The organism is Pseudomonas sp. TMW22080, assembly GCF_022496745.1.
GTDB classification, from domain to species: Bacteria; Pseudomonadota; Gammaproteobacteria; order Pseudomonadales; family Pseudomonadaceae; genus Aquipseudomonas; species Aquipseudomonas bubulae.
This window is the reverse complement of sequence record NZ_SCFF01000003.1, coordinates 169,948-398,526: the sequence shown is the minus strand read 5'-3', so window position 1 is coordinate 398,526 and position 228,579 is coordinate 169,948. Positions and strand designations below refer to the sequence as shown.

209 protein-coding genes, 1 tRNA gene, 6 pseudogenes and 1 riboswitch (2 of these 217 cut by a window edge) are annotated in these 228,579 nt (G+C 56.5%); of the genes and pseudogenes, 117 read left to right on the top strand and 99 right to left on the bottom strand.

What is annotated here, in order from left to right; translation table 11 throughout:
• Positions 1–334: the start of an aminotransferase class III-fold pyridoxal phosphate-dependent enzyme gene (locus tag EQV96_RS12125; protein ID WP_240882071.1), read on the bottom strand. It extends 977 nt beyond the left edge of the window; only the first 334 of its 1,311 coding nucleotides appear in the window; it begins with the start codon at positions 332–334; the stop codon falls past the left edge of the window.
• A gap of 191 nt (positions 335–525) precedes the next feature.
• Between EQV96_RS12125 and EQV96_RS12120 the strand changes: the two genes are divergently transcribed.
• Both EQV96_RS12120 and EQV96_RS12115 read left to right on the top strand, forming a co-directional pair.
• Entirely contained in the window at positions 526–1,263 is a 738-nt protein-coding gene (locus EQV96_RS12120; protein ID WP_240882070.1) for a sulfite exporter TauE/SafE family protein, read from the top strand.
• A gap of 20 nt (positions 1,264–1,283) precedes the next feature.
• A complete protein-coding gene (locus EQV96_RS12115; protein WP_095020360.1) occupies positions 1,284–2,042 on the top strand; it encodes an SDR family oxidoreductase in 759 nt (252 codons plus the stop codon).
• Here EQV96_RS12115 and EQV96_RS12110 read toward each other — a convergent pair.
• Together EQV96_RS12110 and kdgR are read right to left on the bottom strand one after the other, a co-directional pair.
• Complete coding sequence (locus EQV96_RS12110; protein ID WP_095020361.1) at positions 1,978–2,820, bottom strand: hypothetical protein; 843 nt, start codon at positions 2,818–2,820, stop codon at positions 1,978–1,980. The genes EQV96_RS12115 and EQV96_RS12110 overlap by 65 nt on opposite strands.
• A 152-nt stretch (positions 2,821–2,972) precedes the next feature.
• Positions 2,973–3,758 (bottom strand): DNA-binding transcriptional regulator KdgR, encoded by a 786-nt coding sequence (kdgR, locus tag EQV96_RS12105; RefSeq protein WP_095018322.1) that lies wholly within the window; start codon positions 3,756–3,758, stop codon positions 2,973–2,975.
• A 211-nt stretch (positions 3,759–3,969) separates the two neighbouring features.
• Here kdgR and EQV96_RS12100 point away from each other — a divergent pair, with 211 nt between their 5' ends.
• The 6 genes from EQV96_RS12100 to uxuA all read left to right on the top strand — a co-directional run bounded on the left by EQV96_RS12100 (position 3,970) and on the right by uxuA (position 11,378).
• Entirely contained in the window at positions 3,970–4,971 is a 1,002-nt protein-coding gene (locus EQV96_RS12100; protein WP_095024023.1) for a sugar kinase, read from the top strand.
• A gap of 4 nt (positions 4,972–4,975) precedes the next feature.
• A complete protein-coding gene (manD, locus tag EQV96_RS12095) occupies positions 4,976–6,187 on the top strand; it encodes a D-mannonate dehydratase ManD (protein WP_240882069.1) in 1,212 nt (403 codons plus the stop codon).
• A gap of 76 nt (positions 6,188–6,263) precedes the next feature.
• Positions 6,264–7,292: a Zn-dependent oxidoreductase gene (locus EQV96_RS12090; RefSeq protein WP_240882068.1), complete on the top strand. Its 1,029-nt coding sequence runs from the start codon at positions 6,264–6,266 to the stop codon at positions 7,290–7,292.
• Between the two features lie 137 nt (positions 7,293–7,429).
• Positions 7,430–8,722 carry an MFS transporter gene (locus EQV96_RS12085; protein ID WP_095001485.1) on the top strand — a complete coding sequence of 431 codons (1,293 nt, stop codon included), beginning with the start codon at positions 7,430–7,432 and terminating at the stop codon, positions 8,720–8,722.
• Positions 8,723–8,733: 11 nt separating this feature from the next.
• Positions 8,734–10,185: a mannitol dehydrogenase family protein gene (locus EQV96_RS12080; RefSeq protein WP_095026413.1), complete on the top strand. Its 1,452-nt coding sequence runs from the start codon at positions 8,734–8,736 to the stop codon at positions 10,183–10,185.
• Between the two features lie 17 nt (positions 10,186–10,202).
• Positions 10,203–11,378, top strand: coding sequence for a mannonate dehydratase (uxuA, locus tag EQV96_RS12075; RefSeq protein ID WP_095018325.1), 1,176 nt, complete (start codon positions 10,203–10,205; stop codon positions 11,376–11,378).
• A gap of 87 nt (positions 11,379–11,465) precedes the next feature.
• On the opposite strand, the gene EQV96_RS12070 is transcribed toward uxuA, so the two are convergent.
• The gene (locus tag EQV96_RS12070; RefSeq protein ID WP_240882067.1) at positions 11,466–12,353 is read right to left on the bottom strand and encodes an SDR family oxidoreductase; all 888 of its coding nucleotides are present in this window, start codon (positions 12,351–12,353) and stop codon (positions 11,466–11,468) included.
• A 117-nt stretch (positions 12,354–12,470) separates the two neighbouring features.
• Here EQV96_RS12070 and EQV96_RS12065 point away from each other — a divergent pair, with 117 nt between their 5' ends.
• Positions 12,471–13,388, top strand: coding sequence for a LysR family transcriptional regulator (locus EQV96_RS12065; protein ID WP_240882066.1), 918 nt, complete (start codon positions 12,471–12,473; stop codon positions 13,386–13,388).
• Between the two features lie 122 nt (positions 13,389–13,510).
• On the opposite strand, the gene EQV96_RS12060 is transcribed toward EQV96_RS12065, so the two are convergent.
• Positions 13,511–13,963, bottom strand: coding sequence for an Lrp/AsnC family transcriptional regulator (locus EQV96_RS12060; protein WP_095018326.1), 453 nt, complete (start codon positions 13,961–13,963; stop codon positions 13,511–13,513).
• A 170-nt stretch (positions 13,964–14,133) separates the two neighbouring features.
• Here EQV96_RS12060 and EQV96_RS12055 point away from each other — a divergent pair, with 170 nt between their 5' ends.
• The 3 genes from EQV96_RS12055 (at position 14,134) to EQV96_RS12045 (ending at position 15,816) form a co-directional block, all read left to right on the top strand.
• On the top strand, positions 14,134–14,751 hold the full coding sequence (locus EQV96_RS12055; protein ID WP_016779589.1) for a LysE family translocator: 618 nt from the start codon (positions 14,134–14,136) through the stop codon (positions 14,749–14,751).
• A 29-nt stretch (positions 14,752–14,780) separates the two neighbouring features.
• Positions 14,781–15,341 (top strand): DUF924 family protein, encoded by a 561-nt coding sequence (locus EQV96_RS12050; protein ID WP_095026414.1) that lies wholly within the window; start codon positions 14,781–14,783, stop codon positions 15,339–15,341.
• 91 nt (positions 15,342–15,432) lie between these two features.
• Positions 15,433–15,816: a cytochrome c family protein gene (locus tag EQV96_RS12045; protein WP_240882065.1), complete on the top strand. Its 384-nt coding sequence runs from the start codon at positions 15,433–15,435 to the stop codon at positions 15,814–15,816.
• On the opposite strand, the gene EQV96_RS12040 is transcribed toward EQV96_RS12045, so the two are convergent.
• Positions 15,817–16,146: a hypothetical protein gene (locus EQV96_RS12040; protein WP_095024016.1), complete on the bottom strand. Its 330-nt coding sequence runs from the start codon at positions 16,144–16,146 to the stop codon at positions 15,817–15,819.
• A gap of 145 nt (positions 16,147–16,291) precedes the next feature.
• On the opposite strand from EQV96_RS12040, the gene EQV96_RS12035 reads away from it, so the two are divergent.
• The 3 genes from EQV96_RS12035 to EQV96_RS12025 all read left to right on the top strand — a co-directional run bounded on the left by EQV96_RS12035 (position 16,292) and on the right by EQV96_RS12025 (position 19,919).
• Positions 16,292–16,663 carry a hypothetical protein gene (locus tag EQV96_RS12035; protein WP_095001477.1) on the top strand — a complete coding sequence of 124 codons (372 nt, stop codon included), beginning with the start codon at positions 16,292–16,294 and terminating at the stop codon, positions 16,661–16,663.
• 843 nt (positions 16,664–17,506) lie between these two features.
• On the top strand, positions 17,507–18,460 hold the full coding sequence (locus EQV96_RS12030) for a reverse transcriptase domain-containing protein (protein ID WP_240882064.1): 954 nt from the start codon (positions 17,507–17,509) through the stop codon (positions 18,458–18,460).
• Between the two features lie 4 nt (positions 18,461–18,464).
• Positions 18,465–19,919: an AAA family ATPase gene (locus EQV96_RS12025; protein WP_240882063.1), complete on the top strand. Its 1,455-nt coding sequence runs from the start codon at positions 18,465–18,467 to the stop codon at positions 19,917–19,919.
• 455 nt (positions 19,920–20,374) lie between these two features.
• On the opposite strand, the gene EQV96_RS12020 is transcribed toward EQV96_RS12025, so the two are convergent.
• From EQV96_RS12020 to EQV96_RS12010, 3 genes are all read right to left on the bottom strand, one after another.
• Positions 20,375–20,659 carry a DUF3077 domain-containing protein gene (locus tag EQV96_RS12020; protein WP_095024164.1) on the bottom strand — a complete coding sequence of 95 codons (285 nt, stop codon included), beginning with the start codon at positions 20,657–20,659 and terminating at the stop codon, positions 20,375–20,377.
• The gene (locus tag EQV96_RS12015) at positions 20,656–20,814 is read right to left on the bottom strand and encodes a hypothetical protein (protein WP_176464997.1); all 159 of its coding nucleotides are present in this window, start codon (positions 20,812–20,814) and stop codon (positions 20,656–20,658) included. The genes EQV96_RS12020 and EQV96_RS12015 overlap by 4 nt, the downstream gene beginning before the upstream one ends.
• A 377-nt stretch (positions 20,815–21,191) precedes the next feature.
• Positions 21,192–21,276 (bottom strand) — tRNA-Leu (locus EQV96_RS12010).
• Between the two features lie 106 nt (positions 21,277–21,382).
• Here EQV96_RS12010 and queA point away from each other — a divergent pair.
• From queA to EQV96_RS11980, 6 genes are all read left to right on the top strand, one after another.
• Positions 21,383–22,444: a tRNA preQ1(34) S-adenosylmethionine ribosyltransferase-isomerase QueA gene (gene queA / locus EQV96_RS12005; protein ID WP_095001476.1), complete on the top strand. Its 1,062-nt coding sequence runs from the start codon at positions 21,383–21,385 to the stop codon at positions 22,442–22,444.
• 11 nt (positions 22,445–22,455) lie between these two features.
• Positions 22,456–23,571 (top strand): tRNA guanosine(34) transglycosylase Tgt, encoded by a 1,116-nt coding sequence (gene tgt / locus EQV96_RS12000; RefSeq protein WP_083369874.1) that lies wholly within the window; start codon positions 22,456–22,458, stop codon positions 23,569–23,571.
• Between the two features lie 42 nt (positions 23,572–23,613).
• Positions 23,614–23,949: a preprotein translocase subunit YajC gene (gene yajC / locus EQV96_RS11995; protein ID WP_095001475.1), complete on the top strand. Its 336-nt coding sequence runs from the start codon at positions 23,614–23,616 to the stop codon at positions 23,947–23,949.
• Between the two features lie 66 nt (positions 23,950–24,015).
• Positions 24,016–25,884 carry a protein translocase subunit SecD gene (gene secD, locus EQV96_RS11990; protein WP_095001474.1) on the top strand — a complete coding sequence of 623 codons (1,869 nt, stop codon included), beginning with the start codon at positions 24,016–24,018 and terminating at the stop codon, positions 25,882–25,884.
• A gap of 9 nt (positions 25,885–25,893) precedes the next feature.
• The gene (secF, locus tag EQV96_RS11985; RefSeq protein WP_095001473.1) at positions 25,894–26,808 is read left to right on the top strand and encodes a protein translocase subunit SecF; all 915 of its coding nucleotides are present in this window, start codon (positions 25,894–25,896) and stop codon (positions 26,806–26,808) included.
• A 121-nt stretch (positions 26,809–26,929) separates the two neighbouring features.
• The gene (locus tag EQV96_RS11980; RefSeq protein ID WP_095001472.1) at positions 26,930–27,457 is read left to right on the top strand and encodes a glycine zipper 2TM domain-containing protein; all 528 of its coding nucleotides are present in this window, start codon (positions 26,930–26,932) and stop codon (positions 27,455–27,457) included.
• A 159-nt stretch (positions 27,458–27,616) separates the two neighbouring features.
• Here EQV96_RS11980 and suhB read toward each other — a convergent pair whose 3' ends face one another.
• Positions 27,617–28,432: an inositol-phosphate phosphatase gene (gene suhB, locus EQV96_RS11975; protein ID WP_016779599.1), complete on the bottom strand. Its 816-nt coding sequence runs from the start codon at positions 28,430–28,432 to the stop codon at positions 27,617–27,619.
• A 144-nt stretch (positions 28,433–28,576) separates the two neighbouring features.
• Between suhB and trmJ the strand changes: the two genes are divergently transcribed.
• The 21 genes from trmJ to EQV96_RS11870 all read left to right on the top strand — a co-directional run bounded on the left by trmJ (position 28,577) and on the right by EQV96_RS11870 (position 47,349).
• Positions 28,577–29,347: a tRNA (cytosine(32)/uridine(32)-2'-O)-methyltransferase TrmJ gene (trmJ, locus tag EQV96_RS11970; protein ID WP_095018331.1), complete on the top strand. Its 771-nt coding sequence runs from the start codon at positions 28,577–28,579 to the stop codon at positions 29,345–29,347.
• Positions 29,348–29,349: 2 nt separating this feature from the next.
• Positions 29,350–30,126, top strand: a complete 777-nt coding sequence (cysE, locus tag EQV96_RS11965) for a serine O-acetyltransferase (protein ID WP_095001471.1) — start codon at positions 29,350–29,352, stop codon at positions 30,124–30,126.
• Positions 30,127–30,353: 227 nt separating this feature from the next.
• Positions 30,354–30,845: a Fe-S cluster assembly transcriptional regulator IscR gene (iscR, locus tag EQV96_RS11960; protein ID WP_003443378.1), complete on the top strand. Its 492-nt coding sequence runs from the start codon at positions 30,354–30,356 to the stop codon at positions 30,843–30,845.
• Positions 30,846–30,894: 49 nt separating this feature from the next.
• The gene (locus EQV96_RS11955; protein ID WP_019823684.1) at positions 30,895–32,109 is read left to right on the top strand and encodes an IscS subfamily cysteine desulfurase; all 1,215 of its coding nucleotides are present in this window, start codon (positions 30,895–30,897) and stop codon (positions 32,107–32,109) included.
• A gap of 96 nt (positions 32,110–32,205) precedes the next feature.
• Positions 32,206–32,592 (top strand): Fe-S cluster assembly scaffold IscU, encoded by a 387-nt coding sequence (iscU, locus tag EQV96_RS11950; RefSeq protein WP_007929523.1) that lies wholly within the window; start codon positions 32,206–32,208, stop codon positions 32,590–32,592.
• A gap of 68 nt (positions 32,593–32,660) precedes the next feature.
• Positions 32,661–32,984: an iron-sulfur cluster assembly protein IscA gene (gene iscA, locus EQV96_RS11945; protein WP_016779604.1), complete on the top strand. Its 324-nt coding sequence runs from the start codon at positions 32,661–32,663 to the stop codon at positions 32,982–32,984.
• Between the two features lie 8 nt (positions 32,985–32,992).
• Complete coding sequence (hscB, locus tag EQV96_RS11940) at positions 32,993–33,514, top strand: co-chaperone HscB (RefSeq protein WP_095038576.1); 522 nt, start codon at positions 32,993–32,995, stop codon at positions 33,512–33,514.
• Positions 33,515–33,564: 50 nt separating this feature from the next.
• The gene (gene hscA / locus EQV96_RS11935; protein ID WP_095018332.1) at positions 33,565–35,427 is read left to right on the top strand and encodes a Fe-S protein assembly chaperone HscA; all 1,863 of its coding nucleotides are present in this window, start codon (positions 33,565–33,567) and stop codon (positions 35,425–35,427) included.
• Positions 35,428–35,430: 3 nt separating this feature from the next.
• Complete coding sequence (fdx, locus tag EQV96_RS11930; protein ID WP_003443365.1) at positions 35,431–35,772, top strand: ISC system 2Fe-2S type ferredoxin; 342 nt, start codon at positions 35,431–35,433, stop codon at positions 35,770–35,772.
• Between the two features lie 12 nt (positions 35,773–35,784).
• Positions 35,785–35,985: a Fe-S cluster assembly protein IscX gene (gene iscX, locus EQV96_RS11925; protein ID WP_016779607.1), complete on the top strand. Its 201-nt coding sequence runs from the start codon at positions 35,785–35,787 to the stop codon at positions 35,983–35,985.
• Between the two features lie 94 nt (positions 35,986–36,079).
• Positions 36,080–36,505: a nucleoside-diphosphate kinase gene (gene ndk, locus EQV96_RS11920; protein WP_016779608.1), complete on the top strand. Its 426-nt coding sequence runs from the start codon at positions 36,080–36,082 to the stop codon at positions 36,503–36,505.
• Positions 36,506–36,533: 28 nt separating this feature from the next.
• Positions 36,534–37,682, top strand: coding sequence for a 23S rRNA (adenine(2503)-C(2))-methyltransferase RlmN (gene rlmN / locus EQV96_RS11915; RefSeq protein WP_095001468.1), 1,149 nt, complete (start codon positions 36,534–36,536; stop codon positions 37,680–37,682).
• 12 nt (positions 37,683–37,694) lie between these two features.
• On the top strand, positions 37,695–38,453 hold the full coding sequence (pilW, locus tag EQV96_RS11910; protein WP_095020373.1) for a type IV pilus biogenesis/stability protein PilW: 759 nt from the start codon (positions 37,695–37,697) through the stop codon (positions 38,451–38,453).
• A complete protein-coding gene (locus EQV96_RS11905; protein WP_095020374.1) occupies positions 38,453–39,439 on the top strand; it encodes a RodZ family helix-turn-helix domain-containing protein in 987 nt (328 codons plus the stop codon). Before pilW ends, EQV96_RS11905 begins: the two co-directional genes overlap by 1 nt.
• A 3-nt stretch (positions 39,440–39,442) precedes the next feature.
• On the top strand, positions 39,443–40,552 hold the full coding sequence (gene ispG / locus EQV96_RS11900; protein WP_086795918.1) for a flavodoxin-dependent (E)-4-hydroxy-3-methylbut-2-enyl-diphosphate synthase: 1,110 nt from the start codon (positions 39,443–39,445) through the stop codon (positions 40,550–40,552).
• Positions 40,553–40,574: 22 nt separating this feature from the next.
• Positions 40,575–41,864 carry a histidine--tRNA ligase gene (gene hisS, locus EQV96_RS11895; RefSeq protein ID WP_095001465.1) on the top strand — a complete coding sequence of 430 codons (1,290 nt, stop codon included), beginning with the start codon at positions 40,575–40,577 and terminating at the stop codon, positions 41,862–41,864.
• Positions 41,865–41,904: 40 nt separating this feature from the next.
• Positions 41,905–42,546, top strand: a complete 642-nt coding sequence (locus EQV96_RS11890; protein WP_095001464.1) for a tetratricopeptide repeat protein — start codon at positions 41,905–41,907, stop codon at positions 42,544–42,546.
• Complete coding sequence (gene bamB / locus EQV96_RS11885) at positions 42,539–43,690, top strand: outer membrane protein assembly factor BamB (protein ID WP_095018336.1); 1,152 nt, start codon at positions 42,539–42,541, stop codon at positions 43,688–43,690. Before EQV96_RS11890 ends, bamB begins: the two co-directional genes overlap by 8 nt.
• A gap of 138 nt (positions 43,691–43,828) precedes the next feature.
• The gene (gene der / locus EQV96_RS11880; protein WP_016779615.1) at positions 43,829–45,298 is read left to right on the top strand and encodes a ribosome biogenesis GTPase Der; all 1,470 of its coding nucleotides are present in this window, start codon (positions 43,829–43,831) and stop codon (positions 45,296–45,298) included.
• A 123-nt stretch (positions 45,299–45,421) separates the two neighbouring features.
• Positions 45,422–46,570, top strand: a complete 1,149-nt coding sequence (locus EQV96_RS11875) for a pyridoxal phosphate-dependent aminotransferase (RefSeq protein WP_240882062.1) — start codon at positions 45,422–45,424, stop codon at positions 46,568–46,570.
• Entirely contained in the window at positions 46,558–47,349 is a 792-nt protein-coding gene (locus EQV96_RS11870) for an amidohydrolase (RefSeq protein ID WP_095018338.1), read from the top strand. Before EQV96_RS11875 ends, EQV96_RS11870 begins: the two co-directional genes overlap by 13 nt.
• A gap of 211 nt (positions 47,350–47,560) precedes the next feature.
• Here EQV96_RS11870 and leuA read toward each other — a convergent pair whose 3' ends face one another.
• The 3 genes from leuA to xseA form a co-directional block, all read right to left on the bottom strand.
• Positions 47,561–49,240, bottom strand: a complete 1,680-nt coding sequence (leuA, locus tag EQV96_RS11865) for a 2-isopropylmalate synthase (RefSeq protein WP_095026022.1) — start codon at positions 49,238–49,240, stop codon at positions 47,561–47,563.
• Between the two features lie 346 nt (positions 49,241–49,586).
• Positions 49,587–50,411 carry a M23 family metallopeptidase gene (locus EQV96_RS11860; RefSeq protein WP_240882061.1) on the bottom strand — a complete coding sequence of 275 codons (825 nt, stop codon included), beginning with the start codon at positions 50,409–50,411 and terminating at the stop codon, positions 49,587–49,589.
• A gap of 3 nt (positions 50,412–50,414) precedes the next feature.
• Entirely contained in the window at positions 50,415–51,794 is a 1,380-nt protein-coding gene (gene xseA / locus EQV96_RS11855) for an exodeoxyribonuclease VII large subunit (protein ID WP_095001630.1), read from the bottom strand.
• 80 nt (positions 51,795–51,874) lie between these two features.
• Between xseA and EQV96_RS11850 the strand changes: the two genes are divergently transcribed.
• The 4 genes from EQV96_RS11850 (at position 51,875) to guaA (ending at position 56,651) form a co-directional block, all read left to right on the top strand.
• Positions 51,875–52,618 (top strand): sulfite exporter TauE/SafE family protein, encoded by a 744-nt coding sequence (locus EQV96_RS11850; RefSeq protein WP_095001457.1) that lies wholly within the window; start codon positions 51,875–51,877, stop codon positions 52,616–52,618.
• A gap of 50 nt (positions 52,619–52,668) precedes the next feature.
• Positions 52,669–53,217 carry a sugar ABC transporter ATPase gene (locus EQV96_RS11845; RefSeq protein ID WP_095001456.1) on the top strand — a complete coding sequence of 183 codons (549 nt, stop codon included), beginning with the start codon at positions 52,669–52,671 and terminating at the stop codon, positions 53,215–53,217.
• A 283-nt stretch (positions 53,218–53,500) separates the two neighbouring features.
• Entirely contained in the window at positions 53,501–54,970 is a 1,470-nt protein-coding gene (gene guaB / locus EQV96_RS11840) for an IMP dehydrogenase (RefSeq protein ID WP_016779630.1), read from the top strand.
• 103 nt (positions 54,971–55,073) lie between these two features.
• A complete protein-coding gene (guaA, locus tag EQV96_RS11835; RefSeq protein ID WP_016779631.1) occupies positions 55,074–56,651 on the top strand; it encodes a glutamine-hydrolyzing GMP synthase in 1,578 nt (525 codons plus the stop codon).
• A 159-nt stretch (positions 56,652–56,810) separates the two neighbouring features.
• On the opposite strand, the gene EQV96_RS11830 is transcribed toward guaA, so the two are convergent.
• Genes EQV96_RS11830 through EQV96_RS11820 form a run of 3 tightly spaced genes read right to left on the bottom strand, consistent with a single transcriptional unit; the run spans position 56,811 to position 58,042 of the window.
• Positions 56,811–57,353: a hypothetical protein gene (locus tag EQV96_RS11830; protein ID WP_240882060.1), complete on the bottom strand. Its 543-nt coding sequence runs from the start codon at positions 57,351–57,353 to the stop codon at positions 56,811–56,813.
• A 25-nt stretch (positions 57,354–57,378) separates the two neighbouring features.
• Positions 57,379–57,705 carry a hypothetical protein gene (locus EQV96_RS11825; protein ID WP_095026419.1) on the bottom strand — a complete coding sequence of 109 codons (327 nt, stop codon included), beginning with the start codon at positions 57,703–57,705 and terminating at the stop codon, positions 57,379–57,381.
• A gap of 25 nt (positions 57,706–57,730) precedes the next feature.
• Positions 57,731–58,042: a hypothetical protein gene (locus EQV96_RS11820; RefSeq protein WP_095018343.1), complete on the bottom strand. Its 312-nt coding sequence runs from the start codon at positions 58,040–58,042 to the stop codon at positions 57,731–57,733.
• A 116-nt stretch (positions 58,043–58,158) separates the two neighbouring features.
• Here EQV96_RS11820 and EQV96_RS11815 point away from each other — a divergent pair, with 116 nt between their 5' ends.
• Together EQV96_RS11815 and EQV96_RS11810 are read left to right on the top strand one after the other, a co-directional pair.
• Entirely contained in the window at positions 58,159–58,716 is a 558-nt protein-coding gene (locus EQV96_RS11815) for a hypothetical protein (RefSeq protein WP_095018344.1), read from the top strand.
• 301 nt (positions 58,717–59,017) lie between these two features.
• Positions 59,018–59,674, top strand: coding sequence for a trypsin-like peptidase domain-containing protein (locus tag EQV96_RS11810; protein WP_095001449.1), 657 nt, complete (start codon positions 59,018–59,020; stop codon positions 59,672–59,674).
• Between the two features lie 43 nt (positions 59,675–59,717).
• Here the strand turns inward: EQV96_RS11810 and treR are convergent, their stop codons facing one another.
• Positions 59,718–60,422, bottom strand: coding sequence for a trehalose operon repressor (gene treR, locus EQV96_RS11805; protein ID WP_095001448.1), 705 nt, complete (start codon positions 60,420–60,422; stop codon positions 59,718–59,720).
• A gap of 195 nt (positions 60,423–60,617) precedes the next feature.
• Here treR and treP point away from each other — a divergent pair, with 195 nt between their 5' ends.
• The 7 genes from treP to tadA all read left to right on the top strand — a co-directional run bounded on the left by treP (position 60,618) and on the right by tadA (position 70,057).
• Positions 60,618–62,060: a PTS system trehalose-specific EIIBC component gene (treP, locus tag EQV96_RS11800; RefSeq protein ID WP_095001447.1), complete on the top strand. Its 1,443-nt coding sequence runs from the start codon at positions 60,618–60,620 to the stop codon at positions 62,058–62,060.
• A gap of 130 nt (positions 62,061–62,190) precedes the next feature.
• Positions 62,191–63,834 (top strand): alpha,alpha-phosphotrehalase, encoded by a 1,644-nt coding sequence (gene treC / locus EQV96_RS11795; protein ID WP_169917158.1) that lies wholly within the window; start codon positions 62,191–62,193, stop codon positions 63,832–63,834.
• Between the two features lie 38 nt (positions 63,835–63,872).
• The gene (locus tag EQV96_RS11790; RefSeq protein WP_133144822.1) at positions 63,873–65,096 is read left to right on the top strand and encodes a carbohydrate porin; all 1,224 of its coding nucleotides are present in this window, start codon (positions 63,873–63,875) and stop codon (positions 65,094–65,096) included.
• 59 nt (positions 65,097–65,155) lie between these two features.
• The gene (ptsP, locus tag EQV96_RS11785) at positions 65,156–67,681 is read left to right on the top strand and encodes a phosphoenolpyruvate--protein phosphotransferase (RefSeq protein WP_240882059.1); all 2,526 of its coding nucleotides are present in this window, start codon (positions 65,156–65,158) and stop codon (positions 67,679–67,681) included.
• A 2-nt stretch (positions 67,682–67,683) separates the two neighbouring features.
• A complete protein-coding gene (locus EQV96_RS11780) occupies positions 67,684–67,959 on the top strand; it encodes a PTS transporter subunit EIIB (RefSeq protein ID WP_095026422.1) in 276 nt (91 codons plus the stop codon).
• A gap of 233 nt (positions 67,960–68,192) precedes the next feature.
• Positions 68,193–69,569 carry a multicopper oxidase family protein gene (locus EQV96_RS11775; protein ID WP_095018348.1) on the top strand — a complete coding sequence of 459 codons (1,377 nt, stop codon included), beginning with the start codon at positions 68,193–68,195 and terminating at the stop codon, positions 69,567–69,569.
• Positions 69,569–70,057: a tRNA adenosine(34) deaminase TadA gene (gene tadA, locus EQV96_RS11770; RefSeq protein WP_095001442.1), complete on the top strand. Its 489-nt coding sequence runs from the start codon at positions 69,569–69,571 to the stop codon at positions 70,055–70,057. Before EQV96_RS11775 ends, tadA begins: the two co-directional genes overlap by 1 nt.
• Before the next feature lie 107 nt (positions 70,058–70,164).
• Here the strand turns inward: tadA and cmoB are convergent, their stop codons facing one another.
• From cmoB to lon, 6 genes are all read right to left on the bottom strand, one after another.
• Entirely contained in the window at positions 70,165–71,121 is a 957-nt protein-coding gene (cmoB, locus tag EQV96_RS11765; protein ID WP_095018349.1) for a tRNA 5-methoxyuridine(34)/uridine 5-oxyacetic acid(34) synthase CmoB, read from the bottom strand.
• Positions 71,118–71,861 carry a carboxy-S-adenosyl-L-methionine synthase CmoA gene (gene cmoA / locus EQV96_RS11760; protein WP_095001440.1) on the bottom strand — a complete coding sequence of 248 codons (744 nt, stop codon included), beginning with the start codon at positions 71,859–71,861 and terminating at the stop codon, positions 71,118–71,120. Before cmoA ends, cmoB begins: the two co-directional genes overlap by 4 nt.
• Before the next feature lie 84 nt (positions 71,862–71,945).
• The gene (locus EQV96_RS11755) at positions 71,946–72,581 is read right to left on the bottom strand and encodes a lysoplasmalogenase (RefSeq protein ID WP_095025835.1); all 636 of its coding nucleotides are present in this window, start codon (positions 72,579–72,581) and stop codon (positions 71,946–71,948) included.
• Position 72,582: 1 nt separating this feature from the next.
• The gene (locus tag EQV96_RS11750) at positions 72,583–72,975 is read right to left on the bottom strand and encodes a protease inhibitor I42 family protein (protein ID WP_088379088.1); all 393 of its coding nucleotides are present in this window, start codon (positions 72,973–72,975) and stop codon (positions 72,583–72,585) included.
• A 75-nt stretch (positions 72,976–73,050) separates the two neighbouring features.
• A complete protein-coding gene (locus tag EQV96_RS11745; protein ID WP_095001438.1) occupies positions 73,051–73,545 on the bottom strand; it encodes a hypothetical protein in 495 nt (164 codons plus the stop codon).
• Between the two features lie 210 nt (positions 73,546–73,755).
• Positions 73,756–76,185 (bottom strand): endopeptidase La, encoded by a 2,430-nt coding sequence (gene lon, locus EQV96_RS11740; RefSeq protein WP_095018352.1) that lies wholly within the window; start codon positions 76,183–76,185, stop codon positions 73,756–73,758.
• Between the two features lie 460 nt (positions 76,186–76,645).
• On the opposite strand from lon, the gene EQV96_RS11735 reads away from it, so the two are divergent.
• Complete coding sequence (locus EQV96_RS11735) at positions 76,646–78,988, top strand: GGDEF domain-containing protein (RefSeq protein ID WP_095025833.1); 2,343 nt, start codon at positions 76,646–76,648, stop codon at positions 78,986–78,988.
• Between the two features lie 65 nt (positions 78,989–79,053).
• Here EQV96_RS11735 and EQV96_RS11730 read toward each other — a convergent pair whose 3' ends face one another.
• The 3 genes from EQV96_RS11730 to EQV96_RS11720 all read right to left on the bottom strand — a co-directional run bounded on the left by EQV96_RS11730 (position 79,054) and on the right by EQV96_RS11720 (position 85,289).
• On the bottom strand, positions 79,054–81,471 hold the full coding sequence (locus EQV96_RS11730) for a glucose/quinate/shikimate family membrane-bound PQQ-dependent dehydrogenase (protein ID WP_095018354.1): 2,418 nt from the start codon (positions 81,469–81,471) through the stop codon (positions 79,054–79,056).
• Positions 81,472–81,602: 131 nt separating this feature from the next.
• Positions 81,603–82,967: a carbohydrate porin gene (locus tag EQV96_RS11725; protein WP_095001628.1), complete on the bottom strand. Its 1,365-nt coding sequence runs from the start codon at positions 82,965–82,967 to the stop codon at positions 81,603–81,605.
• Between the two features lie 285 nt (positions 82,968–83,252).
• On the bottom strand, positions 83,253–85,289 hold the full coding sequence (locus EQV96_RS11720) for a TonB-dependent receptor (protein ID WP_240882058.1): 2,037 nt from the start codon (positions 85,287–85,289) through the stop codon (positions 83,253–83,255).
• 218 nt (positions 85,290–85,507) lie between these two features.
• On the opposite strand from EQV96_RS11720, the gene EQV96_RS11715 reads away from it, so the two are divergent.
• Positions 85,508–85,738, top strand: a complete 231-nt coding sequence (locus EQV96_RS11715; RefSeq protein ID WP_095001433.1) for a VF530 family protein — start codon at positions 85,508–85,510, stop codon at positions 85,736–85,738.
• A 7-nt stretch (positions 85,739–85,745) separates the two neighbouring features.
• On the top strand, positions 85,746–86,387 hold the full coding sequence (locus EQV96_RS11710; protein ID WP_095018356.1) for a Pr6Pr family membrane protein: 642 nt from the start codon (positions 85,746–85,748) through the stop codon (positions 86,385–86,387).
• 156 nt (positions 86,388–86,543) lie between these two features.
• Here the strand turns inward: EQV96_RS11710 and EQV96_RS11705 are convergent, their stop codons facing one another.
• From EQV96_RS11705 to EQV96_RS11695, 3 genes are all read right to left on the bottom strand, one after another.
• On the bottom strand, positions 86,544–87,326 hold the full coding sequence (locus tag EQV96_RS11705; RefSeq protein ID WP_150629131.1) for a siderophore-interacting protein: 783 nt from the start codon (positions 87,324–87,326) through the stop codon (positions 86,544–86,546).
• Complete coding sequence (locus EQV96_RS11700) at positions 87,323–87,901, bottom strand: PadR family transcriptional regulator (protein ID WP_240882057.1); 579 nt, start codon at positions 87,899–87,901, stop codon at positions 87,323–87,325. The genes EQV96_RS11705 and EQV96_RS11700 overlap by 4 nt, the downstream gene beginning before the upstream one ends.
• A 113-nt stretch (positions 87,902–88,014) precedes the next feature.
• On the bottom strand, positions 88,015–91,125 hold the full coding sequence (locus EQV96_RS11695; protein ID WP_095025831.1) for a transglycosylase domain-containing protein: 3,111 nt from the start codon (positions 91,123–91,125) through the stop codon (positions 88,015–88,017).
• Between the two features lie 395 nt (positions 91,126–91,520).
• On the opposite strand from EQV96_RS11695, the gene EQV96_RS11690 reads away from it, so the two are divergent.
• Positions 91,521–92,927 carry an amino acid permease gene (locus tag EQV96_RS11690; protein ID WP_095001428.1) on the top strand — a complete coding sequence of 469 codons (1,407 nt, stop codon included), beginning with the start codon at positions 91,521–91,523 and terminating at the stop codon, positions 92,925–92,927.
• Positions 92,928–93,027: 100 nt separating this feature from the next.
• Here EQV96_RS11690 and EQV96_RS11685 read toward each other — a convergent pair whose 3' ends face one another.
• Positions 93,028–94,131, bottom strand: a complete 1,104-nt coding sequence (locus tag EQV96_RS11685; RefSeq protein WP_095026425.1) for an OpgC domain-containing protein — start codon at positions 94,129–94,131, stop codon at positions 93,028–93,030.
• A gap of 190 nt (positions 94,132–94,321) precedes the next feature.
• Positions 94,322–95,728 (bottom strand): annotated as a pseudogene (locus EQV96_RS11680) (FMN-binding glutamate synthase family protein); the annotation flags it as partial.
• 118 nt (positions 95,729–95,846) lie between these two features.
• Here EQV96_RS11680 and gmtY point away from each other — a divergent pair.
• From gmtY to EQV96_RS11660, 4 genes are all read left to right on the top strand, one after another.
• Complete coding sequence (gene gmtY / locus EQV96_RS11675; RefSeq protein WP_203304643.1) at positions 95,847–97,310, top strand: gamma-mobile-trio recombinase GmtY; 1,464 nt, start codon at positions 95,847–95,849, stop codon at positions 97,308–97,310.
• Between the two features lie 4 nt (positions 97,311–97,314).
• Positions 97,315–99,942 (top strand): VPA1269 family protein, encoded by a 2,628-nt coding sequence (locus tag EQV96_RS11670; RefSeq protein ID WP_240882056.1) that lies wholly within the window; start codon positions 97,315–97,317, stop codon positions 99,940–99,942.
• 1 nt (position 99,943) lies between these two features.
• Positions 99,944–100,615: a gamma-mobile-trio protein GmtX gene (gene gmtX / locus EQV96_RS11665; protein WP_203304644.1), complete on the top strand. Its 672-nt coding sequence runs from the start codon at positions 99,944–99,946 to the stop codon at positions 100,613–100,615.
• A gap of 821 nt (positions 100,616–101,436) precedes the next feature.
• On the top strand, positions 101,437–101,673 hold the full coding sequence (locus tag EQV96_RS11660) for a DUF3732 domain-containing protein (protein ID WP_240882055.1): 237 nt from the start codon (positions 101,437–101,439) through the stop codon (positions 101,671–101,673).
• A gap of 145 nt (positions 101,674–101,818) precedes the next feature.
• On the opposite strand, the gene EQV96_RS11655 is transcribed toward EQV96_RS11660, so the two are convergent.
• Positions 101,819–102,298, bottom strand: a complete 480-nt coding sequence (locus EQV96_RS11655) for a helix-turn-helix domain-containing protein (RefSeq protein WP_203304646.1) — start codon at positions 102,296–102,298, stop codon at positions 101,819–101,821.
• 188 nt (positions 102,299–102,486) lie between these two features.
• On the opposite strand from EQV96_RS11655, the gene EQV96_RS11650 reads away from it, so the two are divergent.
• The 4 genes from EQV96_RS11650 (at position 102,487) to EQV96_RS11635 (ending at position 107,327) form a co-directional block, all read left to right on the top strand.
• Positions 102,487–102,894: a hypothetical protein gene (locus EQV96_RS11650; protein WP_240882054.1), complete on the top strand. Its 408-nt coding sequence runs from the start codon at positions 102,487–102,489 to the stop codon at positions 102,892–102,894.
• Positions 102,895–102,936: 42 nt separating this feature from the next.
• Positions 102,937–103,359, top strand: coding sequence for a hypothetical protein (locus EQV96_RS11645; RefSeq protein WP_133075668.1), 423 nt, complete (start codon positions 102,937–102,939; stop codon positions 103,357–103,359).
• A gap of 105 nt (positions 103,360–103,464) precedes the next feature.
• A complete protein-coding gene (locus tag EQV96_RS11640; protein ID WP_133075667.1) occupies positions 103,465–104,193 on the top strand; it encodes a metallophosphoesterase family protein in 729 nt (242 codons plus the stop codon).
• Positions 104,194–104,729: 536 nt separating this feature from the next.
• Positions 104,730–107,327, top strand: coding sequence for a hypothetical protein (locus EQV96_RS11635; protein ID WP_203304648.1), 2,598 nt, complete (start codon positions 104,730–104,732; stop codon positions 107,325–107,327).
• Between the two features lie 528 nt (positions 107,328–107,855).
• Here EQV96_RS11635 and EQV96_RS11630 read toward each other — a convergent pair.
• Positions 107,856–108,872 (bottom strand): hemolysin family protein, encoded by a 1,017-nt coding sequence (locus EQV96_RS11630; RefSeq protein WP_133075664.1) that lies wholly within the window; start codon positions 108,870–108,872, stop codon positions 107,856–107,858.
• Positions 108,869–110,245: a hemolysin family protein gene (locus EQV96_RS11625; protein ID WP_133075663.1), complete on the bottom strand. Its 1,377-nt coding sequence runs from the start codon at positions 110,243–110,245 to the stop codon at positions 108,869–108,871. Before EQV96_RS11625 ends, EQV96_RS11630 begins: the two co-directional genes overlap by 4 nt.
• Before the next feature lie 1,111 nt (positions 110,246–111,356).
• Here EQV96_RS11625 and EQV96_RS11620 point away from each other — a divergent pair.
• The 8 genes and pseudogenes from EQV96_RS11620 (at position 111,357) to crcB (EQV96_RS11585) (ending at position 117,099) form a co-directional block, all read left to right on the top strand.
• A pseudogene (locus EQV96_RS11620) lies at positions 111,357–111,779 on the top strand (arsenate reductase ArsC).
• Positions 111,776–112,132, top strand: coding sequence for a metalloregulator ArsR/SmtB family transcription factor (locus EQV96_RS11615; protein ID WP_240882053.1), 357 nt, complete (start codon positions 111,776–111,778; stop codon positions 112,130–112,132). The pseudogene EQV96_RS11620 and the gene EQV96_RS11615 overlap by 4 nt, the downstream one beginning before the upstream one ends.
• 25 nt (positions 112,133–112,157) lie before the next feature.
• A complete protein-coding gene (locus tag EQV96_RS11610) occupies positions 112,158–113,441 on the top strand; it encodes an arsenic transporter (RefSeq protein ID WP_240882052.1) in 1,284 nt (427 codons plus the stop codon).
• A gap of 16 nt (positions 113,442–113,457) precedes the next feature.
• On the top strand, positions 113,458–113,928 hold the full coding sequence (locus tag EQV96_RS11605; RefSeq protein WP_240882051.1) for an arsenate reductase ArsC: 471 nt from the start codon (positions 113,458–113,460) through the stop codon (positions 113,926–113,928).
• Between the two features lie 46 nt (positions 113,929–113,974).
• Positions 113,975–114,688 (top strand): arsenical resistance protein ArsH, encoded by a 714-nt coding sequence (arsH, locus tag EQV96_RS11600; RefSeq protein ID WP_240882050.1) that lies wholly within the window; start codon positions 113,975–113,977, stop codon positions 114,686–114,688.
• A 165-nt stretch (positions 114,689–114,853) separates the two neighbouring features.
• Complete coding sequence (locus EQV96_RS11595; RefSeq protein ID WP_240882138.1) at positions 114,854–115,909, top strand: ArsO family NAD(P)H-dependent flavin-containing monooxygenase; 1,056 nt, start codon at positions 114,854–114,856, stop codon at positions 115,907–115,909.
• A 388-nt stretch (positions 115,910–116,297) separates the two neighbouring features.
• On the top strand, positions 116,298–116,678 hold the full coding sequence (gene crcB / locus EQV96_RS11590) for a fluoride efflux transporter CrcB (RefSeq protein ID WP_240882049.1): 381 nt from the start codon (positions 116,298–116,300) through the stop codon (positions 116,676–116,678).
• A gap of 16 nt (positions 116,679–116,694) precedes the next feature.
• Positions 116,695–117,099: a fluoride efflux transporter CrcB gene (gene crcB / locus EQV96_RS11585; protein WP_095023947.1), complete on the top strand. Its 405-nt coding sequence runs from the start codon at positions 116,695–116,697 to the stop codon at positions 117,097–117,099.
• Between the two features lie 135 nt (positions 117,100–117,234).
• Here the strand turns inward: crcB (EQV96_RS11585) and EQV96_RS11580 are convergent, their stop codons facing one another.
• Positions 117,235–118,692: a TrkH family potassium uptake protein gene (locus tag EQV96_RS11580; RefSeq protein ID WP_240882047.1), complete on the bottom strand. Its 1,458-nt coding sequence runs from the start codon at positions 118,690–118,692 to the stop codon at positions 117,235–117,237.
• Between the two features lie 296 nt (positions 118,693–118,988).
• Between EQV96_RS11580 and EQV96_RS11575 the strand changes: the two genes are divergently transcribed.
• The 3 genes and pseudogenes from EQV96_RS11575 to EQV96_RS11565 all read left to right on the top strand — a co-directional run bounded on the left by EQV96_RS11575 (position 118,989) and on the right by EQV96_RS11565 (position 120,058).
• Positions 118,989–119,228 (top strand): hypothetical protein, encoded by a 240-nt coding sequence (locus EQV96_RS11575; protein ID WP_133075654.1) that lies wholly within the window; start codon positions 118,989–118,991, stop codon positions 119,226–119,228.
• 112 nt (positions 119,229–119,340) lie between these two features.
• A pseudogene (locus EQV96_RS11570) lies at positions 119,341–119,433 on the top strand (universal stress protein); the annotation flags it as partial.
• A 91-nt stretch (positions 119,434–119,524) separates the two neighbouring features.
• Positions 119,525–120,058, top strand: a complete 534-nt coding sequence (locus tag EQV96_RS11565) for an NUDIX domain-containing protein (protein ID WP_133075653.1) — start codon at positions 119,525–119,527, stop codon at positions 120,056–120,058.
• Positions 120,059–120,170: 112 nt separating this feature from the next.
• On the opposite strand, the gene nhaA (EQV96_RS11560) is transcribed toward EQV96_RS11565, so the two are convergent.
• On the bottom strand, positions 120,171–121,373 hold the full coding sequence (nhaA, locus tag EQV96_RS11560) for a Na+/H+ antiporter NhaA (protein ID WP_095019791.1): 1,203 nt from the start codon (positions 121,371–121,373) through the stop codon (positions 120,171–120,173).
• 271 nt (positions 121,374–121,644) lie between these two features.
• Between nhaA (EQV96_RS11560) and EQV96_RS11555 the strand changes: the two genes are divergently transcribed.
• The 3 genes from EQV96_RS11555 (at position 121,645) to EQV96_RS11545 (ending at position 127,515) form a co-directional block, all read left to right on the top strand.
• A complete protein-coding gene (locus EQV96_RS11555; protein WP_095019790.1) occupies positions 121,645–123,855 on the top strand; it encodes an LTA synthase family protein in 2,211 nt (736 codons plus the stop codon).
• A 425-nt stretch (positions 123,856–124,280) separates the two neighbouring features.
• Positions 124,281–127,013, top strand: coding sequence for a cation-transporting P-type ATPase (locus EQV96_RS11550; RefSeq protein WP_203304649.1), 2,733 nt, complete (start codon positions 124,281–124,283; stop codon positions 127,011–127,013).
• A 67-nt stretch (positions 127,014–127,080) separates the two neighbouring features.
• On the top strand, positions 127,081–127,515 hold the full coding sequence (locus tag EQV96_RS11545; protein WP_095019788.1) for a universal stress protein: 435 nt from the start codon (positions 127,081–127,083) through the stop codon (positions 127,513–127,515).
• 216 nt (positions 127,516–127,731) lie between these two features.
• Here the strand turns inward: EQV96_RS11545 and ppa are convergent, their stop codons facing one another.
• The 4 genes and pseudogenes from ppa to chrA form a co-directional block, all read right to left on the bottom strand.
• Positions 127,732–128,262, bottom strand: a complete 531-nt coding sequence (ppa, locus tag EQV96_RS11540; protein ID WP_203304650.1) for an inorganic diphosphatase — start codon at positions 128,260–128,262, stop codon at positions 127,732–127,734.
• A 59-nt stretch (positions 128,263–128,321) separates the two neighbouring features.
• Positions 128,322–128,417 (bottom strand): annotated as a pseudogene (locus EQV96_RS11535) (DUF190 domain-containing protein); the annotation flags it as partial.
• Between the two features lie 10 nt (positions 128,418–128,427).
• Positions 128,428–128,811: a fluoride efflux transporter CrcB gene (crcB, locus tag EQV96_RS11530; RefSeq protein ID WP_095019786.1), complete on the bottom strand. Its 384-nt coding sequence runs from the start codon at positions 128,809–128,811 to the stop codon at positions 128,428–128,430.
• Positions 128,812–128,948: 137 nt separating this feature from the next.
• A riboswitch (Fluoride riboswitch) is annotated at positions 128,949–129,009 on the bottom strand.
• Positions 129,010–129,081: 72 nt separating this feature from the next.
• On the bottom strand, positions 129,082–130,275 hold the full coding sequence (gene chrA / locus EQV96_RS11525; protein WP_095023405.1) for a chromate efflux transporter: 1,194 nt from the start codon (positions 130,273–130,275) through the stop codon (positions 129,082–129,084).
• Positions 130,276–130,963: 688 nt separating this feature from the next.
• Between chrA and EQV96_RS11520 the strand changes: the two genes are divergently transcribed.
• The 4 genes and pseudogenes from EQV96_RS11520 (at position 130,964) to EQV96_RS11505 (ending at position 134,174) form a co-directional block, all read left to right on the top strand.
• Positions 130,964–131,329 (top strand): histone-like nucleoid-structuring protein, MvaT/MvaU family, encoded by a 366-nt coding sequence (locus EQV96_RS11520; protein WP_095019784.1) that lies wholly within the window; start codon positions 130,964–130,966, stop codon positions 131,327–131,329.
• Between the two features lie 417 nt (positions 131,330–131,746).
• A pseudogene (locus tag EQV96_RS11515) lies at positions 131,747–131,863 on the top strand (glycoside hydrolase family 19 protein); the annotation flags it as partial.
• Positions 131,863–132,321, top strand: coding sequence for a hypothetical protein (locus tag EQV96_RS11510; protein ID WP_240882046.1), 459 nt, complete (start codon positions 131,863–131,865; stop codon positions 132,319–132,321). The pseudogene EQV96_RS11515 and the gene EQV96_RS11510, both read left to right, overlap by 1 nt.
• 188 nt (positions 132,322–132,509) lie before the next feature.
• On the top strand, positions 132,510–134,174 hold the full coding sequence (locus tag EQV96_RS11505) for a BCCT family transporter (RefSeq protein WP_095023404.1): 1,665 nt from the start codon (positions 132,510–132,512) through the stop codon (positions 134,172–134,174).
• A gap of 90 nt (positions 134,175–134,264) precedes the next feature.
• Here EQV96_RS11505 and EQV96_RS11500 read toward each other — a convergent pair whose 3' ends face one another.
• Positions 134,265–134,987, bottom strand: a complete 723-nt coding sequence (locus EQV96_RS11500; RefSeq protein WP_019822698.1) for a 3'-5' exonuclease — start codon at positions 134,985–134,987, stop codon at positions 134,265–134,267.
• A 2-nt stretch (positions 134,988–134,989) separates the two neighbouring features.
• Positions 134,990–136,864 (bottom strand): DUF294 nucleotidyltransferase-like domain-containing protein, encoded by a 1,875-nt coding sequence (locus tag EQV96_RS11495; RefSeq protein ID WP_240882045.1) that lies wholly within the window; start codon positions 136,862–136,864, stop codon positions 134,990–134,992.
• Between the two features lie 472 nt (positions 136,865–137,336).
• Between EQV96_RS11495 and EQV96_RS11490 the strand changes: the two genes are divergently transcribed.
• The 5 genes from EQV96_RS11490 to EQV96_RS11465 all read left to right on the top strand — a co-directional run bounded on the left by EQV96_RS11490 (position 137,337) and on the right by EQV96_RS11465 (position 142,964).
• Complete coding sequence (locus tag EQV96_RS11490) at positions 137,337–137,771, top strand: YeeE/YedE family protein (protein WP_019822702.1); 435 nt, start codon at positions 137,337–137,339, stop codon at positions 137,769–137,771.
• A gap of 2 nt (positions 137,772–137,773) precedes the next feature.
• The gene (locus tag EQV96_RS11485; protein ID WP_240882044.1) at positions 137,774–138,196 is read left to right on the top strand and encodes a DUF6691 family protein; all 423 of its coding nucleotides are present in this window, start codon (positions 137,774–137,776) and stop codon (positions 138,194–138,196) included.
• 802 nt (positions 138,197–138,998) lie between these two features.
• On the top strand, positions 138,999–140,531 hold the full coding sequence (locus EQV96_RS11475; RefSeq protein ID WP_240882043.1) for a diguanylate cyclase: 1,533 nt from the start codon (positions 138,999–139,001) through the stop codon (positions 140,529–140,531).
• Positions 140,532–140,819: 288 nt separating this feature from the next.
• Entirely contained in the window at positions 140,820–142,385 is a 1,566-nt protein-coding gene (locus EQV96_RS11470; RefSeq protein WP_133075647.1) for a PAS domain-containing methyl-accepting chemotaxis protein, read from the top strand.
• 369 nt (positions 142,386–142,754) lie between these two features.
• Positions 142,755–142,964, top strand: coding sequence for a hypothetical protein (locus EQV96_RS11465; protein WP_048350899.1), 210 nt, complete (start codon positions 142,755–142,757; stop codon positions 142,962–142,964).
• 494 nt (positions 142,965–143,458) lie between these two features.
• Here the strand turns inward: EQV96_RS11465 and EQV96_RS11460 are convergent, their stop codons facing one another.
• From EQV96_RS11460 to EQV96_RS11450, 3 genes are all read right to left on the bottom strand, one after another.
• Positions 143,459–144,076: a 3'-5' exonuclease gene (locus EQV96_RS11460; protein WP_203304655.1), complete on the bottom strand. Its 618-nt coding sequence runs from the start codon at positions 144,074–144,076 to the stop codon at positions 143,459–143,461.
• Positions 144,077–144,215: 139 nt separating this feature from the next.
• Positions 144,216–144,866 carry an SLATT domain-containing protein gene (locus EQV96_RS11455; protein ID WP_203304656.1) on the bottom strand — a complete coding sequence of 217 codons (651 nt, stop codon included), beginning with the start codon at positions 144,864–144,866 and terminating at the stop codon, positions 144,216–144,218.
• Entirely contained in the window at positions 144,863–146,176 is a 1,314-nt protein-coding gene (locus tag EQV96_RS11450; protein WP_203304657.1) for a nucleotidyltransferase, read from the bottom strand. Before EQV96_RS11450 ends, EQV96_RS11455 begins: the two co-directional genes overlap by 4 nt.
• 559 nt (positions 146,177–146,735) lie before the next feature.
• On the opposite strand from EQV96_RS11450, the gene EQV96_RS11445 reads away from it, so the two are divergent.
• Entirely contained in the window at positions 146,736–147,296 is a 561-nt protein-coding gene (locus tag EQV96_RS11445) for an SLATT domain-containing protein (protein WP_203304658.1), read from the top strand.
• A complete protein-coding gene (locus tag EQV96_RS11440) occupies positions 147,293–148,822 on the top strand; it encodes a nucleotidyltransferase (protein WP_203304659.1) in 1,530 nt (509 codons plus the stop codon). Before EQV96_RS11445 ends, EQV96_RS11440 begins: the two co-directional genes overlap by 4 nt.
• A gap of 655 nt (positions 148,823–149,477) precedes the next feature.
• Here the strand turns inward: EQV96_RS11440 and EQV96_RS11435 are convergent.
• Positions 149,478–149,708: pseudogene (locus tag EQV96_RS11435) on the bottom strand (FMN-binding glutamate synthase family protein); the annotation flags it as partial.
• 307 nt (positions 149,709–150,015) lie between these two features.
• On the opposite strand from EQV96_RS11435, the gene EQV96_RS11430 reads away from it, so the two are divergent.
• The 3 genes from EQV96_RS11430 to EQV96_RS11420 are packed head-to-tail and all read left to right on the top strand — an operon-like array spanning position 150,016 to position 151,616.
• Positions 150,016–150,453, top strand: coding sequence for an NUDIX domain-containing protein (locus tag EQV96_RS11430; protein WP_095001627.1), 438 nt, complete (start codon positions 150,016–150,018; stop codon positions 150,451–150,453).
• Entirely contained in the window at positions 150,453–151,091 is a 639-nt protein-coding gene (locus EQV96_RS11425) for a LysE family translocator (protein ID WP_095001425.1), read from the top strand. Before EQV96_RS11430 ends, EQV96_RS11425 begins: the two co-directional genes overlap by 1 nt.
• Positions 151,092–151,103: 12 nt before the next feature.
• The gene (locus EQV96_RS11420; protein ID WP_095019472.1) at positions 151,104–151,616 is read left to right on the top strand and encodes a GNAT family N-acetyltransferase; all 513 of its coding nucleotides are present in this window, start codon (positions 151,104–151,106) and stop codon (positions 151,614–151,616) included.
• Positions 151,617–151,668: 52 nt separating this feature from the next.
• Here EQV96_RS11420 and metR read toward each other — a convergent pair whose 3' ends face one another.
• A complete protein-coding gene (metR, locus tag EQV96_RS11415) occupies positions 151,669–152,586 on the bottom strand; it encodes a transcriptional regulator MetR (RefSeq protein WP_095001423.1) in 918 nt (305 codons plus the stop codon).
• A 107-nt stretch (positions 152,587–152,693) separates the two neighbouring features.
• Between metR and metE the strand changes: the two genes are divergently transcribed.
• On the top strand, positions 152,694–155,006 hold the full coding sequence (gene metE / locus EQV96_RS11410; RefSeq protein WP_095001422.1) for a 5-methyltetrahydropteroyltriglutamate--homocysteine S-methyltransferase: 2,313 nt from the start codon (positions 152,694–152,696) through the stop codon (positions 155,004–155,006).
• A gap of 42 nt (positions 155,007–155,048) precedes the next feature.
• Here the strand turns inward: metE and EQV96_RS11405 are convergent, their stop codons facing one another.
• From EQV96_RS11405 to EQV96_RS11380, 6 genes are read right to left on the bottom strand one after another with little or no spacing between them, the layout of a single operon-like run.
• The gene (locus tag EQV96_RS11405; RefSeq protein WP_095019471.1) at positions 155,049–156,440 is read right to left on the bottom strand and encodes a sigma-54 dependent transcriptional regulator; all 1,392 of its coding nucleotides are present in this window, start codon (positions 156,438–156,440) and stop codon (positions 155,049–155,051) included.
• Positions 156,437–158,197, bottom strand: a complete 1,761-nt coding sequence (locus EQV96_RS11400; protein ID WP_095001420.1) for an ATP-binding protein — start codon at positions 158,195–158,197, stop codon at positions 156,437–156,439. Before EQV96_RS11400 ends, EQV96_RS11405 begins: the two co-directional genes overlap by 4 nt.
• Complete coding sequence (locus tag EQV96_RS11395) at positions 158,197–159,321, bottom strand: GNAT family N-acetyltransferase (RefSeq protein WP_095019470.1); 1,125 nt, start codon at positions 159,319–159,321, stop codon at positions 158,197–158,199. Before EQV96_RS11395 ends, EQV96_RS11400 begins: the two co-directional genes overlap by 1 nt.
• A gap of 15 nt (positions 159,322–159,336) precedes the next feature.
• Positions 159,337–160,203, bottom strand: coding sequence for an alpha/beta fold hydrolase (locus tag EQV96_RS11390; RefSeq protein WP_240882037.1), 867 nt, complete (start codon positions 160,201–160,203; stop codon positions 159,337–159,339).
• A complete protein-coding gene (locus EQV96_RS11385) occupies positions 160,200–161,594 on the bottom strand; it encodes an aminotransferase class III-fold pyridoxal phosphate-dependent enzyme (RefSeq protein ID WP_095001417.1) in 1,395 nt (464 codons plus the stop codon). Before EQV96_RS11385 ends, EQV96_RS11390 begins: the two co-directional genes overlap by 4 nt.
• Positions 161,587–162,282 carry an MtnX-like HAD-IB family phosphatase gene (locus tag EQV96_RS11380; RefSeq protein ID WP_095031948.1) on the bottom strand — a complete coding sequence of 232 codons (696 nt, stop codon included), beginning with the start codon at positions 162,280–162,282 and terminating at the stop codon, positions 161,587–161,589. Before EQV96_RS11380 ends, EQV96_RS11385 begins: the two co-directional genes overlap by 8 nt.
• Before the next feature lie 228 nt (positions 162,283–162,510).
• On the opposite strand from EQV96_RS11380, the gene EQV96_RS11375 reads away from it, so the two are divergent.
• Positions 162,511–163,275, top strand: coding sequence for a MipA/OmpV family protein (locus EQV96_RS11375; protein ID WP_240882035.1), 765 nt, complete (start codon positions 162,511–162,513; stop codon positions 163,273–163,275).
• 62 nt (positions 163,276–163,337) lie between these two features.
• Here EQV96_RS11375 and EQV96_RS11370 read toward each other — a convergent pair whose 3' ends face one another.
• The 14 genes from EQV96_RS11370 to EQV96_RS11305 all read right to left on the bottom strand — a co-directional run bounded on the left by EQV96_RS11370 (position 163,338) and on the right by EQV96_RS11305 (position 177,734).
• Positions 163,338–163,757 carry a transporter gene (locus EQV96_RS11370; RefSeq protein WP_095001414.1) on the bottom strand — a complete coding sequence of 140 codons (420 nt, stop codon included), beginning with the start codon at positions 163,755–163,757 and terminating at the stop codon, positions 163,338–163,340.
• An 11-nt stretch (positions 163,758–163,768) separates the two neighbouring features.
• The gene (locus EQV96_RS11365) at positions 163,769–164,143 is read right to left on the bottom strand and encodes an EamA family transporter (protein ID WP_095001413.1); all 375 of its coding nucleotides are present in this window, start codon (positions 164,141–164,143) and stop codon (positions 163,769–163,771) included.
• Positions 164,134–165,060, bottom strand: a complete 927-nt coding sequence (locus tag EQV96_RS11360; protein WP_240882033.1) for an arginase — start codon at positions 165,058–165,060, stop codon at positions 164,134–164,136. Before EQV96_RS11360 ends, EQV96_RS11365 begins: the two co-directional genes overlap by 10 nt.
• Positions 165,061–165,239: 179 nt before the next feature.
• Positions 165,240–165,566 carry a GlpM family protein gene (locus EQV96_RS11355; protein ID WP_169844883.1) on the bottom strand — a complete coding sequence of 109 codons (327 nt, stop codon included), beginning with the start codon at positions 165,564–165,566 and terminating at the stop codon, positions 165,240–165,242.
• A gap of 8 nt (positions 165,567–165,574) precedes the next feature.
• Positions 165,575–166,900, bottom strand: coding sequence for a sigma-54 dependent transcriptional regulator (locus EQV96_RS11350; RefSeq protein WP_095001411.1), 1,326 nt, complete (start codon positions 166,898–166,900; stop codon positions 165,575–165,577).
• Positions 166,897–168,801 carry an ATP-binding protein gene (locus EQV96_RS11345; protein WP_095001410.1) on the bottom strand — a complete coding sequence of 635 codons (1,905 nt, stop codon included), beginning with the start codon at positions 168,799–168,801 and terminating at the stop codon, positions 166,897–166,899. Before EQV96_RS11345 ends, EQV96_RS11350 begins: the two co-directional genes overlap by 4 nt.
• 168 nt (positions 168,802–168,969) lie before the next feature.
• On the bottom strand, positions 168,970–169,704 hold the full coding sequence (locus tag EQV96_RS11340) for an amino acid ABC transporter ATP-binding protein (RefSeq protein WP_016779681.1): 735 nt from the start codon (positions 169,702–169,704) through the stop codon (positions 168,970–168,972).
• Positions 169,701–170,375, bottom strand: a complete 675-nt coding sequence (locus EQV96_RS11335; RefSeq protein WP_019823564.1) for an ABC transporter permease subunit — start codon at positions 170,373–170,375, stop codon at positions 169,701–169,703. Before EQV96_RS11335 ends, EQV96_RS11340 begins: the two co-directional genes overlap by 4 nt.
• Positions 170,375–171,121, bottom strand: coding sequence for an amino acid ABC transporter permease (locus tag EQV96_RS11330; protein ID WP_016779683.1), 747 nt, complete (start codon positions 171,119–171,121; stop codon positions 170,375–170,377). Before EQV96_RS11330 ends, EQV96_RS11335 begins: the two co-directional genes overlap by 1 nt.
• A 202-nt stretch (positions 171,122–171,323) precedes the next feature.
• Positions 171,324–172,253 carry a glutamate/aspartate ABC transporter substrate-binding protein gene (locus EQV96_RS11325; protein ID WP_095001409.1) on the bottom strand — a complete coding sequence of 310 codons (930 nt, stop codon included), beginning with the start codon at positions 172,251–172,253 and terminating at the stop codon, positions 171,324–171,326.
• Between the two features lie 329 nt (positions 172,254–172,582).
• Positions 172,583–174,121: a glycerol-3-phosphate dehydrogenase gene (gene glpD, locus EQV96_RS11320; protein WP_240882031.1), complete on the bottom strand. Its 1,539-nt coding sequence runs from the start codon at positions 174,119–174,121 to the stop codon at positions 172,583–172,585.
• Between the two features lie 286 nt (positions 174,122–174,407).
• Positions 174,408–175,163, bottom strand: coding sequence for a DeoR family transcriptional regulator (locus EQV96_RS11315; protein WP_019823558.1), 756 nt, complete (start codon positions 175,161–175,163; stop codon positions 174,408–174,410).
• A gap of 124 nt (positions 175,164–175,287) precedes the next feature.
• Positions 175,288–176,793 (bottom strand): glycerol kinase GlpK, encoded by a 1,506-nt coding sequence (gene glpK / locus EQV96_RS11310; RefSeq protein ID WP_095001407.1) that lies wholly within the window; start codon positions 176,791–176,793, stop codon positions 175,288–175,290.
• An 89-nt stretch (positions 176,794–176,882) separates the two neighbouring features.
• Positions 176,883–177,734, bottom strand: a complete 852-nt coding sequence (locus tag EQV96_RS11305) for an MIP/aquaporin family protein (RefSeq protein ID WP_095001406.1) — start codon at positions 177,732–177,734, stop codon at positions 176,883–176,885.
• A gap of 370 nt (positions 177,735–178,104) precedes the next feature.
• Here EQV96_RS11305 and ybaK point away from each other — a divergent pair, with 370 nt between their 5' ends.
• Complete coding sequence (gene ybaK / locus EQV96_RS11300) at positions 178,105–178,575, top strand: Cys-tRNA(Pro) deacylase (RefSeq protein ID WP_095001405.1); 471 nt, start codon at positions 178,105–178,107, stop codon at positions 178,573–178,575.
• Between the two features lie 16 nt (positions 178,576–178,591).
• Here ybaK and EQV96_RS11295 read toward each other — a convergent pair whose 3' ends face one another.
• Complete coding sequence (locus tag EQV96_RS11295; RefSeq protein WP_095001404.1) at positions 178,592–179,701, bottom strand: ABC transporter ATP-binding protein; 1,110 nt, start codon at positions 179,699–179,701, stop codon at positions 178,592–178,594.
• Positions 179,698–180,618 (bottom strand): ornithine carbamoyltransferase, encoded by a 921-nt coding sequence (gene argF / locus EQV96_RS11290; RefSeq protein ID WP_095019465.1) that lies wholly within the window; start codon positions 180,616–180,618, stop codon positions 179,698–179,700. The genes EQV96_RS11295 and argF overlap by 4 nt, the downstream gene beginning before the upstream one ends.
• Before the next feature lie 511 nt (positions 180,619–181,129).
• Between argF and grxD the strand changes: the two genes are divergently transcribed.
• Positions 181,130–181,471 carry a Grx4 family monothiol glutaredoxin gene (gene grxD / locus EQV96_RS11285; protein ID WP_016779691.1) on the top strand — a complete coding sequence of 114 codons (342 nt, stop codon included), beginning with the start codon at positions 181,130–181,132 and terminating at the stop codon, positions 181,469–181,471.
• Between the two features lie 91 nt (positions 181,472–181,562).
• On the opposite strand, the gene bfr is transcribed toward grxD, so the two are convergent.
• Both bfr and EQV96_RS11275 read right to left on the bottom strand, forming a co-directional pair.
• A complete protein-coding gene (gene bfr, locus EQV96_RS11280) occupies positions 181,563–182,033 on the bottom strand; it encodes a bacterioferritin (RefSeq protein WP_016779692.1) in 471 nt (156 codons plus the stop codon).
• A gap of 198 nt (positions 182,034–182,231) precedes the next feature.
• Entirely contained in the window at positions 182,232–182,450 is a 219-nt protein-coding gene (locus EQV96_RS11275; protein WP_016779693.1) for a bacterioferritin-associated ferredoxin, read from the bottom strand.
• A 278-nt stretch (positions 182,451–182,728) separates the two neighbouring features.
• Here EQV96_RS11275 and EQV96_RS11270 point away from each other — a divergent pair, with 278 nt between their 5' ends.
• Positions 182,729–183,331, top strand: a complete 603-nt coding sequence (locus tag EQV96_RS11270) for a peroxiredoxin (protein WP_095001402.1) — start codon at positions 182,729–182,731, stop codon at positions 183,329–183,331.
• A 77-nt stretch (positions 183,332–183,408) separates the two neighbouring features.
• Here the strand turns inward: EQV96_RS11270 and rnt are convergent, their stop codons facing one another.
• Positions 183,409–184,083, bottom strand: a complete 675-nt coding sequence (rnt, locus tag EQV96_RS11265) for a ribonuclease T (protein ID WP_016779695.1) — start codon at positions 184,081–184,083, stop codon at positions 183,409–183,411.
• Positions 184,080–185,126, bottom strand: a complete 1,047-nt coding sequence (gene pyrC / locus EQV96_RS11260) for a dihydroorotase (RefSeq protein ID WP_095001401.1) — start codon at positions 185,124–185,126, stop codon at positions 184,080–184,082. The genes rnt and pyrC overlap by 4 nt, the downstream gene beginning before the upstream one ends.
• 155 nt (positions 185,127–185,281) lie before the next feature.
• On the opposite strand from pyrC, the gene EQV96_RS11255 reads away from it, so the two are divergent.
• Positions 185,282–186,187, top strand: coding sequence for an OmpA family protein (locus EQV96_RS11255; protein ID WP_095024200.1), 906 nt, complete (start codon positions 185,282–185,284; stop codon positions 186,185–186,187).
• 127 nt (positions 186,188–186,314) lie between these two features.
• Positions 186,315–187,532 (top strand): argininosuccinate synthase, encoded by a 1,218-nt coding sequence (locus tag EQV96_RS11250; RefSeq protein ID WP_016779698.1) that lies wholly within the window; start codon positions 186,315–186,317, stop codon positions 187,530–187,532.
• A 57-nt stretch (positions 187,533–187,589) separates the two neighbouring features.
• On the opposite strand, the gene EQV96_RS11245 is transcribed toward EQV96_RS11250, so the two are convergent.
• Entirely contained in the window at positions 187,590–188,381 is a 792-nt protein-coding gene (locus EQV96_RS11245) for a hypothetical protein (protein ID WP_130871905.1), read from the bottom strand.
• 992 nt (positions 188,382–189,373) lie between these two features.
• Here EQV96_RS11245 and EQV96_RS11240 point away from each other — a divergent pair.
• A complete protein-coding gene (locus EQV96_RS11240) occupies positions 189,374–190,000 on the top strand; it encodes a response regulator transcription factor (protein WP_095002959.1) in 627 nt (208 codons plus the stop codon).
• Positions 190,001–190,085: 85 nt separating this feature from the next.
• Here EQV96_RS11240 and EQV96_RS11235 read toward each other — a convergent pair whose 3' ends face one another.
• The 4 genes from EQV96_RS11235 to metG form a co-directional block, all read right to left on the bottom strand.
• Positions 190,086–190,268, bottom strand: a complete 183-nt coding sequence (locus EQV96_RS11235) for a hypothetical protein (protein ID WP_016779702.1) — start codon at positions 190,266–190,268, stop codon at positions 190,086–190,088.
• 106 nt (positions 190,269–190,374) lie between these two features.
• A complete protein-coding gene (gene nth, locus EQV96_RS11230; RefSeq protein WP_095002960.1) occupies positions 190,375–191,013 on the bottom strand; it encodes an endonuclease III in 639 nt (212 codons plus the stop codon).
• 58 nt (positions 191,014–191,071) lie between these two features.
• The gene (gene rsxB / locus EQV96_RS11225) at positions 191,072–192,064 is read right to left on the bottom strand and encodes an electron transport complex subunit RsxB (protein ID WP_240882030.1); all 993 of its coding nucleotides are present in this window, start codon (positions 192,062–192,064) and stop codon (positions 191,072–191,074) included.
• A gap of 204 nt (positions 192,065–192,268) precedes the next feature.
• Positions 192,269–194,320 carry a methionine--tRNA ligase gene (metG, locus tag EQV96_RS11220; RefSeq protein WP_095019461.1) on the bottom strand — a complete coding sequence of 684 codons (2,052 nt, stop codon included), beginning with the start codon at positions 194,318–194,320 and terminating at the stop codon, positions 192,269–192,271.
• A 181-nt stretch (positions 194,321–194,501) separates the two neighbouring features.
• On the opposite strand from metG, the gene apbC reads away from it, so the two are divergent.
• Positions 194,502–195,596 (top strand): iron-sulfur cluster carrier protein ApbC, encoded by a 1,095-nt coding sequence (gene apbC / locus EQV96_RS11215; RefSeq protein ID WP_095002963.1) that lies wholly within the window; start codon positions 194,502–194,504, stop codon positions 195,594–195,596.
• Positions 195,597–195,794: 198 nt separating this feature from the next.
• Here the strand turns inward: apbC and EQV96_RS11210 are convergent, their stop codons facing one another.
• Entirely contained in the window at positions 195,795–196,004 is a 210-nt protein-coding gene (locus EQV96_RS11210) for a cold-shock protein (RefSeq protein ID WP_002554837.1), read from the bottom strand.
• A gap of 352 nt (positions 196,005–196,356) precedes the next feature.
• Between EQV96_RS11210 and dcd the strand changes: the two genes are divergently transcribed.
• Together dcd and EQV96_RS11200 are read left to right on the top strand one after the other, a co-directional pair.
• Positions 196,357–196,923: a dCTP deaminase gene (dcd, locus tag EQV96_RS11205; RefSeq protein WP_016779707.1), complete on the top strand. Its 567-nt coding sequence runs from the start codon at positions 196,357–196,359 to the stop codon at positions 196,921–196,923.
• Between the two features lie 93 nt (positions 196,924–197,016).
• Positions 197,017–197,223, top strand: coding sequence for a hypothetical protein (locus tag EQV96_RS11200; RefSeq protein ID WP_095002964.1), 207 nt, complete (start codon positions 197,017–197,019; stop codon positions 197,221–197,223).
• A gap of 12 nt (positions 197,224–197,235) precedes the next feature.
• On the opposite strand, the gene EQV96_RS11195 is transcribed toward EQV96_RS11200, so the two are convergent.
• From EQV96_RS11195 to EQV96_RS11165, 7 genes are all read right to left on the bottom strand, one after another.
• On the bottom strand, positions 197,236–198,357 hold the full coding sequence (locus EQV96_RS11195) for a succinylglutamate desuccinylase/aspartoacylase family protein (protein WP_095002965.1): 1,122 nt from the start codon (positions 198,355–198,357) through the stop codon (positions 197,236–197,238).
• A 165-nt stretch (positions 198,358–198,522) separates the two neighbouring features.
• Complete coding sequence (locus EQV96_RS11190; RefSeq protein WP_240882029.1) at positions 198,523–200,985, bottom strand: penicillin acylase family protein; 2,463 nt, start codon at positions 200,983–200,985, stop codon at positions 198,523–198,525.
• Positions 200,986–201,065: 80 nt separating this feature from the next.
• Complete coding sequence (locus tag EQV96_RS11185) at positions 201,066–201,707, bottom strand: glutathione binding-like protein (RefSeq protein ID WP_095002967.1); 642 nt, start codon at positions 201,705–201,707, stop codon at positions 201,066–201,068.
• A 202-nt stretch (positions 201,708–201,909) separates the two neighbouring features.
• The gene (locus EQV96_RS11180; RefSeq protein ID WP_086795965.1) at positions 201,910–202,119 is read right to left on the bottom strand and encodes an SEC-C metal-binding domain-containing protein; all 210 of its coding nucleotides are present in this window, start codon (positions 202,117–202,119) and stop codon (positions 201,910–201,912) included.
• 7 nt (positions 202,120–202,126) lie between these two features.
• The gene (locus EQV96_RS11175) at positions 202,127–202,612 is read right to left on the bottom strand and encodes an LEA type 2 family protein (RefSeq protein ID WP_095002968.1); all 486 of its coding nucleotides are present in this window, start codon (positions 202,610–202,612) and stop codon (positions 202,127–202,129) included.
• 22 nt (positions 202,613–202,634) lie between these two features.
• Positions 202,635–203,111 (bottom strand): YchJ family protein, encoded by a 477-nt coding sequence (locus tag EQV96_RS11170; RefSeq protein WP_095002969.1) that lies wholly within the window; start codon positions 203,109–203,111, stop codon positions 202,635–202,637.
• Positions 203,112–203,115: 4 nt separating this feature from the next.
• A complete protein-coding gene (locus EQV96_RS11165) occupies positions 203,116–203,613 on the bottom strand; it encodes a DUF6231 family protein (protein WP_095019457.1) in 498 nt (165 codons plus the stop codon).
• Between the two features lie 157 nt (positions 203,614–203,770).
• On the opposite strand from EQV96_RS11165, the gene EQV96_RS11160 reads away from it, so the two are divergent.
• The 3 genes from EQV96_RS11160 (at position 203,771) to EQV96_RS11150 (ending at position 205,619) form a co-directional block, all read left to right on the top strand.
• Positions 203,771–204,463, top strand: coding sequence for an OmpA family protein (locus EQV96_RS11160; RefSeq protein WP_095002971.1), 693 nt, complete (start codon positions 203,771–203,773; stop codon positions 204,461–204,463).
• 126 nt (positions 204,464–204,589) lie between these two features.
• Positions 204,590–204,868, top strand: a complete 279-nt coding sequence (locus EQV96_RS11155; protein WP_095002972.1) for a DUF1145 domain-containing protein — start codon at positions 204,590–204,592, stop codon at positions 204,866–204,868.
• The gene (locus tag EQV96_RS11150) at positions 204,861–205,619 is read left to right on the top strand and encodes a hypothetical protein (protein WP_095002973.1); all 759 of its coding nucleotides are present in this window, start codon (positions 204,861–204,863) and stop codon (positions 205,617–205,619) included. The genes EQV96_RS11155 and EQV96_RS11150 overlap by 8 nt, the downstream gene beginning before the upstream one ends.
• Positions 205,620–206,362: 743 nt before the next feature.
• Here the strand turns inward: EQV96_RS11150 and EQV96_RS11145 are convergent.
• Positions 206,363–206,827, bottom strand: a complete 465-nt coding sequence (locus tag EQV96_RS11145; protein ID WP_095019454.1) for a CopD family protein — start codon at positions 206,825–206,827, stop codon at positions 206,363–206,365.
• Between the two features lie 98 nt (positions 206,828–206,925).
• Between EQV96_RS11145 and dinG the strand changes: the two genes are divergently transcribed.
• From dinG to EQV96_RS11110, 7 genes are all read left to right on the top strand, one after another.
• Positions 206,926–209,070, top strand: a complete 2,145-nt coding sequence (gene dinG / locus EQV96_RS11140; RefSeq protein WP_095002975.1) for an ATP-dependent DNA helicase DinG — start codon at positions 206,926–206,928, stop codon at positions 209,068–209,070.
• Between the two features lie 95 nt (positions 209,071–209,165).
• Positions 209,166–211,517 (top strand): beta-galactosidase, encoded by a 2,352-nt coding sequence (locus EQV96_RS11135; protein WP_240882028.1) that lies wholly within the window; start codon positions 209,166–209,168, stop codon positions 211,515–211,517.
• A gap of 113 nt (positions 211,518–211,630) precedes the next feature.
• Positions 211,631–212,776 (top strand): serine hydrolase domain-containing protein, encoded by a 1,146-nt coding sequence (locus EQV96_RS11130; RefSeq protein ID WP_095027022.1) that lies wholly within the window; start codon positions 211,631–211,633, stop codon positions 212,774–212,776.
• A gap of 341 nt (positions 212,777–213,117) precedes the next feature.
• The gene (locus EQV96_RS11125) at positions 213,118–214,263 is read left to right on the top strand and encodes a serine hydrolase domain-containing protein (protein WP_095002978.1); all 1,146 of its coding nucleotides are present in this window, start codon (positions 213,118–213,120) and stop codon (positions 214,261–214,263) included.
• A gap of 110 nt (positions 214,264–214,373) precedes the next feature.
• Positions 214,374–215,492 (top strand): OmpA family protein, encoded by a 1,119-nt coding sequence (locus tag EQV96_RS11120; RefSeq protein ID WP_095032386.1) that lies wholly within the window; start codon positions 214,374–214,376, stop codon positions 215,490–215,492.
• Between the two features lie 23 nt (positions 215,493–215,515).
• A complete protein-coding gene (gene pdxH, locus EQV96_RS11115) occupies positions 215,516–216,163 on the top strand; it encodes a pyridoxamine 5'-phosphate oxidase (protein ID WP_095002980.1) in 648 nt (215 codons plus the stop codon).
• Positions 216,164–216,353: 190 nt separating this feature from the next.
• Positions 216,354–216,818, top strand: coding sequence for a glycine zipper 2TM domain-containing protein (locus EQV96_RS11110; protein WP_095002981.1), 465 nt, complete (start codon positions 216,354–216,356; stop codon positions 216,816–216,818).
• 73 nt (positions 216,819–216,891) lie between these two features.
• Here the strand turns inward: EQV96_RS11110 and EQV96_RS11105 are convergent, their stop codons facing one another.
• The 5 genes from EQV96_RS11105 to EQV96_RS11085 all read right to left on the bottom strand — a co-directional run bounded on the left by EQV96_RS11105 (position 216,892) and on the right by EQV96_RS11085 (position 222,135).
• Positions 216,892–217,491, bottom strand: a complete 600-nt coding sequence (locus tag EQV96_RS11105) for a hypothetical protein (RefSeq protein WP_095002982.1) — start codon at positions 217,489–217,491, stop codon at positions 216,892–216,894.
• Positions 217,492–217,565: 74 nt separating this feature from the next.
• Positions 217,566–218,744 (bottom strand): Na+/H+ antiporter NhaA, encoded by a 1,179-nt coding sequence (nhaA, locus tag EQV96_RS11100; protein ID WP_095002983.1) that lies wholly within the window; start codon positions 218,742–218,744, stop codon positions 217,566–217,568.
• Positions 218,745–219,102: 358 nt separating this feature from the next.
• Positions 219,103–220,713, bottom strand: coding sequence for an NAD(P)/FAD-dependent oxidoreductase (locus EQV96_RS11095; RefSeq protein WP_095002984.1), 1,611 nt, complete (start codon positions 220,711–220,713; stop codon positions 219,103–219,105).
• Between the two features lie 90 nt (positions 220,714–220,803).
• Positions 220,804–221,475: a hypothetical protein gene (locus EQV96_RS11090; protein WP_170943756.1), complete on the bottom strand. Its 672-nt coding sequence runs from the start codon at positions 221,473–221,475 to the stop codon at positions 220,804–220,806.
• 60 nt (positions 221,476–221,535) lie between these two features.
• The gene (locus EQV96_RS11085) at positions 221,536–222,135 is read right to left on the bottom strand and encodes a short chain dehydrogenase (RefSeq protein WP_095002986.1); all 600 of its coding nucleotides are present in this window, start codon (positions 222,133–222,135) and stop codon (positions 221,536–221,538) included.
• Between the two features lie 104 nt (positions 222,136–222,239).
• Here EQV96_RS11085 and EQV96_RS11080 point away from each other — a divergent pair, with 104 nt between their 5' ends.
• Positions 222,240–223,148 carry a LysR family transcriptional regulator gene (locus tag EQV96_RS11080; RefSeq protein ID WP_095002987.1) on the top strand — a complete coding sequence of 303 codons (909 nt, stop codon included), beginning with the start codon at positions 222,240–222,242 and terminating at the stop codon, positions 223,146–223,148.
• Here the strand turns inward: EQV96_RS11080 and EQV96_RS11075 are convergent.
• The 7 genes from EQV96_RS11075 to EQV96_RS11045 form a co-directional block, all read right to left on the bottom strand.
• Positions 223,145–223,648 (bottom strand): DoxX family protein, encoded by a 504-nt coding sequence (locus EQV96_RS11075; protein WP_095002988.1) that lies wholly within the window; start codon positions 223,646–223,648, stop codon positions 223,145–223,147. The two genes, EQV96_RS11080 and EQV96_RS11075, sit on opposite strands and share 4 nt — an antisense overlap.
• Positions 223,645–224,418, bottom strand: a complete 774-nt coding sequence (locus tag EQV96_RS11070) for a DNA-binding domain-containing protein (protein ID WP_095025905.1) — start codon at positions 224,416–224,418, stop codon at positions 223,645–223,647. Before EQV96_RS11070 ends, EQV96_RS11075 begins: the two co-directional genes overlap by 4 nt.
• Positions 224,415–225,293 carry a DUF692 domain-containing protein gene (locus tag EQV96_RS11065; RefSeq protein ID WP_095002990.1) on the bottom strand — a complete coding sequence of 293 codons (879 nt, stop codon included), beginning with the start codon at positions 225,291–225,293 and terminating at the stop codon, positions 224,415–224,417. Before EQV96_RS11065 ends, EQV96_RS11070 begins: the two co-directional genes overlap by 4 nt.
• A 22-nt stretch (positions 225,294–225,315) precedes the next feature.
• Positions 225,316–225,618: a DUF2282 domain-containing protein gene (locus EQV96_RS11060; protein ID WP_095002991.1), complete on the bottom strand. Its 303-nt coding sequence runs from the start codon at positions 225,616–225,618 to the stop codon at positions 225,316–225,318.
• A 294-nt stretch (positions 225,619–225,912) separates the two neighbouring features.
• Positions 225,913–226,614: an ABC transporter ATP-binding protein gene (locus tag EQV96_RS11055; protein ID WP_095002992.1), complete on the bottom strand. Its 702-nt coding sequence runs from the start codon at positions 226,612–226,614 to the stop codon at positions 225,913–225,915.
• 1 nt (position 226,615) lies between these two features.
• The gene (gene livG / locus EQV96_RS11050; protein WP_095002993.1) at positions 226,616–227,383 is read right to left on the bottom strand and encodes a high-affinity branched-chain amino acid ABC transporter ATP-binding protein LivG; all 768 of its coding nucleotides are present in this window, start codon (positions 227,381–227,383) and stop codon (positions 226,616–226,618) included.
• Positions 227,380–228,579: the 3' portion of a high-affinity branched-chain amino acid ABC transporter permease LivM gene (locus EQV96_RS11045; RefSeq protein ID WP_095002994.1), read on the bottom strand. 57 nt of this gene lie beyond the right edge of the window; 1,200 of the gene's 1,257 nt are visible here — the last part of the coding sequence; the start codon falls outside the window, past its right edge; the stop codon is at positions 227,380–227,382. Before EQV96_RS11045 ends, livG begins: the two co-directional genes overlap by 4 nt.

Genomic DNA, 228,579 nt, shown 5'->3' with positions numbered 1-228,579 from the left:
CCGACTCGGAGCCGGAGTTGGTGAAAAACAGTTTGTTCAGGCCAGCAGGCAACAAGTCGCTCAAGCGTTCCGCCAGCTCGAAAGACAACGGCGAAGCCCGTTGAAAGTGCGGGGTGAAATCCAGGGTCAGCAATTGCTTGCACACCGCCTCGGCGATCTCGGTACGGCCATGGCCGGCAGCGCTGCAAAACAACCCGGAGCTGCCATCGAGCAGTTCGCGGCCCTCGGCATTCCAGTAACGAACGCCCTCGGCGCGGACGAACAACTGCGGTGCGCGGTGAAACTCACGGTTGTCGGTAAAAGGCATCCATTGGTGGTTCAGATTCGTCGCCATGCATGTCACTCCTGAGGGTCGGTCCGGTGCGGCCAGTTGCTCGCAGACTAGTCACGGCCGGGGGCAATCCTTAGATCCAGATGGGGTTTTCGATAGGGCCAGTTCTGGCCCCATCGAAAGCCCCGACTGGATCTAAGCCCCGGGGCGCGCGGCTGACTACAGTGGCGCCATTGAGCACCCTGGAGCAGCGTATGAACCCTGAAGCAAGTTGGGCCCTGAGTGCGCTGTGCGTACTGGTGGCGGCTGTGGTGCGCGGGCTCACGGGGTTTGGTTTTGCGGCCATTGCCGTGGTCGGGCTGGCGATGCTCGGGTCGCTGCAACAGGCGGTGCCGCTGGTGCTGTTTCTGGAGGTGGGGTCCAGCGTGATGCTGTTGCGCAGTGCCTGGCACGAGGCGCATTACCCGCTGCTCAAACGCCTGCTGCTGGCGGCCGCGTGTGGAGTGCCGTGCGGTATCTGGTTGCTGACGGGTATCGACAGCGGTGGGCTGACAGTGGGGGTCTACCTGTTGGTGGGGCTACTGGCGATTCTGGGTCTGGCGCGTATTCGCCTGCCGATGGGCGAGGGTCGCGTCGGTGCCTGGCTGGTGGGGGGCAGCAGCGGGGCGTTGATCGCCGCATTCAGTATTGGCGGGCCGTTGGTGGTGGCGTGGCTCAGCCATTGCGGGCTGCGGGCCCGGGCGTTGCGAGCGACGCTGATCATGTTCTTTTTTGCCGTCGATCTTGCGGCGCTGGCCGGGCTGGCGGTGGCTTTGGCCATCCCCCCCGGCACAGGCCGGCAGGCATTGCTGATGCTGCCTGCGCTGCTGTTGGGGCTGTGGCTGGGGCAACAATTGTTCGCGCGTATCCAGGCCGAACAGGCCGCCCGTTTTACCCAATGGCTATTGCTGGTGCTGGCAGGCGTTGGTCTGCTGGGCCGGTCGTGGTCCTGATCGATCCCAAGGAGCTGTCTATGATGCCGACTGTTTTTATTACCGGTGCCACGTCCGGTTTTGGCGAAGCCTGTGCCCGTCGTTTTGCTGCCGCAGGCTGGTCGCTGGTGCTTACCGGTCGCCGGGCCGAGCGCCTGCATGCACTGGCTGACGAGCTGTGTGCGCAAGCCAGAATCTTGCCGCTGGTGGTGGACGTGCGTGACCGTGTCGCGATGGAGCAGGCCATTGAACATCTGCCTGCGGAATTCAGCAGGTTACGCGGGCTGATCAATAATGCCGGGCTGGCATTAGGCACCGCGCCAGCCCCCGAGTGCTCGCTGGATGACTGGGAGATCATGGTCGACACCAATATCAAGGGCCTGCTGTACAGCACGCGCTTGCTGCTGCCACGGTTGATCGCTCACGGTGCCGGGGCAGGCATCGTCAATCTGGGGTCTATTGCCGGTAACTGGCCGTACCCTGGCAGTCATGTGTATGGCGCGAGCAAAGCCTTTGTGCGGCAGTTCTCATTGAACCTGCGCTGTGACCTGCAGGGTACCGGCGTGCGCGTCACCAACCTTGAACCTGGCCTGTGCGAGAGCGAGTTTTCGCTGGTGCGCTTTGCCGGGGACAAGGCCAAATATGATTCGGTCTACGCCGGCGCCCAGGCGATTCAGCCAGCGGACATAGCCGAAACGATTTTCTGGATTCTCAACCAGCCGGCGCACATCAATATCAACAGCCTTGAGTTGATGCCTGTGAGCCAGTCGTGGAACAACTTTGCGATTGAGCGGGCTTGAGCCCGGCTTTCCAGGGCGTGTACTCGACGCGATAAAACGCGCTGCTCATGCCCTGGGTGTTGGGCACAAAGCCCGGCATGGCGCTCAAGTCCAGTTGCTTGCAGCGCTGAACCAGTCCTGCAAGCAACCCATCGTCATGCCTGAACTCAGAAGGGCGCATGGCGTGCGGATCAAGGCTGGCGGCACATTCGCGCACCTGGCCGGTGCTGTCAGTCATCATCATCAGCGTGGCGACACCAATGCTGTCGATGGGCATCGGCGCGAGCAGTTGCTTGAACAAAAAGTCGTTTTGCGCCTTGTCCTGCAAGGCCGCATCGCGCCGTGCCCGGGTCTCGGGGGAAAGCCCAACCAATGGATACACCAGAACTGGCGCCACGACACTTGCCGTCTTGCTCTTGGGGTCGATCAGTGACGAGGGCAGCTCGGGGAACACCGCTGTCCAGCAGATAGACCGCAGGTCCAGGGCCAGCTTGCGATTGTAGGGGTAAACCCTGGCATCCACTTTCTTGTTGGGTTGAGTGCCGCAGCCAATGATGCGGTTCTTGTCATCGAGGGTCAGCATCAGATTGAAACTGCCATCGCGCCCTTGGGCATTAGCCAGGTCGCCCTCACGGGCGAGCACACTGCTGATCAGTTTTTCATACACACCGCGTTGTACCGCCTGCTCCTTTTCCTGGGCTTGGGTGAGCTTGGGCGGGCTATCGGGGTCAATGGTCGCTGACTGGCAACCTGCAAGCAGCACCGCTGTCAGGGCGAGGGGGAAAGAGGGTTTGAACATGACGATCCTTGTGCGAGAGGCTAGCCGGTGAAGTCCTTGCCGTTTTTTAAACGGCGGGCAGTTTATCGCATTCAAGGTGTTTATTGCAGTTGGGTTGTATTCGCGTTAGCGCAGGGGCTGCGCTTTACCACACAGCGCAACAGCCCCCTACTTTAACCTTGCGGATGCCAGCCCAACTGACTTGAAACCTGCTGCGAGGCTTCCATCAGTTGTTTGACGTAGTCCTGTTTCAGTTCCTCACGAAAGCGAAAGCACGGGAAGGATACGCTCATGCCGCCAATCACATGGCCGAAACGGTCGCGGATGGGGGCTGATAAACAACGCATGTTGTCTTCAAATTCTTCATGGTCTTCGCCATAACCCTGCTGGCGTACCACAGCCAGTTCCTGCAGGTATTCGTCGATGCTGGTGAGGGTGTTGGCGGTACGCCGCTCGAAGCTCTCTTCGCGCAAATGTGCCAGCAACTCATCCTCTTTCAGCCAGGCCATCAGCACCTTTCCGATGCCGGTGCAGTACAGCGGCGCCCGACGGCCGATACGCGAATACATGCGCAGGTTGTATTTGGAGTCGATCTTGTGCACGTAGACGATGCTGCCTTCGTCGAGGATGCCCAGGTGCACGGTTTCCCCGGTCAGTTCGTTGATCCGGCGCATCCCCGGCTCGGCTTCGCGCACGATATCCAGATGGGGCAGGGCCTGGGCACCCAGTTCGAACAACCGCACGCTCAGGCGGTAGCGGTCTTCAGCATCCTGAACCACATAACCACGGGCCTTGAGCGACTGCAAAAAGCGATAGACCGTACTTTTTGACATATCCAGTTTTTGCGCGATTTCGGACACGCCACTCTCTTCCGGGTGCTCGGCCAGCGCTTCAAGCACGGCCATGGTGCGGCCGACTGCAGAGACCAGTTCATTGTTCTGGGTGGTGCTGTTGTCCATGAAGGCTCCAACGCAAATGAAAAAAACAAGGATATACCGTAGGGAAACGAAACGCTGTTTCATTTTTCTTGACGGTGCGGGGATTTTGATTAAACTCGCCCTCAAACAATGAAATGAAACGCCGTTCCGAAAATAATAATCAGCTCGATGCAAGGACACGATCCGTGCCTGTATCGACGCCAAGCGACCCATAAAAACAAGGCGCGAAGTGATGACGGTAACCCTCGGGCATTGCCCACAGGCCGATTTGCCCCACCCCCGACGAGTCGCTCTGGTGGGCGAGTGCATGATTGAGATGCGCGGTCTGCCAGGAGCGCTTTTCAGCCAGACCTTTGGCGGCGATACGCTCAATGCAGCGGTCTATCTGTCACGTCTGGGGGCTGGCAACGGTATTGTTGCCGACTATGTAACCGCCATCGGCGCAGACGCTTTCAGCGTTGCCATGCGCCAGCTCTGGCGTGATGAGGGTGTCGGCGATCAGCATGTGCGAGTGATCAAGGACGCGCTGCCCGGTTTGTATTTCATCCAGACCGATGACCAGGGTGAGCGCCGCTTTGCCTACTGGCGCGGAGAAGCCGCCGCCCGACGGGTTTTCGACGGACCAGAAGCCGACGACGTACTGCGCGCCCTGGCCGACTACGACTATGTGTACCTGAGCGGCATCAGCCTGGCGATCCTCACCGCCGGCGGCCGCGAGCGCCTGATGCTGGCCCTGGGCCAAGCGCGCCAGAGCGGCACGCGCATTGTCTTTGACAACAACTACCGCCCACACCTGTGGCCAGATGCGTCTTCTGCACGCAAGGCGTACAGCGACATGCTGCGCCTGACCGATCTGGCGCTGATCACCTGGGAAGACGATGCTGCGTTGTTCGGCTATGCCGATCCCGAAGCCCTGTTTGGCGCCTATGCCCGGTTTGGTGTGGGCGAAGTGGCTCTCAAGCGTGGTCCGGCTTCGTGCCTTATCCAGTGCCCGACCGGGCGTTTCGAGGTGCCCGCCGAACAGGTGCGGCAGATCGTCGATACCACGGCGGCAGGTGACTCTTTCAGTGCTGCGTACCTTGCCTGCCGCTTGCAAGGCGGTGAGCCGCAACAGGCTGCGCGCTGGGGGCACACGCTGGCCGCAGAAGTGGTGCAGCATCCCGGCGCGCTGATTCCCGCAGCGGCCATGCCAAGCCTGAACATGCCTGTATTTTCTTCTGTCGCCGAGGCCTGAACCGATGAAAATTGTTGAAGCACGCGTGATTGTCACCTGTCCGGGTCGCAACCTGATCACCCTCAAAATCGTCACTGACGAGGGGGTCTACGGCATTGGCGATGCGACTTTGAACGGCCGCGAAATGGCGGTTGTCGCCTACCTCGAAGAACACGTGCTGCCCGCGTTGATCGGGCGTGATGCGCGACGTATCGAAGACATCTGGCAGTACCTTTACCGCGGTGCCTACTGGCGTCGCGGCCCTGTGACCATGACCGCCATTGCCGCCGTAGACGTGGCACTGTGGGACATCAAGGCCAAGGCAGCCAACATGCCCCTGTACCAGCTGCTCGGCGGCAAAAGCCGCGAGCGGGTAATGGTGTACGGGCATGCCACGGGCAAGGACATCGAAGGCTGCCTGGCCGAAGTGGCCCGTCATGTGGAACTGGGCTACAAGGCGGTGCGTGTGCAATGCGGCATTCCGGGCATTGCCACCACCTATGGCGTGGCCAAGCGCAGTGGCGAACGCTATGAACCGGCCGACAGCGACCTGCCAGCAGAGCATGTCTGGGACACCGCCAAGTACCTCAATCATGTACCCAAGCTGTTTGCCGCCGTGCGCGAGCGCTTTGGCGATGACCTGCACATCCTGCATGACGTTCACCACCGCCTGACACCGATCGAAGCGGGGCGCCTGGGCAAGGCTGTGGAGCCTTTCAACCTGTTCTGGCTGGAAGACTGCACCCCGGCAGAAAACCAGGAGGCATTTCGACTTATCCGCCAGCACACCACAACCCCGCTGGCGGTGGGTGAAGTATTCAACTCGATTCACGACTGCCGCGAGCTGATTCAGGAACAACTGATCGACTATATCCGCGCCACCCTGGTTCACGCGGGCGGTATTACCCATGTACGGCGGATCGCCGACTTTGCCGCGTTGTACCAGGTGCGCACCGGCTTTCATGGCGCCACCGACCTGTCGCCGATGACCATGGGCGCGGCGCTGCATTTCGATACCTGGGTGCCCAACTTCGGCATTCAGGAGCACATGCCCCACGACCCGCTGACTGATGACGTCTTCCCCCATGCCTATCGCTTTGAGGACGGCCATTTCACCCCGGGTGAAACCCCGGGCCATGGCGTCGACATTAACGAAGAACTGGCTGCCAGGTACCCCTACAAGCGCGCCAGCCTGCCGGTCAACCGCCTGGAAGATGGCACGCTCTGGCACTGGTAATACCGCTTAAAGCTGATTGCTCGACTGTTTAATAACTATAAAAAACGGGGCGTCATGTCCTGGCAGGAGTTACCCGATGAAAGCGTTTCAAGTAAGAGCTCCCTTTGAATTCGGCCTGGCCCAGGTCGATGTCCCGCAACTGTCTCGCAGTGAAGTCAAGGTCGACGTCGCCTATGCCGGAATCTGCGGTTCGGACCTGCACATCATTCACGGGCAAAACGCCTTTGTGCGCTTCCCTCGGATTACCGGCCATGAGTTTTCCGGAGTGGTCAGCGAAGTGGGTGCAGACGTTACGCAGATCAAGGTCGGCGACCGTGTGTGCATCGACCCGGTGATCAGCTGCGGTACCTGCTACCCGTGCCGCATCAATCGGCCCAATGTGTGCACCCAACTGCAAGTGATCGGTGTGCACCGTGACGGTGGTTTCAGTGAGCAAGTCTGCGTGCCTGCGAGCAATGTTTATCGCCTCCCGGACACTATGTCGCTGAGCCATGCCGCGCTGGTGGAACCGTACTCCATTGCCCTTAACGTGCTGGATCGCATGCAGCCGCACCCCGGCGACAGCCTGCTGATCTACGGCGCCGGGGTGATCGGCCTGACCCTGGTGCAAATGGCCCGGGCATTGGGGCTGACCGACATTACCGTGACTGACGTGATTGACGAGCGCCTGCAAACCGCCCGCGCCCTGGGCGCCAGCCGCACCCTCAACGGCAAGGAAGTGGATGTAGAGGCGACGATGCGCGAGTTGACCCATGGCGAAGGCGTGCCACTGATTGTCGATGCTGCCTGCATCCCGGCGCTGATGCCGCAAATGGTGCGTATTGCCTCACCGGCCGGCCGTATCGGCCTGCTGGGTTTCAGCACCACGCCCACCGATCTGGTGCAGCTGGAAATGATCAAGAAAGAACTGACCCTGGTGGGATCGCGGCTCAACAACCGCAAGTTCGCGCGGGTGATTGAACTGATTGCCAGCGGCAAGTTGCAGGTTCAGGAAATGATCAGCCACCGCATCCAGTTCGATGAAATGCCCGAAGCGATTGCCCTGATCGAAAACCACCCCGAGCAGACCCGCAAGGTGCTGGTGCAACTCAACAGCGCCCTGTAGCCGTTCAGAAGCGCAGCCGCGCTGCGCTTCCGGCGGCTACAGGTCAGGCGTTACGGCTTTCGGCGTCAAGGATTCAACCGATACACGTGCCCCCAGCGGGCACCCTCACCGAATACAAAAACAAGCGGGAGGTTCCAATGTTTGGTCAAGGTCGTACCTTAGTCATCATCATGCTGTTCCTGGCAGGCGTTATTAACTACCTGGATCGCTCGGCATTGTCTGTGGCCGCCCCCTTCATCCAGAAAGACTACGGTCTGACCACGGGTGAGATGGGCATGATTTTCAGCAGTTTTTTCGTCGGCTATGCGGCATTCAACTTTATCGGCGGCTGGGCTGCTGACCGCTACGGGGCGAAAACCACACTGCTGCTGGCCATGGTGCTGTGGTCGTTGTTCAGCGGTCTGACGGTATTGACCGTCGGCTTTATGTCGCTGGTGTTTATCCGCATCCTGTTCGGCATGGGTGAAGGCCCGTTGAGCGTGACCACCAGCAAGATGGTCAACAACTGGTACACCCCCAAGCAACGGGCGCGGGCGCTGGGTTCCTCCATGTCCGGCACCCCGTTGGGGGGGGCGATTTCCGGACCGGTAGTGGGCTTTATCGCCATCAGCTACGGCTGGAAGGTGTCGTTCATCATCATCATGCTGATTGGCCTGGTGTGGGCGGCGGTCTGGTACAAATTCGTCAAGGACAAGCCCACCGGCAAGGTTGCCGAAGAGATTGCGCAAGGCGAAGGCCAGAGCGAGATGGCGGCGCAGCCGGTGCACCCGCTGCGTTACTACCTCAAGCAGCCGACCGTGCTGTTCACCTCGCTGGCGTTCTTTTCGTACAACTACACACTGTTCTTCTTTCTGACCTGGTTCCCCAGCTACCTGACGATGGCCCACGGCCTCAACGTTAAAGAGATGAGTATCGCCACGGTCATTCCATGGTTGCTGGGCTTCCTCGGTTTGGCACTGGGCGGTTTCATTTCCGACTTCGTGTTCAAGAAAACCGGGCGGATGATGTTTTCACGCAAAGTGGTACTGGTGACCTGTCTGCTGGCCTGTGCCGTGTGCATCGGCCTTGCCGGGCTCGTCACCACCCTGTACCCGGCCGTGATTCTGGTGGCCCTGGCGGTGTTCTTTCTGTACCTCACCGGTGCCATTTACTGGGCAATCATCCAGGACACCGTACCTGCTGCCCGCGTCGGCGGAGTCAGTGGCTTCATGCATTTTCTGGCCAACACCTCGGGCATTATCGGTCCGACCCTGACCGGCTTCCTGGTGCAGTTCACCGGTTCGTTCACCAGCGCCTTCCTGTTGGCCGGTGTGCTGACCATCATCGGTGCAGTATGTGTAGCGCGCTATGTCAAACCACTGCCGGTGATCGATGAAGCCGTACCACCAGCAGGCAGCGTCTTGCCGGCTGCCGCCCTGAGCCATCCTTGAGGAGCCTGTCGATGCCTGTGATTCAACCAGTACCCGCAGTGGCCGCAGCAGCTGAAATCGGGATCGTGCATCTGGGCCTGGGGGCGTTTCATCGTGCTCACCAGGCGGTCTATCTGCAACGCCATCACAACCGTCACGGTGAGGGTCCGTGGGGCTTGTGCAGCGCCAACCTGCGTTCCAACCGGACCCTGGTAGAGCAGTTGCGCGAGCAGCAATGCCGTTACTCGGTGGCCGAGTATCGTGACCGCGAGCAGGTGACGTTGCGCGAGATCACGGTATTGCGTGAGGCCCTGTACGCCGGTGATGGCGGCGCGGAACTGGAGCAGCTGTTGCAGCGCATGGCCGATCCGCAGACACGGATTGTGACCCTGACGGTTACCGAAAAAGGTTATTGCCTGAGCCCGGCCACTGGCCAGTTACGCCTGCAAGACCCGGGCGTTATCCACGACCTTGCCCACCCGCAAGCACCACGTACGGCACCGGGGATTGTGCTGGAGGCCCTGCGCCGCCGGTTCCAGGCGGGTATCCCGGCCTTTACCGTGCTGTGCTGCGACAACATGCCGGACAACGGCCAGCGCACCCGTCAGGCGGTCATGGGGTTGGCGGTTAAAGGCAGTGAGCTGGCGCTTTGGATCGGGCAGCACGTGGCATTCCCCGGTTGCATGGTCGACCGCATTGTTCCGGCCATGGATGCGCAGGCGTTCAGCGACCTGCAGCAGCTTGGCTGCCAGGACCCCGCGGCAGTGGTGTGTGAAAGCTTCAGCCAGTGGGTGATCGAGGATCACTTCCCCCAGGGGCGCCCGGACTGGGAGCTGGACGGCGTGCAGATGGTCGCGGATGTGCGGCCGTTCGAGACCATGAAGCTGCGCATGCTCAACGGTAGCCATTCGCTGCTGGCCTATATCGGTTTGCTGGCGGGCCACGAGACGGTATTCGAGGCCATCAGCGATCCTGATTTGCTGTTGTTTATCCAGCGCTATATGGCCCAAGAGGCCGCACCTACGCTGGATATGCCGGTGCAGATCGACGTAACGAGTTATGGCCGTGACCTGTGCGCGCGGTTTGCCAATGACAGCCTGCAACACCGGTTGCGCCAGATCGCCATGGATGGTTCGCAAAAACTGCCGCAGCGCTGGCTCCAGGGTGCACAGGCACTGCTTGAAGCGGGGCGCGACGTTGACTGTATCGCGCTGGGGGTTGCAGCCTGGATTCACTACTGCACCCGGCCTTTGCCGGGCCGTGAAGCCCATGTGGTCGATGACCCGCTAAGCGCCACGTTTGCCGATCTGGCGGGCAGCCTTGACGGGGCACAGCGCGTCGATGCCTTTCTCGATCTGGAGCAGGTATTCCCGCTCGCGCTGTCGGCGCGGCCGGCCTTTCGCGATGCGGTGCAGCGCGCTTACAGCGCCATTGAGCAGGCCGGTATGGCGGCTCAGCTAAAAACTTTTGCAGCACATAACTAACAAGAAGGGAGATAGACATGGAACAGACTTGGCGCTGGTTTGGCCCCCAGGATCCGATTTCACTGGCAGATGTGCGCCAGACCGGAGCCACCGGGATTGTCACTGCCTTGCACGACATCCCCAATGGCCAGGTATGGCCGGTGGCAGCGATTGCGGCACGCAAGCAGATGATCGAAGACGCTGGCCTGACCTGGTCGGTGGTGGAAAGCATCCCGGTGCACGAAGACATCAAGCGTGGCTGTGGTCGCCGTGACGAGTACATCGCCAACTATCAGCAAAGCGTGCGCAATCTGGCGAGTTGCGGCATCGATATCGTCTGCTACAACTTTATGCCGGTGCTGGACTGGACCCGCACCGACCTGGCCTGGGAGATGGATGACGGTGGCTGGGCCCTGCGTTTTGACCAGACCGCCTTTGCCGCATTTGACCTGTTTATCCTCCAGCGCCCGGAGGCGCAGGCCGAGTACAGTGCCGAGGATATCGCGCAAGCCAGGGCCTACTTTGAAAAGCTGACCCCCGAGCAGAATACCAGCCTGGTCAACACGCTGATTGCCGGTCTGCCTGGCGCAGAAGAGCACTACAGCCTGGAAGATTTCCGCGCCTTGCTGCGCACCTACGCCGAGATCGACGAGGCGAAGTTGCGTGAGCACCTGGGGCATTTCTTGCGTGAAGTGATTCCGGTCGCAGAGGAAGTGGGTGTGCGCATGGCCATCCACCCGGACGATCCGCCGCGGGCGTTGCTGGGCCTGCCGCGTATCCTGTCGACTGCCGCAGATGCGCAATGGTTGCTGGATGCCGCGCCAAGCCCGGCCAATGGCCTGACTTTTTGCACCGGGTCTTATGGCGTGCGTGAAGACAATGATCTGGTGGCGATGGCCAAACAGTTTGCGCCCTTCATCTACTTCACCCACCTGCGCTCGACCCGCCGCGAGGCCGATCCGCGCAGCTTCCACGAAGCCCATCACCTGGGAGGTGATGTGGACATGGTCGGGGTGATCGGTGCGCTGGTGGCCGAGGATCTGCGCCGTGAACGTGAGGGCGGCCCGCGCTTGCCGCTGCGCCCGGACCACGGTCACCAGTTGCTCGATGACCAGCACCGCAAGAGCAACCCGGGTTATTCGCTGATCGGTCGCCTCAAAGGCCTGGCCGAGATTCGCGGGGTGGAAATGGCGATGCGCCAGCAACTGGCGTGACACCGTTTGCCTTGCACAGCTGACCTGTAGCCGCTGCCGCAGGCTGCGCGCCCCATCGCAGCCTGTGGCAGCGGCGACAGGGATGAATCAATAGGCAAACACCTTGCGGTGCTTTTGCACGAAGTCTTCCCAGCGCACCGGCTGGCGCCCGGTGATCTGGCTGAAATTGTCGAAGGTTTCTTCAACCCCGGGAATTTGCCCGGCGGCCATGCGCGTGAAGTTGTCCTGTACGCAGGTCATATAAGCCATTTCTGCACCTGCCGCGCGCATGTTCTGCACAAACACGTCCGGTGACTGTGCGTCATAACGAAATGGCTGGCCCAGCAGGCGGGTCATGATCGCGGCGATATCGCCATAGGACTGTACGTCGTAGCCCAGTCGATAGGTCTGACCTGCATGCTTATGCGGGTGCAACAAAGCTTGTGCGGCCACCCGGGCCACATCTTCGCCGTCAACCCAGCTGAACCGCGTATCACCGGTGTACTGCTCGATCACTCCGTTGATGACTGCGCGGGTGCCATCGTAGCTGAGCAGGTTTTGCATAAAGCACTCGGGACGCAAATGGGTAAACGAGAAACCGGACCACTCGATATAACGTTCTACAAACTGGTGCCAGGCCCAGTGGCCGATGGTGGTGTCGTCCCGCCCGCAGGCACCCAGATGCACCAAATGCTGCACGCCGGATTTTTTCGCCTGGTCGATGAATGCCTTGCTCTGGCGCAGCATGTCCACGGTGTAGCCGGTGACCAGCAGGGCGCGGTCGATACCCTCCAGCGCCGGGGCCAGGGTGTGTTCCTGGTCGAAATCCATGATCACGGTGCGAATGCCCTGTGCAGTAAAAGACTGGGCCTTGGCGTGGGAGCGCACGGCCGCGACCAGGGTAATGGTCTTGTCAGCCAGCAGGTTGCGCAGGGTGTCGCCGCCGATCTGGCCGGTGGCGCCGGTGATTAAAACGGTGGGTTTGTGCGAAGTCATAAATACGCCTGATGCTTGAGTAAGTTCGTGGTGTAAAAGCTTACTGGGGAACTGCTGGCGTATTTAGGATGCCTTTTATCTAATAAGATGAACTGAATTCACTAATGAGGGCCGTGCATGTTTGCTTCCGAGCGCCTGAAAGGTATCGATGTATTTGTCTGTGTCGCCGACTCGGGCAGCTTCAGGGCTGCTGCCGAGCGTTTGAACCTGACGGCCTCGGCGATCAGCAAGGGCATAGCCCGGCTGGAAGGCAGGCTTGGGGTGCGCTTGTTCCAGCGCACCACGCGGCGCTTGGCATTGACCGATGGCGGAGCGGCTTTTTACCGGACCTGTATCGGGGTTCTGGCCGAACTGGAGGAGGCCGAGTTGGCCATGCAGGCCGACAATGCCGAGCCGCAGGGCAGGATCCGCATTGACTTGCCGGCGGCCTTCGGGCGTTTGCAGGCGTTGCCGGTGATTTTGCAGTTTGTGCAAAAACACGCACTGCTGCTGCCGCATATTTCGTTCTCCGACCGCTTTATCGATCCGGTCGAAGAGGGTGTGGATATTGTCGTGCGGGTCGGTGGGCCGGATATCTGGCCAGCGGCGCTGGAGCATCGTTTTCTGGGGCGTGAGCGGCATGTGTTCTGTGCTGCGCCGGCTTATCTGAACATTCACGGCACGCCTGTGACCGACCGCGATCTGGAGCATCACCAGTGTGTGGCCTATGGGCGGGCCGACGGCACGGTCAGCCCCTGGAACTTCGCAGGCAGCCGCCCCGGAGAGGTAGAGCGCCGGGTGATGCCCGCCAGGTACATCGTAGGAGATGGTGAAGGGCAAGTGATGACAGTGCTGGCGGGATGCGGCATCGCCCAACTGCCCACCTGGCTGATCAAGCAGCATCTGGCTGATGGTTCACTGGTGCAGGTGCTGCCGCATCTGGCGAGCGAGGGGCTGGCGATCAACCTGGTGTGGCCAAAAAGCCGCAAGGCCCTGCCCAAGGTCAGTGCTTTGCTTGATGCCCTGACCGTCGGGCTGATGCCGTTGGCGGATTAATTGGCGGGTTGCACTCGTCCTGTGGGAGCGGGCTTGCTCGCGATTGGATCACTGCGGTTTTACAGTGACAGCGCATCGTCTGCATCGCAGGCAAGCCAGCCCCCACATGTTTTTATGCCGCCTCACAACGGCAGCATCCGGTCCTGAATAACCCGCTTCATTACCAGCGTGGACGTCAGGCGTTGCACATTGGGCAGTGAGGTCAGGCGCTCATCGTAGAGCTGCTGGAAGGCCGGCAGGTCGGCGGCGACCACATGCAGCAGGTAGTCCGGGTCACCAAACAGCCTTTGTGCGTCGACGATCTGCGAGGTCTCGATCACTGCCGCTTCAAAATCGGCAATCGCCTGACGGGTCACTTCGCGCAGGGTGACAAATACCATGGCGGAAAAGTTAAGTCCCAGTTCGCCGGGCGCCAGCAGGGCGCGATAGCCAAGAATCACCCCCGAGTCTTCCAGCGCCCGTACGCGCCGATGGCAGGGTGAGAGACTCAAACCCACCCGTTCTGCGAGTTCGGTGAGGGAAAGTCGGCCATCAGCTTGCAGCTGCGCAAGAATATTCCTGTCAATGCGATCCATATGGAAGAACCTTTCCCGTTAATAACTGTTGCTTAGGATAAACGAAAGATAATCCTGGCGGCATTTGCTTATTCTTCTTTTGCCCGCTTAGACCTTCCCAGAAAGCAGCGGCGCGGGGCTTGTGCCCCATCTCTCATCATCAAAGTTCCAGTGTAGAAAGGAAATGTCCCGTGACTCTCAGCGTCCTGGCCGCGTTTTGGGCGGTATCGTTCTTGTTTATCATCACCCCCGGCGCAGACTGGGCCTATGCGATTTCCGCGGGCATGCGCGGTCGGCTGGTGACGCCAGCGGTGGCGGGTATGCTCTCGGGGCATTTGCTGGCAACGGTGATTGTGGCGGCGGGCGTGGGCGGGCTGGTGGCGCGCAATCCGATGATCCTCAGCGTGCTGACGGTTGCGGGGGCGCTGTATTTGCTCTGGCTGGGTGTGTGCATGCTCAGGGACCCCGCAACCCCCCAGTCCGGGCAGGGGCAGGCGTCTGATTCATGGTCGCGCTGGGCGTGGAAGGGGTTGTGTGTCAGCGGCCTCAATCCCAAGGTGCTGCTGTTGTTTCTGGCGCTTTTGCCGCAGTTCACCGACCCGCTGTCGAATTGGTCGATACCGACACAGATCATTGCCCTGGGCGGGCTGCATGCGGTCAGTTGTGCGCTGGTGTATCTGGCGGTGGGTTTCAGTGCCCACGCCGTGTTGCGCACCCGGCCAGGTGCTGCAAAGAATGTCAGCCGGGTATCGGGGGCGATAATGATCCTGATTGCGGTGGTGCTGCTGGCGGAGCAGGCCTACAGTTGAGGCTTGGCCAACAACCTGAGGAACAAACTGTGGCAGCGACCGGGAAGGATCAGCAAATAACACCGCAGGCGGTAATCGAGTTCTGGAAACAGGCTGGCCCCAGGCACTGGTTTGCCAAGGATGAAGCCTTCGATACCTTGTTTCGCGACACTTTCTACAGCGCTCATTTCCTGGCGGCCAGTCGCAAGTTGGAGCACTGGCTGGCGCAACCTGAAGGCGCCCTGGCGTTGCTGTTGCTGCTGGACCAGTACCCGCGCAATGCTTTTCGTGGAACCGCACATATGTTTGCCACCGACTCGCTGGCGCGCTTTTATGCGCGGGAGATGATCAATGGCGGTATGGACAAGGCGTTCGAGGCCGACTTGCGACTGTTCTGTTATTTGCCGTTCGAGCATTCCGAAGACAGTGCCGACCAACAGCTGTCCCTGCAACTGCACCACAGTCTTGGGCCGCAAGCCAGCGTCTGGGCTGAAGAACACGCCGTGATCATCCAGCGTTTTGGGCGTTTCCCCCATCGCAATCATGTGCTGGGGCGCGATACCAGCGTGGAGGAACGTACGTTTCTGGATGAAGGCGGGTTTGCCGGGTAAGCCCTGTCTTGACCACCAGCAAGGTGTAACCGCTGGCGGGCAGGCATAATTGCCGCCTGAGCCTGAACACCCTTACCTGATGGAGTGACCGATGAAGTACCCAGCCTTGTTGATCCTTAGCCTTTGTGCCGCGCTGTTGAGTCACGGCGCGATAGCTGCAGGGGATGCCGAAGCGGGGGGCAGGCTGTTCACCAAAACCTGTGGCGGCTGCCACAGCATCGGCGAAAACGCCCGCAATGGTTTTGGTCCGCAACTCAATGGTGTGATCGGACGGCTGGCCGGCACCAGCGAGGGCTACCAGTATTCCGACGCCATGAAAAACTCAGGTGTTGTATGGACGCGGGAAAAACTGGCGGCCTATATAGAAGCACCGAAAAAAGTGGTGAGCGGCACGCGGATGATCTTTTGGGGCATCAGCGATCAAGAGAAAATCGACAATCTGCTGGCCTATATCGAGTCCGTCCAGGGGCGGTGATTACTGCACGTCCTTGAGGTAATCCTTGAGCGTCAGCAGCGCCGGGTGCATTTGCTCCGGGGTCTGCGCATTGCTGAAACCGGCGGCCAGCTTTTGCAGTTCGCGGCCCATGACCGTTTGCGCGCCGCCCAGGGCGTCCAGCGCCAGTGCCACACAGCGCTCGATTTTATCCTGGATGGCGTCGATATCGCCCTTGCGCAGGTCAAAGGCAAAGACATCGCGTTGATAGTCGCTCATGGCCGGGTCGTCGCGCAAAATCGGGCTCGAACCTTCGGACTCGTACGCCAGCTTGAGTGCATAAAGGGCGACTGATTCCAGTGGCAATTCCATCGACAAGATCCTCTACGTTGATGCCGGGCGGCGATCATCGCTTTTCTGCTGGCGAAAAAAAAGGCCAAGGGGCAGCACAAGAGGCTTTCAGCATTTAGGTTGATGCGGTGATACCCTCCGGTTTTTTCAGGGAAGGAAGATGAACATGCGCAAGACAGCGTCAGCCCTGGTAGCTGCAATGGGCTTGCTCGCAGCGGGCGGAGCCGGGGCCTGGACCATGAAGGACGGCGTTATCCAGTTCAGTAACGGCGAAGTGTCTTATTGCGACGGCTGGGCACTTGATGCGGCCTCAATCATGTTGAGTCGACAGGAGGGCAGGCCCGTAGATTATGTCTACGATGCCTACCATGAGCCTTCAGACATCACCAGGAAGATGCGCGTGCTATTTGTGCGCGATGCCCAGGCATACCCGATAGAAGATACAAAAGAAAAAAAATGGGCTGCTGCAGAAAAGTTCAGCAACAAGGTGAAGGGGCAGTGCTTCAAATCCTATATCGAGCGCGTTCCGCAATCTTGAACGCCATAACCTGTGGGTGATGGGGGTACGGGCTGAGGGCAAGCAGGTCAGCCCGGGCGGGACAAATCGCAGGCACAAAAAAACCGGCGCGGTGGCCGGTTTCTCTGTATATCCAGGGTGCATTGAGCGGCACCTTGAATCTATGTTTGGTGCCCCGAGGGAGAATTGTGTGCTCTATACAAACCATGCCTTTTAGGCGGATTGCACTGTTAGGGGGGGGCACGTGGGGAGTAGAGGAGAGTAGTCGCTGGCGTTTAACACCTGCTTGCCTGGATTGGCTGCAACGGCATCCTTCAGCTTGGGCAGGCGACTCCACGATGATTGCGACAAACGGTTGTAACGAGAGGCGTCTCTACATGATCCAGGCGTTATCCAAGGCGCTCGCTCGGCATATGTATCTTGTACGCTCGTGTGGCAGAGAGAGGCAAAGCAACGTGTTCATCCAAGGAGGCCCGAATATCCGACGGTGACATCCCCGCTTGATTTTTTTGCAGAAGCCCATATGATTTAGGTATGTCAGCGACTAGGAGCATCTCCAGTCATCCAGCTGGCCTCTACAGGTCTATATCCGGTTACTGTTGTGTGGTCATCCTATCTTTGGGATGGCCACACGAATAGTAATGTTTATTTTGATGTCAAGAATTTCTGGTACGTCCCAAGATAGAGGTTCTACCAGGCCCTGCTTTCTGCACCTACCTCGCCTCTGTACGTCACGACCTCATTTAAATTGTCTTTCTGTCGCGACGCCCAGTTGTAACTCGGTGATCGCTACCTTTAAATGTCCTAAACTATTCTCTGATAGCTGAAATTCCTGTAGAGTTTTAATCAGCCGGGGATATATTTATGACGAAAAAGCCGCTTAAAGACCTATTTGATGCTATGTATCATGGCAAGCTTGATTTTACAGATTTTGCTGAGTGCGATGTTTCGTTGTGTTATGAACGAACTAGAATTAAAAATAGAGAAGTGGTACGGCCCAATAAGAAGTTGAAAACGTATCATTCTTTCCTGAATTTGTTTTTGTTCGAGTATTTGAAGATTGACGAAGAGGTGGTTTTCTCTTATAGAAAGGGCGTTAATGCATATGATGCCGTTGCTAAGCACTCAGGAAGCTCATGTTTTTTTCAGACAGACTTAACAGACTTTTTCAAAAGTATTGACGCAAGATTAGTGAAGGATGTAATTGGCGATAGTTTGCACCTTGCTCCAATATTGGATGCCGACAATTATATCGATAGGATTGTTGAGTTAGTTGTTGTTGATGGGGCGCTACCCGTTGGTTTTCCCTCTTCCCCGCTTATCAGTAATTCCTGTCTTTATGGGTTTGACAAAAAGCTCAAGTCCTACTGTGATAAGCGCAATCTTATTTATACAAGATACTCAGATGATATAATTATATCAGGTGGGAGTAGGGATGCTTTGCTAGGTATTAAGGAGAGTGTCGCAGGTCTGTTGGATGAGTGCTTTCAAGGGAAGCTTTCTGTTAACTGTGATAAGAGTAAGTTTACTCATTCGGGTAATAAGATTAAGTTGTTAGGTATGGTTATTTTACCTAATCAAAAAGTAACAGTGGATATTAAGTTTAAGAAAGAGCTTGAGGTTATGCTTCATTTCTATATCAATGATCGTGAGAGGTTTGTTGATAAGGTTGGAGGGGATTTCAGGGTGGGTGTCGAGAAAATTACTGGTTACATGAATTACGTAAATACCATTGATAAGGATTATCTTAATAAGTTGCGAAAGAAATATGGGTCGACGGTAGTCGATACGTTAATTCATCACCCATCAAAAAAGTAAGCTCATGAAAATTTCATTTCAGATAAATGATGTTCAGCATGTAAGTTCAGCTAGTATTTTAATTGATCTTGTCGATAACAAGTTAACCTGTGTTGTTGGAAAAAATGGTGCGGGTAAAACCACGTTGATCAAGGCAATAAGAAATCTTTGCTCGGCTGATACGTTCTCGAAAACATCATCAGCTAGTATTTTTCGTGAATCTAGCAGTGTGACCTATAAGGCAGATGGTGTTGAGTTTAAATTTGTATATGACGATAGTATTCAGGCGCTTAATTGTCACACCCCTATACCTGATGCTATTAAGGCATTAATTGATGTAGAGTTACCCATGCCTCATGGGCAGAGGTTTAACTTCTTTCAAAGTATTAGTGGGGCTGATGGTGACATCAGAAAGGCAATTGTTTTATCTCAGTATAATCAGCCAATTGAGCTTATAGAATTTTTGCGTGGAATATACGGAACAAATAAATTTGACTCTTTAGTAGAGATTAAGATAAAAAATGAATCTTACTACTGTCTTCCTCTTGAAGGGAGTAGGTATATCAGGGAGGATTATCTTAGTTCTGGTGAGTATTTCCTTATTAGTCTTTATAGGAAAATCAAAAGCAAAAACAAGCTGATTGTAATTGATGAGATTGATATTTCATTGGATGCGGCAGCGCAAGCTCGCCTTATAGAGAAACTTCGGGAGTTCTGTAGTCAGTATGAAGTGAATGTTCTGTTTACAACTCACTCTTTGGCAATGATGAGAACACTTCGTGAAAATGAACTTTTCTATATGGAGGACTTGGATGGGATTACGAAAATACGGCCTGTATCCTATAACTATATAAAGAGCATTCTTTTCGGTTTCAAAGGGTGGGATAAATATATCCTAACAGAAGATGAGGAGCTTAAGAGTCAGATCGAATTTCTCATAGGGAAAATGAACAAGGATGAGCTGTTTTTCAATTATAAAATAATACCTGCTGGTGGTGCGGATAATGTTATTGATTTGATGCAGAGGAATAGTGATGAGAACTTCTTGTCTGCGCCGGAAAATGTAATTGTCATTCTTGATGGTGATAAAAAAGATAATGCGCGGGTAAGGCGCTCGCCAGCTATATTTTGCACGCCAATCAATAATATTGAATCTGCCTTACTTAAAGAGTATGAGAAAGAAGACTTTCCGTACCGTCTGCCAGACCGTGTAAAGCATTGTGGGGCAAAGTCGTTGTTCACGGAAATGACTAAGCGGCATAAAATTATATCAGTTTCACAACTTCACAACTATTTATACGATGGTCTTGAAGAAAGCTATAAAGAATTAATAGCGGTTTTAGAGGGTTTTCTATCGCCAGTTAAAAAAAACAACTTTCCAGTTAAGCTTGCTGTGACGCAGCTGGGAGAGAGTTCCGAGGTGGCTGTAGCTGAACTGGGTGTTAGTTCTTTTGGCGTTGATGATGGTGTTGCTGGATAAACCTGAGTAGGTACCTAAGATCCGAGTCAAAGGATGGTCTGAGAAGCTCAGGTCGTGATGAGTAAACGTAGGTATATGGAAAATATCTCAAACCGTCCGAAAAATTATCTTGAAAAAATGCAGGGAAGCCATGCTTGTTGAGGGTTTCCGCTTGGCATCCGCTAAGCATTATCTTGAATTCAGCATTACGCTAACTCATAAAAGAGGAATGATGAAGTGAGATGTCTCGGCCGGTGACAGAGTTTTCATAGCCAGGATGAATCCCCCGGACTCTTCAGGCACCTTGCAAGCTCATAGAATCACAATAAGGGGCGAGGCTAGGGCAAGCCTTGCCATCGCCATTGTGTGATTGAGTTATCTGCGCGCAAGTATCAGCTCTTAGCTTCGAACAGTTTTTTGGGCGGCGCGTTTAACTTGGGTTGGCGTCGGTCGTCGTGAGTGAAAGAGTAGGTGGCTCATAAGTCACCGCCCTGTGCGTGCTGAAGTCCCAAGGTGACGTCATCTATAAGTGCTTTGGCCATTTCGCTGAGGTAGTGCGAAGCCCATCTCAGCGCTTCGTTACCATCATTCATGGCACCCAAGAACGTGAGCGTGTTGACGCAGTTCATCAGGAGAGAGGCGTGCTGCAGCGCTTCCTCGCCCGATACGCCGGGGTTGACGGTAAACAGGCGCTGGTTCTCGGCATTGCATTTGGCAAAGCTGGCCCCGCCAACGGTTTGGATCAAAGTTGCAGGGTTCATAGGTCACCCTTTTTGGAAGCAAGTGCGCGGGCTTTGGCCATATTGAGGTTGTAGGCGGCGAGGCGGGTGGTAAGGCTGGCGCTGGCGTGTAATGCGGATAGAGCCACTGCTCGATAAACAGTGGCGCAAATTTTGGACGGATTCAGGGTGTGCATGATTGACGCTCCTTTTGCTTGGGGAGCTACCACCGTTTGCGACCAAACAAATAGGGGTGGCAGCTGTGCGCAGGTTGGTCGACCGGGGCAAAAGGAACCCGGCAGGCCCGAGGGCCTCCCGCGCACAGCCACCATAAAACGGATATGCGGACGCAAAAAAAGCGCCTGCAATCGTTATGGGGCGCCTGTGCGCCTTTTGCTTGTCGGGCGACCAAACCCGTTCGCTGAATTTGCAGCGATGACAAAAGGGTAACGCTCACTTTGTAAGAGCGCAACTGCATGGTAACCGCAGCAAATAATAGACACAAAAAAACCGGCGCGGTGGCCGGTTTCTCTGTGTATCCAGGGTGCATTGAGCGGCACCTTGAATCTATGTTTGGTGCCCCGAGGGAGAATCGAACTCCCACTTCTTTCGAAAACGGATTTTGAATCCGCCGCGTCTACCAATTCCGCCATCAGGGCTCAATGGCGGCGAAGTATAGAGATGAGGTTTAGGTCGGTCAACAACTTATTGGTCTATTTTTGCCAAGTCCGTTAAACTCCCCGGCCCTGCTAGACGAAACCTATCATGCGCGTTGCTGACTTTACTTTCGAACTCCCTGATTCGCTCATCGCACGCCATCCTTTGGCGGAGCGCCGCAACAGTCGCCTGCTGACCCTGGACGGGGAGAGCGGCGCACTGGCACATCGTCAATTCACTGATTTGCTTGAACATTTGCGTCCAGGCGATTTGATGGTGTTTAACAATACCCGGGTGATTCCGGCCCGTCTGTTTGGCCAGAAGGCCTCGGGCGGCAAGCTGGAAATTCTGGTTGAGCGGGTGCTCGACAGCCACCGCGTGCTGGCCCATGTGCGTTCCAGCAAGTCGCCAAAACCCGGGTCGAAGATCCTGATTGATGGCGGTGGCGAAGCCGAGATGCTGGCGCGTCACGATGCGCTGTTCGAGCTGGGCTTTGCCGAAGAGGTATTGCCGCTGCTGGACCGTGTCGGGCATATGCCATTGCCGCCCTATATCGACCGCCCGGACGAAGGTTCGGACCGCGAGCGCTATCAAACGGTCTACGCCCAGCGCCTGGGTGCCGTCGCGGCGCCAACGGCAGGGCTGCACTTTGATGAGCCGCTGATGCAGGCCATCGCCGCCAAAGGCGTCGAGACGGCATTCGTGACCTTGCACGTGGGCGCGGGTACATTCCAGCCGGTGCGGGTCGAGCGTCTTGAAGATCACCATATGCACACCGAATGGCTCGAAGTGGGCCAGGATGTGGTCGATGCCGTGGCTGCATGCCGTGCGCGCGGCGGACGGGTGATCGCCGTGGGTACCACCAGCGTGCGTTCGCTGGAAAGTGCCGCGCGTGATGGCGTGCTCAAGCCGTTCAGTGGCGATACCGATATCTTTATCTTCCCCGGTCGACCCTTTCATGTGGTTGACGCGCTGGTGACCAATTTCCATCTGCCGGAATCCACGCTGCTGATGCTGGTTTCGGCATTCGCCGGTTATCCCGAAACCATGGCGGCCTACAAGGCTGCGGTTGAGCATGGGTACCGCTTCTTTAGTTACGGTGATGCAATGTTCATCACCCGCAATCCTGCGCCGACGGCTCCAGCCCCGGCCCCAGAGGATCAAGCATGAGCAACTGTCGTATGTCCTTCGAGCTGCTGGCCACTGATGGCAAGGCTCGTCGCGGTCGTTTGACCTTCCCCCGTGGTGTGGTTGAAACCCCAGCGTTCATGCCGGTCGGTACTTACGGTACGGTCAAGGGCATGCTGCCCCGCGATATCGAAGCGATCGGCGCGCAGATGATTTTGGGCAATACCTTCCACCTGTGGCTGCGCCCAGGCACTGAAGTCATCAAAAAACACGGCGACCTGCACGATTTCATGAAGTGGCAGGGCCCGATCCTGACCGACTCCGGCGGTTTCCAGGTGTTCAGCCTGGGCGCCATGCGCAAGATCAAGGAAGAAGGTGTGACCTTCGCTTCGCCGGTAGATGGTGCCAAGGTGTTCATGGGCCCCGAAGAGTCGATGCAGGTCCAGCGCGATCTGGGCTCTGACGTGGTGATGATTTTCGACGAATGCACCCCGTACCCGGCCGATGAAGACACTGCCCGTGTCTCCATGGAGCTGTCGTTGCGCTGGGCGCAGCGCTCCAAGAATGCCCATGGCGACAACACGGCGGCACTGTTCGGTATCGTTCAGGGCGGCATGCACCAGAACCTGCGCGAGCGCTCGCTCGAAGGCCTGAACAAGATCGGTTTCGACGGCCTGGCCATCGGCGGTTTGTCGGTCGGCGAGCCCAAGCACGAAATGATCAAGGTGCTGGATTACCTGCCGGCGATGATGCCTGCTGACAAACCTCGTTACCTTATGGGGGTTGGCAAGCCGGAAGATCTCGTTGAGGGTGTGCGCCGCGGTGTGGACATGTTCGATTGCGTGATGCCAACCCGCAATGCCCGCAATGGGCATCTGTTTATCGACACGGGTGTCATCAAGATCCGCAACGCGTTCCATCGCCATGATGATTCGCCGCTGGATCCGACCTGCGATTGCTACACCTGCCAGAACTTCTCCCGCGCTTATCTGCATCACCTGGACAAGTGCGGCGAAATGCTGGGTAGCATGCTCAATACCATCCATAATTTGCGCCACTATCAGGTGCTCATGGCTGGTTTGCGCGAGGCTATTCAACAGGGTACATTGGCCACCTTTGTCGACGCCTTCTATGCCAAGCGCGGGCTGCCTGTGCCGCCCTTGGACTGAGTTTCGGACCTTTAAGAAACAACATTGCAACTGGAGTGCTTAATGAGCTTTTTCATCTCTTCCGCTTTCGCGGACGCTGCTGCACCTGCTGCTGCCCCAATGGGTGGCGGTTTTGAATGGATCTTCCTGGTCGGCTTCCTGGTCATCTTCTACCTGATGATCTGGCGTCCACAGGCCAAGCGCGCTAAAGAGCAGAAAGCCCTGTTGGGTAACCTGCAAAAAGGCGACGAAATCGTGACCACTGGCGGTATCGCCGGCAAAATCGTCAAGGTTTCCGATGCTTTTGTTGTCATCGAAGTGTCTGACACTGTCGAGCTGAAAATTCAGAAAGGCTCGGTTGCAGCCACGTTGCCTAAAGGCACGCTGAAAGCGATCTAAGTTTCAACTTTCAACAATCGACGGGGCGCGCAAGGCGCCCCGCGTTTTAAGCGGGCGGCGTGATTGATGCTGAACAAATACCCTCTGTGGAAATACATACTGATCCTGGCAGTGCTGGCGATCGGTTTTATTTATTCCGCTCCCAATCTGTACCCTGATGATCCGGCCATTCAAGTGTCGGGTGCGAGCACGGCCCTGCAGGTCACTCAAGCTGATCTGGATCGCGCAAGCAAGGCGCTGACGGATGCAGGCATTGAAGTCAAGGGTGCTTCCCTGGCCCAGAACGGCAAAGGTGGTTTGCTGCGCCTGGTCAAGAAAGACGACCAGTTGCCAGCCAAGGATGTTGTACGCAAGGCTCTGGGTGACGATTATGTCGTAGCGCTCAACCTGGCACAGACCACGCCACAATGGTTGCGCAGTCTGGGTGCTCACCCGATGAAACTGGGTCTGGACTTGTCGGGCGGTGTGCACTTCCTGCTGGAAGTGGACATGGACAAAGCTGTCGATGCACGCATGAAAGTGTACGAGAGCGATGTCAAAAGCCTGTTGCGTAAAGAAAAAGTGCGTTATCGCAGCCTGCCGCAACTCAACGGTGCCATTCAGTTGGGCTTCACTGATGAAGCTGTCCGTGAGCAAGCGCGTAGCCTGATCCGTAAAAGCTTCAATGATTTCGACATTACCGCTGCAGACCTGAACGGTCAGCCGGTTCTGCGTCTGGCGATGACCCCGGCCAAGCTGGCGGAAATCCGTGAATATTCCATCAAGCAAAACCTGACAACCGTCCGTAACCGGGTCAACGAGTTGGGTGTTGCCGAGCCTCTGGTTCAGCGTCAGGGTGCCAACCGCATCGTGGTTGAGCTGCCGGGCGTGCAAGACACCGCCGAAGCCAAGCGTATCCTGGGCAAGACGGCCAACCTTGAGTTCCGTCTGGCGGCCGAGCCGGGCGCTTCCAAAGCGACGTCCGAAACTTTCGAGTTCCGTGAAGGCAACCGTCCTGGCGCGCAAATCGAGCGTGGTCTGATCATTACTGGTGACCAGGTAACCGATGCTCAGGCGGGCTTTGATGAGCACGGCCGGCCACAAGTGAACATCAAGCTTGATGGTCACGGTGGCGAGCTGATGAGTCGTTCGACGCGCAGCAACGTTGGTCGCAGCATGGCGGTAATCTTCATCGAGCAGAAGCCGGTGACGACTTACACCAAGCAAGTGGTTGACGGTGTCGAGAAGGACGTACCGGTTCAGTCGTTCAAAGAAGAGAAGAAGATCATCAGCCTGGCGACCATCCAGTCGCCGCTGGGCAGTCAGTTCCGGATTACCGGTCTGAATGGCCAGGGTGAGGCTTCCGAGCTGGCACTGCTGTTGCGTGCCGGTGGTCTGGCCGCGCCAATGTACTTCGCTGAAGAGCGCACCATTGGCCCGAGCCTGGGTGCTGACAACATTACCAAGGGTGTCGATGCATCGCTGTGGGGCATGTTGTTCGTGTCGATCTTCATCATCGCCATCTACCGTTTCTTCGGTGTGATCGCGACGGTGGCACTGGCGGGCAACATGGTCTTGCTGCTGGCGCTGATGTCGGTGCTGGGTGCAACCCTGACCCTGCCGGGCATTGCCGGTATCGTGTTGACGATGGGTATGGCGGTCGATGCCAACGTACTGATCTTCTCGCGTATACGTGAAGAGCTGGCCAATGGCATGACACCGCAGCGGGCGATCAACGAAGGTTTCAACCGTGCCTTTACCGCCATCGTTGACTCCAACCTGACAACCCTGCTGGTCGGCGGGATCCTCTTCGCCATGGGTACCGGGCCGGTTAAAGGCTTCGCGGTGACCATGTCGCTGGGTATCTTTACCTCGATGTTCACGGCCATTATGGTCACCCGCGCACTGGTCAACCTGGTGTATGGCGGTCGGGACTTCAAGAAGTTGTGGATTTAAGGGGCTGCCATGTTACGTACAATCAACTTCATGGGCGTTCGCAACGTAGCGTTCGGCGTCACTGTACTGCTTACCGTGCTGGCCTTGTTCAGCATGTTCCACAAGGGCATGAACTACGGCCTGGACTTCACCGGCGGTACGCTTATCGAGCTGACCTACGAGAAGCCGGCTGATCTGACCAAGGTGCGTAACGAGCTGGTTTCGGCCGGCTTCCACGATGCCGTGGTGCAGAGCTTTGGTGCCACCACCGACTTGCTGGTGCGTATGCCCGGCGATGATCCGTTGCTGGGCAACAAGGTAGCGGCTGCGCTGGGTCAGGCAGATACCAGCAATCCGGCGGTGATCAAGCGCGTCGAGTTCGTTGGCCCGCAGGTGGGTGAAGAGCTGCGCGACCAGGGCGGCCTCGGCATGCTGATGGCGCTGGGCGGCATCATGCTTTACCTGGCCTTCCGCTTTCAGTGGAAGTTCGCTGTCGGCGCGATCGTGTCCCTGGTTCACGACGTGATCGTGACCATGGGCGTGCTGTCTTGGTTCCAGATCACCTTCGACCTGACGGTATTGGCGGCGGTGCTGGCGATCATCGGTTACTCGCTCAACGACACCATTGTGGTATTTGATCGGGTGCGCGAGAACTTCCGGGTTCTGCGCAAGGCCAGCCTGATCGACAACATCAACATCTCGACCACGCAAACCTTGCTGCGCACCATGGCGACATCGATCTCCACCTTGCTGGCCATTGCCGCATTGCTGATTTTCGGTGGCGACAACCTGTGGGGCTTCTCGATTGCCCTGTTCGTGGGTGTTCTGGCGGGTACTTATTCGTCGATCTACATCGCCAACGTGGTGCTGATCTGGCTGAATCTCAGTGCAGAGGATCTGATCCCGCCTGCGGCGAGTGAGAAGGAAGTCGATGATCGTCCATAACCAATAGTTATCGACGACTGTCACCTAAAAGGCGCGAGTTATTGAACTCGCGCCTTTTTTTGTGCTCCAACTCCAGGATTGGTGTGGGACTGTTCCCACTTAAGATGGTCTGGAGGTTCACGTGAACAAGTCATTGCTGGTGGGTGCTGTACTGGGTGCTGTCGGTGTTACAGCCGGTGGTGCTTTTGCCACTTACAGCTTGGTGAAAGGCCCTGAGTCTGCGCAGGTGCTGGCCGTTGTGCCGGTCAACCAGCAGATCAAAACGCCGCGTGAGGTGTGCAAGGATGTGACTGTGACGCGTCAGGCGCCGGTCAAGGATCAGCATCAGATTGTCGGCAGCGTGATTGGTGCTGTCGCCGGCGGCTTGCTGGGTAATCAGGTGGGCGGCGGTAACGGCAAAAAGATCGCGACGGTTGCCGGTGCGGTGGGTGGCGGTTATGCCGGTAACAAGGTGCAGGAAGGCATGCAGGAGCGTGATACCTACACCACGACCCAGACGCGTTGCAACACGGTCAATGACATCAGCAGCAAGGTCGTCGGCTATGACGTGCGCTATTCGCTCAATGGCAAGGAAGGCAAGGTGCGTATGGATCACGAACCGGGCAATGAAATTGCCGTGGACAAGGAAGGCAAGCTGATCCTGAATTAAATTCTTGTGGGAGCGGGCTTGCTCGCGATGCGGGCGGCTCGGTCTGTCAGGCAAATCGCGGTGATGCTATCGCGGGCAAGCCCGCTCCCACAGGGTGGGGTAATTGCAAGGCCAAAAAAAAGCACCCCGAAGGGTGCTTTTTTTGTCTGCGGTATTCGCTTAGCGTTTCAGCGAGGTTGGCAGGTGAGGCTGGATTGCAGTAAGGACAGCTTTGAAGCACTTGGTGTTACCGGCAACGATATGACCTTTTTCAAGGAAATCGTGGCTACCGGTAAAGTCACTGACCAGGCCGCCTGCTTCTTGAATCAGCAGTGCGCCTGCAGCCATGTCCCACTCGGACAGACCCGACTCCCAGAATGCATCGAAACGACCTGCAGCCACGTAGGCCAGATCCAGGCTGGCAGCGCCTGCGCGACGGATGCCGGCAGTCTGGCCAACCAGGCTGCGGAACATGCCCAGGTAGTTGTCCAGGTTGTCCATCTGGTTGTCACGGAACGGGAACCCGGTACCCAGCAGGGCGCCTTCCAGGCTGGTACGACCGCTAACACGCAGGCGGCGACCGTTCAGTTGGGCGCCACGGCCACGGCTGGCGGTGAATTCTTCCTGGCGAACCGGGTCAAGAACCACTGCGTGCTCAAGGCGGCCGCGGTATTTGCAGGCGATGCTGACGGCGAAGTGTGGAACGCCGCGCAGGAAGTTGGTGGTGCCATCCAGTGGGTCAATGATCCACAGGTAGTCTTCACCTTCACCGCTGCCTGGGTGCATGCCGGTTTCTTCACCGAGGATGCCGTGCGTCGGGTAAGCCTTGCGCAGGGCGTCGATGATTTTCTGTTCAGCAGCACGATCGACTTCAGAGACGTAATCCTTGGCGTCTTTTTCGTCAACCTTGATGGTATCCAGGCGCTCGATGGAGCGGAAAATCAATTCACTGGCGCTGCGGGCGGCGCGCAGCGCGATATTCAGCATGGGCTGCATGGACGTTTCACCTAAGGTTGTTAAAGAAAGCCGAATATTCTATCAGAAAACTTTGGTAGATGAAGGTTTGCGTTAGCTTTCGTAGCTTATGACGTTTTGCTTAGGTAAGATTTGCTCCCTTTTGCTGGTCTGTGAGCGCTTCCTTTGCTGCCTAATATTCGTGTCGTTCTGGTCAATACCAGCCATCCCGGGAACATCGGCGGTGCTGCGCGTGCCATGAAAAACATGGGGTTGTCGCGGCTGGTTCTGGTTGAGCCGAGGGTGTTCCCGCACCATGAGGCCGACGCGCGCGCCTCGGGCGCCGGTGACATTCTGGAAAATGCACAGGTTGTCGCGACCCTTGAAGATGCCCTGGTGGGCTGCAATCTGGTGCTGGGTACCAGTGCCCGCGACCGTCGTATCCCCTGGCCGCTGCTGGATCCGCGCGAGTGCGGGCAGAAAGTGGTTGCAGAGGCGGCCCAGGGTGCGGAAATCGCGCTGGTGTTCGGTCGTGAAGACTCCGGTCTGACCAATGACGAGTTGCAGCGTTGTCACTTCCATGTGCATATCCCCTCTGATCCCGAATTCAGTTCCCTGAACCTCGGCGCGGCCGTGCAGGTGCTCAGCTACGAGATCCGCATGGCCTGGCTGGCGGCCCAGGGGCAGCCGAGCAAGATCGAGAAAGAAGAGGTGGCGTCCACCAAGAGTGGCGAGCTGGCCACCATGGATGAGCTGGAGCGCTTTTATGAGCATCTGGAGCAAACCCTGGTAGCTATCGAATTCATGGATCCGGAAAAGCCGCGCCACCTCATGGCGCGTCTGCGTCGGCTCTACGGTCGCAGTGCTGTCAGTCGTGCCGAGATGAATATTTTGCGTGGCATTCTCACCGAAACCCAAAAAGCAGCCCGTGGCGAGCTGCTCAAGCGCAAGGATTAATGATGTTTGAGCGTCTGCGTGAAGATATCCAAAGTGTGTTTCACCGTGATCCTGCAGCCCGTAATGCTTTTGAAGTGCTGACGTGCTACCCGGGGATGCATGCGATCTGGATTCACCGCTTGTCGGCGCTGTTGTGGCAGGCTGGCTGGAAGTGGCTGGCTCGTCTGGTGTCCAACTTCGGGCGCTGGCTGACCGGGATTGAAATTCACCCGGGGGCCAAGGTCGGGCGTCGTTTCTTTATTGATCACGGGATGGGTATCGTGATTGGTGAAACCGCCGAAATCGGGGATGACGTGACCCTGTATCAGGGTGTGACCCTGGGGGGTACGAGCTGGAACAAGGGCAAGCGCCACCCCACTCTGGAAAATGGTGTCGTGGTAGGGGCGGGCGCCAAGGTATTGGGGCCGTTCACTGTCGGGGCGGGGGCCAAGGTCGGTTCCAATGCGGTTGTGACCAAGGCTGTGCCGCCGGGCGCGACCGTAGTGGGTATTCCGGGGCGCATCATTATCAAGAATGACGATGAAACCGAGGCCAAGCGCAAGGCAATGGCTGAGAAAATCGGTTTTGACGCATACGGTGTCAGTGAAGATATGCCGGATCCGGTGGCGCGGGCCATTGGCCAGTTGCTGGATCATCTGCAGGCGGTCGATGGCAAGCTGGATGGTATGTGTGGCGCGCTCAAGGATTTGGGCAGCCCTTACTGTGCGAAAGAGCTGCCTGAGCTGCGCGAAGAAGACTTCGCCTGCGTCAAGGGCAAGGACGAAAGCACGGCGGTGTGAGGCTCGTGGTCTGAATTAACTGTGGGAGCGGGCTTGCTCGCGATGGCGCCATCGCGAGCAAACCCGCTGCCACCAGATGTGTGTCATGTGCCATTACGCCGCAGACCCTGCTACAATGCGCGCGCTCTTTTGCGGGTAATCCCGACTAAAGTACTAGGTCTAATAGTTGACTTAAATAGTCGGGAATAGCATACTCGCTTCCATTCCGAATTCCGTGGTACCTGTCCATGAGACTGACTACAAAAGGCCGTTACGCCGTAACTGCAATGCTCGATTTGGCGTTGCACGCACAGCACGGGCCGGTGTCCCTGGCCGATATTTCCGAGCGCCAAGGCATCTCGCTTTCCTACCTTGAGCAACTGTTTGCCAAATTGCGCCGCAGCAGTCTGGTTTCCAGTGTGCGTGGCCCGGGTGGCGGCTATCAGCTGTCACGCGACATGCAGGGCATCCAGGTAGCTCAGGTGATCGATGCCGTGAACGAGTCCGTCGATGCCACGCGTTGCCAGGGCCTTGGCGACTGCCATGCCGGCGACACCTGCCTGACCCACCACCTGTGGTGCGACCTCAGCCTGCAAATACACGATTTTCTCAGCGGTATCAGCTTGGCTGACCTTGTCACTCGCCGTGAGGTACAAGAAGTAGCCCAGCGTCAGGATCAGCGCCGCTGTAATGGCAAGGCGCCGCACCTGGATAAGATCGAAGCGTCCGCCGTCGAGTGATTGCATAAAAACGACGGTGCGCCAGCCAGCCTGATTTAGGAGATAGTCCATGAAGTTGCCAATTTACCTCGATTACTCAGCCACTACCCCGGTTGATCCGCGTGTTGCTCAAAAAATGAGCGACTGCTTGCTGGTTGACGGGAACTTCGGTAACCCGGCTTCGCGCTCTCACGTGTTCGGCTGGAAAGCTGAAGAAGCGGTTGAGAACGGGCGTCGTCAGGTTGCTGACCTGGTTAACGCTGACCCCCGTGAAATTGTCTGGACCTCCGGTGCGACCGAGGCCAACAACCTGGCAATCAAAGGTGCAGCGCACTTCTATGCCACCAAGGGCAAGCACCTGATCACCGACAAGATCGAGCACAAGGCCGTTCTCGACACCATGCGTCAGCTTGAGCGTGAAGGCTTTGAAGTGACCTATATCGAGCCGGGCACCGATGGCCTGGTAACACCGGCCATGGTTGAAGCCGCGATGCGCGACGACACCATCCTGGTTTCGATCATGCACGTGAACAACGAAATCGGCACCATCAACGATATCGCTGCCATTGGTGAGCTGACTCGCTCGCGCGGCGTGTTGTTCCATGTCGATGCGGCACAGTCCACCGGCAAGGTTGAAATCGACCTGGCCAAGCTGAAGGTCGACATGATGTCGTTCTCGGCGCACAAAACCTACGGCCCTAAAGGCATCGGCGCACTGTACGTAAGCCGCAAGCCTCGGGTGCGTATTGAAGCAGCCATGCACGGCGGCGGTCACGAGCGCGGCATGCGTTCGGGTACCCTGGCCACCCACCAGATCGTGGGCATGGGCGAAGCGTTCCAGATCGCCAAAGAAGAAATGGCTGCAGAGAACATCCGTATCAAGGCGTTGAGCGACCGTTTCTTCAAGCAGGTTGAACACCTTGAAGAACTGTACGTCAACGGCAGCATGGTCCACCGCGTTCCGCACAACCTGAACCTGAGCTTCAACTACGTTGAAGGCGAGTCGCTGATCATGGCACTCAAGGATCTGGCTGTGTCGTCCGGTTCGGCCTGTACTTCTGCTTCCCTCGAGCCGTCCTACGTATTGCGCGCCCTGGGCCGCAATGACGAGCTGGCTCACAGCTCCATCCGCTTTACCTTCGGCCGTTTCACCACCGAAGAAGAAATCGATTACGCCGCGCAGAAGGTTTGCGAGGCTGTTACCAAGCTGCGCGCCCTGTCGCCGCTGTGGGACATGTACAAAGACGGCATCGACATCTCGAAAATCGAATGGGCGGCGCACTAACAATTTAAGTCGCCGTAAGTAGACGCTGTAAGCGCAGCGAACAGCAGCTTTTACAGCGTCTCAAGAGCGACTCTCTGATGAGTGAGGATTAGTACCATGGCTTACAGCGAAAAGGTCATCGACCACTACGAAAACCCGCGCAACGTCGGCAAGATGAACGCGGAAGACCCGGATGTCGGCACCGGCATGGTCGGCGCCCCTGCGTGCGGCGACGTAATGCGCCTGCAAATCAAGGTCAACGAGCAGGGCATCATTGAAGATGCCAAGTTCAAGACCTATGGTTGCGGTTCGGCAATAGCTTCCAGCTCCCTGGCGACCGAGTGGATGAAAGGCAAGACTCTGGATGAAGCAGAGACCATCAAGAACACTCAGCTGGCTGAAGAACTGGCTTTGCCGCCGGTAAAAATTCACTGCTCGGTACTCGCTGAAGACGCCATCAAGGCTGCTGTTCGCGATTACAAGCAGAAGAAAGGTTTGATCTGATCCGTACTGCTTGCGCCCGCAAGTGGCGCAGGCAAGGTGAAGAAACTGGCAAAAGGTAAGGAGTCACGATGGCTATCAGCATGACAGAAGCGGCTGCGCGACACATTCGCCGCTCCCTTGATGGGCGCGGCAAAGGTGAGGGGATTCGTCTGGGTGTTCGCACCACGGGCTGTTCCGGTCTTGCCTATGTGCTGGAGTTTGTCGATGAAGTAGGTGAAGAAGACCAGGTCTTCGAAACCCATGGCGAAAAAGTGATCATTGATCCGAAAAGCCTGACCTATCTTGACGGCACCGAACTGGATTTCGTCAAGGAAGGCCTCAATGAGGGCTTCAAGTTCAATAACCCTAACGTGCGCGGTGAATGTGGCTGCGGCGAAAGCTTCAATATCTGAGGCTGATCGTGGGTACTCCTTGTCATTTTGCTTTGTTTGAGCTGCAACCGGGTTTCAATCTGGATCTCGATCAGCTGGCTGTGCGCTATCGAGAGCTGGCGCGTGGTGTTCACCCGGATCGGTTTGCCGATGCTTCCGAGCGCGAGCAGCGCCTGGCGCTGGAGCAGTCCGCCAGACTCAATGAGGCCTACCAGACGCTCAAAAGCCCTGCCAAGCGTGCGCGTTACCTGCTTGCGCTGAAGGGGGGCGAGTTGCCGCTGGAAGTCACGGTGCACGATCCCGAGTTCCTGATGCAGCAGATGCAGTGGCGCGAAGAACTTGAAGATTTGCATGACAGCGCCGATATGGCCGGTATTGCAGCATTCAAGCGTCGACTGAAAGTCGCTCAGGAACACCTGAACGACAGCTTCGCAGCGTGTTGGGATGATGCTGCGCAGCGTGAGCAGGCTGAACGCCTGATGCGCCGCATGCAGTTCCTCGACAAGCTAACTTACGAAGTGCGCCAGCTAGAAGAGCGCCTCGACGATTAACTCCGTGCTTCCCTGATGGCACGCCTGATTACAGATAAGTCCTGATTACGATGGCCCTACTGCAGATCGCCGAACCCGGCCAAAGTCCTCAACCGCACCAGCGACGTCTGGCTGTGGGGATCGACTTGGGCACTACCAATTCGCTGGTCGCTGCTTTACGCAGCGGCCTTTCCGAGCCTCTGGCCGACGCCAATGGCAATGTCATTTTGCCGTCTGCCGTGCGCTATCACGCTGATCGCGTCGAGGTAGGCGAGTCGGCACGTCTGGCAGCCTCCAGCGACCCGTTCAATACCGTGCTGTCGGTCAAACGCTTGATGGGACGTGGTCTGTCCGACGTCAAGCAGTTGGGCGAGCAGTTGCCTTACCGCTTTGTCGGCGGTGAGTCGCACATGCCGTTTATTGACACGGTGCAAGGCCCTAAAAGCCCGGTTGAAGTGTCTGCCGAAATCTTGAAGGTGCTGCGTGAGCGCGCCGAAAAGACCCTGGGTGGTGAATTGGTGGGGGCGGTGATTACGGTCCCGGCCTATTTCGATGACGCTCAGCGCCAGGCCACTAAAGACGCGGCCAAACTGGCTGGTCTGAATGTGCTGCGCCTGCTCAATGAGCCGACAGCGGCCGCCGTGGCCTATGGCCTGGACCAGTCGGCTGAAGGCGTGGTGGCTATCTATGATCTGGGTGGGGGTACGTTCGATATCTCGATCCTGCGCCTGACCGGCGGTGTGTTTGAAGTCTTGGCTACCGGCGGCGACAGCGCGCTGGGTGGCGATGACTTCGATCATGCGATTGCCAGCTGGATGGTCGAGCAGGCCGGATTGTCTGCCGACCTTGATCCAGGCACGCAGCGCACCTTGCTGCAGGCTGCCTGCGCTGCAAAAGAAGCGCTGACCGATGCGTCCTCGGTGACGGTTGCCTTTGGTGGCTGGCAGTCCGAGCTGACCCGTGAAGCCTTCGACGCCATGATCGAGCCAATGGTTGCGCGCAGCCTCAAGGCTTGTCGCCGTGCTGTGCGCGACGCCAATATCGAGATTGAAGACGTCCAGGCCGTCGTCATGGTGGGTGGTTCGACCCGTGTACCTCGTGTGCGTGAAGCGGTGGCTCAGATGTTTGGTCGCGAGCCCCTGACCGATATCGACCCGGATCAAGTGGTTGCCATTGGTGCTGCGATCCAGGCCGATACCCTGGCCGGCAACAAGCGCGATGGCGGCGAACTGCTTCTGCTTGATGTGATTCCGTTGTCCCTTGGTCTGGAGACCATGGGTGGCTTGATGGAAAAGGTTATTCCGCGCAACACCACGATTCCGGTGGCGCGCGCGCAGGACTTCACCACCTATAAAGATGGTCAGACGGCCATGATGATTCATGTGCTGCAGGGTGAGCGCGAGCTGATCAGCGATTGCCGCTCCCTGGCGCGCTTTGAATTGCGTGGCATCCCGCCGATGGTGGCCGGTGCCGCAAAAATTCGCGTGACCTTCCAGGTCGATGCCGACGGTTTGCTCAGTGTGTCGGCCCGCGAACTGGGTTCAGGTGTTGAAGCCAATATCCAGGTCAAGCCTTCCTACGGCCTGACCGACGGCGAAATCGCCAAAATGCTCAAGGATTCGTTCCAGTACGCCAGCGACGACAAGGTCGCCCGCGTATTGCGCGAGCAGCAGGTGGATGCCCAGCGTCTGATCGAGGCCGTGCAAGCAGCCCTCGAAGTCGATGGCGAGCGTTTGCTGGATGCCGAAGAGCGCATGGTGATCGAGCTGCAGATGCAGGAACTGTCCGAATTGTTGAAAGGCACCGATGGTTACGCCATCGAGCAGCAGACCAAGCGTCTGTCGCAAGTGACCGATGCCTTTGCAGCCCGTCGCATGGACTTGACCGTCAAGGCCGCTTTGTCGGGTCGCAACCTGAATGAAATCGAGGAATAACTGATGCCGCAGATCATTTTTCTGCCACACGCCGAGCACTGCCCGGACGGTATGGTTGTAGAGGCTGAGACCGGCAAGACCATTCTCGAAGTGGCCCACGACAACCACATTGAAATCGAAAGTGCCTGCGGTGGTGTTTGTGCCTGCACCACTTGTCATTGCGTGATTCGCGAGGGTTTCGACTCGTTGAACGAAGCTGACGAGCTGGAAGAGGACTATCTTGATAGAGCATGGGGTCTGGAAGCGACTTCGCGCCTGAGCTGTCAGGCCCGCGTTGGTACTGAAGACATCACCGTCGAGATTCCGAAATACTCGCTCAACCATGCTGCCGAAGCGCCGCACTGATAAGGAATTGGCATGAGCCTTAAATGGGTTGATGTACAGGAAATCGCGATCCAGCTGGCTGAAGCTCACCCGGATGTCGATCCGCTCTCGGTGAATTTCGTCACGCTGCGCAATCTGGTCATGGCGCTGCCGGAGTTCGACGATATCCCTGATCGCGGCGGAGAGAAGGTGCTCGAAGCCATTCAGGGTTTGTGGATCGAAGAAGCCGACTAAGCTTGCAACGCACGTAATTATGCAATACCCAAGAACCCGCGTATAATTCGCGGGTTTAATTTTTCGCTTAAATCACTGTTTCTGGAGTTACACCATGGCTGTTCAACGTACTTTCTCCATCATCAAGCCTGACGCCGTTGCTAAAAACGTTATCGGCAAGATCGTTACCCGTTTCGAAGACGCTGGCCTGAAGGTTGTAGCTTCCAAACTGAAGCAACTGTCCAAAGCTGAAGCTGAAGGCTTCTACGCTGAGCACAGCGAGCGCGGCTTCTTCGGCGACCTGGTTGCTTTCATGATCTCCGGTCCTGTTGTTGTTCAGGTTCTGGAAGGCGAAAACGCTATCGCTCTGAACCGCGAGCTGATGGGCGCTACCAACCCTAAAGAAGCAGCTGCCGGCACTATCCGTGCTGATTTCGCTGAATCCATCGACGCAAACGCTGTTCACGGTTCCGACTCTGAAGCCGCTGCTGCTCGTGAAATCTCGTACTTTTTCGCAGCTACTGAAGTAACCACTCGCTAAGTATTGGCTTGTGAGTGAGGGTGAAGACATGATTGCAACGACTGGCAAAACCAACCTGTTGGGTTTGACTCAACCGGAAATGGAGAAATTCTTCGACTCAATCGGGGAGAAGCGTTTCCGTGCCGGTCAGGTCATGAAGTGGATTCACCACTTTGGCGTCGATGATTTCGACGCCATGACTAACGTCAGCAAGGCCTTGCGCGACAAGCTCAAGGCCATTGCTGAGGTTCGTGGACCCGAAGTCGTCAGCGAGGACATCTCCAGCGATGGCACCCGTAAGTGGGTGGTACGCGTAGAGTCCGGCAGCTGCGTCGAGACCGTTTATATTCCCTCGGGCAAACGTGGCACCCTGTGCGTTTCGTCCCAGGCTGGCTGTGCCCTGGACTGCAGTTTCTGCTCCACCGGCAAGCAAGGCTTCAACAGCAACCTCACCGCCGCCGAAGTGATTGGCCAGGTGTGGATTGCCAACAAATCCTTTGGCAGCGTTCCGGCAACCATCGACCGCGCCATCACCAACGTGGTGATGATGGGCATGGGCGAACCGCTGCTGAACTTCGACAATGTCATTTCTGCCATGCACCTGATGATGGATGACTTGGGCTACGGCATCTCCAAGCGCCGTGTCACCCTGTCTACCTCCGGCGTGGTGCCGATGATCGATGAGCTGGCCAAGCACATTGACGTTTCGCTGGCATTGTCGCTGCACGCACCTAACGACGAACTGCGTAGTCAATTGGTGCCGATCAACAAGAAGTACCCGCTGGCCATGCTGCTTGATTCCTGCCGTCGCTATATGGCGACCCTGGGCGAAAAGCGCGTGCTGACCGTTGAGTACACCTTGCTCAAGGATGTGAACGACCATGTCGATCACGCCCGCGAAATGATCGAGCTGCTTAAAGACACACCGTGCAAGATCAACCTGATCCCGTTCAATCCGTTCCCGCATTCTGGCTATGAGCGCCCGAGCAACAATGCCATTCGCCGTTTCCAGGAGCTGTTGCAGCAGGCTGGCTACAACGTGACCGTGCGCACCACCCGTGGTGAAGACATCGATGCGGCGTGCGGGCAGCTGGTAGGTCAGGTCAATGACCGTACCCGCCGCAGTTCGCGCCTGATCGCGGCGCGTGAGCTGAGTGCTGACGCCGATACAGCGCAAAACGCTGCCTCTGCGCCCTGAGAGAGGACATCCATGATCCTGCGCGCTGCGCTCCCGGTCGTTTTGGTCAGCTTTTTGGCTGGCTGCGTGTCATCGGGCGATTCAAGCCCGATGGCTGGCGACAAAGGGCGTAACGAGGCGCGTCAGGCGTATGTTCAGCTGGGTCTGGGCTATTTGCAGCAAGGGATGACCGAGCAGGCCAAAGTCCCTTTGCGCAAGGCCCTTGAGCTCGACAAGACCGACCCGGACACCAACGCCGCACTGGCCTTGGTGTTTCAGGCCGAAATGGAGTTTGCCCTGGCCGAGCAGGCATTCCGTACCGCGTTGAACGGTCGGCCTGCTGATGCCCGGATCCTCAATAATTACGGCAGTTTCCTGTTTGAGCGTCAGCGCTATCAGGAGGCCAGCGTGCAGTTTCAAAAGGCGGCAGCAGACAACCTTTATCCGGAACGCTCCCGCATCTACGAAAATCTGGGTATAACGTCACTTGAGTTGGGGCAACCTGAAGCGGGGCGCCAGCAGCTTGAAAAAGCACTGCGCCTGAACCCTCGACAACCCCGTGCGTTGCTTGAAATGGCCGAGATGGCTTATCAGGACAAACAATATGTAACGGCGCGTGACTTTTACGATCGTTTTAGCCTGCTTAGCGGGCAAAATGCACGTAGTCTATTGCTCGGTGCGCGACTGGCGAGTGTTTTCGATGACCGCACCCCAACTGCCAACCATGGCCAGCAACTAAAACGACTCTATCCCGGCACGCCGGAATATCAGCAATACCTGTCGGAGCAATGATGAAAGCGGCGCAACCCGAAGTTCTAGCAGCGACTCGTGTCAATCCCGGTGAGACTCTGCGTCAGGCCCGTGAAAACAATGGCTGGACGCTGGCTGAAGTCGCCTTGAAACTCAACCTCACGGCCAGCTCCCTGAGCAACCTTGAAACGGGCGCGTTCGACAAACTGCCTGGGCATACCTTTGCCCGGGGCTATATCCGGGCCTATGCCAAATTGCTGGGTATGGACCAGGCCGCCCTTGTGCGTGAATTTGACCTGTACACCGGCACTGATGCCAACGGCAGCAACGTGCACAGCCTGGGTCGCATAGAAGAGCCGGTGCGCGTGTCGCATACCATTTTGCGTATCGTCAGCCTGTTGCTGTTGATTGCCGTGGTCGGAGGCGGTTTTATCTGGTGGCAAGACCAGACGTCCATGCGCGCCAAGGACCTGATTGGTCTTGCTCCGGAACACGTCGAAGTCGAAGGGGCTGACGGCACAACCCGCATCCACCCGCTGGACGAACCTGAAGATCAGGCAGTAGCCGAGGCCAAGGCCGAAGGCGAAACACCTCTGGCGGCCGAATCGGCGCCGGAGCAGGGCGCGACCACGGCACTGGCACTGCCGGGTGCTCCCGCTGCCGAGCCCCAGGCACCCGTTGCCGTTCCGGTACAGCCAGTACCTGCTGCTGTTGCGCCAGTTGCGCCAGTAGTGGCACCTGTTACGTCCACCGCGCCTGCGCCCGACACTGCCGCCCCGGTTGCCGGTGCTGGCAAAGTGAGCGTGCAATACACCGCTGATTGCTGGACTCAAGTGACCGACGGCACGGGCAAAGTGCTGTTTGGTGGCTTGAAGCGCAAGGGCGAAAATCTAGAAGTGAGCGGCAAGCCACCCCTGAGCTTGCGCCTGGGCTATGCCCGCGGTGCCCAGGTCAGCTATAACGGCCAGCCTGTGGATGTCGCTCCTTTCACCAGTGGCGAGACTGCTCGTCTGAAGTTGGGTCAATAAGTCATGCACGGCGAATCACCAATCAAACGTCGCGAATCGCGCAAAATCTGGGTCGGTAATGTACCTGTAGGTGGCGATGCCCCTATTGCTGTGCAGAGCATGACCAACAGTGACACCAATGACGTCGCTGCAACCGTTGCGCAAATCAACCGCCTGGAAGCCGCGGGTGTCGATATCGTGCGGGTTTCCGTGCCGGATATGGACGCAGCCGAGGCTTTTGGCCGGATCAAGCAACTGGTCAAGGTGCCATTGGTCGCCGACATTCACTTCGATTACCGCATCGCCCTGCGCGTTGCAGAGTTGGGTGTGGACTGCCTGCGCATCAACCCGGGCAACATCGGTCGCGAAGACCGTGTGCGGGCGGTGGTTGATGCAGCCCGCGATCGCGGTATTCCGATCCGAATCGGCGTCAACGCCGGTTCCCTGGAAAAAGACCTGCAAAAAAAATACGGCGAACCGACGCCTGCCGCCCTGGTCGAATCGGCACTGCGCCACGTTGAGCACCTTGAACGCCTGAATTTCAAGGACTTCAAGGTCAGCGTAAAGGCCTCCGACGTGTTTATGGCGGTTGAAGCCTACCGTCTGCTGGCCAAGGAAATCGTCCAGCCGCTGCATCTGGGCATTACCGAAGCCGGTGGTTTGCGTTCAGGCACAGTGAAATCTGCCGTGGGCCTAGGTATGCTGCTCGCCGAAGGAATTGGCGATACCATCCGCATCTCCCTGGCGGCAGACCCGGTTGAGGAAGTAAAAGTCGGTTACGACATCCTCAAGTCCTTGCACCTGCGCTCGCGCGGCATCAACTTTATCGCGTGCCCAAGCTGCTCGCGGCAGAACTTCGACGTGGTGAAAACCATGAACGAACTTGAAGTTCGCCTCGAAGACCTGCTGGTGCCGCTGGATGTTGCCGTGATCGGTTGTGTGGTCAATGGCCCTGGCGAAGCCAAGGAAGCCCATGTGGGGCTCACCGGTGGTACACCCAACCTGATTTACATCGACGGCAAGCCGTCGCAGAAACTGACGAATGACAATCTGGTGGATGAGCTCGAAAGACTGATCCGGCAGAAGGCGGCCGAAAAGGTCGAAGCTGACGCAGCCGTTATCGCGCGCGGCTAACCAGACGAATAAAGGATTTATTGTGAGCAAGTCTTTGCAAGCCATTCGTGGCATGAACGACATCCTGCCGGAGCAGACGCCTCTGTGGCGCTACTTCGAGAGCAAGGTTTCGCGTTTGCTGGATAACTACGGTTACAAGCAGATCCGCATGCCAATCGTCGAATTCACCGAGCTGTTCAAACGCTCGATCGGTGAAGTGACCGATATCGTCGAAAAAGAGATGTACACCTTCGAGGACCGCAACGGCGATTCGCTGACGCTGCGTCCTGAGGGGACTGCGGCGTGCGTGCGTGCGGTGCTTGAGCACGGCATCACCGGTGGTGGCCAGGTGCAAAAACTCTGGTACATCGGCCCGATGTTCCGTCACGAGCGCCCGCAAAAAGGCCGTTATCGCCAGTTCCACCAGATTGGCGTCGAGGTGTTCAACCTTGATGGTCCGGACATCGATGCCGAACTGATCGTGCTGACCTGGCGCCTGTGGGGCGAGCTGGGTATCCGCGATGCGGTCAAGCTCGAACTCAACAGCCTGGGCACCAGCGAAGCCCGTGCGCGCTATCGTGCGGCCCTGGTCGAGTATTTGTCCTCGCGTCTGAGCGAACTTGACGAAGACAGCCAGCGTCGCCTCAAGTCCAACCCGCTGCGTGTGCTCGACACCAAGAACGCCGATACCCAGGCGGTTCTGGTGGATGCACCGAAACTGGTGGACTACCTGGACGAAGAGTCCCGCGTGCATTTCGAGGGCCTCAAGGCTCGCCTCGATGCCGCCGGCATCCCGTACACGATAAACCCGAAGCTGGTTCGTGGCCTGGACTACTACAGCAAGACCGTATTTGAGTGGGTTACCGACAAACTGGGCGCCCAGGGCACCGTGTGTGCGGGCGGTCGTTATGATGGCCTGGTCGAGCAGATGGGCGGCAAGCCTACTGCCGGTGTCGGTTTTGCCATGGGCATCGAGCGCCTGATCCTGCTGCTCGAAACCCTTGAGCAGATCCCCGAAGAAATCGCACGTCAGGTCGATGTTTACCTGTGTGCTTTCGGCGAAGCCGCCGAACTGGCAGCCCTGGCTTTGAGCGAACGCGTTCGTGATCAACTGCCAAACCTGCGCCTGCAGATCAATGCCGGTGCGGGCAGCTTCAAAAGCCAGTTCAAAAAGGCTGACAAGAGCGGTGCACTGTTTGCGCTGATCCTGGGTGACGACGAATTGGCCCAGCAAGTGGTAGGTGTAAAACCCCTGCGTGGCCAGGGCGAACAACAAACGATTGCCTGGGATGCTCTAGCCGAGCACTTGGCCACCTGCATCGTGCAGGGTTGAAGCTGCAAAACAGCCGATTTAGCGAATAAGGAGTGTTGGGGTGTCGAGTAACGAAGATGATCAGCTGGGCGAGTTGAAAGACTGGTGGCAGCGCAACGGCAAACCCCTGCTGACTGGCGGCTTGCTTGCGCTGGTAGTGGTGTCAGGCTGGCAGCTCTGGCACAAATATCAGGCGAATCAGTCGCAAGGTGCGTCGGTTCTCTACCAACAATTGCTTGAAACCACGCTCACCCCTGACGGCAAGCCGGATGTGGCCCGCGTGGCGGATCTGGCCAACAAGCTGAAAAGTGAATACGCAGGCACTGCCTATTCGCAATTTGGCGGCCTGTTTGTGGCCAAGGTGGCTGTGGATAACGGCAAGCTTGATGACGCGGCTACCGAGCTGAAAGTCATTGTCGACAAGCCGGCCAATGCCACTCTGGGCGAAGTGGCGCGTCAGCGTCTGGCTCAGGTACTGGCAGCACAGGGCAAGGTTGACGATGCCCTGAAGCTGCTGGAAGGCGACTCGGACAAGGCATTCCTGGCCAGCCGTGAAGAACTCAAGGGCGACCTGCTGGTGCAGCAGGGCCGTACTGACGATGCGCGTGCAGCCTACGAGAAGGCCAAGGCCGGATTGTCGGATGAAGCAGCAGTAGGCGGCTTGCAAATCAAGCTCGATGACCTGGCCAAAGGGGATGCGTGACGTGATGCGATGGAAACATGCAGCATTGCTGGCTCTGGTCGTTTTGGCCGCGGGTTGCAGCAGCAACAGCAAAAAAGAATTGCCACCGGCGGAGCTGACCGACTTCAAAGAAGAAGTCGTGCTGCAAAAGCAGTGGAGCCGCTCGATCGGTGACGGTCAGGGCAAAACCTATAACATGCTGGTTCCGGCTGTTGAAGGCAATAATATCTACGCTGCTGACGTAACGGGCGTGGTGATGTCTCTGGACCGCATGAACGGCGACGTTGAGTGGAAAAAAGACCTCGATCTGCCTGTTTCCGGCGCAGTTGGCCTGGGCTATGGCCTGGTCATGCTTGGCACCTTGCAAGGTGACGTGATTGCCCTGGATTCCAGCACAGGCGAAGAAAAATGGCGCTCTCGCGTTAACAGCGAAGTGCTTGCACCTCCTGCGACCAACGGTGATGTGGTGGTGGTACAGACTCAGGACGATCGTCTGATCGGTCTGGATGCTGACACCGGCAATCAGCGCTGGACGTATGACAGCACGCCGGGCGTGCTGACCCTGCGTGGTACGGGGGCGCCACTGGTGACCAATCACCTGGCCATCGGCGGTTTGTCGACCGGTAAAGTGGTCGCCCTGGATACGCGCAACGGCGTGCCTGTGTGGGAGCAACGTGTTGCCATCCCGCAGGGTCGCTCCGAGCTTGAACGCATTGTCGATATCGACGGTGGCCTGCTGTTGTCTGGCGGTACACTGTACGTCGCCAGCTACCAGGGCCGCATGGCGGCACTGGACATGGAATCGGGTCGCGTGCTCTGGCAGCGTGATGCTTCCAGCTATGCAGGTGTCGCCCAAGGTTTCGGCAGCGTCTACGTCAGCCTGGCGTCGGGCACTGTAGAAGGCGTTGACGAGCGTTCGACCACCTCGCTGTGGAGCAATGATGCTCTGGCACGCCGCCAATTGTCGGCTCCAGAGGTCTTCTCCAGCTATGTGGCAGTCGGTGACATGGAAGGCTATCTGCACCTGCTCAGCCAGGTCGATGGTCGTTTCGTGGGCCGTACCCGTGTTGACAGTGATGGCCTTCGGGCACGTCCGCTGGTGGTCGGTGACATGATTTACGTGTTTGGTAACAGCGGCAAACTGGAAGCCCTGACCATTCGCTAAGGCGTCTATGCTTGAGGCTCTAGGGCCTCGGGCAGCCTTGCTCTGGCAAGGTTTGCGGCACATTTGTGCTGTTCCGAACTCTGGCCGCTGCCTTGCAGCGGCTTTTGTATTTTCTGAAATAACGAAGTGGAGAGCCGCATGGTTCCCGTAATCGCCCTGGTGGGCCGACCAAACGTCGGCAAGTCCACCTTGTTCAACCGCCTGACCAGGACTCGTGACGCCATCGTCGGCGACTTGTCCGGTCTGACCCGTGATCGCCAATACGGTGAGGCCAAGTGGCAAGGGCGTTCCTACATTCTGGTCGACACCGGCGGTATCTCCGGTGACGAGCACGGTATGGACGAAAAAATGGCCGAGCAGTCGCTGCTGGCCATCGAAGAAGCTGACGTCGTTCTGTTCCTGGTAGATGCAAAGGCGGGTTTCACTGCCGCTGACCAGATGATCGGCGAACACCTTCGCAAACGTAACAAGCGCTCCTACGTGGTGGCCAACAAGGTCGACAACATCGACCCGGACATGGCTCGCGCCGAGTTCGCGCCGCTGGGTATGGGCGATGCAATCCCGATCGCCGGTGCCCATGGCCGTGGTATCACGCAGATGCTGGAAATTGCCCTGAGCAACTTCCCGCGTGACGAAGAAGAGCCGGAAGACGGCGAAGAAGAAGTTGTTCTTGAAGGTGAGGAAGCCAAGCGCATTCCGGGCCCTAGCGAAAAAGACGGCATCAAGATCGCAATCATCGGTCGCCCGAACGTCGGTAAATCGACCCTGGTTAACCGCATGCTTGGTGAAGACCGGGTAATCGTCTATGACCAACCGGGTACCACTCGCGACAGTATCTACATCCCGTTCGAGCGTAACGACGAGAAGTACACGCTGATCGACACCGCCGGTGTGCGCAAGCGCGGCAAGATCCACGAAGAAGTTGAAAAATTCTCCGTGGTCAAAACCCTGCAAGCGATCAAAGACGCCAACGTGGTGATCTTTGTGATGGACGCCCGTGAAGGCGTGGTTGACCACGACCTCAACCTGTTGGGCTTTGCCCTGGAGGCCGGTCGGGCTCTGGTTATCGCGATCAACAAATGGGACGGCATGACCCCTAGCGAGCGCGAGTTCGTCAAGGTCGAGTTGACCCGTCGCCTGTTCTTCGTCGACTTCGCCGATATCCACTTTATCTCGGCGCTGCACGGCACTGGCGTGGGTAACCTGTACCAGTCGGTGCAAAACTCCTTCAAGTCGGCGGTTACCCGCTGGCCGACCAACCGCCTGACCCAGATTCTGGAAGATGCGGTTAGCGAGCACGCGCCACCGATGGTCAACAGCCGCCGGATCAAGCTGCGTTATGCCCACTTGGGTGGTGCCAACCCGCCGATTATCGTGATTCACGGTAACCAGGTTGAGAAGGTGCCGAAGTCTTACGTCCGTTATCTCGAAAACACCTACCGTCGCGTCTTGAAGCTGGTCGGTACGCCGATCCGCATCGAGTTCAAAGGTGGCGAGAACCCGTACGAAGGCAACAAGAACTCGCTGACCGACCGTCAGGTCAACAAGAAACGTCGCATGATGTCGCACCACAAGAAAGCCGAGAAAAATCGCAAAGACAAGCGCTAACCGCGCAAGCTCAAAGCGTAATGAGAAAGGGTCCGAAAGGACCCTTTTTCGTGTCCGGCGTTTGGGCTATCCTCGGTGGGTCCTGTGCCGCAGTCAGTGCCGGGAACTCAACAGGGAACGGCCATGATCACCAGCAAGTTGCCGAACGTCGGCACCACCATCTTCACGCGCATGTCGCAGCTCGCGGCAGAAACCGGCGCACTCAACCTGTCTCAGGGGTTCCCTGACTTCGATGGCCCGCAGGCGTTGCGTGATGCAGTTGGCCAGCACATTGCCAGTGGTCATAACCAGTACTCCCCAATGACCGGCCTGCTTGCGTTGCGTCAGCAAGTGGCGGCCAAGATCGCCCGTAGCTATGGCGCACAGGTGGATGCTGACACTGAAGTGACCATCACCCCCGGCGCTACCCAGGCTATTTTCTGCGCCATTCAGGCCGTGATTCATGCTGGCGATGAAGTCATTGTGTTTGATCCGTGCTACGACAGCTACGAGCCTTCGGTCGAACTGGCGGGTGGCCGTTGTGTGCATGTGCAGTTGGGGCTGGATGACTTTTCGATAGACTGGCAAAAGCTTGAAGATGCGCTGAGCCCGCGCACGCGCATGATCATTCTCAACAGCCCGCACAACCCCAGTGGTGCCTTGATCAGCCGTGCCGAGCTTGACCAGTTGGCCCGCCTGATTGCTGATCGGGATATCTACCTCATCAGCGATGAGGTGTACGAACACCTGGTGTTCGATGGCGTGCCCCATGTCAGTGTTTTGTCCCATCCTGAGCTGTACGATCGTGCATTCGTGGTCAGCTCTTTCGGCAAGACGTATCACGTTACGGGCTGGAAAACCGGTTATGTCGTGGCACCGCCGGCTCTGACCGCCGAATTGCGCAAGGTTCACCAGTACGTCAGTTTTTGTGGGGTCACTCCCCTGCAATATGCATTGGCTGACTTTATGAGTGCCCACCCCGAGCACGTTGAAGAGTTGCCCGGGTTTTATCAGGCCAAACGAGACCTGTTTTGTGATTTGCTGAGCCCATCGCGTTTTACTTTCAAACCGGTGGCAGGGACGTATTTCCAGTTGGTGGATTACTCCCGAATTCGTCCGGACCTCAATGATGTCGACATGGCGGTGTGGCTGACCCGTGAGCATGGTGTAGCCACCATTCCGGTGTCGGTGTTCTACCAGGCCCCGCCCGCAGGGCAACGGCTGGTTCGACTGTGTTTTGCCAAACGCGAGGAGACGCTGCGTGAAGCAGCAGAGAAACTATGCGTGATCTAAAGGGATTACCCGATTTAAACGTAGCGCTGGTGCAAACCACGCTGGCCTGGCATGACCGTCAGGCCAACTTCGATCATTTCGACGAGCTGCTCGAGCAGGCTGTTGGCGCTGACCTGGTGGTCTTGCCTGAGATGTTCACCACCGGCTTCAGCATGGAGTCCAGTACCCTTGCTGAGCCCGAAAGCGGCCCGACCACCGAGTGGCTGCGCAAGCAGGCACAAAGGCTCAATGCCGTGGTGACGGGCAGCGTGATTGTGCTCGCGGCGGATGGCAGCCACCGCAACCGCCTGTTGTGGGCGCGTCCGGATGGCGAAGTGCTGCATTACGACAAACGCCACCTGTTCCGAATGGCCGGTGAGCATGAGCATTTCACTCCGGGTGAGCGTCAGGTCCAGTTTGAGGTCAAGGGCTGGCGTGTTCGCCCGCTGATTTGCTATGACCTGCGCTTCCCGGTGTGGAGCTGCGACCCCCATGACACCGACCTGTTGCTGTACACCGCCAACTGGCCGGGTGCGCGGCGGTTGCACTGGAACCGTTTGCTGCCGGCGCGGGCCATCGAAAACCTGTGTTATGTCGCGGCGGTGAACCGGGTGGGCACGGACGGCAAAGGTCTGGTGTATACCGGGGACAGTCATATCCTCGATTTTCAGGGCGAGTCGCTGCTCAGTGCCGGGGAGGCGGATGGCGTATTTACCATGAGCCTGAATGCGGGCGAATTGGGCGCTTACCGTGAGCGCTTCCCGGCCAACCTGGATGCGGACAGTTTTGATCTGCGCTGATTTGTAGAAGCAGTTATCAGCTTGTGTGTACGACGTAAACCTGTGGGAGCGTGGCTTGCCCGCGATGGCCTCACCGCGGCCTGCCTGCCAAATCGCGCCGCCTGAATCGCGAGCAAGCCCGCTCCCACAGGGGCTAGTGATTGTCGGTCATGATGCAATAAAAAGCCCCCAGGGTTCTCACCTTGGGGGCTTTTGCGTTTCAGGCCAACGTTTACGCGGCTTTCGCCTCGGCTTCGCTCAGGGAACGGTTCAGAGCGCTGAACAATGCCTTGAAGCTTGCCGTGGTGATGTTTTCATCAATGCCCACGCCATGCACGGCTCGGCCGCCATTGACCCGCAACTCTATATAAGCCGCAGCCTTGGCGTTGGTGCCAGCACCAATCGCATGCTCGTTGTAGTCCATTATTTCGGCATTGACCGGCAGGCCGGCTACCAGTGCTTCCAGCGCGCCGTTGCCTTTGCCGCTCCAGCGCAGATTGGTTTCGCCGTCGCCTTTGGCCGAGACTTCGACTTCGACCGCACTGTGACCGTTCTCTTCCTGCAAGCGATGGCTGACCAGCGCGTAAGGAGTGTTGGCCTGCAAGTACTCGGTGCGCAGCAAGCTGTGAATCTGCTGAGCAGTCATTTCCAGGCCCAGACGGTCAGTTTCGCGTTGTACCACCTGGCTGAATTCGATCTGCATCCGGCGCGGCAAGCTGATGCCGTATTCCTGCTCCAGCAGGTAAGCGATCCCGCCTTTGCCAGACTGGCTGTTAACCCGAATCACGGCTTCGTAGCTGCGACCGATATCCGCCGGGTCGATCGGCAAGTACGGCACTTCCCACAGGGCGTCCGGTTTCTGCTGGGCGAAGCCTTTGCGAATGGCGTCCTGGTGCGAACCGGAGAACGCGGTGTGCACCAGGTCGCCCACATACGGGTGACGCGGGTGCACCGGGATCTGGTTGCACTCTTCGACAACCTTGCGCACGCCATCGATATCGGAGAAGTCCAGCTGCGGATCCAGGCCCTGGGTGTACATGTTCAGGGCCACGGTCACCAGGTCGACGTTACCGGTCCGTTCGCCGTTACCGAACAGGCAGCCTTCGACACGATCGGCGCCAGCCATCAGGCCAAGCTCGGTGGCGGCTACACCGGTGCCACGGTCGTTGTGGGTGTGCAGGCTGATCAGCACGCTGTCACGGCGATTGATATTGCGGCCGAACCATTCGATCTGGTCGGCGTAGATATTCGGCGTCGCGCACTCAACGGTGGCAGGCAAGTTGAGGATCATCTTGTGCTCAGGCGTCGGGTTCCACACTTCGATTACCGCGTCACACACTTCCTTGGCGAACTCCAGTTCGGTGGCGCTGAAGGTCTCTGGCGAGTATTCGAACGTCCAGTGGGTTTCGGGCTGCTGAGCGGCGTATTTGACGAACAGCTTCGCCGCGCTGACCGCGATTTCCTTGATGCCGTCCTTGTCCTGGTTGAACACGATGCGGCGGAAAGCAGGGCAAGTGGCGTTGTACAGGTGGACGATAGCCTTTTTCGCGCCGCGCAGCGATTCGAAGGTGCGGGCGATCAAGTCTTCGCGGCCCTGGGTCAGCACCTGGATAGTGGTGTCGTCCGGTATATGGCCGTCTTCGATCAGGGTGCGGACAAAGTCAAAGTCGGTTTGCGATGCCGCCGGGAACGATGCCTCGATTTCTTTAACGCCTACGCTGACCAGGGTTTTCCAGAATCGCAGCTTCTTTACCGCATCCATCGGCTCGATCAGCGACTGGTTACCGTCGCGCAAATCGGAACTGCACCAGATCGGCGCCTGGGTGATGGTTTTTGACGGCCACGTTCGGTCGGGCAAATCAATGACCGGGAAGGCACGGTATTTGGAAGAAGGGTCTTTGAGCATGGTCATCAGGCAATCCTTTTTATGCGAGCCGGTCATTGAGGAGGCGGCTAGCCGAAGAAATACAAAGCAGAAGGCGAGGCACCGCGACTAGCGTTGCAGTCGTGCACTGACGAGGCAAAGGCTGCGGTGTTGACGAAGCAGAATGAGGACGTGAGGTGTGTTCATAGGCTCAACCCTAACCATTGGCGGGAAAGATGGCAAGCCTATAAAAAACATTGAGATAAATGCTCGAAAAGACAAGATATGCGCGTTTTTATAGCGCATATTAATTTTTGCCTTGCTCTGGATTGCGTGGTTTAAAGGGAGGGCATGCCTTGCGTGCTACAGGGTTTTTCCCCTTTCTGGGCGCTTGTTAGGGTGCGAAGGCGCCAATGAAAATCGCCGGGTCAACCCTTGCATCATTGAGGCTGACGTTCCAGTGCATATGCGGGCCCGTGGCGCGGCCTGTCGAGCCGACCTTGCCCACCACATCGCCGCGGGCCAGTTGCTGGCCGACCTTGGTGTCGATCTTCGACATATGGCAGAACATGCTGATAAAGCCCTGGCCGTGATCTACAAACACCGTATTGCCATTGAAGAAGTAATTGCCGATCAGGATTACCTTGCCCGCTGCCGGGGTCTTGATCGGCGTGCCAGCAGGTACGGCGAAGTCGAGACCGGCGTGAGGGTTGCGCTCTTCGCCATTGAAGAAGCGGCGCACGCCGAACTTGCTCGACAGCGGGCCATTGACCGGTTTGTCCAGCAACAGGTTGCTCGGCGTGTTGGGGCTGAAGGTGCGGTAGGCCTTGATCTGGATCGCCAGCTCGTTGTCGATGCGCTTGATATCGGCCGGGTCGGGATTGACCTGACGCTTGTTTTTCAAGGTGATGTGTTGCTCGGGGTATTTTTTGCTGCCCACCGCAAAGCTCAGGTTGCGCCCACCGGAGGTGATCTGCTGGCTACCGGGTTTGACCGTCAACGGGATGCCGACAATCGCCCGCCAGGTGTCCTGTTCCTTGATCACCATGACCGGCTTGCCGTCATAGCTGGCTTTGGGCGCCTGGGCGGCGCTGCCCAGCTCAATCACGGCCACCCCTCCGGGCACCGGTTTGTTCAGCAGGCGGGTGATATAGCTGTCAGCCGCCTGAGCATTGAAAGTCAGGCACAGCAACAGCACGGCAGAGAAAAAACGTGGCATTGGTTAATCCAGTAAAGAAAGGGTGACAGGCGTGAGGTGATTGTCCTCAACGCGCACTTGCAGTTCGCCTTCGCCCAGTCTGGCGGTCAAGCGCTGACCGTTTTGCGTTTGCGCGGCCCGGCGAACGGCATTGCCCTTTTCATCGAGCAGGATGCTGTAGCCACGGCCCAGGGTCGCCAGCGGGCTGACCACATGCAGGGTTTGCATCTGGTTTTGCAGCTGCATGCGGCGCGCCTTGAGGCCTTCGCGCATGGCCCTGGGCAAGCGCTCGGCCAGGCTGTCCAGACGCTGGCGCAACATGGCCAGCTGACGCCCCGGATGTTGTGCGGCCAGACGGGTTTCGAGGCGGATCAGGCGTTCGCGGCGAGTATTCAGGCTGCGCTCGAAAGCCCGGCGCATGCGCATGTCCAGATCATCCAGGCGTTGGGCTTGCTGGCGCAGACGTTCGCCGGGGTGACGCAGGCGTCGCGCCAGGCCGTCGAGGCGCAAGCGGTCGCGCATCAGGCGATCACGAATGCGCATCACCAGGCGCCGATGCAGGCTGTCGATGCGCCGTTGCAGGTCGCTTGAGTCCGGTGCCAGCAGCTCGGCCGCGGCCGAAGGCGTGGGCGCGCGCACGTCTGCCACGAAGTCGGCGATCGAGACATCGGTTTCGTGACCCACGGCACTGACGACAGGGGTGACGCAGGCATCGATGGCGCGAGCCACGGCTTCTTCGTTGAAACACCACAGGTCTTCCAGCGAGCCGCCGCCACGGGCCAGGATCAGTGCGTCAAAGCCCCGTGCATCGGCCAGCTTGAGGGCCCGGACGATTTGCGCCGTGGCTTCGCGGCCTTGAACGGCGGTGGGGATCAGGGTCAGTTCGACTTGTGGCGCACGGCGGCGGAACACGCTGATGATGTCGCGAATCACCGCGCCGGTGGGCGAGCTGACAATGCCGATGCGCTGCGGGTGAGCGGGCAGGGCGACCTTGCGTTCGGGGCTGAACAGGCCTTCGGCGCCGAGCTTTTCCTTGAGTGCATCGAAGGCCAGGCGCAGTGCGCCGTCGCCGGCGGGTTCTACAGTGTCGAGGATCAACTGGTAATCGCCACGGCCTTCAAACAGCGAGACCTTGCCGCGCACCTTGACCGCCAGGCCATCCTTGAGCGCCTGACGAACCCGCGCAGCGTTATTGCGAAACAGCGCACAACGCACCTGGGCGCCGCTGTCCTTGAGGGTGAAATATACGTGGCCAGAGGCCGGGCGGGCGAGGTTGGAGATTTCGCCTTCTACCCAGATATTGCTGAACACGTCTTCGAGCAGCACCCGCGCCCGGCCATTGAGCTGGCTGACGGTCAGGACTTCCCGGTCGAGATTGAGTCTTGCAAAGGGGTCTTTAATCATGCGGGTCATCATAAGGGCGGATTGTTATCACTGCACCTGTCTGATAGAAGTCTGCGCACTAAAAACAAGGAAGCAGAGCAATGGATTTGCCGTTTAGTGGTGGTGAGTGGGTGCTGCTGGAGCTGGCCATTGCCCTGGCCTATATCGTCTTTGGTGTGGCCGGGTTCGGCACGGCGCTGGTGGCCGGGCCGATCCTGATTCTGTGCCTGCCGCTGTCGAAAATCATCCCGCTGCTGGTGCTGCTGGATTTTGTGGCGGCCTTTGGTAACTGGCTGCCGTCGCGCCGGGATGTTGTGCGGCCCGAGTTGCTGCGTTTGCTGCCGTGCATGGCGATCGGCTGTGTGGTGGGCGTGGTGTTTTTGCTGAACCTTAAATCCGACCTGTTGTTGCTGTTGATGGGGGTTTTTATCACCGCTTACGCCTTGTACAGCCTGGCGGTGAAGGTGAAGCCGGCACGGCTCGCTGCCGGTTGGGCCATCCCCACGGGTATCACCGGCGGGTTGTTTGGTGCGCTGTTTGGCAGTGGCGGTTTTTTGTATGCGCTTTATCTGAATGCCCGCTTGCCCAAAGACGCTGCCCGCGCCACCCAGAGTGCGTTGATCAGTTGCAGCACCGTGGTGCGTCTTACGTTGTTCGTACTTGCCGGTGTGTATGCCGATGGCGAGCTGTTGTTGCTTGGCGCCTGCCTGTTACCGGCGATGGCAATGGGACTGTGGGTTGGCCGCCGGCTGACGCGCAAATTGTCCCGCGAGGCGTTTGTGCGGCTGGTAACGTGGCTGGTGCTGGCCAGCGGCATTGCGCTGATTGCGCGTTACCTGAGTTAAACTGCGTGGCTGAACCCTGTAGTCGCTCTTATCCATATGTGCCGTACCCCATGAACTCGCAAAGCATCATCGTTCCAAAAATCTCCACCTTGCCGGTGCATGAGCCGCGTGCCCGGGCCATCGTGCGCTGGCTGGTGCGCAAGAACATCATCGAAGAAGAGCTCACCACCTGCGGCCGTACCGGCAATGGCATGGCCTACGCCATCGCCCCCGGTGCCCGTGAAGTGGTGCTGCACCCCGAGGCTCTGCCTTTCGGGCAGCCGGTCAATGGCCTGGAGATCATCACCAAGCGCTGCATCTACACACCGGCCAAAGGTTTTCTTGAAGAAGCCGGTTGCGCCGAGTGCCGCAAGGAAGTGGGCGAGGCACTGTTTGAAAGCCTCGAAGACTGGATGCCGGGGCGTACCGACAACTTCATCTGTCCGCTGTGCGCCCACGAAGACGACATCAACGGTTTTCTGTTTTTACAGCCGTGTGCGTTTTCCAACCTTGGGTTTATTTTCAACAACTGGGCCGAGGCTGGATTCAAGCAAAGCTTTCTCGACGAGTTCGCCGACTGGCTCGACCAGCCGGTGGCGTGGGTGAAAGTCGAACTCTGAGGTGAAAATTCCGTAGCAGCTGCCGAAGGAACGAGGCTGCGTTCGATTGCGAAGCGATCGTAAGTCCGGGGCACGCGGTTCAGCTGAAAAAACGCGTGCTATGGATTTACGACGGCTACGCCGCCGGACGCAGCCTTCGGCAGCTGCTACGGTTCAATTTCTGCCTTCAAAGTCAGCTAATCATTGGCCCTTAGCGCAAAACTCTCTAAAGGTTTCCGTTGAGAGATCCAGGGGTTTTGAGTACAATGGCGCGCTTCCATTTTCCCGCTCGGGAGCCCCAGCGATGCTGCGTATCAGCCAAGAAGCACTCACATTCGATGACATCCTTCTCGTCCCCGGTTATTCCGAGGTTCTCCCGAACGAAGTCAATTTAAAGACTCGTTTGACCCGTGGCATTGAACTGAATATTCCGCTGGTTTCCGCTGCAATGGACACCGTAACTGAAGCCCGTCTGGCAATCGCCATGGCTCAGGAAGGCGGTATCGGTATCATCCACAAGAACATGACCATCGAGCAGCAAGCTCACGAAGTTCGCAAGGTCAAGCGTTTCGAAGCCGGCGTGGTTAAAGAGCCGATCACTATCGAGGCTGATGCCACGGTACGTGAGCTGCTTGAGCTGACCCGCCAGCACAATATCTCCGGCGTTCCGGTACTGCACAATGGCGACCTGGTCGGCATCGTGACATCCCGTGACGTACGCTTTGAAAACCGTCTGGAAGCTACCGTTCGTGACGTGATGACGCCTAAAGAGCGTCTGGTTACGGTCAAGGAAGGCGCCGACAAGGAAGAAGCCCGCGAGCTGTTGCACAAGCACCGTATCGAGCGCGTGCTGATCGTCGACGACAACTTTGCCCTCAAGGGCATGATGACCGTTAACGACATCGAAAAAGCCAAGGCTTACCCGTTGGCCAGCAAGGACGACCAGGGTCGTCTGCGCGTAGGCGCTGCGGTCGGTACCGGCAAGGACACCGCTGATCGCGTGGCCGCCCTCGTGGCTGCCGGCGTTGACGTGGTGGTAGTCGACACCGCCCACGGTCACTCCAAAGGCGTGATCGACCGCGTTCGCTGGGTCAAGCAGAACTTCCCTGAAGTTCAGGTCATTGGCGGCAACATCGCCACTGGCGCTGCTGCCCTGGCCCTGGCTGAAGCCGGCGCTGACGCAGTTAAAGTCGGTATCGGCCCGGGCTCGATCTGCACCACCCGTATCGTTGCCGGTGTTGGCGTTCCGCAAATCAGCGCGATTGCCAATGTGGCCGCTGCCCTTGAAGGCACTGGCGTACCTCTGATCGCCGACGGCGGCATCCGTTTTTCGGGTGACCTGTCCAAGGCCATCGTTGCCGGTGCTTCCTGCGTGATGATGGGTTCGATGTTTGCCGGTACTGAAGAAGCACCAGGCGAAATCGAGCTGTACCAGGGCCGTTCGTACAAGGCTTACCGCGGCATGGGTTCGCTGGGTGCGATGTCGCAATCCCAGGGCTCCTCTGACCGTTACTTCCAGGACTCCTCCGCGGGTGCCGAGAAGCTGGTGCCGGAAGGTATTGAAGGTCGCGTGGCGTACAAAGGCTCGCTGACGGCGATCATTCACCAACTGATGGGCGGTCTGCGTTCTTCGATGGGTTACACCGGCTGTGCCGACATCGAACAAATGCGTACCAAGCCCGAGTTCGTGCGTATCACCGGCGCTGGCATGGCTGAATCCCACGTCCACGACGTGCAGATCACCAAGGAAGCACCCAACTATCGCGTAGGTTGATAGTGGTCGCACCCGGGTTCACACCCGGGTGCGATACGAATTAAGTCACCGGGGCTGTTTGATTCAGCCCCGTGTCGTTTCTGAAATTAATCGAGATTTTGTCATGGCCCTCGACATTCACGCTCACCGCATCCTGATCCTGGACTTCGGTTCCCAGTACACCCAGCTGATCGCCCGCCGCGTGCGCGAAATCGGCGTTTACTGCGAACTGCACCCGTTCGACATGGACGACGCAGCGATCCGCGAATTCGCCCCTAAAGGCATCATCCTGGCCGGTGGCCCGGAGTCGGTACACGAAGCCGGCAGCCCGCGCGCCCCACAAGCTGTATTTGACCTGGGCGTACCAGTTTTCGGTATCTGCTACGGCATGCAGACCATGGCCGAGCAACTGGGCGGCAAGGTTGAAGGTTCCGAGCTGCGCGAGTTTGGTTATGCCCGTGTAGACGTGGTCGGCAAAAGCCGCCTGCTGGACGGTATCGAAGACCATATCGACGCCGACGGCCTGTTCGGTCTGGACGTGTGGATGAGCCACGGTGACAAAGTCACCAAAATGCCGTCCGACTTCCACATTCTGGCCAGCACTCCAAGCTGCCCGATTGCCGGCATGTTCAACGACGAGCGCGGCTACTACGGCGTGCAGTTCCACCCGGAAGTGACCCACACCAAGCAGGGCGGTCGCATCCTGTCGCGCTTTATCCTCGACATCTGCGGCTGCGAAGCCCTGTGGACGCCGTCGAAAATCGCCGAAGACGCGATTGCCAACATCCGTGCCCAGGTTGGTACCGACAACGTATTGCTGGGCTTGTCCGGCGGTGTTGACTCCTCGGTAGTAGCAGCTTTGCTGCACAAGGCCATCGGCGACCAGTTGACCTGCGTATTCGTGGACAACGGCCTGCTGCGCCTGCACGAAGGTGAGCAAGTGATGGCCATGTTCGCCGAGAACATGGGCGTCAAGGTGATCCGCGCCAACGCTGCCGACCAGTTCCTGAACAACCTGGCTGGCGAAAGCGACCCGGAGAAAAAGCGCAAGATCATCGGCCGTACCTTTATCGACGTGTTCGATGCCGAATCCTGCAAGCTGGAAAACATCAAGTACCTGGCCCAGGGCACCATCTACCCGGACGTGATCGAGTCGGCTGGCGCCAAGAGCGGCAAGGCTCACGTCATCAAGTCGCACCACAACGTGGGCGGCCTGCCGGACGAAATGAACCTCAAGCTGGTTGAACCGCTGCGTGAGCTGTTCAAGGACGAAGTCCGTCGTCTGGGTCTGGAGCTGGGCCTGCCGTACGACATGGTCTACCGTCACCCGTTCCCGGGCCCGGGTCTGGGCGTGCGCATCCTGGGTGAAGTGAAAAAGGAATACGCCGACATCCTGCGTCGTGCTGACCACATCTTTATCGAAGAGCTGCGCAAGGCCGACTGGTATCACAAAGTGAGCCAGGCATTCGTGGTGTTCCAGCCGGTGAAATCGGTTGGTGTTGTAGGCGATGGCCGTCGTTACGCCTGGGTAGTTGCCCTGCGTGCCGTAGAAACCATCGACTTCATGACCGCGCGTTGGGCTCACCTGCCTTACGAACTGCTGGAAACCGTCAGCGGCCGGATCATCAACGAAATCGAAGGCATCTCCCGCGTAACTTATGACGTGTCGAGCAAGCCGCCGGCAACGATTGAGTGGGAATGATTGGGCGTCCGGCACTGACCGGCACGATCTAGCAAGAAATACCCTGAAGCCCGCTTAATTGCGGGCTTTTGGCTTTTTTGGGCTGGCAATTTCTGGCTGTTTTGTGCATCGCCAGGCAGCGTGTTCAGGTGGCTTGGTACGGGGCCGCGCTGATTTCGGCTAGAAGTTATCCATCGCGTGACACATCGACACCTTGCCATCAGGCTTCGGCTCGACAGCGACCCATTGCATGCCGTCAGCTGAAAGCTCATCCAGCAGGAATGAGCAGTCTGCCGACATGGATGCCTGCACCCGGTAATCCACCCCGGGCCGAGGTACGAAGGTCATGGTCCTGGCGCACTGCCGGGCATATTGCAGGCGCCCCAGGTAATGGAGCGCGATCGGCTTGTTCGCCGGCACTACCAGCTCTGACGAGACCGAACCTGCCAACGAATAGATCGGCCCGGCAATGCTGAGGTTTTCGCCGTTATGGTCGGGGAAGCCGGATTTCGCCGACGCCATCACCCCCGCGCCGGGCACATTCCAGTCGAGGCAGTCACGCCCCGGCACGGCGCGCACCAGACCGTCGGTGAGCAGACGAATACGGGCAGTCTCGCCGCTCTGCGGGGGTATGTAGCCGGTAGACAGCGAACGCACGTTTGCCACTTGGCCGCAGCCGCTGAGCGCTAGCAGAACGGCGGGGATTACAGTGAACAGTCTCATCAGGCAATCGACTCGCAGGGGCAGGTTAAGGCTGGCGGCAGTTCTGGCTGACTGACAGATGCGGCGCAGGTTCATAGGTCACGCGCTGCAAACCATCGGCGTCCTGGAACAGGAAGTATTTGACGCGACAGTCCTTGAACATCGCTGAGTAACCCTCGGCCCGGAAGCCTTGACCGTCCACCTGTTTGGTCACGGTATTGTTGCGGCTGACCACTTCAAGCACCTTTTGATAGCTGTCCCCCATGTTGACCCCGGGCTCGCCGGTGATGGCGGCCGAGGAGGCGCAACCACCCAATGCTGCTGCCGCCAACACCAGTACGGTGCCGTACAGTCCGTTGCGTAGATCGTTCATTCCCTGTTTTCCTTTTGGTAATGGTTTACCGGCGGCCTTCGCATACCGGGGATTCACCGATGCGGCCTTGCTTGCACAGATCGAGTTTATCCCTGCGCTTGAACCCGGCGTCCTTCATGCAGTAGAACCGCGTCAGCACAACATCAATCGGCGAGGTGTCTCCCACGCCATCAAGATTGGTATACCCGCAAGCACGCATGGCGTTGTCGACGCCCGATTGGGTGACCCCCTTTTTGTACCACTGTGTGTAGTCCCCGGGTGGTGGTTGAAAGCCCCTTCCCGTGCAGCCAACCAGTAACACAGCGCAAAAACTCAGCAACAGGCTCCTCGTGAACATGGCGTTCTTCCTTGGGTTTTGACGCGGGTAGAGTGTGATGCGCCAACATCGTATAGGGAACTTTCATTCAACAAATGGTTCCATACTGTCCTTCACTCAGACTGTTCAAGGATCGAATGAAAACTTATCTGGCAGTTCCGTTAGCAATCACACTCGCCCTTGTGATGACCGGTTGCAGTAGCCGTAAGGCGGGTGATCTCACTTCAACGCCGGTCGTGCCACTGGTCATGAATGACCATCAAGCCAGCTTGACCTTCCGTACCATCGGCGGGGAGGGTGATCACCCTGTCAGTTACATGTACGGGTATTCCGACGGTCGAATGGATGACGCGGGTGATCGTGTTTATGACACTGCTTACTTCAAGCGCATACCGGCCTATCTGAAGCGAATTGGCGGTGGCACTGACAGCATCAGCAAGCTGGTCGATGCAGACAAAGTGGTGCACGTGGAAGGGACGGTCAAGGCCAAGCAGTTCACCTTCAACGGTATTCCAATGCCTACGCCGTTCGACAAAGAGCAGCCTGTTGCGCAGCAATTCACCCCGCAAGCCAAGAAGAATTACGTGGTTGAAACCGTGATCGCTGACACTTGGGTGATGAACGTGTATGAAGTTTCTCCAACCGGTGAACGCAAGACCGTTGGCGCTCAAAAAAATGATGGCGCCGCAGACTGATAGTGCATGAAAGGCCTTGAGCCCGGCTTGATATAAAAAGCGATCAACCTTTACTGTTGATCGCTTTTTTTGTGGTCGGCGTTCTGAATCATCAAACTTCCGACGCCAATTATTTGAACGTGGCAATTGCTCGAAATGGCAATTGAGCTTAGTTCGATTGATTCATACGCGTTATTAAAACCTCATCCATAAATAATACATGCCTCAACCAAAACAATTGGTTAGGCGTGCTGTTTTTGCTGTAGTCAAAATACTGACAATCAAAGCCAGTCGCATCCTCCCTATAAGTCGGTGATTCATCATGATCAAGATCATGGCCTTCTTGTTAATAGGAGTTGTCACTGCAGGATGCAACGGATTCGTGAAGCCCGACTTGTCGGGGCCGGTCAATGAAGCTTACTTTCCCGTCTTTTCAGGCTTTCCCATGCCGTATATGTACATGGCCTCGGCCGTGCAATGGAATGAGGACTACGCCGTCACCACTGGGCATACCCCGTTTATCCCCAACGTTGCATACCGTTGCAGCACACGCTGCGATCTGGTCTTTATCAAGCATAAAGCCAATGGCCACTTCCCGGCATGGCGAGCGCCGCAGGTGGGAGAGAGCATCACGGCCGTGGGCGTGAGCCCTTACCTTGTGACCACGACGGGTAAGGGCAAAGTGTATAAAACCCCCTTCAGCAATACCGAAGATCACAGCGGTGACCTGTATGCCATTCATGATGCCCCGCTGGTCAAGGGCATGTCGGGTGGGCCGGTGATCGCCAGTGACGGTTGCGTGGTGGGGATCAATGCCGGTTTTTATTCGACCAGCCTGAACAGTGCTATTACGTTGCCTGAGCTGAAGAGCGCGCAGAGAGTGAGCATTTTTATCCCGTATTCGATTGTTGCCCGCGAATGGGGGATGTTGCAGGCGCAGCTTGATGGGGGGCGTGGGTCGAAGTTTGCGGCCAAGTAAAAAAGCACCCTCACCCCGGAAGGTGAGGGTGCTTTTTTTGATGTCAGCGCCGCGCCACATCCGAAAAGTAGAACTTGTCCAGCGTATGCCGCGACTCGGTGTACTCGAACTGGCGCCCATCCTGTAGAAACGTCTGGTTGCTCACCACGATCACATGGCTCTGACCTTCCAGGTCCAGGTGCTGCTGGTCGTCCTTGCTGCGCGGCACCGCTTCGATGGTGCGCTGGGCATAGCTGATCTGCAGATTCAGGGTCTGCTCGATATAGGCATAGATCGAGTGCTCGGCAATGGCCTGATCCAGCCCCGGAATCAGGTCGCTGACAAAATGGTTGATGTCCAGAATCACCCGCTTGCCATCAATATGGCGCACGCGTTTGATGCGGGTTATCAGGCTGCCCGCTGCAACATCGAACTTCTCGCACAGTGCGCCTTCGAGCGGGAACCGGGTGAACTCCACCACCTCGGTACTGACGTTACCGCCCAGGCGCGGGTAGGTCTCTTGAAAGCTGACGATACCGCCCAGCTGGAACTCGATCGGGCTGGATGACAATACAAAAGTGCCCTTGCCGTGGATCTTCTGGGCAAATCCACGCTCCTGCAGTTGTTCAATCGCCTTGCGCACGGTTCCGCGGCTGGCCCCATAGCTGGCCATCAACTCGGTTTCGGACGGCAGGCGCGCGCCGCGGGCCAGGCGTTCAGTGGTGATACTGGCAAGCAGATCCGTGTAGATCTGATTGTATTTGGTCATGGCGAGGGCTCTATGCCGGTTGGGCTCGGGGCCCGGAACCTTAAGGGTTGGAGGGAAGGCAGCGCAAGTACGCGGCAGAAAAATCACTAACTCGTCTGTACCAGTTGTTGCTTTAACTCGTACAGACGAGTATTTTTTTGCTACGGCGTGCTGCCACAGCGACGCTCCATAATAAAAATTCAAGCGAGACCACGCATGAGCCACGACTATTCCCAGATCGCCCGCGAGCTGCTGCACAGCCTCGGTGGTGCCGCCAACGTTGAGCAGGCCGCGCATTGCGTCACACGCTTGCGCCTGGCCCTCAAGGACCCAAGCCTGGTCGACAGCACCACCCTCAACCAGATCGATCTGGTCAAAGGCTCCTTCTTCACGGGCGGCCTGTACCAGGTGGTGATCGGCCCCGGTGAAGTCGAGAAGGTCTATGCCGCCCTGCGTGAGCAGACCGGCCTGGCAGCCGCCACTATCGCCGACGTGAAGCAGCAGGGCGCCGACAAGGCCAACGCCATGCAGCGTCTGGTGCGTGTGTTCTCCGATGTGTTTATGCCCATCCTGCCCGCCCTGATCATTGCCGGCTTGCTGATGGGGGTTAACAACCTGCTCGGCGCCAAGGGCATGTTTATCGACGGCAAAACCCTGCTCGACGCTTATCCGCAACTGGACGGGGTGTGGAGCCTGATCAACCTCATGGCCAATACCTCTTTTGTATTCCTGCCCGCGCTGGTGGGCTGGTCGGCGGCCAAGCGTTTTGGCGGCAGTGAAATCCTCGGCATTGTGCTGGGCCTGATGCTGGTTCACCCCGACCTGCTCAATGCCTGGAACTACGGCAAGGCCGTGGCCGGGCTGGAGGGCCAGAGCCTGCCGTACTTCAACATCCTGGGCCTGTTCCAGATCGAGAAAGTGGGCTACCAGGGGCAGATCCTGCCGATCCTGATGGCCGCCTATGTGATGAGCGTGATAGAGAAATGGCTACGGGCGCGAGTGCCCAATGCCATTCAATTGCTGGTGGTACCCATTACCACCATCGTCATCACCGGGGTGCTGGCGCTGGCGATCATTGGCCCGGTGACCCGTCACCTCGGCATCCTCATTACCGAAGGCGTAGTGCTGTTGTTCGACGTGGCCCCGGTGCTCGGCGGAATGATTTTCGGCCTGCTGTATGCACCGCTGGTGATTACCGGCATGCACCATATGTTTCTCGCCGTGGACCTGCAATTGATTGCCAACCACGGCGGCACCTTTATCTGGCCGATGATCGTCATGTCCAACCTGGCCCAGGGCAGCGCCGCGCTCGGGGTGTTCTACATGAGCCGCAATGTGCGTGAGCGCAGCATGGCCTCTACCTCTGCAGTCTCGGCGTACTTTGGCATCACGGAACCGGCGATGTTCGGGATCAACCTGCGCTACAAGTTCCCGTTCTATGCGGCGCTGATCGGCTCGGCGCTGGGCAGCATTTTCCTGTCGCTGAACAAGGTGCTGGCTTCGGCCATCGGTGTTGGCGGCTTGCCCGGCTTTATTTCGATCATTCCGCAGTACATCCCGATGTTTGTCATCGGCATGTTGATGGCCATTGTCGTGCCGTTTGTCCTGACCTGCGGCCTGAGCCTGAAAATCATTCGTCCGGGTTATCGCGTCGCGTAGCACATCCACTTTCCTGTAGCCGCTGCCGAAGGCTGCGATGGGCTGCGAAGCTGCCCGTCTTGATAGACGGTCCAGCGGCCCTTATCGCAGCCTGCACCAGCGGCTACAACGTCCAAGCAAGGAACACCCCATGCAAGACTGGCAGCGTTCAGTGATCTATCAGATCTACCCAAAAAGCTTTTGCAGCCACGCGGGCAACGCGACCGGTGACTTGCGGGGGGTGGTCGACAAGCTCGATTACCTGCAGTGGCTGGGCGTCGATTACCTGTGGCTGACGCCGTTCCTGCGCTCGCCCCAGCGCGACAACGGCTATGACATCAGCGATTACTACGCCATAGACCCGAGTTACGGCAGCATGGCCGATTGCGAACTGCTGATCCGCGAAGCCGGTGCCCGTGGCCTCAAGCTGATGCTTGATATCGTGGTCAATCACACGTCCATCGAACACGAGTGGTTCCAGCAGGCGCGCAGCAGCCTCGACAACCCGTATCGCGACTTCTATATCTGGCGCGACCAGCCAAACAACTGGGAGTCCAAATTCGGCGGCTCGGCCTGGGAATACGAGGCGCAAACCGGCCAGTACTATCTGCACCTGTTTGACCACACTCAGGCCGACCTCAATTGGGACAACCCCAAGGTACGCGCCGAGGTCTACAAGCTGATGTGCTTCTGGCGGGACAAGGGCGTGGGTGGCTTTCGCCTGGATGTGATCAACCTGATCTCGAAACCGGCGCATTTCCCCCAGGACGACAGCGACGGCCGCCGTTTCTATACCGATGGCCCCAACGTGCATGAGTACCTGCAGGAGATGCACCGCGAAGTGTTTGCCGGCCACGATCTGGTCAGCGTCGGCGAGATGTCGTCCACCAGCCTTGAGCACTGCATCCGCTACTCGCGCCCTGACAGCCAGGAGCTGTCGATGACCTTCAATTTTCATCACCTGAAAGTCGATTACCCGAACATGCAGAAGTGGGTGCGGGCTGATTTCGATTTCCTGCAGCTCAAGGGCATTCTTTCGGAGTGGCAGGTTGGTATGCAGGCCGGTGGCGGCTGGAACGCGCTGTTCTGGTGTAACCATGACCAGCCGCGTGTGGTTTCGCGTTTTGGCGATGACGGTGAACACCGCGTGGTCTCGGCCAAAATGCTCGCCACGGCGCTGCATTTTTTGCAAGGCACACCCTATGTGTATCAGGGTGAAGAAATCGGCATGACCAACCCCGGGTTCGAGCATATCGAGCAGTATCGCGATGTCGAAACCCTGAATATCTATCGCCTCAAGCGCGAAGCCGGGGTGCCTCACGACGAATGCATGGCTGCGATCAAGCAAAAGTCACGGGACAACGGCCGCACGCCAATGCAATGGGATCATCAGGCCAATGCCGGTTTCAGCAGTGTCGAACCGTGGATTGGCATCCCCGCCAACGCGGCGTTTATCAACGTTGAAGACCAGCGCAATGACTCGGCTTCGGTGCTGCATCACTACCGCGAATTGATTGCCTTGCGCCGCGCAGAGCCCTTGCTGCAACACGGTGTATACCGTCTGTTGTTGCCCGAGCATAAGCAGGTATGGGTCTATGTGCGTCAGGGCGATGGCGAGAGTCTGCTGGTGATCAACAACTTCTATGGCACACCCTGCGATATCGAACTGCCTGAAGGAGTGGTTGACGCGGGTATGAGCCAGCGGCTGCTGATCAGCAACTACGACGACTGCCCGGTGCGCAGCAGTCGGATTTCACTGCGTCCGTATGAGTCATTTGCCCTGCATCTGCAGTGATTACCGGTTTTACCCATAACAATAAAAAAGGTCGTTCCATGAAATCTTCACTCAACTACAGCATCTGTATCGCCAGCCTGTGCCTGCTGGCACCGTTGTCGGCCAGCGCTTTGGAGTTCGCCGGGTATTTGCGCAGTGGCGTGGGCAACTCGCTCAATGGCGGCAAGCAATCCTGCTTCAAGCTGCCCGGTGCCGAGGCCAAGTACCGGCTGGGCAACGAGTGCGAACAATACGCCGAGCTGGAACTGCGCCAGGACGTGTACAGCTTTGACGATGGCTCGGTACTGAGCGTCGATGGCATGGCCTCGCTGTACAACCAATACGACCGCCAGCTGACTTTCCAGGGCGACAACGGTTCGGCGCGTCTGCCGCAACTGTACGCGCAGTGGTCGAACCTGCCGGGTCTCAACGGCGGCTCACTGTGGGCCGGGCGCCGTTACTACAAGCGTAACGACATCCATATTTCCGACTTCTACTACTGGAACCAGAGCGCCACCGGTGCCGGTATCGAGGATGTACTGATCGGTGGCCTGAAATACAGCTACGCCCTGTCGCGCAAAGACAACCTGTACCAGGAAAACTATGTGACTCGCCACGACTTCAACGTGGCCGGTTTCAACACCAACCCCGGCGGTGAGCTGGAGTTGGGCCTCAGTTATCTGGACAAGCCCGAGCGCACTGACGCCCACAGTGGCTGGGCCATTACCGCGCAGCATGTGCAGAGCGAGTTTCTGGGGGGCAAGAACAAGTTTGCCGTGCAGTACGGCGAAGGCTCGGGCACCGGCCTGGGCTATACCGGCGACTTTCGCCTGGATAACAGCAGCAAGCGTTATCGCATCGTCGAGTTTTTCGACTGGCAAGTGACGCCGCGTTTCGGCGGGCAGGTGGAGGCGGTGTACCAGAAGGATTTTCGCCCCGACGGCGGCAATCAGGAGTGGCTGTCTTTGGGCGTGCGCCCGACTTACGCGATCAGTGAGCAGTTCAAGCTGGTCACCGAGCTGGGGCACGATCAGGTCAAGGCCGCGGACGGTACGCGCAAGTTGAGCAAGTTCACTTTCGCGCCCACCTGGTCACCCAAGGGCCCAGGTTTCTGGACGCGCCCGGAAGTGCGTTTGTATTACACCTATGCCAGCTGGAACGCTGCGGCACAGCGCGCCGCCAATGAGTTTGATGCAGGCTCGGCGCTCTCCGACAGCGGTGCATTCGGTTCGGCCCGTCACGGTTCCAACGCAGGTTTGCAAGCCGAGTACTGGTGGAAGTAAGCGAGCTGTCGGGGCTCGCGCTCCATCGGCATTTAACCGAATCAACTGCAGGTGAAGTTATGGTCACATCCCAACAAGTGGAATTGCTGGCACCGCTGTCCGGTGTGCTGATGGCGCTGGATAACGTGCCCGATCCGGTGTTTGCCAGTCGCCTGATAGGCGACGGCCTGTGTATCGATCCGACGTCGCAGGTGCTTTGTGCGCCGCTGGCCGGGGTGATCAGTAACTTGCAACACACCGGCCACGCCATCAGCATCACCCATGCCAATGGCGTGCAGGTGTTGCTGCATATTGGTCTGGATACCGTCAACCTGGGCGGCAAGGGCTTTACGGCGCTGGTCGAGGAGGGCCAGCAGGTAACCGCGGGGCAGGCGCTGATCGAGTTCGATGCAGACTACATCGCCCTGCATGCCCGCAGCCTGTTGACGCTGATGCTGGTGGTCAGCGGCGAACCTTTTGTGGCCCCGTCACCAGGTGGCGTTCTGGTCGAAACGGGCCAGCCGCTGTTGCGTCTGCAACTGGGGCAGGCCGAGACAGTGGCCGAGGTGCAAGCCGGCGATACCCAGCGTTCCCAGCCGCAGCGTCTGCCCAACCCCAACGGCTTGCACGCCCGTCCTGCAGCGGTGCTCGCCCAGGCGGCGAAAGGCTTTGCGGCAACCCTTCATTTGCACAAACAGGGTGAGAGCGCCAATGCCAAGTCGCTGGTAGCGATCATGGCCCTGCAGACGGTTTGCGGCGACAGCGTTTACCTCAGTGCCTGCGGCTCAGATGCCGAGCAAGCGCTCAAGGTACTGAGTGAACTGCTGGCTGAGGGTTGCGGCGAATCGGTCGTGGCTGTGGCGCCCGAAGCGCAGCCAGTAGCAGTGCCGGAGCCTGTGGCCAGCAACGAATTGCGCGGGGTCTGTGCGTCACCGGGTTCGGCCTTCGGTCATGTTGTGCAACTGACAGAAAGCGTGTTGCAGATCAGCGAACTGGCAACCGACCAGCGCCACGAGCGCGAGCAGTTGCAACAGGCCCTGGCAGGAGCCACCGCGCAGCTGCAAACGCTGTGCGACACCACACAGGGCAAGGCTCAGGCCGAGATTTTCAACGCTCACCAGGAGCTGCTGGAAGACCCCGGTTTGCTGGAGCAGGCTTTCGGGCTGATCGAGCAGGGCAAGAGCGCAGCATTCGCCTGGCAGAGTGCCACACACGAAACCGCGACCCTGTTCAAAGGCCTGGGCAATCGCTTGCTGGCCGAGCGCGCGCTGGATCTGGACGATGTCGGCCAGCGCGTACTCAAACTGATACTCGGGGTTCAGGACTGCGCACTGGAGTTGCCGGATCTGGCCATCCTGATTGCCGAGCAACTGACCCCGTCGCAGACCGCAACCCTGGATACCCGCAAGGTTGCAGGCTTTGCCACGGTCGGTGGTGGTGCCAGCAGTCATGTGGCGATTCTGGCCCGGGCGCTGGGCTTGCCGGCACTTTGCGGTATGTCGCCACAGGTGCTGGCGCTGGCTAACGGAACCGAGGTGTTGCTCGATGCGGATCAGGGGCAGCTGCACCTGGAGCCGGATCCGCAGCGGATCCGCCAGCTCACCCTCCAGCGTGCCCTTCAGCACAAGCGTCAGCAGCAGGATTTGCAGCAGGCGGCACAGCCAGCCAGTACCCGTGACGGGGTACGTATCGAAGTCAGCGCCAATATCGCGTCCCTGGCCGAGGCAGAGCAAGCGGTGAGCCTGGGGGCAGAAGGGGTCGGCTTACTGCGCTCCGAGTTCCTTTATCTGGAACGCAGCAGCCCCCCCAGCCATGCCGAGCAGGTTGCCACTTACAGCGCCATCGCCGGTGTCGTGGGTACCGGGCACAATCTGGTGGTGCGCACGCTGGATGTGGGCGGCGACAAACCACTGGCCTATGTACCGATGGCACACGAGGCCAATCCATTTTTGGGCATGCGCGGAATCCGCTTGTGCCTTGAGCGTCCACACCTGTTGCGTGAGCAGTTCCGCGCGATTCTGGCCAGTGCCGACCTGACCCGTCTGCACATTATGTTGCCGATGGTCACGCAGCTGTCCGAGTTGCGCATGGCCCGCCAGTTGCTCGAGGAGCAGGCGCTGGCGCTGGGGATCAAGACCCTGCCAAAACTGGGCATCATGATCGAAGTGCCGGCAGCAGCGTTGATGGCGGATCTGTTTGCCCCCGAGGTGGATTTTTTCTCCATTGGTACCAATGACCTGACCCAGTACACCCTGGCGATGGACCGGGACCATCCGCGTCTGGCCAGCCAGGCCGACAGCTTGCACCCGGCGGTGCTGCGCCTGATCGCCACCACTGTCAAGGCCGCCCATGCCCACGGCAAATGGGTCGGGGTGTGCGGCGCACTGGCCTCCGAGACGCTGGCGGTACCATTGCTGCTGGGGCTGGGTGTCGATGAGTTGTCAGTGAGCGTGCCGTTGATCCCGAGTATCAAGGCGCGGGTTCGAGAGCTGGATTTCGTCGCGTGCCAGGCCCTGGCGCAGCGCGTGCTGGGCCTGGAGAGTGCCGGGCAGGTGCGGGCTGCATTGCAGCCATTGGTGCAACCCATGACCGAGTTGGAGTCCTGAACATGTTCGATAAAGCGCTTAAAGCATTCTGGAAGGCCCTGACACCCGATCTGGTGGTGGATGAGCCCGCTAAACCGGTGTTGACACTGGATAAAACGGTGCTGGCTGCGCTGGGCGGTGCCGGCAATATCAAGACCGAACAGCGGGTGGCCTTGACCCGGATCCGTGTGGAGCTGGCCGATATCACCCGCCTGGATCCGCAAGCCCTGCGTGTGGCGGGTGTGCCCGGGATCCTGAGCCTGCCGGGTGGGGTGGTGCATCTGGTGGTGGGGTTGTAAACCCAGTCCTGCGGCCCTTAGGTGGGAACGGGCTTGCTCGCGATGACAGCGCTGCGATGTAGCTGCAACACCGCAGCGATCCGTTCGCGAGCAAGCCCGCTCCCACAGGCTGTGTTTGCCTGCCAGCTGTGACCCTTCGCCACCCCGCCCTTACTGTTTCGCAATTGCAGGTGTATCGTATTCGCCTTTTGCGGGCCCAACGCCCGCGCCGGATACGAGAGGTAGTTGAATCCATGTCCTTTACCCGTCGACAAATACTCGGTGGTCTGGCCGGCCTGGTAGTGGTGGGTGTTGGCGCAGGAGGCGCTTCGCGTTACTGGCTGGGCAAGGTGGCTGCCGAGAACGCCGGCCACGATTACGAACTGATCAGCGCGCCACTGGACGTCGAGCTGGTGCCCGGCCATATCACCCAGGCCTGGGCGTTCGGTCCATCGGCTCCAGGTACCGAGCTGCGCGTGCGTCAGGGTGAATGGCTGCGGGTGCGCTTTATCAACCATCTGCCAGTCGCAACCACCATCCACTGGCACGGTATCCGCCTGCCCCTGGAAATGGACGGCGTCCCCTACGTCTCGCAACTACCGGTATTGCCCGGAGAATACTTCGACTACAAGTTCCGCGTGCCCGATGCCGGCAGCTACTGGTATCACCCCCACGTCAACAGCAGCGAAGAGCTGGGTCGTGGCCTGGTCGGCCCGCTGATCGTCGAAGAGCGCGAGCCTACCGGCTTCAAGCACGAGCGCACCCTGAGCATCAAGAACTGGCACGTCGATGAAGAGGGCGGCTTCCTGCCGTTCAGCATCACCCGCGAAGCGGCCCGTGGCGGTACGGCGGGGCGCCTGTCGACCATCAATGGCAGCCATGTGCCGACCATCGACCTGCCTGCAGGGCAGATCACCCGCGTGCGTATTCTCAACCTCGACAACACCCTGACCTATCGCCTGAATATCCCCGGCGTGGAAGCGATGATCTACGCGCTGGACGGCAACCCCATCGAGCCAAGGCCGTTGGGCAAGGATTACTGGCTGGGCCCGGGCATGCGTATTTGCCTGGCAATCAAGGCCCCGCCCGCCGGTGAGGAACTGTCGTTGCGTGACGGCCCGGTACGGCTGGGCACTTTGCGTTCGGTTGCCAGCACCGATGCAGCGGGCGAGTGGCCACCGGCGTTGCCCGCCAACCCGATTGCCGAGCCCGACGTGGCCAATGCCGAGAAGATCAACTTCAACTTTGAGTGGGTCGGTTCGATGTCCGAGAACCTGGGCCCGGATCAGCCTCCGAGCCTTTGGCAGATCAACGGTGTGGCCTGGGATATCAAGGACAAGACCTGCGCTGACCGACCGATTGCCAAACTCAAGCTGGGTCAGAGCTATATCTTTGAATTGAAGAACATGACCCAGTACCAGCACCCCATCCATTTGCATGGCATGAGTTTCAAGGTGCTGGCCTCCAATCGCAAAAAAATCATTCCGTATTTCACTGACACCTATCTGCTGGGCAAAAACGAACGTGCCCGCGTGGCGCTGGTGGCGGATAATCCTGGCGTGTGGATGTTCCACTGCCATGTGATTGATCACATGGAAACCGGCCTGATGGCCGCTATTGAGGTTTCCTGATGCGACAAGGGCGTCAACCCCTGATTATCGACCGCAGCCGCGATCAAGACTTTATGCGCGAAGCGCTGGCGCTAGCCGCTCAAGGCGCAGCGCTGGGTGAAGTGCCGGTGGGTGCGGTGCTGGTGCAGGACGGTGAAGTCATCGGCCGTGGCTTTAATTGCCCGATCAGCGGCAGCGACCCCAGTGCTCATGCCGAAATGATGGCCATCCGTGATGCAGCGACGGCTGTCAGCAACTACCGGCTGCCGGGCAGCACGCTGTACGTGACGCTGGAGCCATGCAGCATGTGTGCGGGGCTGATCGTGCACGCCCGGGTGGCACGGGTGGTGTATGGCGCGCTGGAGCCCAAGGCCGGGATTGTGCAAAGCCAGGGGCAGTTTTTTACCCAGGGCTTTTTGAATCACCGGGTGCTGTATGAAGGCGGGGTATTGGCTGAAGAGTGCGGGGCGATCCTCAGCGAGTTCTTCAAGGCCAGAAGGGCTCGCTGAACCTGTGGGAGCGGGCTAGCTCGCGATGCAGACGCCTCGATATGTCTGATACATAGAGGTGATGCTATCGCGAGCAAGCCCGCTCCCACAGGGGTGAAGGGCGTGTGTTACTTCCTGGCCATAATCACCGCCCGCATTGGCGCCGGCAGGCCTTCGATGGTTTTGCTGTGGTCGTTCGGGTCCAGGTAGTCGCTCAACGACTGGTACTTCATCCACTCGGTGGCACGTTGTTCTTCAACGGTGGTGACGCTCACGTCGACGCAGCGAACATCGCTGAAACCGGCACGGCGCAACCAGCGCTCCAGTGCCGGGATCGAGGGCAGGAACCACACGTTGCGCATCTGCGCGTAGCGGTCTTCCGGCACCAGCACCTGGTTCACGTCACCTTCGATCACCAGGGTTTCCAGCACCAGTTCGCCGCCTTTGACCAGGCAGTCTTTCAATGCCAGCAAATGCTCGATGGGCGAACGGCGGTGGTAGAACACACCCATGGAAAATACAGTGTCGAAACCTTCCAGGTTCGGCGGCAGGTCTTCGAAAGGAAACGGCAGGTGCCACGCCGCTTCCTGCTGCAAAAAGCGTTGCACGGCCTGGAACTGGCAGAAGAACAGCCAGTTGGGGTCGACGCCGATTACGCTGTGGGCGCCTGCGCCGAGCATGCGCCACATGTAGTAGCCGTTGCCGCAGCCCACATCGAGGATGCGCTTGCCCTTGAGGTCGACATGCGGCGCGACCCGCGACCATTTCCAGTCCGAGTGCCACTCGGTATCGACGTGAACGCCAAACAGGTCGAACGGGCCTTTGCGCCACGGTGACAGGCCCATCAGGGCTTCGCGCATCTGTGCACGGGTGGCGTCGTCGCAGTCGGTGTCCAGGGTCAGGCCGTTCAACAGGTCGATTTCGCTCGGCTTGACGTCGGGCAAGGCATCCAGCGCGCTTTGCCAGCGCTCCAGGTCGCCGTGGCCTTTCTCCATCTTGACGTCGAGCTGGGCTTGCAGGGTGTTGGCCCATTCAGCCAATGGAGTGCCGGCCAGACGCCGGGCAAGTGGGGACAGATCAATCATGGCAAGGCAATCAACGAGGCAAAGTTAAGACACTGGAACCACGGCACGACTTTCGAGAACCCGGCCGCCAGCAGGCGTTCGCGGTGTTCTTCGAGGCTGTCGGGCTTCATGACGTTTTCGATGGCGCTGCGCTTTTGTGCGATCTCCAGATCGCTGTAGCCGTTGGCGCGCTTGAACGCCACATGCAGATCAGTCAGCAGCCCGTGCTCTTCGGGGTCGCTGAAACGCAGCTTTTCCGAGAGGATCAGGGCGCCACCCGGCAGCAGCGATTGACGGATACGGCCCAGCAGCGCCAGGCGCTCCTGGGGGGCGATGAATTGCAGGGTGAAGTTCAGCGCCACCACCGAGGCCGGCTCGAACGCCAGGGCCAGGATGTCGCCTTCGATGACTTCAACCGGCAGCAGCTCCTGAAACATCGAGTTCTGCCCATTGAGGTACTCGCGGCAGCGCTCGACCATTGCCGCCGAATTGTCCACCGCAATCACCTTGCAGCCTTCAGTGCGCACATGGCGGCGCAGGGCCTGGGTGACGGCGCCAAGTGAGCAACCCAGGTCGTACAGTACGCTGTCGGGCCGGGCGAATTGGGCGGCGAGCACGCCAAGGTTCTCGACAATGGTCGGGTAGCCGGGCACCGAGCGTTTGATCATGTCCGGGAACACCCGCACAACGTCTTCGTTGAAGGCGAAGTCCGGCACCTGGGTCAGGGGCTGGGCGAAAATACGGTCGGGTTCTTTGCTCACGGCGGTTCCGGCGGTGGAATTTTCAAAAGGGGCGGCATTTTAGCCAAGTTGGCGCCGGGATGCGCGGTCTGTCTGATAAAGCGTTCAACGTTTGCCCTGGGAAAACACCGAGGCGGCAATGCCCCACTGGCCCAGCCAGTAACTGAGGATGATCAGGTAGGGCGCGGCGCTGAACGGTTGCACAAAGCGATCGATGCCGATCAGGCTGTCCGAGACCACAAACGCCAACGCCCCGGCGGCTGCCAGCCAGGCCGAGTGTTTCGGTACGCCGCTGCCGAGGCGGGCGAGGGCGCGCCAGAGCATGACGCTGATGGCCAGGGCGTAGACGCCCACGGGCACCAGCAAATCGCCCAGGCCCTGGCTGGCCATGACACTCAACAAGCTGCCACCGGCAAGCAGTGCCAGGATCAAGGCCGGCACAGCTGCGCGGCGGCAGTCCACCAGGTAGGCCTTGAGATAGGCCAGGTGGGCAAACAAAAACGCCCCAAGGCCAAATACAAACAGGTCCTGTGGCCAGGCCAGCAGAATGTCGCCCAGCAGGGAAAACCCCAGGCCTATGCTGATCCAGTGTCGATAGGGGCTGACAGGCCCGCTGTGCAGCCAGCCGAGCAATGCCAGTACCGGTACGGGCTTGGTCAGCAGGCACAGCACCATGGCGTGCGTGCTGACGCCATAGAGGTAGGTGACAGCTCCCATGATCGCAAGGATCAGCCACGCCATATCAGTTCACCGTAATCGGGCAGTCGAACACCTGCGCGGGTTCGGCTTCGGGTTCCCACGGTTGCTGAGAGGTCAGGCGCAGGCGCCCGCTGCCAGGGGCAAATACCTGAAAGCGCCATGTCGATTGACCACCGCTGCCCAGCAACTGGCCATTATCGCTGCTGGTGTAGACCTCCGGGCCGAGGCTGCGCAGCACGCCGCCTGCGGAGTCCTGGATAGCCCAGCGGTAGCCGGTGGTGGGGTTGCTCGGCAACGACAGGATCAGTTGCTGGCCCACATGCAGTTGCTGGGGGCAGTCGCTTTGATCTTCGAGCGTAACGTTGTGTGCAGGCTGTTGGGCACAGGCCGTCAGCAGGCTGAGGCCAAGCAGGGGGATAAGGCGTACAGGGGGCATTGAAGGCTCCGGTCAGGCAAACACAAGGGCGCAGCATAACCCATGAAGGGAGCTGCGCCATTCGTCGCCTGCCGATCAGAAAGAGGCGTGGGGCGGGCTGATGCTGAATTCGCCGCACATCTCCATGCTGTTGCTGTTGTGGTCCAGGCCTTCCATGGTGAACAGCCGGGCGCTGTAGCAACTCTCGACCACGCTCAGGTGCAGGGTGCCGACATCGGCCTGATTCAAGTGATACACCTGGCGGCCATCGATTTCAACGCACTCGATGTAGGACATGGACAGGATGGGGCCGTGTTCGTCTTTTTGGAACCGGTAGATACCCGACTGGATATTGATATCCAGGGTGAACGCAACCGCGCGATAAGCGGTTGAGCCAAAGTCATCGAACTCACCGGTAATGACGATTTTTTTCTGGCTGCTGGCAAAGGTCATTTCCTGCGCGGTAAACGCGGGACGATCCAGCAGTTCGGCCTTGAGTTCTCCCCGGGTTCTGGGGTTGAAGATTTTTTGTCCTGACTCCTTGAGCCTCAGGACATCCGGGTTCTCATATACAGGATGATGAAGTGCCATATTCTTTTCCTGCATTATTTTTGTGGGAATTGGCTCTATTAAGGATGGGAAATGAACAACCGTCTACTGTCATAAATGACAGTAGACGTGTCTAGTACGCGACTTGCGAGGAATTTTGGATCCAATATGCGAACTGTGTTGCTTTAAGCCCGACTTGCCTGATTGGGAGCAGTGAGGCAATCGCAGGCAAGTCAGGGCCTACAAACGGTTTTAAAACAGCACCTTGGCCACATCGGTAAAGCGCTTGGCAAAGTGTACGGTGATGCCTTCCTTCAGATAATCGGGCAGCTCTTCGAAATGCCCGCGGTTCGGTTCGGGCAGAATCAGTTCGTTGATTTTTTGCCTGCGCGCCGCAATTACTTTTTCGCGCACGCCGCCAATCGGCAACACATGCCCGGTCAGGGTCAATTCGCCGGTCATGGCGATGCCTTTTTTCGGCGGCTGATTGCGAGCCAGCGACAGCAGGGCACTGGCCATGGTCACGCCTGCGCTGGGGCCATCTTTGGGCGTGGCCCCTTCAGGCACATGCAGGTGGACAAAAGCTTCATCGAAGAACTTCGGATCGCCGCCAAATTGCTTCAGGTTTGAGCTGATGTAGCTGTAGGCGATTTCAGCCGACTCTTTCATCACTTCACCCAGTTGCCCGGTCAGCTTGAAGCCGCGATTGAGGGTGTGAATACGTGTTGCCTCGATCGGCAGCGTCGCTCCGCCCATGCTGGTCCAGGCCAGGCCGGTAATCACCCCGGTACCGCTGATGACCTGTTCGTTACGGAACACCGGCATGCCCAGTGAAGCTTCAAGGTCTTTGGGGCCGATCTTGATCACGGCTTTGGGGTCTGCCAGCAGCTTGACCACGGCCTTGCGTACCAGTTTGCCCAGTTGTTTTTCCAGCTGGCGCACCCCGGCTTCGCGGGCATAACCGTCAATCACCGCGCGCAGGGCGCTGTCGCTGATGCTCAGTTTGTCTTTGGCCACGCCTGCTTTTTCGAGCTGTTTTGGCCATAGGTGACGCTTGGCGATCGCGACTTTCTCTTCCGTGATGTAACCCGAGAGGCGAATCACTTCCATACGATCGAGCAACGGGCCGGGGATCGAGTCCAGGGTGTTGGCGGTACATACAAACAGCACTTTGGACAGATCGAGGCGCAGGTCGAGGTAATGGTCGAGGAAGTCGACGTTCTGTTCCGGGTCGAGGGTTTCCAGCAAGGCCGAAGCGGGGTCGCCCTGGAAGCTCTGGCCCATCTTGTCGATTTCGTCGAGCATGATCACCGGGTTCATTACTTCAACATCTTTCAGTGCCTGCACCAGTTTGCCCGGCTGGGCGCCGATGTAGGTGCGGCGATGGCCCTTGATCTCGGCCTCGTCGCGCATGCCGCCGACGCTGAAACGGTAGAACGGGCGACCCAGGGACTCGGCGATCGACTTGCCGATACTGGTTTTGCCCACGCCCGGCGGGCCGACCAGCAGTACGATCGAACCGCTGACCGAGCCTTTGTAGGCCCCGACGGCGAGGAATTCGAGGATGCGATCCTTGATGTCATCAAGGCCGGCATGATGGGCGTCGAGCACCTTGCGGGCGTGCTTGAGGTCGAGCTTGTCTTCACCCAGCACGCCCCAGGGCACCGACGACGCCCAGTCCAGGTAGTTACGGGTCACGGCGTATTCCGGCGACCCGGTTTCCAGGATCGACAGTTTGTTGATCTCGTCATCAATGCGCTTTTGCGCCTGGGCCGGCAGGGTCTTGCCTTCAAGGCGCTGCTTGAACTGTTCGATATCGGCGCTGCGATCATCCTTGGTCAGCCCGAGCTCCTGCTGGATGACCTTGAGCTGTTCCTTGAGGAAGAATTCGCGCTGATGTTCGCCGATCTTAAGGTTAACTTCGGCTGAAATCTCTTTTTGCAGCCGCGCTACCTCGACCTCCTTGCGCAGCATGGGCAGCACTTTTTCCATGCGTTTGAGCATCGGCACGCAATCGAGCACCTGTTGCAGCTCGTTGCCGGTGGCAGACGTCAGGGCCGCTGCGAAATCGGTCAGCGGCGACGGATCATTCGGGCTAAAACGATTGAGGTAGTTTTTCAGCTCTTCGCTGTACAGCGGGTTGAGCGGCAGCAGCTCCTTGATCGCATTGATCAGCGCCATGCCGTAGGCCTTCACCTCGTCGGTGGGCTCCTTGGGCTGCTGCGGGTACTCGACCTCAACCAGATACGGCGGACGGTGATGCTTGAGCCACATGCTGATACGCACGCGGCTCAGGCCCTGGGCCACAAACTGCAACTTGCCGTTTTCGCGGCTGGCGTGATGCACCTTCACCAGGGTGCCGTATTCCGGCAGGCTTTTGGTGTCGAAGTGGCGAGGGTCATCAGGGGGCGTGTCGACAAAAAACAGCGCCAGGGAGTGATGGGGGGATTTGCTGACCAGTTCCAGGGTCTCGGCCCAGGGTTCTTCATTGACGATGACCGGCAGCACTTGTGCCGGGAAGAACGGCCGATTGTGAATCGGAATGATGTAAACCTTGTCCGGCAGATTCTGCTCCGGCAATGCCAATTCAGTCCCTCCAGAATGTGGATGGTGTTCGGATTCAGTGTGTTCTACATCGGTGTACTCAGTGGTGTTGTCCGGAAACTCTTGCTGGTCGCTCATGGGGCACCTGCGCAATTGGGTATGGATGTTAGATGGGGCGCGGTGCCAGTGGTTTCAATGGTGAACAGATTTTCATGTGTAAGGAGAAGAAACCCCGTAGACGGATAGGCGGGTACAGGGAATATTCAACTGTGGGAGCTTGACCGACGATCAGGTCATTCTCGTGCCCGTATTTCATGGTCGCTTCGCAATCAAACCCAGCCTCACGCCTTCCTCGGCGGCAGAACAACTGCTTGCACGTCGATTGAAGAAATAATCCGTCAAACCCCCGTGCGCTAGGCCTTTGTCGCCAACAACTTGACAGTAGACGGCCCGAAATTAATGGGTGATCTTCTGTCTGCAGCAGTTGGATCCATAACAACAAAGATGGATTGGAAGGCCACCGGTATGGCTTTTTCAAGGAAGTCGCGGGAGCGCTTATGTGGCCATTGGCATTCACTCAATGGATTGAGGGCGCAGCATGAAGTTGCGCAACAGTTTTCAGGCGCGTATCAGCCTGTTTCTTGCCTTGCTCCTGCTGTTGGTGATCGGTGCGGTGTACTTCGCCGTTAAAGCCGTGACCATTACCGTGGCCAGCGATCAGGCGCAAGAGCAGCTCAAGACCGGAACCCGGGTGTTCGAGCGCTTTATGGATCTGCGCTGGCGGCGTATCCAGTACGGCCTCAACTGGCTGACCAATGACTCGGATTTCCGTGAGGCGACGATCAAAGGCAGCCCCTCGCTGATAGAGCACGCCCTGCAGGAGTTCGAGGCGAGCCTGCATGGCAGTGAGCTGTTTGTGCTGGATCTGGACGGCAATATCATCACCAGCACCCTCAAGGGCCTGCCAGCGGGGCAGGCATTTCCTTATGCCAAGGCACTGCGGCTGGCCCGTCGCAACACCCAGACCATGGTCATCGGCATCCTGGCAGGGCGCCCGTACATGCTGGTGCAAGGGGTGGTGCTGGGCCCTTTGCCTGTGGTGCGCGTGGTCTCGGGGATGCCGATGGACGACGTGTTTGCCCATGAATTGAGCTCCCTGAGCAACCTTGAAGTGTCGTTTATGACGGTCAAGCCAGGCGAAAGCGGAATACTGAGCAGCACGCAGCCGGACTTCATGAGCGCCAGCATTATTGAATTCGTGCAGGAGCATACGCCGGGCTCGACAATCCATTTCAGCGAATTCCACGGCCGGCGCTTTCTTGGCCAGATGCTGCAACTCGCCAACTCCGGTGACCCGGGCAACGGCCAAGTCATGGCGGTGCTGCAAAGCCCGCTGGATCAGACGATGCAGGCATTCGACTCGCTGGATCGCAAGTTTCTGTGGATATCCCTGGGGGCTTTGCTGGCTTCATTGCTCGGCGCCTTGTGGCTGGCGCGGGCGGTTTCGCGGCCGGTCAGCCTGTTGGCGGAGGCTGCGCAGCGCATTGGCCGGGGCAACTACGAAACGCCGGTGGAGCTTACACGCAGGGACGAACTGGGGTTTCTGGCCAAGGCGATCAATGCCATGCAAAGCGGGATTGCCGTGCGCGAGCAGCAACTGGCACATAACGCCCTGCACGACCCGCTTACCGGTTTGCCCAACCGCGCCCTGGCCATGGAACGCCTGGGCAGTGCCATCAGCGCAAGGCGCGGCGTGGTGCTGATTTACCTGGGGATCGAAAATTATCGTGTGATCAATGAGAGCTTCGGCCCCGAGGGTGGGGAACGGATCATGCGTGAGTCCGCCCGCGTGATGCTCGACGCTCTGCGTGAGCGCGATACGGCAGCACGCATCACCGGCAACGAGTTCTTGTTACTGCTTGAAAGCACCCAGGTCGATGTGGGTGTTGCGCTGGCTGACAGGTTGTACGCATTGCTCAAGCGTCCGCTGAGCATTGATGGGCACGAGGTGTTGCTGGAAGTCTGCATGGGCATTGCGATCTACCCGCTCAATGGGCAGAGCGCTGAAGAACTGATCAGCCGTGCTGCGATTGCATGCCGGGATGCCGCCGCCTTGCCGGGTTATTTGCAGGTGTATCAGCAGGACCGTGACCTCGCCCACCAACGGCAAATCCAGCTGATCCGGGACTTGCGCAGTGCCGCCAGCGATGGCCAGTTACAGCTGTATTATCAGCCCAAAATGGATATCCGCAGTGGCCATGTGCGCCAGGCTGAAGCGCTGTTGCGCTGGCAACACCCGGAACTGGGCATGGTCTCGCCGGCGGAATTTATTCCACTGGCTGAGCGCACGGGCAGCATGTTCCTGCTGACGGGCTGGGTCATCGAGGAAGGTATCCGTCAGTTGTCCGCGTGGAACCGCAAGGGCCTGCATATGCAGCTGTCGCTGAATATCTCGGCGGAGGATTTGCACGGTGAAAATCTGTTGATGACTGTCGAGCGCCTGCTCAAGCGTTATCAGTTGTCGGCTGAGCAACTGATATTCGAAATCACCGAAAGCACGGCCATGCGCGACCCCGAACACTCGCTCAACGTGCTGGAAAAGTTGCGTGACGGCGGGATCAGCTTGTCGGTGGATGACTTTGGCACCGGTTACTCGTCGCTGGCGCATCTCAAGCGCTTGCCGGTGCAAGAGCTGAAAATCGATCAATCGTTTATCCGCAACCTGGACGAAACCAGCGAGGACGCGGTGATCGTGCGTTCGACCATCGAAATGAGCCACAACCTGGGGCTCAAGGTGGTGGCTGAAGGCGTGGAGTATCAGCATACCCTTGAACTGCTCGAGCGCTGGCACTGTGATACGGCCCAGGGCTTTCTGATCAGTCGGCCAATGGAGGCCGTGGCGTTCGAGGCCTGGGTGTGGAAATTGCGGGCAACGGTTTAAAACCGGGCTCACAAAAAAGGCGGCTATCTCTCGATAGCCGCCTTTTTCAATACCAGCTGTAAATCTTACTCAGCCAGTTTGAACGCCATTACATAGTCACCTTTTTTGGTGCCCAGGCCGCCGTGACCGCCCGCCATGACCAGCACATATTGAGTGCCGTCCTTGCCGGTGTAGGTCATCGGGGTGGTCTGGCCGCCAGCAGGCAGGCGACCTTCCCACAGTACTTTACCGTTGCTTACGTCGTAAGCACGCAGGTACTGGTCAAGGGTACCGCTCAGGAAGGCCACACCACCTGCGGTGGTGAAGGTCCCGCCCAGGCTTGGAACACCCATGGACAACGGGATCGGTACCGGCGAGCTGTCACGCACGGTGCCGTTTTTGTGTTTCCAGATCACTTCGTTGTTGGTCAGGTCGACTGCAGCAACATAACCCCACGCCGGTGCCTGGCAAGGCAGGCCCAGTGGCGACAACAGTGGCTCCAGGATCACGCCGTAAGGTGCGCCTTTGTTCGGTTGAACGCCGGAGGTTTCGCCTTTGCGCGGGCCCATTGCAGCCACGTCGGCCTGCGGAACCAGCTTGGAGGTGAACGCCATGTAGCTCGGGTTCAGGAAGGCAATCTGGCGAACCGGGTCAACCGAAATGCCACCCCAGTCAAACACGCCGAAGTTGCCTGGATACACGATCGAGCCTTGCAGCGATGGCGGGGTGTACATGCCGTCATAGCGCAGGGACTTGAAGTTGATCCGGCACAGCATCTGGTCGAATGGGGTTACGCCCCACATGTCGCGTTCGGTCAAGACCGGAGGAATCATGTTCAGGTCAGAACGTGGCTGTGTCGGTGCAGTGTGGTCACCTTCAACAGCGCCGCCCGGGGCCGGAACCTCGGTGATCGGCACAATGGCTTCGCCAGTGCGACGGTCCATCACGTAGATGCTGCCTTGTTTGGTGGAAGCCAGCAGGGCCGGTTTCACGCCATCGGCGGTTTTCAGGTCCATCAGGGTTGGTTGACCACCTACGTCCATGTCCCACAGGTCATGGTGAGTAAGCGGACGGTACCAGCGGACTTTACCGGTGTTGATGTCCAGGGCGGTGATGCCAGCGGCATAACGCTCGGAATCTTCGGTACGGTCGCCACCATATTGGTCAGGCGTCTGGTTGCCCATCGGCAGGTACAGCATGCCGAGGTCTTCGTCGACAGCGAACATCGACCACATGTTTGGCGAGTTACGGGTGTAGGTTTCGCCTTCAGCAATCGGAGTGGTTTTCTCCGGGTTGCCGCTGTCCCAGTTCCATACCAGCTTGCCGGTACGTACGTCGTACGCACGGATCACGCCCGATGGCTCGTCGTTGGAAATGTTGTCGGTCACGTGGCCGCCAATCACGACCAGATCTTTGGTCACGGCAGGTGGCGAGGTGGAGTAGTAACCACCCGGAGCAAAGGTACCGATGTTGTGACGCAGGTCTACCGCGCCATTGGTGCCGAAGTCTTCGCACACTTTACCGGTGTCGGCGTTCAGGGCGATCAGACGGGTGTCGGCAGTCGGCAGGAACAGGCGGCGCGGGCACGAGTTGCTGGATGTAGCAGCAGCAGGCTCGGCAGCGCTTTGTTCAGTGCTGACTTTGGCGTAGGCGTTTTCGTCGTGATAAGTCACGCCGCGGCAGGTCATGTGTGCCCAGCCTTTGAAGTTTTCAGCGTTCTGAGTGCTGATCTTCGGATCGTAACGCCAGATTTCCTTACCGGTATCCGGGTCAAGGGCTATGACCTGGCTGTGCGGGGTACACACATACAGCATGCCGTTGACTTTCAGTGGGGTGTTCTCGGCGGTTGTTTCGCCGGGATCGCCTTCACCAGGGATGTCACCGGTGCGGAATGTCCAGGCTGGTACCAGCTTGTGGGCATTTTGCGGGGTGATTTCTTTCAGCGGCGAGTAACGGTCACCAAAGGCGGTACGACCGTAGGACTGCCAGTCACCATCGGGCATGGCCGGTGCAGCGTTGGTCATGCCAGGTACGGCATCACGGTCCAGTTGGCCTTTGATTTCACCCGGGCTGGTGAACTGGCTGGCCAGTGCAGCCAGACCGGCCAGCACTACGGCAACGCTCAGTGCGCCGGTGGCAACCGGTGCCGACTGACCGCGCAGGACAGGGCGACGGAACCATGGCAGCAGCAGGACGATACCGATGGCGAACCACATGGCCAGACGTGGCACCAGTTGCCACCAGTCCAGACCGACTTCCATCAGTGCCCATACGGTGCTGGCGAACAGTACCAGTGCGTACAGGGTCAGTGCTGCGCGGCGCCCGGCAATCAGCAGTGCGCCCGACAAGCCAAAACCGATCCCGGCCAGCAGGTAGTACCACGACCCGCCCAGCGTGACCAGTTTGATACCCCCGGCCAACATGGCCAGGCCCATTAGCAGCAGCAAGATACCGAGAAGGCTCGGTAGCAGGCGGCTTCGACTGAAAGCACCTTCAGTGCTCATAGTGTGGTTCTCCGTTGCGTTTGAGGTGTTCCCGCGAGGGTGGGGTCTTTAAGGGACGAACCGACGCGGGAGTGAATCAGCTAAATAGGTGTTCGATCACAACCTTCAAGGTTGTTGTTGCAGTCCGTTTGTCAGAACGCACTTTGAATTTTCAGACCGCCAATCAGTGCGTCATCCAGCTGGCTGACGCCGCCCGGGTGGCGGATGTACTGCAGGTTCGGTCGAACGGTCAGCCAGTTGGTGACGTGGATGCCGTAGTACAGCTCGGCGCTGTATTCAGTGTCCTGGGGAGGCAGGTAGTCCGGGTTGTCGAAATCGTAGATGGCGCGGGCCTGGTTAGTGGCCTGGGCGTTCTTGCGATAAGCCGGGTTGACGTGAACGCGCGCCATGGCAAAGCCGATATCGTCCTTGGGACGGGCATCGAACACGCCTTTGTAGACGACGCCAGCCTGGACGTAGTTGTCCACGGCATTGGTTTTCTTGTCGTGCATGGTGGCATTGGCAAACACACTCAAGCCCCTCGACTGGTCGCTGGCGCGGGTAGTGAGCTGTTGTTGCACACCCAGCCACATCCCGTGTTTGCTTGAACTGCTGCGATACGCTTCACCGGTCAAGGCTGCTGGCTGGCCGTTGGCATCTTTGTAAGCATCTGTTGCCTTGGCATTACTGTAGTAGTAACCCGCGCGGTATTCCCCTGGCAGGCCATTAATTTTTGGCGTCCACACCAGTTCGATCGGCAGTACTGCGCCCTGGGTGCCGCTGCCGCTGAGCTTGAAGCCGTTGCCGCGATCCAGGTTGGACGGGTTTTGCTCATAGGCACCGACCTGTGCGTACAACTCGGGGGTGAGGTGATACTTGACCCGCAGGGCCCACTGGCTGACGGGCCAGTTGTACCAGATGCTGCCGGCCCAGTTGCCCACCTGTGAGCCGCAGAACGCCAGGTTCTGGAAATCGCAAGGGAACGAGTTGAAATCTTCGCCCTGACCAAAGCGGCCGACTTTGATGTCGAGCTTCTGGTCAAAGAATTTCTGCTGGTACCACATTTGCGTCAGGCGCGTGGTCTGGCCACGGCCCCAGACTTCCTGGGCCGATGTGAAACCGCCCACCCGTGGATCGTTGATGCGGTCATTGCTGATGTTGTTGCCGCTGCGATGGGTGATGGTCAGCTGAAATTCAGCGTCGTCCCAGCCCAGGATCTTTTGCAGGTCCAGGTGCGTGCCCAGGCCGAACTGGTCGCTGTAGCGCGCCGTGCGGTCATGGTCATAGCCGCCGTGCAGGTTGGAGCCGACTTCGCCTACATAGTCGAGGGAAAAGGAGTAACCCTGCTTTTCCAGTTCGCTACGGGTACCACCCCAATCGCCGAGCATCCACTTGGAGTCAGCGTCAAAGGCGGGGGCCGCCTGCACGCAAGTAGCCAGGCCCAGAGCGGTAATGCCGCCGATCAAAGCCAGAGCTTTTTGCCCGGCAACAGGAAGCAGCGCGCTGTGTTTGCGCATATTCAGGAATGTGGACATAGGTCGAGATGCGAGTCTTTATAGGTATGGCTGTGGCAGTGGGTAGCGCTGTCTTTGAGGGCAGGGCTGACACTTCAGAGTTAAGGGCGGAATGAATCGTTTCAGCCCTTTATGCGGAAATGATAAAGCCCCGAAACGTTTAGAAACAGCACTTTAAGTGACATGGATCATTTCTGATTCAGTAACAGTGTGCTGCGACGGTTCGTCCCAGGGCTCTTTTGTCGCGCCCCGACTTGATTGGAGGCCGCGTATTTACTGCTGTGCAGCTTAGAACGTGGTGCGCAGGCCTACCTCGATACCACGCCCCGGTGCGGGGGCGATGTCACGTAAAATAGAACTGGCATAACGCACGGTCTGGTTGGTCAGGTTGTCGCCTTTGACAAACGCCAGCCACTGGCTGCTGCCCACATCGAAGTGATAACCGGCACTGGCGCCCAGAGTGGTGTAGCCATCAGTGCCCGATTCGTTGGCCGGCACACGGCCCTGATTGCTGGCATGTTCGACGTCAACCCGCGCTTGCCAGCGGTCCATTTCCCACAGCAAGCCGCTGCTCAGGCGCAGCGGGGCAATCCGCGGCAAGGCTTCGCCGGTGTCGAGGTTGGTGGCGCGGGTGTAGTCGCCCGACAGTTCCAGTGCAAACTTGCCATAGGCACTTTCTCCGAGCTTCCAGTGATCCTTGGCCTCAAAGCCGGTGAAACGCGCCCTAACCCCGGAATAGGTGTATTCCGGAATGCCGTCGGCGTCTGGCTCGCCTTCGTCGTTCAGTGTACGACCTGTACCCAGCAGACCGATGTAATTGGAGAAGTGGCTGTAGAACACCCCGATGCTGCCATTGTGGGTGCCATTGTCGAAGCGCAGGGCCAGGTCGCTGGATACGGCTTTTTCCTTCGACAGATTGGCGTTACCTACTTCATAGGTGCCGGTAGCGACGTGGGCGCCATTGGCGTACAGCTCGTAGAACGTTGGTGCGCGTTCGGTGTAGCCCAGGGTGGCCGCCAGCGACCAGATCGGGGTGAGGGTGAACACGGCGCCTGAAGACAGGCTGCCCGCCGTGAAACTCCTTGAACGGTCCGCCGCGGCAAAGCGCTCATTGCCCTTGGCGTCCGGGTCGACCACGGTGCGCGCAAGGCGCCCGCCGAGGCTCAGTTTGAGGCGCTCGGTGGCCTGCAGTTCTTCAAGCACAAACAGGGCGCCGCTGTTGGTGTCGGTTTGCGGTACGAAAGCTTCTTCACCAAGGGCCGAAAATTCGTTGCGATTGACCTGTGCGCCAATGACACCCTCAACCGGGCCGATCGGTACATGGCGGGCTTCAACGCGGGCTTCGTAGCCCTTGTTCTTGAACGTGGTGCCGACTTCGCCGCCCTCGATTTCGCGGTGCTCGTAATCGGTGTAGCCGGCATCTATTTTCAGCGAGCTGAACGGGCCTTGCAGGTTGCGGATTTCGGAGGCAAAGGCGTAGTGATCCTGCTTCATGCGGATGCGTACGTCCTGCTCGGCCGGTGAGCCGTAGTTGGCGTCGTAAGTGCTGTACGACAAGCCTGCGTAACCATCTTCCCAGGTGTAGGAACCGCCCACGGCACCGCCGTCCTGCCGGCCATTGCTGTTACCCAGACGGCCTTTTTTCTCGTCACCGTCTTCGCTTTCGGGGGCATGACGGCTGCGGGCATAGCCGGGGATTTTCAGGTCGTTGAACTCGCGGGCGTTGGCATCCAGATGCAGGGCGAAGGTGCCATCACCGGCTTCCAGCTTGCCCGCGCTGCTGCGGGTGGTGTCGGCACCGCCGTAGCGCAGTTCGCCTGCCCCGTGAATGCCGTCGATGGCGGTGGTGGGGATACGGTTGTCGAAGGTGTTGACCACGCCGCCGATGGCGTTGCCGCCGTACAACAGGGCGGCAGGGCCGCGAACAATTTCGATTCGTTCAACGTTGACCGGGTCCAGCGGTACCGCGTGGTCATAAGACAGCGATGAGGCATCCAGAGCGCCGACGCCGTTGCGCAAGATGCGAATACGGTCGCCATCCAGGCCGCGAATGATCGGTCGGCTAGCGCCCGGGCCGAAGTAGGACGAAGACACGCCGGGTTGTTTGTTGAGGGTTTCGCCCAGGCTGCCTTGCTGATTAAGGGTCAGGTCGTCGCCTTCCAGTACCGTTGTGGGTGAGGCCAGCTGGGTGTTGCCCAAGGGGTTGCCGGTAATGACTTGCTGGGGCAGATCGAGGGCGTAGGCCGGGGAGGCGAGCAGCAGTGCGGTGGCGAGCGGCGTTAGACGAAGGCGACGCAAGTGACGCGGGAGTGCAGGGGAGGACATTACAAGTTCCTTGGCAGGGTGACGAAAGAAAGCGGCGCTGAGCGCTCTTTGACTGGACAGGTATAGTTATAATATAACATCACTTTAATCTGTCAAAGCGGAACTTTCATTTCTGCCCCGGGACACGGCTAGACTGGTTGCTTGGCGAATGCACTTCCCCCTGAGCAGGTGCTCGGCTAAGGTGCGCGGCTTTCTCTCTTTTGCTTTAAAGGCCCGGCATGACTGAACCCAACAACAACCCATTGCACGGCGTGACCCTGGAACAGATCCTCACTGCGCTGGTGGCGCATTACCAGTGGCAGGGGCTGGCCGAGCGCATTGATATTCGCTGCTTCAAGAGCGACCCGAGTATCAAGTCGAGTTTGACGTTCCTGCGCAAAACCCCTTGGGCGCGGGAAAAGGTCGAAAAGCTCTATGTGAAATACGCCCGTACCAAGCGCGAGCTTTGATCGGCACATGAGTGCGTTGTCCAGGCACAGGCTCTGCCTGCTGCTGGCGATCCTGGGCTGGAGCGGCCTGGCGATTCAGCTTGAGCTGGTACTGTTCGCCCGCTGGCAGAGCGGTGCGAGTGTGGTGGGTGGGCTGGTGAGCTATTTCAGTTTTTTCACCATTTTGACCAACACCCTGGCCGCCAGCGTACTGACCTGTGCAGCCGATACCCCCCCGTCAAAAGCCAGGGCGTTTTTCTTGCAACCGTGGGTTAGCAGCGGCATTGCTGTCAGCATTATCGTGGTGGGAGCGGCGTATAGTCTGTTGCTGCGCCAACTCTGGCAGCCTGAAGGTCTGCAATGGCTAGCCAATGAAATATTGCATGACGTGATGCCGGTGCTGTTTACGCTGTACTGGTGGTTTTACGTGCCCAAGGGGTTGTTGCGCGTGAGCCATATCGGACTCTGGATGCTGTATCCGCTGCTGTATTTCGCCTACATCCTGTTGCGTGGGCACCTGCTGGGTGTGTACCCGTATCCGTTTGTCGATGTCGAAAAACTGGGCTATTGGCAGACGTTTATCAATGCTGGCGGAATTCTGGCGGGGTTTGTGGCGGTGGCATTGGGGGTGGTGGCGGTGGATCGTCTCAGGGGGCGCAAGTACTTGTAGCAGCTGCCGAAGGAACGAGGCTGCGTTCGGCTGCGAAGCAGTCGTATACACTGAGAACCGGGGTTAACTGGCTCAGCGTGGTGTCTGATATTGCGACGACTACGTCGCCGAACCCAGCCACGTTCCTTCGGCAGCTGCTACGGGGTGTAGGAGCAATTACTCTTCGGTACTGCCATCCAGGCGCCAGTAGCCCACAGCCTTGACGAATTCTTCGTTCAGGCCGTGGGTGTCCAGCAGCACTCGGCGCACTTTGCGCGACAGCGCGCTTTCGGTGGCCACCCAGGTGTACAGCGCACCTTCGGGGATGCTCAATGCTTCGACGGTTTTAAGCAGGTCCTCGCCCGGTACATCACGGTGTACCCAGATCACGTCAACCGCTGCGGCGCTGTGCAGGGGTTGTTCTTCAAGCGCGTTTTCGACCTCGATCACCACCAGGGCACGGCGGTTGGCAGGCAGCTCTTCAAGGCGCCGGGCAATGGCCGGCAGCGCGGTTTCGTCACCGATCAGCAGGTAGCTGTCAAAGATGTCCGGTACTACCATCGAACCGCGCGGCCCGCCGATATGCAGATACTGCCCGGGCGTGGCCTGGGCGGCCCAAGTGGCTGCCGGGCCGTCACCGTGCAGGACAAAATCGATGTCCAGCTCAAAGGTGTTCAAGTCAAAACGGCGTGGGGTGTAGTCGCGCATCGGCGGCATTCCACCTTTTTGCCCGGCGCTCAGTTCCAGGGTTTCCAGCGCTGCCTGTTCTTCGGCGGTCTGCGGAAAAAACAGCTTTACATGGTCATCGCTGCCCAGGCTGACAAACCCCGCCAGCTGTGGGCCTCCCACGGTAATTCGGCGCATGCGCGGGGTCAGGTCGACCACGCGCAGCACTTCGAGTTTACGACGTTTGATTTCATGCATGACCCGGTGAATGGTCTGGGGTGTGGCAGCATTCATTCAGCGTTCTCCTGCGCAGGCTGGGCAGATACAGGGCCATCGACGATGGCTTTGGCGGTGTTGTTGAGCAAGTCGCGTACACGCAGGATTTCTGCCGAGCTCCAGCGACCGTGGTGCATTTGCAGGGCATGGCGCAGGTTGTGCACCGCCTCGTGAATCTCGGCCGGGCGATCATGGCCGCGCAGTGAGCGCTTGCTGACGTCGATGCGCATCCGCACGCCATCGAGTGCTACCGCCTGATCGGTCAGGTACTGGCGACCGGCATCGGTCACGGTATAGCGTTTTTTTCCGCCTTCGGCGTCGCCCTGAATCAGCTCGCTCTCTTCAAGGAAGGTCAGCGTGGGGTAGATCACGCCAGGGCTGGGGCTGTAGGCACCGTCGAACAAACCTTCGATCTGGCGGATCAGGTCGTAGCCGTGGCAGGGCTGCTCGGCGATCAGCGCCAACAGCAATAACTTCAGATCGCCCGGGGCAAAAACCCGGGGGCCGCGGCCACCGCGTTCGCGACCGGGGCGTTTCTCGAAGCCGTCTTGACCCGCGCCATGTTCGCGGTGATGGGGATGATGGTCTCTCATTGTCTTTTCGCTCTCTCATTAAGTTAGACATAACTTAAGATATATCTTAAAAAATGTAAAAACCCAGTCGACGAACGGTAATGATTCTCAATGGGAGCGCTCCCACAGCTTGGCTATTTCGCTGCGGTGTGTACTGGCGCAGGTGCCAGGCACAAGGTGTTGGTGCCTGGTTGCAGATACGGCGTAAGGATCGGTGCCATGCCCTTGAGCACTTGCACCGGCAGTGCCGAGGTGAATTTGAAAGCCTCGGCCGAGCGTCCGGGAACGAACGCAGTCAAGGTGCCGAAGTGATGCTCGCCGATATAAAACACGAAGGTCGCCGTGCGATTGATCGACTTGGAGCTAAGGATACGTCCGCCAGCACCCATGCTTTCGATGCGGTTGTCGCCGGTGCCGGTCTTGCCGCCCATGGCCAGGGGTGTGCCGTCGTCGAGCTTGAAACTGCCCGATACCCGTCGCGCCGTACCGGCATCCACCACTTGCGACAGGGCTTCGCGCAGTGCCGTGGCTACTTCGCTGGGCATGACCCTTACGCCTGCGTCAGGGTCGTTGACCAGGCGGGTTTCATAGGGAGTATCTGCGGCGAAATGCAGGGTATCAATGCGTAATACCGGCAAACGTACGCCATCGTTAAGGATAATGCCCATCAGCTCGGAAAGTGCCGCCGGGCGATCCCCCGAACTGCCCAGTGCGGTGGCAAGAGACGGCACCAGGTGGTCGAAGGGGTAGCCGACTTTTTGCCAGCGCTGATGGATATCAAGGAAGGCTTCTATCTCCAGCATGGTGCGGATGCGGCTGTCGCGGGCGCTCTTGTGCCGGCTTTTAAACAGCCAGCTGTAAACTTCCTGACGCTCATGTTCGCTGGCGTCGACAGCTTGCTGGAAGGTGGCCTGCGGGTTATTGAGCAAATACCCCAGTAACCACAGATCCAGCGGGTGGACTTTGGCGATATAGCCCTGGTCAGGCAGGTTGTAAGCGCCGGGGCCATAGCCTTGGTACAACTTGTCCAGACGCTCGTCGGTGATCTTGTCGTTAGTCAGATGCGAGCGCACGAAGCGGTTGAAGGTAGCCTGATCGGCATGGGGGAACAGGTAACGATGCACTGCCGACATGCGAATGGCGGTGGGGTGCATGCTGTCCAGGAAGGTATCAAGGCGGGCCTTTGAGTCTTTCCCACGGTATTTTTTCCAGAACTTGAGCATGAAGGTGGTGCCTTCGCGGTCGGCGAAACGACTGAGGTATTCCTGGCGCATCGGGTTGCTGTCGTCACTGAGCAGGTCCGCGTTATTGCTCGGCGACTGATAGCTGGTGTAGCGCACCACGTCGCGCATCAGGCGCACAAAGGGGAGGTTGATCGACTCACGGATCGAATCGCGCAGCGTCGCGATGCGGTTGTTGTCCTGGCTGCGAAAGTTGTGGAAGTGATGCATGCCGCCACCGGTAAAAAAGCCTTCGCCGGGGTTGGCCGAGTACTGACGGTTGAGTGCGGCATCCAGCATGGGTGTCAGTTGTGCACCGGGGTTTTCGATCAGGTACGCCAGTGCCCAGCGGGTCAGCGGATCCTGGTGGGTGGTGGGGATTTTTTTCAGCGTCGTGCCAGGCTGGCCGCCGTAACGGTCATGCAGCTCGGCAATGATCTGCAGATAGGTGGTCAACACCCGCAGTTTGGCGGTGGAGCCCAGTTCCAGTTTGCTGCCTTCATTTATATCGAAGGGCTGGTCGGTGCTGTCGGTCTGCACCCGGGCGCGGGCGCCGTCCGGCGTAAGTTCAAACAGGGTGAAGCTGTAGCGCACTTGCGCGGTACTGGTGGGCGTTAGCAGGTAGGGGCCGAGCAGGCCGATTTTGCCGGCAAATGCCGGGTTTGCCAGCTGGCGCAGGTAGTCACTGACCTGGCCCTGCAAGTCGCCCTGCAAGGTGCTGGTGGCAGACAGGTCCAGGCGGTCGAGGTCATACAGCGGGCGTTTGAGCAGCACCGAAAGGCGGCTGCGGGCTACGCTGATGCCCTTGTTGGTTTCATTGGGTTGCAGGGTTGGCGCCTGCGCCCAGTCGCGGTAAGTCACGCGGCTGGCCAGGGCGGCGGCGGTCAGCGCCGGGTCGATCACATTGTTCTGCGCCAGCAGGCGGATATGGCTGTCGGTCAGTTGCGCGAGCTCATCACGGCCCTTGGCCAGGTAGTGTGAGGGCCGACGTTGGGCGATCATCAGCGACAGCACTTCACGCAGGGCCAGGCCTCTTGATGCGAGGCTTTTTGGGTCAGTGGCGGTACTGCTCAGTTGCTGGTTGATCTGATTGAAGTCGGCGCCGTACCACACCCGCAACCCTTCGGCCATGCCGTGAACCTCGCCGTGGCCAGGCACCGCCGACAGTGGCACGCTGTTGAGGTAATCACGCACCACCTTTTGCCGGGCTGGCAGGGTTTGCGGGCCGTTCTGATAGGCACGCACGCTGGCAGAAACCATCTGGCGCAATTTTTCGCCGCCTGAGAGCGTCAGCCCATCGGGAGAGTGCCGATACTTTTCCAGCTGGGTGGCCAGGGTACTGCCGCCCGCAGATTGCCCCGGCAAGTGCAGCAGTTTTGCAGCCTGGGAGTAGGCCGCCATGGCAAAGCGCGGCCAGTCCACGGCAGGGTTGGCCTGGGGTTCATCAGGGTTGAGCAGGTTGCGGTTTTCGATAAACAGCAAACTGTGAACCACCAGCGGGGGGATGCTTGCAAAGCTGGGATACAACTGCTGCGGGTACTTGTACTGATAAAGCGAACTGCCAGCGCAGTCGGTGATCGAGAGTCCGGTCTGAATTTTTTCTGAATAGGGTACGAAAAACCCTTTCTCGCTATAGCTCAAGAGCGCTGGTGAAAAGCGGCTTTGTTGAGTAATGACGTAATCACGTTTTTGAAGGCGTGCCAGAAAGTCGCCCAGTGCGCTGTAACCCAAGCGTTTATCGAAAGGGCCTGCGCCGGGATAAAGCATCGCGTTGCTGGGCCCTTCGTGCATCGAATAGCTGAGCGACGCAGCAAAACGGCTGAACTCGCGGGCTTGCAACTTGGAACTGCGCACCTCCTGGGCCATCACAAACCACAGCACAACCAGGACGGCCAGCACCCCAAGCCCGAGCACAAACCATCCATAACGCCTGGGCTCAGGAGGTTGTGGCGCAGGTGCGGCATCGTCCGTTACAGCTGATGACACCCTCGTCTTGCTGGAGTTGGAGTTCCACAGTACGCCCATAGTCGACAGATCCAGGTACGCATATTGGTTGCGCTTGATAGAAGCGTAGACGCTGGCAGATTCAGGTGAAAAATTTGTGAGGCTTATCTGGTGTTTCTATAGGCACGGTCTGCTGAATGGCTCTCATAAATCCAGGGTCGGGATGCATCCACAACGTGGCTTACCCATGTAAGTGCAGGAATAGAGCCTTTGCGGCAGGTAAATAGGTCCTAGGTAGGGGCATGACTGTGCACCAACGCTGTGCAATACTCGCCGCCGATCTCAGCAGGGCATTTCTCTTTTGACCTACCGACCTACAAGGTCCAGGCCGGTCAAGGGGGCAAGACAGGTAACCCGCCCGTCTTTTCGAAGGCTCTGTTGATGGATACCCAATAACAATACGAGGTTGTACTTTTATGCCAGTCGGCAACCACCAGCCCCACGCAGATAGCGTGCAGGGCGGTCCACTCAAACGCGAACTGGGCGAGCGCCACATTCGCCTGATGGCGCTTGGTGCCTGTATCGGCGTAGGCCTGTTCCTGGGCTCGGCCAAAGCAATCGAAATGGCCGGCCCGGCCATCATGCTGTCCTACATCATCGGCGGCCTGGCCATTTTGGTGATCATGCGTGCACTGGGCGAAATGGCCGTGCACAACCCGGTAGCCGGTTCGTTCAGCCGCTACGCGCAGGACTACCTCGGCCCGTTGGCCGGGTTTCTGACCGGCTGGAACTACTGGTTCCTGTGGCTGGTGACCTGTGTCGCGGAAATCACCGCCGTGGCGGTGTACATGGGCATCTGGTTCCCCGATGTACCGCGCTGGATCTGGGCCCTGGCGGCGCTGATCAGCATGGGCTCGATCAACCTGATCGCGGTCAAGGCGTTTGGCGAGTTCGAGTTCTGGTTTGCCCTGATCAAGATCGTCACCATCATTGCGATGGTCTTCGGCGGTATCGGCATTATCGCGTTCGGCTTCGGCAATAACGGAGTCGCTCTGGGTATTTCCAACCTCTGGGCTCACGGTGGTTTTTTGCCCAACGGGATCCAGGGCGTATTGATGTCCTTGCAGATGGTGATGTTCGCCTACCTGGGCGTCGAGATGATCGGCCTGACTGCCGGCGAAGCCAAGAACCCGCAAAAGACCATTCCGAGTGCGATTGGCTCGGTGTTCTGGCGCATTCTGCTGTTCTACGTCGGCGCACTGTTCGTGATTCTGTCCATCTACCCATGGAACGAAATCGGCACCTCGGGCAGCCCGTTTGTAATGACCTTTGAACGTCTGGGCATCAAGACGGCAGCAGGCATTATCAACTTTGTGGTGATTACTGCGGCATTGTCGTCGTGCAACGGCGGCATTTTCAGCACCGGTCGCATGCTCTACAGCCTGGCGCAAAACGGCCAGGCCCCGGCCAACTTCGCCACCACTGCGAAAAACGGTGTGCCGCGTCAGGCGTTGCTGCTGTCGATTGCCGTACTGCTGCTGGGGGTTGTGCTCAACTATATGGCGCCGGAGAAGGTGTTTGTCTGGGTGACGGCCATTGCCACCTTTGGCGCAATCTGGACCTGGTTGATGATCCTGCTGGCGCAACTGCGCTTCCGCAAGAGCCTGAGCCCGCAGGAAGCGGCAGCCCTGAAGTACCGTATGTGGTTGTACCCGTACAGCTCTTACGCGGCATTGGGGTTCTTGTTTATGGTGGTCGGGTTGATGGCCTACTTCGAAGAAACCCGAATCGCACTGTTTGTAGGCCCAGCCTTCCTGATCCTGCTGACCGTGCTGTTCTATGTGTTCAAGCTGCAGCCTACGCAGCGCACGCAGACCCACTGACAATGGAGAAGCGGGCTTGCTCGCGATAAAAGCACCTCGGTTGGTCAGACCAACCGCGGCGTTCCCATCGCGAGCAAGCCCGCTCCCACAACAGCTTTCGCTACTTGCGGTTCAGACGCTTGTTCCAGTCCAGCCAGGCCGCCAGCACGGCCATGATCCCCACGCCCATCAGGGCGCTGAATACCTTTACGACAAACCCGTCACCGCCCAGCGCATTGAGCATGTCAGCCAACGGCGCCAGGATCACTCCTAGACAGAACACTTCCAGCGAATAGCGGCCCATGCGGCATGCCTGGCGGGCCAACCGGTTATTCAGCCAGTTGCCGTGGGGCACCACTTTGGCCGCCACATAAGCCAGGGCCAGAAAATGCAGCAGGCGTACCGGTGAAAGGTTGGTCTTGCTGATCGGGTACAGGTACTCGCCCAGCCAGAGCGGCATGAGCGCATCGTGAAACTGCGGCCATCGCCATGACAGTGCCAGCAGGCCGGTCACCAGCAGATAGAGTACTGCTCCCAAAAACACCGGTTGACGCGACAGGGGACGGTTTTGCGCAGCCTTGGGTTGCTGCCCGTGGATCGCCGCTGCACCGCCCAGAATAAACAGAAACTGCCAGGCCATAGGGTTGAAAAACCACACGCCGCCTTCCTGAGCCGCGAGGTTCCACACCGGCGCCAGCAAGTACAGGGCCAGGGACGCGGCAACCACATAGCCTGCCTTGCGCAGCAGCATCGGCAGCACCAGCGGCAAACCCAGCAACAGCACGATATACAGCGGCAGCGGGTCCATCAGGTTGGGTTTGAAGCGCAGCAGCAGTTCGTCGGTGAGGGCCTGTTGCGGGTTGCTCAGGAAGTACTGCAGGCCCATTTCCTGCACCAGGTCACGGGTTTCGACATGGTTGTTGGCAAAAAACACGATGCCCATCAGCACCGCCAGCAGGAAGATATGCACCACATACAGCACCCAGGCGCGGCGCAGGATCTTCACGCTGGCGATCAACAAACCGTCACGTTGAGCGATTTTGCCGTAGGCCAGCACGGCGGCATAACCGGCCAGGAATACAAAAATCTCCGCAGCATCGCTGAAGCCGAAATTGCGCACCGTAAGTTCGGCCAGCGGGTTGTGCGGGATGTGGTCCCAAAAAATAAAAATCAGCGCCAGCCCGCGAAAAAAATCGATGCGGTGGTCGCGTCCGTTCAGCGTCACGGCGAGTACTCAAACAAAGGGTTAAATTAAGACCGACGGGCGCAGCGGAGGTTGCGCGCCGCGTATCGGCGGCGCGCAGGGTGATGGTATTACGGGTTAAATGCAAAGGTTGGATATTACTGAATGTCTCGAGCTACTGCTCGAACACACCCGCCAGCGCCTTATTTCAGCGCGGCCTGCTGGTGGGCCTTCAGGCCGCCGCTATTTCGTTGGCCTCAAAGCTGTCCGAACGGGCCATTTGCCACATGCGCGAATAGAACTCGCCATTGACCTCGCCGGTGAGCAGTTCGCCGGGCTTGAGGAACACATGCAACTGTGAGAACAGTTTGATTTCGGTGGCGGACATGCGTCGTACCAGGTGCTTGGCCTTGAGCTGCGCCGGATGCTCCAGGCCAGCCGCAGCCAGCATTTCGGCCAGGGCCTTGAGGGTGTTCTGGTGGAACTGCACAACCCGTTGGGCCTTGTCCGGCACTACAAGCGCTCGCTGGCGCAAGGTGTCCTGGGTGGCCACGCCGGTGGGGCACTTGTTGGTATGGCAACTCTGCGACTGAATGCAGCCAATGGCAAACATGAAGCCTCGCGCCGAGTTGGCCCAGTCGGCACCGATGGCCAGCACGCTGGCAATATCGAAGGCGCTGACAATCTTGCCGCTGGCGCCGAGCTTGATCTTGTCACGCAGGTTCAGGCCCACCAGGGTGTTGTGGACGAACAACAAGCCTTCGCGCAGCGGTGCGCCAATGTGGTCGGTGAACTCTACGGGCGCCGCGCCGGTGCCGCCTTCCTTGCCATCAATCACGATAAAGTCCGGCAGGATGCCGGTTTCCAGCATGGCCTTGGCAATGCCCATAAATTCCCACGGATGACCCAGGCAAAACTTGAAGCCCACGGGCTTGCCGCCGGACAGCTCACGCAACTGCGCGATAAATTGCATCAGCTCGATAGGCGTTGAAAAGGCGCTGTGGCGCGAAGGCGAGATGCAGTCTTCACCCATGGGCACACCGCGGGTTTCGGCGATTTCCGCGGTCACTTTATGCTTGGGCAGGATACCGCCATGGCCTGGTTTGGCGCCCTGGCTCATTTTGATTTCAATCATCCGCACTTGTGGCGTGCGAGCCTGGGCGGCAAAACGCTCAGGGTCGAAACGCCCGTCCGAAGTGCGGCAACCGAAGTAGCCACTGCCCAGTTCCCAGGTCAGGTCACCACCATGCTCACGGTGATAGGAGCTGATACTGCCTTCACCCGTGTCGTGGGCAAAGTTACCGAGCTTGGCACCCTGATTGAGGGCGCGGATGGCGTTGGCGCTCAGTGAGCCAAAGCTCATGGCTGAAATATTGAAGATCGACGCCGAGTACGGCTGGCTGCATTGCGGGCCGCCCACCACGATGCGAAAGCTGCTGGGGTCGGTCAACGGGGCCGGGCGCATGGAGTGGCCGATAAATTCAAAACCGGGCTGGTAAACGTCAACCAGAGTGCCGAAAGGCTTGTCGGCACTCTCATTCTTGGCTCGTGAGTACACCAGCGAACGTTGCGCCCGTGAGAAGGGCAGCGCATCGCTGTCAGATTCCAGCAGGTATTGGCGAATCTCTTATTAGGGGCGGTACAGAAAGTGTACTAAGTTGGAGAGGCCCGAAATAGAGCTGTTAGTGTCGTATTTCGCCTTTATAAGCCATGGCACTAAGTGTACTATTTGCTAGGTTTGTGAAAGGATCATTTGAGTGGTTACGGTAGAAATAGCAGCAAAGGTTGTGATCGATGATAGTGGTATCCGGTGCGAGGTCCCGGTACTGTTGGCGTCTGAAGGGGTCGTAATCCCACTCCTCAACTACATCCTCAGCCACCAGCATGACCGAAGCTTGAGCTGGCAGCGGATGGTTCTTCGTGCTGCCAGATTGTTGATTGAGTACATGGCTGCGAACGAGTCGGGCTTTGCCGATCCCAAGTCATTGTTTCAAGCATTCGCTACAAGACTTTACACCGGGACAATTGGCGATAATGGGACTGACCCTTCAGGATTGTATTGGTCTCCTGCAAGCAGGGCCCTTGCTGGTCGCCACATCGTTGCACTACAAGGACTGACCGACTACCTTTTTGAGAAATGTGGTGCGGAGCATTTGAATCCACTTGTGCGCGCGTCTACTAACGACGAACGCCTGACGTACGCCGCTTGGCACAGACGCACTCAAAATGATTTCCTTGGCCACATTCAAGACAAGACAGCTGGCGCGACGGCGACGTTTGCGCGGAACGTGAGGGGCGCCCATAGATTAAGCCGGGTAGATGATGATGCCATTGCCTTTCCAGAAAGACTCTTTGAAAGCCTGTTTATGGATGGTTTCGGAAGTGCAAAGGATCGCCGATGCATGGTTCGCGACCAACTGATCTTACTACTGATGCACGGCGGCAGTCTGAGAGAGAGTGAACCTCTGCATCTTTGTGTTCAAGATGTCCACATTAATCCTGCTAATCAAGACAATGCACTGGTGCGTATTTACCATCCCGAGGATGGGAAGGCACCTGACGGTTGGAAATCGCGAACAGGGAAGTCTAACCGCTCTGCCTATTTGCGGGAGGTCTATGCATTGACTCCCCGCAACAAACTGTCGGGGACAGAACACGTTGGGTGGAAGTCAAGAATCGTTGACCATCTTGACAACTTTATGCATGTCCATTGGTTTCCGTCAGAGTTTGGGGACTTATTTCTCAAGTTGTGGCGGGAGCACCTGCTGTACTTAGCCTCCGTAGAACGACACCATCCTTATGCGTTCGTGTCCTATGAAAAGTCAGTCTTGGGAAAGCCGTATAAACTAGGAGCTTTCAATGAGAACTATGCTAATGCGCTAGCCAGGATTGGCTTTACAACTTCAAAAGTGGAAGGGCTATCTCCTCATGGTCATCGCCACGCATATGGGCGAAGGATGAGGCGAGCGGGCCTGGATTCGATGACTATAAAAAAGGCCATGCATCACTCTTCTTTAGAGTCCCAAGTGCCTTATACATCACTTGGTCTGGCAGATGTCACTGTCGCTCTAGATGCCGCAAGATTGCGCGTGGAAAGCGGTGATGGCGTTGAAAAAATTATCCCTTCATTCTCCAGTTGGAATGAAATTTTAAAAAATGGGTTTGATGACATTGATCCGCGAGGTTACATGTCTGGTCGCGACCCTAAATTAAGGAAGTAGTTTCGTGGCAAGTGGTAAAAGAGCAGATTACAACGGTCGTTCTGAAGATTACGAGTTTACGTGGCTAGCCGAGCGCGGTTTAAAGTGGGATAGGTGGCGCGAATGGATGTCCGGGTGGATAGCAAGCAATAAATCAGGCATACATCACAGAATGCGGGCATTGATCTGGTTTGCTAACGTATACTTGCCGTTGATGCCGGACGCATCCGATGCCCACGGCCTGTTAAGACTTTCTACCCAAACCAGCTTGCCAGACCTTCAGGCCGCGCTTGAACAGACTATGTCTGTAACAACCGCAACTGGTATTCGCAACCATATACATGGTTTTTTCGAGTGGGTTCTTGATGAGTGGTACACGGAGCCAGACGATAGGGGTGTCAATTTAAGAACGGTTGCCAATCCATTTCCAAAAGGGAAGTACACTGGTGGCCATGTTTCCGAGTCAGTATACAGTCCTCTTCCCTATGCATATATCAGAGAAGCTCGAGAGATTCTCTGTCCAGATGCTCGTGGAAATTTCTCTGATTGGAAATGGGCACACCTTCAGTCGGGCCAAATTAGGTCTAATGGCCGTGAAGCGGGCAAAGGCGGTGATTGGTTTCCTGTAGATGAATCGCTTATCGATAAAAATGATCCTGACTGTGTTTGGCGGAGACGAAAAGTTGTCCGTTTCAACGGTAAGAACAATGCGGATTTACATATCTATGAAATTTGGGCACCTGTTCGTTCGGTTGCTCTACTTCTTAAGTTGCATTTGCCGTTACGTAGTTACCAAGTTAGGTTTCTGGATTCAGGGGAGGCGGATACTTGGCGATACGCAAGCGGCAAGTGGGTACTTAACGATCAGCACAAATTTTCTCTGGGAAGTGTGAAAAATCCTTGGGGTCGTGGAATATTCTGCCGAATACAAAATAAAGATACTGGCGATTACATGACAGGGCTCCATGTTAATACCAACAAAACCGCTGATAAGAACAAGGAGGAAAGAGAGCGAGGCTATACCATTCCTTGGCAGCATGAAGACGTTTTATACTGGCTTGAGAAGCTGAGGAATTGGCAGGAAAAATATAATCCGATTGACCGCCCTCAGCCTTGTGTCGACTTAGATGCCAGTACACACTTTGGATTTAACAAGTCAGAAGACCAGCGGCGGGAAATGGGCAGCATTTGTTTCTTGTTCAGGGATGCTGCGCACCTTCAAGGCGGGACTAGCAAGCCAATCACTCGATCGGTGATGGATACCCTTTGGTACAAGCTCTTGTCGACGTTGCAAGAGCGAGTGCACGACCGGGGTCAAACCTTGTCGGACGGCTCAAGATTCGAGTTCGTACAGGAATATGCTCTAGATGTGGAAGGGCAGGTTCCGCTTAAAAAGGTGGCAACGCACTTTCCTCTTCACAGTCTGCGTGTTTCGCTTTTGACTTGCTACGCGATGGAGGGGAATGTTCCGATGCCTGTGCTTTCAAAGCTGATTGCTGGGCATTCTCGACTGCTGATGACGCTTTATTATGTAAAGCCTTCTATCTCGCAAGTGTCGAGAGCGATGGACGAAGCCTCGAAGAAGGTGGAAGAAGCGCAGCAAGAGAGCCTCAGAGTATTCCTCAAAGATGCCAGCTTGCGGCAGATCACGAGTAAGACGGTCTACCGCGATGAGGCTTCAATCGAGATGGCCATGGCAAACCGAAACCCTCTAGGGTGGGAGCATCGTCATATTGGACTCTGTTTGGTCGGCGGTAACACGGTTAAGTCAGATGAAAAAGCCACGGTAGGCGGTTGTTGGAATGGCGGAGAACTCTTCGGTGTGAGGGGAGCTCCCATTTATCTTGCTGTGCCTCACGGGCCTGAGAACTGTATCAGGTGTCGATGGTTTATCACTGACGCTCGCTACCTAGATCCGTTGCGCGCTCACTTCAATAATTTGAGCTACAAGACGTCGCTGGCTGCGAAGCTGGCTGTCGAGCATGAACAGGTCAGAGATGGGTTGCTAGAGGATCGCTATTTCGCTCAGGAGGAGGGCAAACCTTTTATTCGCCAAGCCGAGCTTCAACAAGCTGAGCGCCGCTATGAGAAGCAGCTTGTAGAGGCAGATGAGTACGCCAAGGACTTGGTCGCATGCTTCCAGATCATTGGGCGCCTCGTGTCGATCGAAGAAGATCGTGAAGAGGGCGACGAGAGTACGAAGCTGGTCGCAGTAGGAAGCATGGAGGATGTGCGTCACCCGATCTCTTTTATCGAAACTGACTCGGAAATGCTGCAACTCGCTCAGATCTGTGAGGATGCAGAAATTTATCCGGATCTGATGGACGACATTCGCAAATCCCCTGCTGTCGAAAAACGTTCGAGAGCGTTGAACCGCATGCTCATGTCACAGGGATATGTTCCTATTTTTATGAATATGGATGACCGTATGCAGCTGATCGCTGGAAACGCGATGATGCGCGCTATGGCCTTCAAGGCGCATCCAACAAATCAACTGGAAGGCTTCAGGATGGCGTCTGGCGTGTTGGAAGCAGGGCAGAACCTCGGACTGCTGTCATCAGGCATATCTGCGCTGGAGAAAGTCTTTGTGGCGCCTGTAATCAAACTTGTTGACCTGCTTGCGGTGTCACCAAGTCATCAGGGGGTACACTAGTATGATTGATCCGAGTGTGGTTTTTGAGGAACTCCAGGGAAAGGCGAATGCGCAACAGAGGAAGTCTTTGGCTTTACTCAACGCCGTATTGGCCGAGCATCACGCAGCGGGAGAGAAAAATTTCTCCATTGCAGAGATAGCAAGGCTCTCGGTAGCTAAGGGTGGCCCGTCGACTTCGACTATCCGTAATAAAACCGGTTCGTGCTTCCGCCGGTTGATCGAGGTTTGGGCTGCTAAATCAGGTATGTTGATGAAGAAACCGATCAATCAACGCTTGAAGTCAAATTCGGTTCCTAAAGACAACGAGCTGTTGCAGCGGATCGATGATCCTGCTTTGCGTGGGGTCTTCGGCATGATCATTGCCGAGCGAAACAGATACCGGAACGAGCTGAATACCTTGAAAGGGCAAAGTGAGTTCGTAATTGACATGCGGCCACTGAAAGTTCCCCCGCCAGCTAATTCTAATGATGAGAATATTCAGGTCATCCCATCGCTGCGTGGTGTTCTGAATGACAGCGAAATTGAAGCGCTGAAAGGTGCCGTCGATGATGCCTTCATTGAGAAACAGGGCTGGATGGTGGGAAAAGCGGGCCAGGTGAGAGGCGAGTTTGGCCCACTCTACAAACATGGTTATGTCAACGCGATCAAAAAGGTGCTTGCGGAGATCGAGTGACCCCCCCCGATGGGCGAGTGTGAACCTATTCGGATGCACAGGGTTCATTCGAAGCGTAAGCCTCGGTAAATACTCGCTTAGACTGGGTGGCCCCAATACGCCGTGTTCTTGGCATACTGTGAAGAGTTTGAAGCTGCTGATGCTGAGATGGCCTGACTAATGCCCTATGCGACCGGATTCACGGAAAGGCAGCGGCAGGAAATTCAAAATCAACTGAAAATCATCCATAACAGCGAAGTGCTACACGGATTTCGAGCTGATGGAGTACTTCCGAGCATAGTGGAGGATGGATCGGCGGACTGTCCTTGCGGCTCTGGAAAAACCTTTTCAGCGTGTCGCGGAGCCATCTCTTGACAGTTGTTTGTTTCCAATCCTAGGCTCGAAAACCGTACCTCTCCCTCGGCCCCCTGGCTTTTGGGCTTAGGTTTGGCTATGTCTGGTGCGACTTCCTCGAATTATCGTCCTCTCAGCGTTCGATGCGCCCCATGTAGCTACGATCTACTGCGCAGCCGGAAGCATTAATAATTACTACGTGTATCTCTCTAAACGGGCGCTATCGAAGCTTTCATCGACCTTTGTGCCGCAATATGAAGCGCTTGCTATAACTTGAGTACAGCTGCGCTCTGCGGGCGATTTACCGGATATTCAAGGTAGTAATTTTTGGGGGATAAGGGGGTAGACTACCAACCCCAGCGAAGCTACTAGCGGTAAACACACTGGAACCGGCCCGTCGCAAGCCCCAATCCCTGGCTGACCATCATGAAAGGCAAAGGAGTGGTTTCGACAGGTTCCAACTTCAGATTACGACCTCGGACGTCGCAATGATTGAGGCATACTCCCAAGCTGTACTGAGGTTGCCGGATGCGAGGTCAGATGAGAACTATCTGACGATCCATGCCGCGTTGTCCTTTGCGCTCCAGAAGTATCTTGGAGAGATCAATGTGCCGGTGCCGGCGTTCTTGGTATTCGACCAAATCAGCCGTCCGTACTATCCCCAACGTGGCGAGGATGAGTCGATTATTGGTGAGAACGAGGCAATGTCCCAACACAGCCGATGAGGTCATCTCCCTCGTCGTCGTGACGGTAGCGTTCGCCCCTAAGTTGACGTGTGGGTGAGGGTATTCGCTTGCGGATTTAGAGCTCAGCGAATGGGTCAAGTGGAGAGGAAGCGTGCCCGAGAGGTAAATTATCACTTCGGTTATTTCAGCGTTTACCGTTAGCAGGAGCCTTGGCTAGAAACCGTTGTACCGTTGACTTAGAAACGTCCAATTCTCGAGCTATCTCTGAATTCGATAGTCCTTTTTGCTTAAGCTGTGGAGCAAGTTTTAGTCTTTCATTCGCAGCGAGGTTGGAAGGTCTTCCTTGTTGGCTTGGCCTACCTCCGCTGGAGATCAGCTCGATCACCCCACTGTCTTTCAGTGTCTCTAGCTTCCTCGAGATCCGCTCCAATGCCACATCTGTAGCCTCCTCAGAAAGCAAAGAAGTTGTTAGGAGCATTAGAACTGTGGGCTCAGCGTCCAGCATTTTTGAGATTTTCAAAAGCATTTCGATCGAAACGTTCCCTTTGCCGCGCTCCACGCGGCTTAGATAAGAGCGATCAATTAAAGGTAGGTCGTCCTGGGACATTCCTGATTTCTGTCTCAAGGCCCGGACAACGGCCGCAAATGCTTCGCTGAGAGACATTTATGATCCTCTACAAAACAGAGGATAAAGCCACATTGCGTCGACCCATAACACGTCATATAATCCTTGTTTCGGGTCGATTGTTTTCGTCACTCATGAGAAGGCAATGCCCGAGGTAGTGCCGCTTCCGTGAGTTTTCCTAACGGTGATGCGCTTAAACATATGACATGTATTGACGGGAATGAAGCATGGGATTCGAAGAAATCCAAGCATCCAGCGAGCTCCTCTCCACCACCGGAGAGCCTCGCTCTGGATCTGGAGAAAGCCAAGAAGCACTAATTCATATCGCGCAGACCCGCTTTCCAAACAAAGGTTTTTGCATCGTCCAGCAGTGGACAATCGTGCGCGCGATAGCGAGCGATGGGGATCTCACCAAAATCCACGTTCATGACCACCTGCCGCTCTTTTTTTTCGCCGAAAAAGTCATCCTAGACAGCCGAGGACGCTTCGATTACGGAAATTGGGTGCGCAGCACCATGGCCATTTCATTCCAAGATGGCTTTCTCTTTGAAACCAAAAACACTGTGTACGTTTTGATGGGAGAGGGCGACGAAAAGTCAGCCAGTCTCGCCGCGATACTGTCTCTTTATCAATGATGTCAGCTGCAACTGCGGTCTGTAGATCCACGGGAATGTGAAATGTTTAGAAGTCATGAAACCTTTGCCGAGGGCGCCCCTAATATCTTTGGGGATGGGTATTCAAACTGGCGGATATTTGAACGCCACTTGGCTCATCCTTGGTATCACGTCGTTCTTGAAGAGTGCTTGGATGGCAAGGTGTGGCCACGCACCATGATGATTAGTGACATCGATATGCTCGAAGAAATACTTTCCCAACAAACCAGCGAGTTTGTCGTTACGGAAATTCAGGTCGTCACGCCGGGGTGGATGAACAAAAACGGCAAGTGGATCATGGAAGGGCTTTCGGGGTTGCTGGTGGGATATGACTCCACGGGATGTCGGGTATGTCTTCACAACATAGATGACGAAAAGGCTTATACCGATGCCCCAGGTCGTCTTATTGACGCTCACTCTCTTAAAGGGCTTCGAGTGATTTTTTAATCCAAGTACGTAAACGCAGTCTCTCCTTGCAAGGCGAGCAATGCTCGGAGGCCGGCCGCCGCAGCGGTATCCAAAGTACAACTAAATCGAAACTGGTCGTCCGTTATGAAAATTCAGATTTACTCTGACCTGCACCTCGAGTTCGCTCGGTTCGATCCCGCCTCAAGCGAAGCGGACGTAGTAATTCTCGCCGGCGACATTGATATCAAATCGCGGGGCGTGAAATGGGCAAGCGAGGTTTTTCAATGCCCAGTGATCTATGTATGCGGTAATCATGAGTACTACGGCGGGCACATAGGTCGCACACTGCTAAAAATGAAAGACGCTGCATTGCCCCATGTGCATGTACTCGAAAACGAGATGCTCATTCTCGATGGCATACGCTTTTTAGTCACAACTGCCTGGACGGATTATTCGGCTACGGGGGATGTGGTTGCGGCAAAGAGAATTGCTTGGGATTCGATGAACGATTTTTTGGTGATTCGAGCCGACTTGGATTACAGGCGCTTGCGTCCAGACGACCTAGTCGCTAAGTCAGTGAGAGCTCACCTATGGTTAACCCAAGAGCTTAATAGACCTTTCGACGGCAAAACAGTAGTGGTCACACACCATGCACCTGTGTTGGATTATCTGGGCGATGATCACTCAGGGCATCTGGCTGCAGCCTATGCAAACGATTGGTCAGAGTTACTTAGTAAGGCTGATCTTTGGGTTTATGGGCATACCCACGTTGCGGCGGATTTCTCAAAGGAGGGGTGTCGAGTGGTGTCCAATCCACGCGGTTATCCGGGGCAGAACACGGGCTTTGATCCTGATTTATTGATCGAGCTTTGATTATCAGTGATTGGCTATTGGACACGTTCGCGTGGCTGGCCGAGCTCAACGGGATGGAGGATTTTTGATGGTGACATTGGAAGAGGTTTCGCAACTCTTGTACGGCGCTTGAGAGGAGGTTGTCGGCTGGGAAGGCTCACTAGAAGACCTGATCTCTTTGGCAGCAAAGACATTCCCGGGCAAAGCATTCTGTGTGGTGAAACAGTAGATATTGATCGACCTCACCGTGACGCCGGTTGAAAGGGAAAAGCTTACGAGTCTCGGTCTAATTCCCGCGACTCTTTTCGCTCATGAAATCGTCCTAGACAGTAAAGGTCGTTTCCAGCCAGCCATGTGGGTACGCAGTAATTTCGGAAAGTTTTTCTCGGAAGGCTGTAAGCGTCCGGCCAAGTCATCTACACCGCGCCGATGCTATGCCCCCCAAGAACCACCTTGGATGTATACAGCCACATCTTGTAACTAATATAGTGGCCAAATAATACCAAAAAGCTAGCTAGTGCCTACGCTCAGGAATTCCTCTGTGAAATGAGCGCACCATGACTAAGATTGAGGCAGTGCCGGTAGTATCTGACGATTTTGAGACGTGGCTGAATGCGCGCCCCAAGTGGTTGCAGACAGCGGCTCGAATGATCATCGACTCGAAGCGGCAGTTGAATCAGGATGAAGTTAAAGCGCTAGCAAGGCTTTGCCAGCTCGAAGCCAAGGATGAAGCTGATCCAGGATTTCTGAACGTAATCCCCGGCACTTTATCGCAGGTAGCCAATAGACCTTTGCTTCGGATTGAGGAGATCCTTGATGTGCATGGGTTAAATGCAATCAAGGCTGGCGCTCACCTTCCATTCGGCAAAAGCAATCTCTCGGTGATCTACGGGCAGAATGGAACCGGCAAGAGCGGATTTGCAAGGCTGCTAAAGGAGATCTGTGGATCACGATCTAAGGACGAGATACGCGGTAACGTATTCGATTCAACACCTACGCCCTGCCGTGCCCATTTCAAGGTGTCAATCGACGGTAAGCCGGCGGATGTTCACTGGGATGTCCCAAGCGGGCCTCACAAAGCTTTACGACATGCACAGGTGTTCGATAGCAAGGCTGCCCAGCAGTACATGGGCAGGACTGAGGCATGCTATGAACCCAGCCGGATGAAGTTTGTATCCGCGCTGATCGTCACAGCGGACGCTGTTAGCGCAGAGCTTGCAAGAGAGAAATCACTGCTCAGCAAAGCGTTACCCGCCATCCCAGAAACGCTAAATCACACCGCAGAAGCAAAATGGCTTCAGGGCCTGAAGAGTTCAACCACGACCGCGATTATTGATAAGGAATGTCTGTACACCGATCTTCTTGATCGGGAGCGTATAGAGAAAGAGGCCCTACTCGCAGAGAAGGATATTGCGGGTCGGCTGCTGAGCATCAACAAAGAAAAAACTGCGCTGAAAAGTATTGAAACAGCAATGTCGACACTTCAACAGGGATTGAACGATGCGACGGCAGGCACGCTAGAGACCCTGAAAAACGCCGCTGTTAAGGCCAGGAATTCGAGCCAAGAAGCGGCGGCAGCGATTTTCGGTAAAGCCGAGCTCGACGGTGTTGGCTCTGCGACCTGGCAGGATATGTGGGAGTACGCACGCGCATACTCCAACGGCACGGCCTACACAGAATCTCAGTTTCCCAATATTGCAGCTGACTCACGCTGCGTAGTTTGCCATCAAAGCCTTGATGAGGATGCCAAAGTCCGCCTGGCTGGTTTTGAGAAGTTCGTCACTGACGGCCTTGAGACAGCCGCCAAGAAGGCTGAAAAAAGTTTTACTGACCACAAAATCCGCTTGCCAACTCTTCCAGGGCAAGCCGACTGGATCGTTCACATGTCCACTTTGGGCTTCGAGGAAGGCGATGCGATCACGTGGCTTGGCATGCTCAAAACGAGGCGTGATCAAGTCGTACTGGGAAGCCCTGTTGGCACCTTGCAAGCTTTCGACTGGACGAACATTAATGAAGCGGTAAAAACCAAGTCTGCAGACTTGATTACCGAGGAATCTAGCCTATCTGCCCTGTTACAGGATGAGCATCGTCAGGCAGTGCAGAACCGAGTCCAGCAACTCCAAGCCAAGCAATGGCTTTCACAGAACAAAGCGTCAATCAGTGCTGAAAGGGCTAGGTTGATCGCCGTTGCGGCAATAGACAAAGCCTCCCGTTCAGCCGCTACCAACTCCCTGACCTCCAAGAAAAATGAGTTGGCCAAAACCGAGTTGGACGCTGGTTATCAAACTCGATTCCTACAGGAACTGAAGCTATTGGGCGGCCACCGCATGCCAATTGCTCCGCAGAGTAAATCGGGTGGTAAAGGGAAGATCACATTCGGCTTGAACCTGGTAGGCGCGCATGGCTCACATGGCCTGGATTACATCTTGAGTGAAGGCGAGACCAGAATTGCTGCACTGGCTGCGTTTCTAGCAGACACCACGGGCTCGAACCAACTGGCCCCCTTCATTTTTGATGACCCAATTTCGTCACTTGACCAAGATTTTGAGGAGAGAGTCGTCGAGCGTTTGGTGTCCTTATCAGCGACGCGGCAGGTCATCATTTTTACTCACAGGCTCTCTCTAGTGTCATTGGTCGACGCGGTGACGGAAAAATGGAACAAGATGCCAGGGATGCCATCCGTCAAGCCGACCCTGACCTCGCTTAGAAGGATGGACAAAGTGGCTGGCATCGTCGCCACCGCTAGCGCTCGAGACCTGAAACCGGAAAGCGCTGTTCGCGGATTGATCGACAACGCTATTACGCGCCTGAAAAAGCACCAGGAAAGGGCTGAGGTCGACGCTTACGAGGCACTCGGCAAAAGCGCCTGCAGTGACTTCAGGGTGATCGTGGAGAAGACGATTGAGTACATTCTTTTAGCGGATGTCGTAGGCCGTTTCAGGCGTGCAATCAATACCCAAGGAAAGCTGCACAAGGTCGCCAAGGTGACAAATGAAGACTGCATATTCATTGATGACCTGATGACTCGCTACTCAGTGTTTGAACATGCTCAGTCCGATGAAAAGCCCAGCAGCAGTCTTGAGCTGGATGTATTTGAGGCCGATGTAAAGGCCTTGCAAAGCTGGATCACCGAGTTTGGGTCTCGAGCCGCTTGATGTTCTGAATAGGGGTCAGAATCGATTTGAAACTCCGAATTCTGACCTCCGCAGATGCGTTCGCTGTTTTCTGCCGTCATGGTCTACGGATCTGAATTGCCAGCGCATAGAACTGTCAGATCTGCCGCACCATGCGTTGCTAGATGCGCGAATGCTTGGAGATCTTTTCAAGATCTTGGCCTCCCGGCTTGTTTTGTCACTATAAGGGTGTATTACGACATGGGTCGATAGAGCTTTCTACCGGAAGGTTGGTGTCACTCCATTGCGGAATAGAACACCGGCAACCGCTTAGCCCAAACCACCGAAAATCGAACTGTTTTCTGCATTAATGGTAAGCAAGCGCCTGCGACCAACAGTCCATAGGACAGTCCAATAACTACACTGGTAGTTGACCATCCTGTTTCTTTAGAAGTCGGTGTCGCAAGATCTGTAACTCTGATCAGCAATTGAAGCTCAGCTGAAAATTGCCACTATCGAGCAAGGAGTAGCTGCCAAGTAATAAGCTCTCTGCATTTATACGTGAGGACACTAGGCGCTAGAGGCTGCTGGGAGTACTCGTTTGAGTATGTCTGCCAGAGTTACAACGCCCATTAAGCGATCTGCGTTCACGACTAAAGCTAGCTGAATGCTCGATTTACGCATACGCGCAAGTGCTTCATAGACTGGGGTTTTTGCGTCAAGCACAAAAGCTTCTCGTGCTAGCTCATGCGCAAACCGAGTCTCTGGCTCAAGCAATGTATCGCGTACGTGAACTACCGACGGTTGTATGCCCTCGGCTCCCAGCACGAGAATGCGCAGGTGCCCGGACTGGATGGCCGCAGTGCGTACATCCTCCACTGTTGCATCCCGTGAAACGTGAACCATCGCTTCTCTCTCGATTATCAGAGCTTCGACGGGAAGCGTGCCCAGGTCGATCAGACCTGAAATCTGCTGCTGCATCTGCGGTTTTAGAGTGCCGACCTTCGCCGAATGCTCAACGAGCTGCCTTATGGTCTCAATATCCTGACCACCAACTGCGGCGCTTTCGACTGGCTCGACACCTGAGGCTTTTACGAGACGGTTGGCGATTCTATTTACCCATCGCAACAGCGGGCGCAGCGGCCAAGTATAGATCCGAGAGACGATGCCAATTGCCAGAGCGGATCTCTCCGGGTGCGCAATGGCCCAGGACTTGGGCGCCATCTCACCGACAACCAAGTGCAAGAACGTCACTATGAAAAGCGCGAAACCAAAAGCTGCGCCACCTGCAACCCACTCAGGCAAGCCCCACGCGATGAATACGGGTTCGAGCCAAAAATCGACCGCAGGTTTTGTCACCGCACCTAAGGCAAACGTACACAGCGTGATTCCTAGCTGTGCACCGGCAAGCATTAACGTCAAATCATTCATGCCGCGCAAAGCAGCACGAGCGGACGTACTGTTGACTGCCAGCTCTTCAAGCCGGTGTCGACGAGCGCCGAGCAACGCAAACTCTATGACAACAAACAAGCCACTCAGCGCAATGAGAGCGATTGTCGCTGTCGTGACTATCAGCGGATCATTCATTGACCTTCCTCTATCATAGGTACTTTGACCAGCCGTACGCGAACTTCGGTCGGAACATGTCGTTCAATACGAAGCACATCAACTTCGAGTCGATATCTCACCGGTTTGTCGGAGATCAGTTCGGCAGCATCTATAGGTAGATCAATGGTGACTGTGTCGCCTTCACCAGGGAGTGCGCCAAGCTCAGCGATCAGCATACCTGCCACTGTCTCAACATCAACGCGCGGTAGGTCGTGACCAATGATTCGCCTGACCTCGTCGAGGTGAACGTCACCTTCCATTGTCCAAGTGTTTTCCCCTTCAGACACGACGGCATCGCCGACTTCTGCGTCATGCTCATCGGTAATTTCACCAACGATTTCCATGGCGAGATCTTCAATCGTGAGCACCCCAGCGAAACCACCATACTCGTCAATAACACAAGCTAACTGATCGGTTGTTTGAACCAACTGATCAAGGGCATCTGGCAGCAGCATCAGCGTCGGTAACACCTTTGCAGGTCTCATCAACGACGATACGGTCACGTTGCTGTTCCCCGTAGAGAGGTGTGCAAGCACGTCGGCGAGATGAACAACGCCCACAGGGGCATCATCGTCATCAATTACGGGATATCGGGTATGAGCGCGAGCCATAAGCTCTCGTAGCTCTTCGAGTGTCGTGTCTGGTTCAACCCAGTCAACTTGTGATCTAGGCACCATAGCGTGCTCGACGTTGCGCTGCGGGAAGTCGAGGATGCGATCCATCATGAGTGAAAGCTCACGTGGTAGGTCGCCACTGTCGCGCGAGTCCGCGATTATGTGCGGTAGGTCGGTAGCCGATGCGCTTACGTCGAGGTCATGAATCGGCTCGATGCGCAGCAACTTCAGGAGAAGGTTGGCAGACTTGTCGAAGAAACTAATTAGCCAGCCAAAAGCTGACATGTAAAAGAGCGTGGAGCGGGCAAGCCCGAGCGACAGAGGCTCTGGATTCGCGATAGCAAGGTTTTTCGGATAAAGCTCACCCACGACCATTTGGATAATCGTAGCTGCAATTAGGGCTAGACCTGTTCCGACGGTCACCCTAGCTTCAACGGGAATACCGGTTCCTGCGAGCAGAATACCTAATGACTCACCGACCAAGGGCTCTGCGACATAACCAACAAGTAAGCCTGTGACGGTAATGCCAAGCTGGGCACCCGACAGCATAAAGCTGGTGCGGTTTGTGACTGCTAATGCGCGCTTTGCAGCCGTATCACCGGCAGCAGCCAATGCTGAGAGCCTAGTACGGTCAACCGCCATGTAGGCAAATTCTTGCGCAACAAAATAGCCATTCACAGCGATGATCGCCAGTATTGCCAGGATACCGAGAAGGAGTGTAACAATCGTTTCGATCATTTGGCTGCACGACCAAATTTAGAATTTTGACAGCGGCTGTATGTTGCTGGGCTGGGGGCCACGAAGAAGTCCAAGCAGATAAGGAATCGAGAGCATACGGGCGTTTACTCGGTGCAGTCTAGCTAGAGAATTTATTCTGTTTGTGAATGCTAGCTTCAATTGACCAATATTTAGACACGCGAAAAGCAGCTTTCTGTCACCAGCTCAATCGCATTCAGATCACGCAATTATCGTCATGAAATAGAACTGCATCCCTCTGCTGGCTATCGTGTTTTCGCGCATTGAAAATTTTCAATAATTGTCGGAAAGTTATTGGTTTTATTTTGGTGATGATATTGGGTGCGACTAGATAATAGATATTTCTGGTTGTTGCTCTCAAGTAGAGTGGCTTTAAATTATCTGGGTTTGCATGCTTATCTGTTGAGATTTTCAGATTTGAGAGGCTCTCTGCAGTTGCCGTTGTTGAGTGTGGCGTACTTTGGTTGTTAAGTGATTTGGACTTCTCTAAGTCTATCCATTTCAATAAAGTTTTAAAATAAGCTCCGGTCATCCGTTGCGGGGCGAGCCTGATCGCCTATCGCATAGCTATTAGGGCTTTAGATAAGTCGCAAGCGTTTTATACGGCTAGGTGTTTCTAGCTAACTTAAACTATGTGTGACCCACTAAGACCCTTTGTGTTGCAATATTTGTCAGCTGTGAAGCTGAGTGCTTCTGAAATTTTAGAGCCAATAAATATCCCTGTCGTTCAAAAAACCTGCCACAGCTGTCGCTAGCAAATGGAGGCGAGCAACTCCATGCTGGATGTCTATCGCTGCAATGTCCCAAAGCACTACGACTTCGACCCCTTTGGATATGCATTCCGGCATTACGACCTGGGCGCAATATGGTCTGTGGGGAGATAGGTTGATTTCAAGTCGGCTCGAAAATGCAGCTATTGCTCACCGGTAATTTTCGTTGCCTGGAGCGTCATATCACTGCCTATTCTTAATCATCCTTGATGCTCCAGTATTTGGACTGTGACAGTCCATATGTGAGAAGCAGGAGTCGTATTTGCTTTACCGAATATTTGATTAAGCGTATATTCGATTTTCCATATATGAGGAGGCCTATCATGAGCCTTGCGATCAGAGTGCTTTTTGTCTGTGTTGGCAACTCTGCCCGCTCCCAGCTTGCTGAGGCATTGCTTAGGCTTACTGACTCTCGCTTTGAGGCCTTCAGTGCAGGCTTTGAGCCTTCTCATGTTGATCCGCGCACGATTCAGGCTTTAGAGGCAGTTGGGGTCGATGCAACCGGCCTGCGCAGCAAGTCTATAAATGAGTTTCGCACTGAACGATTCGACTACTTCATTGCTCTTTGTGACAAATCCGCAAGCGAGTGCCTTTCTATGCCCCGCGTCAGTGAGGTTATCGCTTGAGATTTCCCTGATCCGGTGATCAGCGATGCCCCTGCAGCTTTTCGCCATACGCTCCATGACATCCATGAGCGCATCAAGCTCTTCGTTTTGGTTAAGTCCAAACATCTGGAGGATCTATGACAGAACCCATGAACCCCACCACGCTATTCAAGTGCCTGGCAGATGACACTCGAACCAAAATTACTTTGCTCGTAGTGAGTGAAGGTGAGCTGTGTGTCTGCGAACTGACGGCGGCACTCGATCTGAGTCAGCCGAAGATTTCTCGGCACTTAGCGCTACTTCGCTCAGCCGGATTGCTGATGGATCGTCGCCAAGGCCAGTGGGTGTATTACCGACTGCACCCTGACTTACCTGCCTGGGTGACTGCCGTTTTGAAAGAAGTCGTAGATGCCAACCAGCAGTGGTTGGAAACCGAGGCTAAACGCCTATGCGGCATGAACGATCGTCCTATCAATCAGGCCGTGTGCAACTGATTCACGTCCAAACCGGGTTATTGAAATGTTGATTGCCGTATTGATCTTTATTGCCACCATCGTGCTTGTCATCTGGCAACCTAGGGGGCTTGGGGTAGGGTGGAGCGCCATGATGGGTGCTGGCGTGGCTCTGCTTACGGATGTCGTTACCATTGGGGATATTCCCGTGGTTTGGAGCATCGTCTGGAACGCCACCGGTACATTCATAGCGGTCATCATCATTAGCCTGCTGCTTGATGAGGCAGGTTTTTTTAAGTGGGCTGCCTTGCATGTCGCGCGATGGGGCGCTGGCAGCACCCGTAAGCTCTTCGCACTGTTCATCCTGTTAGGCGCGGCGGTATCGGCGTTATTCGCCAATGACGGTGCGGCACTCATACTCACGCCCATCGTGATTGCGATGCTGCTGGCGTTGCGCTTTTCTCCCGCTGCAACGCTAGCATTCGTGATGGCCGCTGGTTTTATTGCCGATATGGCGAGTTTGCCGTTCGTGGTTTCCAACCTAGTCAACATCGTTTCTGCCGACTATTTCGGTATTGGCTTCAATGAATATGCCTCGATCATGGTGCCTGTAAACATTGTTAGCGTGGCGGCAACATTAGCCATGCTGTTGTGGTTCTTTCGCAAAGATCTGCCCACAACCTACGACCTCAATCAACTGGACAGTCCAAGTGAAGCGATCCACGACCGTGCCACGTTCGTAGCCGGTTGGTGGGTGTTAGCGCTGCTCTTGATTGGCTTCTTCGTCATCGAGCCATTAGGGGTGCCGATAAGCGCCATTGCGGCGGTATGTGCATTCATCCTCTATGTCATCGCAGTTCGTGGCCATGCCATTAACACTGGCAAAGTGTTCAAGGAGGCTCCGTGGCAAGTAGTGTTTTTTTCTTTGGGTATGTATCTAGTCGTCTACGGCCTGAAGAACGCTGGTCTGACTGAACATATCGCACAGATCCTGCACGTATTCGCAGGTTATGGCATCTGGGGCGCGTCCTTTGGTACAGGACTGCTAACAGCATTCCTGTCGTCGATTATGAATAACATGCCCACCGTTCTGATAGGCGCCTTGTCGATTCATGCCGCCGAGGTCGATGGTGTCGTCCAGCAAGCAATGGTCTACGCCAATATCATCGGCGCCGATCTGGGCCCGAAGATCACTCCAATTGGTAGCCTGGCGACGCTGTTGTGGTTGCACGTGCTGGCCAAGAAGGGCATCAAAATCAGTTGGGGGTACTACTTCAAGGTCGGGATCGTGCTGACCTTACCCATCCTCGTCGCCACCCTGTGCGCCCTAGCATTGCGCCTCAGTTTCTGAATCAAGGAATCTTTTGATGAAAGTCTTGTTCATGTGCACCCACAACAGCTGCCGAAGCATTCTGTCTGAGGCGCTGTTCAATCACTTGGCGCCTGAGAGCGTCGAAGCGGTCAGCTCTGGAAGCTTTCCCAGTGGTCGAGTGAATCGACGGGCATTACAAACGCTTGAAGCGTCCGGTATTTCCACGGTGGGCTTGGGCAGCAAGGCTTCGGACGCTTTTGAAGGCTCGCCTCCGGACATCGTTATTACTGTTTGTGATCGGGCTGCGGGTGAGGCGTGCCCAATCTTTTTCGGGTCAGCTCTGAAGGCGCATTGGGGCTTGGCCGACCCTTCCGAAGCCAAAGGTACAGAGTCCGAGATTACGGCAGCGTTTGACGCCACTCTCGACAAAATTCGTGAGCGTGTTGCCACGTTCCTTGCGCTGCCGCTGCAAAACATGAGCGCTGACGAGCTCAAGGCTGAACTGAACCGTATCGGTACGCTTTAAAGATCAACAGAGGCGGTGCCAGCTTGGCACCGCTGCAGGAGTTTATATGCAAGAGACATTGCCGAACGTACACGACGACCTGATCGACATCCCTTCGCTAGAGCAACTGGAACCGCGCACGCCGTCATTCCATAAACCTCGAATTTTGCTTCTCTATGGATCAACACGTGAGCGCTCTTTTAGTAGGTTGGTAACTCAGGAAGCAGCCCGATTGCTGGAGGGGTTTGGCGCTGAAACCAAAATCTTCGACCCATCGGGTTTGCCATTGCCAGACGATGCTCCGGAGACTCACCCAAAGGTCGCAGAGCTGCGCGAGCTGATGCTGTGGTCTGAAGGACAAGTATGGTGTTCCCCAGAGCGTCATGGCTCCATGAGTGCAGTTTTCAAGGCACAGATTGACTGGGTTCCGCTGGCAATGGGCGCCGTACGTCCTACGCAGGGGAAGACTCTTGCCGTGATGCAGGTGTGTGGAGGTTCGCAATCTTTCAACGTGGTCAATCAGTTACGGGTACTGGGTCGGTGGATGCGTATGTTCACTATCCCCAACCAATCTTCGGTGGCCAAGGCGTTCACCGAGTTTGATGAGGCAGGCCGGATGAAGCCGTCCTCGTACTACGACCGTCTAGTGGACGTAATGGAAGAGCTTATGAAGTTCACCCTACTTCTGAGGGATCGCCAGGACTATCTTGTTGATAGATATTCCGAGCGCAAAGAGTCCGCAGAAGAGCTGTCCGAGCGTGTCAATCAGCGCTCTATTTAGTGTCATTACGTGGGAATTGCATGAGTCAGATCACGATCTGTTAGAACCGGAGTGTGGCACCTCTCGCAACACCTTGGCGTTGATCCGCAACAATGGCTGCAGGGGCTGAACCGACGCAAATGAAGCTGAAAGAATGAGCATGGAGTAATAGCGGTGAATCCAAATATGAAATTTGATGTCGTAGTAATTGGCGGCGGCCAATCCGCACTCGCAACCGCCTATTTTCTGAAGCGTTCAGGTATGTCATACGTGCTACTTGATGCAGACCCGGCGCCAGGAGGCGCATGGCAGCATGGGTGGGATTCACTCCGACTATTTTCTCCGTCTTCATGGAGTTCGATTGCAGGCTGGCCTATGCCTGCTGTGTCGGAAGAAACGCCTAGCCGTGACGATGTTGTCGATTATCTGACTCAGTATGAAAAGCGATACAACTTTCCCATCATTCGTTCTACGTGGGTATCCCGTGTTGAGAGAATTGAAGACGGTTTGCGCGTTGTTTCGGGGGATAGATATTGGGATGCCAGAGCGGTCATCAGTGCAACAGGCACTTGGAACCGTCCATTCATTCCAAGTTATTTAGGGCAGGAGTTGTTTTTAGAACAGCAGCTTCATTCCGCTCATTATGTAGGCCCGAATAGGTTTGAGGGAAAGACCGTCCTTGTCGTGGGCGGGGGGAACTCGGGAGCCCAGATTTACGCCGAGGTTTCCAAAGTAGCCCAGGCAACCTGGGTGACTCAAGAAGTCCCAAGGTTTCTGCCTGATGAGGTTGACGGCCGCGTCCTGTTCGAACGAGCTACGGCTCGATTGAAAGCCCAGCAGGAGGGCTCAGAACCTAAAGAACTCATAGGTGGGCTAGGTGATATCGTTATGGTTCCATCGGTAAAAGAGGCTCGTGAACGCGGTGTGCTGAACGCGGTACGACCGTTCACTCATTTTACTCCGACAGGTGTCGTATGGCCGTCAGGACATGAGACGACGGTGGATGTCGTTATCTGGTGCACCGGGTTTTTTCCAGCGCTAGACCACCTTACCAACCTAGGCCTTGTAGGCCAGGACGGCAAAGTAGCAGTGGACGAAAACCGAAGTGTTGATTTACCCAATTTATGGCTGGTGGGTTACGGCGATTGGACGGGGCTCGCTTCTGCAACATTAATCGGCGTGACCCGTACTGCACGAGATGTGGTCAAACAAGTGCATAGCTATCTCGCGGGCGTAGCCTGATGGTTCGTAGTAGATCAAGCGCACCTACTATGACGCGACTTTAAGCTTGGGAATCAATGCCCACTATCAGTACTTCTGCGCAGAAGATGCTCAATGAGCGTTGATTGGGTCAGCCTCATACCTTGGACTTTACGACCTTAAGCCCTAAGTGGCGCCTCCTTATAAACACGGGTTTCTGTTGCGGTCACGCCACTTTTCTATATTTTCAGCCGAAACGGTTGCTTTGAAGCAAGAGGGCGGACAGGGCTGTACAGCCCCCACTTATGTCGGTACTGGCATGCCTACCATGCAGGCGACGTGTCCTATCGATTGATGCCTCATTCATGTCTACGCGGTTTTTATCAACTAGAGTTCCCTGAAATTATCAACAGGCACGAGAGGGAACTTCATGACTGCGCTGGATGTTTTTTGGGTCGGATTGGGGGGCGGGCTGGGGTCTTTGCTGCGCTGGTGGATCGGACTGCGGGTGGGGCAGTTCTATAAGGGATCATTCCCGCTGGGTACGTTTTTGATCAACGTCAGTGGCGCCTTTGTGATCGGTTACTTGAGCATTCTGTTTACCGTTGACTGGCGTGACCGCTACGGCGACTTCCTGAGTGCTGCCGTGCTCACTGGTATTCTTGGCGGCTACACAACGTTCAGTAGCATGCAGCTGGATGCTTCCAAACTGACCAAGGCGAAGGATCGTGCATGGGCGGCAGGTTATCTGATCATCTCGGTACTGGTCGGTCTGGCCGCCGCCGCATTCGGCGCCTGGCTGGCGCGCTGACACAGGAGCAAACACCATGTTGAACATGATTATTCTGATTTTCGTCGGCGGCGCGTTTGGCGCCATGTGCCGCGAATTTGTCATGCTGTCAGTGCCGCGCTTGGCCGACGGCTTTCCCATGGATATTTTTGTCGTCAATATCGTCGCAGCCTTCCTGCTGGGGGTGGCCACGTCACTGTTCAAGAGCAACCGGATCAATCAATACGTACACGTCATGGTCGGCACCGGGATCATGGGCGGCCTGTCGACGTTCTCAAGCTTTGTCTTTGGCGCCGTGGAGATGATGAAAGATCCCGCCAGTGTGTTCGTGTCCATCAGTTATCTAGTGCTCAGTCTAGTCATCGGATTTGCTGCAGTGGAGTTGGGCCTCGTAGCCGGGGCCAAGGTCTCGCCAATACCAGCAGCGGACTCTTCGCACTAAACGTTCCGGATACATAAAAAGCCCTTGAGTATTGAGGGCTTTTTATTTCGTATATTTGTAGCCCTCCGGGCTTCATGCTGGGTTGGCTAAAATCTAACCAACCAGAATCTTAGATGGCTACTTTCTTAATCATCATTAGTACCTCCAAAAAACGGGTGTGATAAGTACCAGTACAGTGAGTATCTCTAATCGGCCCAGCAGCATGCCGATGGTGAGCAACCATTTTGCTGCGTCAGGTAATGATGAGAAGTTACCAGCAGGCCCGATGATGGTGCCAATTCCAGGGCCCACGTTACACACCGCAGTAGCCGCGCCACTCAATGCCGTTGTCCAGTCCAGGCCGATCAAGGCAAGTCCTAAGGCGATAATTGCAATGGTGATGCTGAAGAAAAATGAGAAAGTCAAAAGCGAGCGTAGTATTTCCTCGTCAATTGGATGGCCATTGTACTTCTTCTGAATCACGGCTCTTGGATGGATTAGTTGCTTTAAGCTACCTATCAGTAAAGTCGCAGCAACCTGAAAACGGAAGATTTTGAGGCCCCCAGCTGTGGAGCCCGAACATCCTCCAACAAAGGTCAAATAGAAGAACAAAAGAACTGCAAAGCTCCCCCAAAGCGTGTAATCGCCAACAGCAACTCCGGTAGTAGTGACCACAGAGGTCACGTTGACTGCGACGATACGAAACGCATCCCACCATCCGTAATCGCTGTGATAACAGAGCCATGTCCCTACGGCCAGCCAGGTCACAATCAAGAATCCAATAAATCCACGTACTTGGTGATCTTTAATCAGCGCACGCCGGTTGCCGCGCAATGTCGCAACATACAAGGTAAACGGTAGGCTACCCAGAATCATGATGACCACAGCTACCCAGTGGATCGCTGGCTGCGTCCAATGCCCCAGTGAAGAGTCCGAAGTCGAGAATCCTCCAGTTGAGATCAAGGACATGGCGTGGTTGACCGCTTCAAACGGCGTCATTCCAGCGACCCAAAGAGCTAGCGCTCCGAGCCCCGTGAGTCCCAAGTAGAGAAAGAGGATGTATTTGGCGGCCACATGGGAGCGAGGCGTTACTTTTTCCGACCAGTCTGAGGACTCTGTCTGGAAGAGACGCATGCCACCCACCCGCAACAGTGGAAGGATCGCTACAGCCATGCCTATGAAGCCTATACCGCCGAGCCAATGCAGCATTGAGCGCCAGATCAATAATCCCGGTGAAGCGGTATCCAAGCCAGTGAGTACCGTTGACCCTGTAGTTGTGATGCCCGACATTGTTTCAAAGAATGCATCGGTGTAACTGATGTCGCTGATAAACACCATTGGCAGCGATGCGAAGATGCACACCACAACCCAACTGCCAGTAGTTAGCAGGTACATATCCCTGGGACGAAGCTGGGCGGTATCTGGGCGTCCTCGTGCGATCAACAGAAGGCCGCAGACAGATGTGATTAAGCTAGACCACAGGAAAGCTGAAAGATCGCCACCATCCCGCTCATAGACCGCCAGTGTGATCATTGGGATAATCATGCTTATAGCTAGCGTGATTAGAAAAATGCCTAAGATGAATCCGATAAGCCGTAGTCCTGCGAGAGACATATAAAATAGCCTGATGAATTAGCGCAGTGCAGTATTGGATGCTCCATCTTTAGGGGTTGTAAAATTTTCGTAAAATCTTTAATAAATTAGGGCGGCAGCGCACACCAGCATCTTGCGGACGTTGGCGGTAACCGTCCGGGCAATACACCTCCCTGATGCCATCGCTTAAGGCGATGGTTTCCACCTAAATTAAGCGGACACCCATGCCGCAAGAACGCCGTTCCTATTCTAAATCCTTCAAGGCCTAAGTCATTGCCGAGTGTGCGCAGCCTGACACCTCGATTGTCAATGTTGCCTTGACCTACAACCTCAATGCCAACCTCGTCCATAAATGGATTCGGGTGCGTACGCAAAAAAAACTGGCGCTTAAAAGTGCCTTTATTCCGGTAAAGACGCCGCCATCGGCAGCGGTGCATCAAGTCCTTCCCAGCACGATCCTGATCGAAGTGCCTCATTCAAAAGGCGTAGTCGTTGTGAGCTGGCCGGCAGAAAATGCAGCGGCGTGTTCCGCTTTCCTACGAGAGCTGCTGCGATGATCAGCATCGACTCCATCTGGCTCGCCACCGAGCCCGTGGACATGGGGGTCGGCACTGAAACCGCAGTCGCCATTCAGGCATTAATCAAAAGCCCCATTTACCTCGGTTTGGATACGGGTACTCTCGCATCAGGCAGTTTCTGGTAGGCAGCACGACCACGACGATGCTGCGAACATCCACTTTACCCGTATTGCTGCTTCGCTGAGCCAATTCCATTGGCCACAGTATTTCCAGAACTGCGGAAATGCCGTGGCCACTCTGGACGATGACTACTGATCTTGCCGTAACGAGACCACATGCAACTCATAACTGAAATTGTTCACCCCGAGCTGAAATCCAAACAGGGCAGAGTATTCCGTCGACATGCAGCACGCGGCATCGTGATTCGGGATGATCAGATCCTGTTGCTGTTCACCGAGCGCTATAACGACTTCAGCTTTCCTGGAGGCGGTCTTGATGGTGACGAGGACATTGTCACAGGCCTGAGGCGTGAGCTTGAGGAAGAGACTGGTGCCCGTGAAATACAGGTACTCCAGCACTACGGTTATATCGAGGAGTACCGGCCCTACTGGAAGCCACAGTACGATCTGATGCACATGACCTCGCATTTTTATCAATGCGAAGTCGCGCCCCAGCTAGCGCCCGTGAGAATGGAAAGCCACGAAATCGCTAATGGTATGCGGCCTGTCTGGATCAACCTGCATGAAGCCATAACGCATAATGAAGCCGTGATGCAGCGTCAGGAGTCATCGATGGGGCAGTCAATTCAGCGCGAAACGTTCATGCTGAAAAAAGTCGCGTCCGAGTTGATGCCGCCAATCAGCCTTTGAGGGGCTATCTCAGCAGCTTGTGGCGTAAAGCACGATGACCTCACTTCGCGAGACGATGTTCCAGCCACAGGATTTCTGTCTGGGAGAAACTCCGTGGCCGGCTCGCTTACGCTTATTTAGAGACCGTGGCGGCGACAATGGCGGGCCCAGCGCTGCGTCGCAAAATCAGGACTCCACCGATTGCAGCCAAGGTCGAACCGATCAACACACCGACTTTTACTTCGTCGATCAGGTGAGCTGATCCAGCAAACGCCAGGTTTCCGATGAACAGGCTCATGGTAAAGCCGATGCCACACAAGAGCGCAACGCCGTAAAGCTGTGCCCAATTGCTGCCTTCCGGCAGTTTGGCCAAGCCCATACGAATGGCCAGAGCAGCCAATAGGAAAATGCCAATCTGCTTGCCCACCAACAAGCCGAGCGCAACACCCAGCGGAACCGGATCGACTAGGTTTTCCATCGAAATACCGGCTAATGAAACACCCGCGTTGGCGAAGCCGAAAATCGGCACCACAGCGAATGCTACCCACATGTGCAGCTTCTCTTCTAGGAAGAGCAGTGGAGACCTGGCTTCCTCTTCTGGCTTGCCCATTGGGACACACAGTGCAACGGCAACACCCGCAAGAGTGGCATGCACCCCCGACTGCAGCACGAAGAACCACAGCACACCACCGACCAGCATATATGGGAATAATCGTCTGACGCCCAATCGATTCATTGCGATCAGAATGACTAGGGTTGCGAGCGATGCCAGCAACATCGGCATGGAAAGACCAGTGGTGTAGAAAAAGGCGATGATAACCACAGCACCCAGGTCGTCAATGATCGCCAAGGCAGCGAGGAAGACCTTCAGCGACGTAGGGACTCGCTTCCCCAGCAACGACAAGACGCCCAAGGCGAATGCGATGTCGGTAGCGGCTGGAATAGCCCACCCCTTCAACGTCTCAGAATTACCCCAGTTGATTGCGATGTAAATAAGCGCAGGCACAACCATGCCACCGACGGCACCAAATCCAGGCAAGGCGCGCTGTCCCCAAGTGGAGAGCCCTCCTGCCAGAACCTCTCTCTTGATCTCGAGTCCGACCATCAGGAAGAAGATCGCCATCAAGCCATCATTGACCCAATGCTCGACAGACATGCCCAACCAGACACTGTGCAAGGCTGCAAAATAACTTTGCGAGAGAGGCGAGTTGGCCACGATTAGTGCCGCGAGTGCTGCGCCCATCAGCACAAGACCGCCAGCGGACTCCGACGACAGGAAGCGAGCCAGAATCGCGGCTGCTCTAGGGGTTTCGGCTTTAGCTTGATGATTAGTCATCAACGTCCTTGGGATCACTTCAAAGGTAATATATTAACACTTGGCCCATACATGCGCGGCGGGGTTAAACAGCCTGAAACAGTTAATGCTGAAGGGCATAGTCAGCGAGTATTCCTCAACGCAAGCCTCTGAAATAGGGCTTACGTCCAAGCACCAATGCCGTCACTGACTCGATCCACCGTCTCCTTTTCGAATAACCCGATGAGTCGTCCCACTGCTTGATACCATCCAGCACACTTATATGAAGATTTAATGTCTGGAAGGCCTTTGCGTGAACGTTATCCATCGCTGGTTAAGTCAACCCCGTGCACGTCTCATCGCCTTGATCGGACTGGTTCTGATCATGCCTTTGTGCCTGCGTGCAGCTCTGGGTTGGTCGAATCCACTTGGCTATCTTTCAGATCTGGGAATTGCGAGCCTGCTCATCGTACTCTTGCATCGCTGTCCTTGGTGGTTAGCGCTACCGGTATTGCTGGCATGGGGGCTTATGACTCTGGCGACTGCCGAACTGGTCAGCGCGGTCGGTAGGCTTCCCAACTCATCAGACCTGCACTACCTGATCGACCCTCAGTTTTTGGAAAACTCTACCGGGGGTGGTTTCGCCCAGCCTTGGCTGGCCGCTACTCTGTTTCTTGGGCTGGTGGTTTGGCTGGTCACGCAGTACCTAGGACGCTCCGCTACGTCTCCGAGCTTGCCACGAAACGCGTGGGCAGCACCGCTACTGCTGTTGATCACCCATTGGGGTGCTCAGCACCTGTACCCCTCAGAAGAAGACCAGTGGCGCTTGTTCAACCTGCCACATCAGTTGATGGCCGCGAGCGTTGGCGATGTTCAGGCAAGCGCAGAAGAGTGGCTGGAGCGTGATGTTGTCGATGTTCCACCGCAAATGGCGGGGCTTACTCAACTCGATCTGGACGGACAGAAATTGCTCGCGGCACCAGGGCGGGCGCGAAATGTGTTGATCATCGCGCTGGAAGGTATTCCTGGTGCCTACGTTGGCGTCAACCGCCAAGCCCTGCACAGCAGCTATCAAGAAAATCTCATGCCCAACCTCAGTCGCTGGGCAGAACGCGGAATGAATACGCCGGATTATGTACTGCATAGCCATCAAACCATTCGCGGCCTTTACGCTATGCTTTGCGGCGATTACGACAAACTGGACAACGGAACGCCCAAGGGGGTTGAGATGTTGACCCAGAACAAACGGAACAAGGCGTGCCTCCCAGCCCAACTGCACAAGAACGGATTCGCCACGCACTACCTTCAGGGTGCAGGCCTTAGATTCATGGCCAAAGACAAGATCATGCCGCACATTGGCTTCGATGCTACCCACGGCTTGGAATGGTTCACCAATAGCAACTATCTAGATTTTCCTTGGGGCAAAGACGACAAGGCGTTCTTCGAAGGGGCACTCGACTACGTCGGCCAGCTGAAAAAGCAGAAAAAACCATGGATGCTGACCCTGCTGACCGTTGGCACCCACCAACCCTATTCGGCCCCTCAGGACTATCTTGAGCGCTACGACACACCCAAGCAGGCTGCCGTCGGATATCTGGATGATGCCCTAGGGCAATTCCTCAACGGCCTGGAACGCCAAGGCATCTTGAAAAACACCTTGGTGGTGATCACCTCGGACGAATCTCACGGAATTGATGGAGTGCGCCTAGCTTCCTCTTGGGGTTTCAACCTGATGTTAGCGCCCGAGCAGGATCAGTTGCCCAAGGTAAAGTCTGGGGTCTACGGGCATGTCGATCTGAGTGCCTCAATACTCGACTATTTCGCCTTACCTGTCCCCTCAGCCTTGAGCGGTCGCTCGCTGTTTCGTGACTATGAAACAGGCCGCGAGATCATGTCGTTCACCAACGACAAGCTGCGTTATCACGATGGCCAAGGCACCTTGATCGAGTGTGACTTTCAACAGCGTTGCAGGAATTACAATAGCGCAGGGTTCATTGCCGACCACGCTACCCTTGCTGGACAGTACGGGGGCAAACGAGCACGAGAAATCACATCAAAAGCCTCGGCGCTGGATCATTCGCTGATCCGGACACCGTTGAACCAGCACTACCAGTTCGGCAGTCCCACCATCATCCCGCTTCAGGCACAGATCAAGGATGACTGGGCTGACAACCTGATCGGTGCTCAGTATCTGGAAATGCCCAAGGGCTCACAAACACGCGTGCGCCTGACCGTGCGCTCTTTAGATCCACAGCAGAACGCCTACATCCTGCTGAAAGCCAAGGAGTTGGAGCAGGATGTGCCACTGGGGCTGCCAGCAGAAATGGTCGTCACTGCCGATCAGCCGCTGGAGATGGACTTCAGTTTCGATAATACGCAGCCGCGTAAAGCGTTCTCGTTCCACCTGCTTGGCTATGGGCTAGGTGCCGTTGAAGTGAGTGACTTCAGCGTTATTACCGAGCTGCTAGAAGCACCGGAGGCGCTGGAAGAGTCCCAGGTTGATAACGTAGCTAAATCAAGTTAGGGCGCTATGCATAACTGGGATTAAGTTGAAAGCATTAATATTCCGGGTTTTACAAGGCAACACAGGAATATTGCAAAAACTGCATGCCATATAGTGAATAAACAGAGTTTTCTTAAAAGCAGCAGTAGTATTTATGCCTCCCCGTTTTTGCTTCGCGCAGTGCTCGGTTGCATGCAATATTAGATAAAAATCTAGAAGATTAAACTTCTCACCAAAACATTTTGTCACATTAATTGCTGCTGATAGTTTGATCTACATCAGTAATTGCCAGCCGGTTGATTGCGTTACATCTATAGTTCCTGTCAGCTAGAAGGAACTATAGGATGTAAGACCGAAAATAATGTTTTCAGCCTTATATTCCCACGCTCGCTCATGATCACCTCAGCCCGTCTCACTTGAGCTGTGTGCACAGGAGATACTCATTGATGAAGCAGGTGGTCGACGCATCAACGGGGCAAACACCAATCCCTCCGCATTCCGTGGCCTGGCACTCCCTACCTGCAGAGCAGGTGACAAACCTGCTTGAGGTCAATGAGCATGTCGGGCTGGAGGCCGCCGAAGTTCAAGCCCGGCTTGACCGCACTGGTTTCAATCGTTTGCCAGAAGCCGCACGGCGACCCGCCTGGCTGCGATTCATGCTGCAATTTCACAACATTCTGATTTATGTGCTTCTAGGATCCGCTGCGATTACCGCGATGCTGCAGCATCTGTGGGATACGGTGGTGATTCTGGCGGTGGTCATTGCAAACGCAATCATTGGCTACGTCCAGGAAGGCAAAGCGGAAAAAGCCATGGACGCTATCCGGCAGATGCTGGCACCGCACGCCGCCGTGATTCGCGCAGGCCAACGCTTAAGTATTGTGGGCGAGGAGCTAGTACCGGGCGATATCGTATTGCTGGAGGCGGGAGACAAAGTCCCTGCTGATTTACGTCTGCTGCACGTGAACAGACTACAAATTCAAGAAGCAATTCTCACAGGTGAGTCCGTACCCGCAGAAAAGCATACCGAACCAGTGGGCCTTAAAGCCGCTCTGGGTGATCGTACCTGCATGGCGTTCAGCGGTACGCTCGTGACATGCGGACAAGCTACAGGGGTTGTAGTTGCTACCGCAGCTGCAGCTGAGATCGGCCGCATCAGTACGCTAATTGCTGGAGTAGAAACGCTGACAACTCCGCTGGTGCAGCAAATGAACGTCTTTGCACGTTGGCTGACGATCTTGATCTTGCTAGTCGGTGGACTTCTGCTCGTGTTCGGCCATTATGTCGCGCACTACGAGTTCACAGAGATTTTCATGATCGTAGTCGGGATGTCAGTAGCGGCGATACCTGAAGGATTGCCCGCCGTCCTTACCATCACGTTGGCTGTCGGAGTTCGCGCAATGGCTCGCCGCAACGCTATCGTGCGTCGCCTGCCTGCCATCGAAACACTAGGCTCGGTATCCGTCATCTGCACTGACAAAACTGGAACACTGACCCGCAACGAAATGATGGTCGCATCGGTCGTCACGAACGATCTTCTCTTCACGGTCGATGGCGCAGGTTATCAGCCAGCGGGAGGCTTCAGGATTGCCGATCAGCTGATCGAGATATCGTCTCACCCTGCGCTCTCAGAATTGGGGCGAGCAGCAGGTCTCTGCAACGATGCCGTGCTGCGCCAGAATAAAGACTTATGGACGGTTGAAGGCGATCCGATGGAGGGAGCCTTGCTAGCGTTTTCCGGAAAAACCGGAATAGATAGCGATGAAGATCATCGTACCTGGCCACGAAGCGATGCCATTCCGTTTGACGCGAAACACCGTTTTATGGCGACCCTCCATCACAACCATAATCGCCATGCTTCTATCTATGTAAAAGGTGCGCCAGAGCAAATACTGGCCATGAGCACGCGGCAGTTCGTAACCGATGGCGTGACTGAGCCCCTTAACGCGGACTACTGGTACGAACAGGCAAACACCATCGCCGCAAAAGGGCAGCGTGTATTGGCGTTTGCAGCTAGGTCAGTTCAGCCAGAGCACACTGTGTTGGAGTTTGGGGACGTGCAAGGGAAGTTAACCTTGTTGGGCATGGTCGGGCTAATTGATCCGCCTAGACCCGAGACGATAAAGGCAGTTCAACAATGCCAGGCAGCGGGAATTGTTGTAAAAATGATCACTGGCGATCATGGCGGCACCGCCGCCGCAATCGGTCGTCAGATTGGCTTGCATAATCCCGACAAGGTGCTGACTGGTGTAGACCTGGACTCCATGAACGATGCCGCCCTCAAGGAGGCGGTAAAGGAAGTCAATATCTTTGCTCGTACCAGCCCTGAACATAAACTCAGGTTGGTCATGCTGCTGCAGTCGAATGGCATGACAGTGGCAATGACGGGCGATGGCGTTAATGACGCACCAGCGCTAAAGCGTGCCGATGCTGGCATCGCTATGGGGGGAAAAGGTAGTGACGCCGCCAAGGAAGCTGCCGACTTGGTGCTGGCTGATGACAACTTCGCGTCCATCGTTGCTGCAGTGCGCGAGGGGCGTACAGTCTACGACAATATTAAGAAAGTCCTGAGCTGGACGCTTCCCACAAGCGCAGGTGAAGCCATGAGCATCATCGTGGCCCTGCTCCTCGGCCTTACACTGCCGGTGACGCCGATACAGATTCTGTGGATTAATCTTATAACCGCAGTAACGCTCGGCATAGCGTTGGCATTCGAGCCCACCGAAGATAACACCATGCGCAGACCGCCTCGTTCGCGCAAAGAGCCATTGATAAGCGGTGCTTTAGTCTGGCATATGGTGCTTGTTTCTATTCTGTTCCTCTGTGGTGTTTACGGCATTTTTTCGTATGCGCTCGACCGTGGCTACTCCGTGGAGTTGGCCCGAACCATCGCGGTGAATACGCTAGTCGTGATGGAAATTTTCCATCTGTTCTTTATTCGTAATCTCTACAGCACATCGCTCACCTGGAAGGGCATTCGTGGCACCAAGGTCGTGTGGATGACCGTCGCAGTGGTTACCTTGGCCCAGTTCGCCATCACCTACGCGCCACCTCTGCAAAAGGTGTTTGCCACAGAAGCGATCCCCTTCCTTGATGGCCTACTTATCATCGGGGTCGGTGTTGCGCTCTTTGCGATCATCGAGATTGAAAAACAGATTCGAATCCGCCTGTCCGAGTAGAACTGATTGCAAGCTGGCAATCCCCTAACGACAAGCATCTTCATGCCACTGAAAGAGGATTTAGAAAATGCATAAAATACTTGTAGCTGTCGATGGCTCCGAGCACTCGGAGCGCGCAGTGCGTTACCTTATTGGGCTAATCCAAGATGGCGGATTACTGGGCGGTAGTGTTGAGGTACATCTGGTGAATGTACAGCCACTGTTACCAACTCGAATTGCACACGACATGAGAGCGGATGAGATTGATCGTTACTACGGTGATAAAAGTGCTGAGAGCTCACAAAAAGCTGGGGTGCTTCTGAAGCAGGAAGGGGTTGCATTTACACTTCACACCTTACAAGGCGATGCAGCAAGCCAAATCGTGGCGTGCTCACACTCTTTAGGATGTAACAACATCATCCTAGGCTCACATGGCAACGGCTTTCTTGCAGGGATTTTTCTGGGCTCTGTCGCGGCAAAGGTGATTCAGCTCTCAGATATACCAATCACCTTAGTCAAATAGGAAATCGTCAAATGCATGCTAGCGCGACCCCATAAGTGGGTTATCAAAGGCCGATATTCTGGAATGACTTTGATTGAGTTGAGTCATGCGCAGCATAGCCATCCACTTTTCTATGCGTGTGGTTCCCTCGACATTTGATGTCCCGAGCGACTGAGAGGCAAATCACTTGCCCCTCAGTTCTGACTCCCGGCTGATGCTTTCAATTTGGAGTGAAACCTACTTGGGAATATACGCAGCTACCGACTTGCGAATCTCTTCCCGCGCCTCATCCGCGCTCCCCCAACGCCCCATCTTCACCCACTTACCCGGCTCCAATGCTTTGTAGTTTTCAAAGAAATGCTGGATCTGTGCGAGGAGTAGCGCAGGGAGGTCTGAGCACTCCTTTACGTCGCTGTACATCGAGCTGAGTTTTTCATGAGGCACAGCGATCACCTTGGCATCCGCTCCGGCTTCGTCAGTCATGTACATCACACCCACCGGGCGACTGCGGATGACAACTCCAGGTGAGACGGGATAAGGGCAAACCACCAGGACGTCCAGAGGATCTCCGTCATCGCTCAACGTATTTGGAATGAACCCGTAGTTGGCCGGATAGAACATCGGTGTGCTTAGGAAGCGGTCAACGAAGATCTGTCCGCTCTGCTTGTCGACCTCGTACTTGATCGGCGAGTGGTTTGCAGGGATCTCAATAACTGTGAAGAAGTCATCGGGGATCGCGTTACCAGCAGGAATGTCCGCGTAGCTCATGTTCTTACCTCCGATGTTGTAGAAGTGGTTGCGTCGGACGGATCTATCCCAAGTGGGCTCATTTCTTTTGGCAAATCGACGATCCATTCACCTAACATCTTTCCCTGATAGCGACGGTTTTGTTGAGTAAAGAAAACGACCATAAAGCCTTTCATGTCTATCCCCTCAGCGAGTACCAATCACTTGGTATGAAAGAAGCCCGGCAGTGGTCATCGTCAACGAACCAACCACGTGCAACGAAATTGAGCCAAGCGCCCAGAGCAGTTTTCCTTCCTGAATCAAGGTGACTGTTTCGGCTGAAAATGTAGAAAAAGTGGTAAGACCACCACAAAATCCGGTGATGATCAGGAGGCGCCATTCAGGGCTGAGCGAAGGCGATGCAGCCAAGAAGGCGATGGTCAGCCCTATGAGATAACCCCCGACCATGTTCGCGACTACAGTCCCGGGAGGAATCGTAGGAAATAGAGCGTTCAGCTTTATACCCAAAAGCCAGCGTAACCAAGCACCAACTGAGGCGCCGATGGCAATGACGATCAATGATTTCAGCATGGCGAGCACTCCTTACCAAACCTGGAGGGCCAAGCATGCAGAGGGACAGCGCTGTAAGATGGGCGAAGCACGAATAGTAAGATCATATCCTGTCCTAAATTAGGGACAGGGAGGCACACCTACGCACCCTGTCCAGGGTTCACGTAGGCATCATCAGCACAAGGCGGTTAAAGGAGGAATGCCATCTCCTGATAAGATCCTATAGCATCCGCGCTACTGACATCAATAACCTCCTCTACAGATCAAGATACCTTTGGCTGATGCTTGCTTTCAAAGTACACCGCTGAGCCACCATCCAAGCATTCCACTGCCCAAGACGACTACCCATGGGGGAACCCTCCAAAACATTAGGGCGACAAGGGCTATCAGCGCCAAACCGAAGTCTTGAGGTTTCAAAATTGCACTCGTCCAGACTGGGTTATATAAGGCCGCCAAGAGTAGCCCTACTACTCCCGCATTAATTCCTGCAAGGGCCGATTGGGTGCGAAAACTATGTCGTAGTTGCTCCCAGAATGGCAGCACGCCGATTACGAGTAGGAATGAAGGTGCGAAGATAGCGACCAGGCATACCGTAGCTCCGATCCAACCAGAGGGTTGGGCGTTCATGGACGCTCCGAGAAATGCTGCGAAGGTAAAGAGCGGGCCCGGTACGGCCTGTGCTAAGCCATACCCAGCAATGAATGTGTCGTTGGTTACCCATCCGTTGAATACGGTCGCAGACTGAAGTAACGGTAATACAACATGCCCCCCTCCAAAAACTAATGACCCTGCTCGGAAAAAGGCATTCGTCATAGCTAGTGCTTCAGAGGGCCAAACCTGGATCAAAAATGGTAGGCCTACCAATAAGCCAAAGAACACCACCAACGATACCAGACCTACTTTTCGGCTAACTGATATTGGAAGGGGCTCAGCAGTATGCTGTTGAGCAGGCTTGAAAAGCATCAGACCGATGACAGCACTGCAGATAATCACGGCGATCTGCCCCCAGGCATTTGGCCAGATGAGTGCTGCGCAAGCTGCAAACACAGCGATGGTTACCCTGGGCACATCAGTACAAATATTGCGCGCCATTCCCCAGACGGCTTGAGCAACAACAGCAACCGCGACGATCTTAAGTCCGTGCAAAAGACCGCTTGGGAATGCATTTCCCCACGCGGACATCCCTTGCGCAAACAAAACGAGGATTATTGCCGATGGCAGTGTAAACCCAGCCCACGCGGCAACTGCTCCAGAGAAACCAGCACGCGATAGCCCCAAACCTATGCCTACCTGGCTACTGGCAGGCCCTGGCAGAAACTGGCACAGGGCGACCAAATCGATATAACTGCGCTCACTGAGCCATTGGCGCCGAACAACAAACTCTTCGCGGAAGTAACCTAGGTGTGCAATTGGCCCTCCGAAGGAGATGAATCCCAAGCGCAAGAACACCAGAAAAACCGTCCACGGGGTATGGGCTGTAATCATCTTGGTACTACTTTCAGCTGACAAGATTCATGCTCCCAAAAATAGCTGCTGTACTGGCCAATTAACACTGTGGCTACGCTCTACAATCCAATATGCCTGTTTTAGGAGGCGCTTACATCGATTTACACACACACCGACGACTTTGGGCAGAGGCAGGGCGATGGTTACCTTAGTCAGCAGGTCAATCCACAAGAAGCCGTTGAAGTAGCCCGAGGCGTGACTGGACATTCAGTGGATTTAAAAGGCCTGCTTGGGCTGGGCCCGGTGTCCGATCTACATACCCAAATCTGCCTCAAGACGGGAACCCTTAAAATTGGTCGGCAATGTCCCGACGGGCATGATTTTCAGTATCTCGCTAGTGAGATACTCGGCGTGAGCGGAGTAAGTCGCGATTCGCCCTTGCTCAACCGACCTATAAAGCACAGCCGCGTCTGCAGCTGCTGGGTAAATCTCAGAATACTCAGCACATCATCCTGAATAACCCCTAGTTTCATAGACACATCCATGCCACAAAGATGTTGACCTCAATACTTCGCTTTTGACAGGGAACGAATAAAATTAGAGTGTGAGCCCAGACTCCACAGTGCGCGTCTTCGTGATCGTTACTCATGGATCTTATACCTAAACGATTGGCGGAAAACTCCAAAGTTGGTGTATTGTTATGGGACTAACTACGTAGAGATTAAACATGTCCAAACTTGCTGAGTTTCGCCAACTCGAAAAACATCTTGCCGAACAACTCGAGGCTCTCGAAACACTGAAAGGCGATGCTGGCCTCAAAAAGGAAATAGAGTTTGAATCGAAGCTGCGCGCTCTGCTTGCTGAATACGGTTACAGCCTGTCTAACATCATCAACTTGTTGGATCCTCAGACTGGCCGCAGCACTCCAGTAGTGAAATCCAAAGCTGGCACTCGTAAACCACGTCAGGTGAAGGTCTACAAAAATCCGTACACTGGCGAGGTCATCGAAACCAAAGGTGGGAATCACAAAGGTCTGAAGGAGTGGAAGGCAGAACACGGCTCAGATACCGTTGAGTCCTGGCTGACCAAGTGATTTTGGTTTGAGTACAAAAGGGCCCTTCGAGGGCCCTTTTTGTATGTTATTTGAGATAGGTGGTTGATCTTCTCGGCGGAGAATTCAAGCATCTCCAGAGGCTCTTGAGTAACTCCTATCTGACGCTGAAATCTGTGCGTTTCTGGCCATAGAAGCTTAGTGTTAGCCAACTCCCCCAGATTACGACCCATCCTGACCGCCCCTGCTGAGTATCAAAACAATAACCTGATAAACAAGGACGGTTTTCCCCGTCGTATTAGCGACATCGACTTTAAAAACAGCCCCCCCCAGTTCATAGTTCCGTGCGTGGATGAGTGTTTGTATTACTTAAGCTGAGAGCTAGAGAATATCCCTAGGCACGACCGGAGCCACAAGCGTTTAATCGCACCGACGGGGCTAGTTGGCAAAGAGACCGACAACACCTTTGCCGACACTAGTCAGTTCGACAGGATCACCCAGCGCATCAATGGTGACCAGAATGGAGTGGCCGATCGGCAAGCGTTGTATGCCCAAGCGCTCAAGGTGTTGGCGTGATGGCGGATACGGTGCTGGGTGCTGCTGATCATCCTTGCCCTGATGGTGGGCAGCGCGTGAACTGCATGGCCGTGGCAGGCCACGCCTACGATGAGCAATTGGTCGCCAAGGAAGCTGCCCACCAAACCAAGTTCACCCTTCTGGCCAATGCCAGCCCCACGCGGGTTCTGGCAGAGCAGGGCAAGTTCCTTACGCTGGAGCAATCGCTGGCAGCCAGTGACCGATCCTATTGCCGAACTCTGACCGATGCAAAAACCAAACAATCACGCCTGGGTGATCGCTTGCTACTGCCGACCAGCGGCTTTAAGTCCAACTCGACGGAGCTACGAATGGTTGTGACGCATTGCAACCTACCACCGGTGCCGGCGGCATGGCTTATGGTGCCCTTAGAACCCAACTTGTTCCAGCGCATGCCCAACGAATTATCGGAGTCTACGGCGACGGCGATTAGGGACTAATCGCGTTGCAAGCCTGCAAAGGCTACGCGAGAGAAGTCTCTGGTAAGAAGTCAAAAGAGCTGAGGTTTTAGAAAATTTGTTCCCAAAGCTTGCTAGGATAGCTTGGCTAAAATCTCGTTTTACCATAGGAACAGCGGGGATAATGATAATTACACGTTTTATGACGTGAATCTCAAAAGGGGAATCTTATGGTTGGAAAGCCTACGGATGATAGTCCAAACACACCTTCTCAACCCAGTGAAGGCATTCCTGCTCCTACTGGAGCGGCCAATCTTATCGATACTGACTATGTCATTGGTCAAGACAACATCAAGGGAGAGTTTTCGTTCTCACTCGATATCCACGGTAAAGTTTTCATCATTTCAGCAGCCACCATTTTACTATTCGTGATTTTGACGCTGGCATTGCAGAATGAAGTAGAACCCCTTTTTAGCTCCATTCGAAACTGGCTAACCAGCCATCTAGCCTGGCTCTTCATGAGCATTGCGAACGTTTTTGTCTTGCTATGCATTGCACTTATTTTCTCTCCGCTGGGCAAGGTTCGTTTGGGCGGTAGAGATGCCAAACCAGACCATAGTTACGTCGGTTGGTTTTCAATGCTTTTTGCTGCGGGGATGGGCATTGGGTTGATGTTTTATGGGGTAGCCGAACCCATGTCGCATTACGCGGCTTCAATGGGAGGTGTGACAGTCGATGCGAGCGGTTTACGCACGGATTGGGCGCCCCTAGGAGGTGCCGAAGGTGATATGAAGGCATCTGCTGACTTGGCGATGGCGGCTACCATCTTTCACTGGGGACTCCATCCTTGGGCTATATACGCGATTGTGGCGCTGTCTTTAGCATTGTTTTCTTATAATAAAGGCTTGCCGCTTTCAATACGCTCAATTTTTTATCCACTATTGGGTGAGCGTGTCTGGGGATGGCCGGGACATATCATCGATATACTAGCGGTATTTGCCACGCTATTTGGTTTGGCGACCTCTTTAGGGATTGGCGCAGAACAGGCTGCTGCAGGGATTGAATATCTCTTCGGAATTCAATCGACGAATCTGAGCAAGGTTGTACTGATTGTTGGGATCACCATAATCGCTCTTTGGTCAGTCCTTTCCGGCTTGGACAAGGGCGTCAAAATGCTTTCCCAGATCAATATGGGGCTTGCGCTGCTCTTGTTGGTGTTCGTCATCATTGTGGGGCCGACCCTGGCTATTTTCACCGGATTCTTTAAAAATCTGGTGACTTATGTTGAATATTTGCCTGCGCTCTCAAACCCATTTGGACGTACTGATATCGAGTTCACTCAAGGCTGGACTGCCTTCTACTGGGCTTGGTGGATCAGTTGGTCACCATTTGTAGGCATGTTTATCGCTCGCGTCAGTCGTGGGCGAACTGTCAGAGAGTTTCTGATTTCTGTTCTACTTGTGCCTTCAGTAGTTTCTGTATTATGGATGACTACGTTTGGCGGTACGGCAATTGACCAAGTGACCACTCAAAGCCTTATGGGAGTCAAGGACGCGGTCTTAGAGCTGAAGTTGTTCGCCATGCTGGGAGAGCTCCCCCTCAAGGAGATCAGCTCATTCCTAGGTATTATTCTGGTCATAGTGTTCTTTATTACTTCCTCTGACTCCGGCTCATTGGTGATCGATACCATCACAGCTGGAGGCAAGGTTGACGCGCCTGTTCCTCAACGGGTGTTCTGGGCGGTAATCGAAGGCGTGATTGCGATTGCTCTGCTATTGGGGGGCGGTCTGGTGGCACTGCAGGCAATGGCAGTATCCACGGGGTTGCCTTTCGCAATAGTTCTAATGATAGGGTGTATCTCTCTAGTGAAAGGACTAATGTCTGAGCCTCGCTAGTCAGTATGAGCTAGGCTATAGGTAAGATTGACCTCAAGCTTCAAGGTGTAACATATCTATCTGCTTGCACCTTGAAGCTATTAACTTGGTTCAATTCCATAACTCACCGACAGGTGTGAGTGGCGAGTAGTGAGTTGCTATCTGCGCCTGCAACAACTCGGCAGTCGCGAGAGCATCGGTTAATGCATGATGAGCGTGATAAGCCGGCAGGTTCAACCTAGAGCGACTGTCTGCCAGCCGTATGGACTGTTGCTTGCGTCCAATCAGTCGGCCGAACCAGCTAATTTTTTGCCTATGGAAGTGTGCCTCTAACTGCATCGTATCGATTACTGGAAACTTAAGGCCTTCACCTAAATACCTACGCACTGCCTGATCCAAGAAGGCGCGCTCAATATTCCGGTAATGGACGACAATCACTCTGCCCGCCATGGCTTCAAGCAAAGGATCAAGCACCTGCGCAAACACAGGGGCATCTAAAATTTCGGCATGGGTTATGTGATGAAAGGTCACTGACTTTTCATTCAGTTCGGACGATGGTTTTATCACCCAGTAGAGTGAATTTCCGCAACAAATACGATTAAGCGTGAACGGCATAACACCAATACTCACGATGCTGTGGGACTGTGAGTCAAGGCCGGTAGTCTCTACGTCCATGGCCAGCAGTTGAACGCTCTCAATGGGTGCCAGCGCTGAAACCGCGCCAGCTTGATAGAACTTTCGTAATAGAGGATTAACCGAAATCTTCGCCAATGTCTCGAACTCGGCAGACCAGTCCAGCACTCTATTTTCAGGCTGCTTTTTTAGATTTTTCATCGCTAAAAGCGGCCCTTTGAAGGATATCGGAATCGCAAGAAATTTTGGCCATTGCTCAACACCTGAAACGCTTCTTTGAGGTTATGTCGTTCACTGCTAGAAAAGCGCTCGGGCTCAATGTAGTTATTGAGTGATGCCCCCTGTTCAAGTGCGTCCGCCTGGTGTCGAATACGCACCATCGACAGGAACTCTAGTGCGTACCGAAGTTGCTTTAATGCTTCTGGAGGAATGACTTTACTGCGGGCTATAGCATTCATGCGATCAAATGAATTCTGAGCGGTACTGCCACATGCTAGTGCATGAATCCGGATAAGGTCGGTCAGCGGTGCCGTGCCACGCCCTTTAAGGTTGATGATCCTTTTTTGCTGTCCGTCAGTCTCAACGACAAAAGTACGAAAGAATCCTAATGGCGGCGTTCGATTAAGGGCAATACGAGCCATTGCGCTTAGAAATACAGGGTGTGTACTGGCTTTTCGAGCGCAAAGGTCTTTAAGCTCTTGTACCAACTCAAGCTTGCCAAAAACCCCATCCAGATCGAAAAAAATACAGCTATTAAGCAACGTAGTTGGATTAGGTTTTTCGATCCACTGATCGAAGTAACTTCGCCATACCTTCAAAGGCTGTCGCCACTGCTCGTTGGTCGCCATGACCCCGCCCTTGCAGTAGCTGTAACCGCACGCGGCCAGTCCATCGCTAACAAACGTTGCCAGGGCTCGGAAGTAAGAGTCGTGTTGGATCGGATCGAAGCTGTCGTCGAGTACTAACGCGTTGTCCTGGTCAGTCACTAACAACTGCTCATCACGCGCCATTGATCCCAAAACCATAAAGCAGTAAGGCACTGGAGGCGCGCCTAACTTTTTCTCGGCCAGCTCAAGCAAACGCTGGGTAAAGGCACGGCCAATACCTGAAATCGCGCTTCCGATCATGTGCGCAGTAGCCCCGTCACGCACCATGCGGATATAGGTTCCTCGCAGGTCACGCAAAAGTGATCTCAGGCCTTCAACTGAGGTCTGGTTAGAGATTCTGTTAACCAGGTACAAACTGCTATGCGATTCGTACCTGATAATATCCGACAGGTTTATAAGGCCAATTGGATTACCATCGTGCACAACCGGCAAGTGATGAATATTGCGGCGCAACATCACAAGCATGGCTTCAAAAACTGAATCATCGGAGCCAATTACAACCGGATCGACTGTCATAATGTCGCTGGCACGAGTTTCGTCAGCGTTTAGGCCCACTGCAACAAATCGCGTGCGAAGGTCTCTATCTGTGACGATCCCTTCTATTTCAGCCGTCTTTAAACCTGCTGGAGACATGACTAGAACGCAGGATACACTTTGCTCAGTCATGATTTTTGCAGCTCCGCCGACAGAGATATCTGACGTGACCCACACCAAGGGACGTGAGATAAGGGCGCGACATTTGAGCTGAATAAGCTCACTAGCACGCCCCTGAGCTTCAACAGCAGTTTTGAGTCTCGAGTTTCCCTCTGCTTCAACGAAGTCAGCGAAAGCATCATGTTGCGTACAAAGGTCAGCGAAAACGTCGGCAGGGATGTAATAGATCAGGCTATCTTCCAACGCTCGGGCGGGAAAGCGTACCTTGTTGCTACGTAACAGACCTGCCTGACCGAATAGGTCACCTTCGACGAGACGGTCATAGAGCTCACCATTACGCCGGTAAATCTCCACCGCACCACTACGAACATAATGCAGATCCTGAATGGTCGCACCGGCTTCAAGAATGTCACTGCCGGCTTTGAAATAACTCACTTCAATTCGCCGAGCGATGGCGTCTACCGACTCCTTTGGCAGGGCATCAAAAGGAGCGAAACGATAGAGGTGGTCGCTAATCTCCTGTAACTCAATCTGCATGAAACCTCGTGATGCTGGAAAAATAAAAGTCGCGAGCGCCATAGTTGGCGAATGGGAATAGTCTTTCTGTATCGGCAACCACATCACATCCGGTGACTAGGATCAAGCTTCGTGGCTGACTTACGTTATGCGTTGTAACCACTTTGAGTAACTGCGTACGGTAATTTTTGCGATACCTAGAGGATCAATATTAATCGCCCCGGCTTTCTGAGGTGTTCAGCAATCACTATTCGCCTAGAGGTGGCCCTCCTGAAATGCGGCAACCAGCCAAAAGCGGACTGATCGAACCTTGCCTCATCTTGTGTCCTTTTGAGGCTTCGATATCTCTAGGAGAGCCGGGGCGGATTCAGGGGCTGAAATCCTATACGGGTCTCGACAGGGTCTTTGATCGCCTTTAGGGGGCGCTCAGAGTCTCAGGTGACACCTTTGAAATCCATGTCTTTTACCACCACTTATATGCAGGAGATGCAAAATGAGCATTGATTGGATCAACTTCACGCCTTGGACTTCATTAGCTGGAGGCGCCTTGATAGGGCTGGCTGCTAGCTTGTTTGTTCTCGCGAATGGACGCATCGCCGGCATCAGTGGACTGCTTGGAAGCGTGCTGCGATTCGATAGTGAGGGTTGGAGTGAGAAGGCGTTATTTCTTCTTGGTCTACTAATTTCTCCGTTGTTGTGGGGAGCGTTTACCGTAATGCCAGAGATCGAGATTAAGGCAGGGTGGCCGACGCTGATCATTGCGGGCTTGCTTGTCGGAGTGGGTACTCGTTACGGATCTGGTTGTACAAGCGGCCATGGCGTTTGCGGGATCTCTCGACTCTCAGCACGATCCATCACGGCAACGATGTGCTTTATGTTTGCTGGCTTTGCAACGGTGTACGTCATCCGTCATGTGGTGGGAGCATGAAAATGATCAAGTTGACCGCCTTTTTTTCAGGACTGATCTTCGGCCTTGGTCTTCTCCTGGCAGGCATGGCGAATCCCGCCAAAGTATTAGCTTTTCTTGATTTGGCCGGGGCCTGGGATCCATCACTCGCACTGGTGATGGGTGGGGCCATCGCGGTGGCGATTATTCCCTTGAATTGGGCGCGCAAAAACAAACAATCCTTGTTGGGTGCCCCGATGCAGTTTCCAATGAAAAGGGAGTTGGATTCCCGCTTGATTGGCGGCAGCCTGTTGTTCGGTATAGGTTGGGGTCTTGCGGGGATCTGCCCTGGGCCAGCGTTAACAATTCTGCTTACAGGGCACGGCCAAATCATCATATTCGTATTGGCCATGTTGGCCGGAATGTACTTGTTTAACCTATTAGAACGTAGCGCACGACCCGATTAGGCTGAAACCGTGGACACGATACTGGGAGCACAGTCAGACTCTCAAACCTGCTGACCAGATCGATAACACGTATTTCCGGCCAATGAATATTTGATGTCCGGGCTGAACGATTCACAAGTCTTCATTTTCGCTGAGCGATTCTTGCTGGCCTGGAACCGAATAAAACTTTCGCTGATGGCGTTTAGCTTTTGATTGAATGATCCGGACTATGCTGCAAATTCCAATACCCAACTCGACCCTCGCGCAGAATCTGACAACCAAAACTGACCGATTGAAAAACCAAACAAGCACGCCTTCGTGACCGCTTTGCTGCTGATCTGCGGCTGTCAGTCCCACTCGATGTCACCGCCACAACCGGTTGTGACTGACCACAACTGCGGCGTGGTTTATTGCGCCCATAGAGCCCAACTTGACCGAGCTCATGCTAGACGAATCGTCGGCGACCATGGGCTGATCGCCCTGAAAACCTACCCAGGAAGTATCGGCAAGTAAAAAAAGGAGTGATGGAATCAACATGTTTTGGAGGTGCTGTCTTTAGATTCTGAACCAGTTAGTTGATCGAACCAAACAAAGCGCTATAAGGAGCTTGCCCCTTTAGCCTCAGTCTGTAGTTCGGGTTTTTGTACTATAATTACTCTAGGCGAAAGGGTTGTAGGTTGCAGCAAGTCTATTGTGCTGCTCTGTTTTTAAGGTCTAGTCAGATACTTTGATTAGCTGATGCTCAGGTGTCTAGGTATGTTGAATGATGTCACTAATCTGAATAGTTATCTTAATGGCTATTGGTCAGTAATGGAGGTTCAGATTGTACCAGCATCGTGCTACCAAAACGAAAGCGGGCTTAGCAGCCATCGCGTTTCTATTGATCACGCTCGTGCCTATGTGGGGCACGCTCCATGCTTGGCTTGATCAAGAGAACGTTTTGGTAGAAAAAGCTGCGGGTAGTGATGCTATGAATCTTGCCGTTGCATTCGATGTGCACGTTCAAAGCGTGGTTCGTTTTGTAGATACTTTAACTCAAGATTTGCGTGAGCATGCTGTTAAAGATCGTAATGATTTTGGGCGCATAGTTAAAGAGGAACTTGTACTTTATGGGAACATGGTTGCTCAAGTTGCGCTGATTTCTCCGGAGGGGATGCTAGTTTATTCGTCGCTAGCCCCAGCCTTTGGCGCGGTAGATTTGAGTGGTCGCGATCATTTTCGCGTCCATCGTGATAACCCTTCAAAAGATAAGTTATTTATTAGTAAGCCCGTGTTTGGCAGGGTTTCTGGTATTTGGTCTATACAGTTCACTCGGCCAATAATTGAGGGTGATAAGTTCTCAGGGGTCGTGGTAGTGTCAATCCCTATGTCTTTCTTCTCGGATTTTTATAAAAAAATTAATGTTGGGACTAATGGTTTGATTGCTCTTGTAGGTATGGATCGTGTTCCTCGTGCAGTGGCATCAAAGGATAGTGGCGCTATTAATTTTGGCGAGCTATTGCTTTTGAAAAGTGCGCCATATTTTGTTAAGGAAGCGTTGCCTGAAGGGCTGTATAGAGGAATTAGTGCATTCGATGGGTCTGAGAGCTTGACCGCATACCGTCGTTTAGAAGACGCCGGCTTGGTTGTTCTTGTTCAGCTTTCACCTGAAGATTATTTGATGTCATCTGGTAAGCGTCATAGAGTGCTAATTTTTTGTGCAAGTGCTGTCACGATATTGCTACTGTCTTTTGCTTTGTTGATATATTCCACCGTGTGGCAGCATTTGAAGGATGCAAAAGCCCTCAAGCAGGCTCACAAAACTCTTCGGGAACTTGTAAATGTTGATATTTTAACTGGCGCACTGAGCAGGAGCCATTTTTTAGAAGTCCTTGAGAAGGAGTTCAGGGATTCAGAATCCTGCGGTACGAAGTTAAGCTTGATATTGATTGATATTGATTATTTCAAGCAAGTAAATGATACGTATGGGCATCCGATTGGAGATATTGTTCTGAAACAGGTGGTTGCTGTGTGTTGCACCGAACTTCGAGCACATGATAGTTTTGGGCGGCTAGGGGGGGAGGAGTTTGGTGTGATCCTCCCATGTACGGATGGGGCAAGCGCCGTCGGTGTTGCAGAGAAGTTACGGCTGGCGATTGAAAGTTCAAAGATTTCAACAAGTAAAGGTCTAGTTCGGGTGACTGTTAGCATGGGTGTAGCATTTACGCTGCCCTCGGGAGATACCCCAAGTAAGTTAGTTGTTAGAGCGGATGATGCGCTTTACTGTGCAAAACAAGCTGGTCGTAATAGGGTCTGTTCTGCTCGTGGTAATGATGACGCTTCGCAAGTTACGACACTGTCGACAAATGACTCTTAGTGTTTGGCGGCAAGGTTAAGCGGATTGAATAAAGTAGGCGTGGCTTTTATTTTTCAAGGAAAGTTACAGCCTGCGCGAAGCGGCTATTTATTGGAGCTGTTTTACACCTTGGTCGTGTTGACGCGATGGAGGACTCATAGAGTTTGGTGGCAGCTTGTTCGTTGTTGCCAATGGGCCGCATTCCGAGCGCAGACGGATTACCAGGTGCAAAATACCCTATGGAAATACTTATTAAGCTTTTCATATTAGCTGCCGATACCCTTGACACAGGGCAAGGGATCTATCTAAATGAGAAACAATCAACCGGTCACGCAGCGCGAGATTGCCTTGGGAGCGCAACAAAAACTTATTTCTACAACTGATGCACGAGGTGTCATTACGTATTGCAATGATGCTTTTGTCGAGATCAGCGGTTTCAATAAGTCAGATCTTATAGGCGCGCCCCAAAATATCGTCCGACATCCCGATGTCCCCTCTGCCATATTTGCTCATATGTGGGGCGCTCTCAAACAGGGCCAGCCTTGGATGGGTATCGTAAAGAACCGAACTAGCAGTGGCGACCATTACTGGGTGAATGCTTATGTCACTCCAATTTTCGAGGGCAGCCAGGTAATTGGTTATGAATCGGTCAGGGTTAAGCCTACGACCGATCAAATTCGACGCGCAGAGAACCTTTACAATCGCCTAAACCTAGGCAAGTCGGCTATCCCCAGCAGTGACAAATGGAAACCTATCCTCATGGACTGGCTACCACTTTTGGCTATGGGGCTAGTGGGCTCCTTAGGGGGAGTATTTTTCAGTACTTCTCTGGCATTAACCTTGGCGGTATTAATATCTGTTCTCTTCGGGTTGATTGTTTCGCGTCAGAAAAATCAAGGGGCGCTGCATCTGTTGAAAATGGCTGACCCCACAACCTCGGATCAGTTAATTGCACAGATGTATAGCGATGAGCGCGGCCCACAGGCGCGGCTTGAAACCGCATTTGTGAGCCAGACATCGAGGCTCAAGACTTGCCTTACTCGTTTGCAAGACACCGCAGAGCAGCTCACTGGTCTGGCTGAAAGGTCGGATAACCTTGCCTCAGATAGCTCGCGCGGACTTGAACGTCAGCGAGTCGAGACTGAGCAAGTGTCAGCTGCAGTTAGTCAGATGGCTGCGACCACGCAGGAGGTCGCAACCCACGTTCAGAGAACCGCTAGCGCTACTCAAGAAGCCAATGAGCTAACAGGGCGGGGCCGTGATGTAGCTCGAGATACCCGTGAGGCAATCCAACGCCTCTCGATCGTTGTCGGAGAGACTGGCCAAGCGGTTGCACAGTTAGCTAAAGACAGCAATGAAATCGGAACGGTTGTCGATGTCATTAAAGGTATTGCCGATCAAACCAACTTGCTTGCTTTGAATGCCGCGATCGAAGCTGCACGTGCTGGAGATATGGGCCGAGGCTTTGCTGTGGTTGCAGACGAGGTGCGTCAGTTGGCACAACGCACCACTCAGTCAACTATTCAAATTCATAGCCTGATCTCCAAGCTGCAAACCTCGTCAAATAGTGCTGTTAAAACCATGGAGAATGGACATCGCCAAGCTGAAGAAGGAGTCGCCTGGGTACTAGAAGCTGACAAGGCATTGGTCGGTATTAGTGATGCGGTAGCTCACATTACTGATATGACCACCCAGATCGCCGCAGCGACTGAAGAGCAAACTGCCGTTGCAGAGGAGATTAGTCGCAACATTACGACCATCGCAAATCTTGCAGATCAAACATCTCAACAAGCAAGAAGCTCGGCAGAGCTCAGCAAAGAATTAACTCAAACAGCGACGACCCAGTACTCATTGGTCGAACGATTCAACCGGTAACAAACGAACCTTCTCTACAAAAGCCCGCTCTGTGCGGGCTCTCAATTGCGCTCTTAGCCTGGCTCTGATCTCAAGGTTTTGCGAGAGCAAATCCAAGGTTTAGAGGGGCTTGTTGATAGCGGTGCCAATCAGCTAACCCTCTCCCATGCTGAGCGAAAAGTGTCCCGGTTTCTGTCAGAAGCCTTCGCCCAGTTACCGATGTGACTCGTGCTTACACGTGGTAAATACCGCGAGCTGACTGGCAGGTTACAGCGCAAGGAAGCATGCAAGTGACCGATAACTGTCTTTGGCCAGCGACAGCTCTGGGTCGAGGCTGACTGCCGGTGGGCAACCGCTATACTGATTTGACTACTGAGAGGGCGGGTATTGATGAAGAGGACAATTCTGGGAATGACTGAGGCTGGCGAGCCGTTGATCTTAGAGGCCTTAGAAGCTCTGCGTCTTTATCGCGAGGCTAAAACTTTAGGCCGCCCTCAAGAAGAAATTGATCAACTGAAAATATTGGCTGATTCGCTAGTCCAGACAGTAACCGATTATCAGCTTTTAGCGGCTGGTGCTGACTTCATAACGCTTCACTAGAATGGATTACACTTGAGAAATGCGAGCTTGGAGAGTGTCTAGAAAAGCCGGAGCGATTTATTTGCGTACGGGCTTAGAGCGCGGCTAGTAAACGTTCGAGCTGCTCACGTTCCCAAGCACCCAGTAGGTCGACAGGATCAGCTCCTTCCCGCTGCCAGAGCTCAAGTGTCCCGACTCTGCCATCAGGCGATCGGCAGTACTCGCAGTAGTCCAGGGTGTCACAGTCGTTGAAGAGTGTGAGCTGCCAGCCATCAATCTCCACGGGCATGAGGCCGTGATAGATCTCATTCCATGACTGGATAGAGCTTCTCATCATGATGCGTTTGCCGAGTGCTACGTCAGTCAGCACCTGGGAGACCTCGTTGGCGGGGAGAGGAGAGGTTGTGTTCAAATCATTCTGTGTGCGAGTCATCGCTTGCCCATCGCTAGGCTGTGGTATGAAGTCACGTCAACGGGGAGGTCAATCCTTCGGCCCAATGGGCCCTGCTCATCAATCAGCTAAGCATTTCCTTAACGATGGCAGCCACATTTCTAGCATCGTCTATCCCACGGTGATAGGTACCCATCCAAATCAAGCCCAACGACTCTACAGTTTGCTTAAGTGATTTTGGCCGATTGTCATACAAGCCTGCATGCCATTTCCAAGCATTGAAATGGGTCAAGCCTTCGAGTAGGGGAGGGCATGCAGCAAAACCTGCGTCTCGCTCAAGCTGCCTTGCATCATAGTCACCCCACGATGCCCAAGCAGCGTTTGGATATCGCGCAATAAGCGCTCCTAGCTCCTGGCCAACCTCCACATAGCTTCGTGCGCTATCTACATCCTCTTGACGAATTGACGTAAGTTTTTTACAGAAAGCGGTCAGGATAGGATTGATCTGAGGTCGAACGAAGCGCTGGAACTCATCGACGACCTCAAACGTTTCCAAATCGATCACCACCAGGCCAATTTCGATCGTTTCCATTTGATCAGGGGGGACTGCTAGCGGCCTTAGTTGTTCCGAATCCTCTACCTCATCACAGGTTGCCTCGAGATCTACGCAATAGAGGTAACGGTGTGGCGCGAGAAGGTTTTTGATGGCTTGGAGGTAAAGGAGCTTTGCTTCAATGATCATGGCATTGATGTCCTAACGTGATCTCTCAAAGGTACATCTAAAGGTGCATATAGCGATGCTCTGAAGGCGTTGATATGCATCGGTTCACTGACAAGCCAGATCGCATGATTCGGATCAAGGGTTAAGCACAAAGCCTAGATCAGCTTTGTTTGATTATCAATTGACTGTTAGGCTTAGATGTTAATGTTTCATAGCACAACTTGATTGCGTCCATTGTTTCGAGTAATTGCCAGCATAGCATTCCAATAATAGCGCATATGGCGATCCAGCCTGTAAGTGGGATTTTATCGCGCCAGAACGTGAATTTCTTCTGCTCGGCTACCCAGTCGATTTGGTATTGCCAGAAAAATTTGTAGTGAGCATACCAATCACTAAATAGTATTTGTTTACTCATTGATTTCGAGTAGTAGTCGGATTCAATGTCTTTGAGCTGATTGTGAAACTCAGTGTTTTTGGATTCATCTTGATTGTGTTCAACTGTACGATAAAGATCTCGAAGCGCGTTAAACATTTTGGTTATAGCTGCAGCGGTTTCCTCGTAAGCGCCTTTTTTTGAGTCGTAGACAGAAATGTAGATGCCTATCACTCCAAGCACTGTAAGTGCTGCAGATATGTTTTTTGCGGATAATGAGTCATTGACTAGGGCAAATATGCCCATGGCAGTAGAGAAAAAAGCAATTAGGCCTGGAACCTTGTCAACAATATCATAAGTTGCCCAATGTTTTCTTCCGCCGAAACCGACGTTGTAGCCGGTCTCGGCGATGCATTTTAAAAGAGCTGCTTTGTTCATATGGTTTCACTTATAGGCACAAGGGCTAGATCGCGAGCCACGACTACCCCATTTTTGAGAATGTAGCATTCCACTGCATGATCACCTTTAAAAGTAGTTGACTCATTGACTGTTTCGTAACCTGCATCATCAAAGATTTGACCTCGGATGCAATCACGCTTTTCAGCTTGTTCGCCAATGTTCAAGACCTTCCATTTGATCTCATATGGTGGAAGTACACTATTATTCGTAATGTGAAATTTCAGTTTTTTACGAGCCATCAGAGGGCTGCCCAGTGAAATCAGCTCGCTTAATAGGCGCTCTCGGAATCCGTTTTGAATTACATCACAGTCAATCGCAAGCGGATAGCGGATATCCACCGGAGCAATATCTTCAATGAACTGTTCTGTATTCCGGAAGCGGTAAGAACTCGAACTCACGCTTTCCATAGCAGCTTTGAACAATTGGTCTCTAGTACTAGGGAAGTCTCGCCCAAATATTTTTTTCCAACGATCGCCCTCATACGGTTTAGCTTCCGCCTCGATAGCATTCAGGCAGAGTTCATATGCCTTCTTTGCAGCTTTTTGGAATTTCTGCTTTACGCTAACGCGTTGACGACTTCCCAGTGCGGCCCAATAGTCTTGATTTGGAAGATCAGAGGCGTATAGAAAAAAGTCCCGGATCATACAGTCATGCCACCCGAAGCTTTTGTCAGCGTAAGTGCTGTTAGAGTTTAAGAAGTTATGAGCAAGCGTATCAATCAGTAAGCCACCGATGCCCAGGCCATGTTTGTTTTTCCAGGCCCTGATCATCTTACAAAGATAGCGAAGGTTGCCGTTGTTGTTGTCATTAGTTTTCTTGGTGGCTTCGATCTCTTCTCGCGGTTTAGTTATCTTCCAAGATCCGCCGTTATAGCTATCCGGATATTTGAAACTCCCGTCCAGCTGTTCGAATACGGGTTGAACTTCGATGTGGAAGCTCGCGAATGTAACACATACCACCAAGCGGTCGACGTAGATGTTTGTATTAGGGTAACGCTTCAGCAATGTATTTTTGACATCTGTTAGAAGGCTCGACTGTCCACCGACTTTGTTGTAGGTCGCCCACTCGGATGGCGGCATAATGTACAACATGTCGAGATCCGAGATGCCCTTGATTGCCGTCCAGCGACCATACGATCCGACTTGTAGGTTGTATCTTGAACGAGACTCCAGGCCACGGAACCGCTTGTTGAGAGACAAAGTGATCTCACCGTAACGCGTCTCGATAGTTTCGTGGTTAGTGATTTTTATATTGTCAAAAAAAGTGCGGAAATTAGTTGCAGTTGACATGGCAGTCTCGGTTTAGATTGTCCATAACATAAGGCCAGACGCAGCATGTAGCTGCTTTCCAGTTTTAGTCAAAAAAAGAATTCAGTAGCCGTCGTTCAACCGCGAGGTGGGGAGGGCAACCGGTAGTAGTAAAAAGTGTTCCAGTTCACTAGATAAGCCAGACACAAGATATGCCAACTTGCATGTGAAGTGCAAGGTGATTTCCCTGTAGAAACCTATTAGGTTTTGTGAATAAGTTTTGGACTTTTTTTCGTTTAACGTAAAGAAAATACTGATGTTTTTCTTGAGTCGGACAAAAAATGATTGCTGTATATTTTTTGTACTGTTCCATGCATTGCGAAACGTACGAACACAACATGTTGTTTTTTTCGGTGAAAAGCGGCCCTTGATTCTCCGTCCTCGGGATGAGCAATAAAAAAATCCTCATCAACGCTGACCGCTAAAGGGGGAGTGGCACGGCGTTTTCTGCGAGATTTCCCTTGCACGGCGAAGCTTGCTAGACAGCGGTCAGCATGCTACTTACCGACGCTGGAAAGTATGCCTCTGGAGCAGATTCTTGATGAATGATTTGATGCACTTGGAAGGCCAGGTGCGGGAGTGCTTCGGGCGTGCGGTCTACACTCACAAGACCCACGAGAAGATGGCCGATTCATGTGCGGACAAGCTAGGCTCCTTCAAGGTGGCTCAGCTAGTGGTATCTGCTCTAACGGCCTCTGGTGCTATTGCCGCCACATTATTCGAGCCGCAGTGGGTAAAGGTTTTCACTGCAGTATGTTCAGTTGCCACATTGGTAATTTCTGGCTACATGAAGGGGTTCGATCCTGGTGGTACGGCACAAAAACACCGGGATGCGGCGAGAAGCATTTGGCCTATCCGTGAGTCCTACCTCTCGTTACTCACCGATATCAAGGCGGGTCAAATCACCTACGAGCTTGGCGCAAAACGAAGGGATGACCTTCAGGCAAAGCTCGCCACTATTTATAAAGGTGCTCCTCAGACTAATGGCAAAGCCTACCTCAAAGCGCAAGAAGCCTTGAAGCTCAATGAGGAATACACCTTTTCAGAGCAGGAAATTGATTGCTTTGTGCCTCCCTCGCTTCGCAAAGGAGGCAAGCAGTGAGCCTGGCAACCTCCGGCGATCTTTTCATCAGCGATCTGGCGAAGGCCTTGGACATCCCGCCTGAACGCTACGAAGCAGCTGATCGTAGTTACCGCTCCGTATGTGATTGGTTGGAGAGGCGGGAGTCTAAATTTTTCGGGATCGACATTCAGGCTTATACGCAAGGGTCATTTAGGCTTGGCACAGTCATTCGCCCGGTGAACGGTGAGGAGGACTATGATCTCGACGTCGTATTCGAGTTTGATCTGAGTAAGGCGCTCAATACGCAAGAGGACGTTTACGACGCTCTCGGTACCGAGCTTGTCGCCTATGCAAGGCGACATGGTATGCAAGCGCCGCTGGGCTGGGATCGATGCTGGACACTCAACTACGCGGATACTGCGCAATTCCACATGGACTTACTTCCGTCCGTGCCTGATGCGGATCGGCAGCGGGCTTTACGCGAGCAGCGGATGATTAGCCTCGCCCATGTTGAGGCTTCAATCTCAATCACTGACCGTACTCATGAAAACTACCAAGTCCGTTCTGATGATTGGCCCTCTAGCAATCCAAGGGGCTACGCTGACTGGTTCTATGCGCGGATGAAGCCGGTTTTTGACCAACGGCGCCGGGCAATGATGCTGGCTGAGGCGAAGGCAGATGTGGAAGACATTCCCGCATTCCGTGTTAAAACGCCTTTACAGGCCGCCATACAGCTGCTGAAACGCCATCGCGATATGTGCTTCTCAGAATTAGAGGATGGCCGACCATCCTCTATCATCATCAGCACTCTTGCTGCCCACGCTTACAACCAGGAAGGTTCAGTCAGTGGAGCACTATTATCCATCCTAAGCTCAATGGATAAGTACATTCGAGAAAAGGATGGGGTGTTCTGGATTGAAAACCCATCTAACCCTCGCGAAAATTTTGCTGACAGTTGGGAGAACGAACCGGAACTAAAACAGGGATTTTATGATTGGCTAGAGACGGCTAGGTCGGATTTCTCCCAGGCTGTGCATCAAAGCGACATGGAATCGGTCATGGATATTCTTGCTCCTCGCATGGGGCGCACTTTGGTCGAGAGCGCAGCACATACCAGGAGCCAATCCGCAGTAGTTAGGTCGATAGCCAAGCGCAAAAATCCGACCCAAAGGCTCGCTGATGCGCCACACCGAAAACCGACCACGTGGCCGAAAATCCTTGGTGGAAAGGTTACGATCTTAGCTCGGTCATCCTTGAACGGGTTTCGTACCCTGCTCGTGTCCAGCGGGCGGCCTATTAGTAAGGGTTCTACTCTCGAGTTCATTGCGTCCACAGACGTGACACTTCCATACACTGTGTATTGGCAGGTGGTAAACACGGGACGTGAGGCTGCAAATGCAAAGGATCTTAGAGGGGGCTTTGAAAGCTCCACAACCGAAATGGGAAGCCTCTGGAAAGAGGAACACGCAGGTTATGCGGGCACTCACACTATCGAGTGCTTTATCGTGAAGGGGGACTACTGCATTGCTCGTAGCGGCCTATTCGTGGTGGAAATTCAGCATTGAGAGGAGCGCAGTGTGGAGGAATGACGGAAGCCTAAAAAGAAGAGCTCAACGACTTCTACGGAGCGCCGAGCTTTCGAGTTTTTGGCCGCACGAAGCCTATCAACCTTGATACCCGCTCACTCAGGCGTCATGAGCACCGGATATCCCGTCGATCACAATGTGCACTCGCCCTCGCTTGTGATCGAGTTCATTCGGTATTGTTACTGATTCCATGAAGCCATATGCCCTGATCGTTGGACGATCCCGCCGTCCATCCATCGTTAGCCATCATGTGCCTGGGTGTTGAACTTCTGTGATTCTGGCTTCGCCCCTGAGAGATCTGATTCCACGCCTCATCCAGGGTTACCAAGCTGTTGGCATGAGTTTTTCTGACTGGGGAATTCGATACTACCCCTGACGGCGGAAGGGATTTCAGTGACCAGTTACATATCCTTCTTAACGCTACAGGTGGGTGGGGCAGGTCGATTACTTAAACGTATTTCTAGCTAAAAATGTGTAGGTAAAGGGATTTTTCCGTACGCCCGTGCTTTTTTGACCGTACTACGTTACCCGCAGCTTAGTAATGTTTTTAGTATGTGTACTAACGAGTAGGCATCCTAAAGAGCAACAAGGCTAGGCCTCTTGTGGTCGATAGTACAGTTAGTGATCTGAGGAGAATTTCTGGGCGGATGGCTTCCACCAGATAGCGAATATTGCCCAGGATCGGGTAGTTGCGACGCACGGCGTGGGGGCTTTGCAGCAAATCGAAAATCCCCAGCAGGCTCAAGGCCAGTGACACGGCCGTGAAGGGCCACAGCCACTCATGGTGCATAAAGGGCAGGCTGGCGAGGGTGAAGATGACGCAGAATGCAAAAAACGCATAACGGCTTAACAGTGACAGGCTCATACGGTTTCCTGTTTCAGGCTGGTCTGTTCCGCCGGGCGGTGATGCCTGGCGTGGTCAAGAACAGAAAAAGGACAATAGAACCCTCTCTTTGAGTCGGAGGTTTGCTGGGGGGAGTGTTGGTCATCTATCAAGCAAATGCCAACTCCCTGTCAGATTATTCATTGAACGGGATTTCATCTGTGGCAGCATCCCGACCAAAGTCGGGCACTTCATACAGAAGGCTCGGGTAAAAGTGACATCTGTGTATTTTCAGGGGCGTTGGGTCGTGCAATCCTTCTTGACCTTACTGTTTTGTTGGCCGAAATCCGTGACCTCATTTGAACCCGCAACCTCCAGAATCATTCGTATTGCCGCTGCCGTAGTGATTGGCCTCGATGGGCGGACCCTGCTGGTGCGCAAGCGCGGCACCCAGGCCTTTATGCAACCCGGCGGCAAGATCGATGCCGGTGAGCAGCCGGTCGACGCCCTGGCCCGTGAGCTGGAAGAGGAGCTGGCTTTGGTGATCGACCCGGCCAGCGCGACCTGGCTGGGCCATTTCGCTGCCCCTGCGGTCAACGAACCGGGTTTTGAGGTACAGGCCGAGCTGTTCCTGGTGCATATCAGTCAGCCCGTTGTGGCAGCGGCAGAAATTGAAGAAGTGCAGTGGATCGACCCCGAGGGCGATGGCGGCCTGGTACTGGCGCCGTTGACCCGGGATCTGGTCCTGCCGTTTTATCGCAATGCCTTGCAGTCCCGGACGGCCTGATGATTCCAGCCCATGAATTGCTGATTTTTGCTGCGGCCTGCCTGCTGTTGGTGCTGACGCCAGGGCCGAACATGATCTACCTGATCTCGCGCTCCATCTGCCAGGGGCGCAAGGCAGGCGTCACATCGTTGCTCGGGGTGGTGGCGGGTTTTTTCGTGCACATGTTTGCCGCCGCTGCGGGTTTGACGGCGGTATTTATGGCTGTACCGATGGCCTATGAGGCACTCAAGTGGGCGGGCGCCCTGTATCTGCTGTGGATGGCCTGGCAAGCTGTACGCCCGGGTGCCAGCTCACCGTTCGAAGCCCGGGACCTCGCGCCGGATGCCATGCCGAAGCTACTGACGATGGGCTTTATGACCAGCGTACTCAACCCCAAGGTGGCGGTGTTCTATTTGTCGGTTTTCCCGCAATTCATCAACCCGGAACACGGTTCGATGTTCACTCAGAGTATTGTATTGGGTCTGACTCAAATCAGCGTCAGCTTCACGGTTAACCTGCTGATCGCGCTGTTTGCCAGCGGTATTGCCGTGTGGTTTGTACGCAACCCGCTATGGCTGGCCGTGCAGCGCTATGTGATGGGCGGTGTGCTGGCCGCACTGGCGGTGAGGCTGATGCTGGAACAACGTAAAACCGTATGACCTGGACCCGTAATGGCTATAGAACTGCTTGAACCCGCAAACGCCAAGGCTTATCGCCAACTGATGCTTGAGGCTTATGCGCAGCACCCCGAGGCTTTTGTATCCTCCATAACCCAACGTGAGAAGTTACCGCTGAGCTGGTGGGAAGCAAAACTGGACGATGAACTGAGCGCCCTGTTCGGTGCTTTTGTCGATTCCCGACTGGTGGGCATTGTCGGCCTGGCATTCGAACCCTGGGAAGATGCCCGGCACAAGACCACGTTGTTTGGTTTGTATGTGTCGCAGGCTTTTCGTGGGCAAGGGCTGGGGGAGCATCTGGTGCAGGCGGTGGTTTCACTGGCTGAGCAAGAGCCCGAAACCAAGGTGATCGAACTGACGGTCAGCGCTAACAGCGATGCTGCACTGGCGTTGTACCAGCGCTGCGGTTTTGCACAGTCTGGGCTGGAAGACTGCGCAATTCGGGTGGGGGAGGCCTATTACGACCGGGTGCATATGCGCCGGTTGGTCAATATAGAAGAGAGCTGACCGGGCTCTGGGTGGGCGCGGGCAAGCCCGCTCCCAAACTGCCTTGCCGTTGTCAGCGAACCGCACTCACGCCATCCAGCGTCGAAAATGACGTGTCCTTGGCTGTCAGCAAAAAGTCGCGCATATAAGGTGCATCCAGCATGTCGGCGCGAATCGCGGCGTAGAGTGTCGCAAACAGGCCTTTCTCGCCCAGGCGTTTGGCCTTCACATAACCCCGTGAGCTGTATTCATGCAGCGCCCAGTGCGGCATCCCGCAGACTCCCCGGCCGCTGGCTACCAGCTGCATCATCATCACTGTCAGCTCCGAGGTGCGAACCTGCGCAGGTTCTACATCGGCCGGCTCCAGGAAGCGGGTAAAGATGTCGAGGCGATCGCGCTCCACCGGGTAAGTGATCAGAATTTCGCTGCTCAAATCCTCAGGCACGATAAATGGCTTGCTGGCCAATGGATGCTGATTGGCCACTGCTAGCATGGCTTCATAGGTAAATAGCGGCACATAGGTCAGCCCGGCGATTTCCTGCGGGTCGGACGTGACCACCAGATCCAGATCGCCCCGGGCCAGTGCCGGCAAGGGTGCGAAGGCAAAACCGGATGCCAGATCCAGCTCGACCTCGGGCCAGGCATCGCGGAACTGGTCAATGGTCGGCATCAACCACTGGAAGCAGCTGTGGCACTCAATCGCCATATGCAGACGACCGGCCGTTCCGCCAACCAGACGTGCGATATCGCGCTCGGCACCGCGCAGCAGGGGCAGCATGGCATCGGCCAGTTGCAACAGGCGCAAGCCGCCGCTGGTGAAGCGAACCGGTTTGGTTTTGCGCACAAAGAGGGGCATGCCCATGCGCTCTTCAAGCTCTTTGAACTGGTGGGATAAAGCGGACTGGGTCAGGTGCAGGCGTTCGGCTGCTTCGACCAGACTGTCTGACTCGCGCAACGCGTGCAGGGTTTTGAGGTGACGAATTTCCAGCACAGTGGCTCCATGAGTAACTTTGATGATCAACACGAAAACGTTGAGTTTGTCTCATGTTGTGGCGGGTGTCGATAATAGTGCCATTACTTACACGAAGGAATGTTGTTATGGCCCTGGCACACAATCTTGGTTTCCCCCGCATCGGCGCAGACCGCGAGCTGAAAAAAGCACTCGAAGCCTATTGGAAGGGTGATATTGACCAGGCCGCGCTGAAAGACGTTGGCCGCCAATTGCGTGCCACCCACTGGCAGTTGCAAAAAGACGCAGGCATCGATTTGTTGCCGGTCGGTGACTTTGCCTGGTACGACCAGGTGCTGACCCACTCATTGACGTTCGGCGTGATCCCCCCGCGTTTTTCCAGCACCCTGGACGAGCAGCGCCAGCCAACCCTGGATACCCTGTTTGGCATGGCTCGCGGTGCCAGTCAGAGCTGCTGCGGTGCTGAGCACGGCAAAGGCCAGTATGCCCAGGAACTGACCAAATGGTTCGATACCAACTACCACTATCTGGTACCGGAATTCAGTCAGGACCAGCGCTTTGATCTGAGCTGGAACGAGCTGTTTGAAGAAACGGCAGAAGCACAGGCGCTGGGCCACAAGGTCAAACCCGTGATCATTGGCCCGTTGACCTACTTGTGGCTGGGCAAGGCCAAAGGCAACGAATTCAACAAGCTCGACCTGCTGGAAAACCTGCTGCCGGTTTACGCTCAAATCCTGTCCCGCCTGGCTGAGCAGGGCGTGGAATGGGTACAGATCGACGAGCCGATTCTGTCGCTCGACCTGCCACAGGAATGGAAAAACGCCTTTGAACGCGCGTATCACATTCTTCAATACTCGCCACTCAAGAAGCTGGTTGCCACCTACTTCAGCGGCCTGGAAGACAATCTCGGCCTGGCGGTTGGCCTGCCGGTGGATGGCCTGCACGTGGATCTGGTGCGTGCTCCCGACCAGTTGCATGCCATTCTGGACCGCCTGCCGACTTACAAAGTGTTGTCCCTGGGCCTGGTCAATGGCCGCAACGTGTGGCGCTGCGATCTGGAAAACGCCCTGGCGCAACTGCAGGAAGCCGAAGAGCGTTTTGGCGATAACCTGTGGGTAGCCGGTTCCTGCTCGCTGTTGCACAGCCCGGTGGATCTGGACCGCGAAACCAAACTGGATGCCGAGCTGAAAAGCTGGTTAGCCTTCGCCAAGCAAAAGTGCGCTGAAATTGCAGTGCTGCGTGATGCGCTGAATATCCCGCAAGACCCCAAGGTACAAGAAGCCCTGGCCCAAAGTCGCGCCGTACAACAAAGCCGGGCCAGCTCGCCACGTATTCACAAGGCCGCCGTACAAGCCCGTATTGCAGCGATCACCGACGCCGACAGCCAGCGCCAGTCACCCTTTGCTGCACGGATCGAAGTGCAGCGTGCCCGCTTGAATCTGCCGGCATTCCCGACCACCACCATCGGCTCGTTCCCGCAGACTGCTTCGATTCGTCTGGCGCGTCAGTCTTACAAACAAGGCAAGTTGTCGACCAGCGAATACACCGACGCGATGCACAGCGAAATCCGCAACGCTGTACTGGTCCAGGAACGTTTGGGTCTGGACGTACTGGTACACGGCGAGGCCGAGCGCAATGACATGGTCGAGTATTTCGCCGAGCAACTGGACGGCTATGTGTTCACCCAATACGGCTGGGTACAGAGCTACGGTTCACGTTGCGTAAAACCGGCCATCATCTTCGGCGACTTGAGCCGCCCGCAGGCCATGACTGTTGAGTGGATCAAGTACGCTCAGGGCCTGACCGACAAGGTGATGAAAGGCATGCTGACAGGCCCGGTGACCATGCTGATGTGGTCCTTCCCCCGCGAAGACGTATCGCGCAAAGTACAGGCGCAACAACTGGCTCTGGCGATCCGCGATGAAGTGGTGGATCTGGAACAGGCAGGGATCAAAATCGTGCAGATCGACGAAGCCGCGTTCCGTGAAGGTTTGCCGTTGCGCCGAGCACAGTGGCAGGAATACCTGGACTGGGCGGTGGAAGCCTTCCGTCTGTGTGCCTCGGGTGTGGGGGATGAAACCCAGATCCACACCCATATGTGCTACAGCGAGTTCAATGATGTAATCAAGTCGATTGCCGCGATGGACGCGGACGTGATCACCATCGAAACCTCGCGCTCGGACATGGAACTGCTTGATGCATTTGAAGCGTTCGACTATCCGAACGACATCGGCCCGGGTGTGTATGACATCCACTCGCCACGGGTGCCGGAAACGGCCGAGATGATCAAGTTACTGAGCAAGGCAGCGCAGCGTATTCCCGCTGAGCGGCTATGGGTCAACCCCGACTGCGGCCTTAAAACCCGGGCCTGGGCCGAGACTGAAGCGGCACTGATCAACATGGTGGCGGCAGCACGGCAACTACGCTTGCAAGCCGCTTGAGATCAATAGCCCCTCTCCCTCCGGGTGAGGGGCTTTGAGGTGTTACCTGACAATTTTATCGACATGAATATCCAGCTTTTTCAGGCGGTACCAGAAGCTGCGCTCGGATATGCCGATTAACTGCGCCGCCGCAGCCTGTACGCCATTGGCCTGTTGCAGGGCACTTAGAATGTAGGCTTTTTCGACTTCGGCCAAGGCGGCTTCCAGGTCGGGGGGCACGCTCGGTCCGGGGGCAAGCAAGGCACTGCTCTGGCCGGGTTGGGCACTGAACAGGTAGGGCGGCAGGTCACTGTCCTGGATAGTGCTGCTATTGGCCACAATGGTGGCGCGCTCCACGCAGTTTTGCAGTTCGCGAATATTGCCCGGCCAACTGTACTGGGCCATCGCCTGCAAGGCGCTGGGGCTGAAACCGGTGATGCGTTTGCCTGCGGTAGCACCCAGGTTATGGGCAAAGTGCCGCGCCAGCGAGGCGATGTCTTCAACGCGTTCGCGCAAGGCGGGCAGCGGAATCGGGAAGACGTTCAGGCGGTAATACAAGTCTTCGCGAAACTCCTTGTCGGCTACGGCTTGCAGCAGGTTTTTGTTGGTGGCGGCGATGACCCGCACATCCACCTTGCGCTCTCGCGGATCCCCCACTGGCTCGATCACCCGTTCTTGCAGCGCCCGCAGGATTTTTGCCTGCAAGGCCAGGGGCATATCGCCCACTTCATCGAGAAACAGGGTGCCCTTGTCGGCCTGCATAAAGCGCCCGACCCTGTCTGCTACGGCGCCGGTAAACGCGCCTTTGCGGTGGCCGAACATCTCGCTTTCAAGCAGCCCCTCAGGAATCGCCGCACAGTTGACCGCGACAAAGGGTTTGTCGGCGCGGCTGCCGTGTTTGTGGATGGCGCGGGCGACCATCTCTTTGCCGGTACCGCTTTCGCCAGTCAGCAGGATCGTGGCGTTGCTCTCGCGTACCGAGTCGATGGCCTGCAGCACCCGGCGAAAGCTTGGGCTGTCGCCAATCAGGCTGTCGATGTGCTGGTGCTCGTCCAGCTCGGCGCGCATGCGCGCGTTGTCGCGCAAAATGTCGCGAAACTGCAGGGCTTTGCTTACCGTAATATCCAGCTCGTCGATATCAAAGGGCTTGGCGATGTAATCGTAGGCGCCGTTACGTATGGACTGTACGGCGTTTTTTACCGTGCTGTAGGCGGTCATTACAATCACTGGCAGGTTCGGGTAACGCTGTTTGATCTCGGCCAGTAACTGCGGGCCGTCCATGCCGGGCATGCGCCAGTCGCTGATCACCAGGTCGATATCTTCCTGCTCCAGAACTTCAAGTGCCTGCAGGCCGTTGCTGGCAGTGAAGACCTGAATCCGGTTCTGGCTCAGTGCCGAGCTGAGCAAGTCGCAGAGTTTGGGCTCATCGTCGACCACCAGCACGTTATGACTCATGTTTCATCCCCTCCGTGGGCCGGAATGTACAGGTTGAAGGTGGCTCCGACGTCTTTCTCGCTGATGCATTCGATGCGTCCGTCGTGGCTGTCCATGATGGAGAACACTTTGGCCAGGCCCAGCCCCGTGCCTGAGGCTTTGGTCGTCACAAAGGGCGTGAAAATACGCTCAAGCATATCGGGTGCGATTCCTTCTCCGGTATCAGCAATGCCTATTACTGTGTAGTCCTCTTCGCGGGAAATACGTACGGTCAGGCATCCGCCCTCAGGCATGGCGTCGATGGCGTTGATGATCAGGTTCAGGCACGCCTGTTTGAGTTGTCCGGCATCGGCGTACAGGGTCGCACCGGGCGCCTGATCGTCGATGTGGGCATCAATAGTGTGGCTTTCCAGCTCCGGTTTGCAGAAACCCAGAATGTCTTCGACCAGAGGCCGCGCCAGCTGCGGCGCACGCACGGGGGCGCTGGGCTTGGCGAATTCGAGAAACTCGGTGATCAGGTCATTGATGCGGGTCACTTCGCTGACCACATACTCCAGATGGCGCTTGTCGGTTTCACCCAGATCGGCCCGGCGGTGCAACAGTTGGGTCGCGGTTTTGATAATGCCCAGCGGATTGCGGATTTCGTGGGCCAGGCCCATGGCCACCTCGCCCAGGGCATGCAGGCGGTCGCGGCGACGCAATTGGGCTTCGAGATGATGCAGCTCGCCCAGTCGTGCGGTCATATGGTTGAAGGTGCTGCTCAGCTCGGCCAGTTCGTCGTTGCCCGACACCGCCACGCGTTGGTTGTAGTCCCCGGCAGTGACGGCGCGTACCCCTTCGGAGAGGTCGCGCAACGGCCGGGTAAGGCGTTCGGAAACCAGCCAGCCGACGGTCAGCGACAGTACCGAGCCGACCAGGAAGATCAACGCGAACAGGTTGCTCTGGTTGACCAGCCCCACCAGGCTGCTATGGCGCAGCAGGCCACTGTAGATCACCCCTTGCAGCTCACCGGTGTCGTTGAGGATGGGCCAGTACAAGCCGCTGTAGCGGCTGGTGAATTGTTCGCTGGGCTGACGGGTTTCCCGCAGGGTTTGTTCGATGGCGCCGGGCACCATCAGCTGGCGGTCTTCGAAACGCTGGCTGGAGAATATCTCGGCAAAGCCTGCCGTATTGGACAGGTACAAACGCAAGTCGAGGGAGTGCACGTCGGCCACGCTGGTCAGAAAGCTGCTGTCCATATAGGTAGCCACCAGCAGCTGATAGTTCACTCCATCCTGGCTGGTGGCAAAGGTCGAGACTACGGTGCCGGTTGGCACACCGCCGACATTGATAGTTTGCAGTACAGCGTTGGGGCTCAGGCTGATCTGGTCGACAATGGTGTCGCTGGCGGTACTGAAAATCACTTTGTGGTCGCTGTCACGGATCAGCGCGACCACGTCTATGCCCATGGCTTCGGCGATATCGGCAGTCAGCCGGTCATGGCGGATGGCCTTGCTGGAGGACGGCGGGTGGGCGTGTTGCAGAAGCAGCTTGGCGGCGCGGGCGTTGTCCGCGAGGATTTCGCTGATCTCGTCCTTGACGATTTTGGTCGACTCCTGCAGCCAGACCCGTACGTTACTGTCGAAAATCTGCGACAGGGTGGTCGCTGCCAGTTCGGCAGCAATCATGGTCGGGATCACGCTGACCAGCCAGAACGCCAGCACCAGTTTGCGCTGTACGGTCCAGCGCGACACTTTGAAGGGTTGTGGCTGGCGCGGTGTTTTGGGCGTGGTGGGCATTAGTACTCGCTTATCGCAGCCGCCAGTGCCGGGTCGTGGCGGTCAGGGCGAATGAACAGTTTGACCAGTTTGAGTGCGTTATTGATCAGCCAGTTGCGATGCCGGAAAAACAGCGTATTGCTTTGAAAGGTGCAGCCCAGACGAATCTTGCTCGCGTAGCCGGCCTGACCGCATTCGTACAGGGCAATATTGTGACGTATGCAGTAATCGACATTCACCAGCCAACTCCTGAAGTACAGATTGTAGTCACGGGTGAGCTCAAGGTCGTGACCAAAAAACTTGTCGATCAGACGGTGTTCGTCAATCAACACCAGATTGAACGCCACCAGTTGATCGTCGAGCCAGTACAAAACGCACACTGCCCGGTCGCCGAGTTGTTGGAGGATACCGGTGAAATAGGTCGCTGGTAAGCGCTCCAGTTGCAGATCACTGCGCGCCAGGCTGGCCTCGTACAGGCGCATGATTTCAGGCAAGACGTCGTCAATTGCGTTGCGCCATTCCACCCGTGGGCCAGGTGTACGCAGTTTGCGGCGCATGTCTTTGCGGGTGGACTTGCCCAGCGAGCCAAGGTAGCCGTCCACTGACCCAAAGGGCACGGGCAGCGTCGCACTGGGCAAGCCGGGCATGGCCTGAAAGTCCGCCGCCTTGCAGCTGTGCGCCCAGTCAGCGTCATGGCTGGGGACGTCCTTGACGGCAATCAGGCCGATACCCAGGCGGGCCGCATCGGTCTGGGCCAGGGTCAGCAGCCGGGCGAGCAGGGCAGGGCGCTGCGCCGCCTGTACATGACTGGCCGTTCCCGCACTGCATTGTTCGGTCACCGGTGAGCCGATGGCGTAAAGCTTTAGCTGCACCAACCCCGGGAGTGCGCGATTGAGTTTTTCGGTAAAGCGTTTGCCGATGCCCTGGACCGTGGTGTCGAGGCGATAGCACGTGGTGAACGCAGTCGCTGCGGCAATCAGGGTGGAACCTTCGAACAGCGTCAGGTAACGCCATGCAAAGCCTTCAATCCCGGCTTTTTCGACGGCCATAATGTAATCCCAATCCTCCAGGGCATCTGGAAAACAGTCATTCCAGGCTTCACGGTCGATTGCCTGAATGGATGAAAAGACTTGGGCTGTAATCATGGGGCGTCCTTGGGCTCAGGCCTGCTTGAGGTACTCGACAGGGACCGGTGCCGTGCGGCTGTTTTTCTTGATAAAGGCGTCACTCAGTTCGATCACGCGGCGGTATTGCAGGTCGACGGTGATCATGTGATAGCAGTTGTCGAGCAGCACCTTGGTCACCGGCCCGCCCAGATGGCGTTCGACGTAATCGGCGTTCCAGCGGCTGGTGATATCGTCTTCAATGGAGTGCAGCACCAGGGCTTTGGTGGTGATCGAAGGCATGCGTTTTTTCACCACGGCATTCATCCGGTGCAGTTCACGCACGGTGATCCCTTCCATCGTCAACAACCCGGCATTGCTGCTCTCGCCGGATTTCATCTGGCGCTCGACAATGGCCCTCAGGCGCTGGTTTTTAATACCGTAGGGCGGCTTTTCCTCAAAGCTGCACAGGTGCACACCAAAGGGGATCTTCATCAGCAGCGGGGTCATAAAGGCCAGCTTGTTGATGCTCCAGCCGTCATAGCGCAAGGTCGTGGAGTACATCAACAGCCCGGCGACCTGGCCCGGGTGTTCGGAGGCCAGGTACATCGACATTACCGCACCCATCGACAGCCCGCCGACGAACACCTGCTGGTGGCGCTGGCGGATCCCGGCAAAGGTCTTGCGCACGCCTTCATACCAGTCCAGCCAGCCGGTGGCCTGCAGGTCGCTGTTGTCACCGCAGTGCCCGGCCAGGGTGGGGACGTACACCGTGCACGTCCCGTCTTTTGCCAGCCCCTGGGCAACCCGACGCAACTCCGTCGGGGTGCCGGTAAGGCCGTGGATCAACAAGACCCCGACCTCACCCGTGCCGAGAACGAAACCGGTGTTGCCTTCGCCCAGATCGATCTCTGCCCCGTTCACCGTTTCATGGCCCGAGCCAGCAGGCGATCGAGCAGGGCTATGCCCAGATCGATTTCGGCGTAGCTGATTTCCAGCGACGGCGCCAGGGTGATAACGTTCTTGTAGTAGCCGCCCACGTCGAGAATCAGACCCAGACGTTTGCCGTCGATTTCGATATCCCCCTTCATGCCTTCCTCAACCATGAAGTCGAGAGTGGCCTTGTCCGGGGTAAAACCGTCCGGGCCGCAGATTTCGCAGCGCAGGGCCAGGCCCAGGCCATCGACGTCACCGATGATCGGGTAGCGTTTTTGCAGATCTTGCAGGCCGTCGAGGAAGTACTTGCCCTTGGCCATGACCATCGCGCCATAGTCGACTTCGCTGGTCATCTTGAACATTTCCAGGCCCACCGCCGTGCCCAGCGGGTTGGAGGCGAAGGTGGAGTGGGTCGAGCCCGGCGGGAATACCTTGGGGTTGATCAGCTCTTCACGGGCCCAGATGCCGCCCAGCGGGTTGAGGCCGTTGGTCAGTGCCTTGCCGAACACGATGACGTCGGGTTTGACGTCGAAGTGTTCGATCGACCACAGCTTGCCAGTGCGCCAAAAGCCCATCTGGATTTCGTCAACCACCATGAGAATGCCGTGCTGATCCAGTACGTGCTTGAGCTCGCTGTAGAAGTTCATCGGCGGGATTACATAGCCGCCGGTGCCCTGGATCGGCTCGACGTAGAACGCGGCATATTCGCTCTGGCCGACTTTCGGGTCCCACACGCCGTTGTATTCGGTCTCGAAAAGACGGGCGAACTGTTGCACGCAGTGGCTGCCGTACTCTTCCTTGGTCATGCCTTTTGGCCCGCGGAAGTGGTACGGGAACGGGATGAAGTTGGCGCGTTCGCCAAAGTGGCCGTAACGGCGACGGTAGCGGTAGCTCGAGGTGATCGATGAGGCGCCCAGGGTGCGGCCGTGGTAACCGCCCTCGAAGGCGAACATCAGGCTTTTGCCGTTGCTGGCGTTACGCACCACCTTCAGCGAGTCTTCGATGGATTGCGAGCCGCCGACGTTGAAGTGCACACGACCGTCGAGGCCGAACTTGTTTTTGGCGTCGACTGCAATGCGCTCCGACAGCTCGATCTTGCCCTTGTGCAGATACTGGCTGGCGATCTGCGGCAGGGTGTCGATCTGTTGCTTGAGGGCGTTGTTCAGGCGCGGGTTGGAATAACCGAAGTTGACTGCCGAGTACCACATTTGCAGGTCGAGGTAGGCCTGGTCTTCGGTGTCCCACACGTAGGAGCCTTCGCAGCGGCTAAAAATGCGCGGTGGTTCGATGTAGTGAACGGTGTCGCCGTACGAGCAGTACTTGGCTTCTTTTTCCAGAAGAATCTGGTCTTCAGGGGTAGCGATTCGAATATCAGACATGATTGAAGAGTTCCTGCTGTTCACGAGAATAGTGGGGCGCGTTGGCGGCATGGCTCGGCAGTTTGGCGAGCAGGGCCGGGAGTTCGGCAAAGGAGTCAAATCGTGCGTACGGGATACCGTTGCGCTCGCAGTGGTCGGCCAGGCTGTCCCTGGCAAAGACGAAATCGGCGCCAGAGGCCACGCACATGTCGGAGCGGCCATCGCCAATCACCAGCACGCGTTTGCCGTCGGGGGCGGATTTGCACTTGCAGTTGCCCGAGGCGGCACGGCAGGCGTCGCTGGAATAAGGGAAGTCGATGCGCCAGCTGTTCTGGTCGACCTGACGCAGGCGGTTGGCCAGGATCGGCAACAGGCTTACGTAGTTACGGGCCAGAATGCGGGCGATGGCTTGTTCGATGCCGTCACTGACGACCTCGATGGAGGCGCCAAGACCGATGACGTGGTCGACGAAGTCGGGGAAGTCAGGGTCAATCTCAACGCTGTCGAAATAGGCCAGCAGCTCGGCAGGCGTGGCTTTGACCAGCGACAGCTGGCGGCTCAGGCATTCACGCGAACCGATGTCACCCTGCAACCATTGGTCTTCGATCGCTTCCCAGCTGGGGTCGGCGAAACGTTGAAGAATGTTGTCGATGACGTCGGTACGGGTAATGGTCCCGTCGAAATCACACACGATATGCCATTGCATCATCTGCATTGTCCTGTCGAAAAGGCGCGCTTTTTGCGCTTGCCAGAGGACATAGCATTGACTGTGCCAACTATTGAAAGCCCCGTGGGCTGGGGCTCTGCGCGAGTTTTTGGGTGGCAGTCGGGCTTGAAGCTACAATTTTTGTAGCTTGCTACAAACAACATGAGTGCTTGCGCAGGCCGCGCTAAAAAGGGATTGATGCGCGCATAGAACCTCTATGGAACCCTCGTGATGAAAACTCCGGTCTGTGCTTTTTTGCTGCTCACTTTGTTGGGCGTCAGCGCGGCTGCCCATGCCGCAGACGGCCCCAGTGGGGAAGTGGGCATGGGGATTGGCTATCAGCCGTATGATCCAAGCGCCAGCCGCTACCAGACAGTGCCATTGCCGTATTTTGATGTGGACTGGGGCGATGTCAGCCTCAATACCGATGACGGCCTGACCTGGAGTGCTTTCAAGGCCAACGGCTGGAGCGCCGGGCCCTTGCTCAATTATGTGCCGGGGCGCAATGCCAATGGTTCGCTGCGGGGCCTGCGCGATGTTTCAGACATGGCCATGTTCGGCGGCTTTGTGCAGTACAGCCCGGCTGACTTCTGGCGTGTCTACGCACAGCTCGGGCAGGCGGTGGGTGGTGCAGGCGGTCAAGGCGGGGTGCTGGGTCAGGTCGGGGGCGAGTTGGGTTACCCGCTGGGGCTGGGGATTATCGGCAGCAGCCAGTTGGCGGTGCACTTTGCTGATGGTCGGCAGATGTCGACCTTTTTTGGCGTAAGTGACAGCGAGGCGCAGGCGTCAGGGATTTCCGCGTACAAGGCCAGTGGCGGCCTCCAGAATGTTACCTTGACCCAGAATTTCGAGTTTCCGCTGACCGCGAACTGGTCGCTGGTGACCAGTGCCAGCTGGACACGCCTGCTGAGGGCGGCGGCGGACAGCAGCATCGTACGCGAGCAGGGCAATGTGAATCAGGGCGCAGTGCAGACGGCGGTCAGTTACAAATTCTGAAGCGGCCCTCCCAACCCTCTCCCGGAAAGAGAGGGTTGGGCTAAGGGAAAGCAGGCTGTGACTCAATGTTCCGGTTCACCATCGGCCAGCAGCGCAATCCCGCCGACAATCACCGCCACGCCTGCCCAGTGCAGTGCGCTGATTTGCTCGCCAAGGCCCAGCCAGGAGCCCATCAGCACCCCGACAAATACCAGTGAACTCAAGGGAAACGCCAGCGACAGGCTGCTGCGGCGCAATATCAGCATCCAGACAAAAAACGCGCCGAAATAACAGGCAATGGCCACCCATACTCCCGGGTTGAGCAGCACGGCCTGGAGCCACTGCAGGGTGAAGTCCATCTGTCCCAATTGATCGCCACCGATTTTGGTGGCTATTTGCCCTGCGCTCTCGAGGGCAATCAACAAGGCCCACAGCACAATCGTGCCCAAACGCCCGTGCAGCCAGCCGTTATCCGGGGCTTTTAACCCGTCAGTGTTTGCCATTGCTCAACTCCTCAAGCTGCGGTGATGCAGACCAGCATCACTCCAAGGGTAATAACCAGAGTGCCCATCCAGCGCCGACGGCTGACGTGTTCGCCCAGGAACACCTTGCCGGCGAATACCACACCGCAATACGCCAGCGCAGCGGCCGGGAATAGCAAGCTCAAGGGTGCCCTGGACAGGGCCTCCAGCCAGACGAAGAACTCAATCACGTAAGCGCCGACCCCAGCCCACAGCATCGGTGCACTAAATACCTGACCCCAGAAGGCATTCAGGCGAAAACCACCCTCCAGTTCCGGCAAGCGGTCCAGGCCGATTTTGAAACACAGCTGGCCGATAACATCGAGCACAATGGAAAACGCCACCAGCGCAATTACGATCAAGGACATGGGAACAGTTCCTCGAATAAATGGATCAGCGCTTCATTGGTGGTTGAGTTGCGCAGCAGATCGCTTTCACTCCAGCGCCCAGGTGCTGGCTGGTCCGATCGGGCCTCCCAGCGTTTGAGCACATTGCGGTGCGCAGCCTTGGCAAACTCACCGCAAACATCAATACCCAATACCCGCTTGCTGGTGGCCAGAGCACGAAGGGCGTGAAGCAAGTGGGTCAGGCGCATACCGCCCTGATCCCAGTTGGTGGCGGCGTCTTCGCTGGCGAGTACGTCTTTGTCCACGGTTATCCAGATCGCTTCGGTAGGCAGACTGCGGATCAACTCGTCGAGAAAGGTCGGCCAGTCCTGATCGGCGAGGTTGCGCCAGTGCAACAGGTTCTCGTGCTGCTCGTGCCCTGCGCCGTCGCCGATTCGGCCCCAGACCTTGGTGGGGGCATGCTGCCAGGGGAATAGTTGCAAATCGCCACGGCACAGGGCTCCGAGATTTGCGCCCTTGAACTGCGGGTTTTGCAGGTCGTCACTGCAGGGGCCGAGGGTGACTATGCGTTTGATGTTCGGCAGCTTCAAGGCGCGGTTGACCCACGAACCGCAATGGCGGCGGGGGGCAAAGCGTACCCAGTCAGGATGGTTGTCGAAGTGGATCAGGGTGATCGGTTCGGGCAAGTCCGCGAGCAAGGCCGGGGTCAGGTGGTGATAGTCGCCGGAGCCTATAAAAAAGATTTCTGGCCGCTGCGTGGAGCGTTTCGGCCGTTGTTGCAGGCGTTCAGCGAAGCGCCGGTAATTGCGTTCGGTGGACCACAGACGCAGTTGCGGCCCCAGTTCCAGCAAGTCCATGCGTGTGGCACGACCGTCGGTCAGACGTTGCTTAATCGGTGCTTGTGAGGTCAGGCTGTGATCAAGATCGAGAATATTCAAAGTGTGATTTACCCCATGTCATCGCCGCCGATCCAGGCAGGGCGGGCTTTATGGGGTAAATGCAAGGGGCGGGCCAAACAACTTGGCCAGTGGGGGCCGGGGTTGCCAGCGAGGTTGTCACTGCTGTTTATCTGGCAAACCGCGTCATGTGTATTGCGAGCAAGCCCGCTCCCATCGTTTCAGTGCAGGCGTACCCAAACGCTGACCAACACGGTCGCGGCCATCAGCCAGGCTACGGCGGCCAGCGCCAGCGAGGCTTCAAGGCGCATGCGATCGACCAGCACGTACAGGGCAGCGAGGTACACGAAGTAAGGAATGATCGACCACATGCCGAACACAATGGTGGTTTTCAGGTCGTCCACCGAGCGGCCTTTGCCGACGATGTAGTGGGCGATAAGGGCAAATGTTGGAAACAGCGGCACAAGCCCTGCGATGTAGTAGTTTTTGGTTTTGGCCAGCATGGCCAGAATGATCACCACTCCAGCGCCCAGTGCAGCTTTGAGAATCAGATCCATCAGTGCGCGAGCCCGTATTTTTTGACTTTATCAAAGAGGGTGGTCTTGGCCATGCCCAGTTCCTGGCTGGCCTGGGTCAGGTTGCCGCCGCTGCGTTGCAGGGCATCGTTGAGCAGGTTGCGTTCGAACGCTTCCACCGCCTCGGAAAACCCCAGCCCCTGTGCTGCATTGCTCCCCGGCTTTTTGAACGCCGGCAGGCCCAGGGCAAAACGTTCGGCCACGTTGCGCAGTTCCCGCACATTGCCCGGCCAGTCATGGCTCATCAGGCTGGACAGGGTCTGGTTATCCAGCTCCGGGGCCGCACGGTCGAAACGCAGTGATGATTGCTGCAGGAAGTATTCAAACAATTGCAGGATGTCTTCGCGGCGTTCGCGCAAAGGAGGCAGCTCAAGTGTGACCACGTTCAGGCGGTAGTACAGGTCGCTGCGAAACTGGCTGGCCTTGCTCAGTTGGTCGAGGTCGGATTTGGTCGCCGCGATAACCCGGCAGTCCACATCGATGCTCTGGTTGGAGCCCAGGCGCTCCAGAGTGCGCTCCTGCAAAACCCGCAGCAGTTTGATCTGCAGGTTGAGCGGCATGCTTTCCACTTCGTCGAGAAACAGCGTGCCGCCATGGGCGTGTTCGATTTTGCCGATGCGACGTTTGCCTGCCCCGGTAAAGGCGTTGGCTTCGTGGCCGAAAATTTCGCTTTCAAACAGGTTTTCCGGCAGACCACCGCAGTTGAGGGCGACAAACTGCTGGGGCTGGCGGCGGCTGAAGTCGTGCAGGCAGCGGGCGACCAGCTCCTTGCCGGTACCGGTTTCACCTTCAATCAGCACGTTGGCTGAAGTATCGGCGACGTTGGCTATCAGTTCGCGCAACTGCTGCATGGCCGGCGAGCGGCCGATGATGCGTCCTTCAAGTGAATCACGCTCGGCAAGCTGACGGCGCAACGACCAGACTTCCCGCGCCAGGCTGCGCTGCTCCAGCGCACGACGGGCCACATCAACCAGGCGTTCGGGGGAGAAGGGTTTCTCCATAAAGTCATAGGCACCGTCACGCATGGCGCCCACGGCCATGGAAATATCGCCATGCCCGGTAATCAATACCACCGGCAGGGTGCGGTCGCGGGCCTTGAGGTGCTTGAGCAGTTCAAGACCATCCATTCCGGGCAGGCGGATATCACTGATGACGATACCCGGGAAGTTGTCGCCTACCAGCGCCAGCGCCTGTTCGGCACTGCTGACGCCTTCGCTGCGAATATCTTCGAGCGCCAGCGCCTGCTGGCAGCCGAGCAGAACATGGGGATCGTCTTCAACAATCAGGACCGTCAGGTCGTTATTCATGGCGTGTCGGCCTTAGCAGGTTGTACCAGCGGCAAAAGAAGGACAAATGCGACACCACCGGTGACCGGGAACTCGACACTGAGGCTGCCGCCGGCAGCAGCGGCCAGGCTGGCCGACAGGGTCAGGCCAAGGCCTAGACCCTGTTCGCCGGGTTTGGTGGTGAAGAAAGGTTCAAAGAGATGTTTGCGTGCTTCTGGCTCGATCCCGGGACCGTTATCGCGCACGCACAGACGGTATTTGGCGTCGTTGGGCTCGCCCGTCAGCCACAGTTGCGGTTGTGTCGCCTGACCTTGCATGGCGTCCAGCGCATTGCCAATCAGGTTGACCAGAATTTGCTCAAGTCGGGTTTGATCAATCTTGAGCGCCACCTCCGTGAAGTCTCGATGCAGTTGCACCCCTGATTCTTCCATGCGGCTGGCGAGCAGTTGCAGGGCGGCGTCAACGGCCTTGCCCAGGCAGGCCTGGCCATGATCGTCACCGCGGCGGGCGAAGGAGCGCAGGTTAGCGGTGATGCGGCCCATTCGGTCGACCAGATTGTTGATGGTGCCGAGGTTGTCCGCGGCGACCTTGAGATCACCGCGTTCAAGAAAACGCACGGTATTGCCCGACAGCGTGCGCAAGGCCGCCAGCGGCTGGTTCAGTTCATGGGCGATGCTGGTGGACATCTGCCCGATGGCCGCCAGCTTGCCCGCCTGTACCAGTTCATCCTGGGCGCGGCGCAGGGTGTCTTCGGCCTGGCGCCGCTCGCGTATCTGGCCTTTGAGCCGTTCGTTGCTGGCCCGCAGGTGGGTGGTGCGCTCGGTGATCTTGCGCTCCAGCTGGTTGTTGGCCTCTTGCAGGGCTTCCCGTGCAGCCAGTCGGGTGGCTATCACTTTGCGTCGCTCATTCCAGGCAATCAGCAAAAAGGCCAGCAAGGCAAATGCCACCGCCACCAGCATTCCCTGGTTCGCCGCTTCACGGCGCAGGTCTTGCAATGGCGTGAGCAGGGTGATGTCCCAGGGGGTGTCGTTAAGCCTGCGGGTTTGCGCCAGGTAGCTGACTTCCTGGTGGTCGGTCACCACATCGTTACTGCTGGCGAAGGTGACTTTTTCTACGCCTTCGGCGAGGTTTTCCCGCTCCAGCGGTTCCAGCTCGTTAAGCGGCCACCAGTAGTACTGCAGGCTGCGGGCCAGGCGCTCCTTGGTGTCGGCACTGAGCGGGTGGATGGACTTGAGCCGCCGGGTAGGGTCGCTGGACAGGATGATAATGCCGTTCTCGTCGCTGACGTAGGCTTCGAGGCGGGCGCGTTGCCAGCGCTCCTCAAGGGCTTCGAGGCGGACTTTGATCACGGCCACGCCAATGATCTTGCCCTGCTCTTCCAGGCCGTGGGCGAGGTAGTAGCCGGGTTCACCCGAGGTACTGCCAATGCCGTAGAAGCGGCCGGGCTGGCCGCGTACGGCATCCTGAAAGTAGGCGCGAAATGACAGGTCCTCGCCCAGATAACTGTCGGTATCCCGCCAGTTGCTGGTAGCCATCACGCGGCCGGTGGTGTCGAGCACATAGATGGCCCGGCTGCGGCTGCGGCGGTTCAGGCCTTCGAGGTATTGATTGACGGTGACCCGGTTCTGCACGGAGGGGTCGGCGAGCAATCGCGAAACGCTGGACTCCAGCTCCAGCAGGCTGGGCAGGTAAGTGTATTTGCCCAGCTCACTTTCGACGGTACGGGCATGCAGTTCCAGTTGGCGTTCGCCGGTTTCGCTCAGGGTACGAATACCGAAGTGTTCACTGATGCGATAGCCCGCGTAGCCCAGGCCGATCGTCAACAGGATGATCAGCAGAGGCAGCAGGAAATGACGGAGCAGGCGAGGTTTCACGGCAAGTGAGGGCGGAGCACCGCGATAAAGAGTGGGGTCGCATTTCATCACAGATGCCTTGGGTCAACCACTGTGCAGTGGTTGACCGTTCACGTAGATCCACTGTGGGAGCGGGCTTGCTCGCGATGGGAGCGGCGCGGTTCATCAGTTAACCAGGATCGCTGCCATCGCGAGCAAGCCCGCTCCCACCCAAGCCGGTGGGAGCTGAACGGGTGTTTAGTGCTGCAGGATCTTGGCGAGGAAGTGCTGGGCACGCTCGGAGCGGGCCGATACATCACCGAAAAACTCTTCTTTCTCACAGTCTTCGACGATTTTGCCCTGATCCATAAAGATCACCCGGTTGGCGACCTTGCGGGCAAAACCCATTTCGTGGGTCACGCACATCATGGTCATGCCTTCGTTGGCCAACTGCACCATGACATCGAGCACTTCGTTGACCATTTCCGGGTCAAGGGCCGAGGTCGGTTCATCAAACAGCATGACGATCGGGTCCATGGCCAGGGCGCGGGCAATCGCCACACGTTGTTGTTGCCCGCCGGAAAGCTGGCCGGGGTGCTTGTGGGCATGGGCCGACAGGCCGACGCGTTCCAGAAGCTCAAGGCCTTTTTTGGTGGCTTCAGCCTTGCTGCGGCCCAATACCTTGACCTGGGCAATGGTCAGGTTTTCGGTGATGGTCATGTGCGGGAACAGTTCGAAGTGCTGGAACACCATGCCAACCCGCGAACGCAGCTTCGGCAGGTTGGTCTTCGGGTCGGCAATGGAGGTGCCGTCAACCACGATGTCGCCTTTCTGGAACGGTTCAAGGGCGTTGACGCACTTGATCAGGGTCGACTTGCCCGAGCCCGACGGGCCACAGACAACGACCACTTCGCCTTTTTTGACTTCAGTACTGCAATCGGTCAGTACCTGGAAGTCCCCGTACCACTTGTTGATGTTCTTGATCGAGATCATACGGCAAACCTTTTTTGCAGACGCTTGACCAGCAGCGAGGCGGAAAAGCTGATGATGAAATACACCAGACCGGCGAAGATCAGGAACTCATTGGAGCGGCCGATGATGTCGCCACTGGAACGCGAGGCATTGAGGAAATCCACCAGGCCAACCGTGTAGACCAGAGAGGTGTCCTGGAACAGGATAATGCTCTGTTGCAGCAGCAGCGGGGTCATTTTACGAAAGGCCTGGGGCAGGATGATCAGGCGCATGGCCTGGCCGTAGCTCATGCCCAGGGCCTTGGCTGCACCCATTTGCCCCTTGGGGATGGCCTGCACGCCTGCTCGCACGATTTCGCAGAAGTAGGCTGCTTCGAACATGACGAAGGCTACCAGGCACGACTCGAACGCCCCGATCGGGGTGTCCTTGCCGGTGATCCAGCGCAGCACGAACGGCACCGCCAGGTAGAACCAGGTAATCACCAGCAGCAGCGGGATGGAGCGGAAGTAGTTCACGTAAGCGCCGGCCAGATTGGCCATCCACTTGCTTGACGATAAACGCATCAGGGCCAGCACGGTGCCCAGGGCCACACCACCGACAACGCCCATGACCATCAGCTTGAGGGTCATGATCATGCCGTTCCACAGGCCCGGCAGGGCGGGGACAATCCCGCTGAAATCGAAGAAGTCCATTATTTGCCCCCCAGAGACATGAGACCGGGTACGGCTACTTTTTTCTCGATCAGGCGCATCAACAGCATCAGGCTCATGTTCAGGGTGAAGTAGATCAACGTGGCCAGGGTGAAGGCTTCAAACAGGTTGGCGGAAAACTCGGCCGTCTGTTTGGTTTGTGCCAGCAGTTCCATCAAACCGATCAGCGAGGCCACGGACGAGTTCTTGAACACGTTGAGGAATTCGGAGGTGAGCGGTGGAATGATGATTCGGTAGGCCTGTGGCAGCAGCACGTTCCAGTAGATCTGCGCCATGCTGAAACCCATGGCGCGGGCCGCTGCTTCCTGGCCCCGTGGCAGGGCTTCGATACCGGTACGTACCTGTTCGCAAACACGTGCGGCGGTAAACAGGCCCAGACACACGACAACGCTCAGATAAGCCGAAGTGGTCGGGTTGAGGTCCTGCTTGTACCATTCCTGCAGGTTGGGCGGCAGTAGATCGGGCACCAGGAAGTACCAGATAAACAGCTGCACCAGCAGCGGAACGTTACGGAAGATTTCTACGTATACCGTGGCAATGCCCGCGATAAAGCGGTTCGGCAGGGTGCGCATCACGCCCAGCAGCGAACCCAGGATCAGCGCGACAATCCAGGCGACAACAGCGATAGCGATGGTCCAGCCCAGGCCGGAAATAAACCAGTCGAGATATGTCTCGCTGCCTACGCCGGTGGACTTGAAGAACACGCTCCAGTCCCAATTGTAATTCATGCAGGGTCTCCCCTCAGATGGGTCTATAAACAAGCACTTGCTTCAGGGAATCCGTTCTCACCCGGCAGGGTCGCCGGGCACACTTAGCCCGCTCGATAACCGGCGGGTCGAGTGCTCTCTAATGCAATAAGAAGCTTAGTCCAAAGGTGGTCGACACCCCCGGGCGCAATGGCTTGCGCCCGGGGGGTTCAGCCGGCTGAAATCAGGATTTCTTTTCTTCAGCCGGTTTGTCGTCTGCTGCCTTGTCGGTAGGGGTGGCAATCAACGCTTTGAGCTCATCGCTCATCGGGAACATCAGGTTCAGGCCTTTTGGTGGAATCGGCGACTCGAACCAGGTTTTGTAGGTGTCGTTGATCTTGCCCGACTTGTAGTAGGCAACGATGGCGTCATCCACGGCCTTTTTGAATTCCGGATCGCCTTTACGCAGCATGCAGCCGTAGATTTCGTAAGACTGTGGAGTGCCGGTCACGGCCCAGTCTGTAGGCTTCTTGGCTTTGGCCATTTCACCGGCCAGCAGGGCGTCGTCCATCATGAAAGCAACAGCACGGCCCGACTCCAGCATGTTGAAGGCTTCGCCGTGGTCTTTTGCCGAGATCACGTTCATGCCCATCTGCTTGTCGGCGTTCATCGCCTTGAGGATGCGCTCGGAGGTGGTACCAGCAGTGGTCACGACGTTTTTGCCTTTCAGGTCAGCGAAGTCCTTGTAAGGCGAGTCCTTTTTGGACAGCAGGCGCGTACCGATTTCGAAGATGCCGACCGAGAAGTCGACTTGCTGTTGGCGTTCAACGTTGTTGGTGGTGGAACCACACTCAACGTCAACGGTGCCGTTCTGCACCAGCGGGATACGGGTCTGGGAGGTAACGAGGTTGTACTTGACCTTCAGGTCCGGCATGTCGAGCTGTTTTTTCAGCCCTTCAACGATAGCCAGTTGCACATCATGGGAGTAGCCAACCGGTTTGCCGGAAGCGTCCGCGATGTAGGAGAACGGAATGGAGGAGTCACGATGCCCAAGGGTGATGGTGCCGGATTCTTTGATTTTCTTCAGTGTGCCGGTCAATTCGGCTGCAAAAACTGGAGTGCTAATCAGAGCTGCAGCAATTGCTGCGCCCAAAAGTTGCGGAACGATGCGCATCGATGTTTCCTCGACATTGTTTTTTTTATTGAGCCCGTTTGCAGGCCCTTTTTTACTCAGAACGTCTCAACAGGCTAAACGCTCTGTTTAAGCATTCGGCTTAGAGTGTAGAGCATGAGTCGTGCCAGCCCTGGCATTAAAGTCTAACCTGCTGATTTATAACGAATTAAAGTTTTATGTCGGGACTTCGGTGGCATGCAGATGCCCGGAAAGCCGAATCATTGGGGGGGAGTGCGTTCGGAAAACCGAATGAAAGGCAGGCAGTGCGGGGGGGGAGGAGCGAAGGCCCGTGCAAGCGGACTCGCTCCCACGGGCCATCTAAACGCGGATTAAGCGGCCTGAACCTTGCGGTGTTTCAGGCCAAGGGTGGTCATGTACTGGCTCAGGTGGGCCTGTTCCTCGGCCGTGGTGAACAACCCAAGCTTGGTGCGGCGCCACAGGATGTCCTGTGCCTCCAGTGCCCATTCCTGGTTGCACAGGTAATCAACCTCACGGCTGTAAAGGCCGCTGCCGATATGCTCGCCCATGTCGCCCAGGCCTTGTGCACCTTCGAGCAAGCTCCAGGAGCGGTTGCCATAGGTGATTGCCCAGCGCTTGGCAATTGCGGCATCCAGCCAGCTGTATTTGCTGACCAGGGCCTCGCTCAGGGCTTTTGGCGTGGTCATGCCTTCGCCGCCGGGTAATGTCGCGCTGGCGGTCCAGCTCGGCTTGATCTGGGTGAAGTAGGGTGTCAGCTGTGCCATGGCCGATTCGGCCAGCTTGCGATAGGTGGTCAGTTTGCCGCCAAATACCGATAGAAGCGGGGCTTCGCCCGCTGCGCCAGACAATGCCAGGGTGTAGTCGCGGGTCACGGCCGAAGGGTTGTCGGACTCGTCATTGCACAGCGGGCGCACGCCGGAGTAGGTGCGCAGAATGTCGCTGCGGCTCACTTGCTGCTTGAAGTGGGCGTTGACCACATTAAGCAGGTAGTCGGTTTCTTCTTCGGTAATGCTGACCTTGGCCGGATCGCCGGTGTATTCGCGGTCAGTGGTGCCGATGATGGTGAACTGGTCCATGTACGGAATGGTGAACACAATCCGCTGGTCTTCGTTCTGCAGGATGAAGGCATTTGGCGCGTCATACAGCTTGGGCACAATCAGGTGGCTACCCTGGATCAGGCGGATGCCGTAAGGCGAGTCCAGCTTGAGGTCGTCCTTGATGAATTTGGCGACCCAGGGGCCGGCGGCATTGACCAGGGCCTTGCTGCGGATCGAAAACAGGCTGCCATCTGCACGTTCCAGGTTCAACTCCCACAAACCCTTGTTACGGCGCGCGCCGACGCAACGGGTCTGGGTGTGAACATGGGCGCCTTTTTCCCGCGCGGCCATGGCGTTGAGCACTACCAGGCGCGCGTCATCGACCCAGCAATCGGAGTATTCAAAACCTTTGGTGATTTCTGCTTTAAGGGGGCTGTTGGCACCGAACTTGAGGCTGGTTGAACCAGCCAGCTTTTCACGCTTGCCCAAATGGTCATACAGGAACAGGCCGGCACGGATCATCCACGCCGGGCGCAGGTGCGGTCGGTGCGGCAATACGAAACGCATCGGTTTAACGATATGCGGGGCTTTGGCCAGCAGCACTTCGCGTTCGGCCAGCGCTTCGCGCACCAGGCGGAACTCGTAATGTTCGAGGTAGCGCAGGCCACCGTGGATCAGCTTGCTGCTGGCAGAGGACGTGTGGCTGGCCAGATCGTCCTTTTCGCAAAGGAACACCGAGAGGCCGCGCCCGGCTGCATCTGCCGCAATCCCGACACCATTGATTCCACCACCAATAACGGCGACGTCGTAAACCTCAGCGAGGGGAGTGGCAGGCAAGGTGGTCAGGGGCATGGGTTGGCCTCGCGTTCTTTACGCATATTTGAATTCGAACATTAATGTTCATTTGCGAAAATATTAGCGGATAAAGGCGCGGGCAGCCAGCACCCTTCGATTGAAAAAACTCATCGAAGGGCGTCGAAAGGAAGAATTTCGAACATTTTAGTGTAGGGCAATGATTCTGCGGGAGCAGGCATTGCTCGCAATGCAGGCGCTGCGGCTCACCTGTCAGGTTGCGGTGATGCCATCGCGAGCAAGCCCGCCCCACAGCATCTGAACCCGCATCACTATCTGAGTGTGGTTAAACCACTTCCAGACGAATTTTGTTCTGGGCCAGCAGTTGCGCCAGCTCCGGCACGGGCGGCTGGTCGGTGACCAGGCAATCGATCAAGGTGATCGGGCCCAAGCGGACCATTGCATTGCGGCCGAACTTGCTGGAGTCCGCTGCCAGGATAGTTTGTCGGGCATTGGCGATAATCGCCTGGGATACGCGTACTTCCTGATAGTCAAAGTCCAGCAAGCTGCCGTCAGAATCGATACCGCTGATACCAACCAAGGCGAAGTCGAACTTGAACTGGTTGATAAAGTCGACGCTGGCCTGACCGACGATGCCACCATCGCGGCGCACATTGCCGCCGGCGATCAGTACTTCGAAGTCGTCTTTTGCGCTCAGGATCGACGCAACATGCAGGTTGTTGGTGATGATTTTCAGGTGATTGTGGTTGAGCAGCGCCCGGGCAATCGACTCGGTGGTGGTGCCGATATTGATGAAAATCGAGGCGTGATCGGGAATCTGGGCGGCAATGGCTTCGCCAATGCGGCGCTTTTCATCGCGCATCTGGTCGGCCCGCATGGCGTAGGCGGTGTTCTCTACACTGGAGTCATAGGCGGCGCCACCGTGGTAGCGGCGCAACAGGTCGGCTTCTGCCAACTGGTTGATGTCACGGCGAATGGTCTGCGGCGTGACGACGAACAACTGAGCCATTTCCTCGATGCTGACATAACCGCGCTCGCGTACGAGTTCGAGGATCTGCTGTTGGCGTGGAGGCAGATTCATGGAGTTTCCTTTGGGCGGCGAAGCAAATTCACCCATGATGCCGCAGGAAAGCGTCGTCTGCTACTCGCAGGTGCCTCAAGCAACTGCGGGCGCCATAGGCGCCCGCAGATGTCATTGCCCGTACTTAGTTGCTTTCTTCGTGAGGTTCCCAGTCGCGGGTACGGCTTACGGCTTTTTTCCAGCCGGCATAGAGCTTCTCTTTGCAGCTTTCGTCCAGTGCAGGTTCGAACTCGCGCTCGATCACCGCCTTGCCGCGCAGTTCATCCAGGCTGCCCCAGAAGCCGCAAGCCAGACCCGCCAGGTAGGCAGCGCCCAAGGCCGTGGTTTCACGCATTTGCGGGCGTTCAACCTGGGTGCCGAGGATGTCGGCCTGAAACTGCATCAGGAAGTTGTTGGCTACGGCACCACCGTCTACACGCAGGGCTTTGAGGCGTTCGCCGGAGTCCTGTTGCATGGCGTCCAGTACGTCCCGTGTCTGGTAGGCAATCGACTCCAGCGCAGCACGAATGATGTGGTCTACGCGTACGCCGCGAGTAAGGCCGAACAGTGCGCCACGGGCATACGGGTCCCAGTAGGGGGCACCGAGGCCGGTGAAGGCAGGCACCAGATACACGCCATTGCTGTCTTTGACTTTATTGGCGAAGTATTCGGTGTCGTGGGCGTCGTTGATGATCTTCAGTTCGTCACGCAGCCATTGCACGGTGGAGCCACCGTTGAACACGGCGCCTTCCAGGGCGTAGGCCACTTCGCCGCGGGGGCCGCAGGCGATGGTGGTCAGCATGCCGTGGGTCGACTTCACGGCGTTGGCGCCGGTGTTCATCAGCAGGAAGCAGCCGGTGCCGTAGGTGTTCTTGGCCTGGCCGGGCTCGACGCACATCTGGCCAAACAGCGCGGCCTGTTGGTCGCCGGCAATGCCGCCGATGGCGATACCGCTTTTGGTGCGGCCGTAGATCTCTGAAGACGACTTCACTTCAGGCAACATTTCGCGCGGGATATCCAGCACCTCCAGCATCTTGGCATCCCACTCCAGAGTGTGGATGTTAAAGAGCATGGTGCGCGAGGCGTTGGTGTAATCGGTAACGTGGGTTTTGCCGCCGGTAAATTTCCAGATCAGCCAGCTGTCGATGGTGCCAAACAGCAGTTCGCCTTTGCGCGCCCGTTCGCGGCTGCCTTCGACGTTGTCGAGGATCCACTTCAGTTTGGTGCCGGAGAAGTACGGGTCGGTCACCAGGCCGGTGGTGTCGCTGATGTATTGCTCGTGACCGTCGCGTTTGAGCTGCTCGCAGATCTCGGTGCTGCGACGGCATTGCCAGACGATGGCGTTGTAGATCGGGCGGCCGCTTTCTTTGTCCCAGACCACCGTGGTTTCGCGCTGGTTGGTAATGCCGATGGCGGCAACCTGGTCATGATGCAGGCCGGCCTGGGCCAGGGCCTCAACCATCACGGCGCTCTGGGTGGCAAAAATCTCCATCGGGTCGTGTTCGACCCAGCCCGGTTGCGGGTAATGCTGTTGGAACTCACGTTGTGCTGTGCACACCACGTTGGCGTCACGATCGAAGATGATCGCTCGCGAACTGGTGGTGCCTTGGTCCAGCGCAATGATGTAGTTCTTATTCTGAGTGTCGGTCATTTGTTAGTGCCTTGCAGAATGAGGGAGGTTGCGGGCGCGAGACAGGTAACGGGCAGTAGGTCTCGTGCGCCCCGTTTCATCAGTCGGTATCAGGATGCCTGAGTCTTTGCAGGCGCAGCGGCTTGGGTAACCGCATCTGCCGGGGCAATGTCAGGCAAGTGCCGGGCAATCATCCCGCGATAAATGGCAGCGCCCAGACAGGCACCTACGATGGGTGCAAAAATGGGAATCAGGAAATACGGGATATCGCGCCCGCCGGTGAACGAGACGTCCCCCCAGCCAGCGAAGAAAGTCATCAGCTTGGGCCCGAAATCACGCGCAGGGTTCATCGCAAAACCGGTCAATGGGCCCATCGAGCTGCCAATGACGGCGATCAGCAAGCCGATCAGCAGGGGGGCCAATGGGCCACGGGGCAAGCCGTTTTTGTCGTCGGTCAGGGCCATGATTACGCCCATAAGGATAGCGGTTATCACAAGCTCGACGAGGAAGGCCTGCAGCGTTGTCAGCGAAGGGTGCGGGTAGGTCGAGAATACCGAGGCCAATTCCAGGCTGGCCTGGCTGCCACGTACCATCTGGTGGGCTTGTTCGTAATCGAAGAACAGGTTGCTGTAGAGCGTGTAAACCAACGCCGCTGCGCAAAAGGCCCCTGCGATCTGGGCGAGGATATAGAAAGGCAGTTTACGTTTTTCAAAATCGGTGAACAGGCACAGCGCAATGCTGACCGCCGGGTTCAGGTGTGCGCCGGAAACGCCCGCTGTCAGATAAATCGCCATGCTGACGCCAATGCCCCAGATGATGCTGATTTCCCATAGGCCAAAACTTGCGCCCGCGACCTTGAGAGCCGCAACACAGCCGGTACCGAAGAATATCAAAAGTGCGGTGCCGAGAAACTCGGCCAGGCACTGGCCTGAAAGTGTGGGGTGCTGCGATGCAGTCGACATGTAAAACCTCGTTATTGTTGTTTTTTGACGTCGTCAATCAGGGTGGCAGTGCGCCTGAGCCTGGACCGGGAACTGCGTATTTGTGTTTTACGCTGTCAGGCTGAGTCGTGTGAGTATATTCAGATTCGAAAAAATATAGACAAGAAACACTGCTGTCAAAGGTCGAAAGTGAACGGGTATTCACATTCTGACTTCAGATGAGTGCTTTGGTATTGGTTTTTATGTAAACAAAGACTACGAATTGAGAGGGGTAAAGGTAACTTTTTAGCTACATGCTGGGTCTGTAACCTCGGTTTCAGCGCCTTTTTACGGGGTAATAGCCTAAAATCGGCCATCGTATTTCTTTCTCCTCTGCAAAACTGGAGCTGTCATGACGCCTGCACTGGACCTGCTGAAAAAAGTTCGCGCCGAACATCGGGTACACAGCTATGAACACGACCCCAAGGCGGCATCCTACGGCCTGGAGGCCGCAGAAAAGCTTGGCCTGGAGCCTGCGCAAGTGTTCAAGACGCTGTTGGCCAGCAGTGAAAAGGGCGAGTTGCTGGTTGCCGTCGTACCGGTCGTCGGAAGTCTTGATTTGAAAGCGCTGGCTCAGGCAGCGGGGGTGAAGAAAGTCGAAATGGCGGACCCGGCGGCGGCTCAGCGCTCCACAGGTTATCTGCTTGGCGGGATCAGCCCGTTGGGGCAAAAGAAGCGCCTGCGTACTTTTATTGATAAAAGTGCCGAGGGTTTTTCGACTATTTTTGTCAGCGCCGGACGACGCGGGCTGGAGGTGGAACTGGCGCCTGCGGTGCTGGCAGAGCACACGCAAGCGAAGTTCGCAGAAGTAGGCAGGGCGTAAGCGCTGCCACAGGTTTTTAGTGCGCTGTGCTGAAACGCCTTACACCTGATTCGGATTGCGGGATTTGCGCCGCTATGCTGCCGCTGGTTTGAAACATCACCAGGTGTTCGGCGGCAACGCGAATGCCCACTTCAGCGCCAGGCAAGTGGTCGGCATGACTCGGGAAGATCGACTCCAGCTGGCTGCCTGTCGGCAGTTGCAGGCGATAAAGGGTCGATGCGCCGAGGAATGTCTTGCCGATGATCCGCGCCTTCAAATCGCTGTCCGGTGCGTAGACGATATCGTCCGGGCGCAGCAATACATCCACTGCACCGCCCGTTGGCCAGGTATACGCACGGTTGCCACGCAAGACACCCAGCTCGGTTTGTACCGATTCAGGTGTCAGCAACTGGCCGCGAATAAAGTATCCCTGACCGATAAAGCTCGCCACAAAGGGCGTCTGAGGTTCGTGGTAGAGGTTGTAAGGGGTGTCCCACTGTTCAAGGCGGCCTTCCTTGAACACGCCAACATGATCGCTGACAGCGAAGGCTTCTTCCTGATCGTGTGTCACCAAAATCGCACTTGTGCCACGGGCTTTCAGGATATCGCGCACTTCGTGGCTGAGCTTGCGGCGCAGCTCGCCATCCAGGTTGGAGAATGGCTCATCCAGCAACAGCAGTTGCGGCTCGGGTGCCAGGGCGCGGGCCAGGGCAACGCGTTGCTGCTGACCACCTGATAACTCGTGCGCAAAGCGTTTGCCCAGGTTTTTAAGGTTGACCAGCTCAAGCAGCTCTTCGGTCACACGGTCTTTGTTCGGGTGCTTGCGAATGCCGAAGGCAATGTTGTCGGCCACGCTCAGGTGCGGGAACAGAGCGTAGTCCTGAAACACCATACCAATACGACGTTTCTCGGGTGCCAAGGTGAAGCCGGCGCTGGAGATCACTTCGCCTGCCAGCCTGATTTCACCCTGGTGTACCGGTTCGAACCCGGCAATAGCACGCAATGTCGTGGTTTTGCCGCACCCCGAAGAGCCCAGCAAGCAGCCGATATCACCGGCATTGAGATGCAGGTTGAGGTTTTGCACCACGCTCTGGCCCTGATACCCACAGGCCAGATCACGAAGGTTTAGCAATAGCGGCTGACTCATGCGGATTGGTACGCCGGTTGGACAAGGAATTCGAGCAGCGCTTTTTGCGCATGCAGGCGGTTTTCGGCCTGATCCCAGGCCACGGAGCGAGGGTCGTCCAGCAGGTCGACGCTGATCTCTTCGCCGCGATGAGCAGGCAGGCAGTGCATGAACAGCACGTCATCGGCCGCCAGGTCGAGCAGGGCACGGTTGACCTGATACGGGGCAAACAGTTCGAGGCGCTTGGCCGTTTCGTCTTCCTGACCCATTGATGTCCATACGTCGGTGCTCACCAGGTGGGCGCCAATCACGGCATCACGCGGGTCGCGAACGATGGTAACGCGTTCGCCTGCCAGCGCCACGAACTCGGGGTTGGGCTCATAGCCTTCGGGGCAGGCAACACGCAGGTTGAAGTCAAACTGGATGGCCGCTTCTATATAGCTGTTGCACATGTTGTTGCCGTCACCAATCCAGGCCACGGTCTTGCCCTTGATCGATCCGCGATGCTCAAGAAAGGTCTGCATGTCAGCCAGCAGCTGGCATGGGTGCAGGTCGTCCGACAGGCCATTGATAACCGGTACGCGGGAATTGGCCGCAAACTCGGTCAGGGTGCTGTGGGCGAAGGTGCGGATCATGACGGCGTCAAGCATGCGTGACATGACGATGGCGCAGTCGCCTATCGGTTCGCCACGACCCAGTTGGGTATCTCGTGGTGACAGAAAAATGGCCTGGCCACCGAGCTGGATCATGCCAGCTTCAAATGACAGGCGGGTGCGGGTCGATGATTTTTCGAAAATCATGCCCAGTACGCGACCTTTCAAGGGTTCGAACAGAACGCTGCGCTGGCGCAGGTCCTTAAGCTCGATGCCGCGGCGAATCACGCTGACTAGCTCTTCGGGAGTGCAATCCATCAGGGAGAGAAAGTGCCTTGCGCTCATCATTAACTACCTTTTTTTGCAACGATCGCAGATGCTCAAGGCCGGGGTTTTCGGAAAAACGGGCGAGACCTGCGGCGAAAGCCGCACGGGGCGACGAAATAGGGGAAGGCGCGATCTTATAAGGAAATGTCGCGTCTTGCCAATAAGGGTCATATGTATAGAGGTTTGAGCGGGTCTTGCGCTGCATGAGCCACATCAGGCGGTTTGCCTCACCTCAGCTGCCCATTTGTACACTGCCGTGGCGTAGCTTGGCAATTGCGAGGGGGGGCGAGGTCGTCGTATTTGTCATCGCTGGCGAGGAGCGACGGCTGCGATGGCGTTGTCAGCATTCCTGTCATGAGGCGGGGTTTAACTGCTCGCAGCCATCGTTTCTCGGCAGGGACAACAAGCTTTGTGGAGGGAGCAGGGGCATACTATTGTCTGTCGGGGAGACCGAGCGTCGCGCTCGGCTTTCCGTTACAATGCGCCACCGTGCCGACATCTGCGTCGGAAAGTTCAGCCGAGGTGCTCCATGGATATCATCGAAACTATTAAAGACCAGATTGCCAACAACACCATTCTGCTCTACATGAAAGGCTCCCCGAATGCCCCGCAGTGCGGCTTTTCGGCTAAAGCTGCTCAGGCAGTCATGGGGTGTGGCGAGAAGTTCGCTTACGTGGACATCCTCCAGAATCCTGAAATTCGTGCCAATCTGCCAAAGTACGCCAACTGGCCAACTTTCCCGCAATTGTGGGTAGGTGGCGAGCTGGTTGGCGGTAGCGACATCATGGCTGAAATGGCCGCTGATGGTTCTTTGCAGGCTTTGATCAAAGAAGCTGTCGAGAAAGCCGCAGCAAACAAGACTGAAGCCTGATATCAGTCGCGTCGTGACAGTTGTTTTGTCGCACGCATAAAAAAGCCCCGCCTCTGTGATAAACAAGGCGGGGCTTTTTAATGGGTGTTAGTTACTCACCCATTTGCGATTGCAGGTAATTCTCAATACCCACTTTGTCGATCAGGCCCAACTGAGTTTCCAGCCAGTCGATATGTTCTTCTTCCGACTCAAGAATATCTTCGAGCATTTCCCGGCTGCCAAAGTCACCAACTACTTCACAATGGGCAATGGCGGCCTTGAGGTCGGCGTGGCCAGTCTTCTCGATGCGCAGGTCACACTCCAGCATTTCCTTGGTGTGCTCGCCGATATGCAGCTTGCCCAAGTCCTGTACGTTTGGCAGGCCTTCCAGGAACAGGATGCGTTTAATCAGTTTGTCCGCGTGTTTCATCTCGTCGATGGACTCGTGGTACTCATGCGCGCCCAACTTCTCCAGGCCCCAATCCTGATACATGCGTGCATGCAGGAAGTATTGGTTGATTGCGACCAGTTCGTTGCCGAGAATTTTGTTGAGGTGCTGAATAACCGAAATGTCGCCTTTCATGGCTGGGGTCTGCCTTAATTAACTGTATATAGGGCAGAGTTTGATCCGCACCTTGCAGACTGTCAAACCTAAGTATTTGAATAATAAATGAAAATTAATCGGAATAAGAATGTTTGTGTTCCGCGTCTTGGGCCTAAGCACTTGAATTCTGGGCATAAAAAAACCGGACGCTATGTCCGGTTCTTTGGAATTGGTTAATCAGGCGACTGAAAATTCTGCCGGGAAACTCATGACAGCCTGGCTGGCTTGCAGCGAGGAAAGGGTTTCGCGAACCACTTGCTTGGCCAGACAGGCACATTTGCCACATTGGCTGGCAACACCTGTCGCTTCACGCACTTCACGGTAACTGCAGCAACCGTCGTAGATTGCGTCGCGGATTTTTCCATCGGTGACGCCAGTGCAAAGGCAAACGTACATAAATAAGAACCATCGCTGGTTGGGATTCAATGCCAAGGATCTTAATGTTAACGAGAATGATTGTCAAAGTACCTTGAGTCTCAATTGAGGGTCTCAGGCACTGTGCTGACGAACGGTTCTTTTGAGCGCTTTCGGGCGGGTGAAAAAGGGTGCCTGCCAGTTCCGACGAGCGGTGTATGATGACCGGTCTTTTTACCCGGGAGCTGATTGCCTGGCGTCGTTTTCAACGGCTGCCCAATCAGGTTCTGTTTTTCACGCTGCACACCAGGAGATATCCAATGAGCGTACTCGTAGGCAAACAAGCCCCTGACTTCACCGTCGCCGCCGTACTTGGCACTGGCGAAATCGTTGACAGCTTCACGCTGTCCTCCGCCATCAAAGGCAAATATGGCCTGGTGTTCTTCTACCCACTGGACTTCACTTTCGTATGCCCGTCCGAGCTGATCGCACTGGATCACCGTATTCCTGAGTTCCAGGCGCGCAATGTTGAAGTGGTTGCGGTGTCCATTGACTCCCATTTCACCCACAACGCATGGCGCAACACGCCAGTGAACAATGGCGGCATCGGCCAGGTGAAATACACCATGGCTGCCGACATCAATCACGCCATCTGCAAGGCCTACGACGTTGAAACCGAAGGCGGCGTGGCTCTGCGCGGCGCGTTCCTGATCGACGACAAAGGCGTTGTGCGCTCGCAGATCGTCAACGACCTGCCACTGGGCCGCAACATGGACGAGCTGCTGCGTCTGGTTGACGCCCTGCAATTCCACGAAGAGCACGGCGAAGTTTGCCCGGCCAACTGGAAAAAAGGCGACAAGGGCATGACCGCTTCGACTGCAGGTGTTGCGGCTTACCTGACTGAAAATGCTGACCAGCTGTAATCGTCAGTTTCAGGCATAAAAAAACCGGACCCAGTGTCCGGTTTTTTTATGGTGCGCTGTAAGCCTTTACGACAGGATCAGTCGTTGAAGTCTTTCCAGCCGCCCATTTGTTTCCAGCTGTTTACGATGCCACAGAACAACTCGGCGGTTTTCTCGGTGTCGTAACGGGCCGAGTGTGCTTCACGCCCATCAAAGTCGATGTCGGCGGCCTGGCAGGCTTTTGCCAGGACGGTCTGGCCATAGGCCAGGCCAGCAAGGGTCGCGGTGTCAAAGCTCGAGAACGGGTGGAAAGGGTTGCGCTTCATGTCCAGGCGCGCGACAGCGGCGTTGAGGAAGCCCAGGTCGAAGCTGCTGTTATGCCCCACCAGAATGGCGCGTTTGCAGCCATTGGCCTTCAGGGCCTTGCGCACACCGCGGAAGATATCGGTCAGGGCTGTCTCTTCACTGACGGCCATGCGCAGTGGGTGATCGAGCTTGATACCGGTGAATTCCAGTGCAGCGGCTTCGATATTGGCGCCTTCAAACGGCTCGACACGGTGGAAATAGGTGTGTTCGGGGAACACAAAGCCTCTTTCGTCCATGCCGATCGTTACGGCAGCAATTTCCAGCAATGCATCAGTAGCACTGTTGAAACCGCCGGTTTCAACATCGATTACGACCGGCAGATAACCGCGAAAGCGCTCTGCCATCGGGTGGCGTGGACCGCCGCCATGGCCGCCTTCGTGTTCGTCATCATAATGGTCGTCACTCACAGCTGTTCCTCCAGCAGGCGCCAGCGCAGTGTTTCACCGGCGCGCAGCGGAATTACGGTCAGCTCGCCGAAAGGCAGGCTGGTTGGGGCGGTCCACTCCTGGCGAACCAGGGTGATCTGTTCGTTGCTGGCGGGCAAGCCGTAGAAGCGCGGGCCGTTAAGGCTGGCAAAGGCTTCCAGCTTGTCGAGCGCATTGCGCTGTTCGAACGCTTCGGCGTACATCTCGATGGCCGCATAGGCGGTATAACACCCGGCGCAACCGCACGCCGCTTCCTTGGCGTGCTGGGCGTGAGGTGCCGAGTCAGTGCCCAGGAAAAACTTCTCGCTGCCGCTGGTGGCCGCATCCAGCAGGGCTTCCTGATGGGTGTTGCGCTTGAGGATCGGCAGGCAATAAAAGTGCGGGCGAATGCCGCCAACCAGCATGTGATTGCGGTTGTACAGCAGGTGATGAGCGGTAATGGTTGCGCCGACGTTGGCCGAAGCCTCGTTGACGAACTGCACCGCGTCGGCGGTGGTGATGTGCTCAAACACGACTTTCAGCGTCGGGAAACGATCTACGACGCGGCGCATATGCTCGTCGATGAAGATCTTTTCGCGGTCAAACACGTCTACGCCGGCTCGGGTGACTTCACCGTGGATCAGCAAAGGCATGCCGACTTCGGCCATGACTTCCAGAACCGGGAAGATCGCGTCGATACTGGTTACACCGGAGTCGGAGTTGGTCGTTGCCCCGGCCGGATACAGCTTGGCTGCATGGACGAATCCGCTGGCCTTGGCCGTGCGAATGTCTTCTGGCTGGGTACGATCGGTGAGGTACAGCACCATCAGCGGCTCGAAGCGGCTGCCAGCGGGGCGTGCAGCCAGGATGCGCTGGCGATAGGCGTCGGCCTCGGCGGCATTGCGCACCGGGGGTACCAGGTTGGGCATGATGATGGCGCGGCCAAAAGTGCGCGCTACATCCGCGACAGTGTGAGGCAACACAGCACCATCGCGAAGATGTATATGCCAGTCGTCGGGACGCAGCAGGGTCAGGCGGTCAGACATTGGGGATTCCAGGCGGGTCGAACTGAGGTGAATGCTACCGGAAAAGACTCTGGCAGGCACTCGCTATCAAGTTTTGTGATTGCTGACCGATATCTGATGAGCATGCCGTAAATCTGTGGCCTGTTTTTTTGCCGTACAAGCCTGTGGAGCCTCCCGTGCGCCAGCGTTATTTCATCCTGCTCAGTATGTTTGCCAGCCTGCCAGCCATGGCTCTGACTTTTCAGACGCGGCTGGAGAATATCGAGTGGAAAGTGGAAGGTGACAAATTCGAATGCCGTCTGATTCAGCCGATTACCGATTTTGGTTCGGGTGCTTTTGTAAGGCGTGCAGGAGAACAGGCTGTATTTCGTCTTAATGCTTACAACTCAATGTTGGGCGAGGGCTCTGCCAAGCTGTTGGCCGCCGCTGCGCCCTGGCAACCGGGCCGTGGTGATATTGACCTGGGCTCGGTGCGTATTGGCCGTGGGCAGGTGCTTTTCAACAGTTCCCAGGCGCAGGCCGCCAACTTGTTTCGAGGCTTGATTGAGGGGCGCAGCCCCTTGATAAGGCATTATTCTCGTGAGGGCAATGTCTCGGAAGTACGCCTGCTCCCTGTCAGGTTTCGCCAGGCTTACGGCGACTACGAGGCCTGTACCGCAAAGCTTTTACCGAAAAACTTTGAGCAGGTCAGACAAAGCCAGATCGGTTTCCCTGGCGGGGGGACCGAACTGGACGCGGTGGCCCGGGTCAACTTGCAAGTCATGGTCGAATACTTGAAGGCAGACCCTACAGTCAATCACGTCATCCTCGACGGTTATTCCGATAATCAGGGCAATCGCTTGACCAATCGTGAGCTGTCGCGGCGCCGGGCATTGGCGGTAATGGAGTATTTCAAGCAGAACGGCCTGCAGGAGTCGCAGATCACGGTGCGATTCCATGGTGAGCAATACCCCTTGGCGGCGAATACCAGTCGGGTAAACCGGGCGAAAAATCGCCGGGTAAGCGTCCGCCTGGAACGGCTCCCTGTGCCTGAAAAAGCTGCGCCATCTGTAGGTCCCAGCAATCCAGCGGCTATTTCCTGAAGCAACGGTCTCGTCGCGTCTTTGATATAAACTGTCGCTTTGTCGTCTTAAGCTGTCGCGCCTCTGTAAATTCATAGCTGTGGGCGGTAGACTGTTCGGCTTTTCGAACAACCCGTGGAGTGATGGCATGGCGGACGTAAACAAGGTCGTTCTGGCTTATTCGGGCGGCCTGGACACTTCGGTGATCCTGAAGTGGCTGCAGGATACTTATAACTGTGAAGTCGTAACCTTTACCGCTGACCTGGGTCAGGGTGAAGAGGTCGAACCTGCACGTGCCAAGGCGCAAGCCATGGGCGTCAAGGAAATCTACATTGATGACCTGCGCGAAGAGTTTGTTCGTGACTTCGTTTTCCCGATGTTCCGCGCCAACACCGTTTACGAAGGCGAGTACCTGCTGGGTACTTCCATTGCTCGTCCGCTGATTGCCAAACGCCTGATTGAAATCGCCAATGAAACGGGCGCCGATGCCATTTCCCACGGTGCAACGGGTAAAGGTAACGACCAGGTTCGCTTTGAACTGGGTGCCTATGCCTTGAAGCCAGGGGTGAAGGTTATTGCTCCTTGGCGTGAGTGGGACTTGCTCTCCCGTGAAAAGCTGATGGATTACGCTGAAAAGCATGCAATCCCGATCGAGCGTCACGGCAAGAAAAAATCCCCGTACTCGATGGATGCCAACTTGCTGCATATCTCCTACGAAGGTGGTGTGCTCGAAGATACCTGGACTGAGCACGAAGAAGACATGTGGAAGTGGACCGTCTCTCCGGAGAACGCTCCTGACAAGCCGCAGTACCTGGAACTGACCTACCGTAATGGCGACATCGTTGCGCTGGACGGTGTTGAGATGACACCTGCGACTGTTCTGGCAACGTTGAACCGCATTGGTGGCGAACACGGTATCGGCCGTCTGGATATCGTCGAAAACCGTTATGTTGGCATGAAGTCCCGTGGTTGCTATGAAACCCCGGGCGGCACCATCATGTTGCGTGCTCACCGCGCCATTGAGTCGATTACTCTGGATCGTGAAGTCGCTCACTTGAAAGACGAGTTGATGCCAAAGTACGCCAGCCTGATCTACACCGGCTACTGGTGGAGCCCTGAGCGCATCATGCTGCAACAGATGATTGATGCTTCGCAGGTTCACGTTAACGGTGTTGTTCGCCTCAAGCTGTACAAAGGCAACGTGATTGTTACCGGTCGCAAGTCTGACGAGTCGTTGTTTGATGCCAACATCGCAACCTTTGAAGAGGATGGCGGTGCTTACAATCAGGCCGATGCTGCCGGCTTCATCAAGTTGAATGCATTGCGCATGCGTATTGCTGCAAATAAAGGGCGCAAGTTGTTCTGATACAGCTCGCCTGGTAAAGCCCCAGCCAATTGGCTGGGGCTTTTTTTTGCCTGCAATTCAGGTATTTGTTTGGGGGCGGGGTGAGTTAAGCAGGGTGAATCTGTGTGCGTCGGTGTTGTAGCTGATAATGGTTGTATGGTTGATGGATGACGTATGTTTGAAGTTGTCGATGGCCCGTCGAATAGTTTCCTGAGGAATACTGGAGTGCTGGTTGGTAAGCAGTAGCAGTACAGCATGTCTGGGGGGCGTGTTTTTATATTTGCGGGTTGCTTTGTAATAGATATGTAATACCTCTTCGGCAGTGCCTTTATGAGGGGAGAGCAAGTGCAGGTAGTTCAGGTCCATAAGATAGAGTGTTTTTAACTCTGAGCCCTCTCTCCATGCATGACTCTTGGCAAAGAATGTTGCGTGCGCTCTTTCGGGGGGTGGAAACGGGGGAGGGTCTACGTGGTGGACTCTTTGGCCTTGAAGGAAGATGTTATGGGGTCTGTATAAGCTGTACGGGGAGCCTGAAGGGCAGGCGGGTATAAATAGTTGTGCGGATGTACTTGTGCTTGCAAATGAATTGCCTTGCTTCAGGCAAGGGCCAGTCGGCTGAGAGAACCCTTCCGGAGTATTCTCGGCTTTGGATAAGTCAGCGGGGGTATAAAGTGTTTTGTTATTGAAGTTTAAGGTCAGGAAAAACAACGTGATCAGAAGTGATGGGAACACAATCAGGAACCATACGTATATTTTTTGATGCTCACTGTCGATATAAGGGAGAGAGACTGCAGCGGACGCTTCCGTCAGCATTGAAAAAACAGCGATAACGGTAAGTGGGTGGTTGATTTTTATGGTGTTTTTTATCATGAAAGTGCCTTTTGGTAAAAGTCGGAATGATAAGGAAGAAGGCGCTTCTTGGCGGTGTATGGCCAGCTTGGAGTATCTGTGCAGGGTCAATGTAAGTCGGGTGATTGGTTCAGCGCTTTCTTCAGGGAGTTGCTAGCGTTTTTTAAAATTAGTCGTGTTTTTTTTAAGGCGCAAATCAATTGCATGAGATTGTGTCGCGCCCGGCTGGCGGAATTTATCGATTTCTTGAATAAGAGGTTTGTTTTTGTAGGGGGGCTGTCGTTATCAGATCGGACCTTGTTAAAGGGCGTTAAGTGTTTTTTGTAAAGGGTGTAAGGTTTTTAGTCAGTGACTGATTTGAATGATAAGTCTGAGAGGGAGTTGTAGGTGGATGAACGTATCTATCGAATATTTATTTTTATCTTGGTTGGGTTTGCCTGGGCGAACGTCTTGCCGTTATTTTAGCGTGATTTAATGCTTTAGGTGTTTTCCTAATGATTTGTAGTCCGATTCTGTAAGCATGAAATTGTAATATTTTCCCTTGGAAAAATAGTAGATTTAATTTGAATGAACATTGAGATTTGTCACTGTGTTTTTTGTGGTTTTTAATGGGGGTGGGGCATTTTATTTGGGCGGCAGGCCATGGGGGTGGGGTATGTAGTTGAGTTGTCAGGCTGTTTGGTCAGATTTTTGAATGTGTTTTATATCTGGTTTTTTGAATGTGTCTTAAGTGGGTACGATTTCGTTATCTGTGTGAAAGTGTTGCAGTTCTATGTTGGGTTTTTATTTTAATTCTCGGCGCTTTCTTGAGTTTCGGTCTTCCCATGTCTGGCAGCTTGTGACGAAAGTGTGTGGGGGGCGTTTCAATGGGCGATATCTGTAGGGTTGATCTCCAATATTTGTAGGAAATGTCTTTGGTTGTTGATGCTTGAGGGGGTGCTATGCCCAGTTTGTTGCGACTAGGCTATGGTGCTGGTTCTGAAAATTCGAACAGCGATAAATTGGAATGGCCCATGAATAAAGTGCTGATCGTGGATGATCATCCTGTAATTCGTCTTGCTGTGCGTATGCTCATGGAACGACATGGCTACGAGGTTATTGCAGAGACGGATAATGGTGTGGATGCTTTGCAGCTTACGCGTGAATATGCGCCTGATATCGTAATTCTGGATATTGGAATACCTAGGCTTGACGGGCTTGAAGTTATAGCGCGGTTGTCCACACCGGCAGTGCCTATCAAGGTGCTGGTGTTGACTTCACAAGCCCCGGGTCACTTTTCCATGCGTTGCATGCAAGCCGGTGCAGCCGGTTATGTATGCAAGCAGCAGGACTTGACTGAACTGTTGAGTGCAATCAAGGCCGTACTGTCTGGCTACAGTTATTTCCCGAATCAAGCCTTGCACTCAGTACGTTCAAGCTTGGGGAATGCCAGTGAGGCAGATATGGTCAATCGCCTTTCTGGGCGAGAAATGATGGTGTTGCAGCAGTTGGCACGTGGAAAGAGTAACAAGGAAATTGCGGATGGCATGTTTTTGAGCAATAAAACGGTGAGCACCTACAAAACGCGCCTTTTATTGAAGCTTAATGCCCGTTCACTTGTAGATTTGATTGAGCTGGCACAGCGCAATGGCCTGGTGTGAAGAGAGGGGCTTGAAGATGTAATACCCCAAGCCCCCTGAGCAAAAGCCTCCACAACAGGAGGCTTTTGATGCCGTATCTCCGGGATTACAGGTCGTATCCATAATCTTCCAGCTCTTTTCTGAGCCGTTTTTCTTCCAGCAGTGCGTCAATGGTGCGGCGTTTGGCCAGATTGGTTTTAGCGACCTCGACAACAGGCTCTACGACTTCGTCCGAATCGACGACTGCGAAATCTTCCTCTACTTCCAGTTCTTCTTTGCCAGTGCTCATTCAATTCACTCCAGGCTAAGACAGCTAATGGCGCCCCTTATAGCGATAATCGCTCGTTGGGTAAAAAAGATTTTCTCAATCGATCAGCCCATAGAACGCCTATCACTCAATCATCAGAGGTTTTTTCCTTGAAATCGCACAGGTCTTCTATGCGACAACTGCCGCACCGAGGCTTGCGCGCCTGGCACACGTAGCGCCCGTGCAGGATAAGCCAGTGATGGGCGTCCAGCAGGTAGGGTTTTGGTACGTACTTCATGAGGTTTTTTTCGACCTCCACCACGTTTTTGCCAGGGGCAATACCGGTTCGGTTGCTGACCCTGAAAATATGGGTGTCTACAGCCATTGTCAGTTGCCGGAAAGCTGTATTGAGCACAACGTTTGCCGTTTTACGACCTACCCCGGGCAGTGCTTCAAGCTCTTCTCGGGTCTGTGGGACCTGGCTGCCATGGCGCTCAATCAATAAACGGCAGGTTTCGATCACGTTCTTGGCCTTGCTGTTATACAGGCCAATGGTCTTGATGTAGTGCGACAGTCCTTCCACTCCCAGAGCGTAGATGGCTTCTGGTGTGTTGGCGACCGGAAACAGTTTGGCCATTGCCTTGTTAACGCTGACGTCAGTGGCCTGTGCAGACAGGATCACGGCGATAAGCAGTTCAAAAGGCGATGAATAGGCCAGTTCGGTTTTAGGTTCAGGGTTGTCTTCGTGAAACCGGCGAAATATTTCAAGGCGCTTTACGGCGTTCATGGTTAAAAACGTTCCTGAAGAGCAGTCCGATAAACGGTGGGGCGCTTATATGGTTTTTTCAAGTCTTGCCCGGATCCAGCGCATTGAGTGCGGATTCTGCCTGAGTGACAGCGTCAGCCAAAAGTGTCAGCTCGGTGCCGGACATCTCTTGGCCCATGGCTTTTTTAAGTTCGGCGCGGCGCATGGCCAGCTGGATTTTTGCCCGTTTGAGTTCGGCAGTATTGGCTATCGGTGCGGGTGTGGCGGCCAGGGGCATTGACTCCAGTTGAGCCAGTGCCTGCTGCGCGGATTCAAACTGCTGTTGCAGAATAACCAGCTGAGATTGCTGCTGTGCGGTTGGCGGATGCCCGAAGGCCTTCAACGATTTGTTCAATTGCGCGCGGGCCATGGCCAGAGTGACCTTGGCTTTTTTAAGTGCGGCGTCATTGAGGCTGCCTGATGCTGCCCCGGGGAAATCCGTTTGCGTGCCGCTGAGGGTTGCTGCAGGCGGGCGCTGGGCACGGGCAAGGCGTTCAGCTTGCCTGTGCAGCTCTTCGTGGCGCAGGCGTTCGTCGCGCGACTCGAAGCGCTTGCGGGCATGCTCGCGTTTCTGGTTACGGGCGTTGAACTGCTCTTCATTCTGAGCGAGGCCGCCGACAATCGGGATGACATTGGCAGGCAGCGGGTGCATTTCGATGCAGTCCACCGGGCATGGCGCAACGCAGAGATCGCAACCGGTGCATTCATCGATAATCACGCTGTGCATCAGTTTGGCGGCGCCAAGAATGGCATCGATCGGGCAGGCCTGAATGCATTTGGTGCAGCCGATGCATTCGGCTTCGCGAATATAGGCCACTTGCGGTGGGGCCTGGCCGCGATCGGTATCCAGTTGCAGTACGGGAACCCTGAGCAAGCTGGCCAGTGCAGCAATGGTTTCGGCACCGCCAGGCGGGCACTTGTTGATTGCCTCGCCTTGAGCAATACCTTGCGCATAAGGTTTGCAGCCAGGATGGCCGCATTTCCCGCATTGAGTTTGCGGCAGTAAAGCATCAATACGTTGAATCAGGCTCATGGTGTGATCAGTCCAGCTACAGCGGGTCGCATCTGGGCGACGCTCAACATGCGCAGAGATAAATAGGGGCGTGACGGTCAAGCGTGGGTGCAAGATCGTTCAGCTCGGTAAAGACGGCTGATTATCCGGCATGACGGGAGGGGCGGCTACTGATGAACAGCGTCTGGTGGCCTGCAGGCCACCAGACGGTGCAAAGGGGCAGTGTTACTTGATGCGCTGACCTGGCTTGGCGCCGCTGTCCGGGCTGAGCAGGTAAATTTCTTCACCGCCAGGGCCGGCAGCCATCACCATGCCTTCAGATATGCCAAAGCGCATTTTGCGTGGCTTCAGGTTGGCGATCATCATGGTCAGACGACCTTCAAGCTCGGCCGGGTTCGGGTAGGCGCTCTTGATTCCCGAAAACACGTTGCGTTGCTCGTCGCCAATATCCAGGGTCAGGCGCAGCAGCTTGTCGGCACCTTCAACCGCTTCGGCCTTGAGAATCAGCGCGACGCGCAAGTCCACGGCAGCGAAGGTATCGAACTCGATTTCTGCGGCCAGCGGCTCCTTGACCAGTTCGCCGTTGCCCTGTGGTGCAGCGCTGCCGGTGTCGGTCTGGCTGGCGACCAGGTCTTCTTTCGAAGCATCGGTCATGGCCTGGACCTTGACCGGGTCGATACGGGTCAGCAATGGCTTGAATGCGTTCAATTGGTGGTTGGCCAGCAACACCTGGTGATCGTTCCAGGTCAGGGGGTCGACATTCAGGAATGCCTCTGCATCGGCAGCCAGTACTGGCAGGACCGGCTTGAGGAAGATGATCAGCTGGCGGAAGAGGTTGATGCCCAGTGCGCAGACCGCCTGAACTTCAGCTTGCTTGCCTTCAACTTTGGCCATTGCCCAAGGAGCCTTGTCAGCGATCCAGGCGTTGGCACGGTCGGCCAACGCCATGATTTCACGCATGGCACGGGCGAAGTCACGGGCTTCATAGGCCTCGGCAATGCTTGGTGCGGCGGCCAGGAACGCTTCGGTCAGTTCGGGAGCAGCATTGCCCTCTACCATCACACCGGCGTTACCCTTGTGAATAAAGCCTGCACAACGACTGGCGATATTGACCACTTTGCCGACAAGGTCCGAGTTGACCTTCTGTACGAAGTCTTCCAGGTTCAGGTCCAGGTCATCAACCCCGCGACCCAGCTTGGAGGCGTAGTAGTAGCGCAGGTATTCCGGTGCCAGGTGGTCCAGGTAGGTGCGGGCCTTGATAAAGGTGCCGCGGGATTTGGACATCTTCTGGCCGTTGACGGTCAGGTAACCGTGAACGTTGATGGCAGTAGGCTTGCGATAGCCTGCGCCTTCGAGCATGGCTGGCCAGAACAGGGCGTGGAAGTTAACGATGTCCTTGCCGATAAAATGGTACAGCTCGGCGGTGGAGTCCTTGGCCCAGTACGCGTCGAAGTCCAGATCCGGACGGCGGGCGCAGAGGTTCTTGAAACTGGCCATGTAGCCGATTGGTGCGTCCAGCCATACATAGAAGTACTTGCCTGGCGCGTCCGGGATCTCGAAGCCGAAGTACGGCGCATCGCGGGAGATATCCCACTGTTGCAGGCCGGTATCCAGCCATTCGGCGATCTTGTTGGCTACAGCATCCTGCAGGGCGCCGCTGCGGGTCCAGCTTTTGAGCATGGCATCGAAGTCGGGCAGCTTGAAGAAGAAGTGCTCGGAATCCTTGAGCACCGGAGTGGCGCCGGAGATGGCGGACTTGGGATTCTTCAGATCGGTTGGCGCGTAGGTGGCGCCGCATTTTTCGCAGTTGTCGCCGTACTGATCGTCAGTGCCGCATTTAGGGCAGGTGCCCTTGATGAAGCGGTCGGCCAGGAACATTTTCTTTTCCGGGTCGAAGTACTGGGTGATCGAGCGGGTAGCGATATGCCCGGCTTCGCGCAGCTTGATGTAGATCGCACTCGACAGCTCACGGTTTTCTTCGGCGTGGGTCGAGTGGAAGTTGTCGAAATCGACGAGGAACTCGGCAAAGTCGGCGCTGTGTTCAGCCTGGACGTTGGCGATCAGTTGCTCGGGGGTGATGCCTTCTTTCTCGGCGCGCAACATGATGGCCGAGCCGTGGGCATCGTCTGCGCAGACATAAGTGCACTGATTGCCGCGAAGTTTCTGGAAGCGCACCCACATATCAGTCTGGATGTACTCAAGCATATGGCCAAGGTGAATTGAACCATTGGCATAGGGCAGGGCGCTGGTGACTAAGATATTGCGTGGCTCGGACATGGGGCTCGGCTACTTGATGAGACGGTGGTCGGCCACTATAAAGCGCCGGGCAATATATTTCACCCCGTGCTGGCGTATCTGATCGTTTGTGCTGTTTTTGTGCGGTTCAAAAGCCTGCTGCCGGTGGTTTATTACAGGTACGATAGCGGCCTGTTTTACTCAGTCTTTACGGGAGTTGCCCATGAGCGCAGTTAATCGCGCAGCGGTGGAGGCCGTCCTTCGCCAATACACCGACCCTTATCTGAATCAGGATCCGGTCAGTGCCGGATGCATCCGCAACATAGAGGTTCAGGGTGAGCGCGTCAGTGTTCAGCTTGAACTGGGTTATGCCGCCGGTCTGTTCAAGGGTGGCTGGGCGCAGATCCTGCAAACCGCCATCGAAAACATGGATGGCGTGACCTCGGCCAAGGTCGAGATCAACTGCGTGATTGCGGCGCACAAGGCGCAGGCGCAAATCCCGGGCCTGGCCAATGTGAAGAACATTGTGGCCGTGGCTTCCGGCAAGGGCGGTGTCGGCAAGTCCACCACCGCAGCCAACCTGGCACTGGCGCTGGCCCGTGAAGGTGCGCGGGTGGGGATTCTGGACGCGGATATTTATGGTCCGAGCCAGGGCGTGATGTTTGGCATCGCTGAAGGTACGCGGCCGAAGATTCGTGATCAGAAGTGGTTCGTGCCCATCGAAGCCCATGGCGTTGAAGTCATGTCGATGGCCTTTTTGACTGACGACAACACGCCGATGGTGTGGCGCGGTCCGATGGTGTCGGGTGCGTTGCTGCAGCTGGTGACACAAACGGCCTGGAATGACCTTGATTACCTGGTCATTGATATGCCACCGGGTACCGGCGATATCCAGCTGACCCTGGCACAGAAAGTCCCGGTGACCGGGTCGGTGATTGTGACCACGCCGCAGGATCTGGCTTTGCTGGATGCACGCAAGGGTGTCGAGATGTTCCGCAAGGTCAACATTCCGGTGCTGGGTGTTGTGGAGAACATGGCGGTACACATTTGCTCGAACTGTGGTCACGCAGAGCATCTGTTCGGTGAGGGTGGGGGGGAGAAGCTGGCAACGCAATATGGCGTTGAGGTGCTGGCCTCGCTGCCGCTGTCGATGGAAATCCGCGAGCAGGCCGACAATGGCAAGCCAACAGCGGTGGCTGACCCCAACAGCCCGGTTGCCTTGATCTATCAGGAGCTGGCCCGACAGGTGGGCGCGCGTATTGTCCTGCATGAAGCGGCTTCGCAGGCTATGCCGACCATTACGACCACTGACGACTGAATTGCGATGAAATACCTGTAGTCGCTGACGAGGTACGAGGCTGCGATAAGGCCCCCAGGGCCTTCAGAAATTGGGGCCGCTATGCAGCCCATCGCCGCCTCGTGCCTCTTCAGCGACTACAAAATCGTGCCTGGGTTTATTACGGGCATAAAAAAACCCCGCTTTTAAGGGCGGGGTTTTTTACTGGATCAGTACAAGTTAGATAACTTGAACTTCCTCAGCTTGCATGCCTTTCTGACCGCGAGTAGCGATGAAAGAAACCTGTTGGCCTTCTTTCAGGCTTTTGAAGCCGTCGGATTGGATTGCTTTGAAGTGAACAAACAGGTCGTCACCGGATTGTGGAGTGATGAAGCCGAAGCCTTTTTCATCGTTGAACCACTTAACGGTACCAGTTTGGCGATTAGACATGGTGTAACTCCTTGAACAAAGATAACTGCGACGCAGGAAAAGCCCTGGCCGAGACTGAGTGCAAAGAGCAGGAAAAATTCTTGGAGATGGTTGGATCGAAATTCAACATATCGTGTAGAGATTCTCAGTGACACAAGCAACACAGTGGCGCCACCTTAACGCTTTTTTCCGAACGTGCAAAGGGTCTTTGCGAAGGATTATCCAAAAACGTGACTGACGGTTGCCCTCACACCCTGTATTCAGGGGATCTCAAGCTAATTTCGATATTTTTTCCCCAGATTTTTGAACAGGGCCTTGGGGGGCGGTAAGATGCCCAACAGAATTTTCTACCTCGCTATTCAGGACACCCGCCATGAGCATCAAACCAGACAAGTGGATTCGCCGCATGGCGCAAGAGCACGGCATGATCGAACCTTTCGTCGAGCGTCAGGTGCGTGAAGAAGGCGAGAACCGTCTGATCTCCTACGGCGTTTCGAGCTACGGCTATGACGTTCGTTGCGCAAACGAGTTCAAGGTCTTCACCAATATCAACTCGGCGACCGTTGATCCAAAAAATTTCGACGCGGGCAGCTTTGTCGATGTCACCAGCGACGTTTGCATCATCCCGCCAAACTCCTTCGCCCTGGCACGCACCGTTGAGTACTTCCGTATTCCGCGCAATGTGCTGACCATCTGCCTGGGTAAAAGTACCTACGCGCGTTGCGGCATCATCGTTAACGTGACGCCACTTGAGCCCGAGTGGGAAGGTCATGTGACCCTGGAGTTTTCCAACACCACGACATTGCCGGCCAAGATCTACGCCAATGAAGGCGTGGCACAAATGCTGTTCTTCGAATCTGACGAAGAGTGTGAAGTGTCGTACAAGGACCGTGGCGGCAAGTATCAGGGCCAGCGCGGCGTGACCTTGCCTCGCACCTGACGAACAGAGGGAATTCTTGAGCGCAAATGCACTCTATTGAGTGTATTTCCGGTTACGCATCCAGCGAGCCGGATCATCGCTCAGGAGTGCCTTATGAAGATTGATCCGAGTATCCGCGCCCAACTGGCAAACCTCGAGCCCAATCAGGTCGGGCTGCTGGCCTGGTCTCTGCTGGCCTTTCCACAGCTGCATGCAGGTGGCATCCCCGGCCAGCCTGACCCGGACAGCCCGCAACCGATCGAGCCCGAACCAGGCGTGCCAACGCTGCCTGACGAGCCTCCGCCTGCGCCGGTTGCCTGATCCGGTAGTGGCTCAAGGCGATAGCAGATAACCGCTACGATAGGCTTCGCGGCCTGCCACGTGGGCAATCACCATGCCTGCGGTGGCCATTCGCCGCTGAGAGCGGGCATACAGTAAACCTGCGCTGGCGCAGTAAACCGGTGTGAGCTTGTCGCTGATGGGGTCAATGATCTCGGCAATCAACTGGCCAGCGCACAGATACTCCCCCGGCCTGGCATTGAACACCAGCAGCCCGCCTGCCGGTGTTGCCACGGGCTCTACGCCGGCCAAAGGGGTGGCGGGGTAGAGAAGGGGTGGCAAAGGCACGGATTCTCCGTCAATCGCGCCAAAATCGATCAGATAATCAATCAGCGCCTGGCAGTCGTGCCCTGCATGGCTGTGGTTCACATCTGCCAGGCCGCGTAATTCCAGGGTTACGGAAAAGCTGCCCTGGGGAATCGCATAGCAATGACCGAAACGCTGCTGTAGTTGCCACCACAGCAGGGTGAAGCACTCATCGAACGACAACCCGCCGGAGTCCGTTGCCAGCAGGCTGGCTTGAGCGCCGAGGTGGCGCGCCAGCGGTTCGACCTGCGGCCAGGCTTCAGGCGTGGTGTACAGGTGGGGTACGGCCTCATAGTCGCAGTGCAGGTCCAGCACCATATCGGCATCGCAGGCCAGCGTTTGCAGGGTCAGGCGCTGGGAGTGCAACTGCGTTGTCGGCACTTGCGCTGACAGCAGTTCGCGCAAGCGACGGCGGATTAACTGCAGGTTCTGTGCGGGATCATCGCTGAGCTGGCCTTCAAGCTCATCACCAATCTGCGTGCTCAGGTCCAGGAAGTTACGATTGAAGTTCTGCCCGCTTTGCAGCTCGTAACGCCCCAGCGGGATATCCATCAAGACCTGCTCAAGGCCAGCCGGGTTGGCCACTGGTACCACGACTATCTCAAAGAGCAACCGTCCCGCCACCTCAAGCTCTGCAAGGCGCTGCTTGAGGTGCCAGGCGACCAGCATCCCGGGCAATTCATCCGCGTGCAGTGAGGCCTGGATATAGATCTTGCCTCGGGGCTGGGCAGGCCCGTAATGAAAACTGTGAATAAGCCGTTCAGTGCCCGGGACAGGTGCCAGCAAAGGATGAATTTGATGTCGCTGCATGGAGACGTCCTTGTGAGCCAAGTTCAGATGGCCAGACAGTAGCGCTGTGCCAGTCGCCCCAATCGAAGCATATTATGGGCGACATACAAATGAAAAATTGCACCTTTTACTCAGCATATGCCCTCTCCCGGCTTTGTGCATGAGAGGGCAGGCTGTGGCTCTCGGTTACTTGCCCGGAACCAGGTTCAGACGGGTCTTGCCGTAGGTCTTGTCGAAGTTCTGCGGCTGCATCGGGAAGCTGATGTACTGCCCTTTGAGCCACGGATCGATACCGTCGGTGTAGTGCGGGCTGGCCGGGTTACTCGATTGCCCGGTGCTGTTTTGCGCCATCATCGGTTCGACCTGGCCGAAGTCGATGATCATGCGCATGGCCGGTATCTGCGTCACCTCGAAGTTTGCGCCCGCGAGGTGGTAGGCCGCCGTATTGAGGGTCGTATGATCGCCGCCTGCCATAACGGGGGCGCGAACAGTCTGGCCGTTGGCATTGCGCCATACGTACTGATGCAGCTTGCCCCACTGCCATGCTTTGTGATCGTTGCCCATCAGGCTGTCACCGATGCTGATCGCCCCGGCCAGGCTGCGGGCCAGAATGGCCGGTTTGTCTTCTTTTTGCGTGGTGCGGCTATCGTCCCAGAAAGGACTGTCTTCGCGGCCCAGCAAGTGATCGGCTACCGCCGGGTAAGACAGGTTGCTATTGGCCACAAATGCCTGCCAGCTGGCGCTGTTCTCGGGGCCCAGTTCATCCAGGAAGATCTGCCGGGTGCTTTCCTGCAAAAACAGTTCGTACACTGCCGCATCGGCCGAGTTGGCGCCGAGCTTGCCGTCAAATGCCATCAGCCGGCCAAGAGCTTCACGGGCTTTGGCCTGTTCTGGCGCGGGCAATGCCGCGATCGCCTGTTTCAGAGGCTGTGCCATGCCGGGGGCGCTGAACATGGTTTTCAGCTTGGCTGCGAACAGCGTGGTCTGGTCGTACTGCATGGCTATCATGCTGCGGGCGTCCTGTTTGCCACTGCCTGCCAGTTGCGCAAGGCGTTCGCTGCGCTCAGGTGACAGCCACGAGTTGGACAGTTGCATGCCGTAGCCATAGGCGGCCGTACGCTGGTTGGCGGTACCCAGCCAGCCCTGGGTCGGGTCCTGGTCGTAGGGGTGCAGCATCGGGTCGGCGTAACCTTCCCAATCGTAGCGGCCATCCCAGCCCGGCGACGGGAACAGGCCAAGCCCTTCACGGCGGTTGGGGTAGAGCCCGGTCACTTGCCAGCCGATATGGTTGGCGTCGGCATACAGCAGGTTCAGCGCCACAGCGCGGATTTCACGGCTGGCATCCGAGGCTTTTTCGCTGTTCTGGGCACGGGACAGGTCAAAAAATGCGTCGAGGGTTTTGTCGCCCTGCAAGTCCGGGGTTTGCAGGGCAAGGCCCAGGCTACTGTTCAGGGCATTGGGGCTGCCCAGGGTGCTGTTGAGCAAAGGCCCGTGGCGGGTTTCGTAAATTACTTCGCGAATCGGACGCTGACCTTTGACGAAAAAGGTTTCGTTGCGCACCGTCGCCGGTAGCCACTTGCCGTTCGCCATGTAGTACAGGCTGCTGCCCTGGCGTTTGAGCTTCTCCAGGAACACATCCTGGTTGTCGCCCATGGCCATGCTCATACCCCATGCCACCTTGCCGTTGAACCCGGCAAACAGGGTCGGCAAGCCCGCAATGGTTGCCCCGGCAGCCTGGTATTTGGGGGCGCGAATCTGCACGTAGTTCCAGGCCGAAGGCACGCCTATGGGTTGATGGATATCGTTGGCCAGCAGGCTCTTGCCACTGCGGCTGCGCTGCGGGCCAATGGCCCAGTCGCTGGATGCCGTGACACCTGGCAGGCTCAGTTGCTTCACCTGTTCAAGGGCCTGGGACACGCCGCTCAAGCCTTGCAACTGGCTGCCCAGAGCCAGGCCCTTGAGCTTGTCGGCTTCGCTGCTGGGCAGGGCTTCGTTGGGATAGGTTGGCATCAGCCAGGGCAGTTTGTCGGTGCCGACTTTTTGCGTAAGGGCCAGGGCGTTGAGTTCTTCTTGCAGGTTGACCGACATGCCGAAGTTCAACAGGCTGAAAATCAGCGCCGAGTCCTCGGGTTTCCAGTACTCGACCTTGTAGCTGGCCTGCGCCAGATCGGCCGGCAATTTGTCGCGGTAGCGGAACAGGTAGGCGTTGACTCCGCGAGCGTAGACTTCGAAAAACTTTTTAAGTCGCGGTGAGGCGCTTTTATAAAGCTCGTCAGCGTTCTTTTTCAGATTGACGGTGCGCATCAACCGGTCGCTTTCCAGTGCATCAACGCCGTTGAGCTCGGCCAAGCGGCCTTGGGCCAGCAAGCGCAAACGCACCATCTGGCTGATTCGGTCACCGGCATGCACATAACCCAGGGTGAACAGGGCGTCATGGAAGCTGCTGCTTTCGATCAGCGGCATGCCCTGGATGTTGCGGCGTACCGACACGTTCTGCGCAAGGCCCTTGAGCGGTTGCACGCCAGAGGCTGGCACCAGGCTTTCAGTGGCATGGTTGTTTATCTGGCAACCGGCCAGGCCCAGCAGGCTGACCATTGCCGCGGCAACGCCGAACCGGGGTAGTAAAGAAGTAAAGGCTGGCGAGGCCATGGCAAAGCTCCTGCGGGGGTGGTGTCATCGAAAGCCGCTACGTTAGTGAGGCCGATGACACCGTGCAAGCGCTATATGCACTACTTCGGCGGGTTGATTTTATCCACCAGTGCGTAGGCACGTTCTGTAGCCGGGCGCGCCTTGACTCGCTGGAACCAGGCCTTCAGGGCCGGGAAATCATCCAGGTTCTGCCCCTGCCATTCATGGGGCACGATCCACGGGTAAATCGCCATGTCGGCGATGCTGTATTCGTCACCCGCAACAAACTCGCGGCCTTCCAGCTGTTTGTTCAATACGCGATACAAACGGGCCGTCTCTTCGGTGTAGCGTTTGATTGCATACGGGATTTTTTCCGGTGCGAAGCGGTTGAAGTGATGATTTTGCCCGGCCATTGGCCCCAGGCCACCCATTTGCCAGAACAGCCATTGCAGGGCCATTTGCCGGCCGCGCAGATCCTTTGGCAAAAATTGCCCGGTTTTTTCCGCGAGGTACAGCAGGATCGCGCCGGACTCGAACAAGGACAGTGGCTCGCCACCGTCGGCCGGTGCCTGATCAACAATGGCCGGGATGCGGTTATTCGGGGCTATCTTCAAAAAGTCCGGAGCAAACTGTTCATTCTTGCCGATATTGATCGGATGAACCTTGTAGGGCAGGCCAGCTTCTTCAAGAAACAATGAGACTTTGTGGCCGTTGGGAGTGGTCCAGTAATAAAGATCGATCATGAAGGGCTCCAGAAGGGAATGTTCACCCAGCACCTGACGACCATCAGAGGCGGTCATCGACTGTGGGCTGTCAGTTTTACCCCCAAAAGCGCGTCGGATGAAAGCAGGTCATGGTTTGTGACGCACTTTTTCATAAAGCAAAAACACAAACGCCGCACAGGACACTGGATCCTGTGCGGCGTTTGCAAAGCGTCCCGAGGGATCAGGCGCCGTGGCACTTCTTGAATTTCTTGCTGCTGCCGCACGGGCAGGGATCGTTGCGGCCAACGTCTTTCAGCTCGTTGCGCACAGGCTCTTGAGGTGCATGGCCGCAATGCGGGCCATGTACATGACCGTGATCGTGGTCATGGGTGTGGCCATGATCATGATCGTGGTTGCAGTCGGGGCCATGAACGTGGGGTTGTTGGGTCATTGCTCAATCACTCTGGAATAAAATCGCCGGGGATTATCTCGCCTTTGCGCGTCAGGTGCACGTCGTAACCGTAGAACAGCCCGGTTTGCAGTGTGCCCTCGAGTCGGTAGGGGATGGGCTGGTCGGGTGTTTCAAGCAAATTGACCAGCGGGCGCACCTGCGGCCAGAGGTTGGTACGCACCGGTATCACGTACATGGCGCTGCTGTTGGGTTGCACGCTGAACCAGTGTTCGTTCTCACCTTCGGTCAGCTTGATGGTGCCCAGATACACGGCATAGCTCAGGCCGCGTACGGTCAGTGTCGAGTCATTGGGGTTGTCGACCCGAAAATGCAGCCTGAAGCGCTGCTCCAGCAGCTTGGCCTGCACCAGTTCGACTTTTTCCAGATGCACGTCCGGGTCCTTGTCGCCTGAGTCGAACCAGGAGGTGCATCCCGATACCATCAGCAGCATGGCCAGGGCGATTGTTTTTATTGTTCGGGCCCGCACGTCCATTGTTTAACCCTCAGAGTCCAGCCTATTGACCGAAAAAACCGGCACAGCATTTTTTGAACTTCAGCCCGCTGGCGCATGGGCAAGCGTCGTTGCGCCCGACCTTGAGCGGTACGGTGGGGTCGATGAAGTACCAGCGCCCGGCGCTTTGCACAAAGGATGAGCGCTCGCGGTGGCTGTGCTCACCATTGGCGTCGTGCCAGCGTGCAGTAAAGGTCACAAAGGCGTGTTCCGGTTGGCCGCCGAACACTTCGCTGCTTTCAACGGTCAAGCCCAGCCAGGTGCTCTGCGCGCTCCAGTCGGCAATGGACTGGCGATCCAGCCCGGCTTGCTGCACAGGCAGGGTGGTGCTGACCAGGTAGTCGACAAGCCCCAATACATAGGCGCTGTAGCGTGAGCGCATCAGGGTTTCGGCGCTCGGGGCCGGGTGGCCGTCATGATAGTGTCCGCAGCAGGCTTCCAGCAGGTTGCCGCTGCCGCAGGGGCAAATGGATGTGCTCATCGGGTTACCACCAATACTTGCCAAAGTTTTCCGGGTTTGCCCAAAACCTGGCGTTTAGCCAGTCGGGTACTTGTTTGTATTCGCGCAAGTCGTAAGTAAAGAGCGTCAGGACTTGCTCGTCACGCTGAAACCTCTCATTGCTTTGTAAAGCAAGGGCGTAAAAGTCGGTTTCTTTCCAATTGCAGGCTGTGAGATCCGCCAGCACGGCAATGCGACTGGCATTGAGGTTGCGAATGCCGCCCAGCAATTGCAGCCCGCTGTTTTTGGGCAGGTGCTCCAGGCAGTCGATCACCAGTGCCAGGTCAAAGCGTTGCGCTGCCAGGTCTTCGGGCAACGGGCCAGGCGCTGCTCGGGCCACCTGCGCGCCGGGGTGCGCAGCCTCGAAGGCGGCCAGTGCCGGGAAACTGCTGGCCCCGACCACGAGCAGGCGTTGTGGCGCATAACGATCCAGCAAGGCCGCCAGCGCTTGCTGGGGTGTACGTGTAGAAATACCGGGCGTCATCGAAGGTCCTCACTTAGAGCGTCCAAGACTAGCCTGCGCAAGCCGCGCGGCCTAGTGGGCTGTTGCCGCTACTGTCACTTTGCTGGCGCATACCCTGAGCGCAGTCTTTACTTTGCCTTGCATCGGCCAAACGCCGACCCTCAGGAGAGACCCTTTTATGAGCATCATAAGAACAGCAGTACCTCTGGTTGTTCTCACCGGCGTATTAACGGGCTGTGCCGGGTTGCAAAAAACTGACTGGCCCACCTGTGCTGCAGTCGGCGGTGTGGGCGGGGCGGCCTTGGGTGCAATAAAAAGCTCGGCCTGGGCGGGGGGTGGTGCCGTATTCGGTGCGGGCATGGCCGCGGCTTACTGTTGGGTACACGGTGACGGCGATGCGGATGGCGACGGTGTTCCGGACAGTCGCGACAAGTGCCCTGATACGCCCCAAGGCGTGAAAGTCGATGCTGCGGGCTGCCCGATTGTGGCCGTGGTGGTGGTTGAAGAAGTGGTGGTCGTCAAGCAAGAGGCTATTGTAGTACGTGATGTGAATTTCGAATTCAACTCTGCCCGGTTGACTGCGGCGGACAAGGAAAAGCTCAATATCATAGCCGCGCGCCTGAAAAAAGACGCCGCCAACGCCCAGTTGAAGGTCACAGGGTATACCGACAGTGTGGGCAATGAGGCCTACAACCTGAAACTGTCCAAGGCACGGGCGCAGTCGGTGGTTGAGTACTTGATCGACAGCGGTGTACCGCGCAGCCAGTTTGTTTCCGTGGAGGGAGCCGGTGAGTCGAACCCTGTGGCCAGCAATCAGACCCCTGAGGGCCGCGCCCAAAACAGACGTACCGAGATTCTGATCATTCGTTAACCCTTGGTATCGCCGCGGTTTTGCCCGGGCCAGTCGAAGTTGCGGCGAATCTTTTTATGACGGTCTATGGCGTCCTGCTTGTACAAGCCGTTAATGTGCGACAAAGAACATGCTAAAGGCGGATGTATGAGGGTGCTTTGGGGGCTGGGTAAAGCATTGACACTGATAGTTTGGGCCTTGGTGCTGAGTAATCTGTACCAGCCCTTGGTCTACCCGTTCGATGTGCTGATCAACCTTGTTGGCAGCCTGTTGGTGCTGACCCATGTGCTTGAGGTGCTCTTGTTCAAAGGTCGCCTGCAAGGCCGCCGCCATCCCTGGCGTGATCGCCTGTTGATTCTTGTGTTTGGAGTTTTTCACGCACATACCCTTCCTGCCTCCCGCGAACGAGATGCCAGCCATGCGTAAGTTATGTTTGTTGGCTGCCTTGTGCAGCCCTTTTGCTCAGGCCGAGGTCGTCTCGGTCGAGGCCAACTCGATGATGCGCCTGCCCGCTAACGTCAGTGTATTGCGCCTGGAAAAGCTCGATGTTGCTGACTACGGGACGTTATTGATTCCAGCGGGGATCACCCAGGTCGATATCGACCAACTGCAGCTGGGTCGTGAAGCACGCATCACTATCGTTCCTGCCGAGCACGGCATCGCGCTGCGGGTGGCGCGTGCCGAACTGGGCGAGGGCAGCCAGATCAATGCCCGTGGCGCCACCGGTACTTTTGAAAAGCCTGCGCGGCCAGCCCGGGACCTGAGCCTGCGAATTGAGTCATTGCAAGCGCCGCAACTGTCCATTGATGCCCGTGGCGGTACGGGAGCGCCGGGTTTTGCCGGGCTTGATGGCGGTAATGGCGAAGAGCCAGGCTGTACTTGGGGCGCGGCGGGCTCCGGAGCCAATGGCGACAATGGAGGTAACGGGCAACCGGGTGCGGCCGGCGGGCAGGTGCGGGTTGAGCTGCCGCGTGACTACCCGGCTGAACAGGTCCGTGTGCGGGTTGACGGCGGTACGGGCGGTAAGCCCGGCGAGGCCGGACGGGCTGGCGCAGGCGGCAAAGCCAAGGGCTGTGTGGTGTATCGCACCGATGGCGGCAAGTCCGGCAAGCCGGGCCTGGCCGGGCAGCCGGGGGAAGCGGGTACGGCAGGTGCTGTGACTATCCAGCGGTTGTAACCTGTGCACGGCACGCAATATCCGCTGAGGCGCTAAGCGCAGATTGCGCAACACATTCACTCCAAACAGGCCGGCCGGTCGGCCGCCTCGAGGGCGCTGTGCTTTTGATCTGCCTGCCCTCCCGGGAGGGCGAGTGGAGGTTCTGTGGAGTGGGTCGACCGGCATGGATGCCGGGAGAGTCGCGATGGGCCAGGATGGCCCGTGGCGGCGTGCCCACGGAACAGGACCGGAGCGAGTGAACCTGAGCGCAGCGAAGGCCGTACGATGGGGCGCAAGCGCTTTGGTTACTTTGCCGCTTTTGCAAAGTGACTCGCTGTAAGAGCGAAACCAATATTTCAGTTAGACGCAAATGCCGGATATGTAACCGGTGGATCAGTTGATTTGCGGCACAGCTACGTATAAATAAACGACGTGCCTGTCGCCAATCAGGCGCGTGCTGCTTCAGTGCGTTACCAGCGTGTCCAGCAACTTGTCGACATAACCCTTGGCCAGCTTTGCAGCGATGGGCCGAGACTATTCCCCGATTTTAAGCGGCGCAAGCGAACGGGATTTTCTAGGAAGTTTCACGGAAACGAAAGCGAAACGTCGTACGAAACGCCTGATATTAAAGGCCAAATGCCTTGCTGTCGTCGTCGCAAACACTGCAAACACGAACCCTCTGATACCCCGTAATTAAATGGTTGTACGACTGCTGCGCAGCCGGACGCCGCCTCGTTCCTTCGGCAGCTACACCCATCCGGCTTTTAAAAAGTCGGCCGAGCCGCCGCAATTGCCACCAACACCAGCCCCACAATCAGATTGCACCCCACCAGCCGGCGAATTTTCCCCATTACCGCTGCCCCGTCAGCCCAAGCCTGGGCTTCGACGGCCTTGCGCAACTCAGGCAACTGCAGCGATTGAATGCGGATAAACAACGCCACCATCACGATGTACAAGCCCATCATGATCTGCACATAGCGCGGCGCCGTTTCAAAACCGTTGAAGCGCATTTGCAGAAGACCTACACCGCTTATCGGCAAAATCACCACTGCGATCCACACCCATACAAAAAAACGTTGGAACACTTCTACCCACAGCTTTAACCGTACCGGGCCTTCAAGGGCCGTGACAGCCGCCGGGCGCAGGATCATCCAGGCGAAAAACATGCCGCCCACCCAGATCAGGGCGGCCAGTACATGCAGGCTGTAGGCGAGGGCAAAGGCGGTCATTGGGGTACTCCGTTCGGCGCGGGATGAATTAGCGGGGTATGATAGCGGTCATTCGAACCACTGAAAATTTATCCAGCGTTTCTTGCGCCCGAAGAACCATGATTAGTACCGAACTCAAAACTCAGATCCAGGGCGCTTACTCGCGTTTTCTCGAATCCAAGAGCCTCAAGCCGCGTTACGGTCAGCGTCTGATGATCGCTGAAGTGGCCAAGGTGCTGGGCGATATCGACACCGACGAAGAAAACCACCGCAGTGGCGACCCGGCTGTGGTCGCCGTAGAAGCGGGCACCGGTACCGGCAAAACCGTGGCTTACTGCCTGGCTGCCATTCCTGTGGCCAAGGCCGCGGGCAAGCGCCTGGTGGTTGCCACGGCAACGGTCGCCCTGCAGGAGCAGATCGTCTACAAGGACCTCCCGGACCTGATGCGCAACAGCGGGCTGAACTTCAGCTTTGCCCTGGCCAAGGGCCGTGGCCGCTATATGTGCCTGTCCAAGCTCGACATGCTGCTGCAAGAGGGCCACGCGCAAACCGCGACGGCGCAGCTGTTCGAGGAAGAAGGCTTCAAGATCGAAGTCGATGAGGCCAGCCAGAAGCTGTTCACCAGCATGATCGAAAAGCTGGCCGGCAATAAGTGGGACGGCGACCGCGACAGCTGGCCCCAGGCCCTTGAAGACCAGGACTGGGCGCGCCTGACCACCGATCACAGCCAGTGCACCAACCGTCATTGCCCCAACTTCGGCCAGTGCGCTTTCTACAAGGCCCGGGAAGGCATGAGCAAGGTGGACGTGATCGTCACCAACCACGACATGGTGCTCGCCGACCTCGCGTTGGGGGGTGGCGCGGTATTGCCTGACCCCCGTGACACGGTCTATGTGTTTGACGAAGGCCATCACCTGCCGGACAAGGCCATTGGCCATTTTGCCCACTACACCCGTTTGCGCTCCACCGCCGACTGGCTGGAGCAAACCGCCAAGAACCTTACCAAACTGTTGGCCCAACACCCGTTGCCCGGCGACCTGGGCCGTTTGCTGGAGCAAGTGCCGGAGCTGGCCAAAGAAATCAAGGCCCAGCAACAGTTCATGTTCACTGCCTGCGAGCAGATCGCCGACTTTAAAGTCGGCGAAGAGCCCGAGGGTCGCGAGCGTCCGCGCCATCGCTTTATTGGCGGCCTGATTCCCGATCACATGCGTGAAATGGGCATCGAGTTGAAAAAAGGATTCTCGCGTCTGACCGACCTGTTCACTCGTCTGACCGAGATTCTCAAGGACGGTATGGATGGCGAGGTCAATATCGGCATCACCAGCAACCAGGCCGAGGAATGGTACCCGCTGTTTGGCAGCCTGCTGTCCCGGGCCCAGGGCAACTGGGAGCTGTGGACCGCCTTTACTGTCGAAGACCCTGAAGACAACCCGCCCATGGCGCGCTGGCTGACCCTGGCGGAAAGCGGTTCGCTGTTTGATATCGAGGTCAACGCCAGCCCCATCCTGGCCGCCGAGATGCTGCGTCGCAACCTGTGGAACGTGGCCTATGGGGTACTCGTGACCTCCGCCACCCTGACAGCACTGGGCACCTTCGACCGTTTCCGCATGCGTGCCGGCCTGCCCAAAACAGCCGTGACGGCGGTGGTGCCCAGCCCTTTCCATCATGCTGATGCCGGTGTGTTGCGAGTGCCTGACCTCAAAGCCGACCCCCGTGACGCTACGGCTCATACGGCGGCGATCATTCGTGACTTGCCCGCGCTGGTCGAAGGCTCGCGGGGCACGCTGGTGCTGTTTTCATCACGCAAGCAGATGCAGGACGTATTCGACGGCCTGGAGCGCGACTGGCGCAAGCAAGTGTTTATCCAGGGTAACCTGTCCAAACAGGAAACCCTCAACAAGCACAAGGCGCGGGTCGATGGCGGGGACTCCAGTGTGTTGTTTGGCCTGGCCAGTTTTGCCGAAGGCGTGGATTTGCCTGGTGCCTACTGCGAGCACGTGGTGATCGCCAAAATACCGTTTTCGGTACCCGATGATCCGGTCGAAGCGGCCCTGGCCGAGTGGATCGAGGCCCGGGGTGGCAACCCCTTCATGGAGATATCCGTGCCTGATGCCTCGCTCAAGCTGGTTCAGGCTTGCGGGCGTTTGCTGCGTACCGAACAGGATCGCGGCACCATCACCTTGCTGGACCGGCGCCTGGTCACCCAGCGCTATGGCAAGGCGATTCTGAATGCACTGCCGCCGTTCAGGCGCGAAATTTCTTAAGCGCGGGTCGGCGTTATCGTCGACTTTGCTGTCTATGCTTTGACTTTCACCACCTCACAGGCCGATTTTCGGCCGTTTGGGAGAACCAGATCCATATGATTCGCCGTTCGCTGTCTGCTGTTTTTGCGTTGCTGGTCACGACTCCGCTGTTGGCGGCGCCTGCTGGCCAACAAACCCTGTTCAATTTCGTTCGCCCTGCCGATGTGGTGCAAGTGGCGACTACGGATGCGATCTTGCCGCAATACAATGCGGAGCAAACAGCCGAAGGCGAAGTGCTGCGCCGCGTCACCTTCAACCCGGCCGTCGCGCCCAGCCTGCGTTTGACTCCGCAAACCGGGGTATGGGACTGGTCGCAGTCGGGGATGATGACCCTGCGCATCCAGAACGCCATGAACTGGGCACTTACGCTGGACGTGACCGTGCAAAGCAGCAACGGCAAAACCCTGACCAGCCGTGTAGACCTGCCTGCCGGCCCGGCGCAAACCCTGTTGTTGCCGCTAAAAGCCAATTCTCCCCACAGCCAGGGCATGCGCGCCGGCCCACCGATGCCGATGACGCTGGATGGCCAGCGCATTCTGCTGGCCAGCAGCCAGGGCGAAATCGATCTGAGCCAGGTGGTGTCGGTAAGTCTGTCGATTGCGCAACCGAGCGTCGCGCAGAGCATCCTGCTGGAGCGCTTCGGCGTGCAGGACGGCACAGGCGTAATCAAGGCCGTGTACGGCGCGATCGTCGACGGCTACGGCCAGTCGACCCGCGCCAAATGGCCGGAGCGTGTTGCCAATGACGAACAGCTCAAGGGCGCCGCCGCAAAAGAACAGCAGCAACTCAAAGGCTGGCTGGCCGGGCGTGCCGACCAGGACAAGTACGGCGGCTGGCTGAAGGGCGCGGGGTTTGAGGCAACCGGGTTTTTCCGCACAGAAAAGCGCAATGGCCGCTGGAACCTGATCACCCCTGAAGGTCACCCGTTTTACTCGCTGGGCCTAAATGCCGTAACGGCCAACGACAGCCAGACCTATGTTGCCGGCCGTGAGTGGATGTTTACCGATTTGCCCCATGATGGCACTCCTCTGGCCAGTTTTTACGGCAAGGCGAACAACAACAGCGGCAACGCCTCGACCCAGGGCAGGGGCTTTGACGCCGGGCGCTGGTACAACTTTTATGCCGCCAACCTGCAGCGCATCTACGGTGAACCCTGCGTAACGGCTAAAACTGAACCGGATAGCGCACCGGTGAGCCCTTGTGCACCTCCAGCCTTTGATGCCAAGCGTTGGCAGGCCCGCACCCTGGATCGCCTGCAAGCCTGGGGCTTCAACACCATCGGCAACTGGAGCGACCCCGAACTGGGCCTCAACGATCGCGTGCCCTACACCCTGCCGCTGTCGATTGTGGGGGACTACACCAGCATCAGTACCGGCACCGACTGGTGGGGCGGCATGCCCGACCCGTTTGACCCGCGCTTTGCCATGGCCACCGAGCGCGCCGTGGCCATTGCCGCTCGCGATCATCGCGATGATCCATGGTTGATCGGTTACTTTGCCGACAACGAACTGGCCTGGGCCGGTCCGGGTAATGACCCGAAATCCCGTTATGCATTGGCCCTGGGCACTTTGCGCATGACCACGGATGTACCCGCCAAGCGGGCCTTCCTCAAGCAGCTGCGTGACAAATACCGCAACCAGCAGGGTCTTTCCAAGGCCTGGGGTATTGAAATTCCGGCCTGGGAGCTGATGGAGGACCCGGGTTTTGAAGGGCCTTTGCCCAACGCCGAGCACCCGCAAATCGAGGCGGATTATCAGTATTTCCAGAAAGTCTTTGCTGACACCTACTTCAAGACCATTTCCGACTCGCTCAAATGGCATGCTCCAAACCACTTGCTGCTCGGCGGACGGTTTGCCGTCAGTACGCCAGAGGCCGTGGCGTCCTGTGCCAAATACTGCGATGTACTGAGCTTCAACTTCTACACCCTGCAACCACAAGACGGCTATGACTTCGGCAAACTGCGCGAACTGGACAAGCCAGTAATGATCACCGAGTTCAACTTCGGCTCCCGTGACCGTGGCCCGTTCTGGGGCGGCGTCACTGAAGTGGCCAACGAAGAAGCCCGCGGCCCGGCTTACAGCAAGTTCCTCAAACAGGCGGTAGCAGAACCGTCGATTGTTGGCGTGCACTGGTTCCAGTACCTGGACCAGCCGGTGACAGGCCGCTTGCTCGACGGCGAAAACGGCCACTTTGGCATGATCGGTATCACCGATTTGCCGTTTACCGGTTTTGTCGACAGCGTGCGCAAGGCCAACCTGCAGGCCCTTGGCCAGTTGGGCCAGGAGGCCGCCAAGGCCCAGGCCGAAGCCGAAAAAGCCGTCAAGGCGCCTGTGCATGCAACCGATGATGGTAGCGGCGGGCGCTCTGGCGCGGGGCATGCAGGTGGGCACTCGGGCAAGGGGCACTGATTTTCCCTGCCCGATGGGCGGCGATGTATTTCGTCGCCCAGTAGGGGTTTCTTCCTTTTCAATTCCCACTTTAAAACTAAGGTCTTGCATTCCAACTGAATGGAGACTTCGAAATGGAAGCGAAAGGGAAGTGTGCAAGTGGGTTCGAAGCCGTTCAGGAAGCCTTTGAGGCGATCTTCGATGATCCTCAGGAGCGAGGAGCCGGTGTTTGTGTGCAGGTGGGCGGCGAAACCGTTGTCGACTTATGGGCGGGTGTGGCGGATCTGGAGGGCGACCAGCCCTGGAACCACGACACATTGGTCAACACCTATTGTTGTATCAAACCCTTCACCGCCATCGCGGCACTGATGCTGGTGGAAGAGGGCAAGCTCGAGCTGGATCAGACGGTTGCCCACTATTGGCCGGAGTTTTCCCAGGGCGGCAAGGAGCGCATCACCTTGCGCCAGGTGTTGTGCCATACCTCAGGTATCCCGGCGCTGCGTTTGCCCAGCCGCACGCCCATTATGTACGACTGGGATGCAATGGCCGAAGTCGTCGCGGCAGAACCCTTGTGGTGGGAACCGGGAACCAGTGTCGGTTATGGCGCCACCACCTATGGCTGGATCCTTGGCGAGCTGGTTCGACGGGCCGATGGTCGCGACCCCTGTACCTTTATCCACGAGCGAATCTGCGAGCCCAACGACCTTGAAGTTCATATGGGCGTTGATGCCGAGCACTTTCACCGCATTGCCTTTTTCGAGCGCGCTGAAGGGCGAACGGGTGATAACTACGCCCAGGACTTGCGTGCCGTGATGGTCAGTGAGCCTGAGCATGTCGCGACCCTTGCATTTACCAATCCCGCCATGGGATCACGGCAAACGGCTGACCCGCGCTGGTGGGCCTATCGCCATCCCGGCGTAAATGCCCACGGTACCGCCCATGGCCTGGCCGGGTTTTACAGTGCGCTGCTGGGCGGGCGCCTGGTGGGGCCTGAGCTGCTCGCAGAGTTCACCCGCGAGCACAGTAACGATATGGACCGCACGCTGCTACGGCCCATGCGTTATGGCCTGGGTTGCATGATGGAGCAGCCGGCGGACCCGGGAGCCTCCCATCGGATGGGGCCAAAGGCATTCGGGCATGTGGGGCTGGGCGGGCCAATCTCCTTTGCCGACCCTGAGCGGGAGGTGAGCTTCGGCTTTGTCACCACCACCATGGGCAGCCATGTGCTGATGGACCCGCGGGTGCAGAAGCTTGCGCCTTTGGTCTACGCCGCGCTGTAGACACACCCTAAGTAGCAGCTGCCGAAGGAACGAGGCTGCGTTCGGCGGCAAAGCCGTCGCGAAATCAGACCCTGCGGTATGTCAGTTATACCCGCAAGTCAGGTTTTACGACGGCTGCGCCGCCGGACGCAGCCTCGCTCCGCGAGTCATCTGCGACGAGATTTTTGCCATGGGTGTTTTGCCTTTTTTCACAAAAAAAACACGCCCTTGCTGATACTTTGCCCGCCGACTCAACAGCGCACAAAAATTGTGTGCTCAGAGCGCTTTGCTCTGTTTCAAAATCTTACTGGTGCTGGAACAATGCACGCCTTGTAGAGCCATGCTTGATCCAGGAGGTCCGGGTGCAGATTCAGGGTTTTCACGACCTTAACTTCGAAGCAGTACGCGAGGCGTTTGCCGATCTTTTCAATGATCCGCAAGAGCGCGGCGCGGCGTTGTGCATCCAGATCGGTGGCGAAACCGTTCTCGACCTGTGGGCAGGTACCGCTGACAAGGACGGCGAGCAGCCGTGGCACACAGACACCATTGCCAATCTGTTTTCGTGCACTAAACCTTTTACCGCTGTCACGGCGTTGCAACTGGTCGAAGAGGGCAAGCTGGAGCTGGATGTGCCAGTGGCCCGCTATTGGCCCGAGTTCGCTGCTGCCGGCAAAGAGTCCATCACGTTGCGTCAGCTCCTGAGCCATCGCGCGGGTTTGCCGGCCTTGCGCGAATTGATGCCGGCCGAGGCGCTGTATGAATGGCAAACCATGGTCGATGCACTGGCCGCCGAAACCCCCTGGTGGACGCCGGGCGAAGGGCACGGCTATGCCGCGATCACCTATGGCTGGCTGGTGGGCGAGCTGATTCGCCGCGCCGATGGCCGCAGTGCGGGCCAGTCAATCATGGCGCGGACGGCCAGGCCGCTGGGGCTGGACTTCCATGTCGGGCTGGGTGACGAAGAGTTTTACCGGGTGGCTCATGTTGCCCGCAGCAAGGGCAATATGGGGGATGCGGCTGCGCAGCGCCTGTTGAAGGCCATGATGAATGAGCCTTCATCCATGAGTACGCGGGCATTCACCAATCCACCGTCTATTATGACAAGTACCAACAAACCCGAATGGCGCCGAATGGAGCAGCCAGCGGCCAATGGGCATGGTAATGCCCGTAGCCTGGCCGGTTTTTATAGCGGTTTGCTGGACGGCAGCCTGCTTGAAGCCGAAATGCTGGAGCAACTGACCCGCGAGCACAGCGTCGGCGAGGATAAAACCTTGCGCACGCAAACCCGATTTGGGCTGGGGTGCATGCTGGATCAGCCAACCGTGCCCAACGCGACGTTTGGCCTTGGGCCAAAAGCTTTCGGTCATCCCGGGGCTGGGGGGTCGACCGGCTTTGCCGACCCGGATCGTGAGGTGGCCTTTGGATTTGTGACCAATACCCTTGGGCCCAATATATTGATGGATCCCAGGGCGCAAAAACTGGTTAGAGTACTGGCTGAGTGCCTGTAAGCAGGATTTGTAGGCCACAGGTCGGAACTCGTTAGCTTTTCTGTTTTCAATACGTTTTTTATAGTGGGCTTAGTGCCTCTTTAATTCTTAATTCATTGTGTGGATATTCAATGTCATCTAATAAGACCCTCGCTCTGGCTCTTTGCCTGGCTATTACCGGTTGCGCACAAACTCCACAGAATGACGCCGAAGGTGGCCACAAATGGTGGCAGTTGGGCTCGTCCGACCAGGCGTCGACTCCTGCGGATAAAACTGCAACTGTTGCGGCCAAGCCAGCAGACAGCAAAACAACGCCACCGGTAACCAAAACTGCCACCGCCCCAGCGGTCGCAGCCAAAGACAGCGGTTCCAGCTGGTGGCCTTTTGGCTCTGACTCGGCGAAAAAAGACACCCCGGTTGAAAAGGACAAAAAAGTAGCCGTCACCGCCGCGCCTGCCTCTGCAGCAGCCTCTTCGAAAAACTGGTGGTGGCCGTTTGATAGCGATGCCAAAGACGCCAAAACTTCGCCGGTTGGCGTGATCCCGATGCCGGATCCGAAAATTACCCAGGCCTGGCTGGACGAATATGAGCCTCGTCTGCGTACTGCAATCAAGGACACCAACCTGCAACTGGAGCGTCGCGAGAATCTGCTGATTATCGTGGCTTCAGCTGACAGTTCGTTCAAGGCCACCCGCCCGGACTTGCTGATGCCGTCCATGCTTGGCCCGTTTACCCGAGTGGCCAAAGTGGTTGAAGGCGACCCAAAAACCGCCGTGCTGGTGCTGGGGCATGCCGACTCTTCGGGCGCAATGGCGGCCAATACCCGTCTGAGCCTGGACCGTGCCAAATCGGTGGCAGCGATCTTCCGTATGAGCGGTTTGCAAGGTAACCGCCTGACCTTGCGTGGCATGGGTTCGGTGATGCCTCGCGCAGCCAACGACAGCAACGAAGGACGCGCCCTGAACCGTCGGGTTGAAATCCTGATGACCCCGCAAGCCACCATGGTTGCCCTGGTCAGCAAATACAGCCAGCCAGTCCTCACCCCGGCCGAGCTGGTTGCGGTGCAGCCAGCTGTTGCTCCTTCTGTGGCCAAAAAGAATGCAGCACCGGCCAAGAAAGGCGTCGTAGCCAAGAAGTCTGCACCGGCCAAAAAAGCGGCCAAGCCAGCGCCAGCCAAAAAGCCGGTTGTCGCTAAAGCCAAAGCTGTTGCGGACAAGAAAGTTGCCGCCAACGATCAGGCCAAGAACTGACTGATTCAAGGAAGGATGGGGGCATGACTCAAGCACTGGCGGATATGCGACGTGACTACACCCGTGACGGGCTGGCCGAGGCTCAGGCCCCGGCCGAGCCTTTCGCGCTGTTTCATCAGTGGTTCGGCGATGCGGTGAAAACCGAGCAGCCACCGGTCGAGGCCAATGCCATGACCCTGGCCACGGTGGACGCCCGCGGGCGGCCGCATTGTCGGGTGTTGTTGCTCAAGGGGCTGGATGAACAGGGTTTTACCTTTTTCACCAACTACACCAGTGCCAAGGGCCAGCAGTTGGCCGAGCGCCCGTTCGCGGCCATGACCTTTTTCTGGCCAACCCTTGAGCGTCAGGTACGCATCGAGGGTCAGGTGGTCAAGGTCACTGCGCAAGAGTCCGATGCCTACTATCAGGTTCGCCCCCTGGGCAGCCGGATCGGGGCCTGGGCCTCGCCGCAAAGCCAGGTGATTGCTGATCGCGATGAACTGGTCGAGCTGCTCAAAGCCACCGAGGCGCGCTTCAGTGACAGCCAGCCCCATTGCCCCGAGCACTGGGGCGGTTATCGCTTGCTGCCCGAGCGCATCGAGTTCTGGCAGGGGCGCCCGAGTCGCCTGCACGATCGCCTCAACTATCGGCGTGAGGGGGCAGACTGGGTGCGTGAGCGCCTGGCACCCTGAAGGCACCCTCTACAGCAAGGCGCGCAATGCAAACCGGCTATTTCGCGCTACTCTTTGCGAAGTCTTGTGTGGGCAAACAGCGCTATTGTTACTGTACAGACGCTGAATAAAGCCCTTTTATCCGCCCTGTGCCGTGACAGGTTACCGGCTGCGGAGTTTAATGAATCCCTGTTATTTTGGAGTTGATCCCATGCGTAAGTCCGTTCTGTTGGTTGCAGCATTCTCTACCATGACTGTTTTGTTGGGCGGCTGCACATCGAGCTTGACCGGCGACACCTACTCGCGCGACGAAGCCCGACGTGTACAGACCGTTCGTATGGGCACCATCGTTGCCCTGCGTCCTGTGCAAATTGAAGGCACCAAGACCCCGATCGGCGCTGCGACTGGCGCTATCGTGGGTGGTGTAGGCGGCAGCGCCATCGGTGGCGGTCGTGGCAGCATCGTCACCGCAGTGATCGGCGCCGTGGCCGGTGGTTTGCTGGGCTCGGCAGCCGAGTCGGGCCTGACCAAGACCCAGGGTGTGGAAATCACCGTGCGTGAAGACGACGGCAGCACCCGTGCTTACGTTCAGCAGGTTGAGCCTAACCAGGTATTCCGTACCGGTGAGCGCGTGCGCATCATGACCGTTGACGGTACCAGCCGCGTTACCCAGTAAAACAGGCGACAGCGTAAAAACAAAACCCCGGCCAGTGCGAACTGGCCGGGGTTTTTTATGGCTGTAAAGCAGCTCAGGACGAGTGCTTGAATGCCTGCTCGGCCCCAGACAGGGTTATGGCGATATGGTCCAGCAAGCGTTCTGCCGTGTACTTGGGCATACAGCTGAAGGCCATCACCACCGCCAGCCCCAGTGTCAGGGCAGGTCGAGGGACGTGACTGACGTTGTACTGCCTGAGGCTGAACACAAATACGCAGGCGGCGACCGAGCCTATCAGCGCTCCGGCGATGGCTTCCGGCAAAGGGTGGATGGTGAGGGCGACGTAATTGATGGCGAACCACCAGGTCGCCAGCAACCCGACCCCGAGTGCAGGCCAGCGCAAGCGCTGATCAAGCTGTTGGCACAGCAGGTTGAGCAACACGGTGAAGACCAGGCAAGCATTCATGGCGTGGCCGCTGAATACGGCAATGCCCAGGTCATGCAGGCCAACGCCCCAGCCCTTGAACAGGATCTTGCTGACGCCCACCACCAGGTAGGCAGTCACCAGCACACCCAACCACAGCAAAGCGATTTTTCTGGATGCGCCCAGCCATAACCAGGCAGCAATCACCAGCGCTGCCGGGAACATCACGGTGATGCCGGCGTATTGCACAATCTGCATTTTATCGACCACGTTTCTCTCTTTTGGTTGTTCACTCAGGCGGGCTGTGTCTCTGTGAGAGCCCGCCTGAGTGAGCAACATCAGGGTTACGCCACCGGCTGTTTACGGCTAAAGAACAGCGTAACACCATAGCCGATCAGTGCTGCGAGGATCGAGCCGGTAAGGATGCCCATACGGTCCATGCCTACATAATCGCTGCCTGCAACGAACGCCAGTGAGCCCACAAACAGACTCATGGTGAAGCCGATGCCGCACAGGATGGCCACGCCAAACACCTGGCCCCAGTTGGCGCCTGCTGGCAGCGCGGCCATGCCGGTCTTGATGGCGATCCAGGTCAGGCCGAACACGCCAAGGGTTTTGCCAATCAGCAAGCCTGCGGCAATGCCCATAGGCACATGGCTGACAAAACTGTGCAGGCTGACACCCGCCAGTGATACACCCGCATTGGCGAAGGCAAACAACGGCAGAATCGCGTAAGCCACCCAGGGATGCAGGGCATGCTCGATGCTCATCAGCGGTGAAGTTTCTGAGTTTTTGGTGCGCAGCGGAATGCAGAACGCCAGCGTTACACCTGCCAATGTGGCATGCACACCGCTTTTGAGTACGCACACCCAGAGGATCAGGCCGACGATCATATAAGGTGCGACCTTGATCACTCCCATGCGGTTCATGGCAATCAGCGCGATCAGGCATGCCGCAGCCAGCAGCAGGGACACACCCGACAGCTCGCTGGAGTAGAACACCGCAATCACGATGATTGCCCCCAGGTCATCGATGATCGCCAGGGTCATCAGGAACAGCTTTAGCGACACCGGTACACGCTTGCCGAGCAGGGCCAGCACGCCGAGGGCAAAGGCGATGTCGGTGGCCATGGGGATGGCCCAGCCGCCGAGAGCGTCCGGGTAATCCTTGTTGATGAACCAGTAGATCAGCGCCGGTACCACCATGCCGCCGATTGCCGCCGCGCCGGGCAGCACCACCTGTGAGGGTTTGGACAGCTGGCCTTCAAGCAGTTCGCGTTTGACCTCAAGGCCGATCAGCAGAAAAAACAAGGCCATCAGGCCATCGTTGATCCACAGCAGCGACGGTTTGGCAATTTGCAGGGCGCCGATTTGCACCGCTACCGGCACGTCCAGGAAGGCCGTGTAGTAATGGGAAAGCGGTGAGTTATTGACGATCAGAGCCAGAGCGGCCGCGGCAATCAACAGCAGACCGCTGGCAGCTTCCAACTGAAAGAACCGAGTGAAAGTGCTACGCAGAGGCAAGGTCGCTCTCCATCAATTAGGTAATAAGGTGCGACACCCTAACCTGTGGGGTTAGTGGTTAAAACAAAAACTATATTCTTTTTTGTTATAAGCAACGGCGTGCTCACACACCGCTCAAGAGCCTAGCAGTTGTGTGTCAAATTGAGTCTGATTTGTGCCTGTGAAGGCTGTAGGAAATAGACCAGCTTTGCTGGTTTTTCAGCAAGGATCCCGCCCGAAGAAGGAGAAGGCGGTGGCTGTGTGGGAGCGGGCTTGCTCGCGATACAGGCGCTACGGTCTGCCTGGCAAACCGTGGTGAATGCATCGCGAGCAAGCCCGCTCCTACATGTCAGGGCTGCAGCCCCTACCGAGTCAAAACCTAGGCTTCGATACCCAGAATGTCGCGCGCTACAGCTTCGGCAATACGGATACCGTCGACACCTGCCGACAGAATCCCGCCAGCGTAGCCAGCGCCTTCGCCTGCCGGGAACAAGCCCTTGACGTTAAGGCTCTGCATCGACGCATCACGGGTCATGCGCAGCGGCGACGAGGTACGGGTTTCGATGCCGGTGAGAATGGCATCATGCATCGAGAAGCCCTTGATCTGCTTCTCGAACGCCGGCAGTGCTTCACGGATGGCTTCAATGGCGAAGTCCGGCAGGGCCAGGGCCAAGTCACCCAAAGACACACCCGGCTTATAGGATGGCTCGACGCTGCCCAGGGCCGTGGACGGTTTGCCCGCAATAAAGTCACCCACCAGTTGCGCCGGAGCTTCGTAGTTGCTGCCGCCCAGCACATAGGCGTGGGATTCGAGACGTTCTTGCAGCTCGATGCCGGCCAACGGACCACCCGGGTAGTCTTCAGGCGTAATGCCGACCACGATGCCCGAGTTGGCATTGCGTTCGTTACGCGAATACTGGCTCATGCCGTTGGTCACAACACGGCCCGGTTCGCTGGTTGCCGCAACCACGGTGCCACCCGGGCACATGCAGAAGCTGTACACCGAGCGACCGTTTTTGGCGTGGTGCACCAGTTTGTAATCGGCAGCGCCCAGCTTCGGGTGGCCGGCATACTTGCCCAGGCGCGCACTGTCGATCAGCGACTGCGGGTGCTCGATACGGAAACCTACCGAGAACGGCTTGGCTTCCATATACACGCCACGATCGTGGAGCATGCGGAAGGTGTCCCGGGCGCTATGGCCCAGCGCCATGATCACGTGGCGAGCATTCAGTTGCTCGCCATCTGCCAGGATCACACCGGTCAGTTGACCGTTGTCGATCAGCACATCAGTCACGCGTTGTTGAAAACGCACTTCGCCGCCCAGCGCGATGATCTGCTGGCGCATATTTTCGACCACACCGGTCAGGCGGAACGTACCGATATGCGGCTTGCTGACATAGAGGATCTCGTCCGGCGCGCCGGCCTTGACGAACTCGTGCAGCACCTTGCGGCCGTGGTGTTTCGGGTCCTTGATCTGGCTGTAGAGCTTGCCGTCCGAGAACGTACCGGCACCGCCTTCGCCAAACTGCACATTGGACTCGGGGTTGAGTACGTTTTTACGCCACAGGCCCCAGGTGTCCTTGGTGCGCTGGCGCACTTCGGTACCACGTTCAAGAATGATCGGCTTGAAACCCATTTGTGCCAGCAGCAGCCCGGCGAAAATACCGCAGGGGCCGAAGCCGACCACAATCGGACGCTCGGTCAAGTCCTGGGGTGCCTGGCCGACGACCTTGTAACTGACGTCCGGCGCTGGATTGACGTTACGATCGTCGGCGAACTTGAGCAGCAGCGGCGCTTCATCGCGCACACTCACATCGATGGTGTAGATGAAGCACAGTTCGGACGATTTTTTACGCGCATCGTAGCTGCGCTTGAACAAGGTGAAATCGACCAGGTCATCACTTTCGATGCCCAGGCGCTGCAGGATGGCAGGGCGCAGGTCTTCATCGGGATGGTCGATCGGCAGCTTGAGTTCGGTGATTCGTAACATTGACAGTGTCCAGTATCGGGGGCCAGGTAAACCCTGGCAGAACCGCTAATTGTAAGCTGCTTCGGGGCAATATGCGGCAACAGTTATCGGTTAGTCGTTACGGGCGCCACCAAAATAGCCGCAGCCGCGCTGGACCTGACCGTTGATCCGTAGCTCGGCGCTCAGATGTTGCACGCTGCCATTGGCACTGTCGGTGCAGCGTTGTGGGGCCACCCACAGCTCGATGCGCTGATTGTTGGCCTCGGTGGACAGGGAGAAGCGGCCATCGCCGACCTGTTCTTCAACGTAGGGCAGCGCCAGGTCGGGCTGGCCTTCGCGCTTGAGCACCATGCCCTTGCCCCCGGCTTGCACTTCCCAGGCCGGGCCATTGCCGTTGGCGTGCACGGTCACCTGCTTGAAGTTGGGATCCTGGCAGGCGCTGTTGCTGCGCTCCAGGCGGTAGAGTTGCTGCAGCTCGACTTCACCGTCTGTACCGGCTGTTGTGCTGGCGCTAAAACGGCCGCGGATATCGGCGAACAACTTGCCCGGTTTATTGGGCATGTAGGTCGCGTCCTGCACCAGCGTGGTGTCGGCGCTGTCACGAACTACATAGCGCTGTTGGCCGACGCAGGGTTGAAACACCAATTGACCATTGGCCGATACCAGCTCGCCCTGCAGGCGGGTTTGACCTGCGGTGGTGTCGGCAGGTTTGCTGCTGAACATCTGGCAACCGGCAAACACGGGCAGCAAGGCGAACAAAGCTAAGGAACGGGCAAAACGCATCATGGGCACTCCTGAAGGGTGTCGCCACGTTACTCAGCCTCGCGATGCATCACAAGTGATTCAACCTACGGTGAATGTCTGCCCGGTTTGCAAGCCTTCCACGCTTTTGGCGTAAGCCAGGGCCACATCGGCGCCCGATACAGGCTTGAAGCCGCGAAAGTACGGGGCGTATTTGTCCATCGCTTCTTCCAGGACCGTAGGGCTCACCGAGTTGACCCGCAGGCCCCGTGGCAACTCAATGGCGGCTGCTTTTACAAAACCGTCAAGTGCCGCGTTGACCAGCGCCGCCGAACTGCCGGTACGGATCGGCTCGCGGTTGATAACGCCGCTGGTGAAGGTGAACGAGGCCCCGTCGTTGGCAAACTCGCGGCCAATCAGCAGCAGATTGACCTGGCCCATCAACTTGTCCTGCAAACCGAGGGCGAAGTCGCTTTCGCTCATGTCAGCCAGTGCGGCGAACGTGACGTTACCGGCGGCACAGATCAGCGCATCGAAGCGCCCGGTTTGCGCGAAGAGTTGGCGGATTGATTCACTGTCGCTGATATCGACCTGATAATCCCCGCTTTTTCGACCAATTTCTACGATCTCATGGCGCGGTGACAACTCGCGGCGAATGGCAGAACCGATGGTGCCGTGAGCGCCGATCAAAAGGATTTTCATGTTGTGTGCCTTTGTGGATGACGTGAGTGCTCAGTCTAGTGGTGCTTTTTAAGTGGGATAAGCGCACTAATAGGTAACCTTTGGTTTTCATATGGAAACAATCCATGAGTGAAATGGATGATCTGGCTGCGTTCGCGGTCTTGATCGACGCTGGCAGTTTTACCTTGGCCGCCCAGCAACTGGGCTGCAGCAAGGGGCAGTTGTCCAAGCGTATCAGCCAGCTTGAGGCGCAGTTTTCGGTGGTGTTGCTGCATCGCACCACCCGGCGCTTGAGCCTTACGGCGGCTGGCGCGGCACTACTGCCACAAGCCCAGGCGCTGGTGGTGCAAGTGGAGCGGGCACGTCAGGCACTTGCCCGGCTAAAGGATGATGTTGCAGGCCCGGTACGCATGACCGTGCCCGTATCCCTGGGCGAGACCTTCTTTGATTCGCTGTTGCTGGAGTTTTCCCGCGAATACCCGCAGGTGCAGATCGAGCTGGAGCTCAACAACAGCTATCGCGATATGGTGCGGGAAGGGTTTGATCTGGCGATACGCTCGCAGGTTGCCAGCCATGAACGGCTGGTGGCCAAGCAGGTGCTTAACTGGCACGAGATCACCTGCGCCAGCCCTGCCTATCTTGAGCAATACGGCGAGCCGGTTACGCCGCAAGAACTGGTCGAGCACCGCTGTCTGCTTAACAGCCACTACAGCGGTCGTGAGGAGTGGCACTACCACCGCCAGCATGAACTGCAACGAGTGCGGGTCTCGGGGTCGTTTGCCAGCAATCACTACAGTCTGCTGAAAAAAGCGGCCGTGATCGGTGCCGGCATCGCCCGCTTGCCCTCGTACATGCTTGGCTGCGAGTTGGCTGATGGGCGCCTGCGTGGCTTGTTGCGTGACTATCAAACGCGCAGCAACCCCATGTATCTGGTTCACCCTTATCAAGGCGGTTTGCCCAGGCGTACTCAGGTATTGGCGGATTTCCTGGTGGGCTGGTTCCAGAGTAATGGTGAGGCCATTGACCTGCTTTAACGAAAACGCTGTGCAATCAGATGATCAATCGACAGCGCACCCGGGCCCTTGGCCATCAAGTACAACAAGACCGCGATCCAGGTGCCGTGAGTCGGGTAGGCATCAGGGTATACGAACAGCTGGATGGTCATGCTCATGGCCAGCAGTGCCAGCGCCGAGAACCGGGTGGCCAAGCCCAGCAGGATCAGCACCGGGAAAACATGCTCGCTGAAGGCGGCAGCGTGAGCAGCCACCTCGGGGGAGAGTAGCGGGACTTTGTATTCCGTACTGAACAAGTACAGCGCAGAGTCAGACAGATGCGGCATACCGAGTTGAAAGGTGCCTTCAACCAGATCGATTGCCAAACCTTCAACCTTGGTCTGGCCTGATTTCCAGAACACCGCCGCAATGGAAAAGCGTGCGACAAAGGCGATCAGTGTGTCGGGTATGCAGTGCAACAGCCCGATTGCGCCTCCGATCCAGCGCTGTAGCAGGCCGGGGCTTATTGTTTGAGTATTCATGGCGAGGCCTCGAGGGCGGGTTGTAAGCCGGTGATGGTGTTATTGCTAATCAACAGTGCCAGGGCCTGGCCCAGGTTAAAGTCTGGGTCGGCTTCCAGGGCATGGGCCGCGGCCAACCCCAGGGCATTCCCCGCTTTGAGCAAGTGCACAAATACTGCGCACCCTGAGCTGACCGTGAATACCTCCACGCGCAATTCATTGCGTATTACCAGGACGCTTTGTGGTTGGCGCGTGTCCAGTCCCTGTATCTGTCCCTGGCGTTGGTGCGCCGCCCACAAGGACGCGATGGCGTAGGGTGAATGCAGCGATGCGACACCGGGGTGCAGTTGCAGGTGTAAATGGGGCAGCCCCTCGGGGCTGTTGAGCGCCTGAGCCAGCAGCCCGGGGTTTACGGCGCACACGTCTGCGGCGTGAAAGGCCTGCACACACAAACGCTCAAGGCGAGCCACGTCCGCCAGGTAGGGCACGCTTCTGGCGGGTGCAAAGGCATTGATAAAACCGGCGAACTGGCTGCCATAGGCGCTCATGACCGGGCTGTCGGGTGGGTGTTTTTGAATAAATATCTGCGCCATGGCCTGAAAAAAGGCCTCACCCACCAATTGCGCAACAACGGGATAGCTGGTGGCCAGCGCGTTGATCAGTCCGCTTTGCACATTGTTACGATATACCGCGAAACGGCGGTCAATGTCGCCGTTGTAGCAGGCAATGCCTGTGGGGGCGGGCGTGTGTGGATTGAGCAATGCTGCACTGAATGTTTCTTGTAGTTTCATGGCTGCACCTGTGCGCTGAACAGGTAGCGGTCAGCTAAGCGGGCTTCCTGAAGCAGTTCGGTGAGAGGGGGCAGATGATTGTCGCGTTCGATCAGGGTGGCCATCGGGCCAATTCGGTCCAGTACTTGCTGGTACAGCGCCCATACCGCTTGATCGACAGGTGCGCCGTGGTTATCGATCAGCAAGCGTTGACCCAGGCTGTCTGCTTCTTCAGCAAAACCCGCCAGATGAACCTCACCTACGGCCTGAAGGGGCAAGGCATCGAGATAGACAACAGGATCGCGGGCGTGGTTGATGCATGACACATACACATTGTTTACATCCAGCAAAAGGCCACAGCCGGTACGGCTTATGACTTCCTGAATAAAACCGGCTTCGTCGAATTGGGCCTCGTCGAACTCGATATAGGTCGCGGGGTTTTCCAGCAGTATCTGGCGCTTCAACACATCCTGTGCCTGGTCCATATGCGCGCATACCCGGTGCAGCGTGGCGGTGTCATAGCGCAAAGGCAGCAGATCATTGAGGAATAATGGCCCGTGGGAGGACCATGCCAGATGTTCGGAAAACATCTGCGGCTGGTAACGCTCGAGCAATAGGCTCAGGCGGCGCAAGTGTTCGGTATTGAGCGGGCTTTCGCCGCCAATCGACAGGCCAACGCCATGAATTGACAGCGGGTAATGTTCGCGGATCAAGCCCAGGTAATGGTGGAAAGGGCCGCCAGCTACCATGAAGTTCTCGGCATGCACTTCAAAGAACCCGATGTCTGGGCGGCTCGCAAGTACATCCACAAAGTGCTCGGCCTTGAGCCCCAGCCCCGCACGAGGCGGGAGCCGGGGCGCACGAGGCGCGATAAGCGAAGCAAGCGGGCTGTGCATTATCAACACTCGGCGGCGCGGATCAGGACTTGCCTTTGTAGGCAGCCAGTTGGCCAAAGCCGGTTGGTGAGGTGTTGCTGGCGGTTTTTTCGCAGGTCCCTTTTGGGACGAGTTTCCAGGCATTGGCCTGATGATCGGTTTTGGCGGAGCCAGCACAGGTAGTGCCAGCGCCGGCGGCGCAATCGTTATGCCCTTTCATGGCAACCCCGAAGCACTTCTCCATGTCGTCGGCAGCCTGAGCGGGCAGGGCGGCAATACTCAGAGCCGACCCCAGAGCAAGAGCCAGGGCTGCGGCAGACAAGGTGCGGGTGGTTTGGTTTTTCATGGTGACTCTCCAGAAATTCCGGTAGCGATTGCTGCCGGGTTACCCAACTAGAGAGGCAAGGGGGGGCGTTGTTACAACTGATCTGAATTATTTTTATGTAGCCGATCGCAGCCTTTGCTCCTCGTCAGCGGCTACAGGAAAAACGTAAACCTGTGGGAACGAGCCTGCTCGCGAACGACCTTCGCGAGCAGGCTCGCTCCCACAATAGGGCTAGATATACAACAGAGTTTCGACAGCTTATGCGTCGTTTAACAAGAAACGGCCCCGAAGGGCCGTTGTGTGTCGCAGGCAGGTTTAGCCGCCCAGGTAGGCGTCACGCACTTTCGGATCGTTGAGCAATTGCTCGCCAGTGCCTTGCATCACCACCCGGCCGTTTTCCAGCACATAGGCACGGTCAGCAATTTTCAGTGCCTGGTTGGCGTTCTGCTCCACCAGAAACACCGTTACACCCTCATTGCGCAGCTGTTCGATGATATCGAAAATCTGCTGAATGATGATCGGTGCCAACCCCAGTGATGGCTCATCAAGCAACAACAGCTTGGGTTTGCTCATCAACGCACGGCCAATGGCAAGCATTTGCTGTTCGCCACCGGACATGGTGCCACCGCGTTGGGTAAAGCGTTCCTTCAAGCGCGGGAACAGGTGCAGAACCTTGTCCATTTGCTCCTCGTATTCCCGTTTTTCGGTAAAGAACCCGCCCATGGCCAGGTTTTCTTCCACGGTCAAACGAGCAAATACCCGACGCCCTTCAGGTACAACGGCGATGCTTTTGCGCATGATCTGGGCCGAGCTCAACCCCACCAGTTCTTCACCCAGGTAGCGAATGCTGCCGCTATGAGCCTGAGGCGAGCCGCACAGGGTCATCATCAGGGTCGACTTGCCGGCACCGTTGGCGCCGATCAGGGTCACAATCTCACCCTGGCGCACCTCTACATTGACGCTGTGCAGGGCCTGGATCTTGCCGTAAAAGGTCGAAACGTTTTCGAATTGCAGCATTTTACGCTTCCCCCAAATAGGCTTTGATCACTTCAGGGTTGTCGCGGATCTGTTCCGGCGTCCCGTCAGCCAAAGGCGTGCCCTGGTTGATCACCACGATATGGTCGGAAATGCTCATGACCAGTTTCATGTCGTGCTCGATCAACAGCACGGTGGCGTTGTGCTCATTGCGCAATACGCTGATCAGCGCCTTGAGGTCTTCGGTTTCCTTGGGGTTCAGACCTGCAGCCGGTTCGTCGAGCATCAGGATGCGCGGGCGCGTCATCATGCAACGGGCGATTTCCAGGCGTCGCTGCTGCCCGTAGGCCAGGGTGCCCGCCGGGCGGTTGGCGAACTCGGTCAGGTTGACCTTGTCGAGCCAGTACGCGGCGTAGTCCATGGCATCACGTTCGCTTTTGCGAAATGACGGGGTCTTGAACAGGCCCGACAGGAAGTTGGTGTTGAGGTGGCGATGCTGGGCAATCAGCAGGTTCTCAACCGCGGTCATGTCCTTGAACAGGCGCACGTTCTGGAAAGTGCGGACCACGCCTTTGCGCGCGATCTCATGACCCGGCAGGCCTTCGATCGACTCGCCATCGAGGACGATGCTGCCCGCAGACGGTTTGTAAAAACCGGTCAGGCAGTTGAATACGGTGGTCTTGCCGGCACCGTTAGGGCCGATCATCGACACCACCTGTTTTTCCTTGACGGTCAAGGCTACGCCGTTTACCGCCAACAGGCCGCCAAAGCGCATGCTCAGGCCGCTGACTTTCAGTAACTCGCGGCTCATTTTCGCAGCTCCAGGTGAGGACGTTGCATAGGCAGCAGACCTTGTGGACGCCAGATCATCATCAGCACCATCAGGGCTCCGAACAGCAACATGCGGTATTCGCTGAATTCACGCATCATTTCGGGCAGCAGGATCATGACCACGGCGGCCAGGATGACCCCCAGTTGCGAGCCCATGCCGCCCAGTACCACGATGGCCAGGATGATCGCCGACTCAAGGAAGGTGAACGACTCAGGCGTTACCAGGCCCTGACGTGCGGCAAAGAAACTGCCAGCAAAACCCGCAAAGGTAGCGCCCAGGGTGAAGGCCGACAGCTTGATCACGGTCGGATTCAGGCCCAGTGCACGGCAGGCGATTTCGTCTTCACGCAGTGCTTCCCAAGCGCGGCCGATCGGCATGCGCAGCAGGCGGTTAATGACGAACAACACCAGCAGTACCAGCACCAGCGCGATCAGGTAGAGGAAAATTACCTTGTTGATCGAGTTGTAGGCGATGCCGAAGTACTCGTGAAAGGTTTGCATGCCCTCGGCGGCGGTTCTGTCGAAGCTCAGGCCGAACAACGTTGGTTTCGGGATGTTGCTGATACCGTTTGGCCCGCCGGTGATGTCCGTCAGGTTACGCAGGAACAGGCGGATGATTTCACCGAAGCCCAGCGTCACGATGGCCAGATAGTCTCCGCGCAAGCGCAACACCGGGAAACCCAGCAGGAAGCCAAAGGTAGCCGCCATCAATCCGGCCAAAGGCAGGCAGATCCAGAAGCTCAGCCCGAAGTAATGCGCGAGCAGGGCATAGGTATAGGCGCCTACGGCATAAAAGCCGACATAACCGAGGTCAAGCAGGCCAGCCAGGCCTACCACGATGTTCAGGCCCAGGCCGAGCATCACATAGATCAGGATCAGTGTGGCGATATCCACTGCACCACGAGAACCGTAGAACGGCCAGATCAATGCCACAACGACCAGACCGAGAATGATCCAGCGTTGAGTGCTGGGCAGGGTCAGGAAGTTGGTGGCCTTGGTGGGCACTTTCGGCAGGCTGGGGGAGTTTCTCCAGGCTGTGGTCAGTTGCTGGTTGAACAACACGCGCACAAACATCAGCAAGGAGCAGATCGCGATCACGCTCAGGGTAAAGGTGCTGGTGTTGTGAACTTCGATGTTGATCCCGACGATAGTCAGTTTCAGGCCGAGTACCGGGTA

Coding starts and splice junctions, on each gene's coding strand:
- EQV96_RS11905 (WP_095020374.1), top strand. CDS start 38,453: ATGAAAGCGGCGCAACCCGAAGTTCTAGCAGCGACTCGTGTCAATCCC.
- secF (WP_095001473.1), top strand. CDS start 25,894: ATGTTACGTACAATCAACTTCATGGGCGTTCGCAACGTAGCGTTCGGC.
- crcB (WP_240882049.1), top strand. CDS start 116,298: ATGACTGCGCTGGATGTTTTTTGGGTCGGATTGGGGGGCGGGCTGGGG.
- EQV96_RS11595 (WP_240882138.1), top strand. CDS start 114,854: ATGAAATTTGATGTCGTAGTAATTGGCGGCGGCCAATCCGCACTCGCA.
- EQV96_RS11330 (WP_016779683.1), bottom strand. CDS start 171,121: ATGAATTACAATTGGGACTGGAGCGTGTTCTTCAAGTCCACCGGCGTA.
- EQV96_RS11815 (WP_095018344.1), top strand. CDS start 58,159: ATGAAAACTTATCTGGCAGTTCCGTTAGCAATCACACTCGCCCTTGTG.
- EQV96_RS11400 (WP_095001420.1), bottom strand. CDS start 158,197: ATGCCCACCACGCCCAAAACACCGCGCCAGCCACAACCCTTCAAAGTG.
- leuA (WP_095026022.1), bottom strand. CDS start 49,240: ATGACCATGCTCAAAGACCCTTCTTCCAAATACCGTGCCTTCCCGGTC.
- queA (WP_095001476.1), top strand. CDS start 21,383: ATGCGCGTTGCTGACTTTACTTTCGAACTCCCTGATTCGCTCATCGCA.
- EQV96_RS11370 (WP_095001414.1), bottom strand. CDS start 163,757: ATGGCAAACACTGACGGGTTAAAAGCCCCGGATAACGGCTGGCTGCAC.
- rlmN (WP_095001468.1), top strand. CDS start 36,534: ATGATTGCAACGACTGGCAAAACCAACCTGTTGGGTTTGACTCAACCG.
- hscA (WP_095018332.1), top strand. CDS start 33,565: ATGGCCCTACTGCAGATCGCCGAACCCGGCCAAAGTCCTCAACCGCAC.
- EQV96_RS11615 (WP_240882053.1), top strand. CDS start 111,776: ATGACAGAACCCATGAACCCCACCACGCTATTCAAGTGCCTGGCAGAT.
- EQV96_RS11725 (WP_095001628.1), bottom strand. CDS start 82,967: ATGCGCAAACACAGCGCGCTGCTTCCTGTTGCCGGGCAAAAAGCTCTG.
- EQV96_RS11170 (WP_095002969.1), bottom strand. CDS start 203,111: ATGAGCACATCCATTTGCCCCTGCGGCAGCGGCAACCTGCTGGAAGCC.
- EQV96_RS12090 (WP_240882068.1), top strand. CDS start 6,264: ATGAAAGCGTTTCAAGTAAGAGCTCCCTTTGAATTCGGCCTGGCCCAG.
- guaA (WP_016779631.1), top strand. CDS start 55,074: ATGGCCCTCGACATTCACGCTCACCGCATCCTGATCCTGGACTTCGGT.
- EQV96_RS11340 (WP_016779681.1), bottom strand. CDS start 169,704: ATGATCTCGATCAAGAACATCAACAAGTGGTACGGGGACTTCCAGGTA.
- EQV96_RS11720 (WP_240882058.1), bottom strand. CDS start 85,289: ATGTCCTCCCCTGCACTCCCGCGTCACTTGCGTCGCCTTCGTCTAACG.
- EQV96_RS11470 (WP_133075647.1), top strand. CDS start 140,820: ATGAGAAACAATCAACCGGTCACGCAGCGCGAGATTGCCTTGGGAGCG.
- metE (WP_095001422.1), top strand. CDS start 152,694: ATGGCCCTGGCACACAATCTTGGTTTCCCCCGCATCGGCGCAGACCGC.
- EQV96_RS11375 (WP_240882035.1), top strand. CDS start 162,511: ATGAAAACTCCGGTCTGTGCTTTTTTGCTGCTCACTTTGTTGGGCGTC.
- grxD (WP_016779691.1), top strand. CDS start 181,130: ATGGATATCATCGAAACTATTAAAGACCAGATTGCCAACAACACCATT.
- EQV96_RS11955 (WP_019823684.1), top strand. CDS start 30,895: ATGAAGTTGCCAATTTACCTCGATTACTCAGCCACTACCCCGGTTGAT.
- EQV96_RS11510 (WP_240882046.1), top strand. CDS start 131,863: ATGGCGGATACGGTGCTGGGTGCTGCTGATCATCCTTGCCCTGATGGT.
- EQV96_RS11580 (WP_240882047.1), bottom strand. CDS start 118,692: ATGTCTCTCGCAGGACTACGGCTTATCGGATTCATCTTAGGCATTTTT.
- EQV96_RS11395 (WP_095019470.1), bottom strand. CDS start 159,321: ATGATTACAGCCCAAGTCTTTTCATCCATTCAGGCAATCGACCGTGAA.
- kdgR (WP_095018322.1), bottom strand. CDS start 3,758: ATGGACAACAGCACCACCCAGAACAATGAACTGGTCTCTGCAGTCGGC.
- EQV96_RS12035 (WP_095001477.1), top strand. CDS start 16,292: ATGCGCAAGACAGCGTCAGCCCTGGTAGCTGCAATGGGCTTGCTCGCA.
- EQV96_RS11380 (WP_095031948.1), bottom strand. CDS start 162,282: ATGATGCAATGGCATATCGTGTGTGATTTCGACGGGACCATTACCCGT.
- treR (WP_095001448.1), bottom strand. CDS start 60,422: ATGACCAAATACAATCAGATCTACACGGATCTGCTTGCCAGTATCACC.
- dinG (WP_095002975.1), top strand. CDS start 206,926: ATGATTAGTACCGAACTCAAAACTCAGATCCAGGGCGCTTACTCGCGT.
- EQV96_RS12070 (WP_240882067.1), bottom strand. CDS start 12,353: ATGACTTCGCACAAACCCACCGTTTTAATCACCGGCGCCACCGGCCAG.
- EQV96_RS11655 (WP_203304646.1), bottom strand. CDS start 102,298: ATGTCTCTCAGCGAAGCATTTGCGGCCGTTGTCCGGGCCTTGAGACAG.
- EQV96_RS11450 (WP_203304657.1), bottom strand. CDS start 146,176: ATGTCAACTGCAACTAATTTCCGCACTTTTTTTGACAATATAAAAATC.
- EQV96_RS11075 (WP_095002988.1), bottom strand. CDS start 223,648: ATGAATACTCAAACAATAAGCCCCGGCCTGCTACAGCGCTGGATCGGA.
- glpD (WP_240882031.1), bottom strand. CDS start 174,121: ATGCCCCTGACCACCTTGCCTGCCACTCCCCTCGCTGAGGTTTACGAC.
- bamB (WP_095018336.1), top strand. CDS start 42,539: ATGCGTGACGTGATGCGATGGAAACATGCAGCATTGCTGGCTCTGGTC.
- EQV96_RS11460 (WP_203304655.1), bottom strand. CDS start 144,076: ATGATCATTGAAGCAAAGCTCCTTTACCTCCAAGCCATCAAAAACCTT.
- nth (WP_095002960.1), bottom strand. CDS start 191,013: ATGAACGCCGTAAAGCGCCTTGAAATATTTCGCCGGTTTCACGAAGAC.
- EQV96_RS11200 (WP_095002964.1), top strand. CDS start 197,017: ATGAAGATTGATCCGAGTATCCGCGCCCAACTGGCAAACCTCGAGCCC.
- EQV96_RS11750 (WP_088379088.1), bottom strand. CDS start 72,975: ATGCCCCCTGTACGCCTTATCCCCCTGCTTGGCCTCAGCCTGCTGACG.
- EQV96_RS11500 (WP_019822698.1), bottom strand. CDS start 134,987: ATGAAAAATCTAAAAAAGCAGCCTGAAAATAGAGTGCTGGACTGGTCT.
- EQV96_RS11550 (WP_203304649.1), top strand. CDS start 124,281: ATGAAGCAGGTGGTCGACGCATCAACGGGGCAAACACCAATCCCTCCG.
- EQV96_RS11810 (WP_095001449.1), top strand. CDS start 59,018: ATGATCAAGATCATGGCCTTCTTGTTAATAGGAGTTGTCACTGCAGGA.
- EQV96_RS11715 (WP_095001433.1), top strand. CDS start 85,508: ATGACTGAACCCAACAACAACCCATTGCACGGCGTGACCCTGGAACAG.
- EQV96_RS11270 (WP_095001402.1), top strand. CDS start 182,729: ATGAGCGTACTCGTAGGCAAACAAGCCCCTGACTTCACCGTCGCCGCC.
- pdxH (WP_095002980.1), top strand. CDS start 215,516: ATGACTCAAGCACTGGCGGATATGCGACGTGACTACACCCGTGACGGG.
- iscU (WP_007929523.1), top strand. CDS start 32,206: ATGGCTTACAGCGAAAAGGTCATCGACCACTACGAAAACCCGCGCAAC.
- EQV96_RS11160 (WP_095002971.1), top strand. CDS start 203,771: ATGAGCATCATAAGAACAGCAGTACCTCTGGTTGTTCTCACCGGCGTA.
- iscA (WP_016779604.1), top strand. CDS start 32,661: ATGGCTATCAGCATGACAGAAGCGGCTGCGCGACACATTCGCCGCTCC.
- iscR (WP_003443378.1), top strand. CDS start 30,354: ATGAGACTGACTACAAAAGGCCGTTACGCCGTAACTGCAATGCTCGAT.
- EQV96_RS11425 (WP_095001425.1), top strand. CDS start 150,453: ATGATTCCAGCCCATGAATTGCTGATTTTTGCTGCGGCCTGCCTGCTG.
- EQV96_RS11065 (WP_095002990.1), bottom strand. CDS start 225,293: ATGCACAGCCCGCTTGCTTCGCTTATCGCGCCTCGTGCGCCCCGGCTC.
- EQV96_RS11305 (WP_095001406.1), bottom strand. CDS start 177,734: ATGTCGACTGCATCGCAGCACCCCACACTTTCAGGCCAGTGCCTGGCC.
- EQV96_RS11345 (WP_095001410.1), bottom strand. CDS start 168,801: ATGAAATGCGACCCCACTCTTTATCGCGGTGCTCCGCCCTCACTTGCC.
- EQV96_RS12020 (WP_095024164.1), bottom strand. CDS start 20,659: ATGAACCCTGCAACTTTGATCCAAACCGTTGGCGGGGCCAGCTTTGCC.
- EQV96_RS11245 (WP_130871905.1), bottom strand. CDS start 188,381: ATGATAAAAAACACCATAAAAATCAACCACCCACTTACCGTTATCGCT.
- EQV96_RS11660 (WP_240882055.1), top strand. CDS start 101,437: ATGATTGAGGCATACTCCCAAGCTGTACTGAGGTTGCCGGATGCGAGG.
- EQV96_RS11365 (WP_095001413.1), bottom strand. CDS start 164,143: ATGTCCTTGATCGTAATTGCGCTGGTGGCGTTTTCCATTGTGCTCGAT.
- EQV96_RS11820 (WP_095018343.1), bottom strand. CDS start 58,042: ATGTTCACGAGGAGCCTGTTGCTGAGTTTTTGCGCTGTGTTACTGGTT.
- EQV96_RS11055 (WP_095002992.1), bottom strand. CDS start 226,614: ATGCTGCAATTCGAAAACGTTTCGACCTTTTACGGCAAGATCCAGGCC.
- chrA (WP_095023405.1), bottom strand. CDS start 130,275: ATGATTACAGCCCATACCCCGTGGACGGTTTTTCTGGTGTTCTTGCGC.
- EQV96_RS11490 (WP_019822702.1), top strand. CDS start 137,337: ATGAGCATTGATTGGATCAACTTCACGCCTTGGACTTCATTAGCTGGA.
- EQV96_RS11180 (WP_086795965.1), bottom strand. CDS start 202,119: ATGACCCAACAACCCCACGTTCATGGCCCCGACTGCAACCACGATCAT.
- EQV96_RS11080 (WP_095002987.1), top strand. CDS start 222,240: ATGAGTGAAATGGATGATCTGGCTGCGTTCGCGGTCTTGATCGACGCT.
- suhB (WP_016779599.1), bottom strand. CDS start 28,432: ATGCAGCCCATGCTGAATATCGCGCTGCGCGCCGCCCGCAGCGCCAGT.
- ispG (WP_086795918.1), top strand. CDS start 39,443: ATGCACGGCGAATCACCAATCAAACGTCGCGAATCGCGCAAAATCTGG.
- EQV96_RS11505 (WP_095023404.1), top strand. CDS start 132,510: ATGGTTGGAAAGCCTACGGATGATAGTCCAAACACACCTTCTCAACCC.
- EQV96_RS12110 (WP_095020361.1), bottom strand. CDS start 2,820: ATGTTCAAACCCTCTTTCCCCCTCGCCCTGACAGCGGTGCTGCTTGCA.
- yajC (WP_095001475.1), top strand. CDS start 23,614: ATGAGCTTTTTCATCTCTTCCGCTTTCGCGGACGCTGCTGCACCTGCT.
- EQV96_RS11135 (WP_240882028.1), top strand. CDS start 209,166: ATGATTCGCCGTTCGCTGTCTGCTGTTTTTGCGTTGCTGGTCACGACT.
- nhaA (WP_095019791.1), bottom strand. CDS start 121,373: ATGACTAATCATCAAGCTAAAGCCGAAACCCCTAGAGCAGCCGCGATT.
- EQV96_RS11875 (WP_240882062.1), top strand. CDS start 45,422: ATGATCACCAGCAAGTTGCCGAACGTCGGCACCACCATCTTCACGCGC.
- EQV96_RS11235 (WP_016779702.1), bottom strand. CDS start 190,268: ATGAGCACTGGCAAAGAAGAACTGGAAGTAGAGGAAGATTTCGCAGTC.
- EQV96_RS11420 (WP_095019472.1), top strand. CDS start 151,104: ATGGCTATAGAACTGCTTGAACCCGCAAACGCCAAGGCTTATCGCCAA.
- EQV96_RS11700 (WP_240882057.1), bottom strand. CDS start 87,901: ATGAGAGACCATCATCCCCATCACCGCGAACATGGCGCGGGTCAAGAC.
- gmtX (WP_203304644.1), top strand. CDS start 99,944: ATGATTGATCCGAGTGTGGTTTTTGAGGAACTCCAGGGAAAGGCGAAT.
- EQV96_RS12025 (WP_240882063.1), top strand. CDS start 18,465: ATGAAAATTTCATTTCAGATAAATGATGTTCAGCATGTAAGTTCAGCT.
- argF (WP_095019465.1), bottom strand. CDS start 180,618: ATGAGCGCAAGGCACTTTCTCTCCCTGATGGATTGCACTCCCGAAGAG.
- pilW (WP_095020373.1), top strand. CDS start 37,695: ATGATCCTGCGCGCTGCGCTCCCGGTCGTTTTGGTCAGCTTTTTGGCT.
- uxuA (WP_095018325.1), top strand. CDS start 10,203: ATGGAACAGACTTGGCGCTGGTTTGGCCCCCAGGATCCGATTTCACTG.
- treC (WP_169917158.1), top strand. CDS start 62,191: ATGCAAGACTGGCAGCGTTCAGTGATCTATCAGATCTACCCAAAAAGC.
- cmoB (WP_095018349.1), bottom strand. CDS start 71,121: ATGATTGATCTGTCCCCACTTGCCCGGCGTCTGGCCGGCACTCCATTG.
- EQV96_RS11060 (WP_095002991.1), bottom strand. CDS start 225,618: ATGAAAAACCAAACCACCCGCACCTTGTCTGCCGCAGCCCTGGCTCTT.
- EQV96_RS11085 (WP_095002986.1), bottom strand. CDS start 222,135: ATGAAAATCCTTTTGATCGGCGCTCACGGCACCATCGGTTCTGCCATT.
- EQV96_RS12100 (WP_095024023.1), top strand. CDS start 3,970: ATGACGGTAACCCTCGGGCATTGCCCACAGGCCGATTTGCCCCACCCC.
- EQV96_RS11095 (WP_095002984.1), bottom strand. CDS start 220,713: ATGTTACGAATCACCGAACTCAAGCTGCCGATCGACCATCCCGATGAA.
- EQV96_RS11195 (WP_095002965.1), bottom strand. CDS start 198,357: ATGCAGCGACATCAAATTCATCCTTTGCTGGCACCTGTCCCGGGCACT.
- EQV96_RS11690 (WP_095001428.1), top strand. CDS start 91,521: ATGCCAGTCGGCAACCACCAGCCCCACGCAGATAGCGTGCAGGGCGGT.
- EQV96_RS11130 (WP_095027022.1), top strand. CDS start 211,631: ATGGAAGCGAAAGGGAAGTGTGCAAGTGGGTTCGAAGCCGTTCAGGAA.
- EQV96_RS11445 (WP_203304658.1), top strand. CDS start 146,736: ATGAATGATTTGATGCACTTGGAAGGCCAGGTGCGGGAGTGCTTCGGG.
- EQV96_RS11275 (WP_016779693.1), bottom strand. CDS start 182,450: ATGTACGTTTGCCTTTGCACTGGCGTCACCGATGGAAAAATCCGCGAC.
- EQV96_RS11870 (WP_095018338.1), top strand. CDS start 46,558: ATGCGTGATCTAAAGGGATTACCCGATTTAAACGTAGCGCTGGTGCAA.
- EQV96_RS11155 (WP_095002972.1), top strand. CDS start 204,590: ATGAGGGTGCTTTGGGGGCTGGGTAAAGCATTGACACTGATAGTTTGG.
- cysE (WP_095001471.1), top strand. CDS start 29,350: ATGTTTGAGCGTCTGCGTGAAGATATCCAAAGTGTGTTTCACCGTGAT.
- EQV96_RS11565 (WP_133075653.1), top strand. CDS start 119,525: ATGCAACTCATAACTGAAATTGTTCACCCCGAGCTGAAATCCAAACAG.
- guaB (WP_016779630.1), top strand. CDS start 53,501: ATGCTGCGTATCAGCCAAGAAGCACTCACATTCGATGACATCCTTCTC.
- secD (WP_095001474.1), top strand. CDS start 24,016: ATGCTGAACAAATACCCTCTGTGGAAATACATACTGATCCTGGCAGTG.
- rsxB (WP_240882030.1), bottom strand. CDS start 192,064: ATGAGCCTGATTCAACGTATTGATGCTTTACTGCCGCAAACTCAATGC.
- EQV96_RS11250 (WP_016779698.1), top strand. CDS start 186,315: ATGGCGGACGTAAACAAGGTCGTTCTGGCTTATTCGGGCGGCCTGGAC.
- EQV96_RS11520 (WP_095019784.1), top strand. CDS start 130,964: ATGTCCAAACTTGCTGAGTTTCGCCAACTCGAAAAACATCTTGCCGAA.
- ppa (WP_203304650.1), bottom strand. CDS start 128,262: ATGAGCTACGCGGACATTCCTGCTGGTAACGCGATCCCCGATGACTTC.
- EQV96_RS11610 (WP_240882052.1), top strand. CDS start 112,158: ATGTTGATTGCCGTATTGATCTTTATTGCCACCATCGTGCTTGTCATC.
- EQV96_RS11295 (WP_095001404.1), bottom strand. CDS start 179,701: ATGAGTCAGCCGCTATTGCTAAACCTTCGTGATCTGGCCTGTGGGTAT.
- EQV96_RS11755 (WP_095025835.1), bottom strand. CDS start 72,581: ATGGCGTGGCTGATCCTTGCGATCATGGGAGCTGTCACCTACCTCTAT.
- EQV96_RS11745 (WP_095001438.1), bottom strand. CDS start 73,545: ATGGCACTTCATCATCCTGTATATGAGAACCCGGATGTCCTGAGGCTC.
- EQV96_RS11735 (WP_095025833.1), top strand. CDS start 76,646: ATGAAGTTGCGCAACAGTTTTCAGGCGCGTATCAGCCTGTTTCTTGCC.
- manD (WP_240882069.1), top strand. CDS start 4,976: ATGAAAATTGTTGAAGCACGCGTGATTGTCACCTGTCCGGGTCGCAAC.
- EQV96_RS11730 (WP_095018354.1), bottom strand. CDS start 81,471: ATGAGCACTGAAGGTGCTTTCAGTCGAAGCCGCCTGCTACCGAGCCTT.
- metG (WP_095019461.1), bottom strand. CDS start 194,320: ATGTCCGAGCCACGCAATATCTTAGTCACCAGCGCCCTGCCCTATGCC.
- EQV96_RS11695 (WP_095025831.1), bottom strand. CDS start 91,125: ATGGGCGTACTGTGGAACTCCAACTCCAGCAAGACGAGGGTGTCATCA.
- EQV96_RS11405 (WP_095019471.1), bottom strand. CDS start 156,440: ATGAGTCATAACGTGCTGGTGGTCGACGATGAGCCCAAACTCTGCGAC.
- xseA (WP_095001630.1), bottom strand. CDS start 51,794: ATGATTAAAGACCCCTTTGCAAGACTCAATCTCGACCGGGAAGTCCTG.
- EQV96_RS12030 (WP_240882064.1), top strand. CDS start 17,507: ATGACGAAAAAGCCGCTTAAAGACCTATTTGATGCTATGTATCATGGC.
- ybaK (WP_095001405.1), top strand. CDS start 178,105: ATGACGCCTGCACTGGACCTGCTGAAAAAAGTTCGCGCCGAACATCGG.
- lon (WP_095018352.1), bottom strand. CDS start 76,185: ATGAGCGACCAGCAAGAGTTTCCGGACAACACCACTGAGTACACCGAT.
- tadA (WP_095001442.1), top strand. CDS start 69,569: ATGCGACAAGGGCGTCAACCCCTGATTATCGACCGCAGCCGCGATCAA.
- bfr (WP_016779692.1), bottom strand. CDS start 182,033: ATGAAAGGCGACATTTCGGTTATTCAGCACCTCAACAAAATTCTCGGC.
- EQV96_RS11150 (WP_095002973.1), top strand. CDS start 204,861: ATGCGTAAGTTATGTTTGTTGGCTGCCTTGTGCAGCCCTTTTGCTCAG.
- EQV96_RS11210 (WP_002554837.1), bottom strand. CDS start 196,004: ATGTCTAATCGCCAAACTGGTACCGTTAAGTGGTTCAACGATGAAAAA.
- EQV96_RS11335 (WP_019823564.1), bottom strand. CDS start 170,375: ATGGACTTCTTCGATTTCAGCGGGATTGTCCCCGCCCTGCCGGGCCTG.
- EQV96_RS11640 (WP_133075667.1), top strand. CDS start 103,465: ATGAAAATTCAGATTTACTCTGACCTGCACCTCGAGTTCGCTCGGTTC.
- EQV96_RS11605 (WP_240882051.1), top strand. CDS start 113,458: ATGAAAGTCTTGTTCATGTGCACCCACAACAGCTGCCGAAGCATTCTG.
- EQV96_RS11090 (WP_170943756.1), bottom strand. CDS start 221,475: ATGCGTTTTGCCCGTTCCTTAGCTTTGTTCGCCTTGCTGCCCGTGTTT.
- EQV96_RS11495 (WP_240882045.1), bottom strand. CDS start 136,864: ATGCAGATTGAGTTACAGGAGATTAGCGACCACCTCTATCGTTTCGCT.
- dcd (WP_016779707.1), top strand. CDS start 196,357: ATGAGCATCAAACCAGACAAGTGGATTCGCCGCATGGCGCAAGAGCAC.
- EQV96_RS11780 (WP_095026422.1), top strand. CDS start 67,684: ATGTTCGATAAAGCGCTTAAAGCATTCTGGAAGGCCCTGACACCCGAT.
- EQV96_RS11325 (WP_095001409.1), bottom strand. CDS start 172,253: ATGCGCATCGTTCCGCAACTTTTGGGCGCAGCAATTGCTGCAGCTCTG.
- EQV96_RS11165 (WP_095019457.1), bottom strand. CDS start 203,613: ATGACGCCCGGTATTTCTACACGTACACCCCAGCAAGCGCTGGCGGCC.
- arsH (WP_240882050.1), top strand. CDS start 113,975: ATGCAAGAGACATTGCCGAACGTACACGACGACCTGATCGACATCCCT.
- EQV96_RS11775 (WP_095018348.1), top strand. CDS start 68,193: ATGTCCTTTACCCGTCGACAAATACTCGGTGGTCTGGCCGGCCTGGTA.
- EQV96_RS12080 (WP_095026413.1), top strand. CDS start 8,734: ATGCCTGTGATTCAACCAGTACCCGCAGTGGCCGCAGCAGCTGAAATC.
- EQV96_RS12040 (WP_095024016.1), bottom strand. CDS start 16,146: ATGGAATTGCCACTGGAATCAGTCGCCCTTTATGCACTCAAGCTGGCG.
- crcB (WP_095023947.1), top strand. CDS start 116,695: ATGTTGAACATGATTATTCTGATTTTCGTCGGCGGCGCGTTTGGCGCC.
- EQV96_RS11465 (WP_048350899.1), top strand. CDS start 142,755: ATGAAGAGGACAATTCTGGGAATGACTGAGGCTGGCGAGCCGTTGATC.
- EQV96_RS11070 (WP_095025905.1), bottom strand. CDS start 224,418: ATGAAACTACAAGAAACATTCAGTGCAGCATTGCTCAATCCACACACG.
- der (WP_016779615.1), top strand. CDS start 43,829: ATGGTTCCCGTAATCGCCCTGGTGGGCCGACCAAACGTCGGCAAGTCC.
- EQV96_RS11635 (WP_203304648.1), top strand. CDS start 104,730: ATGACTAAGATTGAGGCAGTGCCGGTAGTATCTGACGATTTTGAGACG.
- EQV96_RS12065 (WP_240882066.1), top strand. CDS start 12,471: ATGTTTGCTTCCGAGCGCCTGAAAGGTATCGATGTATTTGTCTGTGTC.
- ptsP (WP_240882059.1), top strand. CDS start 65,156: ATGGTCACATCCCAACAAGTGGAATTGCTGGCACCGCTGTCCGGTGTG.
- EQV96_RS11850 (WP_095001457.1), top strand. CDS start 51,875: ATGGATTTGCCGTTTAGTGGTGGTGAGTGGGTGCTGCTGGAGCTGGCC.
- EQV96_RS11185 (WP_095002967.1), bottom strand. CDS start 201,707: ATGATCGATCTTTATTACTGGACCACTCCCAACGGCCACAAAGTCTCA.
- apbC (WP_095002963.1), top strand. CDS start 194,502: ATGAGCGCAGTTAATCGCGCAGCGGTGGAGGCCGTCCTTCGCCAATAC.
- EQV96_RS11455 (WP_203304656.1), bottom strand. CDS start 144,866: ATGAACAAAGCAGCTCTTTTAAAATGCATCGCCGAGACCGGCTACAAC.
- EQV96_RS11240 (WP_095002959.1), top strand. CDS start 189,374: ATGAATAAAGTGCTGATCGTGGATGATCATCCTGTAATTCGTCTTGCT.
- EQV96_RS11790 (WP_133144822.1), top strand. CDS start 63,873: ATGAAATCTTCACTCAACTACAGCATCTGTATCGCCAGCCTGTGCCTG.
- EQV96_RS11710 (WP_095018356.1), top strand. CDS start 85,746: ATGAGTGCGTTGTCCAGGCACAGGCTCTGCCTGCTGCTGGCGATCCTG.
- EQV96_RS12045 (WP_240882065.1), top strand. CDS start 15,433: ATGAAGTACCCAGCCTTGTTGATCCTTAGCCTTTGTGCCGCGCTGTTG.
- pyrC (WP_095001401.1), bottom strand. CDS start 185,126: ATGTCTGACCGCCTGACCCTGCTGCGTCCCGACGACTGGCATATACAT.
- EQV96_RS11830 (WP_240882060.1), bottom strand. CDS start 57,353: ATGAGACTGTTCACTGTAATCCCCGCCGTTCTGCTAGCGCTCAGCGGC.
- EQV96_RS11650 (WP_240882054.1), top strand. CDS start 102,487: ATGGGATTCGAAGAAATCCAAGCATCCAGCGAGCTCCTCTCCACCACC.
- EQV96_RS12120 (WP_240882070.1), top strand. CDS start 526: ATGAACCCTGAAGCAAGTTGGGCCCTGAGTGCGCTGTGCGTACTGGTG.
- EQV96_RS11385 (WP_095001417.1), bottom strand. CDS start 161,594: ATGTCTGATATTCGAATCGCTACCCCTGAAGACCAGATTCTTCTGGAA.
- EQV96_RS12085 (WP_095001485.1), top strand. CDS start 7,430: ATGTTTGGTCAAGGTCGTACCTTAGTCATCATCATGCTGTTCCTGGCA.
- EQV96_RS11545 (WP_095019788.1), top strand. CDS start 127,081: ATGCATAAAATACTTGTAGCTGTCGATGGCTCCGAGCACTCGGAGCGC.
- EQV96_RS11110 (WP_095002981.1), top strand. CDS start 216,354: ATGCGTAAGTCCGTTCTGTTGGTTGCAGCATTCTCTACCATGACTGTT.
- glpK (WP_095001407.1), bottom strand. CDS start 176,793: ATGACCGACACTCAGAATAAGAACTACATCATTGCGCTGGACCAAGGC.
- EQV96_RS11315 (WP_019823558.1), bottom strand. CDS start 175,163: ATGAATCTGCCTCCACGCCAACAGCAGATCCTCGAACTCGTACGCGAG.
- ndk (WP_016779608.1), top strand. CDS start 36,080: ATGGCTGTTCAACGTACTTTCTCCATCATCAAGCCTGACGCCGTTGCT.
- livG (WP_095002993.1), bottom strand. CDS start 227,383: ATGAGCCGCGAGTTACTGAAAGTCAGCGGCCTGAGCATGCGCTTTGGC.
- EQV96_RS12015 (WP_176464997.1), bottom strand. CDS start 20,814: ATGCACACCCTGAATCCGTCCAAAATTTGCGCCACTGTTTATCGAGCA.
- EQV96_RS11190 (WP_240882029.1), bottom strand. CDS start 200,985: ATGGCCTCGCCAGCCTTTACTTCTTTACTACCCCGGTTCGGCGTTGCC.
- EQV96_RS11645 (WP_133075668.1), top strand. CDS start 102,937: ATGTTTAGAAGTCATGAAACCTTTGCCGAGGGCGCCCCTAATATCTTT.
- EQV96_RS11175 (WP_095002968.1), bottom strand. CDS start 202,612: ATGGACGTGCGGGCCCGAACAATAAAAACAATCGCCCTGGCCATGCTG.
- EQV96_RS11625 (WP_133075663.1), bottom strand. CDS start 110,245: ATGATCGAAACGATTGTTACACTCCTTCTCGGTATCCTGGCAATACTG.
- tgt (WP_083369874.1), top strand. CDS start 22,456: ATGTCCTTCGAGCTGCTGGCCACTGATGGCAAGGCTCGTCGCGGTCGT.
- fdx (WP_003443365.1), top strand. CDS start 35,431: ATGCCGCAGATCATTTTTCTGCCACACGCCGAGCACTGCCCGGACGGT.
- EQV96_RS11630 (WP_133075664.1), bottom strand. CDS start 108,872: ATGAATGATCCGCTGATAGTCACGACAGCGACAATCGCTCTCATTGCG.
- EQV96_RS12115 (WP_095020360.1), top strand. CDS start 1,284: ATGATGCCGACTGTTTTTATTACCGGTGCCACGTCCGGTTTTGGCGAA.
- EQV96_RS11845 (WP_095001456.1), top strand. CDS start 52,669: ATGAACTCGCAAAGCATCATCGTTCCAAAAATCTCCACCTTGCCGGTG.
- EQV96_RS11825 (WP_095026419.1), bottom strand. CDS start 57,705: ATGAACGATCTACGCAACGGACTGTACGGCACCGTACTGGTGTTGGCG.
- EQV96_RS11705 (WP_150629131.1), bottom strand. CDS start 87,326: ATGAATGCTGCCACACCCCAGACCATTCACCGGGTCATGCATGAAATC.
- EQV96_RS11145 (WP_095019454.1), bottom strand. CDS start 206,827: ATGACCGCCTTTGCCCTCGCCTACAGCCTGCATGTACTGGCCGCCCTG.
- EQV96_RS12060 (WP_095018326.1), bottom strand. CDS start 13,963: ATGGATCGCATTGACAGGAATATTCTTGCGCAGCTGCAAGCTGATGGC.
- iscX (WP_016779607.1), top strand. CDS start 35,785: ATGAGCCTTAAATGGGTTGATGTACAGGAAATCGCGATCCAGCTGGCT.
- crcB (WP_095019786.1), bottom strand. CDS start 128,811: ATGCTGAAATCATTGATCGTCATTGCCATCGGCGCCTCAGTTGGTGCT.
- EQV96_RS11485 (WP_240882044.1), top strand. CDS start 137,774: ATGATCAAGTTGACCGCCTTTTTTTCAGGACTGATCTTCGGCCTTGGT.
- EQV96_RS11350 (WP_095001411.1), bottom strand. CDS start 166,900: ATGAATAACGACCTGACGGTCCTGATTGTTGAAGACGATCCCCATGTT.
- treP (WP_095001447.1), top strand. CDS start 60,618: ATGAGCCACGACTATTCCCAGATCGCCCGCGAGCTGCTGCACAGCCTC.
- EQV96_RS11860 (WP_240882061.1), bottom strand. CDS start 50,411: ATGCCACGTTTTTTCTCTGCCGTGCTGTTGCTGTGCCTGACTTTCAAT.
- EQV96_RS11120 (WP_095032386.1), top strand. CDS start 214,374: ATGTCATCTAATAAGACCCTCGCTCTGGCTCTTTGCCTGGCTATTACC.